Annotated in this window: 189 protein-coding genes, 2 tRNA genes, 1 other RNA gene and 2 pseudogenes (2 of these 194 cut by a window edge); 106 read left to right on the top strand and 88 right to left on the bottom strand. The window is 45.2% G+C overall.

Going from position 1 to position 230,686, the window contains the following annotated elements:
- From ftsZ to mutT, 5 genes are all read left to right on the top strand, one after another.
- A protein-coding gene (gene ftsZ / locus AC0L6N_RS15735) for a cell division protein FtsZ (protein WP_011576244.1) crosses the window boundary here: on the top strand, positions 1-219 show its end. It extends 954 nt beyond the left edge of the window; the window shows 219 of its 1,173 coding nt (coding positions 955-1,173); the start codon falls outside the window, past its left edge; it ends in the stop codon at positions 217-219.
- Between the two features lie 176 nt (positions 220-395).
- Entirely contained in the window at positions 396-1,310 is a 915-nt protein-coding gene (gene lpxC / locus AC0L6N_RS15730) for a UDP-3-O-acyl-N-acetylglucosamine deacetylase (protein ID WP_011576243.1), read from the top strand.
- A gap of 138 nt (positions 1,311-1,448) precedes the next feature.
- Positions 1,449-2,348 carry a M23 family metallopeptidase gene (locus tag AC0L6N_RS15725; protein WP_473475820.1) on the top strand — a complete coding sequence of 300 codons (900 nt, stop codon included), beginning with the start codon at positions 1,449-1,451 and terminating at the stop codon, positions 2,346-2,348.
- Between the two features lie 174 nt (positions 2,349-2,522).
- Positions 2,523-5,252: a preprotein translocase subunit SecA gene (secA, locus tag AC0L6N_RS15720; RefSeq protein ID WP_011576241.1), complete on the top strand. Its 2,730-nt coding sequence runs from the start codon at positions 2,523-2,525 to the stop codon at positions 5,250-5,252.
- A 93-nt stretch (positions 5,253-5,345) separates the two neighbouring features.
- Positions 5,346-5,738, top strand: a complete 393-nt coding sequence (gene mutT / locus AC0L6N_RS15715; protein ID WP_473475818.1) for an 8-oxo-dGTP diphosphatase MutT — start codon at positions 5,346-5,348, stop codon at positions 5,736-5,738.
- Between the two features lie 10 nt (positions 5,739-5,748).
- Here mutT and AC0L6N_RS15710 read toward each other — a convergent pair whose 3' ends face one another.
- The 7 genes from AC0L6N_RS15710 to ssrS form a co-directional block, all read right to left on the bottom strand.
- Entirely contained in the window at positions 5,749-6,786 is a 1,038-nt protein-coding gene (locus AC0L6N_RS15710) for a hypothetical protein (protein ID WP_473481351.1), read from the bottom strand.
- Positions 6,787-6,987: 201 nt separating this feature from the next.
- A complete protein-coding gene (gene rpiA, locus AC0L6N_RS15705) occupies positions 6,988-7,644 on the bottom strand; it encodes a ribose-5-phosphate isomerase RpiA (RefSeq protein WP_473475815.1) in 657 nt (218 codons plus the stop codon).
- Positions 7,645-7,785: 141 nt separating this feature from the next.
- Complete coding sequence (locus AC0L6N_RS15700) at positions 7,786-8,382, bottom strand: 5-formyltetrahydrofolate cyclo-ligase (protein ID WP_473475813.1); 597 nt, start codon at positions 8,380-8,382, stop codon at positions 7,786-7,788.
- A 155-nt stretch (positions 8,383-8,537) separates the two neighbouring features.
- Positions 8,538-9,473, bottom strand: coding sequence for a nucleoside hydrolase (locus AC0L6N_RS15695; RefSeq protein ID WP_011576236.1), 936 nt, complete (start codon positions 9,471-9,473; stop codon positions 8,538-8,540).
- Between the two features lie 21 nt (positions 9,474-9,494).
- Entirely contained in the window at positions 9,495-10,391 is an 897-nt protein-coding gene (locus AC0L6N_RS15690; protein ID WP_011576235.1) for a ribokinase, read from the bottom strand.
- A gap of 94 nt (positions 10,392-10,485) precedes the next feature.
- Positions 10,486-10,896 (bottom strand): hypothetical protein, encoded by a 411-nt coding sequence (locus AC0L6N_RS15685; RefSeq protein ID WP_011576234.1) that lies wholly within the window; start codon positions 10,894-10,896, stop codon positions 10,486-10,488.
- 148 nt (positions 10,897-11,044) lie between these two features.
- Positions 11,045-11,226, bottom strand: a non-coding RNA gene (gene ssrS, locus AC0L6N_RS15680) — 6S RNA.
- A 213-nt stretch (positions 11,227-11,439) separates the two neighbouring features.
- Here ssrS and AC0L6N_RS15675 point away from each other — a divergent pair.
- From AC0L6N_RS15675 to AC0L6N_RS15650, 6 genes are all read left to right on the top strand, one after another.
- Positions 11,440-12,009 carry a UPF0149 family protein gene (locus tag AC0L6N_RS15675; RefSeq protein ID WP_011576233.1) on the top strand — a complete coding sequence of 190 codons (570 nt, stop codon included), beginning with the start codon at positions 11,440-11,442 and terminating at the stop codon, positions 12,007-12,009.
- Positions 12,010-12,021: 12 nt separating this feature from the next.
- Positions 12,022-13,353 carry a Xaa-Pro aminopeptidase gene (pepP, locus tag AC0L6N_RS15670; protein WP_473475809.1) on the top strand — a complete coding sequence of 444 codons (1,332 nt, stop codon included), beginning with the start codon at positions 12,022-12,024 and terminating at the stop codon, positions 13,351-13,353.
- A gap of 39 nt (positions 13,354-13,392) precedes the next feature.
- Positions 13,393-14,619 carry an FAD-dependent monooxygenase gene (locus tag AC0L6N_RS15665; RefSeq protein ID WP_473475808.1) on the top strand — a complete coding sequence of 409 codons (1,227 nt, stop codon included), beginning with the start codon at positions 13,393-13,395 and terminating at the stop codon, positions 14,617-14,619.
- A 32-nt stretch (positions 14,620-14,651) separates the two neighbouring features.
- Positions 14,652-15,119, top strand: a complete 468-nt coding sequence (gene ybaK / locus AC0L6N_RS15660; protein WP_473475807.1) for a Cys-tRNA(Pro) deacylase — start codon at positions 14,652-14,654, stop codon at positions 15,117-15,119.
- 76 nt (positions 15,120-15,195) lie between these two features.
- Positions 15,196-15,654 carry a GNAT family N-acetyltransferase gene (locus AC0L6N_RS15655; RefSeq protein ID WP_473475806.1) on the top strand — a complete coding sequence of 153 codons (459 nt, stop codon included), beginning with the start codon at positions 15,196-15,198 and terminating at the stop codon, positions 15,652-15,654.
- Positions 15,655-15,953: 299 nt separating this feature from the next.
- On the top strand, positions 15,954-16,562 hold the full coding sequence (locus AC0L6N_RS15650) for a MarC family protein (protein WP_011576228.1): 609 nt from the start codon (positions 15,954-15,956) through the stop codon (positions 16,560-16,562).
- A gap of 68 nt (positions 16,563-16,630) precedes the next feature.
- Here the strand turns inward: AC0L6N_RS15650 and AC0L6N_RS15645 are convergent, their stop codons facing one another.
- The 10 genes from AC0L6N_RS15645 to AC0L6N_RS15600 all read right to left on the bottom strand — a co-directional run bounded on the left by AC0L6N_RS15645 (position 16,631) and on the right by AC0L6N_RS15600 (position 31,893).
- The gene (locus AC0L6N_RS15645) at positions 16,631-18,784 is read right to left on the bottom strand and encodes a hypothetical protein (protein ID WP_473475803.1); all 2,154 of its coding nucleotides are present in this window, start codon (positions 18,782-18,784) and stop codon (positions 16,631-16,633) included.
- Positions 18,781-21,195: a DUF4175 domain-containing protein gene (locus AC0L6N_RS15640; RefSeq protein ID WP_473475801.1), complete on the bottom strand. Its 2,415-nt coding sequence runs from the start codon at positions 21,193-21,195 to the stop codon at positions 18,781-18,783. Before AC0L6N_RS15640 ends, AC0L6N_RS15645 begins: the two co-directional genes overlap by 4 nt.
- Positions 21,195-22,730, bottom strand: coding sequence for a BatA domain-containing protein (locus AC0L6N_RS15635; protein ID WP_473475799.1), 1,536 nt, complete (start codon positions 22,728-22,730; stop codon positions 21,195-21,197). The genes AC0L6N_RS15640 and AC0L6N_RS15635 overlap by 1 nt, the downstream gene beginning before the upstream one ends.
- Positions 22,731-22,732: 2 nt before the next feature.
- Positions 22,733-23,635 carry a DUF58 domain-containing protein gene (locus AC0L6N_RS15630; RefSeq protein WP_473475797.1) on the bottom strand — a complete coding sequence of 301 codons (903 nt, stop codon included), beginning with the start codon at positions 23,633-23,635 and terminating at the stop codon, positions 22,733-22,735.
- 2 nt (positions 23,636-23,637) lie between these two features.
- Entirely contained in the window at positions 23,638-24,702 is a 1,065-nt protein-coding gene (locus AC0L6N_RS15625; RefSeq protein ID WP_041714583.1) for an AAA family ATPase, read from the bottom strand.
- A 55-nt stretch (positions 24,703-24,757) separates the two neighbouring features.
- Positions 24,758-25,468, bottom strand: a complete 711-nt coding sequence (locus AC0L6N_RS15620; protein ID WP_473475795.1) for a DUF4159 domain-containing protein — start codon at positions 25,466-25,468, stop codon at positions 24,758-24,760.
- Between the two features lie 90 nt (positions 25,469-25,558).
- Positions 25,559-26,893, bottom strand: coding sequence for a TldD/PmbA family protein (locus tag AC0L6N_RS15615; protein ID WP_473475792.1), 1,335 nt, complete (start codon positions 26,891-26,893; stop codon positions 25,559-25,561).
- Positions 26,894-26,919: 26 nt separating this feature from the next.
- The gene (locus tag AC0L6N_RS15610; RefSeq protein ID WP_473475790.1) at positions 26,920-28,548 is read right to left on the bottom strand and encodes a TldD/PmbA family protein; all 1,629 of its coding nucleotides are present in this window, start codon (positions 28,546-28,548) and stop codon (positions 26,920-26,922) included.
- Positions 28,549-28,764: 216 nt separating this feature from the next.
- Positions 28,765-30,525, bottom strand: a complete 1,761-nt coding sequence (locus tag AC0L6N_RS15605) for a DUF885 domain-containing protein (protein ID WP_473475788.1) — start codon at positions 30,523-30,525, stop codon at positions 28,765-28,767.
- A gap of 15 nt (positions 30,526-30,540) precedes the next feature.
- The gene (locus tag AC0L6N_RS15600) at positions 30,541-31,893 is read right to left on the bottom strand and encodes a M24 family metallopeptidase (RefSeq protein WP_473475786.1); all 1,353 of its coding nucleotides are present in this window, start codon (positions 31,891-31,893) and stop codon (positions 30,541-30,543) included.
- Positions 31,894-32,154: 261 nt separating this feature from the next.
- Here AC0L6N_RS15600 and AC0L6N_RS15595 point away from each other — a divergent pair, with 261 nt between their 5' ends.
- Together AC0L6N_RS15595 and AC0L6N_RS15590 are read left to right on the top strand one after the other, a co-directional pair.
- On the top strand, positions 32,155-33,435 hold the full coding sequence (locus tag AC0L6N_RS15595; RefSeq protein ID WP_473475784.1) for a methyltransferase: 1,281 nt from the start codon (positions 32,155-32,157) through the stop codon (positions 33,433-33,435).
- 160 nt (positions 33,436-33,595) lie between these two features.
- On the top strand, positions 33,596-34,006 hold the full coding sequence (locus tag AC0L6N_RS15590) for a MerC domain-containing protein (RefSeq protein WP_011576216.1): 411 nt from the start codon (positions 33,596-33,598) through the stop codon (positions 34,004-34,006).
- 65 nt (positions 34,007-34,071) lie between these two features.
- Here AC0L6N_RS15590 and AC0L6N_RS15585 read toward each other — a convergent pair whose 3' ends face one another.
- The 4 genes from AC0L6N_RS15585 to rsgA all read right to left on the bottom strand — a co-directional run bounded on the left by AC0L6N_RS15585 (position 34,072) and on the right by rsgA (position 37,725).
- Positions 34,072-34,797, bottom strand: coding sequence for a glycerophosphodiester phosphodiesterase (locus AC0L6N_RS15585; protein WP_011576215.1), 726 nt, complete (start codon positions 34,795-34,797; stop codon positions 34,072-34,074).
- A 9-nt stretch (positions 34,798-34,806) separates the two neighbouring features.
- Positions 34,807-35,673 (bottom strand): DMT family transporter, encoded by an 867-nt coding sequence (locus AC0L6N_RS15580; RefSeq protein WP_473475781.1) that lies wholly within the window; start codon positions 35,671-35,673, stop codon positions 34,807-34,809.
- 2 nt (positions 35,674-35,675) lie between these two features.
- On the bottom strand, positions 35,676-36,536 hold the full coding sequence (gene asd / locus AC0L6N_RS15575; protein ID WP_011576213.1) for an archaetidylserine decarboxylase: 861 nt from the start codon (positions 36,534-36,536) through the stop codon (positions 35,676-35,678).
- Between the two features lie 160 nt (positions 36,537-36,696).
- Complete coding sequence (rsgA, locus tag AC0L6N_RS15570; RefSeq protein WP_473475779.1) at positions 36,697-37,725, bottom strand: small ribosomal subunit biogenesis GTPase RsgA; 1,029 nt, start codon at positions 37,723-37,725, stop codon at positions 36,697-36,699.
- Between the two features lie 112 nt (positions 37,726-37,837).
- Here rsgA and orn point away from each other — a divergent pair, with 112 nt between their 5' ends.
- The 6 genes from orn to cynS all read left to right on the top strand — a co-directional run bounded on the left by orn (position 37,838) and on the right by cynS (position 43,012).
- Positions 37,838-38,383, top strand: a complete 546-nt coding sequence (gene orn / locus AC0L6N_RS15565; protein WP_006994305.1) for an oligoribonuclease — start codon at positions 37,838-37,840, stop codon at positions 38,381-38,383.
- A gap of 173 nt (positions 38,384-38,556) precedes the next feature.
- Positions 38,557-38,631 (top strand) — tRNA-Gly (locus tag AC0L6N_RS15560).
- A 179-nt stretch (positions 38,632-38,810) separates the two neighbouring features.
- Positions 38,811-38,885, top strand: a tRNA-Gly gene (locus AC0L6N_RS15555).
- A 1,014-nt stretch (positions 38,886-39,899) separates the two neighbouring features.
- Entirely contained in the window at positions 39,900-40,766 is an 867-nt protein-coding gene (locus tag AC0L6N_RS15550; RefSeq protein WP_011576210.1) for a formate/nitrite transporter family protein, read from the top strand.
- Positions 40,753-42,495 carry a bifunctional protein-serine/threonine kinase/phosphatase gene (locus AC0L6N_RS15545; RefSeq protein ID WP_473475776.1) on the top strand — a complete coding sequence of 581 codons (1,743 nt, stop codon included), beginning with the start codon at positions 40,753-40,755 and terminating at the stop codon, positions 42,493-42,495. Before AC0L6N_RS15550 ends, AC0L6N_RS15545 begins: the two co-directional genes overlap by 14 nt.
- A 70-nt stretch (positions 42,496-42,565) precedes the next feature.
- Complete coding sequence (gene cynS, locus AC0L6N_RS15540; RefSeq protein ID WP_011576208.1) at positions 42,566-43,012, top strand: cyanase; 447 nt, start codon at positions 42,566-42,568, stop codon at positions 43,010-43,012.
- Positions 43,013-43,053: 41 nt separating this feature from the next.
- On the opposite strand, the pseudogene AC0L6N_RS15535 reads toward cynS, so the two are convergent.
- Positions 43,054-43,386, bottom strand: a pseudogene (locus tag AC0L6N_RS15535) (methyl-accepting chemotaxis protein); the annotation flags it as partial.
- Positions 43,387-43,593: 207 nt separating this feature from the next.
- A pseudogene (locus AC0L6N_RS15530) lies at positions 43,594-44,355 on the bottom strand (PAS domain-containing protein); the annotation flags it as partial.
- 321 nt (positions 44,356-44,676) lie between these two features.
- Between AC0L6N_RS15530 and AC0L6N_RS15525 the strand changes: the two are divergent.
- A complete protein-coding gene (locus AC0L6N_RS15525; RefSeq protein ID WP_473475772.1) occupies positions 44,677-45,642 on the top strand; it encodes an MBL fold metallo-hydrolase in 966 nt (321 codons plus the stop codon).
- A 57-nt stretch (positions 45,643-45,699) separates the two neighbouring features.
- On the opposite strand, the gene norR is transcribed toward AC0L6N_RS15525, so the two are convergent.
- Positions 45,700-47,289: a nitric oxide reductase transcriptional regulator NorR gene (norR, locus tag AC0L6N_RS15520; RefSeq protein WP_473475769.1), complete on the bottom strand. Its 1,590-nt coding sequence runs from the start codon at positions 47,287-47,289 to the stop codon at positions 45,700-45,702.
- A gap of 249 nt (positions 47,290-47,538) precedes the next feature.
- Between norR and AC0L6N_RS15515 the strand changes: the two genes are divergently transcribed.
- From AC0L6N_RS15515 to AC0L6N_RS15490, 6 genes are all read left to right on the top strand, one after another.
- Positions 47,539-47,868 carry a hypothetical protein gene (locus tag AC0L6N_RS15515; protein ID WP_473475767.1) on the top strand — a complete coding sequence of 110 codons (330 nt, stop codon included), beginning with the start codon at positions 47,539-47,541 and terminating at the stop codon, positions 47,866-47,868.
- Positions 47,869-49,137 (top strand): NnrS family protein, encoded by a 1,269-nt coding sequence (locus AC0L6N_RS15510; RefSeq protein WP_473475764.1) that lies wholly within the window; start codon positions 47,869-47,871, stop codon positions 49,135-49,137.
- A gap of 95 nt (positions 49,138-49,232) precedes the next feature.
- Entirely contained in the window at positions 49,233-50,423 is a 1,191-nt protein-coding gene (gene hmpA, locus AC0L6N_RS15505; protein WP_473475762.1) for an NO-inducible flavohemoprotein, read from the top strand.
- Positions 50,424-51,000: 577 nt separating this feature from the next.
- Positions 51,001-53,451 (top strand): TonB-dependent receptor, encoded by a 2,451-nt coding sequence (locus AC0L6N_RS15500; protein ID WP_473475760.1) that lies wholly within the window; start codon positions 51,001-51,003, stop codon positions 53,449-53,451.
- Positions 53,452-53,548: 97 nt separating this feature from the next.
- Positions 53,549-55,147, top strand: coding sequence for a tetratricopeptide repeat-containing sulfotransferase family protein (locus AC0L6N_RS15495; RefSeq protein ID WP_473475759.1), 1,599 nt, complete (start codon positions 53,549-53,551; stop codon positions 55,145-55,147).
- A gap of 124 nt (positions 55,148-55,271) precedes the next feature.
- Positions 55,272-55,970: a pseudouridine synthase gene (locus tag AC0L6N_RS15490; protein WP_473475757.1), complete on the top strand. Its 699-nt coding sequence runs from the start codon at positions 55,272-55,274 to the stop codon at positions 55,968-55,970.
- A gap of 106 nt (positions 55,971-56,076) precedes the next feature.
- Here the strand turns inward: AC0L6N_RS15490 and AC0L6N_RS15485 are convergent, their stop codons facing one another.
- The 3 genes from AC0L6N_RS15485 to AC0L6N_RS15475 all read right to left on the bottom strand — a co-directional run bounded on the left by AC0L6N_RS15485 (position 56,077) and on the right by AC0L6N_RS15475 (position 60,925).
- On the bottom strand, positions 56,077-57,198 hold the full coding sequence (locus AC0L6N_RS15485) for a DUF917 domain-containing protein (protein WP_473475754.1): 1,122 nt from the start codon (positions 57,196-57,198) through the stop codon (positions 56,077-56,079).
- A gap of 164 nt (positions 57,199-57,362) precedes the next feature.
- Positions 57,363-58,682, bottom strand: coding sequence for a cytosine permease (locus AC0L6N_RS15480; RefSeq protein ID WP_473475752.1), 1,320 nt, complete (start codon positions 58,680-58,682; stop codon positions 57,363-57,365).
- A gap of 86 nt (positions 58,683-58,768) precedes the next feature.
- Positions 58,769-60,925, bottom strand: coding sequence for a TonB-dependent receptor (locus tag AC0L6N_RS15475; RefSeq protein ID WP_473475750.1), 2,157 nt, complete (start codon positions 60,923-60,925; stop codon positions 58,769-58,771).
- Between the two features lie 213 nt (positions 60,926-61,138).
- Between AC0L6N_RS15475 and AC0L6N_RS15470 the strand changes: the two genes are divergently transcribed.
- From AC0L6N_RS15470 to AC0L6N_RS15445, 6 genes are all read left to right on the top strand, one after another.
- Positions 61,139-61,648 (top strand): Lrp/AsnC family transcriptional regulator, encoded by a 510-nt coding sequence (locus AC0L6N_RS15470; protein ID WP_011576195.1) that lies wholly within the window; start codon positions 61,139-61,141, stop codon positions 61,646-61,648.
- A gap of 168 nt (positions 61,649-61,816) precedes the next feature.
- Positions 61,817-63,439 (top strand): methyl-accepting chemotaxis protein, encoded by a 1,623-nt coding sequence (locus AC0L6N_RS15465; protein WP_473475747.1) that lies wholly within the window; start codon positions 61,817-61,819, stop codon positions 63,437-63,439.
- A gap of 392 nt (positions 63,440-63,831) precedes the next feature.
- Positions 63,832-64,434, top strand: a complete 603-nt coding sequence (locus AC0L6N_RS15460) for a DUF502 domain-containing protein (protein ID WP_011576193.1) — start codon at positions 63,832-63,834, stop codon at positions 64,432-64,434.
- Positions 64,435-64,843: 409 nt separating this feature from the next.
- Positions 64,844-65,149, top strand: a complete 306-nt coding sequence (locus AC0L6N_RS15455; protein WP_011576192.1) for an ElaB/YgaM/YqjD family protein — start codon at positions 64,844-64,846, stop codon at positions 65,147-65,149.
- A 4-nt stretch (positions 65,150-65,153) separates the two neighbouring features.
- Entirely contained in the window at positions 65,154-65,642 is a 489-nt protein-coding gene (locus tag AC0L6N_RS15450) for a hypothetical protein (RefSeq protein ID WP_473475745.1), read from the top strand.
- Positions 65,643-65,675: 33 nt separating this feature from the next.
- On the top strand, positions 65,676-65,954 hold the full coding sequence (locus AC0L6N_RS15445) for a hypothetical protein (RefSeq protein ID WP_473475743.1): 279 nt from the start codon (positions 65,676-65,678) through the stop codon (positions 65,952-65,954).
- Positions 65,955-66,310: 356 nt separating this feature from the next.
- Here the strand turns inward: AC0L6N_RS15445 and AC0L6N_RS15440 are convergent, their stop codons facing one another.
- Positions 66,311-68,059, bottom strand: a complete 1,749-nt coding sequence (locus tag AC0L6N_RS15440; protein ID WP_473475742.1) for a gamma-glutamyltransferase family protein — start codon at positions 68,057-68,059, stop codon at positions 66,311-66,313.
- A gap of 322 nt (positions 68,060-68,381) precedes the next feature.
- Between AC0L6N_RS15440 and grxB the strand changes: the two genes are divergently transcribed.
- The 3 genes from grxB to radD all read left to right on the top strand — a co-directional run bounded on the left by grxB (position 68,382) and on the right by radD (position 72,255).
- A complete protein-coding gene (grxB, locus tag AC0L6N_RS15435; protein WP_473475740.1) occupies positions 68,382-69,041 on the top strand; it encodes a glutaredoxin 2 in 660 nt (219 codons plus the stop codon).
- Positions 69,042-69,142: 101 nt separating this feature from the next.
- Entirely contained in the window at positions 69,143-70,384 is a 1,242-nt protein-coding gene (locus tag AC0L6N_RS15430) for a nucleoside phosphatase (RefSeq protein ID WP_473475738.1), read from the top strand.
- Positions 70,385-70,461: 77 nt separating this feature from the next.
- Entirely contained in the window at positions 70,462-72,255 is a 1,794-nt protein-coding gene (gene radD, locus AC0L6N_RS15425) for a DNA repair helicase RadD (protein WP_473475736.1), read from the top strand.
- Positions 72,256-72,288: 33 nt separating this feature from the next.
- Here the strand turns inward: radD and AC0L6N_RS15420 are convergent, their stop codons facing one another.
- Positions 72,289-73,581 carry a spinster family MFS transporter gene (locus AC0L6N_RS15420; RefSeq protein ID WP_011576185.1) on the bottom strand — a complete coding sequence of 431 codons (1,293 nt, stop codon included), beginning with the start codon at positions 73,579-73,581 and terminating at the stop codon, positions 72,289-72,291.
- A 953-nt stretch (positions 73,582-74,534) separates the two neighbouring features.
- Between AC0L6N_RS15420 and AC0L6N_RS15415 the strand changes: the two genes are divergently transcribed.
- From AC0L6N_RS15415 to AC0L6N_RS15400, 4 genes are all read left to right on the top strand, one after another.
- Positions 74,535-75,377, top strand: coding sequence for a DUF7946 domain-containing protein (locus AC0L6N_RS15415; protein WP_473475734.1), 843 nt, complete (start codon positions 74,535-74,537; stop codon positions 75,375-75,377).
- Positions 75,378-75,420: 43 nt separating this feature from the next.
- Complete coding sequence (locus tag AC0L6N_RS15410; protein WP_473475732.1) at positions 75,421-75,852, top strand: DUF2513 domain-containing protein; 432 nt, start codon at positions 75,421-75,423, stop codon at positions 75,850-75,852.
- A 29-nt stretch (positions 75,853-75,881) separates the two neighbouring features.
- Positions 75,882-76,637 carry an abortive infection family protein gene (locus AC0L6N_RS15405; RefSeq protein ID WP_473475730.1) on the top strand — a complete coding sequence of 252 codons (756 nt, stop codon included), beginning with the start codon at positions 75,882-75,884 and terminating at the stop codon, positions 76,635-76,637.
- A 269-nt stretch (positions 76,638-76,906) separates the two neighbouring features.
- A complete protein-coding gene (locus AC0L6N_RS15400) occupies positions 76,907-77,140 on the top strand; it encodes a hypothetical protein (protein ID WP_473475728.1) in 234 nt (77 codons plus the stop codon).
- 285 nt (positions 77,141-77,425) lie between these two features.
- Here AC0L6N_RS15400 and AC0L6N_RS15395 read toward each other — a convergent pair whose 3' ends face one another.
- From AC0L6N_RS15395 to sbcD, 3 genes are all read right to left on the bottom strand, one after another.
- Complete coding sequence (locus AC0L6N_RS15395; protein ID WP_473475725.1) at positions 77,426-78,028, bottom strand: thiamine biosynthesis protein ThiC; 603 nt, start codon at positions 78,026-78,028, stop codon at positions 77,426-77,428.
- Between the two features lie 1,183 nt (positions 78,029-79,211).
- Positions 79,212-82,910, bottom strand: coding sequence for an AAA family ATPase (locus AC0L6N_RS15390; RefSeq protein ID WP_473475722.1), 3,699 nt, complete (start codon positions 82,908-82,910; stop codon positions 79,212-79,214).
- Positions 82,910-84,322, bottom strand: a complete 1,413-nt coding sequence (gene sbcD, locus AC0L6N_RS15385; protein ID WP_473475719.1) for an exonuclease subunit SbcD — start codon at positions 84,320-84,322, stop codon at positions 82,910-82,912. Before sbcD ends, AC0L6N_RS15390 begins: the two co-directional genes overlap by 1 nt.
- 575 nt (positions 84,323-84,897) lie before the next feature.
- Here sbcD and AC0L6N_RS15380 point away from each other — a divergent pair.
- A complete protein-coding gene (locus AC0L6N_RS15380; RefSeq protein ID WP_473475717.1) occupies positions 84,898-87,429 on the top strand; it encodes a TonB-dependent receptor plug domain-containing protein in 2,532 nt (843 codons plus the stop codon).
- 156 nt (positions 87,430-87,585) lie between these two features.
- Here the strand turns inward: AC0L6N_RS15380 and AC0L6N_RS15375 are convergent, their stop codons facing one another.
- Positions 87,586-88,428, bottom strand: coding sequence for a DUF2797 domain-containing protein (locus tag AC0L6N_RS15375; protein ID WP_473475714.1), 843 nt, complete (start codon positions 88,426-88,428; stop codon positions 87,586-87,588).
- A 155-nt stretch (positions 88,429-88,583) separates the two neighbouring features.
- Between AC0L6N_RS15375 and AC0L6N_RS15370 the strand changes: the two genes are divergently transcribed.
- The 5 genes from AC0L6N_RS15370 to AC0L6N_RS15350 all read left to right on the top strand — a co-directional run bounded on the left by AC0L6N_RS15370 (position 88,584) and on the right by AC0L6N_RS15350 (position 94,211).
- Positions 88,584-89,573 (top strand): phosphotransferase, encoded by a 990-nt coding sequence (locus tag AC0L6N_RS15370; RefSeq protein ID WP_473475712.1) that lies wholly within the window; start codon positions 88,584-88,586, stop codon positions 89,571-89,573.
- A gap of 242 nt (positions 89,574-89,815) precedes the next feature.
- Positions 89,816-90,526 carry a hypothetical protein gene (locus AC0L6N_RS15365; protein WP_473475709.1) on the top strand — a complete coding sequence of 237 codons (711 nt, stop codon included), beginning with the start codon at positions 89,816-89,818 and terminating at the stop codon, positions 90,524-90,526.
- A 45-nt stretch (positions 90,527-90,571) separates the two neighbouring features.
- Positions 90,572-91,303 (top strand): phosphatase PAP2 family protein, encoded by a 732-nt coding sequence (locus AC0L6N_RS15360; protein ID WP_473475706.1) that lies wholly within the window; start codon positions 90,572-90,574, stop codon positions 91,301-91,303.
- Positions 91,304-91,357: 54 nt separating this feature from the next.
- Positions 91,358-91,741 carry a diacylglycerol kinase gene (locus tag AC0L6N_RS15355; RefSeq protein ID WP_473475703.1) on the top strand — a complete coding sequence of 128 codons (384 nt, stop codon included), beginning with the start codon at positions 91,358-91,360 and terminating at the stop codon, positions 91,739-91,741.
- A 415-nt stretch (positions 91,742-92,156) separates the two neighbouring features.
- Entirely contained in the window at positions 92,157-94,211 is a 2,055-nt protein-coding gene (locus AC0L6N_RS15350; protein ID WP_473475700.1) for an EAL domain-containing protein, read from the top strand.
- 130 nt (positions 94,212-94,341) lie between these two features.
- On the opposite strand, the gene AC0L6N_RS15345 is transcribed toward AC0L6N_RS15350, so the two are convergent.
- Together AC0L6N_RS15345 and AC0L6N_RS15340 are read right to left on the bottom strand one after the other, a co-directional pair.
- Positions 94,342-95,259 carry an SGNH/GDSL hydrolase family protein gene (locus AC0L6N_RS15345; protein ID WP_473475697.1) on the bottom strand — a complete coding sequence of 306 codons (918 nt, stop codon included), beginning with the start codon at positions 95,257-95,259 and terminating at the stop codon, positions 94,342-94,344.
- Positions 95,260-95,518: 259 nt separating this feature from the next.
- Positions 95,519-97,201, bottom strand: coding sequence for a phosphoethanolamine transferase (locus AC0L6N_RS15340; protein WP_473475695.1), 1,683 nt, complete (start codon positions 97,199-97,201; stop codon positions 95,519-95,521).
- Between the two features lie 196 nt (positions 97,202-97,397).
- On the opposite strand from AC0L6N_RS15340, the gene AC0L6N_RS15335 reads away from it, so the two are divergent.
- From AC0L6N_RS15335 to AC0L6N_RS15320, 4 genes are all read left to right on the top strand, one after another.
- Complete coding sequence (locus AC0L6N_RS15335) at positions 97,398-99,146, top strand: ABC transporter transmembrane domain-containing protein (protein ID WP_473475692.1); 1,749 nt, start codon at positions 97,398-97,400, stop codon at positions 99,144-99,146.
- Positions 99,147-99,175: 29 nt separating this feature from the next.
- On the top strand, positions 99,176-99,739 hold the full coding sequence (def, locus tag AC0L6N_RS15330) for a peptide deformylase (protein ID WP_473481349.1): 564 nt from the start codon (positions 99,176-99,178) through the stop codon (positions 99,737-99,739).
- 200 nt (positions 99,740-99,939) lie between these two features.
- A complete protein-coding gene (locus AC0L6N_RS15325) occupies positions 99,940-101,226 on the top strand; it encodes a lytic murein transglycosylase (RefSeq protein WP_473475689.1) in 1,287 nt (428 codons plus the stop codon).
- Positions 101,227-101,441: 215 nt separating this feature from the next.
- Positions 101,442-103,796, top strand: coding sequence for a YgiQ family radical SAM protein (locus AC0L6N_RS15320; RefSeq protein WP_473475686.1), 2,355 nt, complete (start codon positions 101,442-101,444; stop codon positions 103,794-103,796).
- A 59-nt stretch (positions 103,797-103,855) separates the two neighbouring features.
- Here the strand turns inward: AC0L6N_RS15320 and AC0L6N_RS15315 are convergent, their stop codons facing one another.
- Positions 103,856-104,401 (bottom strand): type 1 glutamine amidotransferase domain-containing protein, encoded by a 546-nt coding sequence (locus tag AC0L6N_RS15315; RefSeq protein ID WP_473475683.1) that lies wholly within the window; start codon positions 104,399-104,401, stop codon positions 103,856-103,858.
- A 360-nt stretch (positions 104,402-104,761) separates the two neighbouring features.
- On the bottom strand, positions 104,762-105,838 hold the full coding sequence (locus AC0L6N_RS15310) for an SMP-30/gluconolactonase/LRE family protein (RefSeq protein WP_473475681.1): 1,077 nt from the start codon (positions 105,836-105,838) through the stop codon (positions 104,762-104,764).
- Between the two features lie 421 nt (positions 105,839-106,259).
- Here AC0L6N_RS15310 and acnB point away from each other — a divergent pair, with 421 nt between their 5' ends.
- Together acnB and AC0L6N_RS15300 are read left to right on the top strand one after the other, a co-directional pair.
- Positions 106,260-108,872 carry a bifunctional aconitate hydratase 2/2-methylisocitrate dehydratase gene (gene acnB, locus AC0L6N_RS15305; protein ID WP_473475678.1) on the top strand — a complete coding sequence of 871 codons (2,613 nt, stop codon included), beginning with the start codon at positions 106,260-106,262 and terminating at the stop codon, positions 108,870-108,872.
- 276 nt (positions 108,873-109,148) lie between these two features.
- Positions 109,149-109,613, top strand: coding sequence for a DUF192 domain-containing protein (locus tag AC0L6N_RS15300; RefSeq protein ID WP_473475676.1), 465 nt, complete (start codon positions 109,149-109,151; stop codon positions 109,611-109,613).
- A 115-nt stretch (positions 109,614-109,728) separates the two neighbouring features.
- On the opposite strand, the gene AC0L6N_RS15295 is transcribed toward AC0L6N_RS15300, so the two are convergent.
- Positions 109,729-111,291, bottom strand: a complete 1,563-nt coding sequence (locus AC0L6N_RS15295; RefSeq protein ID WP_473475674.1) for an amidase — start codon at positions 111,289-111,291, stop codon at positions 109,729-109,731.
- Between the two features lie 238 nt (positions 111,292-111,529).
- On the opposite strand from AC0L6N_RS15295, the gene lysC reads away from it, so the two are divergent.
- Complete coding sequence (gene lysC, locus AC0L6N_RS15290; RefSeq protein WP_011576160.1) at positions 111,530-112,888, top strand: lysine-sensitive aspartokinase 3; 1,359 nt, start codon at positions 111,530-111,532, stop codon at positions 112,886-112,888.
- Positions 112,889-112,970: 82 nt separating this feature from the next.
- On the opposite strand, the gene AC0L6N_RS15285 is transcribed toward lysC, so the two are convergent.
- The 7 genes from AC0L6N_RS15285 to AC0L6N_RS15255 all read right to left on the bottom strand — a co-directional run bounded on the left by AC0L6N_RS15285 (position 112,971) and on the right by AC0L6N_RS15255 (position 122,023).
- A complete protein-coding gene (locus tag AC0L6N_RS15285) occupies positions 112,971-114,995 on the bottom strand; it encodes a methyl-accepting chemotaxis protein (protein WP_473475671.1) in 2,025 nt (674 codons plus the stop codon).
- Positions 114,996-115,391: 396 nt separating this feature from the next.
- Positions 115,392-116,192: a symmetrical bis(5'-nucleosyl)-tetraphosphatase gene (locus AC0L6N_RS15280; protein ID WP_473475669.1), complete on the bottom strand. Its 801-nt coding sequence runs from the start codon at positions 116,190-116,192 to the stop codon at positions 115,392-115,394.
- Between the two features lie 14 nt (positions 116,193-116,206).
- Positions 116,207-116,608 carry a Co2+/Mg2+ efflux protein ApaG gene (apaG, locus tag AC0L6N_RS15275; protein ID WP_473475667.1) on the bottom strand — a complete coding sequence of 134 codons (402 nt, stop codon included), beginning with the start codon at positions 116,606-116,608 and terminating at the stop codon, positions 116,207-116,209.
- The gene (rsmA, locus tag AC0L6N_RS15270; protein ID WP_011576156.1) at positions 116,609-117,415 is read right to left on the bottom strand and encodes a 16S rRNA (adenine(1518)-N(6)/adenine(1519)-N(6))-dimethyltransferase RsmA; all 807 of its coding nucleotides are present in this window, start codon (positions 117,413-117,415) and stop codon (positions 116,609-116,611) included.
- Positions 117,412-118,392, bottom strand: coding sequence for a 4-hydroxythreonine-4-phosphate dehydrogenase PdxA (pdxA, locus tag AC0L6N_RS15265; protein ID WP_473475664.1), 981 nt, complete (start codon positions 118,390-118,392; stop codon positions 117,412-117,414). Before pdxA ends, rsmA begins: the two co-directional genes overlap by 4 nt.
- A 3-nt stretch (positions 118,393-118,395) precedes the next feature.
- The gene (surA, locus tag AC0L6N_RS15260) at positions 118,396-119,691 is read right to left on the bottom strand and encodes a peptidylprolyl isomerase SurA (protein WP_473475661.1); all 1,296 of its coding nucleotides are present in this window, start codon (positions 119,689-119,691) and stop codon (positions 118,396-118,398) included.
- 67 nt (positions 119,692-119,758) lie between these two features.
- Entirely contained in the window at positions 119,759-122,023 is a 2,265-nt protein-coding gene (locus AC0L6N_RS15255; RefSeq protein ID WP_041714567.1) for an LPS assembly protein LptD, read from the bottom strand.
- Positions 122,024-122,120: 97 nt separating this feature from the next.
- Here AC0L6N_RS15255 and AC0L6N_RS15250 point away from each other — a divergent pair, with 97 nt between their 5' ends.
- The 5 genes from AC0L6N_RS15250 to AC0L6N_RS15230 all read left to right on the top strand — a co-directional run bounded on the left by AC0L6N_RS15250 (position 122,121) and on the right by AC0L6N_RS15230 (position 128,351).
- Entirely contained in the window at positions 122,121-123,158 is a 1,038-nt protein-coding gene (locus AC0L6N_RS15250; RefSeq protein WP_473475658.1) for an aminoglycoside phosphotransferase family protein, read from the top strand.
- An 86-nt stretch (positions 123,159-123,244) separates the two neighbouring features.
- A complete protein-coding gene (murU, locus tag AC0L6N_RS15245) occupies positions 123,245-123,973 on the top strand; it encodes an N-acetylmuramate alpha-1-phosphate uridylyltransferase MurU (protein ID WP_473475654.1) in 729 nt (242 codons plus the stop codon).
- A gap of 41 nt (positions 123,974-124,014) precedes the next feature.
- Entirely contained in the window at positions 124,015-124,869 is an 855-nt protein-coding gene (gene djlA, locus AC0L6N_RS15240) for a co-chaperone DjlA (protein WP_473475651.1), read from the top strand.
- A 255-nt stretch (positions 124,870-125,124) separates the two neighbouring features.
- Positions 125,125-127,188, top strand: coding sequence for a TonB-dependent receptor (locus tag AC0L6N_RS15235; protein ID WP_473475648.1), 2,064 nt, complete (start codon positions 125,125-125,127; stop codon positions 127,186-127,188).
- A gap of 20 nt (positions 127,189-127,208) precedes the next feature.
- Positions 127,209-128,351: a PepSY-associated TM helix domain-containing protein gene (locus tag AC0L6N_RS15230; protein WP_473475647.1), complete on the top strand. Its 1,143-nt coding sequence runs from the start codon at positions 127,209-127,211 to the stop codon at positions 128,349-128,351.
- A gap of 1 nt (position 128,352) precedes the next feature.
- Here AC0L6N_RS15230 and AC0L6N_RS15225 read toward each other — a convergent pair whose 3' ends face one another.
- Both AC0L6N_RS15225 and AC0L6N_RS15220 read right to left on the bottom strand, forming a co-directional pair.
- Entirely contained in the window at positions 128,353-129,768 is a 1,416-nt protein-coding gene (locus AC0L6N_RS15225; protein ID WP_473475645.1) for a sensor histidine kinase, read from the bottom strand.
- Entirely contained in the window at positions 129,765-130,454 is a 690-nt protein-coding gene (locus AC0L6N_RS15220) for a response regulator transcription factor (RefSeq protein ID WP_473475642.1), read from the bottom strand. The genes AC0L6N_RS15225 and AC0L6N_RS15220 overlap by 4 nt, the downstream gene beginning before the upstream one ends.
- Positions 130,455-130,754: 300 nt before the next feature.
- On the opposite strand from AC0L6N_RS15220, the gene AC0L6N_RS15215 reads away from it, so the two are divergent.
- The 3 genes from AC0L6N_RS15215 (at position 130,755) to AC0L6N_RS15205 (ending at position 135,562) form a co-directional block, all read left to right on the top strand.
- Complete coding sequence (locus AC0L6N_RS15215) at positions 130,755-133,100, top strand: TonB-dependent receptor (protein ID WP_473475639.1); 2,346 nt, start codon at positions 130,755-130,757, stop codon at positions 133,098-133,100.
- Between the two features lie 169 nt (positions 133,101-133,269).
- Positions 133,270-134,469: a phosphoglyceromutase gene (locus AC0L6N_RS15210; RefSeq protein ID WP_473475637.1), complete on the top strand. Its 1,200-nt coding sequence runs from the start codon at positions 133,270-133,272 to the stop codon at positions 134,467-134,469.
- 10 nt (positions 134,470-134,479) lie between these two features.
- Positions 134,480-135,562, top strand: a complete 1,083-nt coding sequence (locus AC0L6N_RS15205) for an alkaline phosphatase D family protein (protein ID WP_473475635.1) — start codon at positions 134,480-134,482, stop codon at positions 135,560-135,562.
- A gap of 108 nt (positions 135,563-135,670) precedes the next feature.
- Here AC0L6N_RS15205 and AC0L6N_RS15200 read toward each other — a convergent pair whose 3' ends face one another.
- Both AC0L6N_RS15200 and AC0L6N_RS15195 read right to left on the bottom strand, forming a co-directional pair.
- The gene (locus AC0L6N_RS15200) at positions 135,671-136,057 is read right to left on the bottom strand and encodes a DUF2306 domain-containing protein (RefSeq protein WP_473475632.1); all 387 of its coding nucleotides are present in this window, start codon (positions 136,055-136,057) and stop codon (positions 135,671-135,673) included.
- A 155-nt stretch (positions 136,058-136,212) separates the two neighbouring features.
- A complete protein-coding gene (locus tag AC0L6N_RS15195; protein WP_473475630.1) occupies positions 136,213-137,484 on the bottom strand; it encodes an O-acetylhomoserine aminocarboxypropyltransferase/cysteine synthase family protein in 1,272 nt (423 codons plus the stop codon).
- 258 nt (positions 137,485-137,742) lie between these two features.
- Between AC0L6N_RS15195 and AC0L6N_RS15190 the strand changes: the two genes are divergently transcribed.
- The 4 genes from AC0L6N_RS15190 to AC0L6N_RS15175 all read left to right on the top strand — a co-directional run bounded on the left by AC0L6N_RS15190 (position 137,743) and on the right by AC0L6N_RS15175 (position 140,639).
- The gene (locus tag AC0L6N_RS15190) at positions 137,743-138,267 is read left to right on the top strand and encodes a DUF1439 domain-containing protein (protein ID WP_041714019.1); all 525 of its coding nucleotides are present in this window, start codon (positions 137,743-137,745) and stop codon (positions 138,265-138,267) included.
- A gap of 154 nt (positions 138,268-138,421) precedes the next feature.
- The gene (locus AC0L6N_RS15185) at positions 138,422-139,267 is read left to right on the top strand and encodes a MipA/OmpV family protein (RefSeq protein ID WP_473475627.1); all 846 of its coding nucleotides are present in this window, start codon (positions 138,422-138,424) and stop codon (positions 139,265-139,267) included.
- Positions 139,268-139,718: 451 nt separating this feature from the next.
- Complete coding sequence (locus tag AC0L6N_RS15180) at positions 139,719-140,078, top strand: hypothetical protein (protein WP_473475625.1); 360 nt, start codon at positions 139,719-139,721, stop codon at positions 140,076-140,078.
- 186 nt (positions 140,079-140,264) lie between these two features.
- Positions 140,265-140,639, top strand: coding sequence for a hypothetical protein (locus AC0L6N_RS15175; RefSeq protein WP_473475622.1), 375 nt, complete (start codon positions 140,265-140,267; stop codon positions 140,637-140,639).
- Positions 140,640-140,651: 12 nt separating this feature from the next.
- Here the strand turns inward: AC0L6N_RS15175 and AC0L6N_RS15170 are convergent, their stop codons facing one another.
- Positions 140,652-141,149, bottom strand: coding sequence for a YcxB family protein (locus AC0L6N_RS15170; protein WP_473475620.1), 498 nt, complete (start codon positions 141,147-141,149; stop codon positions 140,652-140,654).
- Between the two features lie 125 nt (positions 141,150-141,274).
- On the opposite strand from AC0L6N_RS15170, the gene AC0L6N_RS15165 reads away from it, so the two are divergent.
- Positions 141,275-141,766, top strand: a complete 492-nt coding sequence (locus tag AC0L6N_RS15165; RefSeq protein WP_473475618.1) for an RNase H family protein — start codon at positions 141,275-141,277, stop codon at positions 141,764-141,766.
- Positions 141,767-141,773: 7 nt separating this feature from the next.
- Here AC0L6N_RS15165 and AC0L6N_RS15160 read toward each other — a convergent pair whose 3' ends face one another.
- On the bottom strand, positions 141,774-142,811 hold the full coding sequence (locus tag AC0L6N_RS15160; RefSeq protein WP_473475615.1) for a mechanosensitive ion channel family protein: 1,038 nt from the start codon (positions 142,809-142,811) through the stop codon (positions 141,774-141,776).
- A 238-nt stretch (positions 142,812-143,049) separates the two neighbouring features.
- Here AC0L6N_RS15160 and AC0L6N_RS15155 point away from each other — a divergent pair, with 238 nt between their 5' ends.
- From AC0L6N_RS15155 to arsB, 4 genes are all read left to right on the top strand, one after another.
- Complete coding sequence (locus AC0L6N_RS15155) at positions 143,050-143,394, top strand: metalloregulator ArsR/SmtB family transcription factor (protein ID WP_473475613.1); 345 nt, start codon at positions 143,050-143,052, stop codon at positions 143,392-143,394.
- Between the two features lie 141 nt (positions 143,395-143,535).
- Positions 143,536-144,006, top strand: a complete 471-nt coding sequence (locus tag AC0L6N_RS15150) for an arsenate reductase ArsC (RefSeq protein WP_473475610.1) — start codon at positions 143,536-143,538, stop codon at positions 144,004-144,006.
- Positions 144,006-144,740 (top strand): arsenical resistance protein ArsH, encoded by a 735-nt coding sequence (gene arsH, locus AC0L6N_RS15145; protein ID WP_473475607.1) that lies wholly within the window; start codon positions 144,006-144,008, stop codon positions 144,738-144,740. Before AC0L6N_RS15150 ends, arsH begins: the two co-directional genes overlap by 1 nt.
- A gap of 13 nt (positions 144,741-144,753) precedes the next feature.
- Positions 144,754-145,809: an ACR3 family arsenite efflux transporter gene (gene arsB, locus AC0L6N_RS15140; protein ID WP_473475605.1), complete on the top strand. Its 1,056-nt coding sequence runs from the start codon at positions 144,754-144,756 to the stop codon at positions 145,807-145,809.
- A 145-nt stretch (positions 145,810-145,954) separates the two neighbouring features.
- Here the strand turns inward: arsB and AC0L6N_RS15135 are convergent, their stop codons facing one another.
- On the bottom strand, positions 145,955-146,851 hold the full coding sequence (locus tag AC0L6N_RS15135; RefSeq protein WP_473475603.1) for a DapH/DapD/GlmU-related protein: 897 nt from the start codon (positions 146,849-146,851) through the stop codon (positions 145,955-145,957).
- Positions 146,852-146,983: 132 nt separating this feature from the next.
- A complete protein-coding gene (locus AC0L6N_RS15130; RefSeq protein ID WP_473475601.1) occupies positions 146,984-147,820 on the bottom strand; it encodes a hypothetical protein in 837 nt (278 codons plus the stop codon).
- A 451-nt stretch (positions 147,821-148,271) separates the two neighbouring features.
- On the opposite strand from AC0L6N_RS15130, the gene AC0L6N_RS15125 reads away from it, so the two are divergent.
- Entirely contained in the window at positions 148,272-149,129 is an 858-nt protein-coding gene (locus tag AC0L6N_RS15125; RefSeq protein WP_011576127.1) for a PA4780 family RIO1-like protein kinase, read from the top strand.
- Positions 149,130-149,234: 105 nt separating this feature from the next.
- Here the strand turns inward: AC0L6N_RS15125 and AC0L6N_RS15120 are convergent, their stop codons facing one another.
- The 4 genes from AC0L6N_RS15120 to AC0L6N_RS15105 all read right to left on the bottom strand — a co-directional run bounded on the left by AC0L6N_RS15120 (position 149,235) and on the right by AC0L6N_RS15105 (position 152,661).
- Positions 149,235-150,512, bottom strand: coding sequence for a retropepsin-like aspartic protease family protein (locus tag AC0L6N_RS15120; protein ID WP_473475599.1), 1,278 nt, complete (start codon positions 150,510-150,512; stop codon positions 149,235-149,237).
- A 13-nt stretch (positions 150,513-150,525) separates the two neighbouring features.
- Positions 150,526-150,990: an acyl-CoA thioesterase gene (locus tag AC0L6N_RS15115; protein ID WP_473475597.1), complete on the bottom strand. Its 465-nt coding sequence runs from the start codon at positions 150,988-150,990 to the stop codon at positions 150,526-150,528.
- A 6-nt stretch (positions 150,991-150,996) separates the two neighbouring features.
- Entirely contained in the window at positions 150,997-151,854 is an 858-nt protein-coding gene (locus tag AC0L6N_RS15110; RefSeq protein ID WP_473475595.1) for a DUF8198 family protein, read from the bottom strand.
- A 69-nt stretch (positions 151,855-151,923) separates the two neighbouring features.
- Positions 151,924-152,661 (bottom strand): CBM9 family sugar-binding protein, encoded by a 738-nt coding sequence (locus AC0L6N_RS15105; RefSeq protein ID WP_473475594.1) that lies wholly within the window; start codon positions 152,659-152,661, stop codon positions 151,924-151,926.
- A 148-nt stretch (positions 152,662-152,809) separates the two neighbouring features.
- Here AC0L6N_RS15105 and AC0L6N_RS15100 point away from each other — a divergent pair, with 148 nt between their 5' ends.
- Genes AC0L6N_RS15100 through AC0L6N_RS15090 form a run of 3 tightly spaced genes read left to right on the top strand, consistent with a single transcriptional unit; the run spans position 152,810 to position 154,923 of the window.
- The gene (locus AC0L6N_RS15100) at positions 152,810-153,442 is read left to right on the top strand and encodes an elongation factor P hydroxylase (protein ID WP_473475592.1); all 633 of its coding nucleotides are present in this window, start codon (positions 152,810-152,812) and stop codon (positions 153,440-153,442) included.
- Positions 153,442-154,578 carry an ATP-NAD kinase family protein gene (locus tag AC0L6N_RS15095; protein WP_473475590.1) on the top strand — a complete coding sequence of 379 codons (1,137 nt, stop codon included), beginning with the start codon at positions 153,442-153,444 and terminating at the stop codon, positions 154,576-154,578. Before AC0L6N_RS15100 ends, AC0L6N_RS15095 begins: the two co-directional genes overlap by 1 nt.
- 33 nt (positions 154,579-154,611) lie before the next feature.
- Positions 154,612-154,923 (top strand): YfcL family protein, encoded by a 312-nt coding sequence (locus AC0L6N_RS15090; protein WP_473475588.1) that lies wholly within the window; start codon positions 154,612-154,614, stop codon positions 154,921-154,923.
- A 21-nt stretch (positions 154,924-154,944) separates the two neighbouring features.
- On the opposite strand, the gene mnmC is transcribed toward AC0L6N_RS15090, so the two are convergent.
- Positions 154,945-157,062, bottom strand: coding sequence for a bifunctional tRNA (5-methylaminomethyl-2-thiouridine)(34)-methyltransferase MnmC2/FAD-dependent 5-carboxymethylaminomethyl-2-thiouridine(34) oxidoreductase MnmC1 (gene mnmC, locus AC0L6N_RS15085; RefSeq protein ID WP_473475586.1), 2,118 nt, complete (start codon positions 157,060-157,062; stop codon positions 154,945-154,947).
- Between the two features lie 261 nt (positions 157,063-157,323).
- Here mnmC and fabB point away from each other — a divergent pair, with 261 nt between their 5' ends.
- From fabB to AC0L6N_RS15070, 3 genes are all read left to right on the top strand, one after another.
- Positions 157,324-158,538, top strand: a complete 1,215-nt coding sequence (gene fabB / locus AC0L6N_RS15080) for a beta-ketoacyl-ACP synthase I (protein WP_011576118.1) — start codon at positions 157,324-157,326, stop codon at positions 158,536-158,538.
- Positions 158,539-158,895: 357 nt separating this feature from the next.
- Positions 158,896-160,092, top strand: a complete 1,197-nt coding sequence (locus AC0L6N_RS15075; protein WP_473475584.1) for an MFS transporter — start codon at positions 158,896-158,898, stop codon at positions 160,090-160,092.
- Positions 160,093-160,166: 74 nt separating this feature from the next.
- Positions 160,167-161,015: a putative RNA methyltransferase gene (locus AC0L6N_RS15070; protein ID WP_473475582.1), complete on the top strand. Its 849-nt coding sequence runs from the start codon at positions 160,167-160,169 to the stop codon at positions 161,013-161,015.
- A gap of 52 nt (positions 161,016-161,067) precedes the next feature.
- Here AC0L6N_RS15070 and AC0L6N_RS15065 read toward each other — a convergent pair whose 3' ends face one another.
- Positions 161,068-162,597 (bottom strand): DUF3413 domain-containing protein, encoded by a 1,530-nt coding sequence (locus AC0L6N_RS15065; RefSeq protein ID WP_011576115.1) that lies wholly within the window; start codon positions 162,595-162,597, stop codon positions 161,068-161,070.
- 8 nt (positions 162,598-162,605) lie between these two features.
- Positions 162,606-162,824 (bottom strand): YejL family protein, encoded by a 219-nt coding sequence (locus AC0L6N_RS15060; protein WP_006994434.1) that lies wholly within the window; start codon positions 162,822-162,824, stop codon positions 162,606-162,608.
- Between the two features lie 186 nt (positions 162,825-163,010).
- Here AC0L6N_RS15060 and yejK point away from each other — a divergent pair, with 186 nt between their 5' ends.
- The 4 genes from yejK to AC0L6N_RS15040 all read left to right on the top strand — a co-directional run bounded on the left by yejK (position 163,011) and on the right by AC0L6N_RS15040 (position 166,597).
- On the top strand, positions 163,011-164,060 hold the full coding sequence (gene yejK / locus AC0L6N_RS15055; protein ID WP_011576114.1) for a nucleoid-associated protein YejK: 1,050 nt from the start codon (positions 163,011-163,013) through the stop codon (positions 164,058-164,060).
- Between the two features lie 149 nt (positions 164,061-164,209).
- A complete protein-coding gene (locus AC0L6N_RS15050) occupies positions 164,210-165,085 on the top strand; it encodes a 6-carboxytetrahydropterin synthase (protein WP_473475579.1) in 876 nt (291 codons plus the stop codon).
- A complete protein-coding gene (locus tag AC0L6N_RS15045) occupies positions 165,078-165,887 on the top strand; it encodes a M23 family metallopeptidase (RefSeq protein WP_473475578.1) in 810 nt (269 codons plus the stop codon). Before AC0L6N_RS15050 ends, AC0L6N_RS15045 begins: the two co-directional genes overlap by 8 nt.
- Positions 165,888-166,063: 176 nt before the next feature.
- Positions 166,064-166,597, top strand: coding sequence for a VC2046/SO_2500 family protein (locus AC0L6N_RS15040; protein ID WP_473475577.1), 534 nt, complete (start codon positions 166,064-166,066; stop codon positions 166,595-166,597).
- 44 nt (positions 166,598-166,641) lie between these two features.
- Here the strand turns inward: AC0L6N_RS15040 and AC0L6N_RS15035 are convergent, their stop codons facing one another.
- From AC0L6N_RS15035 to AC0L6N_RS15000, 8 genes are all read right to left on the bottom strand, one after another.
- The gene (locus tag AC0L6N_RS15035; protein WP_473475576.1) at positions 166,642-167,571 is read right to left on the bottom strand and encodes an exopolyphosphatase; all 930 of its coding nucleotides are present in this window, start codon (positions 167,569-167,571) and stop codon (positions 166,642-166,644) included.
- Positions 167,572-167,963: 392 nt separating this feature from the next.
- Positions 167,964-169,964: a putative bifunctional diguanylate cyclase/phosphodiesterase gene (locus AC0L6N_RS15030; protein WP_473475574.1), complete on the bottom strand. Its 2,001-nt coding sequence runs from the start codon at positions 169,962-169,964 to the stop codon at positions 167,964-167,966.
- Between the two features lie 8 nt (positions 169,965-169,972).
- A complete protein-coding gene (locus AC0L6N_RS15025) occupies positions 169,973-170,602 on the bottom strand; it encodes a hypothetical protein (protein WP_011576108.1) in 630 nt (209 codons plus the stop codon).
- Entirely contained in the window at positions 170,602-171,618 is a 1,017-nt protein-coding gene (locus tag AC0L6N_RS15020) for a hypothetical protein (RefSeq protein WP_473475572.1), read from the bottom strand. Before AC0L6N_RS15020 ends, AC0L6N_RS15025 begins: the two co-directional genes overlap by 1 nt.
- Before the next feature lie 373 nt (positions 171,619-171,991).
- A complete protein-coding gene (locus AC0L6N_RS15015; RefSeq protein ID WP_473475570.1) occupies positions 171,992-172,519 on the bottom strand; it encodes a response regulator transcription factor in 528 nt (175 codons plus the stop codon).
- Positions 172,512-173,585: a sensor histidine kinase gene (locus AC0L6N_RS15010; RefSeq protein ID WP_473475568.1), complete on the bottom strand. Its 1,074-nt coding sequence runs from the start codon at positions 173,583-173,585 to the stop codon at positions 172,512-172,514. Before AC0L6N_RS15010 ends, AC0L6N_RS15015 begins: the two co-directional genes overlap by 8 nt.
- Before the next feature lie 35 nt (positions 173,586-173,620).
- Positions 173,621-175,774, bottom strand: a complete 2,154-nt coding sequence (locus tag AC0L6N_RS15005) for a TonB-dependent receptor (RefSeq protein ID WP_473475566.1) — start codon at positions 175,772-175,774, stop codon at positions 173,621-173,623.
- 135 nt (positions 175,775-175,909) lie between these two features.
- Complete coding sequence (locus tag AC0L6N_RS15000) at positions 175,910-176,602, bottom strand: Crp/Fnr family transcriptional regulator (RefSeq protein ID WP_473475564.1); 693 nt, start codon at positions 176,600-176,602, stop codon at positions 175,910-175,912.
- Positions 176,603-176,698: 96 nt separating this feature from the next.
- Here AC0L6N_RS15000 and AC0L6N_RS14995 point away from each other — a divergent pair, with 96 nt between their 5' ends.
- The 8 genes from AC0L6N_RS14995 (at position 176,699) to AC0L6N_RS14960 (ending at position 189,427) form a co-directional block, all read left to right on the top strand.
- Complete coding sequence (locus AC0L6N_RS14995; RefSeq protein WP_473475562.1) at positions 176,699-177,451, top strand: class II aldolase/adducin family protein; 753 nt, start codon at positions 176,699-176,701, stop codon at positions 177,449-177,451.
- A complete protein-coding gene (locus tag AC0L6N_RS14990) occupies positions 177,451-178,344 on the top strand; it encodes an alpha/beta fold hydrolase (RefSeq protein WP_473475560.1) in 894 nt (297 codons plus the stop codon). Before AC0L6N_RS14995 ends, AC0L6N_RS14990 begins: the two co-directional genes overlap by 1 nt.
- A gap of 229 nt (positions 178,345-178,573) precedes the next feature.
- Entirely contained in the window at positions 178,574-179,698 is a 1,125-nt protein-coding gene (locus AC0L6N_RS14985) for a 4-phosphoerythronate dehydrogenase (protein WP_473475558.1), read from the top strand.
- Positions 179,699-179,738: 40 nt separating this feature from the next.
- A complete protein-coding gene (locus AC0L6N_RS14980; protein WP_011576099.1) occupies positions 179,739-180,755 on the top strand; it encodes an aspartate-semialdehyde dehydrogenase in 1,017 nt (338 codons plus the stop codon).
- Between the two features lie 407 nt (positions 180,756-181,162).
- The gene (locus AC0L6N_RS14975) at positions 181,163-185,080 is read left to right on the top strand and encodes a FimV/HubP family polar landmark protein (protein WP_473475556.1); all 3,918 of its coding nucleotides are present in this window, start codon (positions 181,163-181,165) and stop codon (positions 185,078-185,080) included.
- A 159-nt stretch (positions 185,081-185,239) separates the two neighbouring features.
- Entirely contained in the window at positions 185,240-185,848 is a 609-nt protein-coding gene (locus tag AC0L6N_RS14970) for a methylamine utilization protein (protein WP_473475554.1), read from the top strand.
- Positions 185,841-188,198, top strand: coding sequence for a putative bifunctional diguanylate cyclase/phosphodiesterase (locus AC0L6N_RS14965; protein ID WP_473475552.1), 2,358 nt, complete (start codon positions 185,841-185,843; stop codon positions 188,196-188,198). The genes AC0L6N_RS14970 and AC0L6N_RS14965 overlap by 8 nt, the downstream gene beginning before the upstream one ends.
- A gap of 23 nt (positions 188,199-188,221) precedes the next feature.
- Entirely contained in the window at positions 188,222-189,427 is a 1,206-nt protein-coding gene (locus AC0L6N_RS14960) for a hypothetical protein (protein WP_473481347.1), read from the top strand.
- Positions 189,428-189,495: 68 nt separating this feature from the next.
- Here the strand turns inward: AC0L6N_RS14960 and AC0L6N_RS14955 are convergent, their stop codons facing one another.
- The 3 genes from AC0L6N_RS14955 to AC0L6N_RS14945 form a co-directional block, all read right to left on the bottom strand.
- Positions 189,496-190,233, bottom strand: coding sequence for a DUF481 domain-containing protein (locus AC0L6N_RS14955; protein ID WP_011576094.1), 738 nt, complete (start codon positions 190,231-190,233; stop codon positions 189,496-189,498).
- A 49-nt stretch (positions 190,234-190,282) separates the two neighbouring features.
- On the bottom strand, positions 190,283-190,999 hold the full coding sequence (locus AC0L6N_RS14950; protein WP_041714558.1) for a DUF481 domain-containing protein: 717 nt from the start codon (positions 190,997-190,999) through the stop codon (positions 190,283-190,285).
- A 193-nt stretch (positions 191,000-191,192) separates the two neighbouring features.
- Positions 191,193-192,023, bottom strand: coding sequence for an HDOD domain-containing protein (locus AC0L6N_RS14945; protein ID WP_473475551.1), 831 nt, complete (start codon positions 192,021-192,023; stop codon positions 191,193-191,195).
- Positions 192,024-192,148: 125 nt separating this feature from the next.
- On the opposite strand from AC0L6N_RS14945, the gene AC0L6N_RS14940 reads away from it, so the two are divergent.
- Complete coding sequence (locus tag AC0L6N_RS14940; protein ID WP_473475549.1) at positions 192,149-193,090, top strand: alpha/beta fold hydrolase; 942 nt, start codon at positions 192,149-192,151, stop codon at positions 193,088-193,090.
- Here the strand turns inward: AC0L6N_RS14940 and AC0L6N_RS14935 are convergent.
- The 8 genes from AC0L6N_RS14935 to ampD all read right to left on the bottom strand — a co-directional run bounded on the left by AC0L6N_RS14935 (position 193,087) and on the right by ampD (position 204,680).
- A complete protein-coding gene (locus AC0L6N_RS14935) occupies positions 193,087-193,335 on the bottom strand; it encodes a DUF1289 domain-containing protein (RefSeq protein ID WP_041714556.1) in 249 nt (82 codons plus the stop codon). The two genes, AC0L6N_RS14940 and AC0L6N_RS14935, sit on opposite strands and share 4 nt — an antisense overlap.
- A gap of 166 nt (positions 193,336-193,501) precedes the next feature.
- Positions 193,502-195,583: a M13 family metallopeptidase gene (locus tag AC0L6N_RS14930; protein ID WP_473475547.1), complete on the bottom strand. Its 2,082-nt coding sequence runs from the start codon at positions 195,581-195,583 to the stop codon at positions 193,502-193,504.
- Between the two features lie 342 nt (positions 195,584-195,925).
- Positions 195,926-197,350: a dihydrolipoyl dehydrogenase gene (gene lpdA / locus AC0L6N_RS14925; RefSeq protein WP_473475545.1), complete on the bottom strand. Its 1,425-nt coding sequence runs from the start codon at positions 197,348-197,350 to the stop codon at positions 195,926-195,928.
- 112 nt (positions 197,351-197,462) lie between these two features.
- A complete protein-coding gene (gene aceF, locus AC0L6N_RS14920; RefSeq protein WP_473475543.1) occupies positions 197,463-199,463 on the bottom strand; it encodes a dihydrolipoyllysine-residue acetyltransferase in 2,001 nt (666 codons plus the stop codon).
- A gap of 20 nt (positions 199,464-199,483) precedes the next feature.
- Positions 199,484-202,156, bottom strand: coding sequence for a pyruvate dehydrogenase (acetyl-transferring), homodimeric type (aceE, locus tag AC0L6N_RS14915; RefSeq protein WP_011576086.1), 2,673 nt, complete (start codon positions 202,154-202,156; stop codon positions 199,484-199,486).
- Between the two features lie 106 nt (positions 202,157-202,262).
- Entirely contained in the window at positions 202,263-203,018 is a 756-nt protein-coding gene (locus AC0L6N_RS14910; RefSeq protein ID WP_473475542.1) for a GntR family transcriptional regulator, read from the bottom strand.
- A gap of 217 nt (positions 203,019-203,235) precedes the next feature.
- On the bottom strand, positions 203,236-204,048 hold the full coding sequence (ampE, locus tag AC0L6N_RS14905; protein WP_473475540.1) for a beta-lactamase regulator AmpE: 813 nt from the start codon (positions 204,046-204,048) through the stop codon (positions 203,236-203,238).
- Positions 204,049-204,095: 47 nt separating this feature from the next.
- A complete protein-coding gene (ampD, locus tag AC0L6N_RS14900; protein WP_473475539.1) occupies positions 204,096-204,680 on the bottom strand; it encodes a 1,6-anhydro-N-acetylmuramyl-L-alanine amidase AmpD in 585 nt (194 codons plus the stop codon).
- Positions 204,681-204,747: 67 nt separating this feature from the next.
- Here ampD and AC0L6N_RS14895 point away from each other — a divergent pair, with 67 nt between their 5' ends.
- The 11 genes from AC0L6N_RS14895 (at position 204,748) to AC0L6N_RS14845 (ending at position 214,214) form a co-directional block, all read left to right on the top strand.
- Complete coding sequence (locus AC0L6N_RS14895) at positions 204,748-205,284, top strand: retropepsin-like aspartic protease family protein (protein ID WP_232283244.1); 537 nt, start codon at positions 204,748-204,750, stop codon at positions 205,282-205,284.
- Between the two features lie 47 nt (positions 205,285-205,331).
- Positions 205,332-206,174 carry a carboxylating nicotinate-nucleotide diphosphorylase gene (gene nadC, locus AC0L6N_RS14890; RefSeq protein WP_473475538.1) on the top strand — a complete coding sequence of 281 codons (843 nt, stop codon included), beginning with the start codon at positions 205,332-205,334 and terminating at the stop codon, positions 206,172-206,174.
- Positions 206,175-206,378: 204 nt separating this feature from the next.
- Positions 206,379-206,825 carry a pilin gene (locus tag AC0L6N_RS14885; RefSeq protein WP_473475536.1) on the top strand — a complete coding sequence of 149 codons (447 nt, stop codon included), beginning with the start codon at positions 206,379-206,381 and terminating at the stop codon, positions 206,823-206,825.
- Positions 206,826-206,889: 64 nt separating this feature from the next.
- Positions 206,890-208,095, top strand: coding sequence for a type II secretion system F family protein (locus AC0L6N_RS14880; protein WP_473475534.1), 1,206 nt, complete (start codon positions 206,890-206,892; stop codon positions 208,093-208,095).
- Positions 208,096-208,201: 106 nt separating this feature from the next.
- Entirely contained in the window at positions 208,202-209,104 is a 903-nt protein-coding gene (locus AC0L6N_RS14875) for a prepilin peptidase (protein WP_473475532.1), read from the top strand.
- A 34-nt stretch (positions 209,105-209,138) separates the two neighbouring features.
- Positions 209,139-209,753: a dephospho-CoA kinase gene (gene coaE / locus AC0L6N_RS14870; RefSeq protein WP_473475531.1), complete on the top strand. Its 615-nt coding sequence runs from the start codon at positions 209,139-209,141 to the stop codon at positions 209,751-209,753.
- Between the two features lie 130 nt (positions 209,754-209,883).
- Entirely contained in the window at positions 209,884-210,636 is a 753-nt protein-coding gene (gene zapD, locus AC0L6N_RS14865) for a cell division protein ZapD (protein WP_041714012.1), read from the top strand.
- 36 nt (positions 210,637-210,672) lie between these two features.
- The gene (yacG, locus tag AC0L6N_RS14860; protein WP_011576075.1) at positions 210,673-210,903 is read left to right on the top strand and encodes a DNA gyrase inhibitor YacG; all 231 of its coding nucleotides are present in this window, start codon (positions 210,673-210,675) and stop codon (positions 210,901-210,903) included.
- Between the two features lie 149 nt (positions 210,904-211,052).
- Positions 211,053-211,796 (top strand): glutathione peroxidase, encoded by a 744-nt coding sequence (locus AC0L6N_RS14855; RefSeq protein WP_473475529.1) that lies wholly within the window; start codon positions 211,053-211,055, stop codon positions 211,794-211,796.
- A 135-nt stretch (positions 211,797-211,931) separates the two neighbouring features.
- A complete protein-coding gene (locus AC0L6N_RS14850) occupies positions 211,932-212,969 on the top strand; it encodes an alpha/beta hydrolase (RefSeq protein WP_473475527.1) in 1,038 nt (345 codons plus the stop codon).
- Between the two features lie 156 nt (positions 212,970-213,125).
- Positions 213,126-214,214, top strand: coding sequence for a glutathione S-transferase family protein (locus tag AC0L6N_RS14845; RefSeq protein ID WP_473475525.1), 1,089 nt, complete (start codon positions 213,126-213,128; stop codon positions 214,212-214,214).
- Between the two features lie 91 nt (positions 214,215-214,305).
- On the opposite strand, the gene AC0L6N_RS14840 is transcribed toward AC0L6N_RS14845, so the two are convergent.
- From AC0L6N_RS14840 to AC0L6N_RS14830, 3 genes are all read right to left on the bottom strand, one after another.
- Entirely contained in the window at positions 214,306-215,700 is a 1,395-nt protein-coding gene (locus AC0L6N_RS14840; RefSeq protein WP_473475523.1) for a sensor histidine kinase, read from the bottom strand.
- 192 nt (positions 215,701-215,892) lie between these two features.
- Positions 215,893-216,621, bottom strand: a complete 729-nt coding sequence (locus AC0L6N_RS14835) for a 16S rRNA (uracil(1498)-N(3))-methyltransferase (RefSeq protein WP_473475521.1) — start codon at positions 216,619-216,621, stop codon at positions 215,893-215,895.
- A gap of 186 nt (positions 216,622-216,807) precedes the next feature.
- Positions 216,808-216,966 (bottom strand): hypothetical protein, encoded by a 159-nt coding sequence (locus AC0L6N_RS14830; protein WP_473475519.1) that lies wholly within the window; start codon positions 216,964-216,966, stop codon positions 216,808-216,810.
- Positions 216,967-217,281: 315 nt separating this feature from the next.
- Here AC0L6N_RS14830 and AC0L6N_RS14825 point away from each other — a divergent pair, with 315 nt between their 5' ends.
- On the top strand, positions 217,282-218,109 hold the full coding sequence (locus AC0L6N_RS14825) for a mechanosensitive ion channel family protein (protein ID WP_011576069.1): 828 nt from the start codon (positions 217,282-217,284) through the stop codon (positions 218,107-218,109).
- 71 nt (positions 218,110-218,180) lie between these two features.
- Here the strand turns inward: AC0L6N_RS14825 and AC0L6N_RS14820 are convergent, their stop codons facing one another.
- Positions 218,181-218,987, bottom strand: a complete 807-nt coding sequence (locus AC0L6N_RS14820; RefSeq protein ID WP_473475517.1) for a M48 family metallopeptidase — start codon at positions 218,985-218,987, stop codon at positions 218,181-218,183.
- 188 nt (positions 218,988-219,175) lie between these two features.
- Positions 219,176-220,327, bottom strand: a complete 1,152-nt coding sequence (gene metK, locus AC0L6N_RS14815) for a methionine adenosyltransferase (protein WP_473475515.1) — start codon at positions 220,325-220,327, stop codon at positions 219,176-219,178.
- Between the two features lie 279 nt (positions 220,328-220,606).
- Between metK and tkt the strand changes: the two genes are divergently transcribed.
- From tkt to AC0L6N_RS14790, 5 genes are all read left to right on the top strand, one after another.
- Entirely contained in the window at positions 220,607-222,607 is a 2,001-nt protein-coding gene (gene tkt / locus AC0L6N_RS14810) for a transketolase (protein ID WP_011576066.1), read from the top strand.
- A gap of 143 nt (positions 222,608-222,750) precedes the next feature.
- Positions 222,751-223,779, top strand: coding sequence for an erythrose-4-phosphate dehydrogenase (epd, locus tag AC0L6N_RS14805; protein ID WP_473475513.1), 1,029 nt, complete (start codon positions 222,751-222,753; stop codon positions 223,777-223,779).
- Between the two features lie 122 nt (positions 223,780-223,901).
- Positions 223,902-225,077 (top strand): phosphoglycerate kinase, encoded by a 1,176-nt coding sequence (locus tag AC0L6N_RS14800; protein ID WP_473475511.1) that lies wholly within the window; start codon positions 223,902-223,904, stop codon positions 225,075-225,077.
- Positions 225,078-225,234: 157 nt separating this feature from the next.
- The gene (locus tag AC0L6N_RS14795; protein ID WP_011576063.1) at positions 225,235-226,134 is read left to right on the top strand and encodes a fructose bisphosphate aldolase; all 900 of its coding nucleotides are present in this window, start codon (positions 225,235-225,237) and stop codon (positions 226,132-226,134) included.
- A 207-nt stretch (positions 226,135-226,341) separates the two neighbouring features.
- The gene (locus AC0L6N_RS14790; protein WP_473475509.1) at positions 226,342-226,680 is read left to right on the top strand and encodes a hypothetical protein; all 339 of its coding nucleotides are present in this window, start codon (positions 226,342-226,344) and stop codon (positions 226,678-226,680) included.
- On the opposite strand, the gene AC0L6N_RS14785 is transcribed toward AC0L6N_RS14790, so the two are convergent.
- The 4 genes from AC0L6N_RS14785 to ppk1 all read right to left on the bottom strand — a co-directional run.
- Positions 226,677-227,270, bottom strand: coding sequence for an HD domain-containing protein (locus AC0L6N_RS14785; protein ID WP_473475507.1), 594 nt, complete (start codon positions 227,268-227,270; stop codon positions 226,677-226,679). The two genes, AC0L6N_RS14790 and AC0L6N_RS14785, sit on opposite strands and share 4 nt — an antisense overlap.
- Before the next feature lie 62 nt (positions 227,271-227,332).
- On the bottom strand, positions 227,333-227,593 hold the full coding sequence (locus AC0L6N_RS14780) for a DUF4282 domain-containing protein (RefSeq protein WP_011576060.1): 261 nt from the start codon (positions 227,591-227,593) through the stop codon (positions 227,333-227,335).
- Between the two features lie 166 nt (positions 227,594-227,759).
- A complete protein-coding gene (gene ppx, locus AC0L6N_RS14775) occupies positions 227,760-229,289 on the bottom strand; it encodes an exopolyphosphatase (protein ID WP_473475506.1) in 1,530 nt (509 codons plus the stop codon).
- Positions 229,279-230,686: the 3' portion of a polyphosphate kinase 1 gene (gene ppk1, locus AC0L6N_RS14770; RefSeq protein ID WP_473475504.1), read on the bottom strand. Its footprint extends 677 nt past the window's final position; only the last 1,408 of its 2,085 coding nucleotides appear in the window; the start codon falls outside the window, past its right edge — the gene reads right to left on this strand; the stop codon is at positions 229,279-229,281. The genes ppx and ppk1 overlap by 11 nt, the downstream gene beginning before the upstream one ends.

Below are 230,686 nucleotides of genomic sequence, written 5' to 3'. Positions count from 1 at the left end.
GAGCGTAAGCCTGACATCTCTTTGGTATCAAACCGCACTTCAGCACGTGTACCGAGTGAACAGCAAGAAGTTCGTATTCAAGCCAACGGTACTGACAATGTACAAACCAGTGTGACCACTGAAAGTAGCCGTACAGTGGTGAATGAAGAAAGAACTGACTCAGGTAATGATCTTGAATATTTAGATATTCCTGCGTTTTTACGCAAGCAAGCTGATTAAAATCGGGTCTATGAATTATTAGACTAATGCGTTGTCTTATCACTTCAGATCAAACAACAGATTATCCTGTTGTATGGACTTGAAAAGGGTGAATATGACACTATTTTGACAATAGACGCATTAATTCATATAATACGTGCCGCTTTTTATTAGGTTAACTAGAGCCAAGAAATAAAATGATTAAACAACGTACCATTAAACAATCTGTTCAAGAGACTGGAATTGGTCTGCACAAAGGTGACAAGGTCACTATGACTCTCCGGCCTGCGCCGGCGAATACAGGTATTGTATTTCGCCGCGTTGACCTTGAGCCTCATGCGGATATTCCAGCTCGCGCCGAAGCGGTGGGTGACACGATGTTGTGTACGTGTATAACCAACGCTGACGGTGTGTCTATTTCCACCGTTGAGCACTTGGCTTCAGCGCTTGCCGGCTTAGGCATCGACAATATTATTGTTGAAGTTGATAGTGACGAATTGCCGATCATGGACGGTAGCGCTAGCCCGTTCATCTTCTTATTGCAATCTGTTGGTATTGAGGAGCTTAACGCCCCTAAACAATTCATTAAGATCAAAAAAGCGATTAAAGTGAAAGACGGCGACAAGTGGGCAGAGTTGCGCCCGCATGACGGTTTCCGTGTGGATTTTCGCATCGACTTTGATCACCCTGCGATCAGTCAGACACGCCAACACATGGTGTTAGACTTTGATTCATCTTCCTATGTTGATGAAGTGAGTCGTGCTCGCACGTTTGGTTTTATGAAAGATCTAGAATACATGAACGCCAACAACCTTGCGCTTGGTGGCAGCATGGCGAACGCCGTGGCTTTAGACGAATACCGCGTGCTTAACCCTGAAGGGTTGCGTTATAGCGATGAGTTCCTAAAGCATAAAATTCTAGATGCCATTGGTGATTTATATTTAGGTGGCCACAGTATTATCGGTGAGTTAGTTGCCTATAAAACCGGTCACGGATTGAATAACAAATTGCTTAATGCGTTGCTGCAGAACCAAGCTTGTTGGGAATTTGTCAGCTATGACAATAGCGAAGAGCTACCTATTAGATTCGCATCACCTATTTTAGCGAACTAAATTGAATTACGACTAAAATGCCGCTTTAAGCGGCATTTTTTGTTTAAGACGAATTGATTTTGTATATCAAGAACCCTTTGTTAAACTGCATCTCACAAGAGATGTAAAGCATCCAAACTTTTGGGAAATCGTTCAATAATGAGTCTGACACTACTGTATCGCAGTAAAAAATCACGTTTTGTTTATCGGCCTACTAAGCGCCAGATATTGCCGTGCTTTATTGCCATATGCGGTTTATTTCTTATTTCCAGTCGCTCCACAGATTTACCCAATGAAAACTTGGCTCGGTTGTCGTTAGCGCAATCTGGTTTACAACAGCAACAGACCCAGCTAGACGACCTTAAAACCACCACTGAGCAACGTTTAGCAGCGGTGCTGCAAAAATTAGCTGAAGCAGAAAGCCGCTTAGTTAAAGTGAATGCATTAGGCGCAAGGCTAGTAGAGCAGGCTCAATTAAACCCTGATGAATTTAGTTTTTCAGTGAGTGGCGAAGAAGCGCAAGTATTGCCTGATACGCCAGTTGACGTGAGCCAATACAATATGGTTTCCCGTATCGAAATCATGCTTGATGAGTTAGCAGATAAAGAGAAGCAATTGGGTGCGCTTGAATCTATCTTCATGAGTCACCATATAATCGAAGAAAGCGCATTGGCGGGCCGCCCGATTGAGGCTGGTTGGCTATCATCGTACTACGGTATCAGAACCGACCCATTTTCCGGTAAACCTACCATGCACAAAGGGTTAGATTTCGCCGGAGCAGAAGGGGAGCCCGTATTAGCCACTGGCGCAGGCATAGTAACGTGGGCGGCAACGCGATATGGTTACGGTGAATTAGTAGAAATTGACCATGGTAATGGCTTGGTCACACGATACGGGCACAATAAGTCCGTAGAGGTAAAGATGGGTGATGTAGTGACCAAAGGTCAATCAATTGCCTTGATGGGTAATACTGGTCGTTCAACCGGTGCTCATGTACATTATGAAGTTATAAAACAAGGGCAACCACAAGACCCATTACCCTTTGTATATCGCAACTAGCTGTTAAAGCGTCGGCTTAAGCAAGGGTAGTCTGTTTGATATCGCCCAACGAAACATTTTTCGTTATTTATTGGCAATCGGCTCTTTAAAAGCGATTTGTCTTACTTTAGTCATGATTTTTATGCCTTCGAGGCTGTAAGGTCATTCATTTATTAGATTGGAAGCTGTAAATCCATGTTTTCGAGTATTCTGACCAAGGTTTTTGGTAGCCGTAATGACCGAACTTTAAAAAAATTAAATAAAATTACTGAGCAAGTTAACCAGTTAGAAGCACAGTATGAGGCGCTAAGTGATGAGCAACTCAAAGCTAAGACGGGTGAGTTTCAAAAGCGTTTGCAAGACGGTGAAGACACAGACAATTTATTGCCTGAAGCGTTCGCTGTTGTACGTGAAGCCAGTAAGCGTGTGTTTTCAATGCGTCATTTCGATGTACAGATGCTTGGTGGTCAGGTGTTGCACACAGGTCAAATCGCTGAAATGCGTACCGGTGAAGGTAAAACCCTTACCTCTACACTACCTGCCTACTTAAACGCTTTAAGTGGTAAGGGTGTGCATGTGATTACCGTCAACGATTATTTGGCGAGTCGTGATGCTGAGGGCAGCCGTCCACTATTTGAATTCTTAGGGTTGAGTGTTGGCTGTAATATCCCTGGCATGAACCATGCCCAGAAAAAAGAAGCCTACGCTGCTGATATTACTTACGGCACTAACAATGAATTCGGTTTTGATTACCTGCGTGACAACATGGCCTTTAGCCCTGGTGATCGTGTTCAACGCGAACTGCATTACGCCATCATTGATGAAGTGGATTCAATCCTCATCGATGAAGCCAGAACGCCGCTGATTATTTCCGGTCAAGCGGAAGACAGCTCTGAGCTATATCGTAAAATTAATGCCATTATTCCTCAGCTTGAACAGCAAGAAAAAGAAGACGAAGAAGGCAAAAATGGCGACGGTGACTACACTATCGACGAAAAAGGTAAACAGGTACATTTGACTGAAAAAGGTCAAATTCATGTTGAAGAGATCCTTAAAACCAGCGGTATCCTCGGGGAAGATGAATCTCTTTTCGCTGCAGCTAATATTTCGTTGTTGCACCATGTGAATGCGGCACTACGTGCGCATAAATTGTTTAGCCGTGACGTTGATTACATCGTTAAAGGTGATGACGTGGTTATCGTTGATGAGCACACTGGCCGCACAATGGAAGGTCGTCGTTGGTCTGAAGGTTTACACCAGGCAGTAGAAGCCAAAGAAGGTGTAAATATTCAAAACGAGAACCAAACACTCGCGTCAATCACCTTCCAAAATTACTTTCGTTTGTATGACAAGCTTGCAGGTATGACAGGTACAGCGGATACCGAAGCGTTTGAATTTCAAAGTATTTACGGCTTAGATACCGTAGTTATTCCAACGAATAAGCCTATGGTCCGTAAAGATAAAGCCGACTTAATATACTTAACCGCCCAAGAGAAATACGAAGCGATTGTTGAAGATATTAAAGATTGCGTTAAGCGTGGCCAGCCGACATTAGTCGGTACAGTATCTATTGAAAACTCTGAGCTTATTTCCAATATATTGAAAAAAGCAAAAATTCCTCACAAGGTATTGAACGCGAAATTCCATGAGCAGGAAGCTGACATCGTTGCGCAAGCGGGTAAGCCCGGTGCCGTGACGATTGCTACTAACATGGCTGGTCGTGGTACGGATATTGTTCTTGGTGGTAACTGGCAAGTAGCCGTTGATGGTATTAACGATCCTAAGCCTGGCACCGTGGAGAAAATCAAAGAGCAATGGCAAAAAGATCACGATGCGGTAATTGAGGCCGGTGGTTTACACATCATAGGCACAGAGCGTCACGAATCTCGCCGTATCGATAACCAGCTTCGTGGTCGTTCAGGCCGTCAAGGTGATGCGGGGTCTTCGCGTTTTTACTTGTCACTCGATGATGCCTTAATGCGTATCTTTGCCTCTGAAAAAATGGGCAACATGATGAAGCGTTTAGGTATGGAGCGCGGTGAAGCTATTGAGCATCCTTGGGTTACGCGTGCAATCGAAAATGCACAACGTAAAGTGGAAGGTCGTAACTTCGACATGCGTAAGCAGTTACTTGAGTTTGATGATGTGGCAAACGATCAGCGTAAGGTCATTTACGAGCAGCGTAATGAGCTACTTGATGAAGGCGATATTTATTCGACCATCGAAGCCATTCGCATCGATGTAGTAGATAGCATTATTAGCCAATACATTCCGCCGCAATCACTGAGCGAAATGTGGAATGTTAGCGGATTAGAAGAGCACTTTAAAAGTGAGTTTTTATTGGATATTCCATTACAAAAATGGATCGATGAAGACGACAAATTATACGAAGAGAAAATCCGCGAGCGCATTTTAGAAGAAGTGAATAACGCTTATAAAGCGAAAGAAGACATTGTTGGCCCAGACGTGCTTCGCCAGTTTGAAAAAGCGGTGATGTTGCAAAACTTGGACAGTCATTGGAAAGAGCATTTGGCGGCAATGGATCATTTACGCCAAGGCATTCATTTGCGTGGTTATGCTCAGAAAAATCCGAAGCAAGAATATAAGCGCGAATCATTCGAACTGTTTACTGAAATGTTAGAAGCATTGAAAGTAGAAGTGGTTACTGTACTAAGTAAAGTACAAGTGAAAGCGGAATCTGATGTTGAAGCCGTTGAAGAGCAGCGTCGTCAAGCGGACGAACAACCTAAACAGTACGAGCATGAAACTGCTAGTGCGACTCAGGCGCCTGAACAAGCACCAGAAGCAGCGCCTGCTGCACGTCCGGGCAATGCACTGCGCGATGGCCCCAAAGTAGGTCGTAATGATCCGTGTCCATGTGGTTCAGGGCTTAAATATAAACAATGCCATGGTAAATTAAGCTAGTTACTGCGTTTTTAGCTTAATGTCATAGGCAGTAAGAGCGGGCTATTCCTTTGGGAGCAGCCCGTTTTTTTTGAATAAAAATGAGGTATAGCGGTGAAAGTGATTGATGTTGCAGTTGGGGTAATAAAACGCGAACAAGAGATATATATCAGCAAGCGAGCGGACGACCTGCATCAAGGTGGTAAGTGGGAATTCCCAGGTGGCAAACAAGAAAGTGGTGAGACTCCAGCTCAAGCGTTAACACGAGAACTAAAAGAAGAAGTCGGTATTCACGTTACGCACCTACAAGACTATATGTTGATAGAGCACGACTATGGCGACAAATGCGTTCGCTTACATATTCAACTCGTCGATGAATTTAGCGGCGAACCAATACATTTAGAAGGGCAAATTAGTCGCTGGGTGAATATTGCCCAATTGACCGATTTTGATTTTCCGGCTGCTAATGTCGCTATCGTTAATAGGCTGCAGCAGGAATTCCTTTAGTGCGTCTTATTTAGCCGGTAATAGTTGCTCTGTGTTCTTGCTTTAAGCGACTGATTTCCTCTTGCGCTGATCGTAGTTCCCGCTCCATTTGCCGACGAGAGTCGATCATTTCATTGGCGATGGTGGCGAGATATTTAAACTCTGAGAAGCCCATGTTTTTCTCATCCATATGCTGGTATTCGCGCTTACAGCGATAGAAAAACATCACAAAATTGCTAAACGCCCGTTGCAACGTCAAAAAGCTACGTACAAGTAAAACGATCAGTACAACCGAGGTGATAAGCAAGATGATGATGCTCGTTATTTCTACGTGTTGCTGAGCTTTACTGACTTGGTGCTGTAGCTGCTGATCTAAATTAATAAAGTTTTGCTCTACCAAATGCGCTTGATTACGAAAGCGTCCCTGAAGCCCGCTGTCATGATCGAGTCCGACATGGCGATAAGCATCCACTAATTGCATGAATTGTTGCTGATATCGAGTCAGAAGAGGCATGAGTTGGGCATACATAGATGCGGGCTGGGTTTCAATTCGTTGTCTTAGGGAAGAGTACAAGTTCAGTTCTTTATCCACATAGCCCATGTCTTTACGAAGTAGAAAATCTTTTTCGGCTCTGCGTATTTGTAACAGCAATTGGTGCATATATTGCAAATTTGCTTGGGCTATTTTGGCTTCCAAGGCGTGGGTCGCTTCTCGAAAGGCACCTTGGTATCCGCTATTTTCATCAAGCCCCATAGCCACTCGCATCTCTACTAAGGTGTTAAATTGTTGCTGGTACAAAGGCAGACTAGCCAGTAACTGGGTAAAAATGGCTTGATTGGCCCTAGAGTGCTCATCTGCTTTTTGTATCGCGACTAACTGGGCGAGGAATTGATCCGTTTGCTGATTAAATTTATCTACATAGGTGGTATCGAGGCGCAGTAAAAAGTCTTTTTCATGTCTTCTTAATTGCAAGAAATCTTGGCCGAGGCGCAGAAGAGATTTATTTTTCTCATTTAAATCAACGAGTTTTTGGGTGTAATAAATTTGGCTTCCTACCAATAGCAGCATGCCTAAAACACACACTGTAATAATTAACACGAGGCGAGTTTTTATCGAATCTAAATGAATGGACACAACGAGATACTACAGTTGACTAAGTTATTGGTCAGTTTGCCATTGTTATATGACGATTTTGTGTACACTTGGGTGTCTATTAAATGCATGCGAGCCGCTAAAGAGCGGCTCTACTTGAATTGGCTAAATTAAGCGTTACTCGTTTACTTGAACACCGCTCTCGCTGCCTGTGAGCACTACATCGGCCCCTCGGATTGCAAACAAGCCGTTAGTGACAACACCAACAATGTTGTTTAACTGTCGCTCTAGCTCTACAGGATTCAGTATTTTCAGATTATGTACGTCTAGGATGACGTTACCATTGTCGGTCACCACACCTTGGCGATACACTGGATCGCCACCGAGCTTTACAATCTCCCTAGCGACGTATGAGCGCGCCATAGGGATAACTTCAACGGGGAGTGGAAAGGCGCCTAATACGCCCACGTTTTTGGTATCGTCGATGATACAGACGAACTTCTGTGCTACCGCTGCAACAATTTTCTCACGAGTTAAAGCCGCACCCCCGCCTTTAATCATATGCCGGTGTTCAGTGATTTCATCCGCGCCATCAACATACACTGATAATTGATCAACCGAGTTCAAATCAAACACTTCAATACCTAACGCTTTTAAACGTTCTGTTGATGCTTCTGAGCTGGAAACCGCACCGACTATATCGTTCTTGATTGGCGCTAAGGCCTCAATGAAGTAATTGACAGTAGAGCCAGTACCAACGCCTATTATGGAGTCTTGCTCTACATATCGTACCGCTGCTTGAGCGACTGCTTTCTTCTTATCGTCTTGATTCATTATGTTCTTCTTTGGGTCGTTTGATGTGTAAAGTATACCCAAGGTAGTGTTAGAAGCCAGAACCTAATGAGCATTGAGAACACAAAGGTAAGGGCAGACCCTTAACCGTTTAAAAAGACAAAAACTAAGCGTAATACGCGGTTAAGCGTGGCTATAGATATGCGATGGCGTCATTATCTTGTGCATGGGAATATCCCACTTTTCAGTTTTTAAGCCGCTGCTTACTTTCTGGCAGTCGTGGGCCACCCCGTATATCTGCAAAGGTATTTCATGGCGTGTCACTGGGGCCAGTGTACGATCATAAAACCCCCCTCCCATGCCCAATCGTTGGGCAGTGTGATCGAAGGCAACTAACGGAGTAAAAATAACGTCAAGTTTTGCAATGGGGACAATGTCACAGGCGTTAAGCTTAGGCTCGAGAATGCCAAAGCTATTGGTCTGCATTTCACTGTTTTGTCGGTAGCGCACGAAAACTAAATGTCCTTTGCAAAAAGGGTGCAGCACGGGCAAGCAAACGGTTTTGCCCTTCAACCAAGCATCGTTAATTAATGGGGTCAATGCGATTTCGCCATCTTGCGCTAAATAACAAGCCACAACGTGGGCATTTTGATATTCAGTCAGAGCACTGCACTGCATCAAAAGTTGCTCGCTAGCAAAAGTCTGTTGTGCTTCGCTGAGGTTATTACGCGCTTGGCGAAAGTGTCGTCGTAATTGATTACGCTTATCAGGTACTGGCATGCTAATAAAAACTGGGGTGACGAGTAGGGAACATCATATTCAATCATCGCGCTTTTTGTCGGAGTTTTTGCTGTTTTATTGGTTTTCGTATGAGTTTATTAACGACAGAGAAACTGCACCTGTGTGAGTGCAGTTTCATCAAAACAGCCTGAGGCTTAGTAGGTGTCTAAATAAAGCTTGGTTAGACGCTCTTTATCTACTTTGACTGCCACATCAATCTGCTGCGCTTCAAGCCAATGAGGGCTTGCAGTGGTATTTTTAGGAGCAACAGTCGTTTGCCCTATGTTCAAAGGGTCGGTAGACACACGGGCGTGGCCACGAACAATTTCGAATAAGCTTGGGTCAACCAAATGTGCAATAGGCATAGCATCATGGAAGAAACACACACGCTTTTCACGGTTTTGCGAGTAAAAGTCCATGTAGAACTGCGCCGCGTCGTGAACAAATCCACCTAATTTAGCATTGTTATCACGTAAACCTTCTAAAAATGCAGGATCAAAGGGCAGTGTCATTGTCACATCTAAACCGAACATGGTGAGGTTCCAGTCAGCAGCAAATACGATCTCTGCTGCGTACGCATCGTTCCAAATGTTGGCTTCAGCAACCGGTGTAACATTTCCTGGCACAAAAGCAGCGCCGCCCATAATAGACACACCTTTTAACAGCTTAGGCAGTTCAGGCTCTAAACGAAGCGCCAATGCCAAGTTGCCTAGTGGACCAATGGCAACGACGGTGATTTCACCTGGGTGCTGGCGTGCCATATCAACAATAAATTGCGCTGAGCTACGAGGGTCTAACGGGCGTTTTGACGGTTCTGGGCAAACGTTACCGAAGCCATCATCGCCATGAACGAAATGTGCATAAGTAGACTGAGGGCCAACCCATGGCATACCCACGCCTTTACATACTGGAATATCAACTCCGGCCATTTCGCACAAAGTAAGTGCGTTTTGGGCAGCCATTTCAACGGGTACATTGCCATAAACGGTCGTTAAACCAAGTACGTCAATATCTGGAGATTGAAAAGCGAAAAAGATCGCCATTGCATCGTCGATACCCGGATCGGTATCAAGAATAATTTTATGACTCATACAGTCCTCGTTGAATGTAATTTAACTATGGTGTTTGGCAAGAAAACGATTTACTTGGTCTTCATCCGGTATGGATTGCGCCGCCCCAACTTGGGTTACTGCTATGGCTGATGCTGCACATGCTCTGGTTAATGCAACTTTCGCTTCAGTATGCTCACTGTAAGCAGAAAGAAAGAACCCAATAAAGGTATCTCCAGCGGCCGTGGTGTCAACAGCGTCAACCACAAACGCATCAACTTCAATTCTGCGTCCGTTTTTGAGCATGCATACGCCCGCTTTACCTAATGTAATAATCACTTCACAGTCAGGCCAATTGGCTGCGAAATACTGCTCCATAGCATCAATGTCGCTATGTCCGGTAATTTCTTGGGCCTCTACCTCATTAACGATAAGCAAATCGATACAGTTAACAGGTAGCTGTTTGACGGATTCCGTCATAGGGGCGGGGTTAAACGCTACTTTTAAGCCCGCTTCTTTGGCTTGTTTAAGTACTTCGTCAATCGAACTGGTTTCATTTTGAGTTAACACCCAGTCACTTGATTTGGCGCCATCGAGTGCGAGCATCACATCCTTTGCGGTTATTTCATGATTTGCTCCGCCGAACAATACGATTGCGTTTTCACCTGATGGAGTAACTTGGATGATGGCATGGCCTGAAGGAGCTTCTGTGCACGCAACATACTTACAGTTGATGTTGTGCTTGATCATGATTTGCTTGAAGTTGGCATCCGATTCGTTAATGCGGCCAACGTGGCGCACATCTGCTCCAGCCTTCGCTAATGCAATAGATTGATTTGCACCTTTGCCGCCCAGTAAGCATTGATAATGCGTTGAGGCTAGGGTTTCACCAGGTTGCACGAAGTGCTCGACCTGATAAACATGGTCCACATTAATAGAACCAAAGTTAATAACAGCCATATAGCGTAATTCCGAAAGTTAATATCATTTTGGCGGTATTCTAACCGAGAAAATGCGTATATGTCCTAAATAAGTAACAAAATACGAGCCTTTTTTACTTTAGGAAGGCGAAAATTCGTTTCAACAGCGGCCTTTTTGAAACAAATGGTTCTTGGCTAACCATAAACAAGCGAACTGATACTGTTGCCCCATGTCCCCAAGGCCACCAAGCGAGCATAACATCTGGGCGTTCAGTTTCTTCAGAGTAATACAGCCGCTGTTTTTTGCTTAAAACAGCGTATTTACCCGCCAAGTGTTTCATTAGCATCGGCGCTTGTTTGATGTTCTTCGCATGCCACTCAACCGCATAGTGTTTCTTGACGATTGCATTGACTTGGTCTGCTTTGTCCGCAGAAAATTCAGCTAAAAGTGCGCGATTGAAGTCATCGTATTTCCATTTCACCACGCCGTTAAGTGCATCAACTATAACGGCACCTCGTTGGCGTATTACTGATTCTTGATTCATGAGAGCCACTTATAATCGCAATTGATGTAACACGTAATAATCTGCATATTTTTTCATCCTTGAATTCGAAATGCATTAGGGTAATGAAAATAAATATTCACTAAAAAATATTTATTTAATAAATATTCATAAAAAAGTGCAGGGAAGGGTGTCTCCCAAAATGCCGCTGTTCGGTGTTCGCCCGTGAACCGAAAGTTCAGGGCGGAAGTATCATCATTGCCGTAGGCGTCTCGATACGAGCCGAGCTTGCGCAATAGCGATGGAATCAACTTCCTAGGTAAAAAGCATCGGCCAGGGACATTACTGAACTGGCAAACATTCCAGGAGACATAGCACACACTCATAGTTGAGCATGTTTTGAACCAAAATCGTCAGCTTTTACCGCAAAAGCAGTAGTAACCGCGATTTCGGCGCCATTATAGTATGGGACGGGGGGCAGTTGTCCAATTTCATTTCAGCAAATGCTGAATTACTCCTGTGCTTAGCATGACCTGATTTGACCATGATGTTAGAATTACACCAATAACCAAATGGGATAACGCTTTGAATACTGAAGAACAAAAATACGAACAGATTACTGCCGCGCTTCAGCGCAACAATATTTTGGCCAGCGCCGCAGAAGTACAAGGCGTGTTTTGCGGCATGCTAGGCGGTGGAATGCCGTTAGAATCCCAAGATTGGGTTGAAGCCATTGCCGATTTTGTCAATCAGGGCGAGTCTTTGGCAAAGGACGTACAGTCATTACTCAACGAGTTGTACAACGAGACCTGTCAGCAACTGGTAGAAAGCGACTTTTCTTTGGTGCTGTGCTTACCTGATGACGCCGCCCCCATTAACGAACGTGGACAGGCACTATTAGAGTGGGTTCAAGGGTTTATGCTTGGCTTTGGTTTACATCAAGACGATTTAACTAAATGCTCACCGGACGTTAAAGAAGCGTTAGAAGATTTCGCCGAAATCGCGCGTATGGACGAAGAAATGGCTGAAGGTGAAGAGTTCGAGCAGGCTCTATTTGAAGTGGTTGAATATGTGCGTGTCAGTGCAATGTTGTGCTTTAACGAACTGGGTAAGTCACCTGAAGAGCAGCAAAGCCAACCTAAGACGGTGCATTAAGCTTACGTGCCTATGATAGAGTTTGATAAAAACGAGTTTGCCCAGCGCCGACTGAAGCTGCTTAATAAGATGCTGCCCAATAGCATCTGTGTGGTGCCAAGTAGTGCTTTAGTGACGCGCAGCCGTGACACTGAGTTCCCGTTTCGACAAGATAGTTACTTCGCGTATTTGAGCGGCTTCCCGGAGCCTGAAGCCTATCTAGTACTCACCAACTCCTGTGATTATCCGAACGGCTTAAGTGTACTTTTTTGCCAAGGTAAAGATCCCAGCGTAGAAATGTGGCAGGGCAAACGCATCGGGCCGCGAAAAGCCAAGCGCGATTTTGGTTTTGATATTGCTTTTGACAACGAAGAGTTAGATGAGCGCCTACTTGAATTAATAAATGGCCACGAACAGTTGTATTTTGCCTTAGGTGCTAATCAAGAATGTGAAGAGCGCCTTTTAGAGTGCGTTGAACAGCTTCGTAATGCGCCAAAGCAAAGCCAGATGGCGCCTTCGAGTATTGTTGACCCTCGTGCGATTTTAGACGAGATGCGTTTATTTAAATCCCTGTACGAGCAAAGGATTATGCGCACGGCAGGGCAAATTAGCGCTCAAGCGCATATTCGTGCCATGAGGTTTGCTAACCCCGAGCGCTTTGAATACCAATTAGAAGCTGAACTTCACCACGAATTTGCTATGCAGGGGGCTAAGCACCCAGCGTATAGCACTATAGTGGGCAGTGGCGAAAACGCCTGTATTCTGCATTACACTGAAAACAGCGCTGAACTAAAAGAAGGTGAGCTCGTACTGATTGATGCAGGCTGTGAATTAAACGGATATGCCGCAGATATCACTCGTACCTTTCCAGTGTCAGGGCGTTTTTCACAGGCGCAGCGCCAATTATATCAACTGGTGCTTGACGCTCAGTTAGCCGCCCTTGAATGCATCAAACCTGGGCGCACTATCAGTGAAGCAAGCGCGGCCGCAATAGAAGTTATAACAGCCGGATTACTCGACTTGGGTTTACTTAAAGGTAGCTTGGCAGACAATATAATGGGCCAGCACTACCGCCCCTTTTTTATGCACGGTTTGAGTCATTGGCTTGGACTTGATGTACATGACGTGGGTAATTACAAAGTCGCCGATAGAGATAGGCCGTTCGAAGCAGGAATGGTGCTAACGGTAGAGCCAGGCGTTTATGTAGCAAGTGATGCGCCTGTAGCCGAACATTGGCGCGGGATCGGCATCCGAATTGAAGATAATGTACTGATCACGGTTACTGGGCACGAGATATTAACCAAAGATGTGCCCAAAGGAATCTCAGAAATAGAAACGCTAATGGCTACTAAAACTGTTAGCTAATCCTTTTGGCGTTACGTTCACTTTTTAGGACAGCAATGAATGCAAAGTTATGATGTGGTTATCGTCGGTGGCGGAATAGTCGGTTTAACCGTTGCGCTCACATTGGCGAGCGGTGAGCTTAACGTAGCGATTATTGATGCGCAATCAGGTGACACCGCACTTGGCGATAAACCTGAGCTACGAGTCAGCACTTTTACCCTAGCGACCCAAACCGTAATGCAAAATTTAGGCGTTTGGCCTTTACTGGCGCAAGAGCGGCTGTGCGCTTATGAGCACATGTCGGTGTGGGATCAAGACAGTTTCGCCCATATTGGTTTTTCCCATAGCGAGGTAAAACAAGATTATCTTGGTCATGTAGTAGAAAATCAAAATTTAGCGCTAGCGCTGTGGGCGAAGGCAGAGCAAAGCCCTTGCATCACGATTTTTGCGCCAAACAAAGTCAGTAAAATGGTATTTGGCCAACAAGAAAGCTTCTTAACCCTAGATGATGACACCATGCTAACGGCTAGGCTGGTGGTCGGTGCTGATGGTGCTAACTCAATGGTACGGCAAAAAGCCAATTTGCCGTTAACATTTTGGGATTACGAACATCATTCGATTGTTGCCACAATTAAAACCGAATTGCCTCACGATAATACTGCTAGGCAGGTGTTTACCCCGAAAGGACCGTTAGCCTTTTTACCTTTGTGGGATGCGCATCATTGTTCAATTGTTTGGTCTCAGCAGGAGCCTGCCGCCACCGCATTACTCGCGTTAGATGATGCCGCCTTTGAAAAAGCGCTTATGGCTGCGTTTGATATGCGTTTAGGCATATGTGAATTAGTCAGTGAGCGCAAAAGCTTCCCGTTAAAAATGCGGTACGCGCGCCAATGGGTAAGCGATAGAGTGGCATTGGTTGGCGATGCCGCACACACTATTCACCCCTTAGCGGGTCAAGGTGCGAACCTAGGGATAATGGATGGGGTGGCCTTAGCCGAACAGGTGATCAAAATAGCTGAGCAAGGTAAGGATATTGGTTTAACCAAAAACTTACGTGAATATGAGCGCTGGCGCAAAACTGAAGCGGTGAAAATGATTGCTACCATGGAGTCATTCAAACGCTTATTTGATGGGGCAAACCCAGTGCAAAAGTGGGTGCGTGACGTCGGCCTCAGCACCATGAACCACTTGCCCAAAGCAAAACAGAAAATTGTTCAGCACGCGGTTGGACTCGGTGGTGAACTGCCCCACCTAGCGCAGAATAAACTGACAAGGAAGGCGTCTTAGGTTGAACACTCAGTAACAAGGAAGGTGCATTTATGACCCCAGCAATTAATTTACTCATTAAGCAAAAAGTGGCCCATGAAGTGTTGCAATATGAACATGACGCCAGTGCAGAATCTTTCGGTTTAGAAGCCGCCGAAAAGCTCAACCTTGCGCCTAATTTGGTCTACAAAACACTCGTTGTAAAGCTAGACTCGCAAACCTTGTGCGTCGCTATTTTACCTGTGGAGCGTATGTTGAGTATGAAGCTTCTGGCCAAAGCTGCTGGGGCGAAAAAAGCCCAAATGGCAGATAAAACCGAAGTCGAGCGAGTAACAGGCTATGTGCTTGGCGGAGTCAGTCCGTTAGGCCAAAAGAAGCGATTGACGACAATGATCGATGAATCCGCTAAAGGGTTAACAAATATGTACGTCAGTGCGGGTAAACGTGGCCTAGAGATTAATATAGCACCTCAAGCTCTTACCCAACTGCTATCCGCTCGGTTTGCTGCGCTGTGTCAGTAATGTGCACCGCTGCGTCAGTAATGCGCTGCGCTGTCAGTAACTAGCATTGTCAGTAAAAAGTCCTCAAGGCGTGAACATGAAAATTGAATATGAGGAAGGCAGCCTCAGTGACATTTTGCTGGTGAATGCTCAAATCCCTGAGTTTGATAGGCATATCACTCAGGCTAAATTACAGCTAAGGCTGAATGATAGGGCGCATTTGCTATTAGTGGCGAAAGTAAATGGTGGTGCGGTTGGTTATAAACTTGGTTATGCATTATCTTCAAGGGGGTTTTATAGCTGGTTAGGCGCGGTTGTACCCGCCTATCGTAAAATGGGTATTGCGTCTTCATTACGCCAGCAGCAAGAAGGCTGGGCACTTAAGTCAGGTTATGAACATATTGAAGTTAAATCCATGAATCGTTACCCCGCGATGCTGCAATTACTTATCGGCAGTGGATACCAAATCGTCGGTTATGAAAAAAGCGGTGATGAAAAAAACGATGATGAAAATAACAGTAAAATTTGCTTCCGCAAGATATTGTGTAATTTATGAGGTGAAGGAGCTGTGCTCGATATCATCGATAGTGAAGATAATGAGATACTCTCATATACGAAGATCACGTCTTTTCATCGCTTATAGCCGATACTTCAATACAGCTAGATACATTACCTCACACTTTTTCACTCGCGCGCTAGGCATGTGGCATGCTACCTTAGACGGGTGAAATTTTAGCTAATGGTATTCTTTCTTAGAGGATAAATATTCATAGTGTGATCTTTTTGTAACACCCTCCAAACACGTTGGGTTAATATTTAACCCTAACTCCATGACTTTTCTTTTGTAGGAGCCATATGAGCGAATTAATCCCAGTTTTTATTTTCTTTTTTGCCGTTATCGATCCCATTGGTAGTGTTCCCGTCTTTATTGCAACCACCACAGGTTTTGATGCCAAAGCCAAACGCCATATTGCTTTTAAGGCAATCATTGCAGCGACGGGGATATTGCTCTTTTTTATCGTCGCAGGTGAATACATCTTATCCGCTATGGGGATCCCACTCTCGGCATTTGAAATCGCGGGAGGGATTGTATTGTTCTTGTTCGCACTGACGATGATTTTCGGCGAAGGTAAAGCAAGTAATGAGTTACGCATGGCCAAGTCGATGACTGAAACGGCTATTTTCCCCCTAGCGGTGCCGTCTATTGCCAGCCCGGGCGCTATGTTAGCGGCGGTAATGCTGACTGAAAATGATCGATACACCTTGGCCGAGCAGGCAACGACCACAGGGGTGATGCTAACCGTGCTCGTCATTACCTTAATTTTACTGATAGCAGCAGCGCCTATTCATCGTGTTATCGGTAATGGTGGCGCGAATATCGTCAGCCGCGTTATGGGACTCATTTTGGCATCGCTGGCAACGGCCAGTATCTTAGAAGGAATTAATACGTACTTCTCTTTGTAGTTGAGCCACCCACTTTATTTTACCTAAATGACGCGTTCCGCCGTTTACTAAGATGACCTCTAGTTAGATTAACGTAAACGGCGTATTAGCCATAGTGCACTGAGCAGAAGAACCAACATAGCGAACGGTGCGCCTTTATTCAGTGTGACGTTACGGGGGCGCAAATTTGTTTTTGCCGAAGCGTCTGCCACCCCATGACTCGCCCAGTGCTTAGCTGCTTGCTGGGCTGCAAGCCATGAATCTATTGAATGCACATATCGGTATTGCTGTGCGGTAATAGCATTACTTACTCCTCTTGTAATCTTGGTGCTATTAGGCTGACTATCCTGTGGTGTTGAAGCCGATATACGATGCCAACCCGACGATTCAGGCCAATAATGGGCGCACGCGATGTTAGGTTGCTCAGGGCGTTGGTTTAAAATCAAAGGTTGCTGCTCAAGCTCGTTACTTGGCCTTTGAATGTAATCCATTGAGACTTCAAAATTGTGGTTCTTACTCGCGATACGCAAACACGCGTCGCCGTGGCTTCGCTCAAATACCGGCCCTGAAGTGGGCTCGTTTAGCCAATAATTCGCGCTTGAATTGCGCGCAATGTGTTCTATGAGGTAATGCCACAGCCGCTCATATTCTCCGTTTGTTTGATTTAACTTCCACTCATAGGTGCGGGGCAATAAGGTAATAGCAACTTGGCCTAACCCCTGGGAATGACGCTTGACTAGCGATCGACCGTTTGGCGCTACCAGTAATGTTTCAGCTTCTTCATCATCAAATCTGAATGCCCCAACACGCAAGGTTAAATCAGTCGGTGCGGGCAGGGCTTGCGCTGCTCGAAGCGCAATTTGCTTAGGGTAGACGATCGTAAACTCATCGGCAGCTTGTTTATCTTCGCGCAATACTGGTAAATTCAAGCGCTTTGTTAGGTCTTTTGTATCCTCTGAAACCAAATTACTATCTGCGAACAGGAAGAGGCCTAGGCCGCCCTCTACCGCTTGCTGTAAACGCAGCGTTTGGTCTTTTGACAAGTTGTTCAAACCTCGGCCATCCATAAACAGAATGTCAATGTCAGCTAACGTCTCTGCTGGGTAAAAATGGTCATCCTGTTGAATTGGGGTAACTGTGCTAGCGTCTGGCGTAGGTTGGTTAATATATTGGCGTAGATAAGCGTCTTGGCTTATTTGAGTGGTGACAGTAACGGCGTTACCGGACGCACTAATCCATTCCTTTAAGTGTTTGGTTTCAAAAGAGGGGGCTGATTGCCAAATCGCTGTGCGCAGCGCAGTGTTGATTTGTGCAGAGCTCAATGGTGCGCTCAGTGAGTCATTCTGGCTAACCGATAGAGCAATATCGTTTTCTTCTAACAAGGCATTGCTGCTTTTATCACGCAGCCGTAAAGGGTAGCGCCATTGGCCAGCAGCTTTAGGGTGAGTCACCAAGCTAAACGCTTCGCCCCGTCTTAACGATATTTCTTGTTCAACTTCGCCGCTTGGACTGACTAGTTGCAAAATATAGGATTTTACGCCGCTTGGCGCTTCATCATCCTCACTTGCCTCGCTGTCGCTTTCACCAGATAGCGAACCGCGAATGTGTAATGCCTGCCCAATTTGTAGCTGTTTCTGCCAAGATATATTCACTATGCCTAGGGTTTCAGCGCTTGGCATAAACGTGACTCCCACCTTGCTGTTTTCAGGCGTACCCCAGTTATCCGTTGCTAAAAATAATGTTTGCCACTGAGCTGGGCTAAGCCCGTCCCCGAGTACGACTAGTTCAGTCATATCTCCAATGGCATGTGCCAATAAAGAAGGGGAAGGTATGTGCTGGGCATCATCAAGCTGTAGCTCACTTTTTAAATCGAGCCAACGATGTGTATATTTTCCATATGAATGCTGCTGGATCTGGTTTTCAAACGTTGCAAGCATCTCTGGGGTAGTGCCTTTTGTCACTAAAACTGCGCGCTCAATGTGCGTGGTACTGTTTTTAATATCGAGCACAGTGGCGAGCAACGCCGCAAACGCCAATGTATTAATGCAAACTAAAGCTATTGCCATAGGTGCGCTGGCACGCGCTGCTTGGCTATTCAAACTTAGGGAGCCCCGGAGCATCAAAACGCTACTGGTTAGCCAAGCCGTGATTAACACGACACCGAGCACAACACATAAAAGCAATGGCATACCCTGAGGTGTGGCAAGGGTGTAGGTGCCTACTTGGGCTAATGTCCAGCTCATTGGGTTTGCTGCTCCAATCTAAATTGGGTGAACTGCTTTATCGCAGGTTGTGTGTTTGTGTATGGTTTAGCTGGCGGTTGGGCTTGATAACGGGCTGGCGGTAACACACGCCAGAGCTGTGCGATTACGGTATCTACACACGAGTGGCATTGACGAGGCATTCTTTGGTTACTGCGCTGAATTTGCGCCAAAGCACTAAGCGCTTCAATCACTTCTGGGTTGCTATCTAGCAGGGTATTTAGCAGAGCATCGACTTTGAGCAGTGTTTCTTGTTCCTCTGGGGTGAATGCAATATTGGGTTTTAATGTGGCGTTTAACATCAAGATTGCCTTGTTTATTATTAGCACGTCCGTTTCATCTTCAATGATAGGTGTGTGCAATACGTTGTTTTCGATGTCTGTTAGCTCACCTTGGTAGCGGCGTTTTTCAGTCACTGGAGGCGGCTCAAACCCAAGACGTTTGACATAAATGCGTTCGGCTTTTTTAGCCCGATTTAGCCAAATTAAAGCTTGTTCTTCATAGGGTAACGCATCTTGTGGGCGGTTTAAGCGTAACTGACTTTCCGCTTGCCACATATGCCCGATAGCTCGCTTCATCATCACTCTTGGGTTTTGCTCAATTCCCCCTTGGGTTTTGAAAATCGCGACATCGGTTTCACCATGAGCATGGCCAAATTGTTCAATAGCCGCTTGATAGCCTGATTTATCTTCCGTGCTGTCATTCTCACCTTCGTGTTGATGTCCAGCATGCTCCTCAGAAGCGTGTTCATCGTCCTCGTCGTGGTGTTCAAGGTGTTCATGTTCTTCACTTGAAGCGTGCTCGTCATGCTTTTCATCGTGTTTTTGGCTGTCACCATCTTCCATTGAGCGCGTGATCCCACTGACTTCATCCCCAACAAACTGACCGTATTTGTGTTTCAAATCAGCCTGTGCCACTCCTAATGCTTGTGAGGTGTGATTAAACTGTTGCTCGGTTACTTCAGACTGTTGTGCAATAAGCGCTTTGGTGTCGATAATAATTTGTCGCTGGCTTTTAAAATAGGCGGGCATGTTACTAATCACAGTGCCTTCACTGAACACTGTGGCTACGTCTTCATCTAACCAGCGAATAATTTTTGTCGAAGACTGTGTGAGTTGGGGCTGACCTTCGCGGTTATCCCACGCTTTGACGCTGAAATACAGTTCGTCACCTGACTCCATGCCCAGTGCAGACAAATTCCACTCTTTGCTATACATCTGCGTACCGTCAACGTTATCAGTGTTATCCACGCTGCTGACCGTATCGAAGCTAAACACGCTATCGCGAAATTTAACCGCCTCCCCAGAGCCTTTCGCTACCGAAGCTAAAATCTCCACTTTACTTAACCCAAAATCATCACTGATTTCAACTTGGGTGCGAAGCGTCGGTTCAAAGCTTTCGGTTGATGTTTGAATTTCAGTAATGGTTGCTTGAGGCGTTAAAAAGACGATTTCAGGGGGAGTATCTGCAATCACTTCAATGCTATGCAGTGCAATAATACGTTGCAGGTGATCCAAAACTTGATAAATTGATGAGCGGTGGATCACTTTGCTAAGCGTGTAGCGGCCATCAGGCATAAGGGTTAAAGGTAAATTCTCGTCGTTCAATTGCAGTGAATAGTGCTGACTTTCTGGGGGATTTTGAGACGAAAACGTCAATTGCCAACTCACCTCGCTACCTGCAAGTATCTGCGCATCTAAGGGCTGAGGTTGTTTGCTTTGGTAACCATGAAGACCAATTGCATAGGCGGGCGGGTCTACTGTGACGTTTGCATCAATGAGTTGAGCCACAGCTGGCGGGCGATGTTCATCGATTTTATCCATTATGTTCGGGATGCTTGCGTTTGGCGCCGTTTGTATTTGTTTAACATCCCACAGAAAGTACCAAATAGATAAGCAAAACAGCGCTGTGATCACATTGGCCATTAAGGCGGGTTTCAAAGGATAGTGGGGTACCAGATCTACCTGCGTATTTTCATGCAATTGGACCAATGCTCGTGCCGTACGCAGATATTGTAATCGTCGCAGCACTGTCGGGGCTTCCTGATTGCTTTCAAGTAATAGCTCGCAGCTTTCCTCGAGTGAAGGGTAGCGGCGGTTAAGATCCTTCGCTAAATTGCTCAGTGTGATTGCGCGATATGACGGGCGATAGAAAGCATATACCGCACATACACTAACAGTCATTAATATGATCAAAATGGCTGTCGCAGGTCGCACGGCAGATGGCTCGGAAAATACTACTGCTAGGAGCACTGCTATCAACATGAGAAGGGGGCTGCATTGCAACAGATGTTGAAGCAGTTTTCGCCTTTTGCTTCTATTCAAAAGGGCTTGCAGCGTGCTTTTTCCCTGTGCTGGTGTTTCTTGGTCGAATACGTCTGTTGATTGCGCCATCAGCTGGTTGCACCTTTGGGTAACGACCTCCCACGGTATTCGCTCAATACGCGCTCAAGGCAAAAAGCGCAGACAAGTAAGCTCAGCAACCAATAATAAATGTGCTGGTCTCGTTGAGGGTTTAGCGGTGAAGTTAACTGTTGACCGGATAAGTGTTGACCGGATAAGTGTTGACCGGATAAGTGTTGACTGGCCGTACTTGACGCATCCTGCGAGGCTATCTGAGCTTTAACCACTGTCCCTTGTGTGATGTATTGTTGCTGATAAAGCGCCTGATTCAACACTTTATCCAAGGTGTAGGGGAAGTCCGCTTGTGTTACCCAATTCGTCCAGTTTGGTTCAAACCGACTATAAAACGTCAAAATTTGACCGCCTTTATCCTCATTATTTAAGGTGTCTTTTTGCTGTGTTTCGGCTCTGCTTAAGAGGGTCTGCTTATCAGCTGTTTGCCATACTACTTTAATTTCACCGTTGTTCATTTTGCTGGCTAGAAATGCAGGCTGACCTACTTTTTTTATAAACACATTGTCGCTTTCAGAGTTAGGTAAAAAATAACGGCCCCTGCTTACTATCTGCTTTGTAGCGGTTATAAACAGCTGACCGCCTTCTTGAACATATTGTTCCATCGCCTTTGCTAAGTTCGCGCTTGGGGCGGTGTCACCTAGGTAAAATATCCATGCGTACTGTTTAAGTTGAGCCGGTTTAATCGTTGATGTTGTTAATGATGTATCTACTGCAATTTCACGGTTTTTTTCAGTGTTTAAGGCGTCAAATGCCGCTCTTAGGTATTGTGTTTGTATTTGGTTTTTTGCGGAAGATAGCAGTAATACACTGGATTTTAGTGGCGTGTTCTCGCTGTTTTTAATCTGTACTATGTGCCAATCCACTGAGTCATACATGGCAGGTTTATCACCATTAAATTGGGATAATCGGTCAGTGGTAAATACATGCACGTTATTTGGCGTTATCGATGGATGTAAAAACATGAAGTCAGCCACTTTTTGCCAAATCGATAAAGGGGCTTTTGCTTCCGTGTCTTTTTGTGTGCCGTTGCCATTTGCTGAAACGAGTTTGTTTAGTAAACCTGCTGTTAAGAGGGCTTTGTCGTCTAACGCCTCGTTTTGTCTTTGACTCAATAGGATTAATCGATTGGAGGTATTGCTCTGCGCTTGGTTAAAGGCGTCTAACAAGGTTTGTTTATCATTGTCTTGAGCTGATAGTAGCCAATCTTGACTGACTAAAAAGTAGTGCGTTTCACTGTCATCTTCTGTTTGCTTGATGCACTGAGCTAACAACAAACTCAGTAGCACTAAAATGGCCATCCGTAACAACAGCAATAACCATTGGCTGAGGCGCAGGGCATTAGGCACGGAGCTTTGCCTGACGGGAATAAGCGCGTATTGGGCAAAAGAAATGAGCGGCGCTTTGCTTTTGCTGAAAAAATGAATGCCGATAGGGATCGCCAAAGTTAGCATGCCTAATAACCACAAAGGGGATAGCAACGTATTGCTCAGTGCGCTAAATATGCCCTCCATGCTCATTTAACCCGTGAACGAGACGTTAGGTAGGCGTACACGCTTTTGTCTAATGGCTCGTCGATATTAGCCCTAAAAAGCGCGATGTTTTGCTGCGTCAGTCGCTCTTTTAAGTCAGATTGATATTGCTTATACGCTGCTAAATATTGCGTCTTTACTTCTGAGCTCGATACCAGACGCTGTTCCTGCGTTTCTGGGTTTTCGACTCTTATAGGCCCTTTATAAGGGAAGATAAGCTCATCATCGCAGACGAGTTGCATAGCTACCACTTCATTGTGGCCGTAATTCAATGGTTGAATGAACTCTAAAATTTCTTGGTTGTGTTGTATAAAATCACTGAGCACAAAGATCAAACCCTGAGGGTGCACCTTGCCGAGCTGGCGCTCAAGACTCGCTCTGCTGGGAAATTGCTTACCAACCGTTAATTGGCTTAGGGTTAGCATTAATTTGTGCCAATGTTGCTGGCCTGTACCACAGGGCAAAAAGTCGATGTGTTGATCTGATAACCCGATGAGCCCCACGGAGTCACCTTGCTGCTGTGCAATATAAGCAATGGTGGCCAGAAAGTAGCGGGCGTAATCTAGCTTGTGCCAGCCATTTTTCGCTTTGCTGGCGGCAGATTGTTGCAGCATAGACAGGCTGGCATCCAGTACTAACCAAATCTGGGTATCACTTTCACGTTCAGCTTCACGAACAAAATATTTGTCTGAGCGTGCGAATAGTTTCCAATCCACTTTGCCCAGTTCATCCCCGGGCTCATAGCTGCGATATTGACTGAATTCGATGCCCGATCCCTTTTGTACACTGGTGTGCTGGCCATGCAATACGCCATCGGCCACGGTTTTTGCGACTAAGGGCATATCTTTCACGCGAGAAAGCGTAAGCGGGTCAATCCATTGTTGCATGTTTAACCCACGCGACTTGATGAAGCATTCGATGTTAACGGGCTTTTAGGGCGCGGGGTATTCTTGAGCAAATTGTCTATGACCCCGTCAGTGTCCATATTTTGCGCCTGAGCTTGGAAGTTAAGCAGTATGCGATGACGGAGCACACCGTGGGCAACCTTGTGAATATCGTCTAAGGTCACGGCAAATCGCTCATTGAGCAAAGCATTCGCTTTGGCGCACAACACCAAAGCTTGACCCGCGCGGGGGCCAGCACCCCATCGCACAAAGTCTTTAACACTTTGGTTGCTTGTGCTGTCTGGGCGGGTATTGCGCGTAAGCTCACTGATGTATGTTAATAATTCGCCAGAGATATCCACTTGGCGCACTAAGCCCTGTAAGGTCAGAATATCTTGGGTATGCAGTACCTCATTTAACGTGACCTGTTGAGTGCCAGTGGTGCGCGCTAAAATTTCGACTTCTTCTTCAGCGCTTGGGTAACCTACTCGCACAAACATTAAGAAACGATCAAGCTGAGCTTCCGGCAAGGCATACGTGCCAGACTGTTCTACTGGATTTTGCGTGGCCAATACGAAAAAGGGCTTCGGCAGCGGGTAAATACTCCCCGCGTAGCTGATGGTGCGTTCTTGCATGGCTTCAAGCAATGCAGCCTGAGTTTTTGGCGGTGTACGGTTAATTTCATCTGCCAATAAAATATTGGTAAATACAGGGCCTTGCTTAAACTTAAAAAAACGCTCGCCGCTGTCGTGGTCGGTCTCCAGTATTTCCGTGCCTATGATGTCGCTGGGCATTAAATCAGGCGTGAATTGAATACGCTTGTAATCTAGCTCTAAGGTTTTCGCTAATGAACTGACCATCAACGTTTTGGCTAAACCAGGCGCGCCTTCGAGCAAGCAATGACCTCCGGCTAACATGGCAACCAGCAATTGCTGCACGACCTCTCGTTGGCCGACAATGACCCGGGCGAGTTCATCGCTGACATCAGCAAGCTTGCTCAGTAACTGTAAAACCTCTTGCTCAGATGGTCCGTGGTCCTGCTGATAAGGGAAACTGTTTGTGGTGCTCATGGTCATATTGCCTTTATTCTTATGGATAGTTTGGGCGCTCTATTGTCTTGATGGTTTACGCTGTCATAGCGTACAACACGATATTCACCGCAAATTTTGTGTTGTCCTCTTTAAGCCATCGCTTGTTACGAAAATCGTAATCCCACTCGCAGCCTAAGTCTTTGTTGCTGTATAGCACCGCTATTTTTCCGTTAACGATAATGGCTTTAAGGTAGTTGTGAACCAGATCATCACCCCAGCCGTTGAGCTCGATAGAGGTGCGCGGCGGGCCATCAAAAGCAAAAAAGGCGCTGTAAATTGGGTGATCGTTAGGTATTTTTTGTAACGCTTCTTCCCCAAACAGACTGACCATTTGTGCTTCAAAGGTTTTAGCGAACATGCCGTCTATATCGTGGTTGCAATCATCTACGAAAACGAAGCCGCCATTTTCCACGTAACGCTTAAAGTTTTGTGCTTCAGCGTCACTAAATTGCACTAATCTGTGGCCCGCCATATAGCAAAAAGGCGCGTTTAGCATGGCAGGGTCTGATAAAGGCACAATGCGCTCTTTAATGTCTACCCGCAGGCTGGTGTATTCAATCAATGAGTTGAGCACGTTGGCGGGCATACGCTCGTCTACTTCCCAATCACCTGATTCGTAACTTAAGCGGGTGAAATAGAAATCGTAGTCGCTGCTTTGGGCCCATGAATACGTACCACGAAATAACGCCTGTGCAGCAAACGCCACACACGCGTTTTTAATAAATTTTCGACGATACAATTTCATGACTTACCACGCAACTTACTAAACAATAGAGGTCGTTAATGAAGAACTCAGGCTCATAAGAGCCTGAGTCTAAAACCAAAAATCAACGACTTATACAGCGTCAGACAAACTGCTGAAGGTGAAGTCGCGAATTTTCATGGGCGGTATCATGCTACCTTCAATTCGCTGTGGTTTACCTAATGCTTCTATGTTGTTGAGCATAATGATCGGGCTTTCATTGAAACGGAAGTTCTTGATCGGATATTTGATCTTGCCGTTTTCAATGTAAAACGTGCCATCACGCGTTAAACCAGTGTACAACAAGGTTTGTGGGTCGAGGCCCCGTATATACCACAGGCGGGTAACAAGCACACCGCGGCGAGTATTTTTGATCATGTCCTCTAATGATTGATCGCCACCACTCATCAAAATGTTGCGATTACTCGGTATGTATTCGCTTTTGGTGTGTTTCGCCCAGTAGGGGGAATTAGGCATATTTTTAATCGTACCGTCTTTTATCCAATCGATTTTATTCAATGGATAACCATTCCCAGCAAAAGGTGCACTAGGAGCAATAGCATGTTGAGGATCAGAATAAATGTGCACGCGCTCGTCGAACATCTTTTGGCCCAGTTTATTTTTCGGGGCATCTTCACCTGTTGCAGACTTGTTACTCAAAAAGCTGCGACCTTCATCTGCAGAGCGTTGATCAAACGCACGCATCATATTTTGAATAAGGCCAATACTCGCCGCGGGCTCAAGAATTACCGTGTATTTTCCTGGCTCCATTTCCTTAGCATCAGCAGAGCCTTTCGATTTTTGAATAGCAATAGAAGACAATTTAGCCGTATCTAGCAGTTTTACGTCGCTGTAGTTGCCTGATGCCCAGCCTGAACCCTTGCCATCTTCGGTACGAATAGTCACCGAGAAATCGACATTGGTAGAGGTGTTGTAGGCGAATAAGCCTTTGCTGTTCATAATGGCGCTCATCTCCACTGCATCTTCTAAAAAGCCTGCGGCAATAAGCTTGTTCTTTTTAGATGGCTCAATGCTATCAAAAGCGGCTTGAGCGCGATCCTCAGGGGTAACGTTGGCGGTGGAGTCAAAATAGGTATTCGCTTTGGCGTATGTTTGTTTACCAAATATCGGCATGAACTCTTCGTTTTCAGGTGCCAGTTTGGCCAGCTCTTCTGAGCGTCGAACGACCTTTTCAAGTGAAGCGTTGTCAAACTCATTGATGGTGGCTGTGCCTGTACGTTTACCAAAGGTAGATTGTACGATAAGGATCAGATCACTTTCTTCACCTGAGGTGGAAACGGTATTGCGTGCGTAACGAATATTGCCGCCCACTTTGCTTTCTAAATTGCATTCGCATTCATCGGCTTTTGAGAATTTAAGGACCTTGCTCAGCAGCTCTTTTGCGTGTTGTTGGGTAATAATTGTCATGGTGGTATTCCTTCTAAGTGAGCTGCTTAAACGTTGCGCGCTGTGTTAATCACGTTAATGTTGTCGAACCTCGTGGTAGGGCAACCATGAGAAACTGCGCTCACTTGTGAAGGCTGGCCTTTGCCATCAAAGAACGAACCGCCCACTCTGTAATCTGATTTGCCAGCTAACTGACTGCAGCTATTCCAAAATTCTTGGGTGTTAGATTGATAAGCCACATCTTCAATTTGATCGACAATCTTGCCGTCTTTAATTTCGTAAAATAATTGCCCGCCAAACTGGAAGTTATAACGTTGCTGGTCGATAGAGTAAGAGCCGCGCCCAGCAATATAAATGCCTTTTTCAACGTCTTTAATTACGTCGTCAGCTGATAAGTCTTTCTCATTTGGACGTAGCGATACATTCGACATACGTTGGAACTGCACATCGCGCCAGCTTTGTGAATAACTGCAACCGTGGGACTCTTTTTGCCCGAGCATATGTACTTGGTCGCGTGTGGCTTGATAGTTCACTAACACACCATCTTTGATCAAATCCCATTCTTTGGTTTTAACGCCTTCATCATCAAACGCCACATTACCTAGAGTGTGCGGCTGGTTTTTATCAGCATACAAATTAACGATGTCTGAGCCGTACTGGAAGTTGCCGCTTTTCCATTTATCCAATGTCGCGAAACTAGTGCCTGCGTAGTTCGCTTCATAGCCCAGCACGCGGTCAAGTTCTAACGGGTGACCAACCGATTCATGAATGGTTAGCATTAAATGCGCAGGGTCTAGCACTAGGTCGTACTTACCTGGCTCTACGGATTTTGCTTTTAGTTTGGCTTGCAGCTGTTTACCAGCGGCTGCGGCATCTTCAACCATATCGTAGGAATTATGGTAGCCAACATTTGCGCCTTGAATGCGCACTTTGTCTTTTTCTAAACCGTCTAGGTATTCATACCCCATACCGACAGGATTACCTAATGCTGAGCGTTGTTTGAAACCATCTTTACCTACCGCTGTGGCAGTAAAAGGTGCCCATAAGCGATGAATGTCTTGGTCGATATATGAGCCATCAGTGGAGGCAAAATATTTTTGTTCGTTTACTAAGAATAAACGTGAGCTAATAAAGCTTGCGCCATTTTTCATGGCGGCATCGTTCACTGACAACAGTAAATCCACTTTGTCTTGAATGGGCACTTCCATGGCATTTTTAACGATGGGGGTTTGCCAACTGACGTCACCCACACCTTTTACAGGGGCAAGTTGTACCGGCGTAGTTTGAAATTTAGAGTTAGCCATGGCAACGGCAACCGCTTGTTCAGCGGTTTTAGCGACGCTATCTGGTGTCATGTTTGACGTAGACGCAAAGCCCCATGTGCCGTTCGCAATAACACGCACACCTATACCAGCTGATTCTGTGTTAACGATATTATCGACACGGGTTTCGCGGGTAGTCACAAATTGATTTAAATAGCGGCCAATGCGGGCATCGGCGTATGTGGCGCCTTTTGCTTTGGCAGCATTTAAAGCGATATCGGCAAGCTTCTTTTTATAGGCTACGTCCATCGGTTTATCGAGAAGTTGATCGGCTGAAATCGCCGCCCCCGATATAGGTAGCATTAGGGTGCCCATACCGGCACTGCCTAGTTTAATAAAGTCGCGTCTTTCCATTTGCTCTGTCCCCTGGGTTAGGTGTTGTATTGATTATGTTTTTAAACTTTCTAAGAAGTCTTTTTGTATTTAGGTGTTTATGTACCGATTAGGCTCAGCGTTAACGTGAGGGCTTAGTTTAGGGGAATACGTAAACCTCTCAATAGAGGGGGTTACGTATTCGTTGCTTATTTGTAAGCTCAAAGCCATTAAAGCGTAACAAATCGTGACGAGCAGTTACTCATCGCGTTTTAGCTGCGTTTCAATCCATTGGTTCACGCTGTCTTCAAGTACGGCCATGGGCAACGAGCCTTGGCCGATAATCACGTCATGGAATTGACGAATGTCGAATTTTTCTTTCAAGCTGGCCTCTGCTTTGCTGCGTAATTCGCGGATTTTAAGCTCGCCAATTTTGTAAGACAGCGCTTGACCAGGCCAAGAGATATAACGATCGATTTGATCCGCAGTGGCTTTTTCGGTCAAAGCCGTGCGCGAGCCCAAATAATCAATCGCTTGCTGGCGGCTCCAGCCAAAGGCGTGAATGCCTGTATCCACCACGAGTCGCACTGCGCGCCACATTTCGTAGCCTAAGCGGCCAAAATCTGAATAAGGGTCTTGGTAAAAACCAGCTTCTTTGCCTAAACGCTCAGAGTACAAGCCCCAACCTTCAGAGAAGGCGGAATGATTAAGTGTGCGGCGAAACTCAGGCACCTCTAATTCCATAGCAATCGCATTTTGCAAATGATGACCAGGAACTGCTTCATGTAAGCTCAGTGCTTCTAGGTTGTACAGTGGTTGCTGGGCGGGATCAGACGTTAAAAAGTAAGTGCCGGGAGTGCGATTATCTGGCGGTGGCATGTAAAACGCGCCGCGTGTCGCTGAGCCTTTAATGGTGAAGGTGTTACGTGGCAAGGTAGCGAAAAAACTGGGTAATTTGCCGTACATTTTTTGCGTGATAAAAGCGGTTTTTTCCATCACGTCTTGACGGTCTTGAGCATAAAATTGCGGATCGGTAGCTAAAAACTGAAGAAACTCTGCGTAACTTCCTTCAAAACCCACTTGTTGAATAATGGCTTCCATTTCCTTACTGATGCGAGCAACTTCGTCCAAACCGAGCTGGTGGATTTGCTTGGGCGTTAAGTCTGTGGTGGTGTAATAATTCGCGGTGTAAGCATAGTATTCCGCCCCTCCTTTGACACTAGAAATACCCGGCTCTTGGCGACAGTGAGCCATGTAGTCATTCACAAAGTAATCGTTGAAATGCGCATAGGCAGGTACAACTGAATCTTTGATAAGAGCGGCACCTTTAGCGGCATATTGTGTTTTTTGCTTTTCGCTAAACTGACTAGGGAAGCGCGTGAACGGGTCGTACAGTGCGCTGTCTTGTGGATTTTCAACAATATGATCAGTAATAGACTGCTGGTAATTTTTGAAGGTTTCACAGTGCTGTACAAAGCCCTTTTCAACGCCCTGTGCAAGCAAATCGATATTTTCTTGGTTAAAGCGTGGGTAGTCTTCAAGGCTAACTAAGTATTGGTCGTAATCTTGTGCCGTTAAAAATGCCATATTGGCAGGGGCCTGGACAAAATAGGTGTGCCAGCCACTTAAAAAGTTAATGGGGAAATAGCGATCTTGAAATTGATAGCTTTTGGCTTCGGTTTCACGCTCGTACTGGAATAAGCGGTAGCTAACTTGCTCGCCCGGGCTGAGCTGCGCCACATCAATTTTAGCCAACTGTTCAAGCATTTTCTGATTGAAGTCTTCTCGGCGCTCAAACCCTTGTGGGCTAAAATCTGCTAATTTTCCTTGGGGCTTCCATGCATCTGGGTCAGTGCGAAAGAATATTTTCTCTTTTTGTGCTTCTTGCCAGTGGGTTTGCAGTAAATGCTTAAAGTCTTGAGTAGCATCGGCCCAAGCGCTTGCTGAAATCGCTAAAAGGCTTAGCGTGCCAAGGGTAGTGCGCAGTCTGCGTGAGGTTTTTATTGTGGTTTGGTTCATGAATGAGTTCTTATTTTATTGGGATAATGATTCTGTGGGGGATACAGATTCTAAGTGGGATAACGAGTCTAAGGGAGATAACGCAGCAAGAGTACCGAGGGGTGACTCAAGGCTATCAGGCGGGGTAGTGAACCAGCGCGGCCCTTTGTCAGTCATGTAAATACAGTCCTCAAGGCGTACGCCAAATTCACCGGGTAGGTAGATGCCCGGCTCATCTGAAAAGCACATGCCAGTTTGCAGTGGTGTTTGCTCTTGATGCACAAAATTAACCGGTTCGTGACCTTCCATGCCTATGCCGTGACCGGTACGGTGGGAAAGCCCAGGTAATTGATATTCAGGACCTAACCCTTGGGATTGGTAATAAGCACGAACAGCATCATCTACCGCACCCGCTGGTGAGCCGATTTGTGCCTTTTCAAATGCAACTTGTTGGCCTTTACGCACGGTTTGCCAAATTTGTTGCTGCTTTTTATTCGGCTCACCAAACACAAACGTGCGGCTAATGTCTGACTGGTACCCGTGCACCGCACAGCCACAGTCCATTAACACGATTGAGCCATTCTTAATGGTTTGCGCTTGTTTGCTACCATGAGGGTACGCGCTGGCTTCATTAAACAATGCCATGGTCCAAATCCCGCGGCCACCGAGCTGTGCCTGAGCACGGCTCATGAGTTGATTCACATCTTGTTGGCTCATGCCCAAGGCTAGGTTAGCGTATACATGTTGATACGCCCTAAGGGTAATTTCATTGGCTTTGTGCATAAGTGCAATTTCGTGGGCGCTCTTAAACATGCGGCAGCCCTGAGTAATAGGGTCGGCAGAGGTATGGCGCATATTACCCATTAGGCTCATTACCCCATCGAGCACGAAGTAACGCACTGAGTGTTCAAAGGCTAATTGGCCTTTATCCACGCCGCGATCGGTCAAAATCTGTTTAACTAACGCGAATGGGCTTTCATGCTCTTGCCAGACGCGCACATCGTCACCCACTTTAAGGGATTCACGGATACTCGGCTCTTCAAAAAAGGGGCATAAAACAGCAATGTCACCTTCACGAGGAATCACCACAGCGGTTAAGCGCTCGCTTCGCCACCACTGAATGCCGGTAAAATAATCCATCGCTGCACCGGGCTCTAGAATCATGGCGGCTATGTTTGCTTTTGCCATCAGTGATTGCGCTTTTTGTATGCGGGTTTTGCGTTCATTTAGGCTAATAGGCTGACTGGAGTCTGTGATATCGGATAACGTTGCTACATTATCTTCTACTAAGGCGACTGGCTTATTTGCTGCAAATACCGATTGGGAAAGGGGAAGGGAGGCAACGGCTGCTGCGCTGGCTTTGATAAAAGCTCTTTTGGTTATTTTCATCAGGTTCATTCCATATGACACTTGGCCACAACATTATTACAAAAAGCAAAAGAGTTATAGCCAAGGGGGGGAATTCAGCAATGCTTAGTGTAAGGAATTTAAGCCAATGCAGGCAAAACCGTTTGCAGGGGAGGTATTTCGCTGGGACCGCATTTCGTGGGACAATTAAGCTGATAGTACCCTAGACGAACACCTAGACTCAGTTTCTCTTTTTAGACCTCTATTTTTAACCTTTATTTAACGCAAGTAGCCATCCACCACATGTCACATATTCATCCGTCAGATCCTAATCTTGCCTATCGGTTTGAGCAGCTTACGCAATTGTTAGCTGAGCACAGAGGTTTATGGCAGTTTGCTACCTTTGACCAAACTGATTTACCTTGGCGCGAAGATTACCCAGAGCTTTGCGATTGGTTAGATTTGCGATCCGTGAGTGATTTAGCGCAGGCAGGTCCCCTTACCAGTATGGCGGCCTATTTACCCTTTTTAAGTGATATAAGCGCGTTGATTGAAGTTGACTCTTTTATTAATGAAGGGGCTAATGTACCCGCTACAAACGCGTCCCTAGGAATGCCGAAGGTAGAGGGTGTGCCGGTGCATTTTAGCCATGGTATTGGCGGGCGAAAGTGGCAGCAGATCACTGCTTTCTATTTTGCACTTGGGGCAGCGCAACAGGCCAATAGCTTTCTTGAGTGGTGTGCAGGTATGGGGCATCTTGGACGTTTACTGGCGTTAACGACCTCTTCGCCAGTAGACAGTGTTGAGTGGCAACAGGCGTTATGTGATAAAGGTCTAACACTCGCGCAAAAAGCCAATGTGCAGCAACGTTTTGTGTGTGGTGATGCGCTCGCTGCCCAAAGTGCAGCGCATTTAACAGATAAAGATTGTGCAGTGGCTTTACATGCCTGTGGCGATTTACACATCAGTTTATTAAAAAGTGCAGCGAAAGCACATACGCCACACGTGGTCATATCTCCTTGCTGCTACCACCTCACGCAAGATGCGCTTTATTCCGGTTTGTCTCATCAAGGGCGAGCGTCACTGCACCTTCACGGGCTGTCTATCAGCAAAGACGACCTAAAATTGGCCGTTAAACAAGTTGCCACCGCAGGCGCTCGCGAGCAAGGTTTGCGCGAGCGCGAGCTGACTTATCGTTTGGGTTTTGATACATGGCTGCGAGATACACTTGATGCCGAGCATTACATACCTTTGCCATCAGTGAAAAAAAGCCAACTGGCCAATGGGTTTAGTGACTTTTGCCAATGGGCTGCACAGCAGAAACAGCAGACATTCGACGCCAATGCTGAGCAAGTAGCGCATTATTTAGCAATAGGCGAACAGCGCCGCGTATTGCTTGCCCGACTCGAAGCGGTGCGTAGCTGCTTTCGCCGTGCGATGGAATTGTGGTTAGTGCTTGACCGAGCGCTCTTCATGCACGAGCAGGGTTATCAAATAGAAGTAGGCACATTTTGTTCAGGGCAATTAACTCCGCGTAATTTTATGCTGCGGGCTAACCGTAAACAAAAAAACAGGGTTCAATGATTTCAGTTTTATACGTATTTATGGAAAGAAAGACGCTGCAAAAATCAGCATAAGTTAGTGCAATTTTGATCAATATTTATTGCAAATCAGCTTGAAAATGTTTGGCATAATCTCATTGATGTTATATTATAACGTTCAACTTATTGAGGATTGACCAGAAATGCAAGCAACAGAAAACAAATCGCTATTAGACAGACTAGGCATATGGGCCTCTAGTCTATGTGCGGTGCATTGTTTGGCCTTGCCTATTCTTATCCCTTTGCTGCCTTTGATTGGCGCGAGCTTTTTTGCGCAAGATTGGTTTGAGCGTACTATTTTGTCTCTGTCTATGATCGTAGGATTTTGGGCATTATTGTCTGGATTCTATCGTTATCACCGCCAAATTTACCCTTTGTATAGTTTAATGCTTGGCGGGATTATTTATTGGAATAAAGACATGTTTGGCGAAACCTATGAGCCATTTACCATTGCCATTGGCGCAATGTTGATTGTTGGTGCTCATGTGGTGAACCTAAAATTATGCCAAAGCTGTCATAGCTGCGAGTCTGAAAGCAGTTGCTCCACTGACTGATATCTTCTTTAACGCGGCAATGAGTGCAGCGTTAATATAAACCGCTAAGTCAATGTAACGCCCTGTTATGACTTAGCGAAACTCCCACCAAGTGTGACTAAATCGGTAATGAACATTTTTGCTTTACCTGGACCGTTACTAAACACACCATCTACATCCCAGCTTACCAGTTGTGCTAAATCTGCTGGTTGATCAACCGTATACACAAAAAATTTCAAGCCTCTGCGTTTGGCGTCCAATACGAATGCCTCGTCCACGAAGGTAACATCAGCATTGATCGAATATGCCCCTAGAGCTTGCGCAAAACCTGCATAATCGATAGGTTTACTTGCGGTCAATGCACCAATCTTTAAATCAGGCTTATGCTGTTTAATACTGCGCAGTAAATGATGATCAAAAGATGAAACAATGAAATGATCTAACGTGAAATTAAGTTCATGTATGGCTTTTTCAATATTGTCCAAAACCAGCTGAACATCGCTTACGCCTTTTATTTCAATGTTCAGTATGCAACGCCCCGCAATTAGCGCCATGGCTTGCCAAAGAGTCGGGATGCGCTCGCCTAATCCTGCATCAAGCTGCTGCAGAGCTTCAAAACTATGCTCACTAAGCTGGCCTGTGCCACTGGTAGTGCGATGCAACCAATGGTCATGGATTAATAACAGCCTATCGCCATGTTGATGAACGTCTATCTCAATACCATCGCAGCCCTGTTCAAGTGCTTTGTTGATAGCAAGCAAGGTGTTTTCGGGGGCGTCGGCGCTGGCCCCGCGATGAGCAAAAACAAGCATAGAATCGACCTATTTCTTGTGTAATTTCTGAGTGTTAACAGTTTCGTACAAAGCAGCAGATATCACCAATAATCCGCCCACATAAGTTTGCCAGCTGGGTTGCTCGTCGAGCACTAATATGGCCAAGATCACGCCGTACAGGGGCTGCATACACGCGACCAATGAGAAGGTCTTTGCGCGTAAATGCTGTAAGCTGGTGGCAATTAGTGCGTGAGGCACAGCAGTAAAAAACGTACCTAACAATGCCAAATAAATATACGTTTGGCCGCTCGCGTTTAGCAATTCTGGAGTAATAAAAAAGCTTAGACAAAAGAAGATCACTAAGGTTTGGTACGCCATAGCCAGCGAACCACTGTAGTGAGAAAAGTATTTCCTGTGACATAAATTGCGAAAGGCATACAGCACGGCTGACAAGATACCAACCAAAATACCTAACGTGACATCGTTCTCTAAAGACACCTCAGGCACAATCAAAAATATGCCAATAAACACCACTAGCGCGCTTAATATATCTTGCCAAACTAGGCGAATACCCTCGAAGAAGGGCTCAATTAAAACCGTTATAACAGGGAACGTGAATAAGGCTATCATGCCAACAGACACACTCGAATACTGCATAGCAGCAAAATAGCTAACCCAATGGGCAGCCATCAAAATCCCCAAACCAATGCCGATGAAGTAATCTTTTTTACGGGCAAGGGACAGCTTACCGCCAGTCATTTTGACTAACGAAAATAACACGACGCAAGCAATTATGGAGCGACCGAAGGTGATATCAGTCGCTGACAGGGGGATCACTTTTGAGAAAAGTGCCGTTGCCCCCAACAAGATAACAGTGAGGTGTAGAGACCACAGGCTCTTTTTAACCGGGTCCACGACTATTGAGTCAGAGTAGCGAAAACATCACCGAGGCGAGTGTCATCTCCAGCGCTATAATCTGCGAACTCCACCATGTCAGGCTCAAAACACGCCACTATGGTTGAACCTAATTTGAAGCGACCTAACTCGTCACCTTTTTTAAGAAAAACAGCGTCTTCACCTTCGCTTGGGTACTGCCAATGAACAACATTCTTACCTACCGGTGGTGACACTGTGCCTGCCCAAACGGTTTCAATGCTGGCAACAATGGTGGCTCCCACCAACACCATGGCCATCTTGCCTTTAGGGGTATCGAAAATAGCCACGACGCGCTCATTACGGGCGAATAAACCTGGTACGCGCTCAGCGGTTAACGGGCTAACAGAAAAAAGTTCACCAGGCACATACACCATGTCAGTTAGCTGGCCGTCCATGGGCATATGAATGCGGTGATAATCTTTCGGCGATAAATACACAGTGGCAAATTTACCGTTTTTGAAAGCTGTCGCTAATTCAGGTTTACCGCCTAACAAAGTCGTTAGGCTGTAATCATGGCCTTTTGCTTGAAATATACTGTCGTGCTTGATGTCGCCTAACTGACTTACTGCGCCATCTACTGGCATCGCTAAGTCTTGCTCGTTAGGGCAAATAACGCGGGCGTCATCTTTTAAAGCGCGGGTGAAAAACTCATTGAACGAAGCGTAATCAGCGGGGTTTTCACGCTCTGCTTCGGCCATGTTCACCTTATATTGTTTAATAAATAGCTTAATTAACCCAGTGGTTAAGCCACCCGCTTTAGCGGCGGCGAGTTTACCTACTAAGCGTGAAATCAGATGCTTAGGTGTAATGTATTGCAATGCAATTTTTATCGAATCGAACAAAATGAGAATCCTAAAACGAAAAGTTTTTTACCGCCAACGATTGTACAGCAATAATTTATTGAGTGGGAAGGATGATAAGCACGAACTGCTATATGCTAGTTAATAATGGTGAGAAATTTTGACGCCTTTGTCGTACGTCGCCAGAATCCTCACCGTATTGTTATACCTTACTGTGCGAAGGACGCTGCTCATCTAAATTTGACAGTATTTTGTGGTAGCTCTCATAGCGTAACATGCTGATATCGCCTTTTTCTGCAGCAGCTCGAATGATACAACCTGGGTCGTCAGCATGCGTACAATCGCGGAATTTGCACCCACCTATGTAATCTCTAAATTCTTTAAAGCCCCAGGTCAGGCGTTCCATGGGCATGTGCCATAAGGCAAATTCGCGCACACCAGGTGAATCAATCAAATCACCGCCTTGTGGGAAGTGCAGTAATTTGGCTGTGGTCGTGGTGTGCTGGCCTAAGCCAGAGTTATCCGATACTTCATTGGTAATCTCTTCGGCTTCAGGTAGTAATTCGTTGACCAAGCTTGATTTACCTACACCTGATTGACCGACAAATACACTAACCTTGTCTTTCAAACACAGAGCGAGATCGCTGATCCCCGTGCGGGTTTTACAACTTGTGTACACCACGCGGTAGCCAATATTTCGATAAATTTGTAATTGTTCTTCAACATGTTCACGTTCAGCTGCACTTAACAGTTCTACTTTGTTGAGCAAGATAACGGGTTCTATTCCAACGTCTTCTGAGGCCACTAAGTAGCGATCGATAATGTTTAAAGACAGGGCCGGTATGACCGAACTCACGATTATGATTTGATCAATGTTGGCGGCCACGGGTTTTACGCCGTCGTAAAAATCGGGGCGCGTGAGCACCGATTTACGGTCTTGCACTATTTCAATTACGCCACTGATGCTTTCAGTGCCGTCTTTGCCTGGGCGAAATAGCACATCGTCGCCACACACTACACTTAGCACGGTGCGGCGGATGTGACAGCGCTGAATATTGCCGTCCTTGTCTTCCACGTCGGCATGCTTACCGAAACGGCCGATCACTCGACCGGATTGCTGATCTTCTAATTGATCGTCGGTGGGGGTGGTTGCCGGCTCAGCTAACCGCTTTGTGCGATTATGTGAGACTTGTCGACGTTGTTTATGGGTAAGTTTTGGTTTTTTCGCCACAGGTGAATATCTGCATTTGCTTCTAATATCTAGTATTATGGTAACGTTAGCTCGATCGGAATTATAGCAATTCCGTACAACAACTTAATTTAGCGCGATTTTAGGAGAAACCATGGCGGTGGATGCACAAAACCTTGTTTGGATTGATATGGAAATGACGGGATTGCATCCTGAAGTAGATGTGGTGCTGGAAATAGCCACTATCGTGACGGACGCCAACTTAAATATATTGGCTGAAGGGCCGGTACTTGCGATCCACCAATCTGACGACGTGCTCAACAACATGAACCAATGGTGTATCGACACCCACGGCAAATCGGGATTAACCGAGCGCTGCCGTAAAAGTACGGTAGACGAGCAGACCGCAGTGGCCGAGACCATCCGCTTTCTCGAAAAATACGTGCCTAAGGGGGCTTCGCCATTATGCGGTAATACCATAGGTCAAGACCGCCGCTTTATGGTGAAGTATATGCCGGAGCTTGAAGACTACTTCCACTATCGCAATATTGATGTAAGCACCCTAAAAGAATTAGTTAAGCGCTGGAAACCAGAAGTACTAGAAGGTTTCAGCAAGAAAGGCGTGCATTTAGCACTAGATGACATTCGCGAGTCGATTGCAGAGCTCGTGTTTTATCGTCAACACATATTCAATATTTAAAGTGAAAATACCCGCTTTGCCCTTTTCTTCAGCGTAATGCCGATAAACTGAGCACTCAAGCTAAACAATTTCGTATAAATGCAATTTAGGGCTTGCGTCCCACGCTAGTTTTTGTAAAATGCGCACCCGCTGTTGATGACAGCGGATGATTTTGTCACAAATCATGATGCGATGCGGGAATAGCTCAGTGGTAGAGCACAACCTTGCCAAGGTTGGGGTCGCGAGTTCGAATCTCGTTTCCCGCTCCAAATTTGAACGTGTTAGAAGTAACGGACAATTGTTACTTAGTATGCGACCCCAAGGGTCACGACTACGCGGTTGCCGTAACCCGGTTATCGGATACGAATCTCGTTTCCCGTAACGCGGTTAGCGCTCCAAATTTGTAAGTGATAAAGTCAAAAATACATACCAAGCACAACATCAGTATGCGGGAATAGCTCAGTGGTAGAGCACAACCTTGCCAAGGTTGGGGTCGCGAGTTCGAATCTCGTTTCCCGCTCCAAATTTGAACGTGTTAGAAGTAACGGACAATTGTTACTTAGTATGCGACCCCAAGGGGTCACGACAACGCGGTTATCGGATACGAATCTCGTTTCCCGCTCCAAATTTAAGAAATATCTCAACGGTCTGTACGGCTTAACCTTTCCAGGGTTGAGGTCACGATCGAGCGTCGACCGCAACGCAGTTGCCGTAACGCGGTTAGCGCTCCAATTTCAAGAAATATCTCAACGGTCTGTACGGCTTAACCTTTCCAAGGTTGAGATCACGATCGAGCGTCGACCGCAACGCAGTTGCCGTAACGCGGTTAGCGGTTACGAATCTCGTTTCCCATAACGCGGTTAGCGCTCCAATTTCAAGAAATATCTCAACGTTCTGTACGGCTTAACCTTTCCAAGGTTGAGGTCACGATCGAGCGTCGACCGCAAAGCGGTTAGCTGATATGAGTCTCGTTTCCCGTAACGCGGTTATCGCACTAATTTCAAGAAATATCTCGACGTTCTGCACGGCTTAACCTTTCCAAGGTTGAGGTCACCATCGAGCGTCGAACGCAACGCGGTTATTCAAACCTACGATTTCACCATGACCTTTTTAAGCTCTGTATATTATCAATTTCCCTGAAAACCTGTGCACACATAAATAGCGCGTCAATAATCCGTACTTCAAAATCTGTACTCCGAAATGTAGTCCGTCAAAATGTAGTGCGCCAAAATGTAGCGCTGGCTGTCTCTTGCGCGTTATCTGTGCACCATGGTGAATCATCTAGGTTTAAGGTAGATGAGATAAATCACTGAAAGTATTATATTTATTATTTTGGCATAAGATTTGTAAAGAGCTTAGCGAGTTCGGGTGATTTTGCCCTCTCAAACAAATTAATTCTGACGACGGCGTCTAGTGTTTCTACTTTTTAGTGGAAAGACTGACGCCGTTTTTTTGTTTGTTTGAAAGGTCAAAATTAACGAAATACCCGAACCATTTTAATCACTGGCTAAACACATACACTTAAACGGGGTTCAAAATGGCTTATTTATTACCATCAGAGTTTGCCACCAAAATGGTAGACGCAGGGGAAGCAAAGATATTCATGTCAACACGGGATACCCTCATTCGTGCTTACATGGCGGGCGCTATATTGGCATTGGCAGCAGTATTTGCCATCACTATTGCGGTACAAACAGGGGTGTTTTTGATCGGTGCAATCTTGTTCCCGGTGGGTTTTTGTATGCTTTATCTTATGGGCTTTGACTTACTAACAGGTGTATTTGTCTTGACGCCACTGGCACTGCTCGATAAACGGCCCGGCGTCACCATTCAAGGTGTATTGCGCAACTGGGGATTAGTCTTTATCGGTAATTTCTGCGGTGCGTTAACCGTTGCTATTATGATGGCGTTTATTTTTACGTATGGTTTTAACACTGACCCAGGTGCTATTGGTAAGAAAGTCGCATCAATCGGCGAAGCGCGTACCTTAGGTTACGCTGAGTTTGGTACTGCTGGTTGGTTCACTATTTTCATTCGCGGTATGCTGTGTAACTGGATGGTGTCATTAGGCGTGGTGGGTGCAATGATCTCAACTCACGTAAGCGGTAAAGTTATCGCCATGTGGATGCCTATCTTTTTGTTCTTCTTTATGGGCTTTGAGCATTCAGTGGTTAACATGTTCTTATTCCCTTTCAGCATCATCTTAGGTGGCGATTTCTCGGTGATGGATTACCTAGTATGGAATGAAATTCCAACGGCCCTTGGTAACTTAGTCGGTGGTTTAGCCTTTACCGGATTAACCTTGTATAGCACGCACGTGCGTACCGGTAAAAAACGTGATTTGCCTTATAGCAAACGTTCTGACGTAGCTGCAAGCTCAGTCGCTGAGCATGCATCTCGCTAAGTTAACAGTCGGCCAGCAGTCTATTGCTGGCCTTAAATCTGTTAATCAAGATTACTGTGGTAGTCACAGTGCGAGTGATGCCCAAGGTCGATTAAAAGGCCAAGTATTAGCCATGGCCGATGGCATCGGTAGCAGCAGCGTTAGTCAAGTGGCGAGTAAAGCTGCAGTGAACAGTTTTTTACAAGACTACTATGCAACCTCTGAAGCCTGGTCTGTTGAAACGTCTGCTAAGCGGGTCTTGCAATCGATTAACGCTTGGCTGCACGGTTACACCAAGCAAAGCGAATTTCGCTACGATATAGAGAAGGGCTATGTTTGCACCTTCAGTGCCATCATCTTTAAAGAGCGTACGGCGCACATTTTTCACGTGGGTGATGCCCGCGTCTACTTATTACGTAACGGTGTGCTGGAACAACTGTCGAATGACCACCGCCAGTATGCTGCTCAAGGGCAAAGCTATTTGAGTCGAGCACTGGGCATGCATAGCCAGTTAGACATCGATTATACGAGTGTGGCACTTTGCCAAGAAGATGTATTCATTCTCTGTACTGACGGGGTGCATGAGTTTCTTCCCCCACAAGATTTATTAACCTCTCTTGCATCAATTCAAACGCTAGCTGATCCAGAGTCAATTAATGCGTTAGCAGGCGCTTTGGTTCAAACCGCGCTCGATAAGGGCAGTGACGACAACCTTTCTTTGCAGCTCGCCTATATTAGTGAATTAAGCCAAACCCAAGACAAGCCAATAACTGAAGGGATGCTCGCCTTGCCCTTACCGTCTGTACTACATGTCGGTGAGCAGTTGGATGGCTATAGAGTAGTGCGTTCATTGCATGTGTCTGCTCGTAGTCACGTGTATTTAGTTGAAGACGAGAGAACGCATAAGCAGTGGGTTTTAAAAACACCCTCTGTCGATTTGTCCGATAGCGATGAGTACTTAGAGCGCTTTTGCCTTGAAGAGTGGATAGGTAGGCGTATTCATAACGCACACGTGTTGCACGTACCTCCTGCAGAGCACCCCAAACAGTATATTTACTGCGTCGCTGAATATGTTGAGGGTCAGTCTCTGAGCCAGTGGTTAACGGACAACCCTAAACCTGATTTAGAAGTCGTGAGAGGCATTATCGAGCAGGTGGCCAAAGGGCTACAGGCATTTCATCGTCTGGACATGCTGCATCAAGATATTCGACCTGAAAACATCATGATCGACAGAAAAGGCACGGTGAAAATTATCGACTTTGGCTCAACCACCGTCGCAGGCTTGCAAGAAATCGGTCAAGGTTGTGGTAACAGTGAACTACTTGGCACCGCACTTTACATGGCGCCTGAATATTTTTTGGGTGACGTAGGGACATCACGTTCAGATATTTTTTCGTTGGCAGTATTGGCGTATCACATGTTAAGTGGGCGTTTTCCTTATGCTACTCATGTCGCCAAAACTCGTACCCGAGCACAGCAAAACCGCCTTATTTATCAGTCTGTGCGTGACGAAAACAGCCCGGTACCGGCGTGGTTGGATGCAACGCTCGCTAAAGCGTTAAAAGTGGACCCTTTCAAGCGGTATGCCGAGCTTTCAGAGTTTATACACGACTTACGTCGCCCCAATGCCGATTTTGTGCGCCAATCGAAGCCGCCCATTATGCAGCGAAACCCGGTGGCATTTTGGCAAGGTACGGCATGTGCGTTACTTATCAGTAACCTTTACTTTATTTATCTATATTTACAGTAATTTATAACTTAACCAACAACTTAAGAAACAAGTTAAGAAACAAGTTAGATTCTTATTTAGGAGAGAAACAATGCAAAGCAGAGAGCAAGTTACCCAAGCCATATTGGTCGCAAAAGTACAAAAAGGTATTACGTGGCAAGACGTCGCAGAAGCTGTGGGTCAGTCAAAAGAATGGACCACCGCAGGGTGCTTAGGGCAAATGACATTTAATTCAGAGCAAGCCGGGGTCGTGGCCAAGTTATTTGATTTAGACGAAAACGCTGAGGCGTGGTTACAGGTAGTGCCTTACAAAGGCACTTTCACGGAGGCGGTGCCTAGTGATCCGTTGCTTTATCGGCTATATGAGATGATCAACGTATATGGTTCGACCATTAAATCCCTGATCCACGAAGAATTCGGCGATGGCATTATGAGTGCAATTGATTTCTCAATGGATATTCAGCGAGAAGAAAATAGCGCTGGTGACAGAGTCAGCATTGGCTTATCAGGTAAATTCTTGCCCTATAAATCTTACTAATTGAAGCTGCCCCTTGGGTGCATAGCACCCAGGGCGCTTGTTCAGCTCTCACTTCGTAACTGATCTACTGTTTCACTGACGTATTTCGCCCCTGTTAGCACTTCTTCGATGATCGTCGCTGCTTCTTCTACTTGCTTGGCACTTTGCAAAGACTGCTGATGAATGTCGCCGATGCTGTCTTTCGCTTTTTGAGTCAGGGCACTGTTGTTTGTTACCAGTTGCTCAATACCTGCAGTTGAACTCACAGTGCGCGCTGCCAGCGTGCGTACTTCATCTGCCACCACCGCAAAACCTCTACCGTATTCGCCTGCTCTAGCTGCTTCGATAGCCGCATTAAGAGCCAGTAGGTTGGTTTGATCAGCGATTGAACTAATGGTCGTTACTATTTTTGATATTTCCTCTGAGCGTTTATTTAATTGCTCAATTAAATCAGTGGAAGTCAATGTACTGGTTACGATGGCATTCGATGTATCAACTGTGCGTTGCAAGATCACTGCGCCATCTTTGGATATCTTAGCGGTCTGCATGGATGTGCTGTAGGCTATCTCTGCGGCTTCCTGTGTCGCCAGTTGCTTTTGAATGCGAGAAGTGATGTCGGATGCAATCTTAACTACCTTAATGACTTGACCTTGCGCATTCAACACAGGGTTGTAAGTGGCTTCTAGCCATATAGTGCTGCCATCACGTGTTAGGCGATTAAACTGCCCACCTTTAAATGTACCTTGTTCTAGCTCGCGCCAAAAGTTGGGATTTTCTTGGTAGAAGTCTTCTGTACAAAACATGCGGTGATGTTTACCTACAATGTCTTTTACACTTGCGTAACCCATGGTGTGAATAAAGTTTTCATTCGCGCTGATGATCTCGCCTTGTGGCGTGAACTCAATTAAGGCACTGGAGCGGTTGAGGGCTTCAAAAATAGCGGTCTGACTATTTAAGTGCTCTTTTTCAACCGTGATGTCATTGGCTATTTTGACAATACGTACTATTTTCCCGTTTTGTTCGACTGGGAAATACGTGGCTTCAAGCCATATATCTGCGCCGTCCTTGCGCTTGCGTAAAAATGTGCCGCTTGCACTTTCCCCTTGTGCAAGATTTGCCCAAAACGAGCGATACTCAGGCGAACCCGATTCCATCGCACTACAAAACATGCGGTGATGTTGCCCTTTAATTTCGGCTAAAGAATAGCCAACTGTGCTTAAAAAAAGCGAATTTGCATCTAGGATCATGCCATCTGTATTAAACGAAATTGTGGCGCAATGGCGCTCCAAAGAATGGATAAAACAAGATTCGAAACTCTCTGGAATGGGAGTGTCTGCTTTTGCTGTTGAACGGGAAAAAAACATAGTCACCAACCTCTATTACATCATTAAATATTATGGAAAAATACTTACCCATCACTACTGGTGATGCTAAATGTTATAGTATATTAATACGCCTACTTTTAGCGCGTGTATTTCACCTAAATGCAGTTAAAACGGGGAGGTAAACCGATTTTGGTTATTTTCACTACTTTCCAAGGTTTGTGCAGTTTTTATACTTATAGAACGCTCATTTCAGAGGATTTGCCACGGAGTTGGCCCATTAATACACCAGATCTCCCTCTTCTAGAGCAGAAATAAAGCTGATAATGTGTAAAAACTCATCAAGTGAAGGATGTATACATCATGAAAATTATGAAATTCTCCCGTTATCTAGTTTTAGCCTCTGGCTTGCTATTACCTTTTAGTGCTTTTAATCAAGCAGTTGCACAACAAAATTCGGTTGATAAATTTGCCCCAGGTTTCTATCGCACTCAGCTTGGTCAGTTCGATATTATCGCCCTTAATGATGGCACCGTTGATTTGCCTATGGATGCATTACTGCATCAAGACAGCAGTACGACAAAACAACAATTAGAAGCGGCATTTTTATCCGTACCAACGGAAACCTCAGTCAACGGTTATTTGATTGATACGGGTGATGAACTTGTACTCATCGATGCAGGTGCGGGTAACTTGTTTGGCCCTACATTGGGAAACATTATAAAAAGCCTAGGTGCAGCGGGATACTCCCCGAGCGATGTTGACCACATATTGATCACTCACTTACATCCTGACCATGTTGGTGGTTTATCAAAAGACGGTCAGCGAGTGTTTCCCAATGCCACGGTTCATGCGAACCAGCGGGACATTGATTTTTGGTTAAGCGATAAGGAAATGAGTAAGGCGCCAGAGGCGAATAAAGGTTTTTTCCAAGGCGCGATGGCGTCTTTAAACCCTTACGTGAAAGCCAATAAGATCAGTGCATTTGACGCTAGCGAACAAATTGTAAAAGGGATTAAGACCGATGCGACTCACGGTCACACGCCAGGGCACACATCTTATCTTGTGCAAAATGATGGTGAGGAAATGTGGGTTATTGGCGATCTTATTCATGCTGGGGCAGTACAATTTCCACATCCAGAGGTCACCATTGATTTCGACTCAGCTCCTGATCAGGCTAAAAATCAGCGTGAACGCATTTTTTCTCTCGTTGCTAAGAGTAAAGCGCTGATGGCGGGGGCGCATTTGCAATTCCCGGGATTGGGTCATGTGCGTGAAACGAAAAGCGGTTTTGAATGGGTACCTGCGAATTATCGCCGCTTACATTAGTTGTGTGCCAGCCTTGGTGAACGTTCGTAATCAAGGCTGGCTGATTAAAACACATGATCAAAATGCTTGATTGTTCACGTTTTTCTGCACGTGTACGCCCAGCCGCTTTGCCAATCGTGCAAGGTTGGCCCTGTCCATCTCTAATTGTCTAGCGGCCAACGTCCAATTGCCTTGATGCTCACTCAAAGTGCGGCTGATCATCTGAGCTTGAAAAGCTTCTGTCATTGTTTTAAGACTCTGTGCTTCGCCACTGCCTAATACTTCGCTCTCTTGGATTGGTTGATTAAGGTTGATATTTGGCGGCATTCCACGCTCAAAGTCTAAATCTTCTGTGCTAAGTGAGATAATGTTGTGTTGATTCTTACTGCGCGTTGCCTTCAAAGAGGCACGACTGATGACGTGTTCTAATTCCCTTACATTGCCAGGCCAAGAATAGGCAATTAGGGCCTGTTGTACGTCGTTTGGGATTTTTAGTTGGCGAATACCTAGCTTGCGAGCGGTCACTTCTAAGAAATAACCTGCGAGTAACAATACATCATCTCCGCGCTCTTTCAGTTCCGGCACGTTGATAGGGTACACGGAGAGGCGATGATAAAGATCAGCTCTAAAACGCCCAGTTTTAACTTCTTGTGCTAAGTCTCGGTTAGTCGCGGCTACTACGCGTACGTTGACTGTTGATACTTGATCCTTTCCTACAGGCTGAATTTCGCCACTTTGCAACACGCGTAATAATTTGCTTTGCACGCTTAAGGGCAATTCACCAATTTCATCTAAAAATATCGTGCCTCCATCGGCTAGTTGGAATTTGCCGGCGCGCTCTTTTTCGGCACCGCTGAACGCGCCTTTTCCGTGACCAAATAATTCACTTTCCGCCAAGGTTTCCGGAATCGAGGCACAGTTAACGTGCACCAAAGGCTGGGTCCCTCGATTTGACCGTTGATGTAATGTTCGGGCAACCAATTCTTTACCCACGCCTGTTTTGCCCAATATCAGCACAGTGTAGTCAGAGCCCGCGACCAACTGAATATCACTTTTAAGGGCGAGCATACTAGGACTATTGCCTATTAACTCGCCACCATCTCGTGTTAGTGCTTCGTTCGTAAGTTCTTGCACTAAATCGTGTGCTTGTTGTGCGCGCTGTTCCAACCCACTCAGTTGCATAGCCGTTTTCAATGTGGCGGCTGACAGCGCAGTGATTAGCTGCAATGTTCGCTCGGGGATTTCTGAAAAGGCTTCAGGGCTGAGACTATCAAGGGTCACGACGCCCATCAGTTGATTGTCGCTATACAAGGGCAAACCCATACACGAATGCACGGGTAAGTCGCCTTCTTTTGCGAGCAACAAGCCATCGTAAGGATCAGGTAATGGGGAATCTGATGCAAAGCGCACCGGCTGACTTCCTGAACAAATGAGCGAAAGGCGAGGGTGATCGCTGAGGTTAAAACGCCGCCCAAGAGTATCGGTTGCCAGCCCTTGTATTGCCAATGGTTTAAGTTGTTCGCCTTGGTAGACCAACAATACAACTGCATCGCAATTAATTGCTTTTCTAATCGAGGATAGCAATCTGTCGAACCTATCTTCATTGGTGATGCTGTTGGCGAGATCTAATGCCACTTCTAACAGAAGCGTTGAATTAAGTTCCATCATAGGGGCTCCACTGGACAATGCTGATGTGCAGATGACAATAATGCCATTAAATGTATCAAGTCATAAAGACTTTTTAGAGTCTTTATGACTCATAATCAATAGAGTCAATATGACTCTTTATGACAGGGTTAATATTTAAGTAATTGATAATATTATAGTTATTAATTGGCATTAAAGGTGCTATCTAAAGTGTATCTCTGCTGACGCAGAACCAAAACAGGTTTTGAGCAGCGCACTCTGGGGGCACTGATGAATAACGTTATCGCAAATGACATGACTAATACCCAAATGACCAACATAGGCATGACCGACATAGCCACTTGTTACATGGACGTTGTCAATAACGAGAGTGTATCTAAGCGCTTTGGCGCATTGTTCACGTTTGCGAATATAACCTTATCGGTGTCTCTGGCATTGCTCATGGTATGTATCGCGGTGAGTTACCCCTTATCGCACTTTTTTTCAATGCCAATTCAGGTGGCAAGCCATCTTATGATCATTGTTAGCGCTAGCGTGCTGAAAGTCGCTTACGTGGTGCGGTGTATCGCGCAATATGAACAACATAAGCGGGTGCTCTAGATGACGAAAACAGCAGTATCGAAGAAGCGCGCATTGAGTCAATCAGCCATCCAATTTGCCCAACCCCCTGAGCCCTTGAGCAAAAAAGAAACCGCACTGGGGTTGCCTCAGGCTGCTGTATGGTCACTCGCCTTTCGGCCATTCTTCTTGCTAGGGGCACTTTGGGCTGTCATTGCCTTGATAGTATGGGCATTGTGGTTTAGCGGGCATTGGCCACATTCTTTCGTATTGCCACCTTCTTTATGGCATGCCCATGAGATGATATTTGGTTTTGCCGCAATGATTGCCGTAGGCTTTCTGCTGACCGCTGTGCAAACCTGGACAGGGCTTCGCAGTGCTCATGGTGTATGGCTAATCATGCTAAGTGGACTATGGATTGTCGCACGGATAAGTGGGTTATCCAGCACCGCGCCGTGGGGCCTAGGCCTTTTCATATGCAGCCAATTACTATGGTGGTTGGGTGTGATTGGATGCTTCAGTTATCTGGTCATTAAAGCAAGAAATACCTCTAATTACATACTCATCGCCTTATTGGGCGGTCTGTTTAGCCTGAACCTCATCTTTTTTGCGCTCGTGAATGAGCAGGCCTATGTAATGGCGTCGCAGTTGGTACAAAGTGCGGTGCTCTTATTCTGTGTGTTAATCACGGTTATTGGTGGTCGAGTGATCCCTTTTTTCACTGCCAGAGCCTTAAACCGCCCGCAGGTAAAACACCCTAGATTCGATTTAGTGCTGCTGGTTTTTTCTCTGCTGGCGGTTGCACTTTTTATCATTCAATTTTTTACTCCTGTTTCTACTCTTACTGCAATCGTTTTGATTGTACTTGGTGTAGGACATCTTTGGCGCTTGGGACAATGGTTTGCCCAGGGCGTTTGGGCGGTCTCATTGTTATGGTCACTGCACTTTGCATACCTTGCCATGGCTATCGGCTTGTTTCTGGTGGGGATAAGTTTACTGACTTCCTGCTTACCCTTAAAAGACAGCTTGCACTTAATCAGTATCAGCGCTATTTCGGCCATGATCTTAAGCATGATGTCGCGAGTGTCACTGGGACATACAGGGAGGGCGTTAGTCGTATCCCGCGGTATAAGTGCTGCATTTGCTTTACTTTTAGTCGCAGGTTTCGTACGTGTATTCGCATCGCTTAGCGAGCAGGTACTCCTTTTTTGGCAACTTAGTGCATGGCTCTGGTCAACAGCCTTTATTCTGTTTTTTGTGTATTACTGGCCCGTGTTAACCAAGGCCAGAGTCGATGGAAAACCAGGCTGAAAAGGCTATCTAGACCGGTATACAACGACGTTTACTGACCACCATATTTTATTGTTTTTACTCACATCAACATCATTCACAGCAAGAGGTTTTATATGTTATCCGCTCAAACTATCGCCACTGTTAAAAGTACTATTCCCCTTTTGGAGTCCGCCGGCGTAGCCATTACCGATCATTTTTATCAACGTATGTTCCGTTTAAATCCTGAGCTGAAAAACATATTCAATATGGCGAATCAGGCCAATGGCCGTCAGCAATTTGCATTATTTAATGCGATCGCCGCTTACGCAAAAAATATCGATAACTTGAGCGCGTTAAGTGAGGTTGTTGAGCGGGTGGCGCACAAACACACCAGCTTTTTTATTCAACCTGAGCACTACGATATTGTGGGCCACCACCTTATCGAAACGCTGCGGGAATTAGCCCCTGAAGCCTTTACCCCTGATGTAGAGCAAGCTTGGGTTGAGGCTTACGGCGCGTTGGCAGGAATATTTATCAACCGGGAAGAAGATTTGTATAACCTAACTGAAAAAGCGCACGGAGGCTGGTTAGGAACGCGACAATTTACAGTGCTAAGCAAAACGCCGGAATCGGCGTTGGTCACCAGTTTTGTATTATCGCCGGTGGATGGCAAACCTGTTGTAGGTTATAAACCTGGTCAATATTTGGGGGTCAAAGTACAACCGAAACACGTTGAGTTCTGTGAAATGCGTCAGTACTCGTTATCAGACAAACCTAATGGTGAAACATACCGTATCAGTGTTAAGCGGGAGCAGGGGGAAGTTAAGGGTTTAGTTTCAAATCATTTGCATGACTCTGTTGAGCAAGGTGACGTGATTGATATATTGCCACCAGCAGGCGACTTTTTTCAGCAGAACCAACATTTGCCTACTGTACTTATTTCAGCAGGCGTAGGCTTAACGCCGATGATGTCGATGCTGGAAGCGACAGTTGAGAGCCACCCAACGACGCCAATACATTTTTTGCATGCGTGTGAAAACCCAGAGCAACACTCCTTCATCAAGCGAGTTGCTGAACTTGAAAAAAATACACCACAACTTAGCACGCATACTTGGTATGCAAGCCAAGCACCTAAGGCTGACAGCGTCACTACTGGCTTAATGTCACTAGCGCCCCTTGGGGATGATTTGCCTATCAGTAGCGGTCATTTTTATGTTTGCGGCCCCACTGGCTTTATGGCATTTGTTAAAAAACAATTGCTCGAGTTGGGTGTTAAAGACGCACAGATCCACTACGAAGTATTTGGTCCACATAGCGATTTATAATGGAAAGTGCAGATAGCAGCGTATACGTAAAATTGCGTTGCTGTCTTTTTTGGTTCAGCGCTGTATCGATTGTCATTTACGTAGCTTCACGCCCAGAGTAACTGGTAAAAGCAAATAGGCGCTGAAACCGTTTAGCGGCTAGCTTGATACTGTGTTAGTTAAGCTTTGGCTGCATATCCCTGTAGTGAAGGTATCGGTTTACCGCGTAAAACTGCTGCTTTTCATACCTCTGATTCATAAAAAACTGAATATTTATGCACGATTAACCACTTATATTTGGTGCGTATTCCAGTTTAATCCACTTTATTCGTAGCTAAACCTCAATATTTGCAAAGATTAGTTGAGTTTCATTACACAATGCATCATTAAGGTGCGCTTTAAATTTATCGCTATAGAAAACCACAATTAGTGCATAAATATCTGCATAACGCAGATTTTCGGCACTTTTTTCACTCGGACTATGCACTAACGTATCAGAAAAGCAGGCATGAAACCTGCTGTGCTAGCTGGGATTAACATCGAATTACGCAACTGTTCACAATTAAAACCGTTCACTACAAAAAAGAGAAACACATACATGGCGATCACTAAACGCTTCCTAACAAAACACACATCAATTGCTTTGGCAGTTTCAGCCACGTTTGCACCAATCCCATCGGTTATGGCGCAAAGCGCAGAGAATGGAATTGAAACTATCGAAGTCACAGCGACACGCCGCGCTGGTTCATTGCAGGAAGCACCGTTGAACATTACCGCCCTGACTTCTGATACCTTGGCTGAGCAAAATATCGCCGACTTAGACGATGTAGCCCGCTGGGTTCCGGGTTTAACCATTACTGATCAGGGCGGGCGTAATGACTCTCCTATTATCGTACGTGGGTTAAATACCAACTCTTCAGGCCCAAGTTCAGACGGCGGCACCGTATCAACTTATGTGGGTGAAATTCCCCTATTCATTAATATGCGCTTGAACGATATTCAGCGCGTTGAAGTATTAATCGGTCCACAAGGTACCCTCTACGGCGCCGGCACCCTAGGCGGAGCCATTCGTTATTTGCCTAATAAGGTAGAATTAGATGTCACCTCTGGTGAAGTCACAGGCAATGTGTTTAGCGTAAATGAAAGCGATAGTGTCGGTGCAGAGGGGGGCTTTGTTTTCAATACCCCTTTGATTGAAGACGTGCTTGGCGTACGTATGTCGCTAAACAAATTCCATGATCCCGGGTTTGTTGATTATAACTACCTAGTGCGTGAAGGTGGGGTTTCCATTGCTGATCCTGATTGGACAGATGCAAGCGATGTAGACAGCAATCTGCGCTCGAAAAAAGATGCTAACGGCGAAGATACCCTTTCAGGCCGCGTTGCCCTGCGCTGGACACCCACCGAAAACATTGACGCCACACTGACTTATATGTATCAAAAGCAAGAAGTGGAAGGGCGCTCTATTGTTCATTACAACGGATTATCGCCAGATAATGGTTTGAATGACATCATCGGAAAGTACGAATCAGCTTATCGCTACGAAGAGCCCCGTGAAAAAGAAGACGACTTGCTCAGTTTAGAGCTCTCCGTTGATTTGGGGTTTGCTGAGTTGGTCTCCGCAACAGGCAAATCCACGTTCGAAGCGGTTGGTCAACGAGATCAAACCGATTTATTGATCCGCCTTGCCTATAGCTATGAAGAGTTTCCTGCGTTTTCGAGTTACACCAGAGAAGAAGATAATCGAGATATCTTCACTCAAGAGCTACGTTTGGTATCTAAAAATGATTCTGACCTAAGTTGGATCGCGGGTGTTTTTTATAACAAGATTGAAAGCGACGGCAGAAGCTTAGAGTTCACGCCGAACTTCGATGAATATGCGATAGAGACGTGGGAAACAGGAGGCAATTTACGTACTGATGATCTCGAATACATATCGTTTGATGAAACAGAAGTAACTGAAAAAGCCCTGTATGGGGAAGTAAGTTATGCGGTCACTGAGCAATTAGATATCACCTTAGGGGCTCGTTTTTATCAATACGATTTAGAAACCGCATCTGACGTTGATTTACCTTTGTTGTATACCTCTATTTCGGTTGAAGAAGGTGCAGAAGACTTTAGGCAAGGGGATGAAATTATCTTGATCCCCCTTGAAAATGAAGCCGACGACAGTGGGAGTTTGTTTAAGTTTAACGCCAGTTATCAAATTACGTCTGATGTGATGGGGTACGTTACGGTCAGTGAAGGCTTTCGTATTGGTGGTTCAAACGGTGTGGGGGCTTGTCCTCCTGACTTATCAGGGGATACACAAGAAGTCTGCGCTTTGCCCAACGAGCAAATTTACGCACCTGATACCACAACCAATTACGAACTTGGCTTGAAAAGCACATGGCTAAAAAACAGATTCCATTTCAATATGGCGTTGTTCAACGTGGATTGGGATGACGCTCAAGTCACGGGCACCACGGAAAATGGTCAGCAGACTATTTTGGTTAATGCCGGCAAAGCTAATTCTAAAGGCGTTGAGATGATGTCACGCGCAATTTTTAGCGATGAATTCAGTGCCTATGCCACTTATGCTTACACCAAAGCTGAATTGACCGAAGATGTAGCTCAGTTGTTCGATGACTCTGACGGCCTTGATGGCGATCGCCTACCAGGCTCGCCGGAGCACCAATTCTCCCTTGGAGTTAAATACTCTACAGAAGTGTTTGGCGATAAATTATTAGATGTGACCTACGGCCTAACTGCGCAAAGCGATATTTACTCTAAAATAGGCCTGCACGAATCTGGCGAAGTGATATCGGGATATGCGCTAAGTAATTTAAGCGCGTCTTTGTCTGACGAAGATTGGTCGGTCACCCTTTACGTGGACAACCTCTTTGACAAATACGCCGTGAGCTCATCACGAAATGATTTGGGTGATATTGGTTTGGCGGTAGCCCCTGATACTAACTCGAACCGAGGTGATATATTGCGTTACTATGGTCATTACTTAGAGAGACCGCGCACAGTTGGGCTTAAATTTAACTATCAATTTGAGATGTAGTTTAGGCTAAAATTCTTAATGCATAAAAAGGGCACTGAGTGCCCTTTTTTATAAGTGAGCAAAGCAGCCCAGTTCCATATAAAGTGACAAGAAACCTATGCTAGACATTAAGCAATTGCATCAACAAGCCATTTATGCGCTTAATCAGCGTGATTTTGCTAAAGCCCATAGCGTGTGCGTACAGATCGTGAAACAGGATCCATTCGATCACGATGGTTATTTTTTATTGGCTATGATCAACCTCGAAGTCGGTCAAATTGCCAAGGCGATTAAGTTAATTGAAAAAGCGAATGCCATCGCGCCGCAAGCTGAATACTTTGCCTATTTAGCCAAATGCCATTCATTGCGCGGTGAATCACAATCTGTACTTGATGCCACAGCCAATGCGCCTCTTGAACAGCTCTGCAAGCCCCTTGCGCTTGATACACTAGGCGTAGCACTTAGCCGAGTTGGCCAGCATGAAAAAGCATTGGGGTATTTCAGTAAGGCGTTGTCGCTAGATAACCAAAATGCGCACTTTTACTATAACGCTGGGGTATCGAGTAAATTCGCAGGTAAGTTTGAGGATGCTAGAGCACATTTTGAGCGAGCCATTAGCATCGCTCCAGATTATCACCAAGCGCACTTTGCTTTGGCAGACTTAGGTGGCATCAGTGCTGATAACAATCATATTCCACGCCTTCGAGCCGCTGCGAAACGCACCAAAACGGTTGATGGTGCCATGCATATTGCCCACGCACTGGCTAAAGAATACGAAGGACCAAAAGATTACACTAGCGCATTTGATGTACTTGAAAATGCCAAAAGCGCGAAGCTGGCGAGTATCGGTTATGAATTTGCCGACGATGCCGCGTTTTTCGATTGCGTAGAGCAAACCCAGCTCAAGGATTTAGACCGCGATTATTCTCAAGCGGGTGATTATGCTAAAGCGGGTGATAGCTCGCACCAGCCCATTTTTGTGATGGGTATGCCTCGTTCTGGCACCACCTTAGTTGAGCGTATCCTAAGTAATCATAGTGAGGTGTTATCAGCGGGAGAACTACAAGATTTTGGCGTGGCAGTGAAAGAGTTAGCCAAAACGCCATCACCCACGGTGTTAGACGTAGAAACATTGCGCAAAGCCATGCAAATTGAGCCTGCAAAAATAGGCCAGCGGTATATTCAACGCACGCAAGCCATAGTGGGAGATACTCCCCATTTTGTGGATAAACTACCGTTTAACTTTTTCTACATTGGCCTTATTCGTCGCGCTTTACCTAATGCAAAGATCATTTGTTTACTACGAGACCCAATGGATACCAGTGTCGGTAATTATCGCCAGTTGTTTTCACTGAATAGCCCGTACTATGCTTACGCCTACAATTTGCAGAATATCGGGCGCTTTTATAGTCGCTTTCACACGCTGGTACATCAATGGCAGGCCACGGGCATGGATAACTTCAAGCTGCTTAATTATCAAGATTTGGTGCGCAATCCTGAGACCAATATTCGTGATTTACTGTCATTTTGTGGTTTGTCATGGCAACAAGAGTGTTTGCATGTAGAGCGCAATCAAGCCCCTGTGTCGACGGCCAGCAAAGTCCAAGTGCGACAACCGATCAATCAATCCTCAATCGGCCGCTGGAAGCATTATCGACAACACACTCAGGCGCTTGAAACCTTCTTTAAGCAACAGCAGATCCCATTTGAATCCTAAATCGCCTCTGTTTTAGCCACCGTACTTTTGGGTACTCGCCTTATATGACATACTTTGCGCCCCTGAGCATGCTAGTACGTGTGCTGTGAATCTATCAATGTTCGTATTTCATCCTTGGAGCCCTATGCCCGCCCTTAAACGTCTTGACCAGCTACTGAGTAATTTAGGCTATTGCAGCCGCAAAGAAGCCCGATACTTACTCAAAGACAAACGCGTTACCGTCAAAGGTGAATTCGCTAAATCTCCCGCGTTAAAAGTTGATTCTGCCACCGTACGGGTAGACGGCGAAGCCCTTGATGCTCCTGGTGGCATTCTCGTGATGCTGAATAAGCCCTTAGGTTATGTGTGCAGTCATGACAATAACGAGGGCATGCGTATTTACGATTTGCTGCCTGAGCGCTGGGAATTTCGAAACCCAAAAATAGTCAGCGTCGGCCGATTAGATAAAGACACCAGCGGACTTATTCTAGTGACCGATGACACCAAATTAGTACATCAGCTTACATCCCCTAAGCACCACGTAGACAAGGTGTATCAAGTGAGCGTAGATAGCCCGTTGCAAAGTGACATCATTGATTCATTCGCTAAAGGCGTGGTATTGGGTGAAGGGGCTGAGCAGTGCTTGCCCGCGAAAATAGAAATAATCAGTGAAAATGTAGCTAACGTGACGTTAAATGAAGGAAAATATCATCAAGTGAGGCGTATGTTTGCCGCTTGCGGTTATCACGTTGAAGCCTTGCATCGCAGTCAATTTGGTCAATATAGGCTGCAAGATTTAGCCCAAGGCGAGTGGCAAACGGTTGCTCCTCCAAGTGTAATTTAACGGCGTAATCATGCCTTTTCTCATATGAAACGCGTATTGATATTAAAGCCAATTTAACGAGCGAGATACTCGTAAAATGGGCTCCTTATATCTGAATTAGGCCGATTTATTTAAGCTGAGCGAAATGCTTACTCACTGCGCATTCGTACGCTTGATCAATCCCTGCGTACGCAGGACCGAATACCGAAAGACCTTTCTCGCCAGTGAACTCCTTCGGCGCAGGTAAAATGACTACTGCCAAATTAGCACCGACTTTGTGATAAGGATTAGTCACAGGTACATTGTTATCCACGTCCAGTACACAAATCAGATCAGGAATGGTTACATCTACTACGCCATTTAAACGCGCTGCCATGTTTTCATTCTTTACATCAATAGCATACGTCGAGCCTTGGTACTGGCTGTGGCCTTGAATGTCGATAGTGCCTAAGGTGAATCCATCTTTGGTCTCAAAATGAAACTGGCTAACGTTGCCGCGAAACGCCACATAGCCACCGGCGCAATCGGCGATGGCATCGGCAATGTCATCTTGTTCTTGAACCGCTAAGCGAATAGCTTGACCGACGTTTAAGGCTTTGCTGATGGTGCCAGGAATCACTGCACCGCGAAGCTGTTCCACAGGTAAAGCGTGATCTATCGCTGCAATGTCATTGCGACTCACCATAGCAAGGGCGCGCACAACACGCTCAGCGCGTTGGTCATCTGCAACGTTTTCACAGATAAAGCACTCACCAAACTCATTGGCCGTCACGATAGGCGCGGCAGGCAAACCATTGAAATAATAGGTTGAGTGAGTGATTTCAGGCACGGCGCGCCCAGCGGGGTCGGCATCGATAATGTAACCGTCTGTCATGGCGGCTAGATAAAATGAGATAGCCGTATTAGAGCCACCAAGCTCACAGCAAATAGTGCCGTAATAATCATCACCCGTCAGGGCTTTTAGGCGCTCATAGGCTGTTAACATGGGAATACCGCTTGCTCTTGGCAGAGCGGCATATTCTTGCTCTTCTTCCCCAGAAATAGCGGTTAGCGCACCTAGCATATAAGGTGTACATAGCTTTTCACCGTCTGGGACTTCATCGATGTCTACCAAGGTGAAGGTTTTACCCTCAGCAAAGGCGGCTTCAATATAGCGAAAACCTTCGCTGAGCTCACCACCGCCACCGGTGCCAAGTACTGCGCAGCCATGTAATATGTCTGATATGTCTAACCGGGTTAACTGTTTCATGTTTAATCCTCTTTTGCGCTGGGGAAGCATTTACCCAGAGCAATCTGGTGTTTTTTTTAGCTGCATAAATATTAGTGATGTGGCGCAATGTATTTGTTGGTAAATGGTTGGTTTACCCGCACAACTTGTTCGATTGTGTACGGGTAAACAAAATAATATTTCGTTTATTGCGGGTGTGATTCCGTTAACTTGCTGCGTGCTCTGATTTCGCTACGTGATAATAAGTAGTAGGCAGGCAGCGTGAGTAACACGGCATCAAAAACCTCAATCGTGGTGATAGTTATCCAGCCTTGATTTGACGCCATTGAGGTAGAAACGCCAATAAGCCATGCGATGATGGCACGTATATTCAAGCTTTGGTTGTGGGTAAGGTGTTGCAGGGTGTATTTTTCACCGCGCCTAACGATGAAAAAATCCACCACGTAAATGGCGGCGACTGGAGTGAATATGATGGATAAACCAAACAAGAAATTGGTGAAGTTGTCCAGTAGATCAAATGACGCGACCACGGTGCCCAAGACGCCTGCGGCGACGATGCATTGCCACTCTTTACATTTAGGGAACACGGCAATAATGCCTAGGCCACAACTGTAAAGGTTGATTACATTGGTGACGCAGCAAGAAATAAGCAATAAAAAGAATGCCAAACCGCCTAAACCCAGCACCAGCATCACAGATAGAATGTCGCTATCGGCCACAACAATGCCCGCAAAAGCCGCAACAACGTATACAAAAGAGTTGATCAGCAAGAAAGGCAGAAAAGATGCGTAAACGGTATCGATGGGTTTAGCGGCATAGCGGCTGAAATCTGGCATAAGTACCACACTCACAATAAAGCTACCGACGACCGCGGAAACCCCTTCGCCAAAGGTCAGTGAGCCGCTCATTATTTCGGGGGTAGGGTTGGTTTGGGCATAGCCAAAGCTCTGTACCAATAAATACACCACAATCGCAAATAAAATAGGCACCAATAGATTGGTGATGCGCTCTATGGTTTTAAAACCCCATATGGTTATCACTGTTATCAGCACACCAAATAGCGTTTCAAGCTGCCATGCCTCTGGGGCAGAATCAGTGTATTTAAGTAAAAGCTGCTGGCTAACTTGGCTGAATAAATCGACATTAATGCCATACCAACCGAGCAAAGACACCACAAACGCAAAGTTAATGACGTTCGCCCCGGATGTACCAAACACAAATTTAATCGTCATGCAGGATGAAAAACGATTATGCATGCCAACAAGCCCAGTGACTGTGCCTAAAATAGCCAGTGCTAAACCACCTAGCAGAAAGGCGAAAATCGATTGCGCTAACCCCAATGCATCTCCCAGTTGTATACCTGTGATAAGCCCCGGCACGGCAAACGCCAGCCCGCCATTTATCGTGCCTATCCCAATGCCACTGACTGTCTCGCTTTGGGGCACTGGCGTTGTAGCATAATCGTTCAAAGAGGTTGCAGTTGCAGCGCTGTGTTTATCTGTCATGTTTGAGTAACCTATAAAAGACAGCCCCTGATTGGGGCTGTTAAAAATGTTTAGCTGTGGCTCTAGGGATGCTAAACAGGTTTGCGCTAAAAGCGGTATGCAGCTTCAATCCCGTAAGTGCGAGGTTTATTAGGCTGGCGAGCAAACTCTGTAACACCATCGTCTAATATAAAAATGTCCTCGATCGCACGTTCATCGGTTAAGTTATTCACAAACAATTGAATTGTCCATTGTTCGCTGCGTAATCCTAGGTTGGCATTGATGAAGCGGTACTGAGACGAACGAATTTGCGGCTGGGTAATGTCGAATGACTTAGGCCCTTCCACTTGCAGCGACGCGCTTGAGGTGAGTGACCAAGTATCATTTAGCTCAGTCAGGTAGTTGGCCGACAATGCTAAGTTGTAGTCAGGCACCCACACCATGGTTTCTCCCTCAAGCGAAGGCTGGCGTGAGAATGCTTTAATTTCAGAATCAATCAGGCCAGCGCTGAAGCGAATATCCAAGTTCTGTGTCGCTGCCACGCCAAGTTCAAGTTCAACTCCGCGGGTCTCAACACGTTCAATGGCGAGGTTTTCAAGTGTAAAAGTGCGTACATTGAATTGGGTGACTTGCGCATCATCTTGGTCGATCGCAAACGCAGCACCGTTTAAGGTCACCGAGTTTTCAAACAAGGTGGCTTTAAAGCCCGCTTCAACGCTGTCTGATACTTCTTTGTTGAATGTGCGACTTATGCCTTCTGCTGGCTCATTGAATCCACCGCTGCGAAAGCCTTTAGAGTAACTTGAATAAACCAAAAAATTTGGCATTGCTTGGTAAGCAAGGGTGACCTTTGGCTGCGACTGGCTAAAGGTTTTTTGCGCGAAGGTGTCATCAGCAAAATTAGGATCAAACGACTCGCGTTTGTCTTGATCAAAACGTAAGGCAGTGGTCAATTCCAGTTTGTCGGTAATGTCATAGTTTACTTGGCCAGAAATAGCCCACGCTTTGCTGCTGTTGTTGTCGGCAATAACTAAGTACTTCTCTTCGTCAGTGAAGTCGCTGCGGTTACGGGGAGCGTCGCCGGCAAAATCATCAAAAAAGCTCACAACTGTGTCCCGTTGCCTGTCTTGATAAAACAAAGATACCGCCCAGCGTAAACGTTGCTCATTTTGCGAGGTGAAGCGGCTTTCAACCGTAAATGATTCTACGTCTGACTCACCCGCAGTGCCAAAAGGAGCGCGAAATAAGTCCGCTTCATCGATAAAAGTGGCATCAGCAGAGTAGTCGCCGTCGTAGAAATGATCGTTCTTGGATTGACTGTAAGCTGTGATGAAATCAAAGGTACCCAATGTGTAATCCTGTGACAGTTTGGCACTTATCTCGAACACATCGCGCTCGTCGCGGTTTGCTATGTTTTGCGAGGTGTCGATGGAAAAATCTTCGATGGTGTCAGCGGTCACACCTTGATAATACGCAAATCCAGCCGTGCTGGTGGTGTATCTGCTTTTAATGTTTAAGCGGGTGTCATCGAAAATATCAAATTGCAATTGTCCAAAGACTGAGTCCTCAACTAAGGCATCGGCCTCCTCGTCTAAAAACGCGTTATCGATTAAGCCGTCACTGCTTTTGGTATAACCGCCTACTCTAAAGTAGGCGCTGTCTTCTTCGTTCAACGAACCGGATAATACACCGCTTAGATGATAGGCATTCCCATTACTGTAGGACCCTTTCACACTGCCTTCTAAGTCTTCAATGGGTTGTTTTGTGGTGATTAACACTGCACCGCCCACGGCTCCGCGACCATATAAAGCACCTTGGGCGCCGCGCATCACTTCAATGCGCTCAACGTCTACTAAATCTTGGTTGATAAATTCAATATCAGATGCGGTGACGCCATCCACCACGAAAGCAAGAGGGGGATCGCCCACTTGAGGTGTGATCAAGCCACGAATAGTGATGCGCGATAGACCAGGGCGGAAATTATCTAACTGCGTTAGGTTAGGTGTTAGGTTTGCTACATCTCTGAAATTAGCAATTCGTGCGCTTTGTATCATATCGGATGAAAACGCGGTAACTGAATCAGGCACCGATTGAATGGACTCTGTTCGACCACGAGCAGAAATAGAGATAATTTCTAGATCATTTGTTTGAGCTTGTATCGAGGCGCGGGTGTCAGTAACTTGAGCGTAAGCATGGGGAACAAGCGATAGACTAACGCATAGGGCAAGGGTAGATTGCATGAAGGGCTTTACTTTTTTGTGCATATTAACGCCTCAGTGGGAGTTCATTTTTTATATTGAGCCGTTCCAACGCTGCTCAAATTTTGAGTCGTTTAAGTTTCCACAATTGGAACAAAATAATATTTTGTTGTGCGTGCTCGTTTCAGGCATTATTTTTTGAACCCTTGACCATAAACGCTAGATTTTGTTTGAACAGCCTTTATCAGCCAGGATAAAAGGCAACCATCAGGTAGTGAAATGAAAAAAACGATTAAAATCGATAGTTACAACCGAAAAATTCTAGCAACACTGCATCTGCAAGCTGATTTAACCAATATAGAGTTATCAGAAATCGTTAACTTATCGCCAAGTGCCTGTTTTCAAAGAGTGAAGGCTCTCAAAGATGCCGGCTATTTTAGAGCTGCTCATGCTGACGTGAACTTAGATCAGTTATGTGAGCATGTGTTGGCCTATATTGAATTCACCTTTGACAATAACACTGCTGCCACTCGCAGACGCTTCGCCGCCGTCATCGAGAACATGCCTCACATTATGGATTGCATGCAGCTCAGTGGTGACGTGGATTATATTTCTTTGAGTTGTTTCCCGGATATTAAAGCGCTCAACGCAGCGTGCACCGAATTAAGTGATAACCCTGAATTGTCGATCAAACACATTAAAACCCGCATCGTATTAGACAGAGCCAAGTGGTTTTTGGGGTATCCATTGGCGCACCTTAAATGGATTGATGAAAGCCCTGAGTTTTAGCGGGAGCGTGTGATGGAATTTACGCACTCATCAAATCATTAATAATGACGATATATAGTGAAAGATGAAAATAGTTTGTACTGGGGTAAACTCAGCGCAAACAATAATAATATTGAATAAGCATAGACTAAGTGGAATAACCTTTGGCTATAAAAACAGGGCAAGACGTTGGTTAATATAAAAAAACTCAGTTCAAAAGTAATGGGTGTATTGATGGTTTTTGTGGCTGTACTCGGCCTTATCGCTGCACTGACTATCAACAATCTTAGTTCTCATGTAGATCAATATAGTGACTTACTGGAGCGAGAAGTAAAAGCAGCGCTGTTAATTGATACGGTGAATCTCACTTTTAAACGACAAGTGCAAGAGTGGAAAAACGTACTTCTGAGGGGGAAAGATAGCCAAAAACGTGAAAAATATTGGAATAGCTTCAGTGCACGGCACAAAGAAATTGAGCAGCAGCTGAATACCTTAAAGAGCATAGATGTCAGTCCACAAGTGCGCGAGCAGCTAAACGACTTTGCTTCAGTGCATTCAACCCTATACGACAAATACCAGCTGGGCTATCAAGCCTTTATTAATGCAGGTTATGACCCATACGTTGGCGATAAAGCTGTGGCAGGTATTGACCGAGCACCGACTAAATTGCTTGAAACCCTCAGTGCGCAAATAAGCAGCCAAGTAATATCGCAAAACCAATCCAAGAATAGCCAAGTTAGGCGCTCTTTATGGTGGGGAAGTGTCAGTTTAATTTCAACCATAGTGCTTGGCTTCGCCCTACTGTTGTGGAGTTTAAAAGCACTAGTGACTTCGCCTTTACGTAAATTAAGTGAGCATATTCATGATGTTAGTCAAGGCCGGCTTGCATCTCCTTTAATGTTTGAACGCCAAGATGAAATTGGCCAAATGGCTCAGTCAGTAGAAACACTGCGCGTAGACCTGTTAGAGATCCATTCAGGGCTTGGCGCAACACAACAAGATTTAGACAGAGTCTGTTTTAGTTTAGTCGACAGCGCTGGCGCCATCAGCCAGGGGGTTACGGAGCAAAATCACGGCACGGCCAGTGTTCAACAAGCGGTGGATCAACTGTCGCAAGTGGCGCAAGTTATTGAGCAGCATGTTCATCATGCCGCAGATTCAGCGACAACAGCGAGTCGCTCAGCGGTCACCAGTATTGATGTTATGCAGCAAACCATTGAGACCATTTCTGGCTCGTCTAAGCAGATTGAAGACACCGCAAAAGTGATTTCAGCGTTAAACGAAGACGCGCGAAAAATAGGTACCGTATTAGACGTTATTCAAGGCATTGCTGAGCAAACCAACTTATTAGCACTCAATGCTGCCATAGAAGCAGCACGAGCCGGGGAGCATGGTCGTGGCTTCGCTGTCGTGGCCGATGAGGTCCGTACACTTGCGGCTAAAACTCAGCAATCTACAGAAGAAATTCAGCAGATGATCGCAAATGTGCAACAAGGCACCAGTGATGCGGTAAATGCGATTAGCCAAGGGCAAGACCAAACAAAATTCAGTGTTGATAAGGTGCTTGAAGCCGATGGAAATTTGAAAGGAGTGACCAACGCAATTGAAGATATTGCAGCAGTGAATCAACATATCGTTGAGGCGATTGCCCAACAAAGCATCGTGACACAAGACATACTGCGCCATTTGAATGAGCTAAGCCAAATAGCGAAACTCAATGGTGAGCATGCCCAATCGTGCGACGAAGATAACCTGACCTTGATGGATGTCAAAGATCGGATGGCTGGCATCATTAAGAAGTTCGTTCAATAGCCCTAAGCTTAAAAGCAGCCCTAAGCTCAAAATCAGCCCTAAGCTTATAAGTCGCCCTAAGCTTAAAAGCAGCCTTGAGCTGATAAACAGCCTTGAGCCAATACACAGCCTTGAGCCGATAAATCATGAGGGAATGCCCCAGCGACTTTGCTCTGCGTTCTCACTATTTGAAAGGGGACAACCATTACGACATAGCGACGCCTTAATAAAAACCGCTGGACGCATTCTGAGACGGGCACTTATTAATGCGGATGGGTATTATTACCTCGAAATGCAATTGGTGGTTGATCCTCTATCCACTTTAAAAACGTGATAAAATTTAAGTAAATCAAATAACGCATGCAGCTTTTATATTACCCTAGGCTGCTTCATTTTCTTCTCGAGACCCACTTATGCTCAAAAAAATTATGCTACTGGTCGTCCAAGGCTTGTTAGCTGTGGTGCCTATTACGTTGACTGTTTATGCATTGTATTGGCTGGTAACAACCGTGGAGTTGGCGTTAACGCCGATCATACCTGCTCAATGGTACTTCCCAGGTATGGGGTTAGTGACAGGCATCGTGTTGTTGTTTTTTGCAGGGTTATTAGTCAACGCTTATGTGGTTAAAGTACTACTGCATTGGGGCGAGCGTGTTTTCGAGCGCATTCCATTAGTAAAAACTTTTTATGGCGCCATTCAAGATGCCGTAAACCTAATCAATGTGGGTAAGCAACAAAAGATGCAAAGCGTTGTGTCGGTACAAATTAGCGACAGTATTGATTTAATTGGTTTTGTGACCAATGCCGAAGGTGGAAAAACCTTATTTAACGATGCGCAAAAAGTCGGCGTTTACATTCCTCTTAGTTACCAAATAGGTGGCTATACCTTATATATAGACAAAACTAAAGTAACCCCACTGGATATAGACGTAGAAACTGCTATGCGTATTGCGCTCACGGGTGGCAGCCAATCCAAGAACGAAAACGGATTTAAAAAGCAAAAACTCCCTCAATAATGATATCTCTACTGGTTAGTTTTTGTACTAAAGGTTTGGGTGGTTAACGGAGTGTCTGTAAAAGCAGGCATTTCATGTCAATTTTAGCCATTTTTAGGTAAATAAACCTCTCTACTTCCAGCCCCCGTAAGAATTGCACACCCGATGCAATAATTTCCCACAGTTCTGAAAGGCGCGGCTGCGCTGGTGATGCACCATTTATTGTAACTCATTGGCATATATGGTTTTTCTTATTATTTACCGCGCTGGCACAGCCATTGCTTTTACCTGGTCAAGGATGCAAATAAACACCTATGCATTTGCGAGAACCTTCTCATTGGATTTAGGCACAGCGCAAAACGTTAACCTAAACCCAAAGGTGTGAACTTAGCCACTCGGTTAAACGACCTAACAACGTAAGGGGAAAATCATGGAAAATGCAAAAACAACGACAGCGAATACTAACTCAAAAACGGATTCGCCAGTTTCGAAAAAAGCGCAAGAAGCATTGCACGACTCTGTAGATGCAGTAGCAGATAAAGCGTCTAAAGCGGAACGTTCTGTGCGTGACACAGCGCAGCGCTCTGCAGAATCTCTGGGTGAAGCGCAAGAGAAAATGGTCAAGCAGTGGAACGGTTCACAAGTGCGTAAATTCGCTACTGAAAACCCAATTGCCACCGTAGGCATTGCGTTTACCGCCGGTATGCTAATCACTTCGCTGTTGCGTAAGCGCTAAGCGAATGGACATGCCTAACCCGGATAAGCCTCGCACTGCTGAAGAAGACAGCCAACAGCACGGTGAACTTATAAAGGAAATTATCGGGGCCGCTACGGATGCAGGCAAACGCTACCAGCGACAGCTATCGTTAGCCAAGACCTTAGCCGGGCGTGAGTGGAAACTCTCCGCCCGAGCCATGGTGTTGGTGTTGATTGGTGTGCTGCTACTAACGGCAGTCAGTGCAACTTTGTGGATCACTTTAAACGCTATGTTGGCGCTGGGGCTTATCCAACTCAATGTGCATTGGGTGTGGGTGGGCAGCGGCGTGATTCTACTCAATGCCGCGGTAGCCTTTGGCATAGTAATGACCATTAAAGCGCTGCTTAAGCACGTGAGTTTATCCCGGGCATGGGACGCATTGACATTGTCAGGCACGAAGGCTTCAAAGGCTAAGTCAGATGACAGTAAAGCGGCTCAAAGTATGAATACTAAGCACCATTTTCAGCATTAATCGCGACCTAGATAGGGACGCTCAAGGAGGCAGATGATGTCAACTGACAGTAATTTTGGTCACTCTATCAGCCGACTCTTATTAGGTCGACGGTTAACCGATGTTGAAAGAGCAACGTCAGATGCGTTTGAAAATCAGCAGATGATTTTAGCGCGAAAGGAACAGGTTGCTAGTGCGACCAAAGAATTTTGTAGATTGCCACTAACACCTGTAGGGGCATTTGCTGCAGGTGCTGCAGTGGGCATAACAGGCTCTAAGCCCGCATCGGTGCCACTGATAATGCGCATCGTTAGCCTAGTCAATTTGGCTTAAAAACAGTTTTTTAGGAGTCACTCAACTCACCTAAGGCAATATTCCTCTGCCGCTTTTCGGTGACTCCTTTTTTATTCCTTGTGTGAGCTGGCTTGCCATCACGATTAGTGAGCGAGCCAGCTCCAACGTAGAACAATTCACCTCCAACATTGTAAACCGTTGACGGTCAAGCGCACGGCCGGATTGGAATCCATACCATGATAGATAACATCACTTCCTATCTAAAAAGCTAACCTGACTAGACTTCTGTGTTTGGGGCTAGAGCAGCTAATGGCATGCGAAGCTTGAAAGCGTTAAACGAAAACGGCGGCTCAAATTGGCCGCCGTTTTTTATATGAAAGTTCTGCTTACTCGTTTTAGAGTGAGCCGATTACGCCTTCTCTGCGCTTATCTGCTGCACCTTCTAGGCTGCCATCAGGCTGGCGCATAATCACACTTAAACCTGAATTCTCACCTTTTGATGCATCAACATCGAAGCCCATGTCTTTCATCGCTGAGATGAGTGAATCGGGCGCAACGTCTTTTTCTAAACGCACGGTTTTGCCTCTGGCAACCATGTTTGGTAAGTCAACTGCGGCTTGTGGACTTAGGTCCCACTCGAACACGCCAACCAAGGTTTTCACTGTGTAAGCGATAATGTTGTTGCCGCCAGGAGAGCCGGTTGCTAACAAAAACTCGCCGTTCTTGTCCAGCACGATGGAAGGTGACATAGATGAGCGCGGGCGTTTATTTGCCGCTACAGCATTGACGATAGCATTGCCGTTCTTATCATGGTGCTGAAACGAGAAATCCGTTAACTGATTGTTTAAAAACATACCGCCTACCATGCGCGTGGTACCGAAGATACTTTCAACGGTTGCCGTCATAGACACCACATCGCCTTTAGTATCCACAATGACAAAGTGGGTCGTGCCGTGCACATCTCGGGTCGCGTCAATACCGGCTGTTGTATTTCTGGGTGTGTCGTTATACGCCCAAGGGTCGCCTACTGCGTAAGTCTCAGGGGTTGCCTTATCAGAGATCAAGGTGGCTCGTTTTGCCAAATACGCTTTATTCAACATGCCGGTTATGGGCATATCGATAAAGTTAGGGTCGGCAATAAATTGGTCTCTGTCGGCATAGGCCAACTGTTGAGCTTGAGCCAAAACAGCCCAATTTTTCGGATCTGTGGGGCCGGCAGCACTCGGGCGCGGGCCGTTTTCTAAAATACCCATGATCATGCCTACAGCCAACCATGAAGACGGTGGCGGTGCGCCACAAATTTGCGTATCACGGTAATCCTGACACAACGCGGTGCGCTTAACCGGCTGATAAGCTGCGATATCTTCAGCCGTTAACGAGCCCGCTCTTGGCTGCTGCTGCACCATGGCAGCAATCTTTTTAGCAATATCACCGTGGTAAAAGTCGCTTGGGTCATTAGCGATGATCGCTAGTGTTTTCGCGTACTCAGGGTTTTTTAATAAATAACCCGTTGGATGAGGCTGGCCGGCGTCATCAAAAAAATAATTGTGCGCATCTAACGGGCCTTGGTCACGGGAGCTGGGGATATATTTACCAAATCGTTCGAGCATGCCGTGCAATCGAGGAGATATTTCAAAACCATCGGTAGCGAGTTTACTGGCATAGCTGAACAAGCTACTCCATTCTAAGGTACCTTGGTCTTTATGGGCCATGGATAACATGGCGACGATGCCAGGTACGCCGGTGGATAAGCCGCTAGTTTTAGCATCGATATACGACATTGAATCGCCGTTTTCGAGCATGAACATATCAGGCTTAGCACCACTTGGTGCACTCTCACGGCCATCGTAAACTGCGATTGATTTTGTTTCGTTGTCGTAATGCACCATAAATGCACCGCCAGCTAAGCCAGAGCTTTGCGGCTCAACAAGACTCAATACTGATTCAATGGCGATAGCCGCGTCGACCGCTGAACCACCAGCGCGCAATACTTCTAATCCTGCGGCTGTAGCGTGGGGGTTAGCAGTGACCACCATGGCCTGCTGTTGAGGCAGTGCTGCTTTTAATTCTGTTTGGTTCTCCGCTGAACTACAACCCCAAAGGCTGACGGATAACACCCCGAAGGCGAGTATATGAAACTTCATTGATTGTTCCCGATAGTTAAAATTTGATAGACAAATGATAGTGAAATTAAAGAGGCGAGAATCACTTTTGAAACGTTTCAAAATGCGCAGTACACCCAAAAAGGCGATACTCATAAGATGTATCACCCAGTATTTTTCTATCACAAAAAAGCCCTTGCTGACAATGGGCTTACAAAAATCAAACCTAATTAATCCCTGAACACACAAATTAGCGTTTAATTTCGGACATGAGCAGCAAAAAACGCCTTTCGCATTGTCGATTTGTCTTATGCTGGAGTTCAGGATAATGTCAGCTCATTTAGACTTAAGGAATCATTTTATTATGTCGATTATGCACTTATATATTTACGACCATTGCCCATACTGTGTTATGGCACGTATGCCTTTTGCTATGAAAAATATATCTGTTGAACTAACCGTGTTACCTAGCGACGATGAAGCAACACCGATAGCCATGATAGGCGTTAAAGCATGCCCAATTTTGAAAAAGCCTGATGGTAGCTTTATGCCTGAAAGCATGGATATAGTCAGCTATATTGACCAACTTGACGGCAGCCCGATATTTTCACCTTCAGCGAATCGAGCAGACCTATCGGCTTGGTTGAAAGACGTCAACTTATTAATGAAGCAACTACTTTACCCAAGGTGGGTAACCTCACCAGTGAAGGAGTTTCAAACACAAAGTGCGATAGATTATTTCACTCACAAAAAAAACAAGGAACTTGGCTCTTTTGCTGAGGCATTGGCCAATAGCAAATCACTCATCAAAGCATTTGAAGATAAGTTAGGGGAGTTGGCGCCCATGTTACACAGCGAAACAGGTGTGAATGAGCAGCTTTCTATTGACGATATAACTTTATTTGGCCGATTACGGGGCATCACCTTAATTAAAGGGCTAACAATACCGCCAAAAGTAGGCGCCTATCTAGATTACTTTTCAACAACCTGTAAAATTCCTCTGTTTTACGATGTCGCGCAATAAAAGAACGTAATAGCGCGGCGCACTAACAAAGCGCCATACAACATCTAGCTCAGCGCTTCTGATACTTCATATAAAAACCTTATTGGTAAGAGGATTATTTTTTGCATCATGTAATATCCAAGGCCGCGCTGTTCGCACTGAGTCTTTTGGCTTTGAGTAGCTGCTTCAATATGCCAATGGCCTCCCCAAAAAATATCTGTCACATCATCTACGATGCCGGTAGTAGCGGCACGCGTTTGTTTGTATACGAAGAATCAGGTACAAATTTAATTGCCCATAGTGGCCCAAAAGTGCGGGCTATTGCCGACCCATTGCGCGGCATTAACGAAAGCCAAGTGACGGATATCGATAGCATTGTGAGTGACGTTATCAGTACATTAGATTTAATCAAAAGTGATGGCGACCTACATAAAGGAAAACCCCGATGGGTAGGATTCGACTGGGTGAATCAATGTAATGTTGTATCAGCAAGAATATATGCCACGGCTGGTATGCGCATTGCGGAACAATCCAATCCCGAAGGTAGCCTCATCATGTGGCAAACCTTAACGCAAAAGTTAGCTGAAAAATTTGGCTCAGAGGTGTTAATTGAAACGAAAACAGTCACTGGATTCGAAGAGGGATTGTTTGCTTGGTTAAGTGTGCAAGACACATATATCGCAACCGATTTTGGGATTGTTGATATGGGCGGCGCCTCATCACAGGTGACGTTTGCGTGCCCAGATTGCTCACTTGCTGATGATGCGGTTAAGAAAGTGAGGTTAAATGGCAAACCCATACAGATATACAGTTATTCTTATCTGGGCTTGGGTCAAGATGAAGCCCCTAAGTCACTGACCTCTCCGGTTATTGATCCTGTGCCTAAAAATTGTGCTTTTGGGATAGGGGCAGCGCAAAAAGAGTGGAGTGTCGCGGATTGTGCTGATGATATTTTACTTACTATTGACGGTACTCGCTCAGAGATAAAAGACCCATATAATTACTCATTGCCTAGAAAAAAAGGGACAACAAGGTCAAAAGGAGCAACGAATACACTACCGGAACCTCAGAAAAACATCCCTAAATGGACGTTAACCGGAGCATTTAACTATAAAAAAGAAACAGACATCAACCAATGCTGTTTCAATAAAAGTCATGCATGCTATAAAGCGCAAACAGCCTGTTTTATCCCGATTTATTTAGATAAATATTTGCAGACCCTTAATATTTCGCCAGCTCAAACCACTACAAAAGATGTGAGCTGGACACGAGGCGCTGTATTGTGTGAAATCGAAAACTGCTTAGCGGATGTGGCGACGCCGCCGGTATGTCGCTGGATGGCGTCTGGCTGCTTAGGTCACTGATAAAGCATAAACCATGCGCCGCACCTTCTTTATTTTTGATAGGATCCATCGCAACCTAGACTCGATTTTCAAATTTGATGAGCCAAGCATTCATATTACGTGATTACCAAACGCAAGCGGTTGATGCCGCCCTAGCGCATTTTCGGCAAAGCGATGACCCCGCCGTGATTGTATTGCCGACGGGGGCAGGCAAAAGTTTGGTTATTGCCGAGTTGAGTCGATTAGCAAAAGGCCGTGTTATCTGCCTTGCTCATGTCAAAGAGTTAGTGGAGCAAAATCACGCTAAGTTTCTTGCTACCGGCTCGCCGGCAGGACTCTTTTCAGCTGGCTTAGGCCAAAAAGACAGCAACCTAAAAACGACCTTCGCTAGTATTCAGTCGCTGTCTGCAAACTTAGAGGCTTTTGACGCTCCTGCTAGCTTAATGATTATTGATGAATGTCACCGAGTAGGGCTAGAAGACAGCGCTCAGTACAATAAAACCCTGGAACATTTTCGCCGTTTAAATCCAAAGGTAAAAATGCTTGGCTTAACCGCTACTCCTTACCGGTTAGGCAGTGGTTGGATTTATCAGCATCACTACCATGGTTATACACGGCCCGCAGCCCAATCTTTTTTCAAAAAATGTATTTTTGAGCTTCCTTTGCAATACATGGTCAAAAACCATTATTTAACGCCGCCCATTCATTATGATGCCGCCGTTGCTCATTATGATTTTAGTTTGCTAACAGAAAGTTTGGACGGCGAGCAAAATACCGATGATATCGCCTTAAATGAACTCATTGGTAAACACCCGAGAGTGACTAAGGCCGTGACCGAGCAAATACTACAGCTTAGTCAGGACCGCCAAGGCGTCATGATTTTTGCCGCCACTATCGATCACGCAAAAGAAATTTGCGGTTATTTACCCCCACAGCAAACCGCCTTAATCACCGGCACCACAAAAATAAAGCAACGAGACACGCTCATCGCTGCCTTTAAAGCTAAACACATTAAGTACTTAGTGAATGTATCTGTATTAACCACAGGCTTTGATGCGCCCCACGTAGACGTGATTGCCATTTTGCGGCCCACACAATCGATCAGTTTATTTCAACAAATTGTCGGGCGCGGCTTGCGCCTAAGCCCAGGCAAAAAGGACTGCTTAGTGTTGGATTACACCAATAATGGTTACGATATTTTTCAGCCTGAAATTGGCGAAAAAAAGCCCACGCCAGATTCTGTTGCCGTGCAAGTACATTGCCCACAATGTGGTTTTGCTAATGCATTTTGGGGGAGAAAAGACGCAGAGGGTCACATACTTGAGCATTTTGGTCGCCGCTGCCAAGGCTTGATTGAAAGCCCTGACACCCTTGATAGCCCAAACACCGTCGATGGCCCACAACTCACATTGCAATGCAGCTATCGCTTTCGCTTTAAACACTGCCCCTATTGCAATCAGGAGAACGACATTGCTGCCAGACAATGCCATCACTGCAATGAGAAGCTCATCGACCCTGACGACATATTAAGAAAGGCGTTAAATTTATATAATAATAAAGTGCTACGCTGCGCCGCCATAACACCTGTGATCAACCAGGCGGACAAGAGCATAAAAATCACCTACCACGATGAAGATGGTCTAACACTATCAGAAACCTTTCGCTTCAATTATACAAAAGCGCGACAACGCTTTAATGATGTATTCGCCCGAAGATTAGCCAGCGCCACCCAGTCAATTCATTTCGAATCCATTGAAGAGTTGCAACCGTTTTTGCCCTATCTACCAACACCTGACTTTGTGATCGCCAAAAAGCAAAAACACCACTGGCAAGTCACCGAACGATTATTTGATTACCAAGGGCCATATCGCAAGGCCAATGCCCTTGGCTAGCGCACTTTTTGCGCTAGCCACAGGGGCTAGCATTTAAACTGAAGCAGGTTCCTTCGGCGATGGTTTAGCCGCTTCATGGGCTGATAACGCGGAGCCGCTGCGAATGTATTGCACTACTGCCAGCAAAATCACCAAACTAGAGAAAACCAATGCATAACGCAGTGATTCACTACCGTATTCAGGGGCAAAATAGTCGCTGACTACGCCAGTGACAACAGGGCCACAACCCAAACCGACAATGTTGAGAATAAAGAACAAAATTGCCGAGGTTGTTGCACGCATCGACGGTTTGACCAAATGATGGGAAATCGCAATCGTTGGGCCAAGGTAACAAGAGCCAAATACATTGCTGATAAAGATGCACACCAACACCAAGGTCAACGAGTCCAGGCTCAATGCCAGTAGACTAAAGGGCACAGAAAGCAGCACGCCAATGGCAGGGACCCACATGTACCAACGCAAATTCATCTTGCCGAATTTGTCAGCTAGAAAACCGCCGCTGAGGGCGCCAATGACGCCAGAGAAACCAATAATAAGACCAAGAGAAACGCCCACTTCCGCGATGCTCATACCGTGACTACGAATTAAGAACGAAGGGATAAAGGTTAAGGTAGAGTAACCGGTAAACGCACAGAAACCGGCAGCAAAGGCCGCTTTACGAAACGGTTTAGACTTCCACAAGAACCCCAACGTTTGCTTAAAGGTGTATTTTTCGCCCACATTCGGGTCAGAGACCATGCCTGAACCGCCTCGGGGGGGCTCTTTTAAGGTTAAGCGCACGACAACGGCCATTAATATACCGGGCAAGCCCACGGCAAAAAACGCCATACGCCATCCGATTTTATCTGCCAACCAGCCGCCTAACAGCAAGCCCACCAAAATCCCCAGATACAAGCCCATGCTGTAAATAGACATGGCCGCACCACGCTCTTCAGGCGCATAGTAATCTGAAATCATTGAATGAGAAGGCGGGCTCGCACCAGCTTCGCCAATGCCGACCCCAATGCGGGCCAGTAGTAATTGGGTATAGTTTTGCGCCAAGCCTGATACCGCGGTCATACCGCTCCATACGACTAGGGCTAAGCTGACAATATTGCGCCGATTACCCACATCAGCCCAGCGAGCGATAGGAATACCCACCACCACATAGAACAAAGCAAACGCAAAACCAGTTAATAGACCTAGCTGGGTATCAGATAACCCCAGCTCCGCTTTAATCGGCTCTTGCAGGATGACCAAAATTTGGCGATCAACAAAATTGAAGATATAAACCAAGGTAAGAATAAACAGGACATAGCGTCGATAACTGCGTGTTTCCGCATTCATAGAACATTCTCAAAAGAGTATTGGCTAATAGGAAAATCGAGTATGCCGACTAAATATTATCCGCTCAAGCATCAGCAATGGGCGTGAAAGGGCTCACTGGGCATCAGACTAAACACTAAATTGTTTACAAGTCAGTAACAATGCGGTTACCGGGTGGTTACAACTTGAAGCCTCAGCATCTATTTTTATTATGAATAAACAATTATACCCAGGGGGTTTTGTTTTTAAGGAGCATGCACTTCGTTTATTTATGCGCTGTGCGCACTGAGTATGCGCGTCGCTTATTTATGCGCTGTGCGCACTGAGCATGCGCGTTGCTTACTTATGCGCTGTGCGCACTGAGCATGCGCGTTGCTTACTTATGCGCTGCGCTTATTTATGGCCTTCGGCCACACAGCACAGCTTCGCTGTTTACACACTGCGTGTGCTAAGCAATCGCTTCGCTCACTTATGTGCTGCGCACACCAAGCATTCGCGTTGCTCACCATGCGCTTCGCTTATCGTCATCCATGACGAGTATGACTCTCGTCCCTACGAGCCAGTAACTTCTTTTCAACAGCCAAAATAAGTCACCAAGAAAGGCCGATCTCCAGCCAATTTTTTGATCCATATTTTTGATTGGCTTCAATGCCAGAGCGGCGAAAGGAAACATCCATGTAAAGCGCTTCGCCTTGTCCAGACGTCCATGTCTGGACATCTGACAAGCCAATTAAAAAGATGGAAAATTGGAGTCGTGGAAAAGCCAAAGCATGCGCTTCGCTTATTTATGTGCAAAGAAAAACATAAAGTTGGAAAAAATTTAACCTGTACAACAAGTTACGGTGTATGCTAAAAAAGACACATAGGGAAAGGCGGAAACATGCCGTGATTAATACGCGGATGCAAGCACGGAATTTTGCAAAATATTAATATTGTTAGCATTCTTCAGTGAAATTTCGAAGTAAAAGGAAGTTATGAAATCAATACAAATAAAATTATCCTACAATGGCGGGGATGCAGATTTACACAGACTTGATATGTATGATGCCTCTGTTTCTCTTCATGGTTTTGCGCGAGCTATAGCAATTACTACTCATGCGTTATTGAACGATGGGGATGTAAAAAGAAAGGGCAATAGAGCAACAGGTGCAAAAATATTTGTTAGTCCTCCTCAGAAGGGAAGCTATGAGCAAGTATTGACTTTATTTATTGATAACAAAGAAGCTATCGGCGCTAGTGTTGTGGCTGCTGCATTTTGGGATATTTTGAAATGGACTTGGTCAAAAACTTTAGATCAGGTATTCGAACCTGAAACATCTACCGTAAGAAAATTAGGGGAACGTGTAGAGCCATTCATAAGCGATATTGAGGAAGTTTTAGAGTCAGCCCTAGAAGAAGCACATCGGCCAATAAAAAATAATCCAGATATAACCATTACAGTAGCAAGGCCACGAGTTGGTAATGTTATTGACATGAATTCGGAAACTCTAAAAAGCGTATCAATCAAAACCGAAAATCAAGTTATAACTGGAATTTATGGAAACGTTACAAAGTATAATATTCTTTCTGGTATCGGTAGATTTTACGAAGATCAGAAAGGGCGTACAGTGTCTTTTAAAGTGCCTGACAAAGCTACAGAAACAATGCGCAAAAGAGTCACTTGGTCTATGCATTATGCTCAAGGTGGTGAAGGTGAAGGTAAAATTGAGTTTCATGCGAGAAGAGTTACATCCGCGAAAGGTGTATTGAAGCGGTATCTTGTTGAAAACGTCATAATGAAAAAGAATGCTAACAAAAAAAATCAGTCGGACGCGTAGATGCGACGCGGTTTTGAGCGTTATACAAACATGGAGAGTTTCGGTGAAAGTTGACCTAGAGTTTTACAAGTCCCTTTTTTCGGCATTTCTAGAATCAGAAAGTGCACATATTACTTATGAAGATCTCATTGAATCTGGTGTTGAAGTTGGTATTGAAGATAACCTGAATGAGAACTTCATTTTTCATATGCAGCTTTGCATCGATAATGATCTTATTACAAATGAAAAACAAGAGTGTTATAACCTCGAATCTCTTGGAATAGGCAGTAATAATAGTAACAGATACATCATTGATGTCCCTATGAGGCTCAGCCAAAAAGGACATGACTTTGCCGCCACTCTTAATAACAAAGAAGTATTTGATAAACTAAAATCCGAATTCAAAGATATGCCATTTAAAACCATATTTGATGGTGGTCAAAAGCTATTGAATCACTTTTTAAAAAAGAAAATGGATACTCTACTGTCAGAGTAGCGTTATATTGTTAATAGGAAGTTTTTATTTTGCAAGGACTAGAGCATTTAGAAAACCAGCTAGATAAAGTCGAGTACCTTCAGAACTTACTAGTTGCCAAAGCTACCGGTGGTGATGCAAATGATGGGCACTATCAAATCATCAGACAGGAAATATTAGATTCTCCGGTTGTTTCGGAGATGATGCCTCGTTGGATAAAGACAAACAGAAACTTGTCTCAGTTCTGGGAGTTTATAAAGGCAAAGTTTCCTAGTTACGCAGAGCGTAGGCGCTTCATATGGGATGCTTTTAATCCTATATTAGAATTTGTCGAAAGCGGCTTAGACCATCCAGCAAAGAAAACTATTGATGAAGTTCTAAGTAATTTCGATTCAGAGAGTATTCATTTCTCGTGGGCAAAGGCTCTTGAACGAAAAGCATCAGATCCTGAGGGGGCAATTACTATCTCAAGGTCAATGTTAGAAAGTGTTTGTAAGCACATTCTTGATGATAAAGGAATCAGCTATAACTCTTCTTCAATTGAATTGTCTGAACTTTACAAGATGACGGCTAAAGAATTAAACCTAGCCCCCGAACAGCATACTGAACAAATATTCAAACAGATTCTTGGGGGGTGCTCTGGTATCGTTAATGGTCTCGGAACACTTAGAAATAAACTGGGCGACGCTCACGGACAAGGTAAATTACCAGTAAAACCGCAAGCTCGTCATGCAGAGCTGGCTGTAAATTTAGCAGGTTCAATGGCACTATTCCTAATCTCAACGTATTCCAGTACCAAAATATAACAAACCACTTATTGCCCCTTAGTGAGAGGTTATGGCTGCAAGGCGAATTAACAGGACAGCCATGTTAATTCATTTTAAATCCGCACTTGAAAACGCCGCTTTCTTAGCGGCGTAGCCGTTGCTTTTTTTCTTTTTCCACCGACTCAAGTCACCCCGAGCATTGAAGACTCACTCTGGATTAATGACATGGATGTCATTTAAGTGAAAGCCGCGTCGGGAACGCGTTTTCACGGCCAGTGTTAGGCGAGAAGCGCAGGCGACCAACATGGATGTTGGAAGGTAGAGCAACGCAGGGAGCAGTTGCCGAGAAAAGTGACTTGCTGGAGAGCGGCTTCTTTTGCTTACTTTTCTTAGCTGTTGAAGAAAAGTCAGTTGGACGAAATGGATTTCGTTTGAAAAAAGGCATGGACGCCAGTGAGCAACGCGAATGCTTAGCACACGCAGTGTGTGAACAGCGAAGCTGTGCTGTGTGGCCGAAGGCCATAAATAAGCAAAGCGCATAGTGAGCAACGCGATTGCTTGGTGCGCACAGCGCATGCCCTACGCGCAGCGTAATCTGAGTGAGCAACGCGATTGCTTGGCACGCACAGTGTGTATGCAGCGAAGATGTGCTTCGTGGCCGAAGGCCACAAATAAGGGCCGGGGTGTCTGAAATTCCTTTGCCTAATACTTAAACGGCTCTGGTTTGACGCCACATAATTTACTACATACAAAAACATCGGCACATACGCTATGTACCGATGTTTATTGTTTCTTTAAAAAGACTTTTAGTGGTTAGGCAGTAAGCCTTAATCTTCCTTACGGTAAAGACTTATCAAGCATATCGCTAAAAGTAACGTTGCTACTACACCTGAACCACCAGCAACGCCTGAGGGAAGAAAGCCATCACGGCTAAAGGTAATTAATATGCCATTAGCAAACATGGCAACTACACCCGCTAACGCTGTAACGCCGCCTATCACTTTGCCGCCTTTAGCGATACTTGCCATACCAAAAACAAGTGCTGCTAAGCCCAATAATACTTTCGCGGCATAGTAAATCATGAAAGACAAAGCCACCACGCCACCAATTAACGGTTGTGCCCCTTCTACGCTACCCGCAACTTTGCCAAATGTTGAAAACAAAGTCAGACCTATACTCACCTGCACAATGTTAATCGCAGCACTAAATGCAATAGCCGACCATCCTAGTTGACAGTTTTTTGCCTGCACCATAGATGCACCGGCAAAAGCAACAAGAACAGTAAATATTAATGCTTCTAGCCCCCATAAAACTTGCCTTGAAAAGCCAACTTCAGCAACATAAAGGGTAGTATAAATAATCTGTGTTATCGCCACCAATAATACTAAAGATGCTGTAATTAGCATGGTGCGTTTGTTCGTAAACTCCATTGTGTACCTCTTATCATTTTAAATTTAACGCCTTCTCATAGCTTTATGTCACTAGATTAGCCTTGTCTGTTTGATGGCTCACCACAAATGAGTAGCGAATGACCGTATCTTGTTACCCGCCTGATACATAACGTATCGATGCTATTATCATCGATGCTATTATCAGTGTGCAAATCGCTAACATTGTTAGGTGATCTATACGGGGTAGGTTTTTGAAGCAAGATGCTTCATTTACAATATGAAACCTACGAAATCACAGTGATATACAGAGCTGTTATCGTGATATAACACCTTAAAAAAGCGCTTTATGGGCGTAGTAGCTTTGCATACATCCAATAGATGAGAACTTCTAAGAAGTAGGTTTTATATTGGAAAACATAAGACAGGTAAAGTTACTCAATTCTTTCACCTTACGAGTTTAAAAGGTGGCGAGTTAACAGGGCCCTCATGTTAAATCGTTTCAACCCGAGCTCGAAAACGCAGCTTCCTTAGTGGCGTAGCCATTTCTGTTGGCGACGCTGTCGCTGCTTTTTTTTCCCGACTCAAGTCACCCCGAGCATCTCAGATTTTAGTGCGCGCAGCGCATGCTTTGGCTTTTCCACGACTCCAATTTTCCATCTTTTAAATTGGCTTGTCAGATGTCCAGACAGGGGTGAGCCCGAGGCTTTTAGGAGCAACGCTCCTATCGTGTGAACGATTCGCCATGGATGGCGAAGCTGGGTGAGGCACCAGGGACGGGTTTAAACTCCGTTTTGAATTATAAGTTTTCGAAGAGCTTAGTTAGAGAAGTGCTCTACAGGGACGTTACCTTTCGCCGTTCTGACATTAAAGTCGATTAAAAATATGGATCAAAAAATTGGCTGGAAGGCGGCTTCTTTTGCGTACTTTTCTTAGCTGTTGAAGAAAAGTATGTCGGGTCTCATGGATGAGGCTTGAAAAACGTCATGGATGACGGTGAGCGAAGCGATTGCTTAGCACACGCAGTGTGTGAACAGCGAAGCTGTGCTGTGTGGCCGAAGGCCATAAATTAGCGAAGCGCATAGTGAGCAACGCGATTGCTTGGCGCACGCAGTGCGTAACGCAGCGAAGCTGTGCCCTGTGCCCTGTGCCCTGTGGCCGAAGGCCATAATTAAGCGCAGCGTAATCTCAGTGTGCGCAGCACATAAACAAGCAACGCGTTTGCTTAACGCACAGCGTAACGCTTATCAAGCTCACTCACCCCTAATCCACTTTTCTTGGTCACTGCCAATTGCGCTACGATGCGCTCTTTCATGGCTTCAACATGACTGATAACCCCAATCATTTTTCCCGAGGCGTGCAGGTTATCCAGTGCATCCAAGGCAATATCCAGTGTTTCACTGTCTAGGGTGCCAAAACCTTCGTCTAAAAACAGGGAGTCGATGCTGGTCTTGTGACTGACCAGTTCTGATAGCGCCAGTGCCAGTGCTAGGCTGACCAAGAAGCTTTCGCCGCCGCTGAGGGTCTTAGTGTCGCGCTGAATATCCCCTTGCCAGGTATCAATCACGCTAAGGGCTAAACTGGCATCGGCTTTGCGCTTGAGTAAATACCGGCCGTGCAAGCGCTCTAGTTGTTTATTGGCCAGGTACATCAAATTATCAAGGGTGAGGCCTTGGGCAAACGTACGAAACTTATCCCCTTTTTGCGAGCCAATTAACGAGTGCAGGTAATGAATATGTTCAAATTCATTTCGCTGTAATTCAATTTGACTAAATAGATTTTGTTGCTCGCTGCTGCGCTGTTTATCGAAATTCAACGCTTGGCTGATTTCACCTTCACGCTTGTTCCCCTTGTGTTGCTCTTCGGTCAGGGCATTTAAGGCTTCAATAACCGCATCGCGTGTTTGTAGTTGCCACTGGGTGGCATTGTTGTGTGCCAACAGCGTTTTGACTTGGGTGTTAGCTTGCTCAAGCAAAGCCTGAGATTTTGCTAGGTTGTCATCCAAGGTTTGTTTGAGTGTTTGTAATGTCGCACGGGTGGCTTCATCAAGTAAGGCGGCTTCAAAGGCTTGCTGGTCGGCAAAGGGGCTGGCTAGGAGCTTGGTTTGCCATTCGTTTTGCCGCGTTTGCAGGCGGGTTTGGTTTTGTTGCAACTGGGTTTGGGCGTTTTGTACGTTAGCCAAATGGGTATTGTGTTCCTGCTCTTTTTGGCGCATTTGCTGCTGAGCGTGTTCGTGGCGCGCTTCTAATGTGCGCAGCTTTTCGCTTAATGTCTCGCGCTCTGTTTTAACCGATTTATCAGCAAACAAGCCAAAGCGTTTAGTACTTAGGCTCTCAAGTTGTGCGCGTAACGTTTGGCGTTGCTGCTCAATAGCGGTTAGCTGACTCTTGATGTCGCCTGATAGGCTGAGCTGATGTTGCTGGGCGCTGGTGAGTTTGTCTATTTGCACCGTCGCCTCATTGCGCTGATTGGCGTGGTGTTCCCATTGCTTGGCGTCTTGTTCTTTGCTTGTTAGCCATTGGAGCAGATTATCCGCTTCGGGCGGGGTATAGCCGTGTTGCTGAATATGCGCTAACAGGCTTTGGCTCAATGAAGTTAAGGTCTCATTGGCCAATTGCTGGTCGTTGCTACGATTGTGCACACTGCTTTCTAAGTTTTTCGCTGACTGCTGGGCTAGTAATAAGGCTGAACTGGCGCTTTGACTCTGACTTTGACTGTGTTGCCATTTTTCCTTACTGGCTAACAATGTGCGAGCTTGGGTTTTTAATTGATTTATCTGCTTTTGTAACTGCTGAATTTGTTGGTTGAATTGATTTTCAATGGCCATAAGCGAGTCAGCATTATCAATAGTAAGTTGTTGGTTAGTTTGTTGATCAAGTAACGGGCTTAGGGCTTGGCACATCTCAGGCCATGCTTGGCTTAATTGTGCTTGTTGGGTACTGAGCCAATCGATACGTTGCTTCAGCTCGGTTTCACCGCGCGAGAAAGCATCCAGTTTCGCGCGTATTTCTTTGCCTTGCTCTTCTAACTGCGCCAGTTCGCTTTCCTGTTGTTGTTTTTGCGTGACGGTATCAGGAATATCCACCGCCGCTGCAGAGGCAAGCGGGTGCTCTTTAGCGCCGCACAAAGGGCAGGGGTGTTCATCTTGTAGAGCTGCACGAAAGTGAATCAGTTGCTCTTCTTGGCTGATAAGTTGGCTAAGCAGTTTTACTTGCTGGCTTTTTGCCAAATACTGACGTTTTATGGCTTCTCGTTCATTGCTCAGTTTTTTTTGTTGCGCTAGGTTATCAGCGAGCTGAGTCTGTTTTTCGGTTAGCTCTTGGGTTTGCTGTTGCCACTGTTGCTGATTGTTTTTTAACGCCAATAGTGACGGCGTTAAGCCTTGTAATGTATTGAGCTGCTGCTCTTGGGCGTCAAGCACACCATGCTCTTCAAGCTTAGTTAGCAGCTCGGCTTGTTGCTGATATGCGTTTTCCAATTCGTGGGTTTGTTGATTAATTTTTTCATGTTGCTGCTGGTTAAGCTGAGCGTCTTGTTGGGCTAGGTGTAATTGCTTTTGTTCTTGTTTACACTTTTCAGCCAGTTGCTGATAACTCGTTTGTTCTTTTTTGATTTGTTGCGCTTGCAACTGCCACTGACCTAAATACTGTTTCAGTGCTTCATCAGAGGGACGAGCGGTTAAGTAGTCATTGGCTTGTTTTAACGATTGCTGCTGACTATTAATCCCCGCCTGGGTGTTTTCAACATCTTGCACAAGCTGTGCATGTTTTGTACTCAACTGAGCATGTTGCGCGTTGGTTTGGGTGAGCTGGTCTTGGTGTTGACGTATTTCGTTATCTAGGGGAATAACCTCTTCGTTGAGCAAGGTTTCTTGTGCGTGGTATGTCGCTTTGATTGCCTGAAATTCATTACTCACTGCCACACTTACGGTTTTACTTTGCGCTAAGCTAGCGTCACTTGTTTGCAGTTGCTGCTGGCTTTGATTCAAGGCCTTTTCGTCGTTAATGCACTGGGCTTGAGCGTCGGTTAATAACTCAAACGGCGCTCGCAGCGCTTCACTCGGGTGGCTGTTGGCCAGTCGTTGTAAGGCCTCTTTTTGCTGCTCTTTTTCGTGTTGAGCTTGGGTCAGCTGCAGTGTGGCTTGCTGTTGTGCACTTTGAGCGGAGTCAAGTTGTTGCCACCAGTTCATATGATCTTGTTTAGCACTTATGTGTATTTGGCGCTCTTTTTGCTGCCCTTGTAAGTCTTGCTGTTCATCCATTAAGGCTTGCTTTTGATCTTCGCTGAGCAACTGTACCCCTTTGGCTTGGGCTTCAAGCTCGGCTAACTGTTGTTTCGCTTGGCTGTAATGTTGGTGTACGCGTTCAGAGATCAAGCCGTAAATTTCAGTGCCTGTGAGTTCTTCTAATAGCTCGGCGCGCTGCTTTTCATCGGCATTTAAAAACGCCGCAAACTCCCCTTGAGAGAGCATCATGGATTTAGTAAAGCGACCGAAATCAAGCCCGGTGATTTGCTCTATCAGCTCTGACTTTTTCTTAATTTGGCTAGCCAGCACTTTTTCTGAGGCAACGTCCCCTAGCTCCACCACCGCCGCTTGCAGCTTACCGTCTGGCTTGCCGTGTGAGCGGCGCATACTCCAAAAGGCGCGATAGGCCATGCCTTTTACTTCAAATTCCACTTCGGCACTGCACTCGGCTGTGCCTCGGGTCATGATCTCGTTGTTATTGGCCGATAGCGCCCCTAAGCGCGGGGTTTCATGGTAAAGCGCTAAGCAGATGGCATCCAGCAAGGTGGTTTTGCCTGCCCCAGTAGGGCCCGTGATAGCAAACACACCGTTATCGGCAAAAGGCGCTTGGCGAAAGTCTATTTTCCATTGGCCTTTTAATGAGTTGAGGTTGCTAAATTGCAGGCTAAGTATCTTCATTATTTAGCCTCCTGATGGCGAACTTCTTCCACTATTTCACCAAAGGTATGGCGAATTTTCGTTAAGCGGGTTTGGTCTTGCTCTCCTTCAAAATGTTCAAGGGCGAGGCGCTTTTCAAACACATCGAAGGGGGTTAGCTCTGCCAGTGTTTCGTTGTTAGCTTGGTTTAACCCTTGGCTTGCTTTGGTGCGGGTACGACGTAATTGAAGCACTTCCACATTGCGCCCCTCGGTCAAGGTTTGAATGCTTTGCTGTAAATCGCTTAAGTAGTCTTGCACGTCAACATGAATGCACAGCCAAGTGGGCTTTGCTGAGGTGGGCACTTGCGGTTGGCTGAGATTGTTAGCTTGGCCGTCATCCTCAGTGCGAGTTGCTTCAGGGCGAGTTATTTCAGTGCTAGTTTTTTCCGTGAGAAGGGGAAATGCTGTCAGTTGCGTTTTTATGCTCTCCAAATCCCCTTTGAGCATGGCCATAGGTTGAAACATCGGAATATCCAACGGGGCGATACTGCGCTGACCTTGCTGGTCAAACGCTACGATCACCACTTGTTTCTGTGATTTAAGCTCGTCAAAACTCAGGGGGATAGGCGAGCCGCTGTAACGGATGTGCTCAGATTTAGCGACCATTTGCGGTCGGTGAATATGGCCAAGAGCAATATAATCCGCTGGGGGGAAACCATCAGCCGCAAAGCCGTCTAATGTGCCGATGTAAATCTCTCGCACGGATTCCGATTGACTTACCCCTAATGCCGTTAAATGCCCAGTGGCAATAATAGGAATATGGACGCTCGTGCTGCTGACGTTGCGATTACCTTGAGCCGCATTGCCATTGCCGTTATCGGCAAGTTGACTACGACGTTCAACGGCAAGCTGAAAAATGCTGGCGTAATGGGCTTTTATGGCATCGCTTAGGGCAAGCTTTTTGTCTTCGCTGGTTTCACCTGCTCGGCTTTGTAGCACGTCCCGAGGGCGAATAAACGGAATAGCGCACAATATAGCGCCTACACGGCCTGTAGCGTCAGTTAGTTCGATAACTTGTTGCTCCAAGTTATCCGTGGTGTTGGCTATAACATGGGTGTGCAGGCAGGCGAGTAACTGCTTAGATTCATTTAGGGTTGATACAGAATCGTGATTGCCCCCTAAGACCACTAAGGTGCAGCTGAGCTTGCTTAGTTCAACCACAAACTGATTGTACATTTGACGGGCATAGCTTGGCGGCGTGCCGGTATCAAAAATATCCCCCGCGACAATAACAGCATTAATTTTTTGTACTTGGATAACGTTAAGTAACCAGTCTAAAAAGGCTTGATGTTCGTCTTTGCGGCTTTTAGTGAAAAAGTTTTGCCCTAGGTGCCAATCAGAGGTGTGTAGAATTTTGATATGCCAAGTCCTTTGTGGTTTTACGAATGACAAATTGCAGCGCGTCAGATTACTGCAGCAGTTTACTGATACCGCCCACTGATACACAGTGCGGGATAAAGCTTTGATATGCGATATGCGATATGCGATATCCGATATCCGATATAAGTGTACTGCATCAGTGCTTAGCTAGGTAGATGTTCACACCAGATGAGTAGGAAAGAGAGCAAGAAAAAAAGCAGGAAAACTTTTCTTTCGCACAGCGCTGCCATTCTGTGAGCGCCGACACGATTGATGACAAGACTAAAAATAAAACCTGTTTACAGCAGGTGTTGGTATTTGGCCGACGTTCGGGGTGTTTGATAGCTATTTTACTTCTTTTCAAAGACGTTAAGTCTTTGATTCTGATGCTTAGTTTATCAACATTTTTCTCTAAATTTGTAACCAAGTATGTGGAAGTGCGCCGCGGAATGATTTTCGTGTTAATAGTGTTGCAGCCTAGGTAACTGGGCAACCACATCACCTGTGATAAAAACAATAATAAATCGTACTTCTGGCCGGACAGAAAGCAATAACAGAAGACGGTGCAGTGTTGATTACTCCACATTGACATTGGGACATGCAACACAATGAAAAAAACACATACCTTCAAAGCCAAAGATCAGTGGTTAAAAGTCGCATTAATGATGAGTGCATCATCTGCAATTTTGAGCGGAGCAAACGCTTACGCTCAGGAGCAAGCGACTGAAGCTGCAGATGATTTAGAAACAATCAGTGTTATCGGTTCACGTCGATTAGGGCGCACGGTTGAAGATAGCCCAGTGCCTATCGACATCATTGGTGCCGATTCACTTAGCACTACTGGGCAAACTGAAACCAATATGATTCTGGGCAACTTGTTGCCAAGTTTTAACTTTCCTCAACCGTCTTTGACCGATGGCACCGACCACGTTCGACCTGCACAACTGCGCGGTTTAGCGCCGGATCACACGCTAGTATTGGTAAACGGTAAGCGTCGCCATTCAAACGCGCTGCTTAACCTTAATGGCTCCACCGGGCGTGGTTCGTCAGCGGTCGACTTAAATGCGATCCCTGCTAACGCCATTGAGCGTATCGAAGTATTACGCGATGGCGCAGCAGCGCAATATGGCTCTGATGCGATTGCAGGGGTTATCAACATTGTATTGAAAAGTGCCAGCAGCGGTGGCTCGGCGTCAGTCACGTACGGTGCGAACGTAACGACCATGGATGGTGTGTCTGATTTAAAAGACGTCGGCATTGATGATAACGGCGAACTTGCCTTTACCGAAGGTGGCGATCGCGCATTAACCGATGGTCAAACCGCTACCATGCGTGCCAACATGGGGTTTGCACTAGGGGATGATGGTTTCTTTAACCTGTCAGCTGAATTTCGTGATCGCAGCGCCAGTAATCGCTCTGATTATGATCAACGAGAAAACTATTCGCGTTTAGAAGATGGCTCGTTAGATCCCCGCGAACTCACATGGGATCGCTACAATCATAACTTTGGCAATGGCGATGTTGAAGACATGGCGGTGTTTTATAACGCGGGCTTTGAGCTAAACGAGAACGCAGAAATATATTCATTTGGTTCGTACAGCACCCGTGAAGGAGAAGGTGGAGGTTTTTATCGCCGTGCCCAAGACAGCCGCAACATCGAAGCGATTTACCCCGATGGCTTCTTACCTATTATAACCTCTGACATTAATGATTATTCATTTGCCACGGGTGTAAAAGGGTTTATGAGTGATTGGAATTACGACCTCTCTGCCGTATACGGTGAAGATGAGTTTGAGTTCGGCGTGAAAAACAGCTTAAACACCTCACTAGGGCCAACGAGCCAAACGGTGTTTGATGCTGGTACGCTGATTTACGACCAACTGACCATTAACCTAGACCTTAGCCGCGAAATTGATGTGTCTGGCCTAGCCAGTGGCGTCAACGTGGCGGTAGGTGCTGAATATCGCCGTGAAGGCTACGAAATTGAAGCCGGTGAAGAAGCGTCTTATGTTCAAGGTACCTTTGGTGGCTCTGCGGGCTCACAGGTATTTCCTGGCTTTACCCCCGAATCAGCCGGTGACAACAGTCGTCACAACGTCAGTTTATACGTGGATTTAGAAGCCTATATCACGGACAACTGGAATGTGACTGTAGCTGCTCGTTATGAAGATTATTCTGACTTTGGCTCAACGGTAAACGGCAAGTTTGCCACCCGTTACACGCTGACAGAAGAAATAGCTCTGCGGGCGTCAGTGTCCACTGGCTTTAGAGCGCCATCGTTGCAGCAGCAGTATTTCACTTCTATCGCGACGGTATTTGTAGACGGTGAACCAACTGAAACTGGCACGTTTGCACCCAACAGTGATGTGGCAAAAGCGTTAGGCTCACCTGGATTGGATGCTGAAGAGGCGGTGAACTACGGCGCGGGTATTACCTGGTCACCAGATTCAAACTTCAGTGTGTCAGTGGATTACTACAATATCAAAATTGACGATCGTATTGTGTTGTCCAATAACTTGTCCGGTGAGGGGATTGAAACCTTACTAGCAGGTACGGGGGCAAACCGTGCGCGCTTCTTCTTGAATGCCATTGACAGCGAAACATCAGGGGTTGATGTGGTGGCGTCGTACAATACTGACATTCAAAACTGGGGTGATGTGGCCTTTAATGCGGGCTTTAACTACAACAAAAATGAAGTGACTGACATCATCGACCCACCTGCGGTACTTGCTGGTGCTGGCGTGGATCAAGGCAACTTGTTCTCGGATGTTGAATTGCGTCGTTTTGAAGTAGGCTCACCAAAAACCAAGCTCAACTTAAGTGCAGTGTGGACCATGGATGAGTGGCACGCAACCCTTCGCACAACGCGCTACGGTGAAACGCAAGAGCCATCAAGTGACCCAGCTACCAACGAAGTATTGCCCGAAAAATGGGTCACAGATTTGGACGTTGGTTATGACGTAACAGACAACCTAACGCTAACATTAGGGGCGAACAACTTATTTGATGTTTACCCTGATACTACCCGTGAATTGGTGGAAGATGTGGGTACGTTCTCACGCTTATTCCCTTATTCAGGGTTTTCACCGTTTGGTTTCTCAGGCCGTTTTGTTTACGGTAAGGTATCTGTCACGTTCTAATATTGCGCTGTAGAAGCGACCTTAGCCTGGAAACAAGCACTTAGGGCTCGCAATAATGAAGTAGACTATTTGTATCGGGCTCAGTGCAAACTGCGCCCGATTTTTTATGTCATTTAAACGCTTGGCTAAGGTTTTAAAGCGCCGTGTTTAATGCGGTTACTCAGGGGTTTCAACACTTAGGTGGTAACCGGAATACTTACGCATGTTGATCACGCGATCCCCATCTAACATCCAGTATTGGCCTTTGATGCCTTGTAGTACGCCAGTGAAAGACAGTTCTTTGTCTAGATTGATGGACTTTACTTTTTCTGGATATTGGTCCACTGGGTAATGAATATCAACCGCGGGTAAATCAAGAATATCGATGGCTTGAAAACCATACTCTTCGGTAATTTCGTCTAATTGATCTTCTATTTCGGTGATGAGATCTTCTTTTAATTGCTGCAAATCGGCAGTGTCAGGTTGGCTTTTAAGCATGGTGCGCCAATTGGTTTTATCCGCAATAAACTCTTTCATGGCAGTTTCGACTAAACCACTTGTTAGGCGGTTTTGCACTCTCATGATGGCCATCGCCTGAGTGGCACCTTGGTCGAGCCAGCGACTTGATACTGCATCGCTGACATGACGAGTAATCCCCACTTTAATCGTCCCCGTATTGGCGAGATATACGTAATGATCTGACAGGCAATTTGCTTCGCCCCAGCTAGGTTCACGGCAGGTGCCGGCGTCATAATGGCAAAGTTCAGGCTTGATAATACAGGTGTCGCACTGTGCCAACGTCGTTAGGCAGCGGTAACAGTAGCCTTGATTGAAGCTTTTCTTGGTTTTTGCTTGGCAATGCACGCAGTTGATCTGGTTATCGAAACTGACGTTAAGCGCTTTACCGATCAGCGGGTTCATATCAATGAATTGTTCGCCTATGGGCAATTGATATTGGGCAAGATGTTCAGCATCGGTGGATACGCGCATTTTGCGAATATTACCTTGGTAAATGGTCATGTTGTTCTGGTCCTGTGTACGAAATTGACGCCGAATAACGGTAGGGCGTTAACAGCTCGCTATTGTGACAGCCTAAAGCCTTGATTGCCAAAGTAACCATAGGGCAAAATGAGGATCTATCTTGTTTCACCGTGTTACTTGTTAGCAAGGCGCCCATGCAAACTCAATTATTGACTAGATTACGCGAGTACTTTGACGACCCTAAGCTTGAAAAACGCGAGCTACTGCAAAATTTGTGGAGCGAGTACGGTGAGATTGCCCGTTACGATAGCCCTAAGCTAGGCAAGAGCGTGATTGTGAAGCATGTCGCGCCGCCCTCCAAGGTGCACCATCCTCGAGGGTGGCACAGTGAGGTGGGGCACCAACGTAAAGTGCGCTCCTACCAAGTAGAAGCCGAGTTTTACCAATTTTTCGCTGGGCGTTGCGATGAGACGTGTTATGTACCGCAGTTTATCGGGTTGATTAAATCAACGAACCACCCAGAGACGCAAACCTTGATCATGGAGGACCTGAAAAGTAGTGGTTTTGATTTGGTATATGCACGGGCTACAGAAACGCAAATTAAAACAGTGCTGAGTTGGTTAGCGCATTTTCACGCGCGTTTTATCAACATAGACACATCGACATTGTGGCCCGTTGGTTGTTACTGGTATTTGGCTACTCGCCAAGCTGAGTTTGGCGTAATGCCCCAGGGCGAGCTCAAGGACAATGCCCAGCGTATTGATGAGGCACTGAACAATGCGCGTTTTCAAACACTGTTGCATGGCGATGCAAAACTAGCGAACATTTGCTTTAGCGCTAGTGAAACCGTTGCCGCAGTGGACTTTCAGTACGTAGGCAGGGGAATTGGCATCAAGGATGTGATGTATTTCTTAGGCAGTTGTTTGACTGGCCCTGTGCTATTCAAAAAACACGATAGTTATATTGATTATTATTTTGCGCAGTTTAGAGCGGCGATTTTTTCTTCAGATACGCAAGGGGTCCAAAAACGCTGGGTTGAAGAGCTAGAGCAAGAGTGGCGAGGGTTGATACCACTTGTATGGGCTGACTTTCATCGTTTTTTGCTCGGCTGGAGCCCGGATCATGTGAAAATAAACGAATTTATGCAAGGGCAGACGGCAAAGGCATTGAATAGGTGTACGTGAGCAGCCGCGCTATTCCGCTATTTTGGCGTAGCCAAACGGTTTGCTACTTCCAAGTGATAGGGCTTAAGTTTGCTTTTTGCGCTAACAGGCTTACGGAATTGATGATTAAGATTGTACGTTAGGGCTAATCATTACAGTATTGAACATCGTGAATTTACGTTAGCACGTCCCGCTGGGATAGATGACGTTAACATCCGCATTTTTAGCATAGTTACCATGCATACTTGAGACATTTATTTTTTATGAGTCATTCTCTTTTGGTTTCGAACATCCGCCGAGCATTAAAACTAAACTTCATCCCTGCCATGTGTTTACAGTTGATTGCATTAGGCATTGGTTTAAGCTTTTTCTATTGGCCTGCAAGCGAACCTGTGTTTAATTTTTTCGCCGATCTCAAATCGCACTATGGTGTGGTTTACGCTGTGATGTCTACTGCGGTGTTCGGCGGCTTACTGCCTTTTATGTACTTAAGCTTATCCGGTCAAATTCACTTTAAACCTGCCCGGCAGTTAGTATTTTATTGTTTACTTTGGGCCTTCATGGGTTGGTTAGTAGATGCATTCTATGGTTTGCAAATTACCTTGTTTGGCAATGGTACTGATGCCGTTACCCTGATCCAAAAAATCGCTTTTGACCAGTTTGTGTTTAGTGCGTTGTTCACATGCCCACTACTGACGATTTGTTATCAATTCAAAGATGCGCATTTCAATGTACGTCGTACCATGCAGCTATTGGATAAACGACTATTATTACTCTACTTACCCACTACGATAGTGACGAATTGGTTAGTATGGATACCCTCTGTCTTGCTGATTTATTTGATGCCGCCAGCGTTGCAACTTCCACTGTTTAACTTGGTGCTGTGCTTCTTTGTGTTGGTGCTTGCTATATTGAATAGCGAACCTCCTGAGGCCCCTCATCCAGTGCCCGAGTCCGTGCAGCCCGGCCGATAGTTTATGCCCTAAGTTTGCGTTAATAATTCTCTGATACCCTTTGGGGTGTTAATCATTATACAGGCCGTTATCTCTGTGCGTGTTGCTTCTATCGTGTATTTTTGTGTCCCGTTGTTCTTGATATTCGCTTGTCAGTACGGTGGTATTGACCAGTATTTATCCGCAAAATTTTATGTTTACAGCGATGGTTGGCAAACAAAAAATAGCTGGTGGTTAGATACGGTCGCTCATAAAGGCGGGCGCTACCTAGTGATCATATTGATTCTGTTAATGCTTAGCCTAACCTTTGTGAGTTATTGGAGAGGCTTTGGTTACGCTTGGCAGCGTAAAGTCGGAGTGTATTTATGTGTTTCTACTTTAGCGGCCATTAGCACGGTTTCCTTGCTAAAAGGAGTCACTACTTTGCCATGCCCATGGGATATTAAAGGCCTGGGGGGACAAGGGGAGTATGTGTATTTAACTGACATATTTAGCACTCAATTAGGTATTGGTCATTGTTTCCCCGCAGGACACGCGTCAGGAGGCTATGCATTTTTTAGTCTTTATTTCGCCGCCAAAGTTTGGCGCGCAAAGACGCCCTGTAGGGGCAAAGCTAATCTATGGTTTCTGCCTGGCATGCTACTTGGTCTGTGTTTTGGGCTTGCCCAGCAATTGCGCGGTGCACACTTTATGTCTCATGATATTGCTAGTGCTTTAGTTTGTTGGTGTGTTTGCGCTTTCATTCTTAAGCTGTTTTTCGATCATAAAAAACGTTCAGTACTGGGCGAAACTGGATAATGATTATGACTCATTCATTCGGGAAAACATTCCCATCTTTACTGTTAGGTATGTATGCATATTCCATCAAATAAATTGAACGGCACCGGTCTGAGACGCATAGTAAAAGCCGCTGAATGTTCTTTTAAAGGACTCAAGGCGGCGTGGTTGTATGAATCAGCGTTTCGCCAAGAATTATTACTATGCGCATTTCTCGTTCCTTGTTCGTTTCTGTTGAAACAATCTTCGTTGCACTGGTTAGCCCTGACGATCAGTTTACTGTTCTTATTATTTTCTGAAATTGTCAATTCTGCACTAGAAGCATTGGCTGACAGTATTTCTCTTGAACATCATCCACTCATTGGGAGAGCGAAGGACATGGGGTCTGCTGGAGTGTTTATTGCTATGACCATAGTTGGTCTGATTTGGGGGGAAGCGCTTTGGCGTTACATCGCGTAAGGCTTGAGACCTTTTGTGGCCAACATCTGAGTATAAAAATACGCCAATTTAGTATTGACCGTAAATCAGTATTAACACGTCGAGCGTTATCCGGTTTGTTATAAATCGAGCTTCTGCTATTTAATTATCATACTTATTCAAAATTAGACCACTTTAGTTATCCTTTGAGCTTGGGAATTACTGTATACTTTTTGGTAATTTAACTTCTCCTTTATTCATGAGGGTTTCAGTTGCATTTGAAGCGGAGACTCAATTCTTCTTTGCTAAATTGCGCAGTTCAACTTTAGCGTTTATTCTTCATATAAGAGTTCAGGCGCTGTCTTCATGCCCGCACTGTTGCTCATAGGCGCGATATTGATTATTAAAGATAGGCAAAGCTTATCTACACTAACCAAGAGGCAGTCAATTTAGTACTATGATAGTCCATCAAGAAGCCATAAAAGACGCTGTGTATCAGTTGTTTGACGAGGTAGATGCTCTTTCTGTTCAAGGATACGATGAAGAGCGGAATGTGATTTACTGGAATTTGGGCAGCGAGTTACTTTATGGCTATAGCGAAGAAGAAGCGTTAGGTAAGAAACTCGAAGATCTCATTTTTCCCGACTTTATGCGTGAACCCGTTATTGCCGCCCACACTGATTGGATCAATAAAGGCATTAAAATTCCTGCTGAAGAACTGACATTGCGCCATAAAAATGGTGGCGATGTTAACGTATTTTCGAGCCATGTTTTGTTCACAAATGAACACAATAAGCACGAAATGTACTGCATTGATATCGATCTCGCCGACGTACGACAAGCCCAAGCGCAAGCAAAATTTAAAGACAACATGCTTGAAGCGGTCTTTGAGGCCACCCCTGATTTGTTCTTCTTGATGGAAGAAGACGGCACCATCATTGATTCTCATGGGGGGGATGACAAATATCTCGGTGCATCGCCAAGTGAATGCGTCGGACGCACCATTACAGATTTGTTTCCACGCAAGGTGGCACGCAAGTATACGCTATTTAATAAAAGGGTGGTTGAGCAAGAGGGTATTTCTACCTTTGAATATGAACTCACTTTGCCAGACGGTATTCGCTACTTCGAAGCAAGACTGAGCCATGTTAAGGCGTACAACCAAATAGTAGTGATCGTTCGCGATATCACTGAGCAGCATAAGGCGGCTCAAACGATACGCCATCACGCTTATTACGATAGTTTGACCTTGCTGCCGAATCGCTTCTTGTCTCTGGATCGTTTATCGCAAATGCTTAAAGAGGCGCAAAGAAACAAAGAAAAAGCCGCTCTGCTATTTCTAGATCTAGACGACTTTAAGAAAGTGAATGACTCATTAGGCCACGAAGTAGGCGACAAACTCCTAGTTGAGGCGGCTAACAAGCTAACCTTAGCCTTGCGAAAGGCGGACACGGTAGGGCGCTTAGGGGGGGACGAATTTATCGTGTTGTTACGGGCACTTGCTGGTGATAACGATGCAAAGGAGGTGGCCGAAAACCTACTTCGGGTATTCAGAGACCCGTTTCTAATTGATGGTAAGGAGCTGATCCTGACCTTGAGTATTGGTATTGTAACGTATCCTGAAAACGGCAGCAGTGCCTCTGATTTGTTACGCCATGCTGATGCTGCCATGTACCAATCTAAATTATCAGGACGAAATACGTATTCATTTTTCACAAAAGAAATGAACGCCATTATGTTGCGCCGTTTCGAAATCGAAGGGCAGCTCAATCAAGCGCTTCAGCGTAAAGAATTTGAGGTGTTTTACCAACCCAAATTTAGTGTGCAAAATAGAAATGTAATCGGTGCTGAAGCATTAATTCGTTGGCGTAATCCGATATTGGGTCATGTGCCGCCTGACGAATTTATCCCCATTGCTGAACATACCGGGTTAATTGTGCCCATTGGTAAATATGTTATTGAACAAGCTCTAGAGTTTTTGCGGGAGTGGGCGTGTATTCATAACAAAAACTATACCATTGCGGTCAATTTATCGCCGCGGCAATTTAGGGACAAAGAGCTAATTAACTTTATTTTATCGGCATTGAGCAAAGAGGAAATCTCGCCGCAAAATTTGGAGTTTGAAATAACGGAGGGGGTATTAATGGTTGGTAATGCCTATGTGGAAGAGGCGCTGGAAGAGCTTCACCAGTTAGGTGTGAAATTATCGATGGACGATTTTGGTACAGGGTACTCTTCGTTGAGTTATTTGCGTCGCTATTCATTTGATATTTTAAAGATAGACCGCAGCTTTATTGATGGCATCACTGTGAATAAGGAGGACTTTGATTTAGTCAAAGCAACCATCGCAATGGCGCATAGTTTAGACCTAGAGGTCGTCGCTGAAGGAGTTGAAACTCATGAGCAACTTATGTTGTTAGATAAGCTCGGCTGCGACTTAGTTCAAGGCTACTATTTTAGTAAACCGGTACCAGCTCAAGCCTTAATCGATTATAGATATCCGGCAAGCTAAACATTCTGATAGTGAATAACCCAATATGAACGCGGCGTTGGTAGGATATTAGCTGCGCTAACAGCATTAAATTGACAGCTTCTAGCTCAAATAGAAAGCCCTCTGACGAGGGCTTTCTGCTGGAGTGGTATTAAGGGAGCATTTTCCGTCTTGTGCGTACCAGCGTCAACATGCCAAAACCAAAAAGCGCCAGTAAGGCGGGCTCAGGTACTGCTAAAGCGGCGAGTGCGGCAGAGGCAATAAGTTGGTGACCAACGGCAGTAGGGTGAACTGAGTCCCAAAGTAAATACTCATCAGGATTCGTACACACGGTCATATTTGCCGAGTCAACGCAGGGAGCTGATACGTTCGTTAGATCATAATCACCGGGGTTCATTGATATATCTAAAAATGTGCTGAACACATCAAGTTGGGTGATGCTTAACCCGCTACTGATGCCATCTAAGCCGTTTGCTAACGCGGCATTAAATTCAAATGCCCAAGGTGCTGCAATGGGTAAATTCGGCACTAGAAAGTTCATCGCCCCCGCCATTGCTAAAGTGGTCACACTGTCAACAATGTTTTGCGCTGCATCGCCCGGGGTATAGGTGCCGACGGGATCATTTTGCAAAAAATCATTGCCACCTGCCCAGATCACGTAGAGTGCATCGGTATCTGCCATGTCACTAGCGGCCCGGAGATAATTGTTTATTTGACCATCTAGTACTTGGTCACTGCGCTGGCCGCCTATGGCCCAATTTGTGCCGCCTGTATAAGCAGTACTTGCGGATACACCTAAGTCACTAGCCAAATGCTCAACCCATACTGGGCCATTAGAAAATCGGCAATCAAAATAGGGGGCGGTAGGACACGCTGCAGGGAGGAGTGTTTTTAATGCGCCAGTATCCGATAGCGAATCACCGAACACATACATATCACTGATAGGCGTGGCGGATGCTGTTGAACTGACAAACATCAGTAGTGATGCTCCAGATACACACAGTGTTCTTCTAGTTTTTTTAAGTAAATAATTGAATCCACAGGACAGTGGCAGAGTCAGTTTGTTCATTGTTTCACCTCAGGGCGCTTCTATACTGCACAACGCCAATTATAATTTATTGTTGTTAGTATCCCGAGCGGGATAAGCATCAGCATAGAACATCCCAAAAGTGCATAGACGTTTTCATGCCGAAAAACGATTATGCATATTTCGAGCCCCTTATTAAAATCAAAGGGTTAGCTATTTTTTGTTTGAAAAGTAGCCACAAGTGCAAAAAATACTGACACTGATAAAAATGGTCTGGTCCGCATTGGCTTAGTAGCTCCTTTTAGTCATCCGATTTCATTATTAACAACGGGGGTATAGGGGGGAGATTTACGTCTGAATCAACTTCCATGCTTAGTAAAATGGCTTGAGCCAATGCATCATGGGAATTAGGTGAATCTTTTAACTCACGGGTTTTTTCAATATCAATATCCGAAGATGCACCCGCCCACACTATTATCGGCACATGCGTTTGCGCTTTGGGTGCGAACATATAGGGTAAACCGTGCAAATAGACCTTGTTTTCACCTAAAGATTCACCATGATCGCTGACGTAAATCATGGCTGTTTCGTAACGGGGAGTGTTGCGTTTTAACAACCCAATGACTTTTGCTAAAAAGTAATCTGTGTAGAGGATGGTATTGTCATAAGCATTGATAATTTCTTCGTCGCTGCACATTGATAGTTCACTGGTTTGACATGCTGGCGTGAATTTTTCAAATGCTGACGGGTAGCGCTTACTATATGCAGGGCCGTGGCTGCCCATTTGATGTAGTACAATGAGTATGTCTTGCTCTTGTCCGTTAATAAATTCTTGTAGCCCATCAAGCATACCTTCATCACGACACTCTCTATATTTTTGCTCTTTGGGTTGCCGCTTTTCATCACAAACTGGGTTCGTTTCGCTAGTTTTGTAACTTATATAGGGAATGCGCTCTGCGACCCCTTTTGAATCAGAATTATTGTCCCGCCATTGCACGCTAATATTGGCTTTAGCCACAATATCTAGCACATTTTCTGTGGTTTTGCTGTTGTCTGCATCAAAGTCATCACGACCCAGAATGGAAAACATACAAGGTACTGAAACTGCGGTGGATGTGCCGCAACTACTGATTTGGCTGAAAGAGACTAAATCAGTTTCTTTGGCTAACAAAGGGGTGGTTTCACGCTCGTAGCCATTGACTGAGAAGTGATCAGCGCGAGCTGTTTCACCGACAACCACAATCACGAGCTCTCGATGCAAATCTGTGTCTGGAATGGCAGCTCGGGACGTTTGGAATACGAATTGCCTGGAAGCAGCAGAGCGAACCTTTTGCGTCAGAAATGCGACCAATGAATACATAGGTTGTATTGGATTCGTGTAATAACGCACGGATTTGTGTTCACGAAAAAAGCTCGCGTACTGACCACTAAAAGCAAATAAACTGCCGCCGATAACGCTTATGCCAATCACTAAGGTAAACCCCGTCATCAAAAAGCGGCGTTTAATGTCTTTTAATCTGGGTTGTTTATTCAGTGGCAACAGATTAAAAAAAACTATCGGGATCGCTCCAAATAACAAGACGTGACTAAGCAAACCAAAGTTGAGTATATCGGCCGCTTCGCCGGTGTCAGTGGCAAACATATTACGCATCATGTTGATATCAAAGATAACGCCAAAACCATCGGTAAAATAGCTGCATATTGCCCCCGTAATAAGGACGATGGATAACGCTAATTTTACCGGCATAAACCAATTTAATACGATTGTCACAATAGATGTCAATGCCCATAAAATAGCGCCAACTGAGCAGATGAATAATGCATTATTTTGCCAAGAGTAAATTGTCTCAAGATGGCCGAAAAAGGTGTGATTGCCCGTTAGCGTGACAAATAGCGCTGCGAGCAGCATGACAAGTTGAGGGGGAATTTTAAAAGCCCGTAACCATTCGCTTCGTGTTGGTGTTTGGGCGGCCGCTTTATTCATCTCAGATTAATACCTAGGTTCACGATGGCAGAGAATCTTATGGATGGTGGCTTAACACAATATTAAGGCGTGATTTAAAAGAGCTGATTTAAAATGAAGCAATGTGCCCCAACATCCTAATAATCTGTATCAGTCGAATGTGAAATATATTGTTGAGTCACTCTTATTTTGCGTTGGCAACATTATTAGGACACCTGTGAAAGCTGTAAAAACTCTTACCCTAATGCGCTGGTTATTTGGCCAACTCGCACCCTATAAAACAAAGGTAATGTGTGCCATAAGCGCGCTTATTGTTGGTTCAGGCTCTTGGTTGTTACTGGGCCAAGGTGTAAAGGTCGTGGTCGATGAAGGCTTTGTCGCAAATAACGCTACCATGTTAAATCAAATGATGCTGGTGGTGGTGGCTATTGCGCTACTGGGCAGTATTGCAGCGTACTTTCGATTTTACCTAATGATTTGGCTAGGAGAGCGCGTCAGCGCAGATATTCGCCAATCTGTGTACTCTCACCTGCTAACGTTACCCCCCGCATTTTTTGAAAGAACACGTACCGGCGAGGTCATTTCACGCTTTACCAGTGACACTACCGTGCTGCAGTCGGTGGTGGGTATGGGGCTGTCAATGGCACTGCGCGCAGGCATTACTTTTATTGGTGCATTATTGCTGATGTTAATCACCAGCCCCATGTTGACCCTGTACGTATTGATTGCTGTGCCGATTGTATTATTGCCAATTCGTTTCTTTGGCGCCAAAGTGCGTTTGCATGCCAGAAACAGTCAAGACCGAGTGGCAGATTTAGGTGCTTACGTGGATGAGTCACTGCATGAAATTCACACCGTTCAAGCGTATTCTCATGAGGATCTTGACAGAAGTAAGTTTGCCGGTCGGGTAGAAGATGTGATGACAGCGGCCAATAGCCGCATTCGCTTTCGTGCTTTGATGATGGCCACGATTATGGGTATCAGCATGACCGCCATTACCTTAGTCGCTTGGTTAGGGGCGCAGCAGGTGTTAACTGCCAGTATTAGCGCCGGTGAGCTTACCGCGTTTATGTTCTATGCCGTTATGGCAGGCGGCGCGGTCGCCACGCTAAGCGAGGTCATAGGGGAAGTTCAAAAAGCTGCCGGAGCCAGCGAGCGTTTAATGGAGTTATTGCATACCGAGAGTGAAGTGCTTGAACCTGAAACGCCCCAATTGTTAGCAAAAAAGGTGCAAGGCAACTTAACCTTAACGGATGTGAATTTTAGCTATCCCAGTGCTGTTGACAGCCCTGCATTACAGCATATCTCTCTTGACATAAAAGCTGGCGAGCGTATTGCTTTAGTCGGCCCAAGCGGCGCTGGCAAATCGAGTTTATTCCAACTCTTGCTGCGGTTTTACGATATTCAATCGGGGGAAATTAGTTTAGAAGGGGTGAATATAGCTGAGCTCGAGCTAGAGTCTTTACGCCAACAATATGCCCTCGTACCTCAAGAGTCAGTGATTTTTGCTAGCAGTGTTGCCGAAAACATTCGCTACGGACGACCGGATGCCAGTGATGAAGACGTGCAAGCCGCTGCTAAAGCCGCCAGAGCCGATGAGTTTATTGAGCAGTTGCCGGAAGGCTATCAAACTTATTTGGGCGAGCGAGGCGTACGTTTATCTGGTGGGCAAAAACAGCGAATCTCTATCGCTAGAGCAATCCTCGCTGATCGACCTATTTTGTTGCTGGACGAAGCAACCAGTTCACTGGATGCAGCCAATGAGCAGTTTATCAAGCTGGCTCTGGACGAACTAATGCGCGAAAAGACCACTTTAATTATTGCCCACCGGTTAGCCACAGTAATCAATGCGGATCGCATAGTCGTGATGGATAAAGGCCAGATAGTGGCAATAGGTAATCACCAAGAATTAATCGCCAGTAATGCGCTTTATCGGGAATTCGCCGAGTTGCAGTTGGTCAGTTAATTTATGAAAAGAATAAGATAAATAACATGATGAAAATTGCACAAGTGGGTGAAGTTATCTTGCGCACGCCAGCCAAATCAGTCTCCCAGACAGATATTGAAACCGGTGCGTTTCAGGAGTTTGTTGATGCCTTACTCGCGACCATGCAAGAGGCCAATGGGGTCGGTATTGCAGCACCGCAAGTATTTGATGAGCGTGCAGTCATGATCATTGCATCACGGCCCAGCCCTAGATACCCAAATGCACCTGACATGGAACCTTTGGTGTTAATTAACCCCAAAGTGATACAAAGTAGCGAGGAAACAGTAAAGGACTGGGAAGGCTGTTTGTCTGTGCCTGGTTTACGTGGTTTTATTCGCCGGGCGACTTGGGTTGAGATAGAGTATCTGCAACGCGATGGAACACCGACCACTCAGCGCTTAGATGGGTTTGTGGCACGCATTTTCCTACACGAATTTGATCATCTGATTGGTAAAACGTGGCTTGACCATGTTGAACTTAACACCGATATTATGGCTGAATCCGTATGGCGCAGAAAAATAGCAGGCATTGATGACCGACAAGGCGAAATCAAAAACGACGATAATCGTTAAGCGGTGTTGCGTTTAGAACTGCTAAGAGCTGCCCATTCTGGCATGAGCTTATCTCAACAATTGAATAGGCGTATTTAATTATTTGTGCGAAGGGCAAAGGCTAATCTAAGCGATACTCAGTCAAAGCTATGATTTATTACCATAGGTGTAACATAAGGTGACTTATGTGATTACCCATTTTTTATTAGTAAGGATATCCGTTGCAAACTGCGTTAAAGAAATTATCTGCCATAGTATGTTGCTCATTGCTAAGCGGCATCAGTGTGGCTGCTCAACAAGATGCCACTGACATGAATGTGTCAGGTGATCAGGATGTTGCAAGTGAGGCCCAAGAGGTGGCGAGCCCACAAGCCTTATTTGCACAATGTGTTGTTGACTTGCAGGGGCAAGCTAAAACAGCCGGTGTCTCTAAGCGTGTTACCGATGAAGTGCTTGGCGGGGCCAGATACAAAGAAAAAATTATCTCGCTGGATCGGAATCAACCTGAGTTTGTTCAAACCTTTACTGATTACTTTGAAAAACGGGTGAATACCTGGCGCATTGAAAAAGGCCAGCAAATGATGGCCAAGCACCGTGCTTTTCTGGGGGAGTTAAATAAAGAATACGGTGTGCCAGCTCAGTACCTTTTAGCTTTTTGGGGCTTAGAAACGAATTTTGGCTCTTACAAGGGAAAAAGCCCGGTTATTGATTCGCTAGTCACTTTGGCGTGTGACAATCGCCGTAGCCGTTATTTTTCCAGTGAATTAATGCAAGCTCTGTTGCTCATTGATCGTGAAAAACTAGACGACAAAAAAATGGTTGGGTCTTGGGCCGGTGCCATGGGGCACACACAGTTTATGCCCTCTGCCTATATGAAATACGCAGTTGACGGAGATAAAGACGGCCAAATCAATCTTTGGGACAGCGAGCAAGATGCGCTGGCTTCGGCGGCTAACTTTTTGAAAAATTTAGGTTGGCAATCAGGTTACAAATGGGGCAGAGAGGTGAGCCTGCCTGACTCATTCGATTATACCTTAGCGGGCAAGAATGATCCCAAAGCGCTTTCTGTATGGAACGGCGCTGGCGTCACCCGTACTGACGGCCATGCCATCGGTAACGCTGATATCAAAGGTGCGCTTCTGGTGCCTGCGGGTCATGCAGGGCCGGCATTTTTAGCCTATAAAAACTTTAATGTAATATTGCGCTGGAATAACTCAGAGTATTACGGCATCGCTGTGGGGCACTTAGCGGATCGTATTGCTGGTTTGAGTACCTTGTCTAAAACGCTGCCTGAGCTGCCGGATTACACGGTAGATGAAATGCGTCAGCTACAGGATAAGCTCAATGGTTTGGGCTTTGATGTGGGCAAGGCCGACGGTATTTTGGGACCGGGTACACGAAGCGGTATTCGCCAATTTCAATTATCAAAAGACATGATTGCAGATGGTTACCCAGCACGTGACGTGTTCGATGCCTTAATGGAGCAGCCTCTGCCAAGCAACTCATAAGCACTATGTAATATATTGCTTTGTTACAGCGTTAAACTGCCCATTAATCTTATGGGCAGTGTCTGCTATTCCCCACGGTAATTATTTGCCTTTTTTGCGGTCTTTACTGGGCTAAAAAGTACTTTAGGTATATACTCCCGCGGTCAAATTTTAAGCGCTTTTCGCATTTCCATCTTGAGCGCTTTTTTAATACTTTTTATTTTTTGTGGAGTTGTATGTCCAACCTGAGTCAACCTGTCGCTAAATCGCCTGTTAAACGCCAGCCTGCTGAGCGTATGAAAGCCGAGCGCGGTCTTTTTTCTTATCCCAAATATTGGGCTGAGTGTTTTGGCCCTGCGCCATTTTTACCCATGTCACGCAAAGAAATGGAAATCTTAGGTTGGGATAGCTGCGATATCATTATTGTTACGGGGGATGCCTACGTGGATCACCCCAGCTTTGGCATGGCGGTGATTGGCCGCGTGCTTGAGTCACAAGGTTTCCGAGTAGGGATTATTTCTCAGCCGGATTGGACGAACAAAAACGACTTTATGCAGTTAGGTGAGCCGAACTTATTCTTCGGCGTGACCGCAGGTAACATGGACTCCATGATCAATCGTTATACAGCAGAGCGAAAACTGCGTCACGATGATGCCTACACTGCTAATAATGAAGGGGGCAAGCGCCCAGATCGTGCAGTCACGGTATACACTCAGCGATGCAAAGAGGCCTATAAAAAACCAGTAGTGATTGGTGGTATAGAAGCCAGTTTGCGTCGTATAGCTCACTATGATTACTGGTCAGATAAAGTGCGCCGCTCTGTGTTGTTTGATTCAAAAGCTGACATGTTGATGTTCGGTAATGCTGAACGTCCATTAATTGAAATGGCCCATCGTTTTGCTGCGGGTGAAAGCATTGAGCAAATGCAAGATATTCGCGGCACAGCCGTTATCCGTAAAGAGCCGTTGCCTGGTTGGCAAGGTGTAGACTCAACACATTTAGACACCATAGGTAAAATTGACCCTGTTATTAGCCCCTACGAAATCATCGAAGATAAATGCGCGGTTTCTTCTGAGGCAGATAAACAAGCGGCCATTGGAGAGCAAAAGGCCCAGCCGATTGTGGTACAGCCTTTTACCTCAAAAACCAAACGTCGCAAGCCGTGGGATAAAACCTATGTGATGCTGCCAGCTTACGATGTGGTGCGTGCTGAGAAAACGCATTACGCGCATACCTCGCGTATATTGCACAAAGAAACCAACCCAGGGTGTGCTCGTGCGCTTGCACAGCGCCATGGCGATAGAATCATTTGGATTAATCCACCTGCTTACCCGCTTGAAACTGAAGAAATGGATGCCGTGTTTGATTTACCTTATGCACGTGTTCCGCATCCTAGCTACGGTAAAGCAAAAATACCTGCTTACGACATGATTAAAACCTCGGTGAATATCATGCGTGGTTGTTTTGGCGGCTGCACTTTCTGTTCTATTACAGAGCACGAAGGGCGCGTTATTCAAAGCCGCTCTGAAGAATCGATCATTCGTGAAATTGAACAGATCCGCGACAAGGTTCCGGGTTTTACTGGGGTCATCTCTGATCTAGGTGGCCCAACCGCCAATATGTATAAATTGCGTTGCAAGAGTCCGAAAGCGGAACAAGCGTGTCGTCGTTTATCGTGCGTATGGCCAGAAATTTGCGGTCATTTAGATACTGACCAAACGCCTACCGTCGAGTTATATCGCAAAGCGCGTAATGTGGAAGGCGTGAAGAAAGTCCTTATTGCATCGGGTGTGAGGTACGATTTGGCGATTGAAGATCCCAATTATGTACGCGAGTTGGTCACCCATCACGTGGGCGGCTATTTGAAGATTGCGCCTGAGCATACAGAGAAAGCCCCGCTGGATAAAATGATGAAACCGGGGATGGGCACCTACGATAGATTTAAAGAATTGTTCGACAAGTACACCATGGAAGCGGGCAAAGAGCAGTATTTGATCCCGTATTTTATCTCTGCTCATCCAGGGACTGAAGACGAAGACATGCTGAACTTGGCGCTGTGGCTAAAAGAGCGCAACTTCAAACTCGACCAAGTACAGAACTTCTATCCGTCACCTATGGCGAACGCGACAACTATGTATCACACGGGGAAAAACCCGATACATAAAGTGAATCACAAAAGTGAAGCTGTGACCGTGGCCAAGGGTGAAATTCGCCGCCGGTTGCACCGTGCTTTTCTGCGTTATCACGATCCTGCTAACTGGCCAATGTTGCGTAAAGCGTTAACCGACATGGGGAAAGGCTATCTTATTGGCAATGGCGCTAAATGCTTGATACCTGCTGAGAGCCGTAATGAGTTAAAAGGGCGTGAGCAAAAAGAGTATGCAAAGCGCTCTGCAAATAAAGCGTATGCGAAAGGCAAAGGAAATGGCCAAGCTCAGCAAACAGCGAAGGGTAAAAAAGCCCAACAGGGCTTAACTCGCTTCAGTGACAATCAGCCACACAATAAGGCAGGTGGTACTGGAAACTCGGCCGGTACAAACACTGATAACCGACGTAAAAACAGTAGTAATAAAAAAAGAAAGCCACATTAATGTGGCTTTTTGCTATTTGAATTCAATGTACTGAAACTCAGCTTTATTGTGCTTGAGGGTTAGTCTCTCAGGGCTTTGATGATTTGCTCACTAAATGCGGGCAAGTCATCTGGGTTACGACTCGTGATGATTTGGCCATCGATCAGCACCTGTGCATCTTGCCAATTTGCCCCTGCGTTACGTAAATCAGTTTGAATGCTCGGATAAGAGGTTAAGTTACGCCCTTTTACGATACCTGCTTCAATAAGTAGCCAAGGGCCATGGCATACCGCTGCGACAGGACGTTGTTTTTCATCGGCAAAGAAATCTTTAATGAACGCGATGGCAGCATTGCTGGTACGTAAGGTGTCAGGGTTGAATAATCCGCCAGGTAGTACCAGAGCGTCATAGTTTTCGCTTTTCGCTTCTTGAAGTGTCAAATCGACCTTAATCGACTCCCCCCAATTATCTTCATCCCAACCTTTAATTGACCCTTTCTCAAGAGAAATGATATCCACTTTTACGCTGGCTTCTTTTAACGCATTCAATGGGTGAAATAACTCGCTTTGCTCAAAACCATCAGTGGCCAAAATGGCAACACGTTTATGTGCTAGTGACGTAGTCATAATTTTTCCTTCATCTTTTAAGCTCAATATTGTGAATGAAGAAATGCTAATGCCGTGCCACAGATCCTGAGAGCTCCAATGTCTCGCAAAGCCTCGCCAGTTGTGACGGTTTCGATTTAACGATAAAAGGGGAGGGTTTTTATCATACTTTAAGCCTGACAAAATTTTAGAGACAAGAGAAATTTTTACAGAGGCCGGTGTCGGCTCGCACCGACCCAACTACTCACGTCATCTGATGGGGTTAAGGTCACCGTAAAAAGCTAAAAGCTAAAAGCAAAAACCTAAATCCAATTTCTGTATCCTCTGCAGGCTGAGATGGGATGATTAACAGAGAGTATCCAGATCAACAGGTTACCTTTCTTAAAGCGGCTTTTTACCGACGGCGTTAGCCGTAAGACTACTGATATATAAAGCGTCAGCCGTTTCTAGCACGCCTGTAGTAAAGGGATACGCACCACTAGGGTCTTGTAAGTTCATCAGTACCTCACCATTTTCGGCAATTTTAATGACATGGCCATAATTTTTGCCTGCTGGTTGCAAAAAGCTGGGCAGACGCTGAATCATTTTCCTTAGAAAGGGTGATTCAGATAAGTCATCTATGCTTTTGGCGCGAGGGGAGGCAAACCCGAGCCAATATCCACCGCTAGGAGAGCGGGCGATGTTATCAGGGAATCCCGGTAGGTTATCAATAAGGGTCTCAACTTTGCCGGCCTTTGGGCCTTTCAGCCAATAGCGTAATACACGGTAACTGCCGGTTTCATTGATTAGCACCGAGCGTTGATCGTGACTCACCGCGACGCCATTGGCAAAGGTTAAGCCTTCCAGTAATACCCTAGTTTCGGCAGTGGCTGGATTGTATTGCAAGAGGCGTCCATTGCCTTTGTGTTCCATTATTTCCAGCAGACTTGCGGGTAATGTGCCGCCGAATTGCAAGGCAGAAAACTTGTTTGTGGCATCGCTGAAATAGACCATACCATTTTGTGCGATGTCTACATCGTCCGCGTATACAATATCCGTATCGTCTACCTGATTTGTGACAAGGCTGATATCACCATTGGGGGTTATGGATATTAATCCTTTCATCGCGTCGGCAACCAATAGATTCCCTTGTAGGTCATACTCGATTCCCAGTGGGCGACCGCCTGTATTAACCCAAGTTTTAAATTCGTTGGTATTGGGTGCCAGTAGCATAATGTCACCCGAATGGGTAGCTGTGGCGATAACACCGTCATCTCGAAGGGCAAAATCTTCTGGCCCATGATGGTCACCTAACGACAATAGATCTAAGTCGGCTAATGCATTGTTTGATGCCCATGGGCCAACATACCCTGTGGCTGTGGGCGCTTGCCAAGCGACTGGATCAATAGCGACAGGCCATAGCAGCAAATACGCGCCAAGGGTAAAAATAGCGAGTAGGGTAAATTTAACCAATTTCATAATATCTCCCTGATATGTAAAGGATAAACATTTCAACAAGATATAGCATGATGATATTGTTAGGTTAAATTGTGATTCGTTATTTGGGTGTATTTATCAACCTAATTATGAAGCGAGCTTGTCATTGAAGTGCAATTGCTGCTCCGTAAGTTATAGGGAAGTACAAAGTGTATTCTGTGACAGTAGACTTGCCCCTAGATAAAAACAGAAATAATGAAAAAGGGTATTTTAACGTCATAAAAAACGATTATCGCGTCACTTAACATCCTATTAACCCCTATTTTTGTAGGGAATAGCCAGTATAAGGCTATAAACATACAGGTTATTTTTATTTTGGCTGTATAAGCCTTATACTTGCTCGGTTTTATAGACATACTCAAGAACGTCCGGTGTTCTTTGAGTCAACCAAGAGGTCCTAATTGTGTTAGAAGCATATCGTAAACATGTTGAAGAACGTTCTGCCGAAGGTATCCCACCTAAACCATTAAATGCCGAGCAAGTTGCTGGTTTGGTTGAGTTATTAAAAGCGCCGCCTGCAGGCGAAGGTGACTTTTTACTTGAGTTGTTATCAGAGCGTGTTCCACCGGGCGTAGATGAAGCGGCTTATGTTAAAGCTGGTTTCTTAAATGCTATCGTTATCGGTGAAGCATCATCTCCTTTGATCAGCAAAGACGCTGCGATCCAATTGTTGGGTAACATGCACGGTGGTTACAACATCGTGACACTAGTTGATGCACTTGATAACAATGATTTGGCTGAGCTTGCTGCTGAAGAATTGAAGCACACTTTGCTGATGTTTGACGCTTTCCATGACGTGGAAGAAAAAGCCCGCGCAGGAAACGGGTTCGCCAAAGACGTATTACAATCTTGGGCTGACGCCGAGTGGTTCACTTCACGCCCTGAAATGCCTGAGAAAATCACTTACTCAGTATTCAAAGTGACCGGTGAAACAAACACCGATGACTTATCACCTGCACCTGATGCATGGTCACGTCCTGATATTCCATTGCACGCACGTGCAGCGTATAAGATGACCCGTGACGGCTTAACGCCTGAAGTACATGGAGAAATTGGACCACTTAAACAAATCGACGAAATTAAAGCAAAAGGTCACCCTGTTGCGTTCGTGGGTGACGTTGTAGGTACCGGTTCATCACGTAAGTCAGCGACTAACTCAGTCCTTTGGTTCTTCGGTGAAGACTTACCTGGCGTACCAAACAAACGTGGCGGCGGTGTATGTATCGGCGGTAAAGTTGCGCCAATTTTCTACAACACTATGGAAGATGCTGGTGCGTTAGTATTTGAAGCTGACGTAGACAATATGAACATGGGCGACGTGATTGACATCTTCCCACTTGAAGGTCGTATTACTAACGCTGAAACAGGCGCTGAACTGGCTAAATATGAGTATAAGTCTGACGTATTGCTAGACGAAGTACGCGCTGGTGGCCGTATTAACTTAATCATTGGTCGTGGTTTGACCGAAAAAGCGCGCGAGTCTTTAGGCCTTGGTGCTTCTGACTTGTTCCGTAAGCCAGACCAACCCGCTGATACTGGCAAAGGGTATACCTTAGCTCAGAAGATGGTGGGTAAAGCATGTGGTGTTGAGGGTATTCGCCCAGGCACTTACTGCGAGCCTAAAATGACTACTGTGGGTTCACAAGATACCACTGGGCCAATGACCCGTGATGAGCTTAAAGATCTAGCCTGTTTAGGTTTCTCTGCAGATTTAACCATGCAGTCGTTCTGTCACACAGCGGCGTACCCTAAACCAGTTGATATTGATACTCAGCATACATTGCCTGATTTCATTATGAACCGTGGCGGTGTCTCACTTCGCCCAGGTGACGGTATTATCCACTCTTGGTTAAACCGTATGTTATTGCCTGATACCGTGGGTACTGGTGGTGATTCTCATACGCGTTTCCCAATGGGTATTTCATTCCCTGCAGGCTCTGGTTTGGTTGCATTCGCAGCTGCAACAGGCGTAATGCCGCTTGATATGCCTGAGTCGGTATTGGTGCGCTTTAAAGGTAAAATGAAGCCAGGCATCACGTTGCGTGATTTGGTGCATGCCATTCCATTGTACGGTATCAAGCAAGGTCTTTTGACTGTAGCTAAGAAAGGTAAAGTCAATGCTTTCTCTGGTCGTATTCTTGAAATAGAAGGTTTGAACGATTTGACCGTTGAGCAAGCGTTTGAATTGTCAGATGCCTCTGCAGAGCGTTCAGCAGCAGGTTGTACTATTAAGTTGTCTGAAGCGTCTATCGCAGAGTACCTAACGTCTAACATCACTATGTTACGTTGGATGATCAACGAAGGTTACGGCGACCCTCGTACGCTTGAGCGTCGTGCTCGTAAAATGGAAGAGTGGTTGGCTAACCCAGAGCTAATGCAAGCGGATAAAGACGCTGAGTACGTTGAAACCATTGAGATTGACCTTGATGATATCAACGAACCTATTCTTTGTTGCCCGAACGATCCAGATGATGCGAAAACTTTGTCTGACGTTGCTGGCGAGAAAATTGATGAAGTGTTCATCGGTTCTTGTATGACGAATATTGGTCACTTCCGTGCTGCAGGTAAACTACTTGAGCAATACAACAAGACCTTGCCAACGCGTTTGTGGATCTCTCCACCGACTAAGATGGACAAAGCCGTATTGATGGAAGAAGGCTACTACAACATCTACGGTCGTGTGGGTGTGCGTACTGAAATGCCTGGTTGTTCATTGTGTATGGGTAACCAAGCACGCGTATTAGCTAACTCAACAGTATTGTCTACTTCTACTCGTAACTTCCCTAACCGTTTAGGCGATGGTGCTGATGTTTACTTGTGTTCTGCTGAACTTGCGGCTGTTGGTGCGATTGTTGGTCGTATCCCTACTACAGCTGAGTACATGGAATATGCGAACAAGATCGAGTCTATGTCTGGTGATGTTTTCCGTTACTTGAACTTCGACCGTATCGATGAGTTCAAGCAAGCAGAAGCTGCTGCGAAAGAGAAGATTATTCCTGCTCTTAACATTGCTTAATCACTGATTTATATAACTAAATCAGAATAAAATACTGTAAGCCGAACAGGTGAATGCCTAGTTCGGCTTTTTTTATTGCTAAACCCGTATTTGCTACAATCTGTGTCCTCGAGCTATTCCTTTCTGTTTTCCGGTAAAGTAGACTTTAGTCTGATAAATAAACTAACCCATTGTTTTTAAGTTTGTTTTAACCGAATTAATAATAAAACTCCGTTATTGCTCACACGCTACGTGCCAGCTGGCTTCGAGGGTTTTATCTAAATTATTGGAATACACATGTTGATTAAACCCCTTCGCTTGTTCACGTCTGTTTTGCTTGCAGGCTTTTTTAGTTTAAGTGTGATGCTAGGGGCAAGTGCCCAAGAAAACGAGTCATATCAGACGTTACCTTTGGTTAGCATTACTATTGGTCAGCAGCCTCTTGAGGTGGAATATGCTTATACCTTTGAGCAAAGAGCAAAAGGCTTAATGTTTCGTAAAACGCTGTGTAGCCAATGTGGAATGTTGTTCAAGTTCTCAGGCGCCAAAAAAGCCAGTATGTGGATGCAGAACACATTTTTAGCGCTTGATGTTGCCTTTATCACCAGTGACGGTGTGATCACCGATATTAAACCGATGCAACCCCACGACTTAACCTCAGTTGGGGCATCTCAAGCGGTACTTTACGCACTTGAGATGAATCAAGGCTGGTTTGCTAAAAACGGTGTAAAAGTAGGCGACACATTAGTGATAAAAGACTAACCAATTGAATTGGGTGATAAAGGCGGCATTTTAGCCGCTCTTATCAAGTTCACTTTGGTGTGCTTCAATGCCGATGGGCACTGGTATTACAGTCAAAATTTGCTCGTCTAATACGCTAAAACAACAGCGGAGTGATACGCGCATGAGTTGCTTGCTCAAACCCATAAGCCGCCTCAATCAGCAAACCTTCACTCTTTGCTCCACCAATAAAGCTCATATTAACAGGCATGCCGTACACTTCTCCCATTGGAACAGTAATGTGCGGGTAGCCGGCGACTGCCGCCGCGCCGCTGGCTGAGCCAAGAAAGTGATCACCATCGATATGGTCTATTTTCCACGCAGGTGCCGTTGTGGGGGCAATCAGTAGATCTACATTGTATTTTGCGAGTGTGGCATCTATGCCGTCTTTGCCTGCTTTTTGTTTAGCGCTGTGTAACGCATCGAGGTAGCGTTTATCCGTTAACTCAGGCGCTTCTTGGGCGCTAATGAATATCTCCTGTCCAAAGATAGGCATAGTGCGCTCTTTTGCTTCCTCATTTTTATCTATCGCCTCTTGTAAGCTTTTTATTGGTGCATTGCTCTTTGTTAAATAGTGATTTAAATCCGCTTTAAACTCAGCCAGCAACACGCTGTACTCGTCTTCATTCCAGCTGCCTTTATCGTCGATATCGGCATTGTCTATGATGATAGCGCCCGCTTTTTCTAATATAGATAACTGAGCTTCAAAGACGTCGTCAAGTTGTGGATGATAGCCCATCATGTTGCGCACCACGCCTATCCGCTTGCCTTTAAGTCCGTCGGCTTTTAAATACTCAACTAAGCGTATAGGGGCAATGCTGCTCGCATCGTTGTTGTCCTCACCCATCATGGCTTCAAGCATAACGACCGCATCAGCAACCGAGCGCGCCATTGGGCCTGCTGTGTCTTGTGAGTGGGCGATGGGAATGATGCCGCTGCGGCTAATAAGGCCTAGTGTGGGTTTGATGCCCACAATACCGTTAACAGCAGCGGGGCAGGTAACGGAGCCATCTGTTTCTGTACCTACCGCTAATAACGTAAAATCTGCGGCGACAGCCACACCTGATCCTGAACTAGAGCCACACGGAGAGCGCGTTACATCATGAGGATTGAGGGTTTGCCCGTGCAAACTACTCCAGCCGCTTGATGACATAGTGGAGCGAAAGTTTGCCCATTCAGACAAATTGGTTTTACCCAGAATAATCGCGTCCTGTGCTTTTAACTTTTCAACCAAGTAGGCGTCTTTACTAGGAACGTGTTCTCGCATCAGCCAAGACCCTGCAGTGTTTGGCATACCTGTGGCGTCAATATTGTCCTTGAGTAGCACCATGGCGCCGAATAGTGTGCCCATTGGCGCGTCACTCTTAAGTTTCATATCTAACGCTGCCACCTGTTCAGCAAGCTGCTGATTAAGCGTGACGATGGCATTGAGCGTAGGGCCGTTATCGTCGAATTTCTCGATTCGCTGTAAATAGTAATCACTCAATTGGGTGACGGTGATGGTGTTATTACGCAATAATGTTTGTGTTTCATGAAGGGTGAGTTCGTGTAACGGCCTAGCGATGGTTTCACTGGCTCGTGCAGCAAAACTATTGGTTGCGAGCAAAGCAATGATGACCCCGCTCGTTAATGAACTGCTGATGGTTTTGCATCGGAGCATGTCTATGTTTCCTTAACTGACTGTATTTTCACCATTAATTTGACTGGATTTGGCGATTTTTATTATTAAATGATAAAGGGCGAGACGTCCTTTGAAATACTCAAATAGTACGCCCGGTATCACTATCGCATAGGCTATTCCAAAAAGTGTACAGAAAGAGGCAAAATGTGCTTTATCTGCGCTAAAAAGCTGGTAATTTATGGCATCTTTTTTGTACATATTCTAATTAGGAAAAACATTGAGTGACTCTTCGATAAACGTAGCTAAATTTGGCGGAACCAGTGTCGCAACCTACGCCACCATGCTTAATTGCGCCAAGGTGGTAAAAGGCAACCCTGCTACTAAAGTGGTGGTGGTAAGTGCATCAGCTGGGGTAACTAACATTCTGGTAGAGCTGGCACACAAGGCCCTGACCAAAGATGAAATTTCGGCTTACATTGAGCAAATACAAGCCATTGAATTCGCTATATTAAATGACTTAGGCGCGCCGACTTTGGTGGCCGATAAGTTGTTGGAGTTACTCGAGTCATTGAAACAATTGGCGTTTCATGAAGAAATACTCCACCGTCCTGATTTAAAAGACAGTTTGCTGTCGCACGGTGAACGCATGGCATCGCTGCTGTTTTCCGAGGTATTGACGCAGCAAGGTCTGCCAGCGGATAACTTTGATGTGCGTAATGTCCTTCTGACCGACAGCGAGTTTGGTCAGGCGGCTCCGCAACTGGATGGCATAAAGCAGCGCGCGGCAAAGCTAATGGCACCTGAAATAGCTAAAACCGTTCTGGTTACCCAAGGGTTTATTGGCTCTGACGAAGCAGGCAATACCACTACCCTTGGACGTGGAGGCTCTGATTTTACTGCCGCTTTATTAGCTGAAGCCTTAGGCGCACAAAGCTGTGAAATCTGGACGGATGTGATTGGTGTTTATACCACGGACCCGCGCATTACTGATGCAGCAAGACCTTTGCCTGAGCTAAGCTTTGAAGAAGCCGCAGAAATGGCTACATTTGGTGCTAAGGTGTTACACCCAGCGACCATGGAGCCGGCGCTTCGTCAAAATATAAAGGTATTTGTTGGCTCAAGTAAGGAGCCTGAAAAAGGCGGTACTTGGATTGTTCGTGATTGTGAACATGAACCTTCTTACCGCGCCATTACTCGCCGTAAAGACCAAGTTATGGTGACAGTGAAAACGCCTAAGATGATGTACGCTCAGGGGTTCTTGCAGAATGTATTTACCATTATCGCCAAGCACAACTTAAGTGTTGATTTGGTGACGACATCTGAAATCTGTGTCTCGTTCACTCTGGATAACCCGCCTAATTCAGTATTGCAGCGTTTGAACCGTGAGACGATCGAAGAGCTTAGCCAAATTTGTGAAGTTGAGCTTGAAGAGCATTTTGATTTGGTGACTGTGGTAGGCAATAACATGCACAGTGCAGCTGGTGTATCGAGCCGTATTTTCGCTGCAGTGTCTGACTTTAACCTGAGAATGATTTGTTTCGGTGCCAACGTGCATAATATGTCTATGTTAGTGAGCGAAAAGGACAGTTCAAATGTGGTGAAAGCCCTGCATAAGAGCTTGTTTGAAGCTGAATAATTAACGCATTTTAGTCATAAAAAAACCGCTATCGAAAAGTAGCGGTTTTTTTTGCGCTACAAGTAAGCGCAATATAGGCTAATTAGACCTTAAACTGCTGTACAGAACTTTGTAGCTCTTCGGCAAGCTTGGCCACCTCGTGACTTGATTCAGACGTTTGATGCGCGCCTACAGAGGTTTCTTCGGCGATATTCACGATATTCTCTAGCTTCTCGCTGATTTCTTGCGACACCACATTTTGTTCTTTCGCTGCTTGAGCGATTTGCGAACTAACATCGTACGCTTTATGAACGGCATCAGAAATGAGCTGCAAGGCTTTGGTTGAGGCTTCGGTTTTCTCAACACAAACGGTTGTTTGCTCTTTGCCTTGGTTCATTACTGCTACGGCTTTTTCAGCACCCGCTTGAAGCACTTCAATCATCGAGTTAATTTCTTGAGTCGATTTTTGTGTGCGACTGGCAAGGGTACGTACTTCATCTGCTACTACGGCAAAGCCTCTACCATGCTCACCTGCGCGCGCCGCTTCAATGGCCGCGTTTAATGCGAGTAAGTTAGTTTGGTCAGCCACGCCACGAATAACATCCAAAATACCGCCGATGCTGGCACTGTCTTGATGAAGCTTGTTAATAACCTCGGCCGCTTCTTCAACGTCACGGGCGAGCACTTCAATGGTGCGAATGTTTTCTTCCGAGATAGCTTTAACCTTCTCGGCTTCTTCATCAGCATGTTGAATTTGACGCAATGTATCTTCAGCGCTTTGACTGACAACCAAGGACGTACTGTGCATTTCTGTTGTTGCGGTAGCAACTTGTGCGATCTGTGATTTTTGCTCTTGAATCGATGTCGTGGTTTGCATGGTCACCGCAGAGGTCTCTTCTGATGCCGCAGCTAACTGAGCAGAGCGAGAGCCTATACCTGAAATCAATGACTTTAAGCTGTCAACCAAGTTATTACAGTTTTTCGCCAAAGTGCCAAATTCATCATCGGAAGAGTCGTCTAAACGTTGAGTAAGATCCCCTGATGAAACAATGTTCAGCATCTCATTAACTCTGTTAAGCGGCTTGATAATAGCTCGCACACCAAAGAAGGCAATTACGCTGGCAATTAAGACCGAGATAATAACAATAAATGTGGTTCGTAGATTGCCAGAGCTAATTGAGCTTTTGACCGATTCATTGGCTATCGATGCTTTATCATCGGCAAGTTTAGAAAGGGTATTAAGTTTGGTAATGGCTAACTCGATGTTGGCATCTGAGGCCCTGTAAGCGGCAGTGGCTTCATTCTGTTTGTTGATCTTCTTTACTTGGTTTTGTAGCACACCCGTTGACGAGCTTACCAAGTCTAGGACTGACCCCGTCATTTGATAGATTTCGGACAAGGTACCACTAGGGTCGTTGCCACCCGCTGCGTTTTGAATGCCACTCAAAGACTCACGAATTTGGTTTACAACCAGTTCTACCTCGTTGCCTAGGGTGTCAGCCCTGACCAAATTTTGGGTTTTAATATATTCTGAGCTCACTGTGATAAGTGACATTAAATTGGTTTCAAGGCGATTGGCTAATTCTGAAGCCTTGGCAAGTTGGGCATTATTTTGAACTTCGTCAAGGTCAGAGAAATCTAAGATCAGTGAGGAGGTGTCATCGGCGTTATCTTCAATATCGCCAATTTGACCACGCAGTGTATCGCGCATAGCAAGGTCAGCTTTACGGCTATCAAACAGCTTTAATACATTGACCTTATAGTCTTCGTAAATGCCATCCACTTCTGCTAAAGAGGCTTTTAAATCAGACTCTTGGCTGACTACCTGCTTAAGTGTATTGAATTCGTTTTCAAAGTTGCTTTGGCTATTGTTAAAGGCTTCGCTTTTTTCATCAAGGCTGTCTAAACCGTCACCGTAGTAGGCTTCTGCCGTTAGGCGCCCCATGTTTAAGAATGACACTTTGAGTTGACTACTGCCGCTGACCGTCGGAAAAGCGAGATTACTTACGTCTTCGGTAGCGTCATCTATATCATCTAAGGTAGCGAGTGAAAATATTCCCATGACGATAAGCAGCGAAGTAATAATGGCGAACCCACCTACAACGCGCAGTGCTACAGTCAATTTCATGTGTGCTCTCCAAATAAATCTATTTATTATAGGTGTTAGGGCGATTATTTTATTGTGTGATGAATGCAAACAGCAATGCAGCTAAATTACATATTTTAATCTCTTACAGGCCAGTTTCACACAATAACAAAGGCAATCATACCTGCGTTACTTATGTCCCTAACACAATGCTTATCAAATTCGATAACCACTACAATCTGCTTAGATTTACCCTACGAAAGTAGTATCGACTTAAAAGCGGTTAACATTAGCTAACTTTTTAATTTTACTTGAGATAATAACGAAATGCTTCGCATTCAGCACATTTAGCAGTTACTAATATAATACAAAACTGAAGACGTTTTATGACAAAATGCGGAAATTATGAATAGGGAAGTGTTTGAATATGGTCTCGTTTTAGCTTTGCACTCGCAACCAGTCATCTGCACGAAGCAAGGTCATACGCCCTCCCCAAACAAATCCTGTATCTAAGGCAATAAAGTGACTGTTTTGAGTCTCGCCATTCAAAGCCGCCCAATGCCCGAAAACGACTCTTTGCTGAGTTGTTAATTCTGGGTTGTTGACGCTAAACCACGGAGTGAGGGACTTAGGCGCATCTTGCGGTGGGGTTTTACATTCAAACTCAAGGCGCTGGTCTTTTTCCAAGAAACGCATTCTAGTAAATGCATTAATGATAAAACGTTGCCTTAACTCGCCTGTCAAGTCATCAGCCCAGCGGTTGGGCTTGTCACCATACATGTTTTGTACTAATTGCTGCCAGTGAGGTCCTTGTAGCGCTGTGCTAATTTCATCGCTCAAGCCCAATGCTTTATCAAAACTCCACATAGGATATAAGCCCGCGTGGGTCAGCAATGTATTTTCTCCAAGGCTTAGAGCAAGTGGCTTTTGGCGTAGCCAATGGCAATATTTTGCGAACCTGTCAGAAGCAATGACGCTGTCAAGCTTGTCACCCTTTTTTGCGCGCCTAACACCGCAGAATATTGCTAGTAAATTTAAGTCATGGTTACCTAACACGGTGTGAAAACTATCACCTAATCCGTGCAAATAAGCGAGGGTTTCTAAAGATTCAGGGCCACGACCAATAAGATCGCCAACCGCATATAGTGTGTCTTTACCCGGTGCAAAGTCTACTTTGTTTAAAACGACTTTAAGGCCACTCAAGCAACCCTGTATATCACCCACGATATAATCAGCCATGTGTACACTCTGAACTAGTTGATTTGATGAGGGACGGCTAGGCGGAAAATATCAATGGGTACACGAAAGAGTGCGCCATCTTTATCCTGCATTTCGTAATAACCTTGCATTGAGCCTACGGGGGTATCAAGTACCGCGCCGCTAGTATATTGAAAGCTATCGCCACTTTCGATGTGTGGCTGCTGACCAACAACGCCAGCGCCTTCTACTTCAGATTGTTTGCCATTGCCGTCAATGATGAGCCAATAACGGTTGATAAGCTGCACACTTTCGTCACTGTTATTGGCAATGTTAATTCCATAAGCAAAAGCGTATTTGTCCGCCTCATTGGCGGTATGCTCTGGTAAATGTTGGGTGTGTACAACAACCTTAATTTTATCACTTAGCTCGTGACCCGTACTTAATGAACTTGTCATTTAATCCTCCTGAGTACTAAACGCAAGATCGGCAATCTGTCCAAATTGAGCCAGTGATAAGTTTTCCGCTCGTAATTCAGGGTTAATATCCAACGAGATAAGTTGCGCTTCGCTAAGGCTTTCTTTCAAGCTATTGCGAATGGTTTTACGGCGTTGATTAAACGCTTGAGCACATACGCGGTTAAGTGCTTCTTCGCTTTTTACCTCTACCGGCCTAACCTTGTGGGGAATAAGACGCACCACAGCTGAATCGACTTTAGGCGGTGGGTTAAAGGCCCCTGGCGGGACATGAATAACCGGCATTATGTGGCAGTGATACTGCGCCATCACAGACAAGCGGCCATAGTTCTTGTTACCCGGTGATGCAGCCAGCCTGTTTACCACTTCTTTTTGCAGCATAAAATGCATGTCTTGCACTTTGTGCGCGAACGAAAACAAATGGAACATCAAAGGGGTTGAAATATTATATGGTAAGTTACCGAATACTCTTAACGGATGCTCTTCACTGAACAACTCAGAAAAATCAAACTTTAGGGCGTCCTTTTCTACGATGTTCAGCTTACTGGCAATGAACGGGTGCGTACGCAAACGCTGGGCAAGGTCGCGGTCTAACTCGACTACGGTTAGCTTATCAATCAGTTCGCAAACCGGTTCGGTAAGTGCGCCTAAACCCGGGCCTATTTCTACCACGTTTTGTCCCACTTGTGGGTTAATGGCAGATACGATTTGATCAATAATATAAGGGTCGTGCAGAAAGTTCTGACCGAAACGTTTTCTGGCTGTGTGGCCTAAATGTTGTTTGCTCATTGTGTACTTTTTGCCAATGAAATGGCTTCCTTGATAGCGATGCTAAAACTGCCAACATCGGCTTGGCCGGTAGCGGCTAAATCGAGTGCGGTTCCGTGGTCCACGGAGGTGCGAATAAAGGGTAATCCCAAAGTGATGTTTACCGCTTGACCAAAGCCCTTGTATTTTAACACAGGTAGCCCTTGATCATGATACATAGCAAGCACGGTATCGGCTTGTTGCAAATACTTTGGATTAAAAATAGTGTCAGCCGGTAATGGCCCGGTAAGCGTTATGCCCTCTTGGCGCAGAGCATTAAGGGCAGGAATGATCGTATCTATCTCCTCACGGCCAATATGCCCGTCTTCACCTGCATGAGGATTGAGCCCACATACAAAAATATGCGGCTTAGCAATGCCGAACTTAGTTCTTAGATCATGATCTATGATACGGATCACGTTACCCAGCTTGGGCTGAGTAATAGCAGCAGATACCGCTGTCACTGGAATATGCGTCGTAGCGAGTGTTACGCGCAAGCCTTCGGTGGCCAGCATCATCACAACTTCAGGGGTGTTCGACTGCTGGGCAAAAAATTCAGTGTGGCCACTAAAGGGAATGCCTGCCTCGTTTATCACGCCTTTATGCACAGGACCTGTCACCAGAGCCTGAAATTCGCCATTGAGATTCATCTGGCAAGCTTGGTGCAGTGTATCTAATACGTATTGGCTGTTCGTTGGATTTAGTTTTCCAGCAATGACTTCATCCTGCAGCGGTATATCAACAATATAAAGCGACCCGGCAGGTTGAATGTCCGTGCGGCTTGCATCGTATGGTAATAACGTCAATGGGATATTCAGTGCATTTGCACGGGTACGCATTAGCTCAGCATTGGCAAATACCACTAACATGGCCTGCCATTGCTGCTGCGCTAAGGTGATGATTAAATCTGGGCCAACCCCTGCTGGTTCGCCCGGTGTTATGGCAAGCTTAATGGTCATGAATTAACTATTGTCTTTTTCATCAAGTAATTCGACATAAGCGCTGTCACGCATTTCTTTCAACCATGCTTCAGTTTCTTCAGCAAACTTACGCTGGAACAACAACTGATATGCTTTGTCTTCTTTGCGTTTTTCTGTGGCGTCTTGTACACGTTTATCCATCAATTGCATTAAATGCCAGCCGTGGGTAGAGCGAACAGGTTGGCTGATTTCGCCTACTTCTAAGCTCTGCAGTGTATCCCTGAAGGCCGGTACATAAACGTTAGGGTCAGCCCAACCTAAATCACCGCCGCGCAAAGCTGAACCAGGATCAGCTGAGTGCTCTTTAGCTAATTCAGCGAAGTCTGCTTCACCTGCCAACAGTTCTTTTCTAAATTCGGTTAGCATCTTTTCTGCTTTCTCATCGCTTAAAATAACCGAGGGTTTGATCAAAATGTGACGAGACTTAAGCTCTGCAACTTCGACTTTTTCAATGCCACGAATATCAATAATTTTCAATACGTGAAAACCTGCACCACTGCGGATAGGGCCGATTAAGTCATCTTTACTGGTGCCTTGTACAGCCTCTGCAAAGAGTGTTGGCATAGAGTTAATGTTCATCCAACCTAAATCACCGCCTTCAAGCGCTTTAGAGCCAGAAGAAGAAGCCGTAGCGATTTTGGCAAATTCAGAGCCGTTGTTTAATAGTTCTAATACTTTCTCTGCTGTGTCTTTGGCTTTGCTGACGTCTTCGTCAGTTGGCTCAGGTGGAAAACCAATCAAAATATGACCTAAATGATACTCAGCTTGTTGTCCGCCTTGTTCATCGATAAGCGTCACTAAGTTGCTTATTTCTTGAGGCGTAATGTATATACGGCGACGCACGTTGGCGCGGCGCACTTCGCCAGTGACCAACTCTTTGCGCACTTGCTCACGATATACCTCAAAGCTGACCCCTTCAGAGGCAAGGTTTTTACGCAAGTCTTCAACTGTTGTGCCGTCTTCTCTGGCGATGTTGTCTATGGTTTGATCTAATTGCGGGTCGCTAATTTGAATGCCCATACGCTCAGCCATTTGATTTTGCAAACTATCCACAATCAAGCGCTCAATCGCTTGGGTGCGCAAGACGCGATCTGAGGGTAAGGTTTGATTGTTGGTTAATGCGTTACGTTTTACGGTATTAACTAATTCTTCAATTTGGCTTTCAAGAACCACGCCTTGATCGACAATGACTGCTACGTTGTCCAAGCGGACTTGCTTGGCGAACGTGTTAAACGAGATAAATGCCAAAAGGGCAAAAGTGACTACAGTTAATTTCATATTTATGGTTACTTATTAATTAAAATTTACACCTGAGTGTATGGGTTATTTTTTATGGTACTTGGCGCTAATCTAACAGATAAGGCTGTCGATAGCCGAACAATCCATCTCTTAACATATCGCGCCCGGAGCTATCGCCGCCAATTCCTTTAAATAGGAATTGAATCGCGATACCTGAATCAAATTCATCAGTACTTTGTAGGCCATCATCATCAAAACGACTGGTTAATTGACGTTGAGCTACGATGCGCAATGCCCAGCAACACGATTCGTATTGTAATCCTGTGTAGCTCTCGATGGTACGGTGACGATCGATATCTCGATACCAACGCCCAACCCAGTACCAGTCTTGGGCGATGGGCCAACTGGCTGTTAAGCCTAGTTGACTGATCTGTTCGCCAGATAAATCACGCACAAATCGATGGTTGATTTGCAGCATTTTGTCTCTAGCAAGCCGATACTCAAGGCCAACACTACTTCGTTCAACTTTGTCAGTTTGGGTGGATACTTGCACTTCACTGTGGGCTAACCACTTACTGCCGATGCGCCAGTCCAACTCTGCTGCTAAGGCTGAGCGGTCATCTTCTTTACTCGCTGCGGTGACCTTGTTGTCTTCAAGATAGAAAATCTGACCTAAGCTAAGTTTAAATTGTTCCCTATTATCTTCATCTATTATGCGAGAGGTTACTCCTAGGGTCACTTGATTCTTATCGCTGATGCGGTCTAAGCCAGTGAATTCCTGCCCTCGAAACAATCCAGCAAAATCGTTAAACAAGCGTGTTGTGTCATACAAACCGATATCTGATTGGTCTTCATAACTGGTGTAAAGGTACTGGGCTCTGGGTTCTAGCGTTTGAGTGACGTTATCCCCAAACCAATGAGCTTGACGCTCAAAGACTAAGGCCCCGTATAGTTTTGCTTGGCCTAAGGTGCGTGACACGTCACGAGACAGGTCAGTGCCCTCGATATCCTCTTGGCGATACACCGTATGCATTATTGAGGTTTCCGCTAAGAATTCCCCCCAACTGTTTTCTAAAGGTAAGCTGAGCGTCGGGGCGATATGTGCGCGGGTGGCCTTAGGGCTAGTACCATTAGCATTGTCGAAACGGGCTAGCTCAGAGTGAATATCAAATTTAAAGCCAGCGGGTAAATCGGTAACATAATCGAGTTTTAATTCGGGCAGCGCGCGGTAGGTGTCATCGTGATCACCTAAAATTTCAAAATCTCTAAGTTGCAAACTGACATTCAGTGCGTCGGAGTAATAATGCAAACCTAGGGTTCTAAACAGGTGAGTATCGGCAGAGTTGTAATAATCAGAGCCCAAATCGACAATATAGTTGTCATCGCTTAAGCCGTTAAAATCTACATTCACTTCCCAATCGTCTGATAACGCACCTTTATGAGTGAAGCGATAAAAATAGCGATCCTCATTGGTCGTTGAATCGGAATCGTTGGGCAAGTACTCAATATCAATCTGGCCGCTGTTGTTCTCAGTCAAATAACGAAATTCTGTCTTTAGCTGCAAACCACGCTTAGTCATATATCTAGGGGTAATAGTCGCATCGTACTGCGGGTCTAGATTCAAATAATAAGGTTGTTCATATGCAAAACCTGTGCTGCTACTACTGCCGACTTGGGGGAACAATAAACCGGTTTCACGGGCATCGGTCACTGGAAACGAGTAGTAAGGTAAATAAAATATGGGAATATCTTGCACATAGAAGAACGCATTGCGCGCGACACCACGGGTTTCATCTGGTTTCACTGTGATGCTATCCGCGTGTACCAACCAATCTTCTTGACCTGTGGGGCAAGTGGAGAACGTGACACCGTTTAACTCCAAGCCCTGGGTTTGGTCCACCACTAATAACTCTGCTTGTCCACGAGCATTGAGGGTGGTCAATTCATATTGCGTATCGGCAATTTCCATGCGGTTATTCTGGGTATTAAGAAGCACTTTTTGGCTGGTCACGCTCAATTGAGGGTTTTGATAGCTCACATCCCCAGTGGCAATTAATTGCTGAGTAGTGCGATCAATTTGCGCCTTATTGGCAATAATTTGTGAATCTTTGTTGGTTATTTCCACGTCTCCCTCAAATTCTGCGAAATTATCTTGCTGAATAGAGGTCATATTAGATATAACTTGAATTTGTCCGTTTGGCAGACGCTTCTCTACCACGAAAGTATTTGCAGGTGCTGGACATGTTTCTTGGGCTACAGCGCTAAGCGAGCACACAGAGAAACAGAGCACGTGAAGAGGTTGCTTAATTTTCATACGGTAGGGTAAAAAGGCAGCCTGATAATGGTTAAAGTCACGGGGGTTAAGCTCCAATTTTAAGGGTTTCACGCAGATTTGCTAGTAAACTTGCAAAAAAAGCGATATTTCGCCATTCTTCGCTGTCAATTTTTACCCCAACAAGAGGTCCTAAGTGAGCCCATTGGCACAAAGACAAGCACAACTGATGGATTGGATTAATCATTCCACACCTTATTTGTGTCAACAATTACACATGGTTTACGGTGATGCCAGCTTTAGGCGTTACTTTCGCTTCACCTTTGATGGTCGCAGCATTATTGCTGTTGATGCCCCACCTAAATTTGAAGATAGTCGTAAATTTGCATTAGTCGCTGAGCTCTTTGCTGCTAACGGATTATGCGTGCCCGATATATTGGTCGCTGATCATGACTTAGGTTTTTATTGTCTCAATGATTTCGGTGATGAGCAATTGGCGCATCAATTAAACGAGCAAAGTTGCCATCAACTATATCCCAAGGCGTTAGCGCTGCTGCCAAAGGTACAGCAATGTACAACGACTACTCAAGCATCTTTGCCAGCCTATGATCACAAACTTTTTTCTCGTGAGTTTGAAATATTCACCCAGTGGTTATTAGATGTGCATTTGAGTTACCAAACCACGACCGAGCAACAAACGATGTTGAACGACACATTCAACGTGTTAGCGGATAGCTTTTTTGAGCAACCCAAGGTTGGCGTACATCGAGATTTCCATTCGCGCAACCTGATGATGCTTGAAAGCGGTGATATCGGCGTGATTGATTTTCAAGATGCAGTGATTGGCCCCATTACTTATGACGCGGTGTCATTATTGCGCGACTGTTATCGGCGCTGGCCGGATGAATGGGTCAGCCATTGGCTAGAGGCATTTCAACAGCAGTTTTACCCGCAATACTCCCTTGCTAAATTTACCCGTTGGTTTGATTTAACCGGTATGCAACGACATGTGAAAGCCAGCGGCATATTCGCACGCCTTCATCACAGAGATGGCAAAAGTGACTATTTAGGCGATATTCCCCGCACCTTGGGTTACTTAGTTGATATTGGCAAAGGTTATCCTGAGCTCTATGGATTTGCTAAGTTTGTTGAAGATGAAGTTTTACCTAGTGTATTGGCAATAGAAGATGCTGGAAAAGGTAAAGTGGTCTCACTCGCTCGCAGCAAAGGCTAGTAAAGTCGAACGTTAAAAAGCTTGGATATGATAACGCGAGGTTATGACGAACAGTGGTTGTCACTAATAAAAGAATAAATACCGCGATGATTTTGGCGGCTGGGCGGGGTGAGCGCATGCGTCCATTAACAGATACCCTCCCAAAACCCTTGTTAGAAGTGCGCGGTAAGCCTTTGATTGAATACCACCTAGAACGTTTAGCCACAGCGGGTATCAAGCACGTTGTGATCAATCACGCTTGGTTGGGCGATAAAATAGTACAACGGCTCGGTGATGGTTCGCGCTTTAATCTAGAAATAATGTATTCAAAGGAAGAAACGGCACTTGAAACAGCAGGTGGCATAAAGCAAGCATTGCCACTGCTTAGTCAAGATAACCCGTCAGATGCATTTTTAGTGGTCAATGGTGACGTTTTCACTGACTTTTCTTTTGTGAACATGCTTGATGAATTGTCGGCAAAATCTGCTCTGCTTGCTAATGAGTTCCCCTTGGCCCACTTGATATTAGTGCCAAACCCCCCACACAATCCTGATGGCGATTTTTACCTACAGGGTGGTCGTGTGAGCAAAGTGCTACAGCAAGTCCCCCTGAATGAAACACCAACCTGCGACGGCCAGTGGGGGAAATACACTTTTAGCGGTATTGGAGTATACCGAAAGGCGTTGTTCGACAGCCTCACTCCAACGAGTTTGCGTTTAGCGCCGGTATTGGTCGATGCGATGGCCAATGAGCTAGTCAGTGGGTCCCTATTTGAAGGCCTGTGGATTGATATAGGCACGCCTGAGCGTTTGGCTCAATTAAATGCACAAGATTGAACGACTGAGTTCAAGAACTTAATTTTATGACAGGGTAAATAATGATTGGCAAGATTTTAGGTACCATTTTTGGTTTTATGTTTGGGCGGATCCCCGGTGCCATATTGGGTTTTATTGTTGGGCATATGTTCGACAAAGGCTATAGCCAAGACTTCAATCAAATGGGCGGCTTCAGTGGTTTTTTTACCAGCCAAGATGACTTTAAAAAGCAGGCAATCTTTTTTCATGCCCTGTTTTCAGTCATGGGACACATTGCCAAAGCAGACGGTAAAGTCAGCGATGTAGAGATCAAAATGGCCAGCGCCTTGATGGATCAAATGGGGCTGGAGGGAGATACCCGTAAAGAAGCCCAGCAGGCCTTTCGCGAAGGTAAAGAAGCAGACTTCGCCCTAAAAGACATCATTGTTGAATTGAAAGAGTCTTGCCATGGGCGCAGAGACATACTGCAAGTCTTTTTAGAGATTTTGATCCAAGCAGCCTACGTTGACGGTAAGCTCGATAAAGCAGAACAAAAAGTCCTTGAAACTGCAGCTTTACATCTTGAGTTCAAACAAAACGAGCTATTGTATTTACTCTCTGTTTACGAAGCGGAAATACGTTTTCGTCAGCGTGGTGGTCAGCGAGATGGGCGATCGTCACACAGAGCACATCAGGGCAGCCAGTCGACTTATTCTACTCAGCAATCGTTGAATGATGCTTATCAAATATTGGGCGTGAGTGAGTCGGATGATGATAAAGCAGTTAAAAAAGCCTATCGCAAGCTTATGAGCGAAAACCACCCTGACAAACTGGTCTCCAAAGGCTTGCCGAAGCAGGCCTTAGAACTAGCAAAGAACAAAGCGCAAGATATACAAGCGGCGTATGAAATGATCAAAGAAAAGCGCGGCATGCGCTGATCGCTATAACCTTAAATCTCAACCTTTTGCTCTGAGCCACGATTCTTTTCGATGTTACGGTAGTTGCATCTATTGCATCTATTGCAGCTACCGCTGACAAACCTGCCGTTTTCTGTGCACCATCATTGATAGCACTGGTAGGTGTGTATCAAATCACCGTATAAATGTAACAAATGTAAAAGTGCTAGGCTTTTACATGAAACTTAATGAGAATGCTTCTTATTTGAAATCACAATAATCAATAGGGAGCTTTTCTTGAAAAAACGAGTATTCATAGGTGCAATATGCTCATTAGCCAGCGTGGGTGCACTAACCAGCACATTGGCATATGCAGATACTGATACAACAGAAACCGAAAGTACATCGGCCGTAGAGAAAATATCAGTTGTAGGGGCCGCCACCAATCTCAGCATTACTGCCGAAGATATAGAGCAATATCAAGCGAGTGATCTGGCGGATATCTTCCGTTATTCACCTTCTGTCAGTGTGGGTGGCTCAGTGGGCGTAGCGCAAAAGATTTATATTCGCGGTTTAGAAGATGCGTTTTTGAATGTCACGGTCGATGGGGCGCAGCAAACCTCTACCTTGTTTCACCATATTGGTCGGGTGACGATTGACCCAGACCTTTTACAACAAATTGATGTGCAGGCGGGGGCAGGGGAGGCCACCAGTGGTCCTGGTGCTATTGGAGGCTCAATTCGCTTTAAAACCAAAGATGCGCAAGACATGTTAAAGCCAGAAGAGCAATTTGGAGGCCGCGTTAAGGCAAACTACTTTTCAAATGACGGTACTCGCTACAGTGGCAGTCTTTACGGCAAATTAAGCGATTCTTGGGGAGTATTGGGTTATTACAGCACCATTGACCGAGACAACATGGAAGATGGTAACGGCAATGAGATATACGGTACCGCCGCAGATCAAGACATGGCGTTTTTGAAAGTTAGTGGTGATATCGCAGAAAATCAATTCTTGTCGTTAAGCGTTGAACAACGTGATGAAGAAGGCGAGTTTTCAGCGCGGCCTAATTGGGCTGTGCAAGAAGGTGATGCCCTTTATTCAAGTGAAGCTCAGCGTGACACCTACGTGGCTAACTACCGTTTTGCACACAGTGCGTTGGTTCACATCGAAGCAACCGCATACCAAACAGACTCTTCTTTTCGCGGTGGCCGCTTTGATTGGTTAGCAGAAATTGACACCTATGGTTTCGATCTGCGCAATACCAGTGAAACTGGGCAGCATAAATTTGTTTACGGTATTGATTATCGTCACGATGAAGTGACCAGTGGATCAGCCCAAGGCGCGACTGAAAACGCCGAAGAAGGGAGTGTGTTTGGGATTTACGCTCAAGGTTACACTGATCTCACCCCAGAGTTATTGCTAAGTTACGGTGTTCGTTACGACGACTATGATTTTGAGCAAAACATCTTGATTGATGAATACTATGGTGAACCCGTCACCGACGTCGCATCGACATTGGATGACTCTGAAGTCAGTTTTAATGTGGGGCTCGCCTATGACTTAACCCAAGAGTGGACTGTCGGGTTAGGCTACGCTCAGGCCGCTAGAGGCAAGCAGATAGGTGATGGCTTTACCATAGACGGCTATCTCTATGATGGCTCAGATATACCGGTTGTTGCCAATGACCTAGTACCTGAAACCGTAGAAAATATCGAAGCGTCTGTTGAATACAATACTCATAATCTGAACGCAAAGCTTAGTGTTTATCACTCTTCTTTGGATGACGTTATTTTTGAAGGATATGAAGGTAATGCTGTGTTTAACAATATCGGCACACTCGATACAAGTGGTGTTGAGTTTGATGTGGCATATCGTGTAAACGGAATCGATTTATTCCTTGGATTCTCCAGTGCAGATACTGAATTAAAGCCAAGAGAGGACTTATACAGTGTCAGCTACTCATCAATTGATATTAACGGCTATGAATTTGTCGGCTTAGGAAACAGCCGAGGAAATACTTGGGTGGCGGGAGCGGACTACGACATCAACCCAGATATTAGCGTTGGTGTGAGTGTCGCTAAAGTGGACTCTATTGATATTGACACCCTGCATCAAGCTGTAGATTTAGGTTGGACAGATGCCTTATATCGCTTAAATAAACCCAGTTACACCACAGTGGATATTTACGGAAAATGGCATATCACCAATAACTTGATGGTTAATTTAGCGGTCAGCAACTTATTCGATAAATTATATATCGACCACTCAAGTGTGGGGGACTATAGCGAGGTATTTGCTACGGTTATTGGCCCATATGAAGCAGGTCGTGACGTTCGCTTGTCTGTCTCTTACGATTTTTAATCACCTAGTATTATCAATTTATGAGCAGTAATGTAATCAAGAGGTGGGTCTTTTGGGCCCATCTAGTGACGGGGCTGGTGGCAGGTCTGTTTGTCTTTTGTATGTCGTTTACTGGTGTGTTATTGACCTACGAGCGGCAAATTATTGAATTCAGCGAAATGCAATATGCCGTCGAGCCTGACACATCAGCTAGGCGTATCAGCACCGATGAGGTTGTTGATATCTTGCACCAACTCCATCCCAATGAGCATCATATATTTATCCGCTGGGTGAACAAAGAGGGTGCCGCTATACCTGCCTGGTCCGGTAAGAGCAGTTATTTACTGCACCCTTATACGGGAGAGGTGTTGCGAGACGGTGAGGGCGTGACGGCTGAGTTTTTCCACCAGGTGACCAACTTGCATCGCTATTTATTGCTTGCGGGAGATTCTCGCGCTATCGGCAAAAACATTACCGCTTACGCGAACCTAGTCTTTTTATTTTTACTGCTCAGCGGTCTGTATTTATGGCTACCGAAACGTTTTAATCGCACCGCTTTAAAACATGCATTTAGGTTACCAAAGCGTTATTCAAATACTCAGCATCGCTATCGACAATGGCACTTGGTTTTTGGAATTTGGTGCTTGCCCGCACTGTTTGTTATTGCGCTAACAGCCACCCTTTTTCATTTCACGTGGGCAAATCAAGCGCTCTATGGTGTGTTTGGGGAAAGTGTACCGCAACGAGAAACTCACCAAGCACCCACAAGTTTAGCGGCGGATGTTGTGCCTTACGAGACCTTGTTTCAATTTGCTATTGGCCACGCAAATGACAATGACTACGCTGATTGGCATTCCATGTGGTTGGAAATAGGAGAGGAGGAAAATGAGGCCCGCTTCTATATCGACAAAAGCATTGGTCACAGACAAGAGCTGGCGTATTCATTGTATTTTGATACTTCCAGCGGCGATATCAGTAAGGTACTGCGAAAATCAGATTGGTCCCGCGGAGGTCAAGCGTGGGGCACAGCTCGGTTTTTACACACAGGGGAATACTTCGGCGTAATAGGCCAGACTATTGCTGGCTTGGTGTCTTTAATGGCTTGCATTTTGGTGTACACAGGTATTTTACTGGCATGGCGACGATTGATAACAGCGCCTCGACAAAGAAATACACCTACATAGATCAAGGTGACTCGTCACGAGAGCTTGAGCAAGGAAGCTCAACGCTGATTTCTAAGCCCAGTGGCGAGCCCTGTTCGTTACCGTCGTTTTTACTGTAACAGTTTGAGGCTTTTATGCTACCGCCTACTGCTGCAATCTGTCTGTGGGCTAACGCCAGTCCTAGGCCGAATCCACTAGGGTTGACAGTTCTATCTGATGGAGTATCTACCGATCTTGCTTTATCGACCCGGAAAAATGGCTTAAATATATCTGACAACATGCTTTGGGGGACACCTGGGCCTTGATCTCTAACGATCAAGAGGTAGCCGTCGTCACGCTGGCTCAAGGAGACCTTTACCTCGCTGCCTTTTGGCGTGTAACGCAAAGCATTGCGTATGATGTTTTCGATAGCTTGGCCTAAGGCTGTTTGGCTACTGTGGGACATTTTGCTTTGCGCGGGTAAGTCTGTTGTTAACAGGCGATCCGGATACTCAAAGCGAGCATCTTCACAAATCACTTCTAATAACTCGACTAAGTCAAAATCATCCGTGTCGAGTCGTGGCGATTCATTATTCAGCCAAGCTAATGTGAGCGTGTCCTCTACCAAATTGCGCATGGTAGCTGCTTCGTATCTTAAGCGTTCTAAGGCTTGTTTGGGGTTTATATTTTGCTCTACAAAATCCACCGCCATGTCGATTCGGGTCAAAGGAGTGCGTAATTCATGGGATAAGTCAGCGAGCAACTGCCTTTGATTGTAAATGAGCTTACTTATGCGCTGTGCCATATGATCGAATGTGGCAGCAAGGCGTGTTAACTCGTCGTCTCGATGGGATAAATAAGGTGAGACTCTTACATCGAGCTCTCCGCTACTGAACGCCTTAGTGGCATTTTCTAATTTTCGTAGCGGTGACATAACATGTTGATAAAGCACAAAGCTCAAAAGGCTGAGTAATAGTAAGGGTAGAGCAATTTGTAAAATGACTTTTGCGTAAATCAGAAATGCCCCAGGGCGCATGCGTTGTGGGAGTCGAATCAAAAAGTGGCTTGAGGCATCTGAAAAGGGGATCTCCATGGTGGGGTTGTCTTCAAAGTACAGGTGAATTTTCCACTCAACGCTTCGCCCCATTTGAAACCGATCAAGGTACTGGCTTTCTATGGTTGAACCAGCAAAAGGGGTGATATTTGTTCGCACCACAGCAGCCCAGGTATGCTCTTTTTGCTGCAACGCGCGTAGCCAACTTGCTAAGGCCGCTTCACCGTCGCGGCGTAAAATTTCTTCTGCCTCTTTACCATATTCAAGTAGCTGTTGTTGATGCTCAGGCGCGATGAAACTCATGCTGGTTTCAGTGTGATTTGTTAACCAACTCAATGCCCAAAAAAGTAACACTGTGCCCAACGCAATAAATGCGCAAAGACGCCAGAAAAGGGAGTTTTTCATGTAAATCGATAACCCTTACCGTGCATCGTCAGCAAGCGTTCCGGCGACATGCCCGCCTCGACCAACTTTTTACGCACTCGGCTCAAGTGCATATCTAAACTTCTGTCATAACGACTAAAGGGCCTATCTAGCACACTGTGATAGAGAAATGCCTTGCTCATGATTTCATTTCTGTTTTCGATTAACACCCATAGTAATCGGAATTGGATTGGCGTCAGTTCAACGTCACAATCTGCAAAAAAAACCTGCTGTTTTATCCGATTAAGACGAAGTTTATCAATTTTCAATTCTGTCGTTTTCGTGATTGGCTCTACGCTGTGTTGACTGCGGCGCAGCAATGCTTCAATGCGCAGCATCATTTCGGTGAAATTAAACGGCTTGGGTAGGTAATCATCTGCGCCTTTTCGATAGCCTTCGATTCTCTCTTGTTCGGCACCACAGGCCGTGATCATCATAACCGGCGTTTGCTTGCTGCGACGTATTTGATTCAACACATTAAAACCATTGAGAGAGGGGAGCAAAACGTCGAGTAAAATGAGATCGAAGCTTTCCTGTAATGCACAGAGTAACCCCTTCTGCCCGTCTAAGCATTGGTGGGTATTGAAGCCTTTTTCTTCGAGTAATCTTGCGACTTGACCACTTAAGGTGGCATCGTCTTCGATAATCAAAATGCGCTGAGAGGACATGGCAGTACAGGGTAATGGTTCAGTGCTTAGATGTTATTGATAATGATTCCTGTTTTCAAGTGTAATTCGTTGGCTATTTTTTAGCTTAGAGGAAAGTTTAGCTTTCAGTTGCTGTAAAACGGTCACATCTCAAAGACCGGTGAAGCATAGTGTGGCGTTGTTTTTGAAGTTTTTTTTAGCATTAAGTTAGGTAATTCAGTGGTTTGACCCGTCACAATATCGTCATATTTTTGCACTCAAATTGTAACGAGAAACGGTCACATTGTTGCGGTCTTTATAATCCTAAGAGAATACACACACATGAAAACAACCGCTAAAACACACTTAGCACTTTGCGTTGCTATGGCCATAGGTAGCCAATCTTTTATTAGCTCAGCAATTGCTCAAGAAACACCAGACGATGCTGCGATTGAAGAAATCACGGTTGTGGGTAAAAGTGTTTCTTACGCAAACAACCAAACGTCTGATGAGATGGCAAAGCAGCAAAGCTCGTTGACCAGTGCCCTTGCGGTGATTGATAACCTACCGGGCGTGCTGATCAACGAAGGGGATACCTTTGGCTCAGATGATTGGTCTACCACTGTGTCTATTCGCGGTTTTCAATTAAGCCTAGATGAGCAGCAAATCGGTATCACCATTGATGGTATTGCTAACGGTAACTCAAACTATGGCGGCGGTGCTAAGGCTAACCGTTACATCGACACCGAAAACTTGGGCCGAGTTGAGGTATCTCAAGGGACCGGTGATATTGCATCGCGTTCTAACGAGGCCTTAGGCGGTACGCTTAACTTCACCACCATTGACCCTGGCATGGAAGAGTCCATGGTGGTGAGTATTTCTGGTGGTAGTTTTGATGCGCAGAAGTACTTCGTGCGCTACGAAACAGGCGAAATAGCACCTGATACCTACGCATGGTTCAGTGCGTCTAGCAGCGAAAACACTGATTGGGTAACCCAAACCGCTGAGAATAAGCGTGACCATTTAGCGGCTAAGTTTATGACGGTAGTGAGCGACGTTGATATCAAAGGGAATTTCTCGTGGGATGATGTGCACGAAGATAACTACCAGCGCGTCAGTCTAGCCCAGTTTGAACAAAACCCTGAGTCAGATGGTTTGTCGGGTGAGTGGGTGGGCATTCCTTATGTGGATCAGGTTTTTCGTCAGGCTTGGTCAAGCTTACGTGAAAACATGTTTGCCTATTTAAGTGCTGATTATAAAGCGGATAACGTTGAGATATCGGGCAATGTTTATTATCACGACAACGAAGGCCGTGGTGATTGGGCTCCTCAGTACATTGTTGATGTAAAAGAGGACGGTGATGGCGTGGCGCATTCAGAGCTTTCATCGGGTAATACCGTTTACGGTGGTAGTGCGATCCGCGAGCTTTTGTTTGTTAACGCCAGCGGATTAGCCGTTAGCCCCATTGCCGGATGTGAAAGCACGATCACCGCGCCGTATGGCGGTGCAGGCCCAGAATATGACCCAGGTTGTTATGCACAAGGTGCAATCCCCGTTGGTTCATACCGCCACACTCATTACGAGAAAGAGCGTTTCGGTTTTGACGCAGATTTTGCGTGGTACACACAAATAAATAATATGGATAACACCTTGCGTGGTGGCATTTGGTACGAAGATTACAACCGTAAAGAATCACGTGATTGGCACAAAATCCTGGATTCTCGCTCAAGCTTTGAATTCGACCACACGCCTTATTGGGTGCAGTACGAACGTGAGTTCCCAGTAGAAACCTTAATGGTTTACGCAGAAGATGAGCTAGACATGGGTTGGGCCAGTATTCGCTTAGGCATGAAGCGCTTCTTCGTTGATTTAGAGCGCCAAGATAACTTTGACGCTGCTAACAAAGCAGAGCTCAATTCTGACTCAGACACACTATTCTCTGGTGGTATTGTGGCGCAAACGCCAATTGATGGCTTAGAAGTCTTCGCCGGTTACGCTGAGAATTTTGCCGCGATTAAAGACACAGTGCTTGAGCGCGACGCTTCAACGTTGACCCAAGTTGAACCTGAAACCGCTGAAAATGTGGATGTGGGTTTACGTTACGTATCACAAAATATCAATGCGAGCTTAACCTACTACAGCATCAAGTTTGATAACCGCTTAACCTTTATCGCCCCTGATTCGCCAGATGGTATTGATTACCTAATCGGTACTAACGGTAGCTACGTTAACGTGGGCGGCATCGAGTCTTCAGGTTTTGAAGCGTCATTATCATTCAATGTGACCGATGAATTGTCAGTGTATAGCTCATATACCTTCAACGATTCAGAGTACACAGATGGTTCAATCGACTTCCCTGAAGGTAGCACCGTATTTGGTTCACCTGAGAATATGGCAGTTGTGTCACTTGATTGGACACGGGGAAACTACTTCATAGGTTCGTCAACCAAATGGGTAGATGACCGTTTCATTGATGCTGCTAATACCCAAGTGGCAGAGGCGTATTTAGTCACTGATTTTTATGCCGGAGTCAGCCTTGATGCACCTATTCAAGGTATTGATTCAATCGATTTACGCTTCACCGTAAATAATATGTTTGACGAAAGTTACTTGGGGGGTATTGCAGATCAATCAGCTTGGATTGGCGCACCGCGCACCGCTGCATTTAACGCACAAGCACGTTTCTAAGTGTACAGCTAGGTTGTACTCGTGCAATCAATAGAAATGGCGAGCTTCGGCTCGCCTTTTTCGTATATTAAGACGAGTCGCGAAACGAGTGTCGAAACAAATATCGAAACGAGCAAGCAGTAACAAATAACGAGCAAACAGAGTCTCAGCATCGCTTTAAGGAACGTTTATGTCATTCAATCAACCTGTTAAATCCATCATGAAAATAGTCATTTTATGTCAGGCCTTGTTTATCTTAACGCTCAGCGCACCTGTTCGGGCTGCGGATAATCTCCTTATCATCAGTATCGACGGTTTACGCTGGCAAGAGGTCTTTCGCGGCTATGACGCTAATCTGTTAGCTCAGCCTGAATTTGAAAAGCACAGAAAATCTATCCGCCACGATCTAGGTGCAAAAACAGCAAGCGAGAGGCGTGACAAATTAATGCCGTTTTTGTGGAATGTTATGGAAAAGCAAGGAGTAGTGATAGGTAATAGAGATAAGCAATCGGCTATGGAGGTCAGCAACACGTGGTGGTTTTCGTATCCTGGTTACAACGAAATACTGACCGGCAAAGCGGACGAGCGCATTGATTCAAACAACCCCTTAGCAAACCCAAATATGACTATTTTAGAGTGGCTTAATCAGCAAGAAAGCCATCAAAACAATGTGGCTGCATTTGGCAGTTGGGATGTGTTTCCTGCCATCATCAATCAAGAGCGCAGCAAACTGCCGATAAATGCCGGCTTTATGCCAGCCGACTGGAGCGGGCTAAGCGCCAAAGCGAAATGGTTGAATGAGCTACAAAAAGACATTCCCAGCCCATGGCATAACGTGCGCCTTGATGCATTCACCGTGGGTTTTGCCCAAGAGTATATTCAAGCCAAACAACCAAGCGTGATTTATGTGGCACTCGGTGAGACAGATGACTTCGCCCACGACGGAGATTACCCAGCATACTTGCGCTCTGCACATCAAAGCGATGTGTTTATTGAACGCTTATGGGGTATGTTGCAAACCATACCTAAATACCAAGGTAACACTAATTTACTGGTAACCGTTGATCACGGTCGTGGGGATAGCATCGAAACGTGGCAACACCACGCAAGTCCAAAAGCAACTCAGGGGTATTTGAGCGGTCTAGCCAAGCATAAAGAAGGCATAGCAGGTTCGAACCAAGTGTGGATGGCTGCTTTAGGGCCTGATATCCAGCCAACGGGAGAGGTGATCAACAGTGAAACCTACGGGCTAAATCAAATCGCTGCGACGGCGTTAATATTGTTAGACCAAAACCCTGATGAATATGCCAAAATCAATGGCGAGCCAATAGGTGAAGCCTTGCCTATTTTGAAACCCAAACAAGCTCACAATGAAACTATTAAAAATTGATTATAAATATATGAAAAGCCGAATTCAGATGATACCTCTCATGTCACTTATTGCGACGCTTGCCCTAGTTAGCCTAAGTGCGTTAGCTGAGCAAAAAACGTCACCACAAATGAACCCCAGTCGCCAGAGCTTTAAAGTGGTCGTTGGCTCGTGCTTGCATCAAGACAAAGTCCAGCCAATTTGGCAGCCTATGCTACAAGAGCATGCCGACCTATTTATGCTCCTCGGTGACAATATTTACGGTGATACTGAAGACATGGCTGAACTAGAAGCAAAGTATAAAAAACAATGGTCAACGCCTGGCATGCAAAAAATGCTGGCGAGCACGCCAACCATTGGTATATGGGATGATCATGATTTTGGTGAAAATGATGCAGGCAAAGCATATCCACAAAAAGAGGCTTCTCGGCAGATTATGCTCGACTATTTTAATGAGCCAAAAGACAGTATTAGGCGCCGCCGAGATGACGGTATTTATACCAGTTACTTTTATGGTGACACTCCCCATCGCGTGCAAGTCATCATGCCAGATTTACGCTGGAATCGAGACGATTTAAAACACGTGACTCGCGTAGAATATATGCTGAAGAAGAAACCGAACAACCAGGGGCCTTATGTGCCGCATACTGATCCTAGCCACAAAATGCTGGGTGATAAGCAGTGGGCATGGTTAGAGGAGGAATTACAAAAAACAGCTGATGTGCGCATTTTAGCTTCAAGTTTGCAGCTTTTACCCGAATTTAGTGGCTGGGAGTCTTGGGCTAACTTTCCCCAAGAGCGCCAGCGCTTACTCAGCATGTTAGATTCTTTGGAGATTAACAATTTAGTGATTGTCAGTGGCGATACGCATTGGAGCGAACTGAGCCAAGTTAAGCGAAAAAGTGGCACATCGTTATGGGAGATGACCTCGTCAGGCTTAACAGAAGAGTGGAAACAAGTTAGCCCGAATAAACACCGTGTGGGTAGCAGTTTTTCAAAAGCAAACTACGGCGTATTGGACATCCAATTTGACGAAAAGGCAGTGCGCGTCACCATGAGTGTAAAAGACGATACTGGCGAAGTGAAAATGCAGCAGGTGCTGTCACTGCATTAACCAAAGTCCATACTCCATATTGTTGGCTCGACGGCTCATTGGGATAACTGAGCCAGTGGCAATTGCAGTGTTAATCGAGTTCGTCAGCCTAATATGTTGGCTAAATCACTAAGCTATAAACCAGTCATACATCATTCTGCCGGGGGTAAAGGTAAAGCCCCCGGCAATCAAAATTGCCCCCACATAAAGCAGGATCATACTGCGTTTATGCTTCGCAATATTCCCTTTTCGTACAGCGAAATAGGCACTCGGTACGGCGTATAGTACTAGCAGGCTAAACAGGTGTACGTATCCAAAGTGGCCAATCAGTACGGGGCCCACCACAGCGGCCATAAAAAGCGTGATAATGGCAGTAACGAGCATCAAGCTCATATATATTTTACCCAGCAGACGATGGGTTGGTGTGCCCTTGCGATTGGCCAATAAATAGGTGCCAATCAAAAAGGCCGGTACTACAGTGGCGAGGTGAAAGTAGGCAAGTTGTACATACGTCATGTTGTTCCTGTTCCTTGGACAATGGGGGTGCTTTCTAGGGGACTTAAATTCGAAGCAGAATCATAATGACATCTACTTAAAAACAAAAGCCTAAATACAAAAAAGCCCACTGTTTTGTGATTGAAAACAATGGGCTAGTGCACAAAAAGCTGACGTTAAACTGCGTCGAACGCCTGCTTTAGGTCAGCTTGTATATCATCAATGTGCTCAATACCTATGCACAAGCGCAGCATTTCTGGGCTCACGCCAGCGCTTTTTAGCTCATCTTCATTTAGCTGGCGATGGGTGGTTGAGGCTGGGTGACAAGCCAGTGTTTTCGTGTCGCCGATGTTTACCAAACGCTTAATCAATTTAAGGGCATCGTAAAACTTAACGCCTGCTTCAAAACCGCCTTTAATACCAAACGTCATTAACGATGAAGGACGACCGTTAAAATACTTTTTGGCCATCGGATAATACTTATCGCCCTCAAGGCCTGCATAACTCACCCATTCTACTTTCGGATGGGCTTTTAAGTACTCGGCTACGGCTATGGCGTTGTCGCAGTGACGCTCCATCCGCAGGGGCAGTGTTTCCATGCCTTGCATTAACATAAAAGCGTTCATCGGGGAGAGAGCAGCGCCTGTATTGCGAAGGGGCACAGTACGTGCTCGCGCTACAAACGCCGCGGCACCAAACTCCCGGGTATATACTACGCCGTGATAAGCAGGCTCAGGCTCGTTAAGCATAGGGAAGCGCTCTTTGTGCTCAGCCCATGGAAATTTACCTGAATCAACAATGATACCGCCCAACGAATTGCCGTGGCCGCCCATGTATTTCGTCAACGAATGCAACACAATATCTGCACCGTATTCAATCGGGTTTAAAAGTGCCGGTGTGGCCACAGTGTTATCCACCATCAAGGGAACGCCGTGCTCATGTGCCATATTGGCAATAGGTTCGATATCGACGATATTGCCCGCTGGGTTACCTATGGTTTCGCAAAATACCGCTTTGGTTTTGTCGTCCATTAATTTCGCTAAATCTTCGGCTTTATCAGATTCTGCGAAACGTACTTCGATGCCTTGCTTGGGCAGTAAATGGGCAAATAACGTGTAGGTTCCACCATAAAGCTGCGGGGTGGCCACTATGTTATCGCCCGCTTCAGCGATGGTTAAAATAGCGTAGTTAATAGCAGCACTGCCTGCTGAAACGACCAGCGCTGCAACGCCACCTTCGAGCGCAGCAACACGTTTTTCAAGCACGTCCCACGTGGGGTTCATAATGCGCGTGTAGATATTGCCAGGCACGGCCAAATCGAATAAGTCTGCGCCGTGTTGGGCATCATCAAACTCATAGGCAACGGTTTGATAAATGGGTACCGCACAGGCTTTTGTTGTGGGATCGGTTTCGTACCCTTCGTGGATACAGATAGTTTCCTTTTTCATGCTCAATCTCCTCTTCTAAAGTCGCTTGCTAAATTACGTTATCAATTCATTCACATTACCAAATGTTTCTCCAAAAATGACACCTTTATCAGAATTTTCTGCGCTAAATTAGAACCGCGATAGTGATTGTTGTTCCTAACGTCATCGAATGATGTAAAACTGGGTTATTGTTAGGGATAAGAAGTACCCCACGCGTCTATCCCTGAAGTCCTAACTCAAGAGCAACGCTGAATAACAAGCGTCAACACGAGGTGAAATTTGAAGTTTATTATTAGTTTAATCCTGTTTCTTAGTGTGAGCTGCACTCAAGCGCAGGCTTATACGCATGAGTTTACCGAGGCTGAGCTGCAAGAGATGGTGAGTTCTATCATGCCGATGACCAGAACTAAGTTTTTCGTCACTATGACCTTATCAGAGCCGCGCCTGAACTTGCTAGATGAGACCAATGAAATTGGCCTTGGGGCGAATATTAAAGCCAGTGCCTTGGGCACATATAGTGGCTCAGGCAGCTCATATATTACCGGTAGCCTAGCGTATAATCAGGAGCAAGGCGCACTGTATTTTACCAACGCCAAATTGGTGGAGCTAAACCTGAACAAAGTGTCAGACAAGCAGCAAAACGACATCAGAAAATTACTGCAATCTGTGGTCGGTACCATATTAGCGTCGCGACCTATTTACGTGTTGGATGATGGCGACTTGAAGCAAAAATTAGCCAAAGCGACGTTAGAATCACTCGAGGTGAAAGACAAAAAGCTGATCATCACCTTAAGTGCTTTTTAATGCACGGTGAGTGCTTTTTACCGGACGGTGAGGCCTCTTACTGCAAAGCGGCAGCGCTGTCATCATTCGAACACATGCATAGTCAATTTACCTATGCGTGTAGCTTTGGCTGTAAAGCGTACATCGAATGTTAAAATCTACTGGAGAATCACGAATGTCATTCGCATTTTTACCTTTTTATAGCTTATCTAAGCAAAGCTTGTGCTCCGTTAGTGTGCTCGCTTTTGCTTTGGGGTTGTGTGCTCCTGTTTCTGCACAAACTCCCCCAAGCGAGCGCACAGGTCTACAACCAGAATCGACTAAGTCCCAGTGGGGAATAGGGGGCGGCGCCTTTAGCCAACAGTTAGGCATAAAAGACATCGACAGAAACACCAATGTTATCCCATTTATCAGCTATGAAAATCGCTATATCCGTTGGTTTGGACCGAACCTAGACGTTAAGCTACCTAGCCTGCAAATAAATGATGCGCAACGCATCGCTTTTGCCTTATCAGCTGGCTATGACTTTAGCGGATATGATGATGACGATATTGAAGATACGCCAATTCTGCAGGGCATGGACGAACGTGATGGTGGCTTTGTGATTGGCGCCAGAGCCCAGTGGCAAACCCCTGTTGTTAATGTTAGCGCTAAATGGACGAGTGACGTTTCAGGCGACCGAGATGGTAGTACCTTTAGCTTGGGGCTCGATAAAAGATGGATGCTCGGCCAGCAAGTCATGTTATCACCGAGAATTGTTGCCACCTGGCTAGATGAACGCTACGTGGATTACCAATACGGCGTGCGTGCCAATGAAGCGACCTCAGAGCGACAAGCGTATAGTGGCGATTCAACGATAAACATTGAACTAGGCCTACGCACAGCATACTTGTTTAGCAGACAGAGTTCGATTTTCATTGATGCCAGTATTATCAGTCTTGGTGATGAAATTAAAGACAGCCCGTTAGTGGACAGCTCCACTGAAAACAGGCTGATGTTCGCTTATTTATATAAGTTCTGAGCAATCAGGCTTGAGCATTTGAATACCGCGAACGCTTAGCTTATTTGATTGTGTAATCGTTCATGATGCAGTAAAGGCCAGCGTTATTTTGAGCGTACCACTTTAGCTTGCTAAGTATTGCTCGGTATTGCCTTTAGGCTTTACTGAGCGAGTTGTCAGCCTTAAAAAGTAACTGGGCGTGTGTTTTCGCCAGTGAGGCAAAGCCGGGCATCCGAGAAGCTAGCATCTGGGGATTAATAGCCTTTGGCTAAGTGTTGAGATGAAATTTCGACGATGTTTCTCGCCTAGTTTTTAGAAAGCATCTATTTGTTACCCGTCGCAATACACTCATAATTATCACGAAAGTATGTGACTTATCACTATTGGTTAACATTGGCCGTCACGCCCTTTTGTTTGAAAAATAACCTGTCTAAACTGACTTGGTTCATTACTAAACAGGCGACTAACTTCAATGAAAGCACTACTCATAATCCCTATTTCCGCGTTAGTACTGTCTGGTTGTGCTTCAGCAGTTAAGCGCCATGAATTGGCTGCAGAGCATTTAAATAAAGCAGTAGATTGCGAGGAAGCGCACGGGCATATCGCCTCACTTGAATCCCATAAAACAACCGCTAGTGAAAAACTAGTTAATGGGGTGGCGTCTGTGCTGCCAACCTCCATTTTATTAAACGTGATTCTGGGGGAGTTCACTAGCCGAGCGGCCATTGCGACCGGTGCGTTTGATTCAAAAGTTGACACTAAAATTAGTGACATAGAGCGTGACTGTATGCTCAGTGATAAAGGAACAAAAGTGATGTTGGTAAAACAATAATAGGGATTAGCTTGAAAATAATAGGTGCTCAGAGCTATTCATGCTCTTGAGCCGATACTTATGAGTTTAAGTCACTCAAGTGTTATGTCTTATCCACAATTGTCTTTATATCGGTTTTATATACTGGTTTTGTTGTTTGGTTTTACAGTAGGATAAAGCGAACAATAAAAATAAAAGGCAGACAGCATGAAAAAATCACTTAGTTGGGCAAATTCTTTAGATTGGTTTTTGGCGCTGTTGGCTTTATTGGCGGGCTTAGCGGTACTGCAAACATTCGTGATTGGTAAGCATTACATCATCCCTAGCGTATTATTGGTGGTCACTGTACTTCTAGGTAACTTGGCTTGGTATGGGTTAACGCAAACAAATTGGGCAAAAAGGGTGAATTTTTGGTGTGGCTTTTTGCTTACTTCACATGGCTTATTCGCTTTGTTTTGGTCTAAGAAATATCGTGAAGTATTGGGCGATCAGTTTGAGTTAGTGTGCGGCGCAGTCACTTTAGTATTTCTCCTATTGACTTGGATGTATGCCAAGCGCAACAGCTTGTTTATTAAGGACTAAGCAGCGTTTATTTTACTTTGCGTTGGGGTTAATCATTTCAGCTTTTGCTACCAAAAATGTGTTAGCTTCTTCTGATAAGGCTCTGGCGGAAAGATAGTTTTTGCCACCTTTGTGGTGCAGCAACCAACCGTTGTCGGTGGCTTCAATGTTGGTGATATCAGCCCACAGGAGCGTGCTTTTAATATGTATTGATTCGCTACTGACACCTTCTTCGTTTACCGTTAATGTAAGTTGTGTATTGGCTGCCTTACTGATTAATTGCCTGCCCAACCACCAGGCTTTTTTATAGCGCACGCTGAAAGCTTCAAGCCCTCCTAAGGCAACAATAAACCAAGCGACAAATGGATCTACCGGCGTTAGCATAAGCAGCATTAGCCCTGCTAGGCCTAATAAAACCGCGATGGTGTACGCTTTTTTCGGGGAGACTGACGGAGCTGATGCATCGTAAGTTTCTATGAAATGGCTTTTATCTAATACGTAGCTTGTTGAGTAACTAAAGGGCGCAGTCATTGGCTTTTATAAATCAATCTAAAAAAGTAGTGTATCGGGATGTGGCTTACCTTGATACTTGTTTTCATTGGCTTTCACACTGGAAGGCGAACGAATATACGTATGTGCTCTATACACGATCCAATATGCAACGCTTGAGTCTATTTACCGATGGCAGTGTGAATACCCAAACTCGGGTGGGTTATGGTGCGTATCTTCTTTCCTCGCTTGAGCATTCACCTCTAAAAGAATTACAAAAGCAGATAAAGGTTCAGCGTTTCGAGCAGACCAGTTCGACTCAGCTAGAGTTACAAACCTTACTATGGGCGCTCGGTGAAATCACTGAACTTGGTTGCACCAAAGACATAGAGTTAACTGTGTATACGGATTCGCAGAACATCATAGGTTTACCTAAACGTCGCACGCGCCTTGAAAAGAACGATTATTATTCGAGTAAAAATAAACGTTTATCTCACTACCTACTTTACCAAGCGCTTTATCGGTTCACGGACAACATTAAATGTGATTTTGTAAAAGTGGCTGGGCATCAGCCTTCTCGGGATAAAGACGAAATCGCTCAGCGCTTTACTCTAGTCGATAAGGCCGCTAGGCGTTCACTGCGAGATGCGCTTCGTTAGTGGTGGATTAGTCATCCTCCGGTACGTCTACGACATCTTTGATTTCGGCCAATTTCTGTTTAAGTTGGTCAATACTCTTTTCTATCGCTTGACGTTGGTCTTTCTCGGCATGGGTGAGTTGCTCTTCTAAGCTTTTTATTTTTGCTAATGTCTCAATTTTATCATTGGCTTGTTGCTGAGCTTGCTCGGCTTTATCAAATGCGATGTCTTCTGCGGTAGACTCTGTTTGTACTTGGTTAAATGCGGGTGAGTGGGCGATTTTTCGCTCCACATCTGGGCCCGCATGTTGGCTAACAAAATTTGGCGACATAATTTCAATGTCATTGTCGTGAAGGCAATCAAGTACATGGCGATGTAAGTTTGAGCGAGCCGTCAGTAGGTTTTTCACTTCTACTAACAGGCCGCTAACACGATAACTGACCGAAAAATCACCCAATTGAGTGACATGCACAAATGGGTCTTCTAGTCCGGCTTGTTTTGCGGCTTGCAATAGTAGCTCATCAATTTTGCTGTGATGCAGGTCGTAGCCCAATGACAACTCAACACTTATAATGGTGCCAGAGCGGCGGATCACGCTAACGGGTTTATTGATCAGCAAGCTGTTTGGAATCGATACCAACTCTCGGTTTTGCGTTTGAATTTCGCAATCAAATAACCCCAGCTCAGTCACTCGGCCAAAATTACTGTCAAAACTAATAAAATCCCCAGTGCGAAAGGGTTGAGTGAAGCGCAATAACGCCCCCGCCATTAAATTGCTGAACAAGGTGGTAGAGGAGAAGGCGAGTAAACCAGAAAGCAATAAGCCGATTAAGCTTAAAATCTGTAGTTCTAAACTTTCGGATATAGGAAGCATAATCACCACGGTGACAAGGCCAATCAACATCAGCATTAACATACCAAGCTGACGGGCGAAAATATTTTCGTCCCCTGTGTGTTTGAGTTTATTGAACAGGAAGACTTGAGCCAGCCAGGTCAGCAAACCAAAGAAAACTAAGGTCAATACAACTGGTAGCCAATCGCTGATGAAGGTGTCACTTAAAGGCATGGCGGGTCCGAAATAATCTGAGTTATCGAAAGTTCATATCTTGTTATACCTTGATTTTACGACTGATTTCCAGTGGATTCACTTTTACAGTCCTATCAAGTTATCACCAAAGTACGCCGGCGCCCCTAATCACTTCAATAATGCCGTGGCTTTTCTTGGGTTAAATCGAAAAATAGTCAATTGACATTCGACAAAACATATATATGATTTGTCGAATATTAAAAAGCGGAGCGTTTTTATGTCTACCCCTATTTTGTCACCCTTGTCGTTTTACAAATGTTTGTCAGATGACACGCGCCTTAAAGCACTGATGTTGATCTATCTTGAAAAAGAATTGTGCGTGTGCGACCTCATTACGGCGCTAGAGTTGAGCCAACCTAAGGTGTCACGCCATCTCGCTGATTTGCGTAAATGTCATATTCTGCTTGATGAGCGTCGAGGAAAATGGGTGTACTACTCGGTTAACCCTAAATTGCCAGAATGGGCGATGAAAGTCCTTGAACTGACCGCGCACAACACAGAAGCCTTTTTGAATGACAACATCACCAATTTGAACATGGCCAAGCAAAGCGAGTGTTGTTAGCTGCGAATAACGAGATTAGTTCATAAAAAGAATCGAATCTTATTCATAACAAAAAGTTGCGGTGCTTTAAGAAATAGCTCTGCTGACAACGGCATTTTGTTTGAATGATGTGTTTACCCTAAAAGCAAAGCGAGGATCACCTTGAAAGTCTTTTTTATATGTACCCACAACCGTTGCCGTAGCATTTTATCAGAAGCGATCACTAACCATGCTAGCCAAGGCAAGATTGAGGCGCAAAGCGCTGGCAGCCAACCGGTAGGTGAGGTACACCCATTATCTATTAAATACTTACAAGAAGCGGGTATCAGCACCGAAGGATTGATCAGTCAATCATGGGACGAGTTTGAAGATTTTGCTCCTGATGTGGTGATCACCGTTTGTGACAACGCAGCGGGCGAGACGTGCCCGCTTTGGTTTGGCAAAAGTGTCAAAGTACACTGGGGCTTAGCTGATCCGTCTAAATTATCCGGTAGCGAAGATGAAATAGCGCAGGCATTTCGCGTCACCATTGATGAAATTACTCAGCGCGTAAATGCCATGCTCAATGTCGATGTTGATACCCAAGACCAAGAAGCGTTACGCGAAGCATTTCAAGCGTTGGGAGCTCAGTAATGACTGATATCAAAATAGTAAACTCAGGTACCTTACCTGAAAACGTGCAAGCCGAGGCATTCAGTGCTCCAAATTTTGCGCAATTTAACACTGAGTCGTCTGCCCACAAGCCACGTATTTTGTTGTTGTATGGCTCATTGCGCGAGCGCTCGTTCAGCAGACTCGTAGTAGAAGAAAGCGCCAGAATTTTACAAGCCATGGGGGCTGAAACACGTATATTTAATCCCACCGGCTTGCCATTGCCAGATGGTGATGATGCGACCAATCCTAAGGTGGTTGAGCTGCGCGACTTAATGATGTGGTCAGAAGGGCAAGTGTGGTGCTCACCTGAGCGTCACGGCTCAATGACTGGCATTCTAAAAAGCCAAATTGATTGGGTGCCACTATCGGTAGGAGCCGTTCGCCCAACACAAGGTAAAACCTTGGCCGTTATGCAGGTCAGCGGTGGGTCTCAATCGTTTAATGCAGTGAATCAAATGCGCGTGCTAGGCCGCTGGATGCGCATGTTGACTATCCCGAACCAGTCTTCTGTGGCAAAAGCTTTTATGGAGTTTGACGATGACAACCGCATGAAGCCGTCATCCTATTACAATCGGATTGTAGACGTATTAGAAGAGCTGATGAAGTTCACCTTGTTGACGCGGGATAATAAAGATCATTTGGTTGATCGTTATTCAGAGCGAGTCGAAAATGCAGAGCAATTAAGTCAGCGCGTTAACCAACGTTCTATTTAAGGGAGGCAAAAAAATGGGTTTATTCGAACGTTATTTATCTGTTTGGGTTGCACTAAGCATTGCCGCCGGGGTTGTGCTGGGAAGCGTATTTCCTGATCTCTTCGCCGTGGTGGCAGGGCTTGAATACGCCCACGTCAATCTGGTCGTGGCGGTGCTGATCTGGTTGATGATTTACCCTATGATGATCCAAATCGACTTCTCGTCGATCAAAGACGTGGGGCGCAAACCCAAAGGGATCGTACTGACATTAGTGATCAACTGGCTCATTAAGCCATTTACTATGGCGGCCCTAGGCTGGTTGTTTTTCAAAGGTGTTTTTGCGGATTGGGTTGACCCGCAAACCGCAAATGAATATATCGCAGGCATGATTTTACTTGGCGTAGCACCATGTACGGCTATGGTGTTTGTGTGGAGCCAACTGACGAAAGGAGATGCTAACTACACCTTGGTTCAGGTGTCGGTAAACGACATTATCATGATTTTTGCGTTTGCTCCCATCAGCGCATTACTGCTGGGTATGAGTGATATTCAAGTTCCTTGGGAAACCTTGATTATCTCAGTGGTCTTATACGTGTTACTGCCATTGGTGGCCGGTGCGATGACCCGCTCTTGGCTGAATAAAAGCCACGATGATACCGCTGATATTACACAAGGCGCAGTACAAGACGGTGACGTGCGCATAGCGAAATTTGTTGGCGCGTTAAAGCCTTGGTCAATTATTGGGTTGTTAGCGACTGTGGTGCTGCTGTTTGGTTTTCAAGCGCAAACCATATTAGACAAACCACAAATGATTGTGCTGATTGCGATTCCGTTATTGCTGCAAACCTACGGTATTTTTGCCATTACTTACTATGCAGCCAAGCAAATGCGCTTGCCTCACAATGTGGCAGCGCCAGCGAGTATGATTGGCTCATCTAACTTCTTTGAATTGGCCGTTGCGGTAGCAATATCTTTATTCGGCCTGCATTCCGGGGCTGCGCTGGCGACCGTGGTGGGGGTGTTGGTAGAAGTTCCTGTGATGCTATCGTTGGTGTATTTTGCGAATCGCACCCGTGAGTGGTTTGCTTGATAGCGTGTTTTGTAAGTGAAATAAACGGTTACGTACAAAAAAGCCAGCTGATATCAGCTGGCTTTTTTTTTCTGCCGCCCAGTTAAAGAGCTACCGTTGAAGAGCCATGCAATGAAGTGTGCTCATTAGATTGGGCTACAAACGTTTAGTCGTTGCTATGCAAGCTGGCGTTTAGTCCGCCCCACTTAGCGGGATCAGCGACAATGGCTTCCACTGCACCATTTTGGCTGTTGCGGCGGAACAATAAGCCGTTCATACCGGATAACTCACGAGCAGCCACTACTTTGCCATCTGGTGTGGTGACCTTCGTGCCAGCTGTGACATACAAGCCCGCTTCGACGATGCAGTCGTCACCTAATGAAATACCGATACCAGCGTTCGCCCCAACCATGCTGTTTTTACCAATTGCATTGATGGTTTTGCCGCCGCCAGACAACGTGCCCATCGTCGATGCGCCGCCGCCGATATCAGAGCCATCGCCGACTACTACGCCTTGTGAAATACGCCCTTCAACCATAGAGCTGCCCAAGGTACCTGCATTGAAGTTAACGAATCCTTCATGCATGACCGTTGAACCAGAAGCTAAATGTGCACCTAAACGAACGCGATCAGCATCACCAATACGCACACCTTCAGGAATAACGTAGTCGGTCATACGTGGGAATTTATCAATTGAGCTGACAGTTAAATGATGATGTTCACTGGCAATCGCGGCACGTAACTCATCAACTTTAGTGGGTAATACAGGGCCTGCAGACGTCCAAGCGACATTAGTCAGTAAACCAAAAATGCCTGTTAAGTTGATGTTATTAGGTGTTACTGCGCCTTCTGACAATAAATGTAAACGCAGGTAAGCGTCTTCGATGTTTTGTGGTGCGCCGTCGATTTCAAGTTCAACTTCAACGAAATCGCTGTTGATCACGCCAACCTTTTGCGCAAGACAGCTACGTGCAATTTGGGTGTTCGCGCGGGGAAACCACACATCTAACGTTTTACCACTGGCGGCATCAATGTAGCGATGACCAATACGTTTTACAGTCATTTATCTTTCCTAGTGTCGATAGTTTAAAAATTGAGGGCGAATTATGGCGTGAAACGACGTAATTGACAGCCCCCTTTTGCTTATAAATTATAATTTACAGAGGATTCTTGCCCTGTTTAGACCCGTCATCGTTTATAAACTGAGTGATAGTGTGTTTTTGATTTTTTCTGTCGCAGCAATTTTTTTCTGCACGGCAAAATCGACTAGTTGTAACTCAACGCCTCGGTTGGCCGAGTTGGCTGCATTGGGTGGGAAGAAACACAAGGTGAGTATTTCGTTGTAGCTGTCTGTTTGCCAAAGATAACAACGGTTAAAACCAGTTTGTAACAGTGCGCGACCAGCGTCGTCAGCCACAAATTTGGCACTGCGTGATACCCGTAAGTCTTCAAAGAATGCGATGACGTCGTTTTTTACATCTTCTCTTGGGGCAAGGGTCTTAATAAAGTTGCTAAGCGGCACCTCATCTTGCGTCAGGTTGGTTTGCGTGCGCGCATCGGCAAGGCTAATGGGCTCACCATACTTAGTAACCGCTGAGGCCAACACGTCTTTGAGTACGTCTTTGATGCCCACATAAGCACTTTCAACGGTATACACGCTATTGATTTGAGTAATAAAGCCATTGAATTTATTAAAATGTAGCGCTAGGCGCTGTTCTAAACGGGAGTTTTGATAGGGCTGATAAAAACTCAAACGTACTTTGTCACTGCGGCTGCTGCCGGCGATGTGATGTAATTTAGCGCCTTGGTCATAAAGCGATATTGCACTGGCAAGGGCGTTGTCACCAACATGCATCTGTTTTATGTCAACTGTGCTGCGGCTATCCGCTCCGGATAGACGGTGCGACGCGTCGAAGCGCTTAAGGCCTGTGGTTTGTTCCAATACATGAGGGGAGGAGACTTGTGCCAAACTAAAACAAGTAAATGACACACTACTAATAAACATTAAACGACGTAACCAGGGTAATTTCATTGGGTTCCTAATGGCGTAAACAACTGAGCCGAGTATGCAGCATAGCACTTAGTGCACGCGGGCAACACTCAAAGGGCTCTTGGGCGTAAATGACGCTAAAATGAAAAATGACAACCTTTACACTGATATACGATTGTGCGCGAAAAGCGCTCGTTAAATCAGTTTGTTAGATACAGGTATAACGTTTTTAAGGGGAGAAGATTTAAGCACTTGAATTTGCAACATTAGCAGATTAATCTATCCGTCGTAAGGTGTGTTTTATGTTGTTTTCAGGCTTAAATTACGTTGAAAAAATACGGTAAACAAACGCGATAAAACACAGTGTTGAGCGTCGTCGAACATCCGTTCGCAATCCATATCAAATTTCTTGTCTAAGGTGTTTCATTGAGTAAATGTATGTCAAATTTTTGCTGCTATTCCAAGCAAGCCTTAACTGCTGTATAACGGCGCCATGAAAATACCTAAAAGAATACAACCTCTGGTTGATGACGGCCTCGTTGATGAGGTGCTTTATCAGCTAATGAGCGGTAAAGAAGCCACCGTTTATGCTGTGCGCTGTGGTAACGAAATCCGCTGCGCCAAAGTGTATAAAGAAGCGATGAAGCGCAGTTTTAAAAAAGCGGCGCAATATCAAGAAGGGCGTAAAGTGCGCAACACCCGCCGTGCCCGTGCCATGGAAAAGGGCTCGAAATTCGGTCGTAAGCAGCAAGAAGACGCTTGGCAGAACACTGAGGTAGATGCCTTATTTACGTTGGCTAAAGCCGGGGTTCGTGTGCCTGAGCCTTACGGCTGTTATGACGGTGTATTGCTAATGGAGTTGATCACCGATGACGAAGGCGATGTGGCGCCTCGTTTAAATGATGTGACTATGCCTGCTGAACAAGCCATAGAAGATCACGCCATTGTGATGGTGTATGTGATGCGCATGTTATTAGCCGGTTTGGTGCATGGTGACTTGTCAGAATTTAATGTTTTGGTCGATGCTTACGGCCCCGTGATCATCGATTTGCCCCAAGTGGTTGATGCGGCAGCCAATAACAATGCGTTTAGCATGTTACAGCGCGACGTGCGCAATATGACTGAGTACTACGCACAATATGCCCCAGAGCTTAAAAACAGCCATTACGCCGAAGAAATGTGGGCTTTGTTTGAAGCAGGTGAGCTTGAAGCAGATACCCAGTTAACTGGGCATTTCGATTTCCCAGATGATGAAGCGGATGTCGATACTGTTTTAGAAGAAATCAAAGCCGCGTTTGAAGAAGAACAAGAGCGTAAAGCACGCATCGCAGGCCCTAGTGACGAAGATTAGGGATCCTTACCCATTTCCCGTCAGATAACTGACAACAGCTTTTAACCTCATTAATATAAATAGCACAGCTTACTATCTTCAGCAGCGGCGCTTAAGGAAAGGCGCCTATTGCAGATGCAGCAGGGCATTTTTTTGATCTATTCTAAAATCAAACTCTCGTAAAAAATTCATTCCTAATAAGCCATCGCTGTGACCTAGCTCATCGAGTGGCAATACCATCACGTTGATGTTTTTTACTTTCGCCTTTGCAATTTCCAGGCTAGCGAATTGGTACATAGGGGAGCGTACGGTGCCATTGGCAGTTTGCACGTTAAATTGGCCAACAAATTTAGTGGCGACTGATTTAAATAGTGTTTTGAATTTTTGTCTTGAAATGGTGGTAGTGGATGCGCCCGTATCAATTAAAAAGTGGACTTGATTGCCGCTTAAGCGGCTTTCAACTACGTACTGATCGCCATATTTTCGTAATCCTATTGACGTAACACCTGCGGGGACATTTTTACGTGGATTGTCGTTAGCTGCTTTGGTGGCTCTATCGCTTTGTGCGTTCACCTCGTCATCGTATTGTTGAATAATTCCGCGTATCTGCATGGCTTGAGGGTCTTCATAGCGAATAGAGGCTAAGGTGTTTTCCATTAACCCCGCTTGCTGCTGGTGTGCGTATGCTGTGGCTAACGCTAATACTAATTCACGGCTGGTGGGACTTACTTGTAATAAGGGCTCAACAAATTGCGCCAATATATCCCATGAGTAGGCTTGTTTTAACTGGTTGATAGTTTCATTGGTTAAGCGTGAAATGGTGTTTTGCACCTGAGTTTGCTGTGCATGACTCAAGGGTAAACTGAGCATGCCGTGGTAATGAATGATGGCATCACTGAGCAAATGTGTATGTGCAATATATTCGGCTTCTAGCAACAAAAACTCAACATCTTGCGGGTATTGGCGTAGATATAGCGGGAAAAAGGCATCTAATTTGGCGTACTCCTGCGCCGCAAGCCAGCGCCGAGTCTGGGCCAAATAGGCTACACGCCTATCTGGTTTGAAGCGTGTCGTGTTTGGTACTCCGCGTTGCATTTCAGCGCTTGCTGGTGTGGTTGGTTTCTTTGTTACTCTTGAGTCGGTTTCAATGCTTGGTTCATGGATGTTGGGTGTTTGAGAAAAGTGAGGTTGAGTGTCTTGATTTAGCTGCTCAATTAGCTGTTCATTTAGCTGCTGGGTGTCTTTACTTTGCTGATGCGCTAGCGCATCAGATCGGCGTGATTCAATTTGACTCTGTTCTGACTGGGGCACGGGTACTTGTTCGTGGCCGTTTAGGTACTGATAAACGTTAGCAAAAATTGAAGCCAATAAAGCCAAGAGCAGTGCGCTATTGAGTTTAGTCATGACATTGATGCCTTCACTCTGTTTGAGACGCCAGCATGGCATTAAAGTAGGTATCACAGAATACCTTGGGCATGCGCTTTGGCTTACCGGAACTTAATGCTATGCACACAAATTCGGTGCGTGCATTGAGCATGGTTAAACCGTCACTTAGGCGAATAAACTGGAACTGCCTAGCGAGTTTTAATTTGTTATCACAGGCGACAATCCATGTGGCACAAGCTAGCGTATCGCCCAATACGGCCGCTGCCAGATAATCAATCTCATGGCGGCTAATGGCCATACCTCTGTCTAGCTCTTGGTATTGTTCGATACTCAGACCTAGTGCATTTGAATGGGCCCAGGCGGTGCGCTCTAATTGACTGACATAGGCCACATTATTGACATGGTTGTAATGGTCAATTTGTTCAGGGCTTATCTGCCATTGGCACACAAAAGGCTTTGGGTAATGCCACGGAAGGAGATCTAGGGAGTCTGACATGATCGATTAGCTCTTAAGTAAAATTTCAATACTGGGAATACAAGGTAATGGGTTAGTACCTTGTTGGGAAAGCTGCTGTTTAGTAAGCACTTCCTTGGGAAACACCTCCTTAGTACACTTCTCCTTAGTACACTCCTCCTTAGTAAACAACAACGCAACAAGATGTGCTTCTTTGCTGATAATTTCGCGCATAAAGGTCTGACTGTTAGGGATCTTTTTAAATGCTTTGTAACCGTCTTGTAAAAATAAATGCAATGTTTGCAAGCCTTTCATACGAGCAGGGTGCTTTGACAGGGCCAACATCATAGCAACGCCTTTAATCGCTACCGCGTCACTTAAGTTGTTACCAAGCTCCTTAAGCAAACTTATTTGCTCTTGGCGTAAATGCCCATTGTGCCCACTGACAAAAGCCGCCGCATACGTTTGCTGATTAATTATGATGCGCTTATTGGCGTCAGTTTGATTAGGTGTGACGAATTGGCGGTTAGCGGCTGTTACATGCTTTTTGAGTTCGAGCGCCAAGACGTAGTCCAACTCATAAGATAATGCGTGTAAACGCAAAGCGCTTTCCAATGAGAGCAACGCTTTGCTGGGCATGTATTTGTGCATTTTTGGTACCACGCGTTTTATATCCGCATCTCGCTGGCTGAAATCCTTTGGGCCATATATTTGTTCAACAAAAAAAGCCAGTGCAGGCGCCGTATCAGGATTGTTGATGTGCGCTTGATGGGTGCTTTGCATACGCAGAGTTTGCCATGCCTGTACCCCTTGGATGAGGGGTAACAGTTTCGCGTCTAACGCCATTTCTTGCAGCGTTTGCACGGCGTGTAAATGACGCGAAACCTGAGCCACTAAATCAGGCATTAGATAACACAATCAATGAGTCAATCTTGACGCGCGTCTTTTTAACAAGCGCTGAATTACGAGAAGACATTATTTTTTCAATGTGATTTTACCGAAGACGTCAGCGGTGATAAAACCCAAGTTTTTGCTACCGTTTTGCTCAGCAAAATCATGAGACCCCATAAAATGCTCACGTACTTCGCTGCCATCGTTATCACAGTAAGCCAACATAAAGCCCATCACATCGCCGCTCTTCAGGGGAATTGCCGCTTTAGGGTTGGCATCAGTGTAGTTGTTGGGATAACGCTTGATGGCCACTTCCCACAATATTGTGTTGGGCGCATCTAATTGGCGCTTCCAGGTGCTGTTTACATGCTCGTTATACAAATGCGCCTTTTCATCGTCGCCAATATCTGCTGCTTGGTTATCAAGGCCGATGTGGTAGGCCAATGCGCTGTGATTAAAGCGGTGATTACCGCCTGATGCGTCACCATCAATAAATATTTCTAGTGCGTCATCATCCCAGTATTGTACCAAGGGATCAGCATGGGTGTCGATCAGCAGGTCGTCGGTAATCTCGGCTTGTAGGTACAAGTAGTTTTCATCCCATAGCAGACGGTAGCGGCCGGAAAAATCTGCTTTTTCTGGTAACGTGCCGTCCATTAAATAAGGCATATCGTGCCATTGTGCTTGTTGCCAAACATTGTCTGAATGCCCATCAATAATAGGCGCTTGTGGGGTGTACTTTACGTCGAATGCATGGGCAGAAAGCGATAGTCCGCCAAATGTTGAGGCCATCAGCAGTGATTTTACTAGGCGTGAAAACATGGTAAGTCCTTGTTCGTGATATGAAAAAACAGAAAATAGAAAACAATAAACATATGCTTAGGTTAGCTTGACGTAAAGTACGAGTTAACACAATAGGGCGTTTCGCCGCTTGAGTTTATGGTCATGGGTTAGGTAGAATGCGCCCCCTATGAATACCGCTAACGCCTGCATACATTCCAACGATGTCAATGAACCGAGTTGTCGTCATATCAGCGCAGAAATACATCGATACCAAGATGTCATTGCGCTATTTGATGCTGCCTTCAATCAAAGCGAAAATACCCGCTTGATCAAAGGCGCTGGCGAGCCTGAATATATCCCTGCCAATGAGCAGTGCAATTACCATCAAGTGATTTTTGCCCATGGGTATTTCGCCAGTGCGCTGCACGAAATTGCCCACTGGTGTATTGCCGGAAAAAAGCGTCGTATGTTAAACGATTATGGTTACTGGTATTGCCCGGATGGGCGAACAGAAGCCGAGCAGAAAAAATTCGAGCAGGTAGAAATTAAACCTCAAGCTATCGAATGGGCGTTTTCAGTGGCAGCTAATAAAGCGTTTCGTGTCAGTACTGATAACTTAAATGGTGCTGAGCCCGATACCAAAGCGTTCACCTTAAATGTGCAGCAACAAGTATTAGAATATTTACGAGATGGATTCCCCCCGCGAGCGTCCTTATTTATTGATGCGCTTGCAGCATTCTATGCTACCGAGGCATTAACGCCAGCTAAGTTTAGTTTGCCCAAAGAGTGGCGTGTCACTGTGACTGAGGCTGCGGTGTAATGACAATGACGCATTTTAAGCTTGGTTTAGTGATCAATCCCTTTGCAGGCATTGGCGGCAGCGTCGCATTAAAAGGTAGCGACGGGGCACAAACTCGAGACAAAGCACTCGCCCTAGGTGCGACCAAATTGGCAAATAGCCGAACTCGATTAGCATTACAAGAACTGCTGGGGGTTAGAGATTATGTGCATATCTATACCGCCGGGGGTGAAATGGGCGAAGCGCTCGTGGCCGATATGGGGTTCGAACACACGGTGGTGTATCAACAAGCAGCCGTTCAAAGCGAACCGGAAGATACCGAGCGCTGCGTGCACGTCTTACAGCAACAAGGCGTGGATTTGCTCCTGTTTGCAGGAGGCGATGGTACAGCGCGCAATGTGTGCCATATTGTCGGTGAGTCAATACCCGTGCTGGGTGTGCCTGCAGGCTGCAAAATTCACTCAGGGGTATACGCTGTCACGCCGCAGGCGGCAGGTCGTGTGGTAGCTATGATGGTCAACGGCGAAATTGTCACCTTGCAAGACGCTGATGTCATGGACATAGACGAAACACTCTTTCGCCAAGGCAGAGTCAATGCCCGTCAGTATGGTGAAATGCGTGTGCCCAGTGAACTTCACTATATCCAAGCGGTGAAAATGGGCGGCAAGGAATCTGACGAGTTAGTGTTGGCTGATATCGCCGCGCATGTGATTGAATTCATGGACGAGCACCCAGAGCGTCTATTTGTGATGGGCTCAGGTTCAACTGTTGATTTCATTATGCAGGAGTTAGGTTTAGAGAACACCTTACTTGGCGTAGATATTGTGCAAAATCAGCAGGTTGTTGCCCATGATGTGACTGCCAGTACTTTGCTCGAATACGTTTCACATGTACCCGTCACCTTAGTTATCACCTTAATTGGTGGCCAAGGACATATCTTCGGCCGAGGTAATCAGCAGCTTAGCCCTGAGGTGCTCAAAAAAATTGGTCGTGACAACCTGTTGCTCGTGGCGACCAAAAGCAAATTACAAGGCCTAAAGGGTAAGCCTTTAATCGCAGACACTGGGGATATCACGCTTGATGCTCAGTTGGCGGGCGTGATCAGCGTGACTACAGGTTACAAAGATCAGGTGTTATACCCCATCGCTAAATTTTAATGACTAGCTAACGACAGGACTTGAACAGATTATATGAGTGGATCAGTAAACAGTGATGCAGCAAAACAAAGATTCGATGAATTTGTCGATTCAACGCAAATCTACCTTGATGGTGTGGTCGTTGATGGCAGCGACCAAGAGTTGTTTATTGCCAGCTACTTGACGGGACACTTCTCCCTAGTAACGAGTAATGCATTAGCATTAGATGACTATTCGCTAAACGCGATTGATACCTATATGCAAACCAGTTTAGAAAAAGCCTACGCCAACAATGAAGTCGAAGGCCAAGACCAAGTTCAAGTCTCGGCGTTATGGGAAAGCCTATTTGCAAAAGCGAGTCGCTGAATAATCACTAAGGGCGCTCGCTTAAACTTCTCGGCGGATCAGCTGGCGAATTAAAAAACGATTCGGGTTTAGGGTGTTTAGTAAATCATTTGCCATTGGCAGTGGCTGTCCGCTGATTTGGCTGGCGAGTACTTCAGCCATTAACGGCGCCGTAGTTAACCCACGAGAGCCTAGCCCTGTTAGCATAAACACATTATTAATATCGCTGCCTTTTGGGTAATAGCTTAAGGGCAGGGCTTTGTACAAATCGCTTAATTCTTTCTTTTGCTTCTCAATATCTGCTAATGCCCCCACCAAAGGTAAGTGATCCGGTGAACTGCAACGCACTGCTGCTCGGCCTTGTGCGTTCCCCACCACTTCTTGCGCCCATTGGCAGTCTGACAGTGATTGATAATGGGTGGCTAAATTTTTGTCTTGCTCGCTTAGGCGGTAATCAGTGCTTAAATCATTTTTCACATAGGTTGAGCCTAGCGCATGCTGGCCGTTATATTCCGGGGTTAAATAGCCTTTATGACATAGCACGGTATTTAATTTACTAAGCGCCGTTTGAGCCGGCACCGCTTCAACTTGGCCTCGCACCATGCGCAGAGGAAAATCCGCGAGCGCTGCTATGTCATGACTTTGTGCACCGGTGGCATAAATCACAATGTCAGCCTGGGCTAAGCTAGTATTTTTATTCTTTCCAGAAGTGGCCTCTGACGCTTCAAAATGTAATTGCCAGCGTGTGTTCTCTTGCGCGGTAATTGAGACATTTTTTTGCTCTATGCCGTTGAGTGCATGATGGCTATATAACCTCACCTGACTCAATTTCGCTGCAGCATCGAATAGGGCATCGACCAGTTGTGCTGGATCTATCCAACCGCCGAGTGGCATAAACAAACCACTGTATGGCATCTCGCAGTTGGCTAATTGTGCGGCTTCGCTAGGCTTAACATACCTTACTAGCTCACCGGGCCATAATTGGCTTTCGGTCAGTTTTGCATAACGCTCTGCTAGCGCAGGCTTAAAACCCAATTGCAACACACCGCACCATTGGTGCGCGAAGTGAAAACCTTGAGACTGAAGCTGTCGATATTGGTTGGCGGCATACACAAAACTGTGAGCATTAATCTGACTGGCATGGCTCGCATCCACATTGAGTTGTGGATAAAACCCGGCTTGAGGATTTCCCGATGCGCCTTGTGCAGGGGCCGCATCGTTAAAATAAATATCACAGTCATAGCCTTTTTTCGCCATGGCGTAGGCCATGCTAGCCCCTGCAATACCGGCTCCGATAATCGCGACTTTGGACTTACTCGCTAAAGCCGTTTGCGCGTAATTTTCTGCACAGCGAGTATTTACAGACGTAGGATTCACATAAGCGCCGCGTTGATAATAACGGGCTTGCTGACGATTGACTTTCGTTTCAGGCTCTCTGGCGATAATGCCTGCAAGCATTTCTCGCTTGCGGCCGTGTCCTTTGCGTTTCTCTACTTTAAAGCCTGCATCACGTAAGCCACGCTTAACAAAACCAGCAGCGGTAAAGGTAGCGAAGGTGCAGTCGTCACTGGCTAAGCGGGCCATTTGTTCAAACAGCTGGGGGGACCACATTTGTGGGTTTTTGCTGGGGGCAAACCCATCTAAATACCAGGCGTCCACTAAACCGTTTTCATTGGTGTGCCATTGGGGTAATGAGTCATGTATATCACCTAGCCATAGATCGACAATGACGCGGTTGTTTAGAAAAGACATACGATGGCAACCATCGAGTGGCATAGGATATTGAGCAATTAATGCCTTAGCGTCATCTTCAAATTGAACAAAAGCATTAAGCGCTTGGACTAAGTCTGTATGGGTGAGGGGGAATTTTTCCGTACTGATATAGTGCAAGGTAAATGTACTGGCAGGGTGTTGAGCCAAATGCTGTTTAAATGCAGCCAGTGTCACTAATAAGTTAAGCCCAGTACCGAAGCCTGTTTCAGCAATAACAAAGTTAGGCTTTGACCATTGCTGCCAACGCTGAGGCAACAGATTATTGCGTAAAAAAACATATTCGGTTTCTGCGGCGCCGTCAAAAGATGAAAAATACACGTCATCAAAATTCGTGGCGATTGGCGTGCCATCAGCGTTAAACTGAATATCTGCTGTTTTAATGGTCAATCGTTTGGGTCTCCACGTATGCTTGGGCTAGTCTTCAAAAGCACGATAGTTTAAGGTAACTGCTTGGACAATCCAAACGGTCTATACAAACCAAACAGTGTTAAGTAAATAGGGATGCTATTTATAACCGGTAATGATTTGTAGTACGCAGGCTGAGATGCGCGATTTTTATACGCTAAAGAGCAGACCAGTTGCATCGCGAAAATCGTTACCATATGCGGCAATTTTAAAAGCAGCAATTTTTTGCTTGAAGGGTTTATCATGAGAAGAGCGGTTATCACCGGGCTAGGCATTGTTTCTAGTATTGGTAACAACAAAACTGAAGTCACGAAATCTCTTAGAGAAGGGCGTTCTGGCATCACTTATTCTGAACAATTTGCCGAAAATGGCATGCGCAGTCATGTTTGGGGCAAAGTTGATATCAACTTAGCTGACCACATTGACCGTAAAACATTGCGTTTTATGGGGGATGCCGCAGGTTACGCCTATATTGCGATGCAGCAAGCTGTTGAAGATTCAGGTTTGACCCCAGAGATGGTATCAAACGTACGAACGGGCATTATTGCGGGATCTGGCGGTGCGTCTTCTCAACATCAAGTGGAAGCCGTAGACATATTGCGCGAAAAAGGCTTACGCCGCGTAGGGCCATACATGGTAACGCGATGCATGGGCAGCACTGTATCCGCCTGCTTAGCTACTCCCTTTAAAATCAAAGGTGTTAACTATTCGATTAGTTCAGCATGTTCCACCAGTGCCCACTGTATTGGTAACGCCCTAGAGCAAATTCAGTTAGGCAAGCAAGATATTATTTTTGCTGGTGGCGGTGAAGAGCTGCACTGGACGCTATCAATGGAATTTGACGCCATGGGCGCACTTTCTACTAAATACAACGATGAGCCAAGCAAGGCGTCACGTACCTATGATGCCAACCGCGATGGTTTCGTTGGTGCTGGTGGCGGCGGTATGGTTGTAGTTGAAGAGCTAGAGCATGCACTGGCACGCGGCGCTAAAATCTACGGCGAAATCGTGGGTTACGGCGCGACATCAGACGGCGCCGATATGGTAGCACCATCAGGCGAAGGTGCTATTCGTTGCATGCAGCAAGCGATGAACGGTATTGATGAGCCAATTGATTATATTAATACTCATGGTACCTCTACCCCAGTGGGCGATGTCAAAGAGCTATGGGCTATCGGTGAAGTGTTCGGCGATAAAGTACCACCACTGAGCGCTACAAAAGCGATGACCGGCCATGCACTGGGAGCCGCTGGCGTTAACGAAGCGATTTACAGCTTGTTGATGATGGAAAACGATTTTATTGCGCCTTCTATCAACATCGAAACGTTAGATGAAGCGGCGAACGGGATGGATGTAGTGACTCAAACCCGTGACGCTAAACTAAATACGGTGATGTCAAACAGCTTCGGCTTTGGCGGTACAAACTGTACTTTGGTGATGCAGCGCTACAAAGGCTAGTAGTTCAGCGCATCAATCATGAAAAGGCCCGCTATTTAGCGGGCTTTTTTATAAGTGAGTTTTTTTGCTCAACGTGTCCTGAGCGTGTGCATATTTTTACTGCCACGGTGAATGGAATTGCTATAACGGTTTTCTTGGCAGGCTGAGCATATTGATGTTATGTAAGGTTTGTAATGTTGGTGTTAGCAGTATTTTAGCTGTGCATTAATAGTCGGAAAATTAGCCTCGTTAGTGAAAAAGGTGATTGCAGTTTCTTGCGGTAACTGTTTTGCTATTAGGCACTTTACCCTGAGTCTATTGTTCTAAGATTCCAGTCACCACATTTTATCTGCATCAAATTATTTCTTTGGAGTATATATGGATCGCCGCGCAGCTACGTCTGTCATCTTTGCTGGGTTTTTCTTTCTTGGCATGGTGTTTATTTTATGGGGAGTATTGTTGCCAGACTTGGCTGAGAGTCTGGCGATGAGCGAGGTGATAAGTGGTGCCTTTTTTACCTTAATCTCTATCGGTATGATCCTCGGTGCTATCTTGGGTGGTAAATACGCGCAGAAGTTTGATTTTATGTCGCTCTTTGCCGTATTACTCGTGTGCGTTTTGGTACTACTGATTGCTATCTCATTTGTGCAGCATTGGTTCTGGTTGTTAATAGGAGCGCTAGTGCTGGGCATGTTTGCTTCGAGTCTATTTACCATAGGTCATACTGTTATTGCTCGCTTACATGCTCATAAGCGCTCAGCGATGATGGGCTTTATGGACTTCATGTTTAGCCTAGGCACATTGGCCGCACCATTTTATGTCTCTGGCTTGTACTTAATAGAACACGATTGGCGCTGGCCACTACGTATTCTAGCTGCTGGTTTACTTTTGTTAGCCGGATATACCTGGCGCGTAGCACATCAAGGCAAAAAACTGGTGGCGCCTGAAGAGGCTAAAAAGAATCGCAAAAGCCTGTCTTATGGCGACATTATTCGTCGCCCCGTCTTTATATTTCTAGCCCTTGCTGCATTTGGCTATGGCATGGTGGAGTTTGGTAACGCTAATTGGTTTGTAAGTTACGCACAGAATGGCCATGGCTTTAGCGGTGAGCAATCACGTTTAGTGTTCGCTTTTTTTACCGCGGGTATGGTGGTGAGCCGCCTTGTATTTGCGCTGTTACTAAAGTGGTTAACCTCACACAGATTGATGCTGATTTTGGCGACTATCATGGTCGCTGGCTGCTTTATGATTAAGCTCGCGGTTGACCCTGTAGTGATGTCGTGGGGGAATTTCATGCTGGGATTAGGTCTAGGTGGTTTATTCCCGCTTATGCTGTCCGCTGCAATGGATGTGGACAGCGATAAAGGGCCGATTATTTCAGGTTTATGCGTTATTGGCTCCTCTATTGGCGTACAGGTAGCATCTTTCAGTACAGGCTTGTGGGCACATTTCGCCCCTTTAACCACCGCCTTTTGGGTTATCCCTATCGGTGGTGCTTGGCTATGGTGTATGGCGTGGGCTTATAGCCGTTTCATAAAAAGACATATCGCATCAAGCAAGGTTGATGTTAATTAATCGCGGGGCTTAATGAGTCTCAAGCGCAGCGTAAATTCTGCTACACTGCGCTTTTTTATTATCCGGAATACGCCATGTGGATTTGCCCTGCCTGTCAGTCGCCTTTACTTTTATCTGAACGCACCTATAAATGCGCCGCGGGGCATACTTATGATGTGGCTAAAGAAGGTTACGTTAATTTACTGCTCGCTCATCATAAAAACAGTAAAGAGCCCGGTGACAACAAACAGATGGTCAATGCTAGGCGCTCCTTTTTGGAGCAAGGGTATTACCAACCACTGGCCACTAGAATGGCTGATTTGTTGAGTGAGTATGTTCGCTCACAGCAGCAAAATGACGAAGCCGATGCAAGCTCAAATGTATTCGATGCAGGTTGTGGTGAAGGTTACTATTTACATCGTATTTTAACGATAATGAATGAACAGTCCCAAAGTACTAAAGTCATTGGCGCGGGTTTAGATATTTCAAAAATTGCGGTGCAAAAGGCTGCTAAAAAATACCCTGAGAGCGAATTCTGCGTTGCCAGCAGCTTTGCTATTCCTGTACCCGATGCGAGTCAACAAGGCGTGATCCAAGTATTTGCCCCGAGTAGCGAGCAAGAAATTTTGCGTATTTTGGATGAAGCCGGGATCTGGTTACAAGTGAACCCGGCTCCTGAACACTTAGCTGAGCTAAAGGCTTGTGTATACGCAGCCCCCGCAGAGCACAAAGCGTCGCCGCCCGTGCCACAGGGATTCGAATTGGCGCATGAAGAAACGCTGGCTTTTGATTTTGAGCTAACCCAGCCTGAGATGCGCATGAACTTGCTAATGATGACGCCCTACTATTGGTCTACGTCGGTAGAAAACACGCAGCGGATCAAAGAATTATTAACTCACGTCAGTGCGCATTTCTCATTACGATTGCTGCGTAAAGCTGACTAGCGGGCACAAAAAAGCCTGCAGAAGCAGGCTTTATGATCTTTCGATATTCAATTTAACGTGGCGCGGCGAAACTGCTGAGACGTTTAATTGCTTGGCTGAGCAAGCGTGTATCAGCGTCATCCGGTAACTCTTTAGCAGTTAATAAGTTATACACTTTACTGTTACCGTTACTGGAGACCTCAATGCGCTTGTTATCTTGCATCACAATAACCATACGCTCTTGGGTGGTTACTAACCAGTCACGCCCTGGCTTGCTCAAGTCCCGCCCGGTACTGTAATTTTGCGTAGGGGCGTTACAACCCAACAAATTCAGTATGGTAGGCGCTAAGTCTTCACTGCTGGCAAAGTCAGCGAAAAGCGTGTTAGTGCTATACAGAGCATATTCGCCAGCTTCAGTTGTGTTCACAACTAATACTTGGTAATCCTGCATCACTTGCGAGGTAGCGAGTATGTCACTGAGTTGCTCATTGCTGACAAAGCCTATGGCAAGGTTCGTCTTGGCGGAGGTAACGCCTTGCTCGAAATCAGACCATTGTTGGCTGAATTTCTGTGTTTGTTTACCAGCCTCAAGTTCATTCGCAAAAATACCCACCTGTAATCCTAAAGCGGCAGGTAACTCCAGCAAAATAGGCGTTTTCTTGCTAAGCGCTGAATGATATAGCTCAGGTAGACCAAACAGGTAACTGCGCTGGCTATCGCTTGCTGATGATTGATCAGCGTATAGCGGAATGTGATGGCTTAAGGTTGTTTCAAGCGTGCTCGCCTGTGTGTCCGTATTGACCAATAATAACACTTTCTTCTGTACAGACACCGAGCAATACAAAGGCGACAAAGGATAGTTAATTTGGCTGATCCGATCATCAAATTGCAGCTCAAGACGTTGCTCATAGTTGTCTCTGTCAAGCAGGTCATAACGAGACATCAAGGTTTTCGCCGTGGCTGGGTAAGATAACGGAAATAAATCATCTTGCTGCACAATAGGGTGATACAAGTTCGCGTCAGCCCATATATGAAGAGCATGGCTAGACACAAAACAAACCACAAAAAAACTGCTGATTGGCAAGGCCAATTTACGTTTTTGCAAGCGCGCAACACGCTTCCAAAGCGCATTAGCGATGACTAATTGAGCAGACAACCAGAATATAAAGATGAGAAAGAAAAAAGCCCACCTTTGCCAACCAAACAACGACATACTGGTGTTGGCTTCACTTCTTAGCATTTCAGCGGTAGAAAAGCTCAGATGCACACCGTATTTGTTATACAGCAATGCATCAAACCCGAGCATGGCGAGTGCCACCGCAGCTAAAACAGCGCTCACCACTTTGACCGTTCGCGCGTTAGGTACTAGATAGCACAAGGGTAATATCAGAATGATAAACCCGAAGAAAGTCAGAAACCCTATATGACTGATCCAGTTAGTCAGTAAATAAGTGATCCCCAATGGTGTTTCAGGGGCGGGTGAGCTAAAAATATAGACACTGGCAATCGCGATGGCCAGGATCATATTTGAAAGCGCAAACCAATGGCCCCAAGTAACTAACTGCGTGACTAATTTGCGTCTAGGCGTTTCTGTTAAAATCATGAATTTATCTATTTAGCATTGATACTTTTTAAAAGTACTTGTGTAAACTTATCAGCCATTTCACTTCGCTGACTTTCATTGACCTGTTGCATAAAAATATTAGTGATGACATTACCCAACGCCATCAATGATAAATCTCGACTGGCTTGATGCTTTTCCAGTGCGATGATGATGTCGTGCATAACGTTTTCGAATTGGGTGTCCGAATATTTAGAATTTTGAGGCATGTTTTTTCTCTCAATAGTGATGGCGAGATAGTAACAATGGTCTGCTCAAAATGCGAGTAATGCGCACTGTAGGCAGATAAATAGTCGGCGAAAAGGGCGTTAGTTGTCTAGTTATTCGTCCAACAAGATCCATTTTAGGTTTGTGCTGTAACAGCGTAAACCATTAACAATACTAAAGGAGCCAACGTGAGCGCACTCATTCGTCACTTTGTGGTACATCAATTAGCGATAAATGATCAGCAACAACTGACACTTGTTCCACGCGATAGCTGTTTTTCAGTTACCCCTGAGATTGAAGATCTCGCCCAGCAGATTAATCATGCGTTTAATACAAAGCCAGGTAAAGGGGTGGGTGGGTTCCTTGAGCAAGGCTCAGCGCCTCCCCAAGATGAAGATGGTGAAGAGGTACCGGTGAGTCAGTTCCAAGACAAACTGAATGCGATGCTTGGCGACCCTGAACAGTTCGTCGATTTCAGTATTCAGAGCAGCGAGATGTTGAAAAAGACCATGGCGGACATGGCGAGTATTGAAACGGGGTTTGTGGTGTTCAGCCATTATGAATTTCTGGCTACTGAATATTTAATGATCGCGATATTAAACACCAAGCAGCACGTGGAAATTAATCGTGAATTAGAACTAAGCAGCAGCGATCATTTAGATTTAGCCAAAATGCAACTTGCGGTACGCATTGATATTACTCAGCTTTCAACTACACCGGAGCAGAATCGCTATATCAGCTTTATTAAAGGCAGAATGGGCCGCAAGGTCTCTGACTTCTTCATGCACTTTTTGGGCTGTGAAGAATTGGTCGATATCAAGCAGCAAAATAAGCAATTACTCAGCTCAGTCGATGATTATTTAGCGTCAGAACAAATGGATGCCAGTGAGAAGCAAGCGACCCGTAAAACTGTTTCCGAGTATTACAAAGAAAAACTCGATGCAGGTGAGGATATTCAGTTAAAAGAATTGGCGGATAAACTACCTAAAGAGCCTGAAGGCGAAGACTTCTATCAGTTCGTAGCTAAGAGTGAAACGCCTATTGAAGAAAACTTTCAAGCAGACCGTAGCGCTTTGAAAACCTTGGCAAAATTTAGCGGTCAAGGCGGCGGTATAAGCTTAAGTTTTGAGCGTAATTTGTACGGTGAACGCGTGCATTATGATGCGGGTTCTGACACGCTGATGATCAAGGGCATTCCGCCGAATTTGAAAGATCAGTTGCTCAAGGCTCAAAAGTAACGGTGATATAGCGATTAAAGCGCACCAGTCTGATGATTCAGGCTGGTGTAAACACATGATAAAGTTGCAAACCCGCGATATACTGCGCTCGTAATATACTAACCATTGCCCCAAAATTATGCTCTCAACAAAGGTATTCAGTCTGTTTTATGCAATTATTCGTTAACGATTTAACCGTTATGGATTTCTCGTATTTGTGCCCCAAGCGCGGCATGGTTGGAGAAAGTTGGATAGTCGATGTCGTGTTAGACGGCGATTTGAATGAAGAGAGCATGGTGCTCGATTTCTCTAAGGTTAAAAAGCAGCTCAAGCATTTGATCGATGAATATGTCGACCATAAATTGCTGATCCCCGTTGAACATGAATACAGCCATATATGGCGGGATGAAAAGAACGACAGAGTAAGCGTGGACTTTATGCGCCCAGAAGGTCGCTCTATCCATCTTAACTGCCCCTCTGAGGCGTATGCTTTCGTGTACTCTAAGCATGTAACTATGTCATCGGTTAGCCAATATTTAAAGCAGGTGATCGCAACGCATTTACCTGACAACGTGGCAGGACTAGAGCTAACCTTGCGCGCTGAAGTGATCAATACCCCGTATTACCACTATACCCATGGTTTGAAAAAGCACGACGGTAACTGTCAGCGCATCGCACATGGGCATCGCTCAAAAATTACCATTGTTGAAAACCAACATGAAAGCCTGGAGTGGCAGCAGTATTGGGCCGAGCGCTGGTGCGATATTTATGTAGGCTCTAACGAAGATTTAGTGAGCGCTGATAAGGTGAACTTCGTAAAAAAACAAACGGATTTCACTGAACATTATTTGTTTGGCTACGAATCGTCACAGGGTTGGTTTGAATTGGCCATTCCCAAGGCTGAAACAGAAATGGTTGATACAGATACCACAGTAGAGTGCCTAGCGCAGTACATTGCTGATGAGCAAAAGCGCTTAGTACCTGAGAGCGAATTTAAAATATTTGCTTTTGAAGGTGTCGGCAAAGGCGCTATCGCTTATGCATAAACTTATTTTTGGGGCGTTTATCAATTTACTGTTTATGGTGGGGGCCCACGCCGAGATGCTCGAGCTGCGAGGAGAGCTAACTCAAGGCAGTTTGCTGCGGGGCAGCGTGCCAGCGGGCAGTGAAATTTGGCTTGATGATAAGTCTATTTTAGTGGGCAATGATGGCAAATTTGCTTTTGGTTTTAGCAGAGACGATACGTTGGAGCATCAACTGACATGGCGCGACCCTGAAGGTAAAACACATGAAAAGCGTATCACGTTAACCTCGCGAGAATACGACATTCAGCGTATTGAAGGCCTGCCCAGTAAAATGGTCTCTCCTCCACAGGAGGTGCTAGATAAAATCCGTCAGGATAACGTGCAAGTGGCTGCAGCTCGCGCACGTCGTGATGAGCGCACCGACTTCGCTCAAGATTTTGTATGGCCGGCAGAAGGCCCAATAAGCGGTGTTTACGGTAGCCAGCGGGTACTTAATGGTCAGCCTAAACGCCCTCACTATGGTGTGGATGTCGCAGCGCCTACGGGCGCTCCTGTTTATGCGCCAGCTGATGGTGTAGTCACGCTATTTGTCCCTGATATGTATTACTCGGGGGGCACTATGATTATCGATCACGGGCTTGGTGTGTCATCTACGTTCTTGCACTTAAGTAAGGGATTAGCGAAAGCGGGTGATGAAGTGAAGCAAGGTCAATTGGTTGCTGAAATTGGTGCCACAGGGCGGGTGACTGGTGCGCACCTTGACTGGCGAATGAATTGGATGAACGTGCGCATTGATCCCGCGTTACTTGTACCTATACGATAACTCTTAAGTCTGCTCGTGGGCGCCTATTTTGAATGCCGGCGTTCGTGGCCAAGCTAACTCTGCTGCTAATTTTACCAAGCAAACTCTCAAGCTTCAGTCTATTCGAGCGATAACCTAGTTAATCAATTATTTTACTATCTACCGTTTTTCGAACGATATTTATTGGTGAGCTAGGCTTGCAGGAAACTCAATCCGCACAACATAATCAAACGGTCAATAAGGCTGCGCAGGATCTTGAATTCGGCGGGTCGCTTAATCGCGCGTCAAGCCAAGGAGCGAAATTTGCCCTGTTGTTATCGATGCTGCAACAAGACGTATTGGCTCGCCCCCACATTGGCGCCCCAAACGAAGCTGTCACGCAGCAAGCTTATGGCGTTCAATCTGATTACCCCGAAGCTCCATTGCAAGCAATTGCCCAAGACTGGCCGTTAGCGGATACAACCTCGCAATTACTTCACAGCGATGGTATTCGCAGTGCTCAGCTATGGTTGGCAATGCACCCACAACCTCTATCATTGCACAATGATGCTTTTCATATTGATGAAGATATTTTCGAGAATTGCGATATACACACCCAAAGCCGTTATGCACAACATGTTGCTGGCAGCCAAGACGCCATGGCAGACAATGGTTCGGTTAATGAAATTAAAGTGGATGAGACCGGTATCTTTGATTTACTGGAAGAAATAGGCCTGCAAATGCAGGCCTGAAAAACGCTGAATCAACATAAACGTGCTTATTAAGCTAATGTAGTTTAGCCGTCTTGATTAATCTTCTGGGTGATTTCTTGCAATACCGCTTCGGCTTGCTCGGTGGCAATTTGGCAGGTACCTGCATTTTCATGGCCGCCGCCCCTATGTTTCAAGCACACTTCACCAATATTAGTATTAGACGACTTATTCAGAATGGATTTACCAATAGCGAGCACCACATTCTGTTTCTGAAAGCCCCACATTTTATGAATAGAGATATTGCATTGGGGAAACAAGGCATAAATCATAAAACGATTGGTGGCATAGATGGGATCTTCATCCTTTAAATCTAAAATCACTAAGTTGTCTTTGATTGTGGCGCAGCGTTTAATTTGTTCAATCGCTAGCGGGCGGTGCTCTTGATAGATTTTGATCCTTTCTTGTACGTCGGGAAGCTGAATAATTTCATCTACGCTGAGATCTAAACAGCAATCGATAAGCTTCATCATTAAATTGTAGTTTGAGATAGTAAACTCACGGAACCGGCCTAATCCAGTGCGTGCGTCCATCAAGAAATTCATTAAATCCCATCCCTGTGGGTCGAGGACTTCTTGTTGATTAAAATTGGCTGAATCACCTTTATCTACGGCATCCATTAGCTCGTCAGAGATTTTAGGGAATTTGCTTTTGCCACCATAATAATCGTAAACCACTCGCGCGGCAGAAGGGGCAGATGGGTCGATAACGTGATTATCGTGCGCTTTGTTACGCATGGTTTCACTGTGATGGTGGTCGAAGCACATATGACAGCCTTCGACATAAGGTAAGTTAGTTAAAATATCTTGCGGCCCTACCTCAATTTTTCCATCTTGCATGTCTTTAGGATGAACAAACTTAATGTCGTCAATCATGTTCATGTTTTTAAGCAAAGCTGCACAGACTAAGCCGTCGAAGTCGCTGCGGGTGATAAGTCGAAAAGTACTGTTTGACATAATGCTCTCTTGGTTGTGGATTGAAACTCAAACGTTTTTAGTGCTCTGAATAGGAAAAATCAAGCTAACCATTATCGCCGAGTGTTAATTGAGTCTAAAACGTAACAAAGTATTATTCAAAAAGTAAATCTCTGATAAGTATTGATATTTAGTCTAAGCACAATATGCTCAGTTATATTTTTGAGTAAAAATAGTACCGTATACTACCTAAGGTATAAGACACACAGGAAAAAAAGAAATTTTTATTTTTTTCTTCATTAAACTTTTTACCTGTATTTGGCGACTAACTTAATGACAGCGTAGTGAACTGTCGTAGTATCCCTGGGCCGCTTCATGTTTCATGTTGCGGCTTTTTAATGGCCGTCACACCGGCGCAGCGAGGTCCCCCCCCCCTAAACAAGAGCGTAAGGATGGCAAAAATAATAACCTTGCCCGTAATCCACACCGAGCTTCTTCAGTGCTTCCATCGTTTTTTTATCTTCAACACATTCAGCGATAACGTCCTGTTTTGCCGCTTTAGCAATATCACAAATAGATTTAACCGCTGTGTAATCAAGAGGGTTTTCCATCATGCATGAAACGAAAGAGCCGTCGATTTTAATTTTTTCGGTGGGAAGTTCCCTTACGTAGGTATAAGAAGTGTGTCCGCTGCCGAAATCATCCAGAGCAAAACTGCACCCAAGTGCCTTGATGTTATCCATAAACAATCTTGCTCGCTTAACATTAGCGATTGCGACCGTTTCTGTTATTTCAAAACATATTTTTGTCGCTGGGATAAGCCCGCTTTTTACTTTAGTCATAATAAACTGCTCTAACTCTCTGTCATTCATTGAGTGACCTGACAGATTAATTGAAATCGTATGGATACTGTCGAGCAGCTTTTTGTTATCGGCGTAATGGGTAAATAAAGCGTTAATCACCCAGCGATCTATCTTGCTGGTAAGGCGGTAACGCTCAGCAATGGGGAAAAAACGTGCAGGGCTGATAATGGTGTCATCTGGGCCCTTCATGCGCAGCAAGACCTCAAAATGCTGATCCTGCTGAGTATGTTGTAGCGGTATAATGTCTTGCCTATATAGGACAAAAAGATCGTTTTTGAGGGCGTTGTTGATTTGATGAACGGATAATATGTCTTGGCGCTTGTTGACGCCCGTTTCATTGCTCACATCGTATAAATGCACCGTATTACGCCCAGTATTTTTTGCTATCCCGCAAGCAACGTCAGCTGAATTGAGCAGCTCAGTGGTCGTACTACCATGCACTTTAGGTGCTACGCCGATACTGGCGCTGAGGTGAAAGGTTTCACCTTCCCAGTAATATGTTAAGCCCCGAATATTCTCCTTTATATTATTGGCAATTTGCAATGCGTTATCAAACGGACAGTCTTTAATTAAAATTGAAAACTCATCGCCTCCTAAGCGCGCCACTATGTCGTTGCTTCTCACATTGGCTTTTAAAATACGGGCGACCTTAACCAGAATTTCGTCCCCAGCAGCATGACCGCATGTATCATTGATCGTCTTAAAGTAATCTAGGTCTATAAAACACAAAAAGTAGCTAAGCCTTCTGTCATCCATTATCTCATGGAGATTACGCTCAAACGCCCTTCGGTTTTGTAGCTCGGTGAGAGGGTCGTGAGACGCTTGATGAAACAGCGTCTCGGTTAAATGCTTAAAGTCGTTGCTCAGCTCTAAAATTTCTGTAGGTGCCTTTTTAGAAGCTTCAAAATCATGACCTGAAAGGGCGCGGTGCGATGAATAAATTAGGCCGTTCAGGGGTTTACAGATGCGATTGTTAGCCCACCACCATAGACCGATTATTAGCAGAAGAAAGCCAATGCGCGTTACCCAGCTTACTTCTACCATACGCTGTTTTTCGTTTTCTAACTGTACTGCCTCTAGTTTAATCAGTTCGGCGGTTTTTTGGGTTAAAAACTGAATGTTGCGGGATAGCGTCAAGCTCACGGGGTCATATTGATTGAGCAATTTACTCAAGCTCAGTTGTAAATTACTCGGCGGAAGATCTGAAACTATATCCAGTGTACCGATAATATTTTTAACAAAAGATTGAGATTCATATATTTTGGAAGTGAGCTCAGGGAATCGCACATCGGATTGCATTCCCTCTAGCTCATCTACGAGGTACTGCCCCATGTTTTTGGCGCCGAATATAAGGTAGGTATTGCCGGAGCCAATCACTAAATCAGATGACACTAAAAACTGCGAGGCGGTGCTTTCAATTCGCTGTAAATCTTTCTCCCAAAGTAGGCTTTTACTGTGCTCTTCGGCTAGGGTCTGTACATTGTTAAAACGATAAGCGAGCACCTGCTCTAAAACATATGCACCCAGCAAGCAGGCACAAACAAGTAAAGCCAGGTAACTGCGTATTCTCATTAACTTCCTTAGTCTCGCTGAGTGATATTGTGGATTTCGTGCTGCCAACTAATATCGGTAATCGCCAGTGTTTTTAACGCTGAATGCAAGGTCAGAAGGGCTAAATTAGGGGCAATAGGGAAGGCCGCTTCACCAGCAGCAGACAAGGCGTTTCCATCGTTACTGAGTAGGCTTTTTAAATCAGAAAAGTGCTTTCCTTTCAACGCCTCAGATATACTTGCTACAACGGTGTCATTGCATTGGGGGCTTCGGCAACGCTGAAAATAAAACCCTTTTATACTTCTATCTAGATTCATTGCCCAAGCAATTTCCACCAGTCCCCATTTCGCCCATTCAGAGCGAGCCTGTAAGAACCCCAGAGGTATTTCGCCGTCGTACACGACGTACAAGGTGTGCTTGGCCACTTCACTTTGATGTATTGTAAATGGCAGTAATTGTTTAAGTTGCTCTCTGTCTTTGTGTGTCACATCGGTGACCACGGAGCGAAATTGATTATCTTCATCGAACAAGGTTTGAATAGCTGAAATTGGGTCTCGTAACGAACAAAAAGCCGCGTAGGCGGTTGGTGCTACTAAGGCTAAAACGAGCAAACCTAAGCGTATGGTGGGGGCGATGAAACGTGGGTATTTGTTCTTCATTATAATCTATACCTTACTTGCAGGCTTAAATTTGGCGCTGTCTCAATTGTAGACGCTGAATGAAGATCGTGTTTAAACTGGGCACTTAAATCGAAGCCATCGTTATTTTGCCATCTTAGACCGAATATCCAATAGCTTGCAAAGTCGTTCCTTCGTTCAACGTCAATATCTTGATAAACCAATTGAAGGTAACTTTTCCAGTGCTCTTGAGGGCTCATCCAGGCAACCTCGGCAAAGCTATGACGTGTGTCATTGTCTTGTGTTTCACCCCAAGATGATTCAAGCATAAACTGCCACTGGTAATAGAAGTACGACACGTCAATACCATATCTTTCTTGCTCTACCACGCCATCTCTGGTCAGAACGTCACCTTTAAACCACGAAATACCAGTGATCAGGTTACGCTGGCTCCGTGAACCAATTCGACCTGAAATTACATGAGGGTTGCCAGCGCTTTTTATCTCGTTCCCTGAGCCCCGCGTAAAGGCCACTTCATATTCTAGGTAGGGTAAAATTCCATTAAGAGAAATACCCCAATCTGCTTTTATGCCACGATCACTGGCCGTCATTTGTCGCAATGTACCATTGGTGTCTTCGGCATACTCTAAGCCATAGGGTATTTCAAAGTGTCCTAGCCGAACATTGAATTTACCTTGCGCTAACGCGGTGTAGTTAAAATTTGCAATTCGCCAGGTCAGTTCCGTGTCATCTCCATCATCAAACGTAAATGGGGGGCGACCTACATTATTGATTTTTACTAAGTAAGGTTGAAAGGTAAGGGTGCCGATATCGTGAGTGTCATCGCTAAATACTTTGTGAAAATCCACTCCTAGCGCATAGCTTTGTGCATTTTTTTGGGTGTCGGTATTGCGATTGACCTGCGCGGAAGCGTCGATTGTCCAGCGGCTGTTTTGTATTAGCCATTGGCTGTTTAGGGGGACTGCATTTACAAAAAAAGTTGATGAACATGCGCTTAGGGCGATTAACGTTCGTTTCTGCGAGTAAACATTTTTCATGCTATTTAGCTGTCCCTGTTAGACCTTACTTCATCAGTATCGTTGCTTCATACGTGTTTGCTTGCGTAACTTAAAGGTGGCTACATGGGTGTCTTTAGGCATTTTATATCTTTGGGTATCAATCCAAGCGAGTTTAACGGGCGACAACATGAATGATATTAGACATAAATGTATATTTTTGTGGCATTCGAATATTAAAAAAGCGTGTTTGATTAAAGCCATGCTGTTTAGTATTGGATTTCATTTGGAATTTTCAGCGGGCGTATGGCTAATCATATTCAATGAAGTTGGTTTCATCCGTATTAGCATATGCACATTAGCATCACATTATTTTTATATTTGTCGTTTATTGTTTTAGCGCGCCATATTGGTATTAACTTTTGCTTGGTGAAAATTTCTGCAACTTTCGTTGTAAGGTTCTTCTGTGCATACCCAGAGCATGGGCAGTCACACTAATATTGCCATTGTGGCTGAGTAAAATTCGCTGTATGTGTTCCCATTCAACTTGAGCAGGCGTCATAGGTTTTGCTTGAGGAGGCTCCTTCAAACTGGGGATTTCTTGGAAGCGCAGTACAAGCTCTTGAAAGCTAATCGGTTTGGTAATGTAGTCAGTTGCACCACGGCGCATGGCCTCCACAGAAGTCGCTATGCTGGCATAGCCAGTAAGCATAATGAGATGGGTAGGATGAAAATGTCGTTTTAATGCCTCGATGCTGTCTAATCCTGAATCGGAGCCGAGCATCATATCGAGTAATATTCCGTGAGTTGGTGAAACAGGTTGCAGTAAGGCTTCGCTAACACTGGTGTGAGTGGTGACGGTAAATAAGCCTGTTTGCAGAAATCGTCGCTTAATGACGGTTAGGAATGCCTCATCATCGTCAATCAGTATTAGGCTACGCATGCGTATTGTCCAAAGGCAAATAAATCGTGGTTATCATGGTGTCGTTTTTGAACTGCCAATTTACTTTCCCTGCAAATTTTTCGATGGTCGCGTTAGTCAAAACTGCACCAATGCCGTGGCCTTCGTGACTAGGGAAAAACCGCCTACCCAATGATGCGATAGCCTCCTCTGGCATGGCTCTCCCTTCGTTCTCTATTTGCAAATGCCAACCGCTTTTGCTTATGTTAGTGCTCACCAATACACGCTGGTTATGGCTTTTGAGTGCCGCTTCACATGCATTGATGATGACACTTGTAAGCGCTGGCAGTAGCGTTCGATCTGCCAATATAAACTGCTGCTTATCATTGCGTTGTGACTGCCACTGGATTTCTGCTTCTGGCCTAGATATTTGCATTAGCTGACGTAATGAATCGGTTAATTCATCCAACTTGTATCTATGCATCCGCTGTTCTCTTACATCATCGGCAACCACTCGCCAATTGCGCAACTGTTGTTCGATACGCTGGAATTGTTGCTCTAACGCATGTAACCATCCTGTTGAACGTTGTTGCTCGGCGCCTTCTTCTAATAATAAACGTATAGATTGAGCTGGCGTCGCTACATCGTGTGTTAATTGCGCTGCAGCGGTTCCAATCGCCAGTAGTTGCTCGTCTCGCAGTTGGCGCTCTCGTAGTTTCTGTAAGATACGTTCACGATCCGCAATTTGATAACGGAAGTAACACACTACGATGGCAATAAGTAAACTGGTTAAAACAAAACTTCCAACCATGGCATATGAGTGCTCTTGCATCATGCCTTGATGATGGACATGTTCGGGTAGCAATAGCACTTGAAAAAATTGCGCAATGATACTCAATATTAACAAGCCCCCTGCATGCGCTAAGGGGAGTAACATAAAGGCCAATACTAATGGAACCAGCAGTATCGCGTTAAATGGATTACTTGCGGCACCATTAAGCGCTATTAAGGTATTAATGCTAATGACTTCCAGCATCAACAAACACAGCATTAACCAGGGGATTAGGCGTATTTGACGTTTAGACGCCATTGCCATCAGTAACAACATTTGCTATTTGCTCTTAACTAAAGCGCACAAGAATACTAGAACGCGTAACTCAGGCCAATATTAACAGACCGCCCCGCACCCGCTAATTGGCTGAAGCCTTGACTGGTATCCATTTTATACTCGGCGATGCTTACACCACCCATAGGTAACGCATAGTAAGTGTCAAATAAGTTATCAACTGCAAATGATAGGGTAACGTCTTGCCAAGTTAATTTACTGCTCACGTTAACGAGATGATAGCTTTTGGTGCTATTTTCTAAACGTCGTTCATCTGTATCTTTCTTACTTGCTACCCATTGCCATTCAATTGCGTTTTGCCAGTTCCCCATTTTTTGCTCGACTTTCAATTCGGATTTAAGTGGCACTATTTGATACAAATCACCTTTGTTGTTATCCCTCTTGCCGCGAGTGGTGGATAGATTAGCGTTCAGTTGCCATAGCCCCCATTTTTCAGAATCTAAGAACTGAATTGACCCATTCAACTTAACCCCATATAAGGTTGCATCTAAATTTGTGAATTGCAGAATATTCCTGTTGCCAGCACCGGACGAGGCATGATTAAAGGAACTCACTATTTCAGCATCAATGTAATCTTTTACAGACGTATACCAAGCATTGGCACTAAATTTCCATTCATTATTCACTGGCGAATCGCTATAGTTGACGCTCAAAGTGTGGGCGGTTTCTGGTGCTAGGTTGGGGTTGCCTATATAACCGTTACCGTCACCGAACCAACCTATCATTGTGGTCGCCATGGTACTGACGCCCCAGCTGTAACGTTCGTATAAATTGGGTGCTCGACTTTTACGGGCAATAGCCAATTCTATTTGCTGGCTGGCATCAAATAAGTAGCGCGTACTGAGCGTCGCATCTATTAACGTATTGCTACGTTTTCTGTTCATTGCGTTGAAAATATCTGCAGCATCGTTATTGTTTAACGCACTGATAGACATGCTGGGCTCCATTGACATATGCATTGAGCTCATGTCCATCAATGTGTCATTGGTATAAGGCTGAACCTCACCGGTATTGGTCGTTACCTGCTCAAGGCGTATACCAGCAGATAGCCACCAATTGGTATTGAGTGACTGAGATGTTTCAGCAAAAACAGCTATTCGCTGACGCTTACCGTCATTAATATTGATGTAATTGTTTGGCCCCATCATCATAGAGTCTTCAACTGCAGGCCACCAATCATCTAGATGATACTCAAAGTACTCATGTCCAAAATTGACGGTATTGTTTGTGCTGGTAATAAATTGCCAGTTCAAACTATAACTATAATCATCTGCCGACGTTTTCATGGGCATCATGCCGGTTTTTTCATCACTGAAAAATCCCATCTCATGCTTAACACCGTGCCAATTTACTTGAACTTCAACGTTTCCCTCATCAAGCTGACGCCGATACAAGCTAGTCATGCCATAACTCTTGTTGTCAGTCATATCCATATATTGATTAGGGAATCCCTGAAATGGGATATTCTGGTGGGTAAGTTTAACAGCGAGCTGTTGTTTATCGTCTTTTACAGCGACAGTTAATGCGTGGTTTTGTGCCCTGTATAACGTGTCTAATACTGTGTTGCCATGACCGTCTTCGTAACTTTTTGCATCCTCAAAAGCCCCTTGGTAATCAAGACTAAAATTTTGGCTTGCCACACGGGCCCCTAGCCCTATTGATTTTGCTTGATTATTACTGTTGTATTGCACTGAGTCGTAACCTGAATGCCAACGCACATCGTTACCTTCCAAGTACAGTGGAGCGATCTCATTGACGCTAATAACGCCGGCAATATTATCACCACCTGCGCTGACAGGGCTTATCCCAGCAACAACGTTCAGTACCTGAACTTGGTTGGCCGATACATATGATAAAGGCGGATTCATGTGATTAGCGCAAGAGGCGGTAATATCAGCACCATCAATTAACACTTTTACCCTGTCGCCCATCATGCCATTCAAAACCGGTAAGCTCGACATGCCGCCTGCAGCAGAAAAATCGACACCTTGACGCTTTAACAATTCGTCAACGGAACCTAGTTGACTCGCATTATTTTGTTGATGACCATTGATTTCGACTATTTCAATGGTTTCTTCAGCATGTATTGCAAAAGAGAAAGTACTGCTGATGGCCAAAGCGACGGGGGATAAACACCATATATAGGATGAGCGAGGAGATGACGGTTTCATTATCTATCTTATATGACTTGATTAGAGCACCATTATATAAAGGGCGATAGGCGCTGAAAACGCGACAAATTGTCGCACCAAGCATGTCTGCACAACCGTATGGGTGTTAAGTATTTAGTGCGGGTGTAGCAAGCGCTAAATCTGGCATAGGGTTTTAAGCATGGTGTGCTGCACAATGGTTATTTTCCCATAGTGGACTTTAATAACGCCTTGCTGCTGTAATTCTTGCAGTAGCTTATTCACCGTTTGCCTTGAGCTGTGCAGCATCAAGGCCAGAGACTCTTGAGAAATGCACAAGCTCGAGCCGTTTTCGATAGGAGCTTGATGCTCTAAGCCTTCAGCGAGCAGTAAAATGCGGCCGCATAATTTTCCTTTTAAAGACAAGCTTCCGGTTTCATCGATGAACGAAAATGTGGTGCGAATGCGCTGACACAGCAAACGCATGAAATGTGGGTAAAGCGTGGGGCGCTCAATCAGCAAGGCTTTAAAATCCTGACTCGATATTTTCAGTAACTCACAGGGCTCATCTGCATGAGCATCGTGAGCCCGAGGCAATCCGTCAAACAGTGAAATCTCCCCAAACCAATTACCGGGTTGCATCCAGGTTAAAATGAGCTCCTTTCCTTCGAGTGTGACATTGCTTAAACGCACCTTGCCTGACATAACGCAATACAAGCCGTCGCCTAAATCATGTTTTTGATAGACCAATTGACCTGTGTCTAGGCGCTTTAATTTTGCCGCAGTGACAAGCTGTTCAATCGCGTCTTGAGGAAGTGATTTGAACCAAGAGCTTTGACTAAGAATGGGCCTGATCGAGTCTAATAACATGGGATTTATCTTTGATTGTCGTATAGGCGACAGTTTGAATGGTATCGGTAGATTAAGTTGTGAACACAAATTTAACAATCGAAAAGAAGTAAATAAATGTCATCAGTAAAGCAACATGTCAGTGAACAAGAATGGAAAGCCAGAGTCGACTTGGCGGCTGCATACCGTATGGTCGCTCATTATGGTTGGGATGATTTGGTCTTTACCCATATATCAGCGCGAGTGCCTGGGCCTGAGCATCACTTTTTGATCAATCCATACGGCATGATGTTTGACGAAGTGACCGCATCGAGTTTAGTGAAAGTTAACTTACAGGGCGAAAAGGTGATGGCGTCTGATTACAACATCAACCCAGCCGGTTTTGTTATTCACAGTGCTGTGCATGAAGCTCGCGAGGATGCCCAGTGTGTGATGCATTTGCACACGACTGCCGGCATTGCAGTCTCTACTCAAAAAGAAGGGCTACAGCCTCTGAGCCAACAGTCTTTATTTGCATTATCCTCTATGTCTTATCACGAGTATGAAGGGGTTGCGTTAAACCCAGAGGAGAAAAAACGATTGGTGGCCGACCTTGGCAACACCAACTTTATGATTTTGCGTAACCATGGCTTGTTAACCTGCGCAGACTCTATCGCGGATGCATTTTTGGGGATGTTCTTGTTGCAACGCTCTTGTGAGATCCAGCTGCAAGCGCAAGCATCAGGACAAGGACTTATTTCCATTTCAGAGCAAATTTTGGCCGGTATCAGAGCGCAAGCACAACAAGTGACACGCTCAGCAGGTGGTGCTCTCGCTTGGCCGGGTATTTTACGTAAACTTGATCGCACCAATCCAGGCTACGACGAATAATGCGTGATTTTCCTAGTCTTGCGCAATACCAATCAAGTGCGAGTTACGCACAAATTGGTGAGCACCAAATTGCCTACTGGACAGCACAAGACAAGGAAGCTGTAGCAAATGACGCACCGTGGATCTTACTGATCCATGGCTTTCCCAGCGCAGCTTGGGATTGGCACTATCAATGGCAGGTTTTACGTCAAAAATACCGGTTAGTGTGTTTGGACTTACTGGGTCTTGGGTTATCAGATAAGCCGCACAAATACGATTATAGTTTGCTCGAGCAAGCGGATATTGTTGAAAAACTGATGACCTATTTGCAAATTGGCCAATGCCATATTCTTGCTCATGATTATGGAGACTCAGTTGCCCAAGAGTTATTGGCTCGCCAACATGAAAAAAGAATGGGCTTGAACATCAAAAGCCTTTGTTATTTAAATGGAGGGTTGTTTGCGGATCATCATCGCCCGTTGCTCACACAAACGTTACTTAAAAGCCCTTTAGGATCGTTGGTGGCAAGATTCATGAGCTTAGGAAGTTTGCACAACAGCTTTGCGAAAATCTTTGGCCCGCGAAGCCAGCCTGAAGTACAGCACGTTGCAATTTTGTATGAGTTACTTGAATGGAAGCAAGGAAAACGAGTACTGCCAAGCTTATTGGGCTATATAGATGAGCGCAAAGTGCATGGGGCTCGATGGCTAACTGCCATGCAGCATACACCCGTTGCCCAGTGCTTTGTGAACGGCATACACGATCCCATATCGGGTCAGCACATGTTACATCAATTTGAAAAATTACTGCCTGGCGCTCAAACCTATAAACTGGATGTGGGTCACTATCCTCAACTTGAAGCGCCCCAGCAAGTCACAGAATTATATCAAGCATTTGTGGCTCTACATTGCTAATGACACCGCTGATAGATCAATAACCTGGGTTGCTTTGATAAACCTATAGGGTGTGCATCTATTGAATCGCGGGTTTGGTCTACTTTCAGAGACGCAAGTGATTAGACCATTGCCTAAACACCTTAGAAAATCCCTTGTGGGCATTTAGCTTATTGATTCAGCGTGGCATACTTGCGCTCTTTTTTCAGGCGTAGCGGAAATTCGCTGGCGTGCTATGAGGTCTCATTAGTTGAAAATTTATTATGAAGACAGTCTGCCCTATGCTGCTGAATTTTTTGCAGGGTTAGGTGACAGCCAGGTTTTTTCCCACAAAGACGTTAATGGTGAGCTTGTCGCAGATGCCGACGTGTTATTGGTGCGATCGACGACTAAGGTCAATGCTGAGCTTCTTAAAGCTAATCAAAACATCAAATATGTGGGTACTGCTACCGCAGGCACTAATCATCTCGATAAAGATTACTTGCGCAGCCGCGGATTAGATATTCACTCTGCAGCGGGCTGCAATGCCGTAGCCGTTGCCGAATATGTCCTTAGTGCATTGTTCGTTATGGCTGAAAAGCTTGATTGGCAGTTAACGACTAAAACGGTTGGTATTGTCGGGGCGGGCCATGTAGGCACTCGATTAACTGAGAAACTGACAGCGCTGGGTATTCGCTACCATCTGTGCGATCCCCCGTTGGCCGATGCTGGCGACACCAGAGATTTTGTCGATATGGATACCATCATGCAGTGCGATATCATTAGCTTGCATGTGCCTTTAATTGAAGGCGGTCAATACAATACAGGGCATATGTTTGATGCAAAACGTATTGGACAATTGCGTGAAGACCAACTTTTGATTAACGCCTGTCGCGGTGAAGTCATTGATAATAAAGCGTTGCTAAAGAGTTTTGAATCAGGGTACAAGCTAAATGTTGTGTTAGATGTGTGGGAAAACGAACCAGATATCGACCAAGCGCTCGTACCCTATATCGCATTAGCTACGGCACACATCGCTGGGCACACTGTTGAGGGAAAGGCGCGCGGTACTGAAATGCTTTATCAGCAAGTGTGCGAACAATTTGGCTTTAATGCGACAAAAAAGCTTAGCGATTATTTGCCGGCACCCCAGCTAAGCAGTATTACGCTTGATGAAACACTAAGCGGGCAAGCGCAACTAAGTGCGTTAGTGCTTAGTGTGTACGACATTCGAAAGGACTCTAAGCAGTTTAAGGAGACCATTGAACAGCCGGATCAGTTTAGATATATCCGAAAAAACTATTCTATTCGAAGAGAATTCGCTGCACTTAGCGTAAATACTGGAAATTATAGCGGATCAGAGGCAATCTACGCCCTCGGATTCAACCGTAAATAAGTTACTTAAATAAACAATCACATTTTAGGAGTTATGCTACATGTCTCGGTCTTTTGATGTCGCCGTGTTGGGTGCTACTGGTTTAGTAGGACAACACATGATTGAAATTCTTGAACAAAGAGGATTTCCAGTCAATAAACTTTACCCATTGGCAAGTTCACGTTCTGCTGGTGGTACGGTGACGTTTAAGGGTGAAGAAGTAACTGTGCTAGACGCAGATACTTTTGATTGGAGCCTAGTGCAATTAGGTTTCTTTTCAGCAGGCGGCAGTGTTTCTGAGAAATTTGCACCTATCGCTGCAGAAGCAGGTTGCGTGGTTATCGATAATACATCGCACTACCGTTATGAACCGGATATCCCTCTAGTGGTGCCGGAAGTGAATGCTCATGCATTGGCTGATTTTCGTAACCGCAACATCATCGCTAACCCTAACTGTTCAACCATCCAAATGATGGTAGCACTTAAACCAATCCACGACGCAGTGGGTATTGAGCGCATTAACGTGTGCACTTACCAGTCTGTATCAGGTGGCGGGAAAGAATCTATGGATGAACTGGCGAAGCAAACCGCCGCGCTCCTAAACGGGCAAGAAGCAAAGCCTGAAGCGTTTAGTCGTCAAATCGCCTTTAACGTAATTCCGCAAATAGATGTGTTTTTAGATAACGATTACACCAAAGAAGAAATGAAGATGGTGTGGGAAACCCAGAAAATCTTGGGTGACGAAAGCATTCGTGTGAATGCCACCGCAGTGCGTGTTCCGGTATTTTATGGCCACGGTGAAGCGATACACATAGAAACGCGTACTCCGATTGATGCACAAGATGCGAAAAACTTATTGGCTGAAGCGCCGGGTATTGTTTTAAAAGCAGACCCAGCCGACTTTCCTACTCAAGTAAGTGATGCGAGCGGAAACGATGATGTTCACGTTGGGCGCGTTCGTAACGATATTAGCCACCCCAACGGCCTGAATATGTGGGTTGTTTCTGACAACGTGCGCAAGGGCGCTGCTACTAATAGTGTTCAAATAGCAGAGGTGCTTATTCGCGATTACATGTAATCACCGAATAGACTAATGTTGACCCACGGTGCGTACTTCACGGCCGTGGGTTAATTATTTGTGCAGCCGATAGTGCTAATATTCGCTTATAGTTTGATGGTTTATATATTCATATTTTTACTGCATGTGTCGATAATAAAACGTAGCCTTATCATAAATCATGTGATGTTTGAGTTGTTCCGTTCTTAGATGAATTGATAAGAAAGTGGCGACTAGGCCATTCTAGATCATCTGAATCTTCTGGTTTATAGTAAGACGTGAAGATGTAATCCACTTAGTTTATGAATTTGTGGAATATTTTTTGCTGTGATTCGTTGTATGCAAGTACGCGTATCGATAATAATAAATGATATTGTAAATAACCAGATGGCGGCTTATTTACCCTAATTTCGAGGCATAAAGGATCAATGAATTTGCGAACGCTAGCCCTCTTATTTGTAGCGAGCCTCACCTTAAACTTCTCTATTGGTTTACACGCAGCCGATTTTCAGCAAATCCGTATTAAAGGTCCCAAAAGCAGCGATTCCGATTATTCAGGTCAAACATATGGCCCAATAACGGCCGCTGACACACTTTGGCGTATTGCAAGCGATGCAAGACAGAATACCAATCACTCCATATATCAAGTGATGCTCGCGACCTACGAGCTTAACCCCGATGCTTTTGAACGCAATAACATAAACCTGATGAGAGACGGGGCGATTTTACGCCTACCAGCGTCTCAGTATGTGAATAGGGTAAACGAAGCTCAGGCTATTTCAAAAGTGCGCTACGACAATCAGCTACTTAATTTAGGTGGCGAAACTCTTGGCGATGGCGCAACAGGTAACGTCAATAAAAAATTAGCCAGTAAAGACGATTTAGACGAAACCAAAGACATAATTGAAAAACGTTTAGGTGCTATCGATGAGGAACAAAATCGTCAATTTCAAGAAATTCGGCAACAATTTGCCGAGTCTATTCTCAGCGTTCAAACTATTCTCAATGAAAACCAGCGCGTTTTCGAAAGCCTTGATTCGGTTAACAAAGACTTAGCAGAAATTCGCAATCAAGAAGAAATCCGAGACGAACAAATGTCGCAAATGGGCAAGAGCATTGAAGAGCTTCTCGCTAAATCACGTGATGCTGAGGCCAAAGCGTTGGCACAGCAGCAAGAAGGCGGTTTCACAGATTGGCTGATGAAACCACTGACCTTGATTATCTCCTCTATCTTAATTTCTTTGCTTATTTTAGGTGGTTTTGCTTTCTGGCTAGTAAAGCGTAAAAAGCCGCAGGAGATGGATCTAGACTTATTGGCGACAAAAGATGAGCCGGCTGATACTTACGTGGCCAGTGAGATGGATGATCTGTCTGATGCATTGAGCGAAGAATTAACTTCGGAATTAGATGACGATAATTTATTTGGCGAACAAGATGCTCCCGACGATGTATTAGCAGAAGAGCTGAAAGACTCATTTGACGACACGCAAGAGTTAGATGACACATCAGAACTTGCTGGAAAGGAAGAATTCGATGATCTTGGCGATGATATGTTGGTGCCAGATAACGAACTCAACCCGACAGAAGAGTTTGAAGCAGGGAGTGACGAACTTGACCAAGATGATTTAGACAACCTATTCGAAGATGAAGACGATCTGTTGGCTGAAATTGATGAAGAAATGGATAACATCAGCCTGTCTGATGAAGATAAGGAAGAAATTCAGGCTGACGCGCAAGAAGCCGAAACTGAGAAGGTCGAAATAGACGACACGCAAGCACAAACTCCTGAACCTGAAAACACAGAGGAGTCGAGCGCCTCAGACGACGAAGAGTTTGACTTTGATATAGATCTCGACGAGTCGGCGAAAGTAGAAAGCGCAACCGAAGCCGAAATTGTTGAAGAGCTAGGGGATGAAGACTTAGATTTAGACGATAACGAGTCGGATGACCCGGACGTCGAAGCCACTGATGATGCATCTAACGAGCTATTACAGGAAACATCAAGCGAGGATAGTGCAGTCTCCCAGGTAGATGACAGTGATGAGCAACCTGAGATCAGTATTGATGATTTACTCGTTGAGCCTAAACCTGAGTTACCAGAATCATCTGAAGTAAATGCAGATGATCCCATCAATGAAGATATGCTCGAGCAACTCGATAAAGAGATTGCATCGCAAAGTGAAGAGCTAGACAACATCACCAGCAACTTGATTGATGAACTTGAACAAGTCGAGATGATGCAGGATATGCTCCCCGACGAAGAGGATGCATCCGAGCCAGAATTTACCGGTACGCCGCAACATGATATTCAGGAATTAGACAAGATTACAGAAGGGCTAGGCGATATTTTTGCTGAAGCTGATAGCCATGAGTCTGAAAAAATTGAACATGATGTTGAAAATCTGTCAGTAGAAGATTTGACGACAGCAGATGAAGAGCTTGAGACAGAAGTTGAAGAGCCAACGCTGACCGCTGAGCAGGCCGACGAGTTCGAAACAGAAGAATCAGAGCTCTCAGAAGAGGAAACATTACCAGAGGAATCACAGCCTCTAGAAGAGGATTTAACCCCAGAGGCGGCAAACACTGACGAATCAGAAGATGAAGAGTCAACGCTGACAGCTGAGCAGGCTGACGAGTTTGTAACAGAGGGATCACAGCCTTTAGAAGAAGGTCTAACCCCAGAAGTAGCAGACGCTAACGAGTCAGTAGACGACTCCGTAGATGACTCCATAGATGAAAAACGGACAACAGAAGACGCGCCGCTTGAAGAGACTGGGACAGACCATAAAGAATCAACGCAGACGGTTGAGGAGGTCGACGAGTTTGTAACAGAGGGATCACAGCCTCTAGAAGAAGATTTAACCCCAGAAGTAGCAGACGCTAACGAGTCAGTAGACGACTCAGTAGATGAAAAACGGACAACAGAAGACGAGCCGCTTGAAGAGACTGGGACAGACCATAAAGAATCAACGCAGACGGTTGAGGAGGTCGACGAGTTTGTAACAGAGGGATCACAGCTTCCAGAAGAAGATTTAACCCCAGAAGCAGCAGATGTTGACCAGTTAGTAGATGACTCAGTAGATGAAAAGCCGGCGACAGAGGATGAGCCGCTTGAAGAGCTTACAGCAGATAAATCAGAGTTGTTAGAAGAGGGCACATTGCCTGAGGCAGCAATTGCTGACGAATTAATAGACGAACCTGCAGAAGAAGAGCCTGGCAAAGGCGATGAAGCATCAACACCGATAGCTGAGCAGGCCGACGAGTTTGTGACAGAGGAATCACAGCCGTTAACAGAGGAAACCGCATCTAAGGCGACAGCCGCTGACGAATCAGTCGACGAGGCAGAAGATGAAGAGCTGGAATTAGATACTGCATCAGATGTTCTCGATGAAGATAATGCGTTAGAGCAAGCACTTGCTGATTTCGATGAATCGACAGCTGAGGCAAATGACGAACCCTCTCAAGCGGGTGAAAGCGACACCTTGTCTGATCCTATGGATTTGGATGATATAGATGGCTTGAGTGATTTCGATGACGGTGAATTAGAAAAAGCACTTGCAGATTTTGACGACGATGGGCCTGAAACCAGTGTAGTGCCATCTCAGTCTGAGGAAAGTGAGCTGTCATCTGATGCAATGGATTTAGACGACATAGATGCCATAGGTGATTTTGATGATGATGAGTTAGAGCGTGCGCTAGATAACTTTGTTCTAGACGATAACTCTAGCAATAGCGCAGCGTTATCTGATAACGAATCATTAGCACCGTCCTTTGATAAAGACAGTGAAGAGTTAGATGAATTCCCTGAACTAGGGGACTGGTTAAACGAAGTAGATGAAGACGACAAAGGGGCCATCGAGAACCTAGAATCCGCCTCATTCGATGACATGTTGCAAAGTTTAGATGAAGATTTGGGCGACGCCATTTCTGCAACGACCGAAAACACGCCGTCACCCAGCAATACCAATCAAGCCGGACAGGATATTGACGACGCGGTGGACATCGCAACCTTACTGGAAGAAAGCGATCCCCATGAACAAGAGCGCGATTTTCTGGACGTTGACGACTTGCTTAATGACAGTATCACGGCGGATCCCTCACCGGAAAAAGCGCTAGATCTAGAGTCTGTGATGGGGGAGTTTTCAGGGGCACAAGGCGACGTTGATCATATTGACGTGGACAGTGACGACGGCTTTGGCGCTAAGCTTGATTTGGCGCATGCCTATATCGAAATAGGTGAGACAGAATCAGCTACGGAGCTACTTGAAGAAATCATCGAAAACGGACACCCCCCGCAATCAGATGAAGCTAAGCGTGTGCTGGCTAGCCTATCCGAAAATGACTAAGTAAGAAACTATGACAAAGACGACGTGATTTCGTTGTCTTAGCCCCATTAAATGTCGTAAAAAAGCGTCTTTATATAATACATCAACAAAAAATAAGTTAGTATTATTCAAAAAATTGAGGCGGCTGTGACCAGGTTCATTCTCTTTCTATTGCTAATCATGGCAAATTCAGTCAGTTTTGCTGGCAACATTGCGGTTACCCTTTTGGATAATCAGCAAAAACCATTGGCGAATGCTGTGGTTTATCTTATACCGAAAACGGTATCTGTCGAGCCTGTTGAAAACATGGCGATCATGGATCAAGTCGACACCCAGTTTTACCCGCATATTCTTGCTGTTCAGCGTAACACTCAAGTGAGTTTTCCTAATTCTGACTCGATTCAGCATCACGTATACTCGTTCTCTAGCGCCAAGGTGTTTGAGTTAGAGTTATATAAGGGCTTACGGGCGGATCCGTTATTGTTCGACAACCTTGGAGTGGTGGAAATGGGGTGTAACGTGCATGACTGGATGCTGGGTTACATCTATGTAGTGGATACACCGTATTTTAAAAAATCGGACCACGCAGGCGAGGTGACAATCAGCGTGCCTGACGGTGAATATACTCTTAAAGCATGGCATCCACGTATTAGCGATAGCCCAGAGTCATTTCAAATGATGTTATCAATACAAGGTGATACTCACGTGAGTATGAGTGTGCCTTCTGCTCTGTTACCTGATGTAAATGCTTTTGAAGATGCGGCAGATGAATTCGGTGAATATGAGTAACAAAAGCGTATTGATTAAACCATCTTTGCAAATGCGGATGTCTTTCATATTTTTGCTTTTGCTCAGTATTATCGTCGTGGTAACCATTTATTTCGTACAGCAAGCCACGTTCAAACACGCTAGTGCTCAACTAATGAATCATATTCAAACTTCTGCTGCGGTCGTTCAGGACAATGTGGAGGGACGAGCCAGTGCGCTAGATAACGGAATGGCCACACTCGCCAAAGATTTCAGCATGAAGCAACTCATAGCAACAGCTAAAAATGATCAACGCTCATTAAGCTCCGCTATGTCAAACTACCAAAGCCGTTTAGGAGCAGATATCTACTGGGTTTTGAGTAAAGACTTCACACCACTTATTGAAGCGCAATCGCCGTTTGAAAATAGCAAGCAAGTCGTTCCTGCTTTCTCCAAAGCAGCGTTACATTGGTTTACTTACCAAGGGCGTAACTACCTTATGCGCTCAACACCAGTACGCTTTGTCGAAACGTCAGGCCATATCAATGCTTGGGTCGTGATGGGGATTGATGCAAAGAAATTGTTCACACCACATCTGGTGGATTTAACCGATATGCAAATATCACTGTTCGGTGGCAATGCCAGTGTGCTGTTGGGAGCGACCCCTGAAGCGCATTTCGTCGCGGGCCAAAAGCAAGGCGAAATCGCTAAATCGCAAGGGCTTCACAGGTTACCATTAAATTCTACCAACATCATTTACAGTGCTTTTAAGCTTGGCACTTGGCAAGGGGAATCGGCTTTTATTGTATTGTCGATGGACGAAGATGATGCGTTTCTTTCTAATGAAAGTTTAATTGGTCAATTAATCTTCATTTTGTTGGCCGCTGCCGCGCTGGGTTTGTTAGGTGCGACACTGCTATCACGCGAAATCACCAAGCCATTGAAGCAATTGATAGATGCCGCGCGCAGAATGCGTGCCGGTGAGAATGTTGATAGTTTTCCTAGTGCAAATACTCGAGAAGTAGAAACGCTTTCCAGCGCTTTTAGTGATATGCAACTAGGTATCCAAGATCGTGAAGCGCAAATTCACCAACTGGCATATTTTGACGAGCTAACTCATATCCCAAACCGCATCCAGTTTTCTAACCATATCAGCGACATGATCAGGCAAGCACCAGAATGCGAGTTGATCGTGTTGATGATAGATGTAGACCGATTCAAAGAGATAAACGATACCCTAGGTCATGATTTAGGCGACGAACTGCTTATTGCCATCGCCAAGCGTTTGCATAGTCATACGCAAAACAAGGGTTTCTGTGCGCGATTAGGGGGAGATGAATATGCTTGGGTCGGCCTTCAAGAGGCCAATACACGCCCGCAAGATGTGGCTCAAAATCTCCTGAGCGTGTTCGAGCAGCCCTTTAAGATAGAAAATCTAGTACTAGATGTGGACTGCTCAATGGGGATTGCCCTTTATCCACAGCACGCTTCGTCGCTGCAAGGACTTATGCAATGTGCTGATATTGCGATGTACAGTTGTAAAGATCAGCATAATCCATTCGCCCTTTATAATGATGCACTTAATAAGCACTCAGTGGTTCGGTTGAGCCTGATGTCACAGCTTAAAGGCGCGTTAGGCGAGGGACAATTAGAGCTGCATTACCAACCGAAGTTAACCATCGCGAGCGACAAAATAGAGACGCTGGAATGCCTGATACGCTGGTTTCACCCTGAACATGGTTTCGTTCCCCCTGATGATTTTATTCCACTAGCCGAGCAAACAGGCGCTATTCGCCACGTTACCCAGTGGGCATTGAGAACAGCGTGTGAGCAAGTCAAACGATGGCGTGATAAGAACATATGTTTTTCCGTGGCAGTGAATATTTCAGCGATCGATTTGGTTGATTTATCGTTACCAGCGAGCATTGAATCTTTGCTCAATGAGTTTGATTTACCCCCCAGTGCATTGACAATGGAAGTGACTGAAAGCGCGGTTATGGGCGATCCAGAAAATGCCCTTAAGGCATTAAACCTGCTCCGAGATATGGGGGTTACCTTGTCTATCGATGACTTTGGTACGGGGTATTCTTCGATGGCTCAATTGAAAAAAATGCCGGTAGATGAACTCAAAATTGATAAGGCATTTGTACTTGCGCTAGCCACAAACCAAGAAGACAGAGTGATGGTGAAAACGCTAGTCAGCTTAGCGCAAAATTTAGGGCTTACAACCGTAGCTGAGGGAGTTGAAGACCTTGAAACGTTAGAATTTTTAAGAGAAGTCGGTTGCACCAAGGCGCAAGGCTACTATATGACTAAGGCATTGCGTGCTGATGAATTAATCTCTTGGTATGAAATGTTTACCGAGCAGGGATTGGCTTCGTGCTCACAATGAGGTTATCGCGTTTCGCGCCTGTAATGTTACTCGGCTTTTATGTAATAGTCGGTTGGCAAATCCCCGTCAGTGCCCAGCAACTCAGCGGCCTCATTCAGGTGAATATTGTGCACGGTGATGAGCATGCACCGTGGCTTGATAAAGGAACCGGTATTCTTGCGTATGAAGATAATGCAGTGCATTTACAGCAAGGCGTATTGAGAATAACGGATCGGCTATCATCGAGTTTTTCCTATGATGTCAGTGCTAACCTGTATCAGTTAGGTGAACAGCGCTTGGGTATCTCACAAGCCACCATACACTATAAGCCTTTGTCTCATCGCCAGGTCCGGTTTAAAGGGCGAGCAGGTTTTTTTTACCCGCGTTTGTCTCTTGAGAATGTTGATTTAGGATGGCTATCGCCTTATACCTATACGCAATCTGCTATCAACAGTTGGATTGGTGAAGAACTCAGGGTTGCGGGTATCGAGGGATCGTTATTTAGTTCCGGGCGCAGTCGTCGCAGTCCATTGACCTGGGAAGTAACAGCAGGGGCATTTAAAGGCAACGATACCTTGGGTACCGTGCTTAGCTGGCGAGGCTTTGCAATGCACGATAGACAAAGCTTGCACAATGATAGAGTTGTTTTCGCTAATTACCCTACGGTTGTGGATCCTAACGGAATTTTTCATCCGTCTTATGTGGAGCCATTTCATGAGCTTGATAGCAGAGTGGGGTATTACCTAGGTGCACACCTGAATTACTATCACAGAAGCAAAGTCCGTTATTATTTCTACGACAATCAAGCCAATCCAAACGTCGTGAATTCTCAGCGTTTATACGCTTGGCGTACTAAGTTTCATTCGTTAGCGTTCTCACATGACGTCACGCCAAATGGACGATTCATTGCCCAATGGTTAACAGGCAGCAGCCACATGGGGCAGCGGTTCGTATACATTAATTTCGATGCATACTATGTGATGTACAGCCACAAAGTCGGCTCACATCGATTCAGCGCTCGCTACGATGACTTTGAGGTGAGGGAAGATGACATATTCCCAGATGATCCAAACAACAGCGACGGGCAGGCTATGACCTTGGCATGGCGCTATACTATTGATAAAAATTGGCAAGTGGGGCTAGAGCAACATTTTAATCGTAATCGCGCTGATATTCGTTCGACGCTCGGCGAACAACAAAGACAAAATCAGCAACAAACCCTTGCCGTGGCGCAGTACAGATGGCGCTAGCAGTATAAATATATAGATACAAAAACGGCAACCCATGGTTGCCGTTTCTTTTTAAGCTTGACCGTTGTTTAGAAGAAAGTGTAAACGATGGTTGCTGCTGTTTGCGTATCTAGCTTTTCTATTCCTTCAGACACACTTGAGTTGTGATCGAACGTTAAGGTTAGTTTCATTGATAATGAACTGTTTATTTTGGCTGAGATAGAGCTAATGGACTTAGACTTAGTGTTATCTTCACCGACTTCCGTACTCATTGTTTGTTTGAACGTTGCGGTATCAGAAATTTTCCAATTGAAGCCCAATGCGCCACGAACGATGAAGCTATCAGCGTCTTCGCCTTCAGAGGTTTCAGCAAAAGAGTAACCAGGACCCACACTGTATTCAAACTTGGTGGTTTCGTTGTCCCACAACTTTTGGCTCCAACCCGCGGCAACGGTTGATTGATAATTAAAGCTGCTGAAACGGTCATCTTCGTATGAACCGAACGCGAATAAACGGTGATCAGGGTTGGCTAACTTGTAGTTACCTTGACCAGAGATAAAGAATTTCTGCGCTGTAGTTTGGCTTTCACTAGTATCATCATCAAGGGTGACATCATCTTTCTTATATAAACCCTCGAATAAGAAATCATTACTCCATTGCTCTAACTCTTGATGAGCAGATAACTTAGCATTCAAAGACGTGGTTTCTGTGTTACCTGAGGTAGCGATAAAGCCCAGCTCGCCATCCATAGAAAATGGTTTAACTTCTTCTTGGGCGAAGGCATTTCCCGCAAGGAGTAATCCAGTGGCGATAAGCGTTTTTTTCATTTAAAAATATCCTTAAGTTGAAAAGTAAATTTGTTAGGGCGATGGCGCATCAGAAAAATTGATAAACAAGCGTAACAGCGGTTTCCGTATCTAGGCTCTCTTGGCTCACTTCGGCGTTGCTGTTGTGTTCCATAATGAAGGACAGCTTCATGGCTAATGAACCAAATATTTTAGTGGAAAGTGACGTTTCTGATTTTGTTTTGGTGTATTCGGGATCGGTTTCTGTGCTGATAAACTGGCGAAACTGCGCTGATTTAGATATTTCTAAGGTGTATTCCAAAGCAGTACGTAGAATGACGCCTTGTAAGTCATCATTTTCTTCGTCGTTTTTGGCTTCAGCGATAGCATAACCCGGTCCTACACTGTATTTGAACTCGCTAAACTCGTCACGCCAAAGGCGTTCGCTCCAACCGCTGGCGACTAAAGTTTGGTAGTCATAAATATCGAACCGATCATTTTCATATTCGGCGTAAATAAAGATCCGTTCATCCGGCGAGGCGAGCTTAAAGTCTATTTGGGTGGAGATAAAGTTCTTCTGCGCCGTAGTGACATCATATTCATCCCCCCCATCATCTGCTTCCTTTGAGGTCTTATACCGAGTGTTGGCAATCGCTTGATAGCTCCATTTCTCGAGTTCGTGACTGATATTAAATTTAGCATTGACACTGGAAGAGTTGGTATTGCCCTTGTTATACAGTAAACCTAATTCACCGGTGGCCGTGATGTTGCTTCCAGAGGCTGGAAGGTTTCCACCGCTGTCGGACATGTAGAGTGAGCGCATAATGTTTATTTGAGCATGGCAGGGGAAACATAGTGCCAGCAAGATGAGGTATCTAAGCATTATTCTTCGAAACATGATAGGTAGCTAAAAGACAATGCCGTGCAGTATAGCTAAACGGGATAGTAAATGCATCCATAAACATGGCTGAAGCCTTCTACTTTAGGCTACTACTAGAACATTAGGGGCTAAGAAGTTCAATCATAGTTTGTGCTTCCATGTGTGCGAATTTTATACCGTCCGTTATGTCTTGTTCTTCTAAACCCGCTTTGCGCAAAATCATCGGGTGAATCACACTCATAGCACTAAACTTATCAGGATAAACCATAGCAACAGCTACGCGGCAAATTATAAACATTAGGCTTGTTTCACGGCTCGAGTTTGCGGCCGTTTCATTGTTTGCATCTGGCAACACTTGGTACAAATGCCCAGGGAGTCCCCATTGTTTTAACAACGCATGAGTACAATCCGTATAATAGAATCCCAGTACTGACTTTTGGCGTTTCCAAGGTGGTACATGTTGGTCGTAATCGTTACAGGCAATTGCCAATTCAGGGGTTTGTACAGCCACGATGAGTTCACCAATATTGTGCAATAAGCCGATAACAAAATACCGAGCACTGGTGCGGGTTTGCGTCATCTTTGCTAAATGTTTAGCCACCAATGCAGCGTAGATACTCTGTAACCAGAAACGCTTTAAATCAATGACGTCGTTGCTGAAATGTTCAAACGCAGAGCCAGCCGTCTCGGCCATCACTAAGTTATACAGCGCTTCACCGCCCACCACATTAACGGCTTTATTAATGTTATCCACCTGAGATTCAAAACGAAACAAGGCACTGTTGGCCAGCTTCAGAAGTTTGGAGCTAAGGGCAGGGTCGGTAGAGACAAGTCTGGCGATATCGTCCGTGCTGGCATTGTTGCTGTCCAGCAGCGTGCGAATTTGTATACAAATTTTAGGTAAAGCGAATGACTCAGTGGCACGGTTTGCGTATTCATCAGCAGTGAACATAAGCTGGCTCTTTGATTTTTATTATTATTAGTCGCTCAGTATAGCCCTCATTGTTGCAATATTGACATTGAACTAAAGGCGCTTTTACAGGCCAAAACGGAGTGTCTTCATTTAGGTCCTTATTTATGCCCCATGCTCTACCTGTAGAATTGAGAAATCACGCCGGCGCTGTTCGCCTTGCTTTTGATGCTTTTGGTAAGCGCGAAAACCCCTCAATCATGCTGATTATGGGGCTAGGGGCTCAGCGCATTTTCTGGGAAGATGGGTTCTGTAACATGCTCGCCGAACAAGGCTTCTGGGTGATCCGCTTCGATAATCGAGATGTGGGAGAGAGCACAGTACTGGCTGATAGCTTGCCTCCGAATTTATTGCAGTTGGCGGCAAGTGGATTGTTTGACGCAACGGTTTCTACCCCATATTCATTAAAAGATATGGCAGATGATGTGGTCAGTTTGATGGCGCAATTAGGGATCACTAAAGCCCATATAGTGGGCGCATCAATGGGAGGAATGATAGCTCAGCTATTGGCCATACATCATCCGCAAAACGTCCTGAGCTTGACATCTATTATGTCTAGTACCGGTGATAAAAACCTGTATAAGCCTGACAAAATGGTATTACTTAAGCTGTTGAAACCGATGCCTAAAGAGCGTGAAAAATGCATCGAAAGTGGTGTTGGATTTTGGCGATTACTGCATGGTCATTTTTATACCTTCGACTTACCTCGAACGCAAAATCTAGTGCGGCGAGCTTATGAAATAGGGGTTAGCACAGATGGAGTACTACGCCAGTTTGCTGCTATTTTAACGGCTAAGGATCGCACCAGCGACCTGAATCGCTTATCTCTACCAACATTGGTTATTCACGGTGAGGGTGACCCCTTGCTTCCAGTGAATAACGGCCAAGCAACCGCGAGCGCAATTGATAACGCGATATTGAAAATTTATGCTGGAATGGGGCATACGTTGCCCATTGAATTGTGGCAGTCTATCGTCAGCGATATAGCAAACATCGCACACAGTGCAGATTTAAGAAAGGTCAGTGAGCGACTAAAAGCCGCGGTTTAGTCTAGTAAGTCGCCCTGAATAGGCGGGTGTGGGGGAGGTGCGTCTTGGCTGCGCTTTCGCGCAAAAGCACGTTTTTTACGCAGAGCACAAGCCTTCACAATCTTACTTTTTACTTGATCGTCTAAGTTGATCCAGTGCAACCGTTCTTCTCTAGAGCGATAACATCCTAAGCAATATCCACGTGGGCCTGCTTGGCAAACGCCAATACAAGGACTTTCAATGTGGAATATTTCAAGTTGCTGCAACAGGACGTTCCTATTTGAGGGCTAACATAAAGTTTACGTCGAGCGAGGGACAATTGGTACTGTTTAGGTGACACAAACCGGTTGGCAAAATACTAGAAAGCCAACTAGGGTGCGAAACCCTAGTTGGCTTTTTTATATCAGATTGTGTAGAACTGAGATGTTTGACCTACCAGATTTTTACACGATCTTCCGGTTTCAAATACATATTGTCGCCTTCTTTCACGTCAAACGCTTTATAGAATGCATCCACATTGCTAACGATACCATTCACGCGGTACTCACCAGGTGAGTGGGGATCGCTAAGCAAACGTGCGCGAAGAGCATCTTCACGCATCTTGCTGCGCCAGACTTGGGCGTAACCCATAAAGAAGCGTTGATCGCCCGTTAAGCCATCAATTATTTTGCCCTCTTTATCACCTAATGACATGTGATATGCCTTGTAACCTATGGTTACACCGGCTAAATCACCAATGTTTTCGCCAAGGGTCAACTCGCCGTTAACGTTCTGACCAGGGATAGGCTCGAAAGCATCAAATTGGGCAACAAGTTTTTTGCCAAGCACATCGAAAGCGACGCGATCTTCGTCGCTCCACCAACTACGTAGATTGCCTTCACCATCGTACTTTGAGCCTTGATCATCAAAGCCATGGCCGATTTCGTGACCAATGACTGCACCGATTGCGCCATAGTTGACGGCATCGTCAGCGGTCATATCAAAAAACGGTGATTGCAAAATACCCGCTGGAAAGACGATCTCATTACGCACTGGGCTGTAGTAAGCGTTGATTGTTTGCGGTGTCATGCCCCAATCAGCTTTATCGACAGGTTTGCCAATTTTAGCGACATCTACGGCGTGATCAAATTCGAAATAACGCAGATAATTGCCAACCAAGTCGTCTGCGGCAATGGTTAAATCATCGTAATTCAACCATTTATCCGGATATCCGATTTTAGGCGTAAATTTTGCGAGTTTTTCACGTGCTGCTTTCTTAGTCTCAGGCGTCATCCACTCGAGCTGATCAATGCTTTCACCGTACGCTTTAGTCAAGTTTTTAACTAACTCATCCATTTTTGCTTTCGCTTCAGGGGTAAAGTGACGCTCAACATATTGTTGGCCTAGTACTTCACCTAATACGCCACTGGTTGCGGCGACAGCGCGTTTCCAACGAGGTTGCTGCTCAGGGATCCCATTGAGAGTTTTCGAGTGGAAATCAAAATGCAGGTTTACCAGCTCTTCATCTAAACGTGTGGCATAGGCATCGATCAAATTATAAGTCAGGTAGTTCTTCCAAACTTGTACGTCATGGTTAGCGTATATCTCGCCTACTGCTTCAAAATAAGGCATGTTGCGCACGATGACCTCATCTACACTGCCTATACCGCTAGCATCAGCATAAGCCTGCCAGTCAAAGCTACTGCCCATTAGGTTGGTTACTTCTTGCGCGCTGCGTTTGTTGTAATTTTTTTCCGCATCGCGGCTTTCTACGCGCGAGATATGCTTGGAAGCTATGTCTTTTTCTAAATCCATTAACTCTGAAGCGGCTTGTTCAGGGTTACTTACGCCAGCTTTTTCTAGTAGAGCTGCCATGTATGTTTGTGTTGCATTACGAAAGTTAACGAATTTTTCTTCGTCTTTACTGTAATAGTCACGATCAGGCAGGGTCAAGCCGCCTTGCACTAAGTACATACCAACAACTTCAGGTTTCTTAGCATCAGGTGACACATAGAAGTTGAAGATCCCGCCAATACCTTTAGTGTAAAGCTCACCAAATTTAGCCGATATTTGCTTCATATCACTGATATTGTTAATACTATCAAGTTCAGCTTTAAGTGGTGAAAGGCCTAACGAGTTGGCTAATTCAACGTTCATGTAACTGTTATACATGTCGCCTAATTTTTGCGTATTGGTGCCTTTCTTGGCGTTGCTGTCAGCAGCTTCTTGGATGATGGTTTTAAGATGATCTTGGGTATCATCATATAACACGTTGAATACACCGTAACGAGACTTATCTCCTGGAATCTCTGTGGTTTCAAGCCATGTACCATTTACGTAACGAAACAAGTCGTCTTGAGGACGAACGGTTTTATCAATTGCCGTTAAGTCGATACCTGATAATTCAGGGGCCTTTTTCTCAGCGACTTTTGTGATTTCTTGTTTTTTTTCTGACTCTTTTTCAGGGCTAGGACTACACGCGCTCAAACCCAATGCAATGCATACACTCATTGCTACTAAAGATAGCTTTTTCATATTTTTCCTTGTGAAGTGATGTTACACCATTATGCCTAAAGTTCGTGATACGTCACGAGAACGGGCAGTGCACTCACTTTTATTCTGTCGTTTAGGCAGCGAGCAGTCTAATGTCAACAACCGTTAAGTGCAAAATCCTTAACTCTAAGAATCGCATAATAAGTGTGATAATTTGTAACACACTGCATTTAGCTGAATTTCAGATAATTCCAGCGTATTTCACGTTATAAGGGGTATTCAGCGAGTCATCGCTGTTGGAAATAAGAGCCAGAGCATATTGGGATCAATAAAAAAGGGCCCTGAGGCCCTTTTAAAATCTAACGTGCAAGCGGTTAAAAAATATTACTTTTTCTTTTTCGCTTTCGGGTTAGGCAAATCTGTAATGCTACCTTCGTACATTTCAGCAGCCAGACCAATAGACTCATTCAAGGTAGGGTGAGCATGGATAGTCAATGCGATGTCTTCAGCATCAGCTCCCATCTCGATCGCTAGACCGATTTCGCCTAGCATTTCGCCTGCGTTGGTACCCACAATGGCACCACCGATGATACGGTGAGTGTCTTTATCGAAAATAAGCTTAGTCATACCGTTGGTAGCAGCAGAAGCGATTGCTCGACCGGAAGCTGCCCAAGGGAAGTTAGCCGTTTCAAAGCTTATACCTTGCTCTTTTGCTTCTTTTTCAGTTAACCCCACCCATGCCATTTCTGGCTCAGTGTAGGCAACAGAAGGAATGCATTTCGGGTCAAAGTAATGCTTCATACCAGAAATAACTTCAGCCGCTACATGGCCTTCATGTACGGCTTTATGAGCAAGCATAGGTTGTCCTACTAGGTCACCGATAGCAAAAATGCTGCCAACGTTGGTGCGCATTTGCTTATCAACATTGATAAACCCGCGCTCATCAACGGTTACACCAGCTTTGTCAGCGTCAACTAACTTACCGTTAGGACGACGACCCACTGCAACCAATACTTTGTCGTATTTAACCGGTTCTGCCGGTGCTTGTTTGCCTTCAAACGTCACGTACAAACCGTCATCTTTCGCTTCAACCGCAGTCACTTTGGTTTCAAGCATGATGTTGAATTTGTCTTTAACGGTTTTTTGGTAAATCTTAACGATGTCTTTATCAGCTGCTGGCACCAATTGATCCAAGAACTCAACCACGTCAATTTGTGAACCTAACGCACTGTATACCGTACCCATTTCAAGACCGATGATACCACCGCCTAGAACTAGCATTTTACCAGGGATGTCTTTCATCTCTAGGGCGCCAGTTGAGTCGATTACCCGAGGGTCATCTTGAGGGATAAATGGCAAGCTAACAGGCTCAGAGCCGGCGGCAATAATAGCGTTGTCAAAAGAAATTGTGGTCGTGCCGTCGTCGCCTTTCACTTCAAGGGTGTTACTGCCTGTGAATTTGCCGTAACCTTGCACGTGCTTCACTTTACGCATTTTAGACATGCCAGCGAGACCACCAGTGAGCTTGTCAACTACACTGTCTTTCCAGTCACGAATTTTGTCTAAATCAAATTTTGGCGCGCCAAAATCGACACCATGAGCCGATAACGCTTTAGCTTCTTCGATTACCTTTGCTACATGAAGCAGAGCTTTTGAAGGGATACACCCTACGTTTAAGCACACACCACCTAGCTTGCTGTTTACGTCAACAATTACTGTTTCGATTCCTAAGTCAGCAGCACGGAAAGCCGCGGAATAACCACCAGGGCCCGCACCAAGCACTACCAACTGAGTTTTAATTTCACTCATTTTGACCTCAATCTATTGATTTTCTTCCAGACTCTAGGAAATTCTACCTAGCCGATGTCTGGTTAGCAAAGAAAAGGCGATAACTTTTTGTACATTATCGCCTAGCTGTTCGTTACAGTAACATTTCGCGCAAGTCACCTAGGACTTTGCCCAAGTGTACAGCGAAGCGTGCGGCAACTGCGCCATCAATGACTCGGTGATCGTAAGACAAAGATAAAGGCAACATTAGCCTTGGTTCGAAGTCTTTACCGTTCCATTTCGGCTTCATTTCACTTTTAGACACACCTAATATGGCGACATCTGGCGCGTTTACAATAGGGGTAAACGCGGTTCCGCCAATTCCGCCTAGGCTGGAAATGGTAAAACAACTACCTTGCATGTCAGCCGCTTTCAGTTTGCCGTCTCGCGCCTTGATGCTTATATCCATCAATTCTTTCGATAGCTCGTAAATGCCTTTCTTATCAACATCACGTACCACAGGTACAACTAAACCGTTTGGTGTTTCTACCGCAATACCCACGTGGAAATACTTCTTCTGGATCAAGCTTTCACCTGACTCAGACAAAGAAGAATTAAACACGGGATATGCTTGAAGGGCATCCGCTACGGCTTTCATCATGAAGACCAATGGCGTTATTTTAAAGCCAAGCTTTTTCTTCTCAGCAACCACATTTTGCTGCTTACGGAATGCTTCTAAGTCTGTGATATCAGCTTCTTCAAACTGAGTGACGTGTGGGATAGTGACCCAGTTGCGATGCAAGTTCGGTCCAGAAATCTTCTGGATACGAGTCAATGGAATTTCTTCTATTTCGCCGAATTTGCTGAAATCAACTTTAGGTGGCGCGAGCACTTGTAAACCGCCACCGCCAGCATTAACCGAAGAACCTGAGGTCATCTTAGGACGAGACAATTCATACTTAACGTAAGATTGAACATCTTCTTTTAACACACGGTTTTTAGGGCCAGTGCCTTTGACTTGGGTTAAATCAACACCAAATTCACGAGCTACACGACGTACCGAAGGTGAGGCATGTACTTTCCCTGCTTTACCGCGCTCACCCGCTGACGGATGATGAGGGACAGGGGCTGATTTAGGGGCTTGTTGCGCAGGCGCTGATGTTTGTGATGCTTGTGGCTCAGGTGCTTTAGGTGCAGCCTTAGGCGCTGCTTTCACAGCGCTACCAGCGACTTCAAGCAGAAGCACGACTGAACCTTCTGAAACCTTATCACCAACGTTGATTTTAAGCTCTTTAACCACACCCGCTTTAGGTGCGGGGACGTCCATGGTCGCTTTGTCTGTTTCAAGTGTGATTAAACCGGTTTCTTCTTCGATTTCATCACCAACGGCAACTAAGACTTCAATGACATCGACATCAGTGTCGCCACCGATATCCGGTACAGTCACTTCAATCGTTTCAGGTTCGCCAGAGGTTTGTTCTTCTTGTGCTGCAGGGGCACTTTCGGCTTGAGTTTGCTTTTGAGCCGGCGCTGCTTGTGCTTGAGGTGCAGAGTCAGCTTGCGCTGGCGCACTACCTGCGACTTCAAGCAAAATCACTAATGAGCCTTCAGATACTTTATCACCAGTACTGAGCTTCACTTCTTTAACAACACCTGCTTTAGGTGAAGGAACGTCCATAGTGGCTTTGTCTGTTTCAAGGGTGACAAGGCCTGTTTCTTCTTCGATGCTATCGCCGGCGGCGACAAGGATTTCAATGACCTCAACATCGGTGTCACCACCAATGTCGGGTACGGTTACTTCAATCACTTGTGCTGCTGAAGAAGCCGCTGGTGCTTCTTCTTTCGCAGGGCTGGCAGCTTCAGTCTTAGCAGGCTCAGGGGCTTGCTCTTGAGACTCTTGAGCTGCGGGTGCGCTGTCACCACTGGACATTTTCATGATCAGTTGGTCTTGGCTGATTTTGTCACCGACCTTGACCGAAATATCACTGATTTTACCAGCGAAAGGGGCAGGGATATCCATGCTCGCTTTATCGCTTTCTACCGTGATAAGGGATGCTTCTGCGTCAACGTCGTCGCCAACAGCAACAAGTACTTCAATGACTTCTACTTCGTCGCCACCCACATCGGGTACCAATACATCTTTTATATCTGACATTTTGATTTAATCCTCAATGGTTATGCGTAAAGCGGGTTAATTTTATTTTGATCAATGCCATATTCTGCAATCGCATCTACCAATACTTTCTTATCGATGTTACCCGCTGTAACTAATTCACGAAGGGCAGCAATGACCACGAATTTAGCATCTACTTCAAAATGATGACGCAAGTTAGCGCGGCTATCTGAGCGGCCGAAACCGTCTGTGCCTAGCACTTTGTATTGACCTGGAACAAACGCACGTACTTGGTCTACATAAGTTTTGATGTAATCCGTTGCTGCGATAGTTGGGCCATCAAAACCGTCGTTTAACACTGTTGTGATGTAAGGAACGCGTTGCTCTTTTTCAGGATTCAACAAGTTAAAGTGCTCGCAATCCAAGCCGTCACGACCCAACTCATTGAATGAGGTCACGCTGTAGACTTCTGATGCAACAGAGTACTTGTCATGCAAAATCTTAGCAGCTTCACGCACTTGCTCTAAGATGGTGCCAGAGCCAAGCAGTTTAACTTTGGTCTTGTTGCTGGCGTTACCTTGATGCTCAAGTTTATAAATACCTTTGACGATACCTTCGCTAACGTTGTCAGGCATAGCTGGTTGAACGTAGTTTTCATTCATTACGGTCAGGTAATAGAACACGTTCTCTTGCTCTTCAAACATGCGGCGCATACCGTCTTGAACGATAACGGCTATTTCGTAACCATAGGTTGGGTCATAAGACACACAGTTAGGAATTAAGCCAGCTTGAATGTGGCTGTGACCATCTTGGTGCTGTAAACCTTCGCCGTTGAGGGTTGTTCTACCCGCTGTACCGCCGACTAAGAAACCGCGTGTTTGACTGTCACCCGCTGCCCACGCCATGTCACCAACACGTTGGAAACCGAACATTGAGTAGTAAATGTAAACAGGGATCATAGGTAGATCGTTGGTTGAATATGACGTACCAGCCGCAACAAACGAGGCCATTGCGCCTAGCTCGTTAATACCTTCTTGCAGTACTTGGCCCTTTTCGTCTTCACGATAGTAAGCCACTTGATCTTTATCTTGAGGGACGTACTTTTGACCGCCATTGGAATAGATACCAACTTGACGGAATAAGCCTTCCATACCAAACGTACGAGCTTCATCAGGAATGATCGGCACGACGCGAGAACCGACTTTTTTGTCTTTCAACATAACGGTGAGTACGCGAACGAAGGCCATAGTGGTCGAGATTTCACGATCACCCGATCCTTTAGTAATTGCTTCAAACGCTTTAAGAGGAGGAGCAGGTAAGTCTTCAGTGCTTTTTGCAAGACGTACTGGCATATAACCATGTAGCGACTCACGGCGGGCACGCATGTATTTCATTTCCTCGCTGTCTTCAGCAAATTTGAAATACGGCAAGTTTGCAATATCTTCATCTGCAACAGGAATATTAAAACGGTCACGGTATTCACGTACCGAATCCACGTCCATTTTCTTCACGTTGTGAGCGATATTTTTACCTTCACCTGCTGAGCCCATACCGTAACCTTTAACGGTTTTGGCTAGGATAACCTGTGGACGACCTTTGGTTTCAGTTGCGCGCTTGTACGCAGCGTAAACTTTAACCGGATCGTGACCGCCACGGTTCAAGCGCCAAATGTCATCGTCTGACATATTTGACACCATTTCTTTTAGCTCAGGGTATTTGCCAAAGAAGTTCTCACGTGTGTAAGCACCGCCTTTCGCTTTGTAGTTTTGGTATTCACCATCAACCGTTTCGTTCATCACATCAAGCAATTTGCCTGATGAGTCGCGGGCCAATAGTGGATCCCAGTAACGACCCCAAATAACTTTCAATACTTCCCAGCCTGCGCCGCGGAACGTGCCTTCTAGTTCCTGGATAATCTTACCATTACCACGTACCGGGCCATCTAGGCGCTGTAGGTTACAGTTAATGACAAATGTTAGGTTATCTAGGCCTTCGCGTGATGCAAGACCAATAGCCCCCAAGCTTTCTGGCTCATCGACTTCACCGTCACCCATAAAGCACCATACGCGTTGATCTGAACAGTCTTTCAGGCCTCGGCTGGTCAGGTATTTTAAGAAGCGCGCCAAGTAAATCGCCTGCATCGGGCCTAAGCCCATAGATACAGTTGGGAACTGCCAGAAATCAGGCATTAATTTAGGGTGCGGATAAGATGAAACACCTTTGCCGTCTACTTCCTGACGGAAGCCGTCAAGTTGGTCTTCGCTTAGACGCCCTTCAATAAATGCACGTGAGTATATTCCAGGTGACACGTGACCTTGTACGAACAAGTAATCACCGCCATCTTTCTCGTTAGGTGCGCGGAAAAAGTGGTTAAAGCCTACATCGTACAACATGGCAGAAGAGGCAAAACTTGAAATATGGCCGCCTAGCTCTAAGTCTTTCTTAGAGCCGCGAAGCACCATCATCATCGCGTTCCAGCGAATGGCTCTGCGGATGTTGGCTTCAATGGTTTGGTCACCTGGCATGGTAGGCTCTTGGCCTGCAGGGATCGTATTGATATATGCTGTGGTCGCATCATAAGGCAAATACGCACCATTGCGACGGGCTTTTTCTACTAAGCTTTCTAGCAAATAATGCGCACGGTCAATGCCTTCTTCTTCTAATACTGCGTCTAAGGCATCTAACCATTCTTGCGTTTCTTGTGGATCCACATCCGGATGCATCATATCAGCCATGGTGCTCTCCTATATTTAAAGTTGTTTATCAAATTTACTTTTATTTCAGTAGCACTTATGTAGTGCATACCGGTCATAAAAGCGATTCATTGTTTACTTAAAACGACTACTCTTTTACTTCTATTCTTCGCAACGCTCTTTGTATACGCATGTCTTGACGATTAATATCTAACAAGGTTTTTTCTATGTATCCAAGGTGTTCGTTACTTGCCTCGCGAGCCAATTCAGGGTCACGGTTAATAATGGCTTGTACAATATTTTTACGTTGAGAATTAATCATCAGCTGAGCGTCAGGGTAGGCAGATAAAAAAACTAAATTTCGATAAATATTATCTTTTAAAAGGGCTTCGAAGCTGCGCATAACATGTAATAACACCACGTTATGGGCTGCAATAGCCATTGTCAGATAAAATTCAACCAATGCTTCGGCTTCTTTATTGTGATCACTTTGCTGCGTTGCACTGGGTAAGTTTGACAGTGCATTTTGCAAGGTGTCGTAATCACTCTGTTGTCCCCGTAACGCAGCGTAATAAGCTGCCATTCCTTCGAGCGCGTGGCGAAATTCTAATAAATCAAATTGCGTTTCAGGCCGCGTGGTTAACAAGGCCATTAACGGGTCGGTGAGCAACGTGTTCATCCGACGTTTTACAAATGTTCCGCCGCCTTGCTTGCGTTCAACTAATCCTTTGGCTTCCAATTTTTGTATTGCTTCACGAACGGAAGGGCGAGACACCGCAAACTTTAATGCCAGCTCACGTTCAGACGGCATTTTTTGTCCAGAAAGAAAAGTGCCGTCAATCAACATGGATTCAATTCGCTCCATTATTTCATCGGACAATTTTTTTGTACGAACATGCTGCATGTCGTGTAACCACTCCTGTCTTTTAAAATCGCACGCTCGGGACGTAAAACATGCAAATTGGACAATTGGTAAGACCAATTAACCCAATAGCTTAGAGCAGTATCGCCATTGGGTAAATGTCTATTTGCTTAAAAGGAGCTGAATAAAGTAAAAAAAAGTGAACAGATAACCCAAATTGCGGGAGATTAAGGGGATTTAGCCCGGCTGGTCTGATGTGTCAACTGAGCCAACCACCAAGGGTTAATCCAGCGATAACGGCCATTAAGAATAGAATATTTCGTTTTGCTAGCTTGACGAGAGTACAAGGCTCTTCAGTGCAATTGCGTTCATTTGGCTCGATATCTTCTGCCGCTCTAGACACATCCACCAGTAATTTCTTAGCGGAAATACTCGGCGTGAGAAAGTGTCCCAGCCAAATAGGTAGCGCACGAGAGAAATGCCCAACCAACAAAAAGCCTAAAGAGGTAATGCGTACAGGCAACCAATCAAGAACATGCATGAGTTGATTGGCGGTTTTATTCTCAAAGGCCATTTGAGATTGAACCGCCCGCGCCAATACGTAAAAAACAGCGCCTGGTGCGCCAAGTAGTACAAAGAATAAAATGACAGCGGCATAGTGGCGATAATTTTGCCAGACTAAATTTTGCCCGAATGTGGCCGAGATCTGTTCGCTCTCACAGATTTGGTCTTCGTATAAGCTACACGCTTCCATGTCACCGCGATTAGCGGCCTGTAAATAGCATTTGTAGGTTGCACGAACGCTAGGGCAGCCCATGCACACCATGAGTATGGTCGTGCTGATGATAAACGCGATAATCTGACCAACAGCAAAGCTTAAAAAACAAAAAATAATCACAGGGGGAATGACAATCGCTACAAGTAAAAATAGCAATGACGTGTCACTCGATAACCCATCGCGCTTTTGCCACGCAGCTAAGTATTTAGTGCTATAAAAGTCGGCCTGCCAGTATCTGGATTTAGTCGTCACGCGCTCCACAAAAAGCACTAGTAATAAACTGATCAAGGTCATGTCTTATTCCTCACTTTTATTATTTTTATCATTATTTTTATATTTTGTTAAAGACACAAACCTTGTCTTAGGCGTTGCCAGTTAAATGACCTTCCTGGGTCCGTTTTTCGGCCAGGGGCAATATCATTATGCCCTACTATTCGCCCAAGTGTGATTTTTGGGTAAGCCAGCATGATAGCCTTGGCGAGTTGCTCTAATGCGTCATACTGCTTTGTCGTATAGTCGCTGTCATCAGTTCCCTCAAGCTCAATGCCGATGGAATAGTCGTTACAACGCTCACGTCCTTGAAAACTGGACACCCCAGCGTGCCAAGCTCGTTCATCAAAGGGCACAAACTGAATGACTTCACCCTCACGCTTAATCACGCAATGGGCTGACACACGCATTTGGTGGATCTCTTCAAAGAAAGGGTGTGCAGCTGGGTCGAGCTTGCCGACAAAGAAGTCTTCAATGTAGCTATTATCGAACTGATTTGGCGGCAGCGATATATTATGGATAACCAAAACGGAAATATCTTGTGGGTCTGGGCGTTCATCTTTGTGAGTCGTTGTGATGTGCCGCGCTTGCACAACGCTATGCTGCTTGATGGTTAATCGAGTGGAAATATCAGATGGTGATAATGAGGACAACACAGCAACCCTGTTAAATCTCAGTGAGGTTGGTATTATTTAACGTCACAAGATAAAAGTCGAATCGAATATGCCAAAAGATGGGCCATTGCAGGCCGCACAGACTGACCAAAGCCCAATGGGTAAATGGATGCTAATATTGGCTTGGGCCGCAGGGTTGGGCCTTTTGACCTTATTGTTTCATAAACAACTTGCTCAGCAACTTAATCCTAATACGACGCCACAAAGCCAAACCCGAGGTGAGCGTATCGAGGTACAACTGCAGCAAAATCGATACGGGCATTACGTCACTAGTGGTTTAATCAATGCTCAGCCGGTTGTATTTATGTTGGACACTGGCGCGACTAATGTGTCAATCCCCAGCGCGCTCGGTCCGTCGCTTGGGCTAACGCCCGGTCGTCAAGCTTGGGTGCAAACAGCCAATGGGCGTTTACGCGTCTCACAAACCAGTATTGATGAACTGCAAATTGGCGGTATTGTTTTACGCAATGTCACGGCGCATTTGAATCCCGGTATGATGGGCAATGAGATATTGCTTGGGATGAGCGCCTTGAAACAAGTAGAATTCGCGCAAAGAGGCGACCAGCTAATACTGCGAAGCGATTAACGCTTTGCTCATCGTTAAATTTTCCTATTCATAAATAAAGAGTCAACATGTTACAACACGCAATTCAAGAGGCCGTTAAAGCCGCATTACTCGAAGATTTAGGAGGCCCAGACTGCACCATGGGCGACATTACTGCCAACCTCATCCCTGAACCCCAGCAAATCGTGGTGAACATTATCACCCGTGAAGATTGCGTGCTTGCGGGTAAGGAATGGGTGAATGCGACATTCATGCAGTTGGACGACAATATCGACATCAATTGGCATGTAGAGGATGCGCAGCACGTTAAAGCAGATACCGTATTGTGTCAGATCAGCGGTAACGCCCGGGTGATTTTGACCGGTGAGCGAACAGCGTTGAACTTCTTACAAACCTTGTCTGGTACTGCCACCGTTGTAGCTGATTATGTACAAGCTTTAGGGGACAGTAACACCAAGCTGCTGGATACCCGCAAAACCCTTCCAGGCATGCGCCTAGCGCAAAAATATGCCGTGACCTGTGGCGGTGGCAAAAACCATCGTATCGGTTTGTTTGATGCATATTTGATTAAAGAGAACCACATTTTGGCCTGTGGCTCTATCGCTAATGCGATAGGAAAAGCGCGTGAAATGCACCCTGATATTCCTGTTGAGGTGGAAGTAGAAAACCTAGAAGAACTCAAACAGGCATTAGATGCGAAAGCGGATATTATTATGCTGGATAATTTCTCATTACAGGACACGCGTCAAGCCGTCGCATTGACCCAAGGTGCGAGTAAATTGGAAGTGTCCGGTAATATCACCAAAGAGCGTATTGCTGAACTTGCACAAGTGGGAGTGGATTACATTTCAAGTGGTGCACTCACCAAACATGTGCAAGCCATTGATTTATCATTGCGCGTAGTCGGTTAATTTTTGATACTGCCTTATTTTTCAATAGGATCTGGTTGGTAATGAGTTAAGTTACTAATTTCATAAACCTAGGTATAGCCCTGCATACTTGTCAGTTGGTCGGGGCGTTCTATACTGAACTGGAATTAACAACACGCCTTGTTACAAAATCGTGACTAGGGCCCAACTTACAAAACATGCACCGAGCAAGTGCAGGAGAGCTCCATGAACACAACTGACATCAATACAGTCGCGACAAAAAAACAAAGCGGTTTTACCTTAATCGAATTAATGATCGTGGTGGCTATCATCGGCATCTTAGCCATGATAGCTCTACCTGCCTATCAAACTTACACCGCAAAAGCCGGCTTCAGTGAAGTGGTGTCAGCCGCTGGCCCAGCGAAAACGGCTGTTGAAATCTGTGTGCAAACCGGTATCCCAGCAAACTGTGATGATCTTGCCGATCAAGCTGGCTGGGCGTCAGGTGATCTAGTAAACACCGTGGTGATCTCAGGAACAGAAGCAGCTGGATACGTCGTAACTGTCACTCCTAACGCTGATGTGCAATCTGGTGTTTCCGCCGCTCAAACTTATGTTTTAACCGGTACCGTTGCTGCTGGCTCGGTCAACTGGGCTACTTCAGGTGGTTGTATTGCTGCTAACTTATGTTAATTAGCTAACAAAACGAATTTCTGCCCAGCCTCTTGCTGGGCTTTTTCATTTAAGAGAGCGCCCTATGCCAAAAGCCACCACTACCTTTGTATGGAGCGGAGCCAACCGTAAAGGTCAAACCGTGAAAGGGGAGATCAGTGCGGTGTCGGTATTAGAGGCAAAAAACCTGTTACGTCGCCAAGGCGTCTCGGCCAAAAAAGTCAAAAAGCTCTCAAAGCCTTTCTTTGGTGCTCAGAAAATCAAACCCGTGGACATCAGTATTATCTCTCGGCAAATCGCGACGATGTTAAGCGCTGGGGTCACCTTAATTCAAACCATAGATATGATAGCGGGTGGGCATAACAACCCGAATATGCGCAAAATGCTGGGTGAAATAGGCGGCGAAGTAAAAGCGGGTAATCCTTTTTCAAGTGCGCTGCGCAAACATCCAGAGCAATTTGATGATTTGTATTGCGATTTAGTGTCGACCGGGGAGCAATCGGGTGCCCTTGAAACCATTTATGACAGGATCGCCACGTACAAAGAAAAGGCTGAAGCGTTAAAATCAAAAATTAAAAAAGCCATGTTTTACCCAGTGGCCGTTATTGTAGTGGCCTTTATTGTCACCACCATATTGCTCATATTCGTGGTACCGCAATTTGAAGAAATCTTCAGTAGCTTTGGTGCTGAGTTGCCGGCATTTACTCAGTTTGTGTTGGCTATTTCCCGCTTTTTGCAAGACTACGGTCTGTTCGTGGGGGCGGGCTTAGTGGTAGCGAGTATTGTATTCAGTAAGACTTATAAAAAATCAAAACGATTACGGGACAGCCTAGATGGCAAAATGCTTAAAATCCCTGTGATTGGAGAAATATTAAAAAAAGCCGCGGTGGCGCGCTTTAGTCGCACCTTAGCCACGACTTTTGCTGCGGGCGTTCCCTTAATCGGTGCCCTTGATTCTGCCGCAGGAGCGTCGGGTAATGCGGTGTTTCGGGATGCTATTTTATTCGTTAAAAAAGAAGTCGCTGGCGGTACGCAAATGAATACGGCCATGCGCGCCACGGCTGTATTTCCTGATATGGTGACACAAATGGTTGCTATTGGTGAAGAGGCCGGCGCAGTAGATGATATGCTGAGTAAAATCGCGACGATATACGAAGCTGAAGTCGACGATATGGTGGATGGTCTAACAAGCTTACTAGAGCCTATGATAATGGCCGTGCTTGGGGTGGTGATTGGTGGTTTGATTGTTGCCATGTATTTACCGATATTCGAAATGGGTAATGTTGTTTAAGGAGTAAAAAGGCTGCAACAGCCGTACAATCTATCCTGAGGCCTAGTTTCGCCTTGCCTTTTCTGGCAAGCTAGCGACCATTAATCGCCTTTAAAAGCTCTGTACAATGGATGCAATTTTTCAGCTGATGGCTGACTCTCTCATTTTTTTCCTCGGTTTTGTTTTTATCATTAGCTTGATGATAGGTAGCTTCTTGAATGTGGTTATTTATCGCTTACCCATTATGATGGAGCGCAGCTGGAAAGCGGATTTTCACGCGCACTTTGATACTGACACAGCGCTCGAAAATACGCCTAGCAAGGCACCTACTGAGCCTGCAAATTTTAACCTTGTGAAACCTGATTCGACCTGTCCAAACTGCCAGCATAAAATCCGGGCGTGGGAAAATATCCCGGTGTTAAGCTGGTTGTTGCTTAGAGGGAAATGCAGCCAATGTAAAAATGCTATTTCAGTTCGTTACCCTCTTGTTGAGCTAGGCACTGCATTTTGCTCTGTGTGGATAGCCTGGCATTTTGGTTATTCTTGGTCAGCGCTTGCAGCCGTGGTGCTGACTTGGGTCTTGGTTGCGCTGATTTTTATCGATATTGATACCATGTTGTTGCCTGACCAGCTCACGCTACCGTTACTGTGGATGGGATTACTGTTCAGTATTATTAACCCTGACGTAACACCCACAGATTCGATCATAGGGGCGACCACAGGCTATTTAAGTCTTTGGTCTGTGTATTGGGCATTCAAGTTACTCACAGGTAAGGAAGGCATGGGGTATGGAGACTTCAAACTACTGGCTGCGCTTGGTGCTTGGTTGGGATGGCAGTATTTGCCTATCGTTATCCTCATGTCTTCATTGGTTGGCGCTGTTATTGGAATTAGCATATTGACAATTCAGGGCAAGGACAAAGGTCAAGCGATTCCCTTTGGACCGTATTTGGCCATTGCTGGTTGGCTAACCTTGTTATACGGAGATTGGATTTCTGACTATTACTGGCAGTGGGTAGGCATACGATGAGCAACATCATGATAAAAAGATACGAGAAAGCGCTATGAGTAACTATGTTGTTGGGATCAGCGGGGGAATTGGCAGTGGTAAAACGACTGTTACCAACGAGTTCGCCAAGTTAGACGTTGATATTATTGATGCGGATGTGATTGCCAGAGATGTGGTAGCCCCGGGTACCAAAGGTTTGCGCGCCATCATTACTAAATTTGGTACAGGGATTTTAGATCAAGGGCAATGCCTTAATCGGCGTGCACTACGGGAGATAATTTTCAGTGATGAGCAGGCTAAAGCGTGGCTCAATGCGTTACTACACCCTCTAATAAGACAAGAAACCTTGCGTCAAACAATCGAAGCGACGTCAGCCTACTGTATGTTAAGCGTCCCGCTACTGGTTGAAAACGGTAGTTACAAAACTGTCGATAGGGTTCTGATCGTCGATGTGCCCGAGGAAATGCAATTGCAGCGAAGCATGGCGCGGGATAAAGCAGATGAGACGTTGATCAAGTCCATTATGGCGTCTCAGGCGACTAGGCAACAACGGCTTGAGGTTGCTGATGACGTGATAGATAATAGTGGCAACGAAATCGCGCTGGTAAAACAGGTTGCTAATCTTCATCATAGCTACCTTAAGTACGCTGGCGCTATCGACCAGTCTTGATTTAAGCTGATTATCGACGTTGTATAGCTGTGTCGATGCATTAAATCGAATGATAAACAAATTGGACTTTTTGCTGTCCAACTGTTTACGCTTTTTTTCATACCTACATTCACATAACTTTGAGAGAGTAATGCCCCAAGCCATTTACGAATTTCCGCTCAATGAAAAGGTCAGAACTTATCTGCGCCTAGAGCAACTTTTTCAACAATTAAATCAAGTGAAAGAAGCCACCAAGAGTTGGCAATATATTCAGTTTCTATCTTCATTATTCACTTTGTTAGATTTACTTGAGCGTTTGGATCTTCGCACAGACGTGCTAAAAGATATTGAAGTACAAGAAAAAAACCTTGTTCTATGGTCACAACACCCCAACATTGATAACGACGCTTTACAGTCTGCTTTGCAGCAGATATTGCGTTTGCGTGAAGAGCTTAAAAGTGCCAAAAAATTCGGTTCAGATTTAAAAGAAGACCGCTTTCTTGCAGCGATACGTCAACGTTTTTCCATACCTGGAGGCACCTGCAGTTTCGATTTGCCAAGCCTACATTATTGGCTGCAACAGCCTTTTGAGCGAATTCAAGGAGATATCAAAGGATGGATGTCTGACATCGATCTAATCGATCGCGGCTTACAAGTCATTCTGGCATTTTTGCGCGAACGAGGCCGATTTGTACCAATAGAAGCGGCGAAAGGTTTTTACCAAGGCATTGCGGATGATAAAAATGAGCTTATCCGGGTTATCAGTGCAACTGATCAAGGTTACTACCCCATGTTAAGCGGCAATAAATATCGCTATGCGATCCGGTTTATGTTGTTCACACCGAATATGCAGGGCTCAACAACAGTCGACGAACACGTAACGTGCAAGTTGGCCTGTTGTTGACCAGCAACGATTTACGATTTGAAAGAGGAGCCGGTCATGAAGGTGAATTGTCCGTCATGTAAGACATCGGTCGAGTGGCATGAAAGTAGTCCATTTCGACCCTTTTGCAGTAAGAAGTGTCAGCTAATTGATTTAGGTGAATGGGCAGACGAGCAAAAAGCGATACCCTGCGGCCCGTCAAAAGACGCAGAAACGTCACAATTACCTGATATAGAAGAGATTGAGGCGATGCTGAGTCAGCAAGGAGACGACTTTTTCAAAGCGTGAGTTTCAACGCAGGGGCATTTAGGCAGAGCCTTTTTCTTTAATCGATTAATTAGATTTAGCTGATAGATTTTAATTGTTTTTTATGTTCTTGGTAGTGGGCTATAGTAGCTATATCAAATTGATTAACCCAATAACTAACTGGAGATATTATGTCTAATCCAAATTTTGCAGATAAAACAGGCCAACGTGTTCCTGATGTGACTTTCCCTGTACGTGTGAACGACGAATGGGAAAAACGTACTACAGATGAAATATTCTCAGGAAAAACCGTCGTTGTGTTCTCTTTACCTGGTGCATTTACGCCGACTTGTTCATCTACTCACTTACCGCGTTACAACGAACTGGCGAAAGTGTTTAAAGCCAACGGTGTAGATGAAATAGTATGTGTTTCTGTAAACGATACATTCGTGATGAACGCATGGGCGCAAGACCAAGAAGCGCAAAACATCAGCTTGTTACCAGATGGTAACTGTGAATTTACTGACGGCATGGGCTTGCTTGTTGATAAAGCAGACCTTGGGTTTGGCAAACGCAGCTGGCGTTACTCTATGCTGGTAAAAGACGGTGTGGTAGACAAGATGTTCATCGAACCGGATTTACCAGGCGACCCGTTTGAAGTATCTGATGCTGACACCATGCTTGAGTATATTGCTCCAAATGCGGCTAAACCCGCTCCTGCAGCAATTTTCACTAAACCTGGTTGTCCTTTCTGTACCAAAGCAAAAGCTTTGTTAACAGAAAAAGGTTACGAGTTTGAAGAACTTGTGATGGGCAAAGAAATTACGTTCACTGGTATGAAAGCTATTTCAGGTAACGATACTTGGCCGCAGGTATTCATCAATGGTCAGCACATCGGTGGTAGCGATGAATTGGCAGAATTTTTTAATAAATAAACTCATCGCAATATAAATACTGTAAGGGCTAACCATGTTAGCCCTTTTTTATGGGCGAGAAAAATGCCACCCGTGGTAATCGATGGCACTGCCAGCTATGATAAGGTCAAAATTTATTAGACAGACACCTATTTTATGTCATTTAAGCGACTGGTATTTAGACCATTATTAACTCTCACTCTTATATTACTAACTGCATCGCAAGCTAACGCAACCGTCACCGCTGGTTTAGCCAAGTTTGATCAGCTTTATCAAAACCAACTAGGCCAGATAATATCTTGTTCAAGTCAGCCATTGCATCGTCATAAGGTGTGCTCTTCGCTGCTAAAAAATGAAGGTAACGCCCCGTTTGTTTTGCATCATGGTGACAAAACCCAAAAGGTGTTTGTGCTTTTTCACGGACTCAGTGATTCACCTTTTTTCTTAACGACGATTGCCCAGTCGCTATACGATCAGGGCTACAACGTGTTGGTTGCTCTACTGCCTGGTCATGGTAAAAAAGAGGCTGATGCAGACATGCAAGATCCTGAATTGGCGGCGCGTTGGCATGATAATGTACAAAATATGATTGGCTTAGCGCCGGAGTTTGGCACTGATTTATATATCGGCGGATTTTCTACTGGTGGTGCGCTGGCTGCGCAATATGTGCTGGAAAACCCAAATGAAGCAACAGGGTTACTGCTGTTTTCTGGGGCGTTAGCGCTAGATCCAAGTGTTGAGACCATGGCCAATATCTGGGGCATAAAGTGGTTGGCCAAAACGTTAGATGGTGATTATCAAAGCGTTGGGCCGAATCCTTTTAAATACCCTAGTGTGGCTCGTTATTCGGCGTTTCAGTTAACGGACGTTATATTCTCAGTTCGCGACTTAATAGAACAACAAAAGCCGCTGGATATTGCTCTTTTTGCGGCGCACTCCGAGGCGGATAACACCACGCCCATCTCCGGCGTGAAAGACCTGATAGCATACAATAAAGGTGAGAGCATTTTATTTTCCATTGAGAATAATTTAGATGTTTGTCACGCGGATTTGGTGGTAAATAACGAGCAAATCCAGCAAATGGACTTTGATGAAAGCCAAGTGACTGAAATTCTGCCGTGCAGTGTGCCAAAAGCAAATCCGAAACACCAAAAAATGCTAGGAGCCCTTCAAGCGTTCATAAGCAAACAATAGCGCAGTGTAGGCCTTATGGATAATGAGGCCTGAAAGCCGCTAGCAAAATAAATTGATAGCTTTCGCGCGCTTATATCCCAATATCAATGAACAAAATGATCCGCCAGCACACTGCGTATTAATCTAAGCACAGGTTTTACTTGCGGATATCTTATTATGTACACCTTATATGGTTCAGAAGTCTCATTGTATACGGGCAAAATTCGCGCGTATCTTAAATTTAAGCAATTACCTTTTACCGAAGAGCTATCCACCGTCAAGGTGTATAAAAATATCATTCGCCCTCAGACAAAAGTGGCGTATATTCCTGTTGTGAAAACACCGCAAGGGCAGTACTTACAAGATACCGCACGTATTATCGATCATCTAGAGGGGCAGCATAGCGAGCGTTCTATTACACCTACAGCACCAAAGCAGCACTTGGTCAGTGAGTTGTTCGCGTTGTGGGGAGATGATTGGTTAGTGATCCCAGCTATGCATTATCGTTGGAATAAAGACAACTTTCCTTTTATTTACCAAGAGTTCGGGCGGGTCGTTGCTCCTAAAGCCCCTGGCTTCATTAGAGCGTATTTCGGTAAAAAACTGGCTAAAAAGTTCAGTGGTTTTGTGCCGGTTCTGGGAATTACACCTCATTCTATTCCCAGTATCGAAGCGTGGTATGAAAAAACAGTGTTGCATCATTTGAATGAGCATTTCGCCACGCATAAATACCTGCTCGGCTCTCGCCCATGTGTGGGAGATTTTGGGTTGATGGGGCCATTATATGCCCACTTATATCGCGACCCAGCCCCAGGTAAATTAATGAGAAAAATTGCACCGAATGTGGCCGCATGGGTAGAGCGAATGAACAAACCAGACGTAGAGCTTGGTGAGTTTCTGCCGGATGATGACATTCCTGAAACCTTGCTGCCCCTGATCCAGAACATGTTTGAACAACAGTGGCCTGTACTTAAGAGCACGGTTTCAGCACTCAGTGAATGGCGAGAGGCTAACCCCCATGAGCATTTTATTCCGCGCAGTATTGGTCAACATAGTTTTTCAATTAACCAAGTGTCGGAAAGCCGTGCGATATCAAGTTTTCATCAATACAAGTTACAAAGAGTGCTAAACATATACCAGCAGTTAAGCGCTTCGGAAAAAGAAAACGTCAGCGTTTTTTTAGCGAGTGTAAAAGCCGATAACTATCTGCAGATGACAGTAAAAGACATGGTGACGATGGAGCATAATAAGTTGGTTTTTGCCTAAGATTGAGTGAGCTGTACAAGTCTAATGATAGGTTGCTGGGCTGTTTTTTAGCTATAGTCATAAACTGGCACAGCCCTGAGTCAATTTAGCGTTATATAGGAATAGTTAATTCAAAGCGCACGCCGCCGTTGACACTGGTGTGGCAATCGATTGTCCCTTTTAAAAACTTGACGACTAAGTTATAGCAAATATGCATGCCAAGGCCGTTTTCACTATTTTTATCAACAAGGCTGAAATAGGGCTTGTATAAATTGCTAACGCTCGTTGGCTCCATGCCCTGACCGTCATCAATGTAGACAATATGCAAGCATGGCCGATCCTCGATATATGTGTTGCTCGCATGAATGGTAATCTTTCCAGCCTGATTATCTGTATAAGCATGTTCCACTGAGTTGATAATGAGGTGGGTCAGTACTTGCCCAATTGCGCCGGCATGACAAACAACAGACAAATCACTCGGTATATCCAAACATACTCTGTGGCGGGTGGTTTTTAATCTGGGCTTGAGTGATAGCAATACTTCAGTCAAATAATGACAAAAGTTGATTTCACGCTTACTGCGTTGGTGCTGGTCTTGCACCAATTGGGTAAAATTCCCCATCAGTTGGTCAGCTCGCAGTACATTGCGCTTGAGGATAGCGAGTGCGGTGTGCGTGTCTTGATGAAACTGCTTTAGCTCAGATTTTTTCAGTAAATTGTTTGCTAATTTCTGCTCACAACGCTCATTGCCCGTTTCCACATGCGATGCGGCCGTCAAAGCAGCGCCTAAAGGCGTGTTCATTTCATGAGCGAGGCTTGAAAGCATAGTGGTCAACGCAGTCGCGCTCTCCATTTCGACGAGTTGCTCTTGAACATGATCCCGTTGATACAGCGCTTTTTGTAGCACGAGCTTCGATTCATCTATCTCTTGTTGTTGCTGAGCAATTTGCATGGCTTGGTTTTTTTTAAGTGAGCGTAGCTGGCGTGTATTGGCTTCATTGTGCATAAGCTGGCAAAGCGCTGAGCAGAGTATATCTATGCGCGCTTGTTGCATTTTCGACACTGTTGTATTGGCAATATTAAATGCACTCACCACAGCTAAGAGTTCATTTGAATGGGTGACAACTGGAAGGGCAATGCAATTATCGATTGATAGCTTCTGTGTATCCTGATGCAAGGCTGCCCAATTCGCATCTGCACTTATATTAGCAATGAGTTCTGTCTGCACGTGGGACAATACGCTGTGGGGCAAGCTTTTAGCTTGGGTACCATTTAGGGCTAATATGGCATTTAATAACGTATCAGGTGTGGACAAGTTCAACGCCACAGACACGCTGTTGTTCAGCTCTGTGCGCCACAGAACTAGATATTGGCTGTTCAAGGTTTCTTGAAATAACGTCCCCAGGGTATGTACAGCACTTGATGTTTCACCAAGCAACGCTGCTAGTACATTTGACTTAAAGCTATCAATGCTCAAGCGTGTGCGCTCTGCAAAATGTGCTGTCATGCACTGGGTCATACCTCGACGTTTGGGCTTTTTATCGCACACCTTCAATTTAATGTTGGCGGCTTAAGCCTCTTTATTATGGGGGAACAATCACGTTAACTTCTGCTTAGCCTCAAGCTTCAGTCAATATTTGCTTAACTGAGATGCTCAAAATAGCAACAAAAGTTGGCCAAGTATATATAGTTATCAGGTTTATAGATCGCCGTAAATTGCTTGTAAGGCACTGATAGCAGTGATTGCGGCGGTTTCAGTACGCAGTACCCTTGGGCCTAATTGAACGGTTTGAAACCCGCCTTGTTCGGTCTGATAAAGCTCCTGATCGGAAAACCCACCTTCCGGACCTATCAGCAAACGTACGCCATCTTTGCCAACGCTGGTATGACGAAAGCTTTTCTCGGCCCTAGGGTGCAGGGTTAAGCGCAATGCTTGCGTAGATTGATTAACCCAGCTTTGAAAATCCACCGGCATATGCAAAACGGGCAAGACGTTACGGCCGCACTGTTCACACGCCGCAATAATAATTTTTTGCCACTGTGCATGTTTCTTCTGCCAACGTTGCTCATCGAGCTTCACACCGCAGCGCTCTGTGATGAGCGGTGTTATTTCAGTGACACCTAACTCAACCGATTTTTGCAGCACCCAATCCATTCTGTCGCCACGTGATACGCCTTGGCCTAAGTGAATGCTTAAAGGTGATTCAAGACTCATGCTGAGCTTAGCGTCGATTTGTACACGCACCTTACGCTTGGAAACATCGATAAATTCACCGCTGTACTCATTGCCATCACCGTTAAACAGAACGACAGGCTGGCCAACCTTGGAACGCAATACATTGGCGACATGATTACTGGCGTCAGGGGTTAATGACAATTCTTGGTCTGGATGAAGGGTATCAGGATGAAAAATTCTGGAGATTCGCATAGTTCAAACAATTAGTCGGTTTGCAGCTATGGTATCAAGGTCTCTTGGAATTAGGAAAGTGTATTAGAAACGTGAACTAGAAGAGGGAAACACAAATGTGAAGTAAAGTTAGTTTGGGGTCATTAAATCGTGTCTAACATATAGAACAATACTCGATAGGGGGTTCAAGCCTATCGAGTATTAGATTTAGTTTACTTCTGCTACCTTACCAGTATCTATTGATGACGCCTGAGCTATGGCGTTAGCCCCCTTGCGTGCATATTTAGTATTCTTACCCGTGTCTTTAAATAACGAATAAGCAAATAGAACTGCTACGATAGTCGCGAGTATTACGAGTAGCAACATTTTCAATTCCTTTAAAAATATTATGCCAAATCGATTAAGTCGACGAGGCCAGTATACCACCAACAGCAAAGTGTGTTCAAAGAATAAACTTTTCCCCTTCATGTCTTACAACTAAAGGGTAGTAGCCGAAAGTTGTAAGCAAAAACAATATATTTATTAAAAATTACAGGTATATTAAGCCAGCGTAAAAAAGCACTGGCTTTGTATTATTTAATCAATATGTAATATTAAATAGTACCTGCACAGATATGCTGGGCGTGATGGTAGAGGATTCGGAGTAACCATCGAAAAATAATGAAATAAATGGAGAAATACATGTTTGAATTCGACTCAGAACAAATGTCACAAATGATGGACACTTACGTTATTCCTTGGGGAATTAATATCGTAATGGCTATCTTGATCTACATCGTTGGTAAAATAGTTGTTGGCATCATCGTTAACTTGTTTGGCAAGGTAATGAAGCGCTCTAAATACGACGATATGTTAGTAAATTTCATCAAAGCGATATTGAACGCCATTCTGATGTTGTTCGTTATCATCGCATCATTGAACGAACTAGGTGTTGATACTACCTCGCTTGTCGCGATTTTAGGTGCTGCTGGTTTAGCCATTGGTTTATCTTTACAAGGTTCACTACAAAACTTTGCTGCAGGCGTAATGTTACTTGTATTTCGTCCATTTAAAGCGGGTGACTTTGTTGAAGCGGGTGGAGCTGCAGGTGTGGTTAAGAGCATCAGTATTTTCACTACCATCATGACCAGTGGTGATAACAAAGAAATTATCGTACCTAACGGCCAAATATACAGTGGCACCATCACTAACTACTCTGCAAAAGAAACGCGCCGTGTAGATATGGTTGTTGGTATCGGCTATGACGCTGACCTTAAGCGCGCTAAAGAAGTATTGAAAGAGCTAGCAGCTGCTGACCCACGCATTCTTCAAGATCCAGCGCCGACTATTGCTGTCGCTGAACTTGCTGATAGCAGCGTTAACTTTGTGGTACGTCCTTGGGTGAAATCTGCTGATTTCTGGGGTGTTAAATTCGATTTTACCGAAGCGGTTAAATTACGTTTCGACCAAGAAGGTATTTCAATTCCATTCCCACAAATGGATGTACACCTTCACAAAGACGCAGAATAATTTCTAAAGTCTTACAAAAATGCCGCTTTAAAGCGGCATTTTTTTGTCTGTTATTTGTATGACTAAGTTGATTACGTCTTACATTGGGGACGGTCTTTAGCCTGCTGATATAACGCAAGGGCCGGTCCCATATTTTCACCTAACTTTTCGATTCTGCTTTGCGGGGCAGGGTGGGTAGACAGCATCTCTGCCTGACGATTATCACCACTCGCTTTATCCATGTTCTGCCATAGGTTAACCGATTGCTTTGGGTCAAAGCCTGATTGTGCCATTAGCTGTAAGCCAATTAAGTCCGCTTCGGTTTCATGTGTGCGGCTAAAAGGCAGTTGTACGCCTACTTGCACGCCCATACCGATAGCGGCCATTATCATATTGTTATTGGCGATTTGATTGGCTTGCAATAATTGATTGGTTGCTTCCATGCCAATACCTATCAAGGTACTGCTCGACATCCGCTCATTACCATGGTCAGCGATAACGTGTCCCACTTCATGGCCAATTACCGCAGCTAACTGATCTTGATTCTCTGCGACATCAAGTAATCCTGTGTACACGCCAATCTTGCCCCCTGGAAGCGCGAATGCGTTGACTTGCGGGTCATCGAAAACCACCAATTCCCATTCACCAGAGAACACTGATTTCGGTACATGCTTGGTGATGGCATCCGCTACGCAAGACACAAATTTATTGGTGACTTGGGTATTAGAGACTTTCTGCTCTGATTTCATGCCATCAAATGTCTGCTGGCCCATGTTAGCTAGCTGATCAGAGGAATAAAGCTTAAGTTGGTTGCGCCCTAATGGTGATTTAGCACAGCTCGTCAATAGTAACGAGGATACACAGACGGCGGTGAACACTTTGCTAAGTGAAAATGTCATGGCGTACTTCCTGTAAAGTAATGTAAAGGGAATAGGGTGATACTACCTTGTTATATCGACAGGGTTAATAGATGTCCCTAGTTTAGGGTCGACGATAGCCAAAAAAAAACGTATCAAGCACTTGCCGATACGTTTTTTGTGTCACTGGATTAGTACTCAAGATGCTAATCAGCACCTGATCTTTTCAATTATAGGTTTGCAGCAGCGCGCAAAGCGTTCGCTTTATCTGTTTTCTCCCAAGGGAACTCTTCACGGCCAAAGTGACCGTAGGCGGCGGTGGCTTGATAAATTGGACGTTCCAAATCAAGCATTTTAATTAAGCCGTATGGGCGAAGTTCAAAGTGTTCGCGCACCAAGGAGGTTAACACTTCATCAGAGACCTGCCCTGTTCCAAAGGTTTCAACATTAATGGATGTTGGCTCGGCAACACCGATTGCGTAAGAAATTTGAATTTCACAACGCTTTGCTAAACCAGCCGCCACTATGTTTTTAGCCACGTAGCGCCCGGCGTATGCAGCACTGCGGTCAACTTTTGACGGATCTTTACCAGAGAACGCACCGCCACCGTGACGTGCCATACCGCCGTAGGTATCAACGATAATTTTACGTCCTGTTAGCCCACAATCACCCATTGGGCCGCCAATCACAAAACGGCCTGTTGGGTTAATAAAGTATTTAGTTTGCGCTGTTAACCATTTAGCAGGTAAAACTGGCTTAATGATCTCTTCCATCACCGCTTCACGTAATTGCTCAGTGGTCACGGAATCACAGTGCTGGGTTGATAGCACAACGGCATCTATGCCCACGGGGACGTTATCTTCGTACACGAAAGTAACTTGGCTTTTTGCATCAGGGCGTAGCCAATCCAATTGGCCGCTTTTACGAATTTCAGCTTGGCGTTTCACTAAACGATGAGCGTAAGTGACTGGGGCTGGCATCAGTACGTCAGTTTCATCACTGGCGTAACCAAACATAAGTCCTTGGTCGCCAGCGCCTTGATCTTCTGGGCGAATGCGGTCAACACCTTGATTAATATCAGGTGATTGTTTACCAATAGCGTTCAATACTGCACATGAGTCGGCGTCAAAACCCATATCCGAATGGGTGTAGCCTATTTCACGAACGGTATTGCGTGTTAGCTCTTCAATATCCACCCAAGCATTAGTGGTGACTTCACCGCCCACCATGACCATGCCGGTTTTTACGTAGGTTTCACAGGCTACGCGAGCCTTCGGGTCTTGCTTTAGAATTGCATCGAGTACCGCGTCAGAGATTTGATCCGCGATTTTATCTGGGTGCCCTTCGGAAACCGACTCGGAGGTAAAAAGATGCTTAGCCATGTTGGATCCTTATCAAATGAAAATGGTTTAACGAATATAGTGACATTTTACTGATTAAGATCAAAAATACCAGTCTTTACTTCTAGACGTCCAAACGGCTGGGCGTAAACGAACCGTTCCAGTAAAAAAAGTCAACCGCAAATGGAGTTTCGTTAGGTTTTGTCGTTGCAGTTAGGCGAGGCGTAAGCCAGAATGTAGCGCTATATCGGTCGCTATTTTACATTTTCGATGAGTTTTTAACAGCGAGCGTCAACCAGTCATTAATAATCAGGAGACCACATGCCTTCACGTCAACAACTCGCTAACGCAATACGTGCGCTTAGTATGGATGCAGTACAACAGGCTAATTCAGGACACCCAGGCGCCCCAATGGGCATGGCGGATATAGCCGAAGTATTGTGGAACGATTTTTTAAAGCACAATCCGGCGAATCCAAACTGGGCTAACCGCGATCGCTTTATTATGTCTAACGGCCACGGTTCGATGTTAGTTTACTCATTGTTGCATTTGACCGGTTATGAGTTACCCATTGAAGAGTTGAAAAACTTCCGTCAATTGCATTCTAAAACACCAGGCCACCCAGAGTATGGCTACGCGCCAGGCGTTGAAACAACCACTGGCCCACTAGGCCAAGGCATCAGTAATGCAGTCGGTATGGCGATTGCTGAGAAAATGTTGGCAGCGCAATTCAACCAAGAAAAATTCGATATCGTTGATCATTTCACTTATTGCTTCCTAGGTGATGGCTGTTTGATGGAAGGTATTTCTCATGAAGCCTGCTCACTTGCTGGAACATTAGGTCTTGGCAAGTTAGTGGCATTTTGGGATGACAACGGTATTTCTATCGATGGTCACGTAGAGGGTTGGTTCACTGATAATACCCCTGCACGTTTTGAAGCTTATGGTTGGCATGTTATTGCCGATGTTGATGGCCACGACCCACAAGCGATTAAAGCGGCAGTTGAAACGGCGAAAGCCAATACCACTCAACCGACGTTGATTTGCTGTAAAACCGTTATCGGTTTCGGTTCTCCAAATAAATCAGGTAGCCATGATTCACACGGCTCACCATTAGGTGCAGATGAAATCACTGCGACCCGCGAATTCTTAAAATGGCCATATGGGGCATTTGAAATTCCGGCAGACATCTACGCAGGTTGGGATGCAAAAGCGTCAGGTTCTGATTTAGAGCAAGCATGGAATGAAAAATTCGCTGCTTACGGGAAAGCCCATCCTGAATTAGCCGCTGAATTAACACGTCGTCTAAACGGTGATTTACCAGCTGATTTCGCTGAAAAAGCCCAAGCATTCGTTGAGCAATCTCAAGAGAAAGCTGAAAACGTAGCGAGTCGTAAGTCGTCACAAAACTCTATCGAAGCATTCGCAGGGATCATGCCTGAAATTTTAGGTGGCTCGGCAGATTTGGCTGGTTCAAATCTAACGCTTTGGTCAAAATCTAAAGGCGTCACAGCTGACGATGCCAGCGGTAACTATTTATACTACGGTGTACGCGAATTCGGTATGAGCGGCATCATGAATGGTATTGGTTTGCACGGTGGTTTCCGTCCGTTTGGTGCCACCTTCCTGATGTTTATGGAATATGCACGCAATGCAGTGCGTATGGCTTCTTTGATGGGGATTCCAAATATCTTTGTTTATACCCATGACTCTATTGGTCAGGGCGAAGATGGCCCAACTCACCAGCCTATCGAGCAATTAGCAAACTTGCGTTTAACGCCTAATTTAGCCACATGGCGCCCTTGTGACGGTGCTGAAACAGCCGTTGCATGGAAATCTGCGCTAGAGCGTAAAGATGGCCCAAGTGCATTGGTGTTTAGCCGTCAAGGTTTGCCTGGTCAAACGCGTAACGCTGAACAACTCGCTAACGTAGCTAAAGGGGGTTACATCCTCAAAGATAGCGATGGCGAACCTCAAGTCATTTTGATTGGTACCGGTTCTGAAGTCGGTGTTGCTATGGATGCAGCTGAGCAATTAGCTGCCAAAGGCGTTGCTGTGCGCGTTGTGTCTATGCCAAGTACCTCGGTGTTTGACCAACAAGATGCAGCTTATCGCGAATCTGTATTGCCGCGCGCAGTGACTGCACGTGTAGCCGTTGAAGCTGCTCACGTCGATTACTGGAGCAAGTATGTTGGTCTTGATGGTGCAGTCGTCGGAATGTCTACTTTTGGTGAGTCTGCACCGGGTGGCGTACTGCTCAAGCACTTCGGTATCACAGCTGATGCCGTGGCTGAGAAAGCACAAGGTTTATTGAATTCTTAGGAAATGGCTTCCAGTTGAAACAATAAAACTATAATCTAAGGCGCTTTCGAGCGCCTTAGCTATTTTAGTGACGCACTTTTTACGTTTTAAATTGCGTTTTAAATCATGTTGCAAATAGTGTTTTAAATTTCAGTAAGAGCCAAATGATACGAGTAGCAATTAACGGTTTTGGTCGTGTTGGTCGCAACGTATTACGTGCGTTATACGAAACAGGGCAAAACAAGCAAATACAAATTGTGGCGATCAATGAACTCGCCGAGCCTGAGGGCGTAGCACATCTATTAAAATATGATACTGCGCATGGGCGTTTCCGTTTTCCTGTGGTGCTAGACAACCAACAGCTTGTGGTTGCTGGTGACCATATCACTTTATTGCAGCAAGAAAATATTCACGACCTGCCTTGGGCGCAACTTGATATTGATGTGGTTCTGGAGTGTACCGGTGTCAATAATGAGCGGGTTCACGGCGAACAACATATCGCTCAAGGGGCGAAAAAAGTGTTGTTTTCTCAGCCCTGTGGCCCAGATGTTGATGCAACGATTATTATGGGGATCAACGAGGAATCTCTTAAAGCTAGCGATAGCATAGTATCTGCGGGCTCATGTACGACCAACTGCATCGTCCCTGTCATTCAAGTACTCGATGAAGCATTTTCAGTTTCAAGTGGCACCATCACGACTATCCATTCATCCATGCACGATCAACAAGTCATAGATGCTTACCACCCAGATTTACGTCGAACTCGTGCCGCTAGCCAATCAATTATCCCAGTGGACACCAAATTAGCCCGGGGAATAGAGCGGGTTTTACCTAAGTTTGCAGGCAAATTCGAAGCCATCGCTGTGCGCGTGCCGACTATTAATGTTTCTGCAATGGATTTAAGCGTAACCCTTGATGCCAAAGTGACTATCGATGACGTGAACCAAGCGTTAAAAACGGTAAAAAATGGGCGTTTGAATGGTATTTTAGATTTTACTGAAGAGCCTTTGGTGTCAGTGGATTTCAACCACGACGCACATTCTTGCATCGTGGATGGCACACAAACGCGAGTGAGCCACAAGCAACTGGTTAAATTACTGGTGTGGTGTGATAACGAATGGGGGTTTTCAAACCGAATGATTGATATTGTACTCGCCATGAACACCTTATCGCTGGGCAAGACGGGCAAATGATTTTGGTCGCGGCAATTGAGAGTGCATTTTTGCACCTAGCACGCGTAACCCGGTACACAACGAGTTTACAGATTACATTTTTTAATTAGCAATTCACGTTTAACACGTCAAATGGGGAAAATATGTCAATAATTAACATGACTGATTTAGATTTAGCAGGAAAGCGCGTACTTATTCGTCAGGATCTGAACGTACCTGTCAAGGGCGGAAAAGTCACTTCCGATGCGCGTATTAAGGCGTCTTTAGGCACACTTAAACATGCACTTGAAGCCGGTGCCAAGGTCATGGTTATGTCTCATTTAGGTCGCCCCACAGAAGGTGAGTACGACAGTGCATTCTCATTGCAGCCCGTGGTTGATTATCTTAATGACGTTCTAGAGTGCTCAGTAAGCCTAGCGACTGATTATTTAAACGGTGTTGATGTGAAAGCCGGCGAACTGGTCGTTCTTGAAAATGTACGTTTCAACGTAGGCGAAAAGAAAGACGACGAAGCGCTTTCTAAGCAATACGCCGCGTTATGTGATGTATACGTAATGGACGCTTTTGGCACTGCGCACCGTGCACAAGCCTCAACTCATGGCGCGGGCAAATTCGCACCTGTTGCCTGCGCTGGCCCGCTACTGGCGGGTGAACTAGAAGCACTAGGTAAAGCATTGCACAATCCTGCGCGTCCAATGCTGGCGATTGTTGGCGGCTCTAAAGTGTCAACCAAGTTAACCGTACTTGAATCTTTATCTAATAAAGTGGACCAGCTTATTGTGGGTGGCGGCATTGCCAATACCTTTATTGCCGCCACTGGCAACAACGTGGGTAAATCCTTGTATGAAGCTGATTTAATCCCTGAAGCGAATCGTTTATTAGCGGCGGCAAAAGATGCTGGTGGGAATATCCCTGTGCCTGTTGATGTTGTCACGGGCAAGGAGTTCTCAGAGCAAGCACAAGCAACACTTAAGGCCGTTAGTGACGTAGCAGACGATGATATGATTTTTGATATCGGGCCAAAGACTGCCACTGAGCTGGCAGAGTTGATCAAAAACGCCGGAACAATCGTCTGGAATGGCCCTGTAGGGGTATTCGAATTTGACCAGTTTGGAGAGGGCACAAAAGCCATTGCTATGGCAATTGCACAAAGTAATGCATTTTCTATTGCTGGCGGTGGTGATACGTTAGCAGCAGTAGACAAATATGGTATCGAAGATAAGATATCGTATATCTCTACCGGTGGTGGCGCATTTTTAGAATTTTTAGAAGGTAAAGCGCTACCGGCTGTGACTATGTTAGAAGCGCGCGGCGCGTAATTTACTTGATAATTTGATCAGCGCGTAAACAAAGAGCGCGAACAAGAAATTTAAGAGCAAGAAATTCAATAATAAGAAAAGCAAAAGCTTTCATTAACCTTTGTAACCTACTAGCCGGTTTACCCCCGGCTCACAACACAATTAAGGAGTGTTGCTCATGGCATCACAAGCACAATTGGATATGCTAAAAAAAATAAAAAGCGACAATGGATTTATCGCGGCCCTTGACCAAAGTGGAGGCAGTACGCCTAAAGCTTTGCGTTTATATGGTGTTGAAGAAACTGAATATAGCAATGATGATGAGATGTTCACTCAAGTTCACTTGATGCGAACTCGCATAGTCACGAGCCCTGCCTTTAATGGTAAGCGTGTACTGGGCGCTATATTATTTGAAAATACATTAGATCGTGAAATTGACGGTAAATCATCTGCGCATTTTTTATGGCAGGAAAAGAACGTTGTTCCGTTTTTGAAAGTAGATAAAGGCTTACTGGATGAAGAGAACGGCGTTCAGTTAATGAAGCCTATCGCTGATTTAGACAACTTGTTGGCTAAAGCAAATGCACAAGATGTGTTTGGCACCAAAATGCGCTCAGTGGTCAAGCTGGCTAACAAAGCAGGTATTGATGCCATTGTTGCTCAACAGTTTGAAGTGGGTAAGCAAATTTTAGCTGCCGGGTTAATGCCGATAATCGAACCAGAAGTTGATATTAACAGCCCAGAAAAAGCACAAGCAGAAGCATTGTTGAAAGCGGCTATCTTAGCCGAACTTGATGGCTTGAATGCCGATCAAACTGTGATGCTCAAGCTGACTCTACCTGAAGAAACTAATTTTTACAGTGAGCTAGTTGAGCACCCTAAAGTGTTGAAAGTGGTAGCCCTCTCAGGTGGTTACAATCGTCAAGAAGCCAACCGTCGTTTGTCAGAGAATAAAGGCATTATTGCTAGCTTCTCGCGCGCACTAACAGAAGGCGTGAGTGCTAAGCAATCAGACGAAGAGTTTAACGCGACGCTAGATGACGCTATTGAAGGTATTTATCAAGCATCAGTTAGCTGATAACGTGCTGAATGTGTTCATGAAAACCAAGCTTAGTGCTTGGTTTTTTTGTATTTGAATTGTTTCTATATAGCAAAATAGTGTCTATACCTTTGCCTAGTAGATTTACCCTCTACACTTGCTATTATATGGGTAGCCTATCTTCGTTTTGTTAATTAAAGATAAAATTATGTTTATCAACCGCTTACAGAAAATGGTGCGCGTTATATGCAAGTAACGTTGCCTCTGCCATTATATAAAAAATTGTCAGTTACATTCAGGGTAGAGCCTGGTTGTTTAGGGCCTGATGGGGTTGAGCATATTGAGGGTTTTTGTCAGTTTGCTAAGCAGCAAGTGGCTAAATTGCATAGTGACTTTGTGCGCTGGCGTATCATACCTCGATACGACAAAAGTTTGCCTGAAACCGAATATAAAACCAATAATAAGCGTCTTGATCACAAAAAAGCGACCCAATATTTACGGGTTTTTGAGCAAGAGTTAGAGACGTTTGAAGAGCACTTTCACGACAAACTAGCCGAGTTGATTGATCAATATTTGGGGCGTTAAGCGTCCAGTAACCACTGTTTTTCCACCGCTATATCCACTTGGCTTAATACATACTCCCATAGCTTAGGCGCAATATCTTGCAAATAGGTATTTCGTTTAAGCACTTGGCTTTTCTTAACGTGATTTACCTTCCAACTGCCACCTTGATTACTCATGTTCTGCAACACAGGCAAGACTCTGTCCATGCCTTTGGCGAATCTTGCATCTGCGGTGCGGGCTTGCTCAAATTCGAGCCACATATCTAACATGCTTTGCCCTATATGCTTGGGTAACAGGCCGAAGATACGTTTGGCAGCTTCCAGTTCTTTTTGTTCTTGCGCTTGATGATCTTGCTCGTCTGCAAAGGCAAATAAATCCCCAGCGTCTATTTCAACAATATCGTGAATAAGCAGCATTTTAGTCACGCGTAATATATCTACGGGCTCGTCCGCGTATTCCACCATAACGTTTGCTAACAGTGCAATGTGCCAGCTGTGCTCGGCGCTATTTTCTTGACGATTATCGTCGGCTTCAACAACCGTCTTGCGATACACGGCTTTAAGTTTGTCTATTTCGAGCATAAAAGAGATTTGTGCAGAAAGGTCGTGCATGTTTTGGGAGATCCTAAATATGGAAAGCGGCAACAGCGAAATGCGTGTTGCCTTGTTGGTACTTACAGTTCGCTGGTGTCGTTTCGATCTGCGATTTTTTTCAAGTTTTCGTGAATTTTAAACAGCACGATCAGTAGTTCGCACCAGATTCGGGCACCCACTGCGCCCGCGATGAGTATCCCAGCACCAGCGAAAAAACCACCGCCGTAAGAATTAAACATGGTGCCTACGCCTGATACTACAGCTGCAAGCAGCATCAACCAGTAAACAACGGTGATGATTTTTGGGGTGAGCATCGAGTCGAAGAAAAAAAGATCTTTCATTGTATAGCTTCCTTGTTATGTATATTAGAAACGCAGTTCAACTGCGAAGTTCCACATTGCTCACACAATGTGACGGCAATACTATAAGATATTTTTATTAACTAATACAATAGGTTATGCCTGATGGGTCAGCATCTTACCTAAACCACTGATATTCAAGCAGGTGTTATTCGTAGCGCAGTTGTAGGTCTACTGCGTGTAGATAGCGCTCTTCGGTTGCCAGATCCGCACTAAAAATAGGCTTATTCTCAAGCCAACCTTCGGGGAAGGTTAGCCGTATGCTGTTTGCTTTCACTTTTACGTTAATGGGGGGAAGTATGTCGTCTTGACGCTTAATGTTTAGCAGCACTGCTAAGCGTAAAATGGCGATTAATTTGTGCACTTGCTCTGCTGGATGTTGGGTGAAATCTGCAATCTCGCTTGGGCGAATTTTTTTACGGTAGTAACGCACTAATGTGGCTATTAATGTTTGTTGCTCTTGATTAAAGCCAGGTAGGTCTATGTGCTGCAAAATATAGGCAGAATGGCGCTGGGTACCGTGAGTGTTGATTTGCAGGCCCACTTCGTGAAGCAGTGCCGACCAACCTAACATGCTTTTGAGCTCTTTGGTTGCAATATTCCAGCTGTCTTTACATTGTTGGTAAATGTCCATAGTGACACTGTGAACTCGTCTAGCTTGTTCAATATCTACATCGTAACGCGTCGCAAGACTCTCAGCAGAACGCTGGCGTACGTCAGGGTGGGTCAACTGGGTTTCCATTTCATATAAGACCCCTTCGCGCAATGCCGCTGAAGAGAACACCATATGGTCTATATTCAAGCTCTTGAAGATGGCAATCAAGATTGCCAAACCCGCCGCGAAAACAGGCTTACGATCTTCACTCATTTGGCTGATGTTAAGCTTATCTAGCGTGCCGGCATCACAGCTGATTTTCACTAAACGGGTAAGTTGTGACAAGGTGACTTTACCTTCGGTGGATTTCACACTGTCATTTTGCGCGATCTGAATGATGTTGCGGATGGTGCCAGAGGTGCCAATACAGCTTTTCCAGCCCGCGCGTAAGTACGCTTTGTCGATCATTTCTAGTTCTTGTTGAGCGGCGGTGATAGCACGCTCGAAAGACTTGTTTTTCAGCTCATTGTTTTTGAAGAACTTCTTAGTGTAACTGACACAGCCCATTTGTAAGCTGCGCAACATTTTAGGCTCAAACCCTTGGCCAATAATAAATTCAGTTGAGCCGCCACCGATATCGACCACTAACCGTTGACCGTTGTCGTGGTTAGTATGAGCGACGCCCAAATAAATTAAGCGAGCCTCTTCGGCGCCTCCTATGACTTCAATCGGGTAGGGAAGAATATTACGTGCTGCGCGGATAAATGTTTTGGCGTTGCTGGCTTTGCGTAAGGTATAGGTGGCGACGATACGCACATTCTCTGGTGGAAAGTCTTGCAGGCTTTCTGCTACGACATTGAGGGCATCTAAGCCTCGTTGTTGGGCCTCGTCATCAAGGTGATAATCACTGCTTAAGCCTTGAGCTAAACGCACTTTTTGTTTAACTCTGTGCAGGATCTGAACTGATCCTGCGACTACCCGGGCGACCACTAAATGAAAGCTGTTAGAGCCAATGTCTAATGCGGCAATTTTGCTGGTGTCTCTTACTTCTACACCATCAAATGGCGCATTGTCATTGGGCATCGTTCTTTTTTTCCTGCTGTTTAATGTACTCATAGGTCTCTATTTGAGAGCGCAGCTTTTTGCGATTACCACGACGTACGTATTTGTTCGATTGATGTTGGTCAATAATACGGGCTTTAAGGGTATCTTGAAATTGAATTTCGAGAATATCCAAAATTTGCTTGATGAGCTTGGGTTCGTATATGGGGCAACCCACTTCGATACGAAAATCCATGTTGCGGGTCATCCAATCCGCGGATGAGATAAACACGCGTTTCTCGCCGGCATTCTCAAATACCATCACCCGAGGATGCTCCAAGAATCGATCGACGATGCTGATCACCGATATATTTTCGCTCAACCCTTTTACGCCAGGAACCAGTGAGCACATCCCGCGAATGATTAAACGTACTTCTACCCCTGCCTGACTGGCTTTATACAGGTCGTCGATAAGCAGTTGGTCATCCAAGTTATTCAGTTTAAGGGTAATGCCTGCACTTAAGCCTTCTTTGACGTTTTGTATTTCTTGCCTGATCAACAGTTGTATTTTGGTACGTGCGTTAATTGGCGAGATCTGTAAATGTTGAAACTTTTGGCGTCGATAGGGTTGCTGAATAAAGTTAAAAACGTTTTCTGCCTCTAGGGCAAGCTCTTGATTACGGGTAAACAAACTAAAATCGGTATAGATTTTTGCGGTTTTCTCGTTGAAGTTACCTGTACCGAAATGTGCATAATGAATTAATTCACCTTTCTCTTCACGGCTAACCAAACACAGTTTGCTGTGAATTTTCAGCGCATGCATACCAAATACGACTTTAATACCCGCATCGGTCATGGTTTTTGACCAGCCAATGTTGGCTTCTTCGTCAAAACGCGCTCTTAACTCAACCACCACAGTGACTTTTTTTCCGTTATCGACTGCATCAATAAGCGAGTCTATGATGCGCGAGTTCTTTGCTACTCGATAGATATTGAGCTTTATCTGTTTCACCTTGGGATCGAATGCAGCTTGGCGTACAAACTCAGTCACATGCAAGAAGCGATGGTAAGGATAGTAAAGCAGAATGTCCTTTTCGCTGATCGCATCAAACACCGTGTTGTGGCGGGCGAAATCGCTCGAGGTTATGGCCGGTAGTTTTGGATTTTCTAAGTAGTCACGGCCGACATTTGGAAAGCCAATAAAATCTTTAAAGTTTCGGTAAGTACCGCCAGCAATGAGGCTATCGTAAGACGATATCTTTAAGCGTTTCTTCAGGTTACGTACCATGTCACTGGGCATCTGCTCGTCATACACCACGCGCACCGGCTCGGCAATCAAACGTTGTTTCATGCTTTCTGACATTTTTTCAACGTAACTTTCTTCAATTTCATCATTTATAGAGTATTCAGAATCTCGAGTCATTTTGAAGGAGTAGGCT

This window comes from Paraglaciecola sp. G1-13, from assembly GCF_055809255.1.
The sequence above is the reverse complement of the archived record's forward strand: the minus strand, read 5'-3'. Positions and strand labels throughout refer to the sequence as shown.

Excerpts from the sequence above, each read along its gene's own strand:
- AC0L6N_RS15015 (WP_473475570.1), bottom strand. The coding sequence starts at position 172,519 with ATGCGTAGCCTAATACTGATTGACGATGATGAGGCATTCCTAACCGTC.
- orn (WP_006994305.1), top strand. The coding sequence starts at position 37,838 with ATGGCGGTGGATGCACAAAACCTTGTTTGGATTGATATGGAAATGACG.
- AC0L6N_RS15605 (WP_473475788.1), bottom strand. The coding sequence starts at position 30,525 with ATGAACCAAACCACAATAAAAACCTCACGCAGACTGCGCACTACCCTT.
- AC0L6N_RS15365 (WP_473475709.1), top strand. The coding sequence starts at position 89,816 with ATGAGTCATTCTCTTTTGGTTTCGAACATCCGCCGAGCATTAAAACTA.
- AC0L6N_RS15380 (WP_473475717.1), top strand. The coding sequence starts at position 84,898 with ATGAAAAAAACACATACCTTCAAAGCCAAAGATCAGTGGTTAAAAGTC.
- AC0L6N_RS15645 (WP_473475803.1), bottom strand. The coding sequence starts at position 18,784 with ATGAGCTGGACATTAGCCCAAGTAGGCACCTACACCCTTGCCACACCT.
- AC0L6N_RS14840 (WP_473475523.1), bottom strand. The coding sequence starts at position 215,700 with ATGACAGCACATTTTGCAGAGCGCACACGCTTGAGCATTGATAGCTTT.
- AC0L6N_RS15460 (WP_011576193.1), top strand. The coding sequence starts at position 63,832 with ATGCTCAAAAAAATTATGCTACTGGTCGTCCAAGGCTTGTTAGCTGTG.
- AC0L6N_RS14800 (WP_473475511.1), top strand. The coding sequence starts at position 223,902 with ATGTCAATAATTAACATGACTGATTTAGATTTAGCAGGAAAGCGCGTA.
- AC0L6N_RS15510 (WP_473475764.1), top strand. The coding sequence starts at position 47,869 with ATGACGAAAACAGCAGTATCGAAGAAGCGCGCATTGAGTCAATCAGCC.
- murU (WP_473475654.1), top strand. The coding sequence starts at position 123,245 with ATGATTTTGGCGGCTGGGCGGGGTGAGCGCATGCGTCCATTAACAGAT.
- AC0L6N_RS15170 (WP_473475620.1), bottom strand. The coding sequence starts at position 141,149 with ATGACTGCGCCCTTTAGTTACTCAACAAGCTACGTATTAGATAAAAGC.
- AC0L6N_RS15665 (WP_473475808.1), top strand. The coding sequence starts at position 13,393 with ATGCAAAGTTATGATGTGGTTATCGTCGGTGGCGGAATAGTCGGTTTA.
- aceF (WP_473475543.1), bottom strand. The coding sequence starts at position 199,463 with ATGTCAGATATAAAAGATGTATTGGTACCCGATGTGGGTGGCGACGAA.
- AC0L6N_RS15030 (WP_473475574.1), bottom strand. The coding sequence starts at position 169,964 with ATGAGAATACGCAGTTACCTGGCTTTACTTGTTTGTGCCTGCTTGCTG.
- AC0L6N_RS14975 (WP_473475556.1), top strand. The coding sequence starts at position 181,163 with ATGAATTTGCGAACGCTAGCCCTCTTATTTGTAGCGAGCCTCACCTTA.
- AC0L6N_RS14790 (WP_473475509.1), top strand. The coding sequence starts at position 226,342 with ATGCAAGTAACGTTGCCTCTGCCATTATATAAAAAATTGTCAGTTACA.
- AC0L6N_RS15115 (WP_473475597.1), bottom strand. The coding sequence starts at position 150,990 with ATGTCAGACTCCCTAGATCTCCTTCCGTGGCATTACCCAAAGCCTTTT.
- AC0L6N_RS15295 (WP_473475674.1), bottom strand. The coding sequence starts at position 111,291 with ATGCTCCGATGCAAAACCATCAGCAGTTCATTAACGAGCGGGGTCATC.
- AC0L6N_RS14950 (WP_041714558.1), bottom strand. The coding sequence starts at position 190,999 with ATGTCCGACAGCGGTGGAAACCTTCCAGCCTCTGGAAGCAACATCACG.
- zapD (WP_041714012.1), top strand. The coding sequence starts at position 209,884 with ATGCCCCAAGCCATTTACGAATTTCCGCTCAATGAAAAGGTCAGAACT.
- ppx (WP_473475506.1), bottom strand. The coding sequence starts at position 229,289 with ATGCCCAATGACAATGCGCCATTTGATGGTGTAGAAGTAAGAGACACC.
- AC0L6N_RS14940 (WP_473475549.1), top strand. The coding sequence starts at position 192,149 with ATGCCCCATGCTCTACCTGTAGAATTGAGAAATCACGCCGGCGCTGTT.
- ampE (WP_473475540.1), bottom strand. The coding sequence starts at position 204,048 with ATGACCTTGATCAGTTTATTACTAGTGCTTTTTGTGGAGCGCGTGACG.
- AC0L6N_RS15480 (WP_473475752.1), bottom strand. The coding sequence starts at position 58,682 with ATGACAGATAAACACAGCGCTGCAACTGCAACCTCTTTGAACGATTAT.
- arsB (WP_473475605.1), top strand. The coding sequence starts at position 144,754 with ATGGGTTTATTCGAACGTTATTTATCTGTTTGGGTTGCACTAAGCATT.
- AC0L6N_RS15685 (WP_011576234.1), bottom strand. The coding sequence starts at position 10,896 with ATGAATCAAGAATCAGTAATACGCCAACGAGGTGCCGTTATAGTTGAT.
- AC0L6N_RS15210 (WP_473475637.1), top strand. The coding sequence starts at position 133,270 with ATGTCATTCAATCAACCTGTTAAATCCATCATGAAAATAGTCATTTTA.
- AC0L6N_RS14835 (WP_473475521.1), bottom strand. The coding sequence starts at position 216,621 with ATGCGAATCTCCAGAATTTTTCATCCTGATACCCTTCATCCAGACCAA.
- AC0L6N_RS15455 (WP_011576192.1), top strand. The coding sequence starts at position 64,844 with ATGGAAAATGCAAAAACAACGACAGCGAATACTAACTCAAAAACGGAT.
- AC0L6N_RS15300 (WP_473475676.1), top strand. The coding sequence starts at position 109,149 with ATGTTGATTAAACCCCTTCGCTTGTTCACGTCTGTTTTGCTTGCAGGC.
- AC0L6N_RS15175 (WP_473475622.1), top strand. The coding sequence starts at position 140,265 with ATGAAAAAATCACTTAGTTGGGCAAATTCTTTAGATTGGTTTTTGGCG.
- AC0L6N_RS15630 (WP_473475797.1), bottom strand. The coding sequence starts at position 23,635 with ATGCAACAATGGATTGACCCGCTTACGCTTTCTCGCGTGAAAGATATG.
- AC0L6N_RS15230 (WP_473475647.1), top strand. The coding sequence starts at position 127,209 with ATGAGCAGTAATGTAATCAAGAGGTGGGTCTTTTGGGCCCATCTAGTG.
- AC0L6N_RS15695 (WP_011576236.1), bottom strand. The coding sequence starts at position 9,473 with ATGAGTCATAAAATTATTCTTGATACCGATCCGGGTATCGACGATGCA.
- aceE (WP_011576086.1), bottom strand. The coding sequence starts at position 202,156 with ATGGCTGATATGATGCATCCGGATGTGGATCCACAAGAAACGCAAGAA.
- AC0L6N_RS15650 (WP_011576228.1), top strand. The coding sequence starts at position 15,954 with ATGAGCGAATTAATCCCAGTTTTTATTTTCTTTTTTGCCGTTATCGAT.
- pdxA (WP_473475664.1), bottom strand. The coding sequence starts at position 118,392 with ATGACCATTAAGCTTGCCATAACACCGGGCGAACCAGCAGGGGTTGGC.
- AC0L6N_RS15585 (WP_011576215.1), bottom strand. The coding sequence starts at position 34,797 with ATGCTTGTTTTTGCTCATCGCGGGGCCAGCGCCGACGCCCCCGAAAAC.
- AC0L6N_RS14780 (WP_011576060.1), bottom strand. The coding sequence starts at position 227,593 with ATGAAAGATCTTTTTTTCTTCGACTCGATGCTCACCCCAAAAATCATC.
- AC0L6N_RS15220 (WP_473475642.1), bottom strand. The coding sequence starts at position 130,454 with ATGTCCTCTCAGCGCATTTTGATTATCGAAGACGATGCCACCTTAAGT.
- AC0L6N_RS14955 (WP_011576094.1), bottom strand. The coding sequence starts at position 190,233 with ATGAAAAAAACGCTTATCGCCACTGGATTACTCCTTGCGGGAAATGCC.
- AC0L6N_RS15450 (WP_473475745.1), top strand. The coding sequence starts at position 65,154 with ATGGACATGCCTAACCCGGATAAGCCTCGCACTGCTGAAGAAGACAGC.
- AC0L6N_RS15160 (WP_473475615.1), bottom strand. The coding sequence starts at position 142,811 with ATGCCTTTAAGTGACACCTTCATCAGCGATTGGCTACCAGTTGTATTG.
- AC0L6N_RS15710 (WP_473481351.1), bottom strand. The coding sequence starts at position 6,786 with ATGCTGCTATTGGTAGGAAGCCAAATTTATTACACCCAAAAACTCGTT.
- AC0L6N_RS15075 (WP_473475584.1), top strand. The coding sequence starts at position 158,896 with ATGGATCGCCGCGCAGCTACGTCTGTCATCTTTGCTGGGTTTTTCTTT.
- AC0L6N_RS15225 (WP_473475645.1), bottom strand. The coding sequence starts at position 129,768 with ATGAAAAACTCCCTTTTCTGGCGTCTTTGCGCATTTATTGCGTTGGGC.
- lpxC (WP_011576243.1), top strand. The coding sequence starts at position 396 with ATGATTAAACAACGTACCATTAAACAATCTGTTCAAGAGACTGGAATT.
- AC0L6N_RS14895 (WP_232283244.1), top strand. The coding sequence starts at position 204,748 with ATGCCAAAAGATGGGCCATTGCAGGCCGCACAGACTGACCAAAGCCCA.
- AC0L6N_RS14875 (WP_473475532.1), top strand. The coding sequence starts at position 208,202 with ATGGATGCAATTTTTCAGCTGATGGCTGACTCTCTCATTTTTTTCCTC.
- AC0L6N_RS15285 (WP_473475671.1), bottom strand. The coding sequence starts at position 114,995 with ATGAAATTGACTGTAGCACTGCGCGTTGTAGGTGGGTTCGCCATTATT.
- AC0L6N_RS15135 (WP_473475603.1), bottom strand. The coding sequence starts at position 146,851 with ATGACTGTAAAACGTATTGGTCATCGCTACATTGATGCCGCCAGTGGT.
- AC0L6N_RS15595 (WP_473475784.1), top strand. The coding sequence starts at position 32,155 with ATGTCACATATTCATCCGTCAGATCCTAATCTTGCCTATCGGTTTGAG.
- AC0L6N_RS14845 (WP_473475525.1), top strand. The coding sequence starts at position 213,126 with ATGTACACCTTATATGGTTCAGAAGTCTCATTGTATACGGGCAAAATT.
- AC0L6N_RS15545 (WP_473475776.1), top strand. The coding sequence starts at position 40,753 with ATGCATCTCGCTAAGTTAACAGTCGGCCAGCAGTCTATTGCTGGCCTT.
- AC0L6N_RS14990 (WP_473475560.1), top strand. The coding sequence starts at position 177,451 with ATGCGTGATTTTCCTAGTCTTGCGCAATACCAATCAAGTGCGAGTTAC.
- AC0L6N_RS15400 (WP_473475728.1), top strand. The coding sequence starts at position 76,907 with ATGTTGGAAGGTAGAGCAACGCAGGGAGCAGTTGCCGAGAAAAGTGAC.
- AC0L6N_RS15110 (WP_473475595.1), bottom strand. The coding sequence starts at position 151,854 with ATGCCTGATTTAGTGGCTCAGGTTTCGCGTCATTTACACGCCGTGCAA.
- nadC (WP_473475538.1), top strand. The coding sequence starts at position 205,332 with ATGTTACAACACGCAATTCAAGAGGCCGTTAAAGCCGCATTACTCGAA.
- AC0L6N_RS15020 (WP_473475572.1), bottom strand. The coding sequence starts at position 171,618 with ATGAAAAATGTTTACTCGCAGAAACGAACGTTAATCGCCCTAAGCGCA.
- AC0L6N_RS15700 (WP_473475813.1), bottom strand. The coding sequence starts at position 8,382 with ATGCCAGTACCTGATAAGCGTAATCAATTACGACGACACTTTCGCCAA.
- AC0L6N_RS15155 (WP_473475613.1), top strand. The coding sequence starts at position 143,050 with ATGTCTACCCCTATTTTGTCACCCTTGTCGTTTTACAAATGTTTGTCA.
- pepP (WP_473475809.1), top strand. The coding sequence starts at position 12,022 with ATGATAGAGTTTGATAAAAACGAGTTTGCCCAGCGCCGACTGAAGCTG.
- AC0L6N_RS15165 (WP_473475618.1), top strand. The coding sequence starts at position 141,275 with ATGCAACGCTTGAGTCTATTTACCGATGGCAGTGTGAATACCCAAACT.
- AC0L6N_RS15090 (WP_473475588.1), top strand. The coding sequence starts at position 154,612 with ATGAGTGGATCAGTAAACAGTGATGCAGCAAAACAAAGATTCGATGAA.
- AC0L6N_RS15625 (WP_041714583.1), bottom strand. The coding sequence starts at position 24,702 with ATGAGCACCACAAACAGTTTCCCTTATCAGCAGGACCACGGACCATCT.
- coaE (WP_473475531.1), top strand. The coding sequence starts at position 209,139 with ATGAGTAACTATGTTGTTGGGATCAGCGGGGGAATTGGCAGTGGTAAA.
- AC0L6N_RS15195 (WP_473475630.1), bottom strand. The coding sequence starts at position 137,484 with ATGAAAAAGGAAACTATCTGTATCCACGAAGGGTACGAAACCGATCCC.
- ybaK (WP_473475807.1), top strand. The coding sequence starts at position 14,652 with ATGACCCCAGCAATTAATTTACTCATTAAGCAAAAAGTGGCCCATGAA.
- AC0L6N_RS15065 (WP_011576115.1), bottom strand. The coding sequence starts at position 162,597 with ATGATTTTAACAGAAACGCCTAGACGCAAATTAGTCACGCAGTTAGTT.
- AC0L6N_RS15415 (WP_473475734.1), top strand. The coding sequence starts at position 74,535 with ATGAAATCAATACAAATAAAATTATCCTACAATGGCGGGGATGCAGAT.
- AC0L6N_RS15475 (WP_473475750.1), bottom strand. The coding sequence starts at position 60,925 with ATGCACAAAAAAGTAAAGCCCTTCATGCAATCTACCCTTGCCCTATGC.
- AC0L6N_RS15525 (WP_473475772.1), top strand. The coding sequence starts at position 44,677 with ATGAAAATTATGAAATTCTCCCGTTATCTAGTTTTAGCCTCTGGCTTG.
- AC0L6N_RS15490 (WP_473475757.1), top strand. The coding sequence starts at position 55,272 with ATGCCCGCCCTTAAACGTCTTGACCAGCTACTGAGTAATTTAGGCTAT.
- rpiA (WP_473475815.1), bottom strand. The coding sequence starts at position 7,644 with ATGAATCAAGACGATAAGAAGAAAGCAGTCGCTCAAGCAGCGGTACGA.
- AC0L6N_RS15390 (WP_473475722.1), bottom strand. The coding sequence starts at position 82,910 with ATGAAGATACTTAGCCTGCAATTTAGCAACCTCAACTCATTAAAAGGC.
- AC0L6N_RS15000 (WP_473475564.1), bottom strand. The coding sequence starts at position 176,602 with ATGTTATTAGACTCGATCAGGCCCATTCTTAGTCAAAGCTCTTGGTTC.
- AC0L6N_RS14910 (WP_473475542.1), bottom strand. The coding sequence starts at position 203,018 with ATGCAGCATGTTCGTACAAAAAAATTGTCCGATGAAATAATGGAGCGA.
- AC0L6N_RS15640 (WP_473475801.1), bottom strand. The coding sequence starts at position 21,195 with ATGGCGCAATCAACAGACGTATTCGACCAAGAAACACCAGCACAGGGA.
- arsH (WP_473475607.1), top strand. The coding sequence starts at position 144,006 with ATGACTGATATCAAAATAGTAAACTCAGGTACCTTACCTGAAAACGTG.
- radD (WP_473475736.1), top strand. The coding sequence starts at position 70,462 with ATGAGCCAAGCATTCATATTACGTGATTACCAAACGCAAGCGGTTGAT.
- AC0L6N_RS15470 (WP_011576195.1), top strand. The coding sequence starts at position 61,139 with ATGAAAAAAACGATTAAAATCGATAGTTACAACCGAAAAATTCTAGCA.
- AC0L6N_RS15375 (WP_473475714.1), bottom strand. The coding sequence starts at position 88,428 with ATGACCATTTACCAAGGTAATATTCGCAAAATGCGCGTATCCACCGAT.
- djlA (WP_473475651.1), top strand. The coding sequence starts at position 124,015 with ATGATTGGCAAGATTTTAGGTACCATTTTTGGTTTTATGTTTGGGCGG.
- AC0L6N_RS15095 (WP_473475590.1), top strand. The coding sequence starts at position 153,442 with ATGACAATGACGCATTTTAAGCTTGGTTTAGTGATCAATCCCTTTGCA.
- AC0L6N_RS15205 (WP_473475635.1), top strand. The coding sequence starts at position 134,480 with ATGAAAAGCCGAATTCAGATGATACCTCTCATGTCACTTATTGCGACG.
- epd (WP_473475513.1), top strand. The coding sequence starts at position 222,751 with ATGATACGAGTAGCAATTAACGGTTTTGGTCGTGTTGGTCGCAACGTA.
- AC0L6N_RS14995 (WP_473475562.1), top strand. The coding sequence starts at position 176,699 with ATGTCATCAGTAAAGCAACATGTCAGTGAACAAGAATGGAAAGCCAGA.
- secA (WP_011576241.1), top strand. The coding sequence starts at position 2,523 with ATGTTTTCGAGTATTCTGACCAAGGTTTTTGGTAGCCGTAATGACCGA.
- AC0L6N_RS15445 (WP_473475743.1), top strand. The coding sequence starts at position 65,676 with ATGATGTCAACTGACAGTAATTTTGGTCACTCTATCAGCCGACTCTTA.
- AC0L6N_RS15420 (WP_011576185.1), bottom strand. The coding sequence starts at position 73,581 with ATGAATGCGGAAACACGCAGTTATCGACGCTATGTCCTGTTTATTCTT.
- AC0L6N_RS15005 (WP_473475566.1), bottom strand. The coding sequence starts at position 175,774 with ATGAAACCGTCATCTCCTCGCTCATCCTATATATGGTGTTTATCCCCC.
- AC0L6N_RS15515 (WP_473475767.1), top strand. The coding sequence starts at position 47,539 with ATGAATAACGTTATCGCAAATGACATGACTAATACCCAAATGACCAAC.
- AC0L6N_RS15345 (WP_473475697.1), bottom strand. The coding sequence starts at position 95,259 with ATGAACAAACTGACTCTGCCACTGTCCTGTGGATTCAATTATTTACTT.
- lpdA (WP_473475545.1), bottom strand. The coding sequence starts at position 197,350 with ATGAGTGAAATTAAAACTCAGTTGGTAGTGCTTGGTGCGGGCCCTGGT.
- AC0L6N_RS15320 (WP_473475686.1), top strand. The coding sequence starts at position 101,442 with ATGTCCAACCTGAGTCAACCTGTCGCTAAATCGCCTGTTAAACGCCAG.
- def (WP_473481349.1), top strand. The coding sequence starts at position 99,176 with ATGAAAATTGCACAAGTGGGTGAAGTTATCTTGCGCACGCCAGCCAAA.
- AC0L6N_RS14945 (WP_473475551.1), bottom strand. The coding sequence starts at position 192,023 with ATGTTCACTGCTGATGAATACGCAAACCGTGCCACTGAGTCATTCGCT.
- AC0L6N_RS15600 (WP_473475786.1), bottom strand. The coding sequence starts at position 31,893 with ATGAAAATAACCAAAAGAGCTTTTATCAAAGCCAGCGCAGCAGCCGTT.
- AC0L6N_RS15070 (WP_473475582.1), top strand. The coding sequence starts at position 160,167 with ATGTGGATTTGCCCTGCCTGTCAGTCGCCTTTACTTTTATCTGAACGC.
- AC0L6N_RS15355 (WP_473475703.1), top strand. The coding sequence starts at position 91,358 with ATGCATATTCCATCAAATAAATTGAACGGCACCGGTCTGAGACGCATA.
- AC0L6N_RS15100 (WP_473475592.1), top strand. The coding sequence starts at position 152,810 with ATGAATACCGCTAACGCCTGCATACATTCCAACGATGTCAATGAACCG.
- hmpA (WP_473475762.1), top strand. The coding sequence starts at position 49,233 with ATGTTATCCGCTCAAACTATCGCCACTGTTAAAAGTACTATTCCCCTT.
- AC0L6N_RS15310 (WP_473475681.1), bottom strand. The coding sequence starts at position 105,838 with ATGAAATTGGTTAAATTTACCCTACTCGCTATTTTTACCCTTGGCGCG.
- AC0L6N_RS15280 (WP_473475669.1), bottom strand. The coding sequence starts at position 116,192 with ATGGCTGATTATATCGTGGGTGATATACAGGGTTGCTTGAGTGGCCTT.
- AC0L6N_RS15485 (WP_473475754.1), bottom strand. The coding sequence starts at position 57,198 with ATGAAACAGTTAACCCGGTTAGACATATCAGACATATTACATGGCTGC.
- AC0L6N_RS14850 (WP_473475527.1), top strand. The coding sequence starts at position 211,932 with ATGTCATTTAAGCGACTGGTATTTAGACCATTATTAACTCTCACTCTT.
- AC0L6N_RS15590 (WP_011576216.1), top strand. The coding sequence starts at position 33,596 with ATGCAAGCAACAGAAAACAAATCGCTATTAGACAGACTAGGCATATGG.
- AC0L6N_RS14830 (WP_473475519.1), bottom strand. The coding sequence starts at position 216,966 with ATGTTGCTACTCGTAATACTCGCGACTATCGTAGCAGTTCTATTTGCT.
- AC0L6N_RS15690 (WP_011576235.1), bottom strand. The coding sequence starts at position 10,391 with ATGGCTGTTATTAACTTTGGTTCTATTAATGTGGACCATGTTTATCAG.
- apaG (WP_473475667.1), bottom strand. The coding sequence starts at position 116,608 with ATGACAAGTTCATTAAGTACGGGTCACGAGCTAAGTGATAAAATTAAG.
- surA (WP_473475661.1), bottom strand. The coding sequence starts at position 119,691 with ATGAAATTAACTGTAGTCACTTTTGCCCTTTTGGCATTTATCTCGTTT.
- AC0L6N_RS15500 (WP_473475760.1), top strand. The coding sequence starts at position 51,001 with ATGGCGATCACTAAACGCTTCCTAACAAAACACACATCAATTGCTTTG.
- AC0L6N_RS15655 (WP_473475806.1), top strand. The coding sequence starts at position 15,196 with ATGAAAATTGAATATGAGGAAGGCAGCCTCAGTGACATTTTGCTGGTG.
- AC0L6N_RS15725 (WP_473475820.1), top strand. The coding sequence starts at position 1,449 with ATGAGTCTGACACTACTGTATCGCAGTAAAAAATCACGTTTTGTTTAT.
- AC0L6N_RS14825 (WP_011576069.1), top strand. The coding sequence starts at position 217,282 with ATGTTTGAATTCGACTCAGAACAAATGTCACAAATGATGGACACTTAC.
- AC0L6N_RS15350 (WP_473475700.1), top strand. The coding sequence starts at position 92,157 with ATGATAGTCCATCAAGAAGCCATAAAAGACGCTGTGTATCAGTTGTTT.
- AC0L6N_RS14930 (WP_473475547.1), bottom strand. The coding sequence starts at position 195,583 with ATGAAAAAGCTATCTTTAGTAGCAATGAGTGTATGCATTGCATTGGGT.
- metK (WP_473475515.1), bottom strand. The coding sequence starts at position 220,327 with ATGGCTAAGCATCTTTTTACCTCCGAGTCGGTTTCCGAAGGGCACCCA.
- AC0L6N_RS15395 (WP_473475725.1), bottom strand. The coding sequence starts at position 78,028 with ATGGAGTTTACGAACAAACGCACCATGCTAATTACAGCATCTTTAGTA.
- rsmA (WP_011576156.1), bottom strand. The coding sequence starts at position 117,415 with ATGAGCAAACAACATTTAGGCCACACAGCCAGAAAACGTTTCGGTCAG.
- yacG (WP_011576075.1), top strand. The coding sequence starts at position 210,673 with ATGAAGGTGAATTGTCCGTCATGTAAGACATCGGTCGAGTGGCATGAA.
- AC0L6N_RS15185 (WP_473475627.1), top strand. The coding sequence starts at position 138,422 with ATGTCATTCGCATTTTTACCTTTTTATAGCTTATCTAAGCAAAGCTTG.
- cynS (WP_011576208.1), top strand. The coding sequence starts at position 42,566 with ATGCAAAGCAGAGAGCAAGTTACCCAAGCCATATTGGTCGCAAAAGTA.
- AC0L6N_RS14970 (WP_473475554.1), top strand. The coding sequence starts at position 185,240 with ATGGCAAATTCAGTCAGTTTTGCTGGCAACATTGCGGTTACCCTTTTG.
- grxB (WP_473475740.1), top strand. The coding sequence starts at position 68,382 with ATGTCGATTATGCACTTATATATTTACGACCATTGCCCATACTGTGTT.
- fabB (WP_011576118.1), top strand. The coding sequence starts at position 157,324 with ATGAGAAGAGCGGTTATCACCGGGCTAGGCATTGTTTCTAGTATTGGT.
- AC0L6N_RS15620 (WP_473475795.1), bottom strand. The coding sequence starts at position 25,468 with ATGAAATTGTATCGTCGAAAATTTATTAAAAACGCGTGTGTGGCGTTT.
- AC0L6N_RS14960 (WP_473481347.1), top strand. The coding sequence starts at position 188,222 with ATGTTACTCGGCTTTTATGTAATAGTCGGTTGGCAAATCCCCGTCAGT.
- AC0L6N_RS14965 (WP_473475552.1), top strand. The coding sequence starts at position 185,841 with ATGAGTAACAAAAGCGTATTGATTAAACCATCTTTGCAAATGCGGATG.
- AC0L6N_RS15550 (WP_011576210.1), top strand. The coding sequence starts at position 39,900 with ATGGCTTATTTATTACCATCAGAGTTTGCCACCAAAATGGTAGACGCA.
- AC0L6N_RS15120 (WP_473475599.1), bottom strand. The coding sequence starts at position 150,512 with ATGACTAAACTCAATAGCGCACTGCTCTTGGCTTTATTGGCTTCAATT.
- AC0L6N_RS14795 (WP_011576063.1), top strand. The coding sequence starts at position 225,235 with ATGGCATCACAAGCACAATTGGATATGCTAAAAAAAATAAAAAGCGAC.
- AC0L6N_RS15610 (WP_473475790.1), bottom strand. The coding sequence starts at position 28,548 with ATGGAAAGACGCGACTTTATTAAACTAGGCAGTGCCGGTATGGGCACC.
- AC0L6N_RS15370 (WP_473475712.1), top strand. The coding sequence starts at position 88,584 with ATGCAAACTCAATTATTGACTAGATTACGCGAGTACTTTGACGACCCT.
- AC0L6N_RS15495 (WP_473475759.1), top strand. The coding sequence starts at position 53,549 with ATGCTAGACATTAAGCAATTGCATCAACAAGCCATTTATGCGCTTAAT.
- AC0L6N_RS15200 (WP_473475632.1), bottom strand. The coding sequence starts at position 136,057 with ATGACGTATGTACAACTTGCCTACTTTCACCTCGCCACTGTAGTACCG.
- AC0L6N_RS15050 (WP_473475579.1), top strand. The coding sequence starts at position 164,210 with ATGCAATTATTCGTTAACGATTTAACCGTTATGGATTTCTCGTATTTG.
- AC0L6N_RS15010 (WP_473475568.1), bottom strand. The coding sequence starts at position 173,585 with ATGTTGTTACTGATGGCAATGGCGTCTAAACGTCAAATACGCCTAATC.
- AC0L6N_RS14855 (WP_473475529.1), top strand. The coding sequence starts at position 211,053 with ATGTCTAATCCAAATTTTGCAGATAAAACAGGCCAACGTGTTCCTGAT.
- AC0L6N_RS14885 (WP_473475536.1), top strand. The coding sequence starts at position 206,379 with ATGAACACAACTGACATCAATACAGTCGCGACAAAAAAACAAAGCGGT.
- AC0L6N_RS15340 (WP_473475695.1), bottom strand. The coding sequence starts at position 97,201 with ATGAATAAAGCGGCCGCCCAAACACCAACACGAAGCGAATGGTTACGG.
- AC0L6N_RS15315 (WP_473475683.1), bottom strand. The coding sequence starts at position 104,401 with ATGACTACGTCACTAGCACATAAACGTGTTGCCATTTTGGCCACTGAT.
- AC0L6N_RS15615 (WP_473475792.1), bottom strand. The coding sequence starts at position 26,893 with ATGACAATTATTACCCAACAACACGCAAAAGAGCTGCTGAGCAAGGTC.
- AC0L6N_RS15035 (WP_473475576.1), bottom strand. The coding sequence starts at position 167,571 with ATGTCAAACAGTACTTTTCGACTTATCACCCGCAGCGACTTCGACGGC.
- AC0L6N_RS15180 (WP_473475625.1), top strand. The coding sequence starts at position 139,719 with ATGAAAGCACTACTCATAATCCCTATTTCCGCGTTAGTACTGTCTGGT.
- AC0L6N_RS15125 (WP_011576127.1), top strand. The coding sequence starts at position 148,272 with ATGAAAATACCTAAAAGAATACAACCTCTGGTTGATGACGGCCTCGTT.
- AC0L6N_RS15215 (WP_473475639.1), top strand. The coding sequence starts at position 130,755 with ATGAAAACAACCGCTAAAACACACTTAGCACTTTGCGTTGCTATGGCC.
- AC0L6N_RS15045 (WP_473475578.1), top strand. The coding sequence starts at position 165,078 with ATGCATAAACTTATTTTTGGGGCGTTTATCAATTTACTGTTTATGGTG.
- AC0L6N_RS15060 (WP_006994434.1), bottom strand. The coding sequence starts at position 162,824 with ATGCCTCAAAATTCTAAATATTCGGACACCCAATTCGAAAACGTTATG.
- AC0L6N_RS14980 (WP_011576099.1), top strand. The coding sequence starts at position 179,739 with ATGTCTCGGTCTTTTGATGTCGCCGTGTTGGGTGCTACTGGTTTAGTA.
- AC0L6N_RS14820 (WP_473475517.1), bottom strand. The coding sequence starts at position 218,987 with ATGACATTTTCACTTAGCAAAGTGTTCACCGCCGTCTGTGTATCCTCG.
- AC0L6N_RS15025 (WP_011576108.1), bottom strand. The coding sequence starts at position 170,602 with ATGAAGAACAAATACCCACGTTTCATCGCCCCCACCATACGCTTAGGT.
- AC0L6N_RS15105 (WP_473475594.1), bottom strand. The coding sequence starts at position 152,661 with ATGTTTTCACGCCTAGTAAAATCACTGCTGATGGCCTCAACATTTGGC.
- AC0L6N_RS14880 (WP_473475534.1), top strand. The coding sequence starts at position 206,890 with ATGCCAAAAGCCACCACTACCTTTGTATGGAGCGGAGCCAACCGTAAA.
- AC0L6N_RS15440 (WP_473475742.1), bottom strand. The coding sequence starts at position 68,059 with ATGAAGTTTCATATACTCGCCTTCGGGGTGTTATCCGTCAGCCTTTGG.
- tkt (WP_011576066.1), top strand. The coding sequence starts at position 220,607 with ATGCCTTCACGTCAACAACTCGCTAACGCAATACGTGCGCTTAGTATG.
- AC0L6N_RS15635 (WP_473475799.1), bottom strand. The coding sequence starts at position 22,730 with ATGGAGGGCATATTTAGCGCACTGAGCAATACGTTGCTATCCCCTTTG.
- AC0L6N_RS15130 (WP_473475601.1), bottom strand. The coding sequence starts at position 147,820 with ATGAAATTACCCTGGTTACGTCGTTTAATGTTTATTAGTAGTGTGTCA.
- norR (WP_473475769.1), bottom strand. The coding sequence starts at position 47,289 with ATGATGGAACTTAATTCAACGCTTCTGTTAGAAGTGGCATTAGATCTC.
- AC0L6N_RS14785 (WP_473475507.1), bottom strand. The coding sequence starts at position 227,270 with ATGCACGACCTTTCTGCACAAATCTCTTTTATGCTCGAAATAGACAAA.